This window comes from Ravibacter arvi, assembly GCF_039540405.1.
In the GTDB taxonomy this organism is placed as follows: domain Bacteria; phylum Bacteroidota; class Bacteroidia; order Cytophagales; family Spirosomataceae; genus Ravibacter; species Ravibacter arvi.
Genome location: NZ_BAABEY010000026.1, coordinates 1 through 230,686, shown reverse-complemented (window position 1 = coordinate 230,686; position 230,686 = coordinate 1). Strand labels below are relative to the sequence as shown.

Genomic DNA, 230,686 nt, shown 5'->3' with positions numbered 1-230,686 from the left:
TATGAGATGTCGCTTTTCTATCCTGAAAAAGAAGGCGGGAAGATGAAGGGCAAAACTTCGGAAAACGAAGACAGGTACCGGGCGAAATTTATCGAGCTTGTACCGTTTAAGAAGATTGTACAGGCTATCAACTTTGATGCTCGCGATCCCGGCTTCGCGGGGGAGATGATCATGGAGGTAACCCTCGAAGCCCGTGGTGATGCGACGCTGGTGACCATTGTTTTTGAAAATATTCCGGCGGGGATAGACCCTGGGGACAACGAAGCCGGGACGGAGTCGTCGCTAGACAAGCTGGCTTTGTATGTGGGAGATGAGCGGGAATCGCACGATTTGTAGAGTGGTTAAAAGACGCGTGCTTATATTGCAGGCAATCCTAATATTGCCTGTTATGTCAGATAGAAAATTCCCGATCGGCCCGTTTGTTTTGCAGGAAAGCTATACCGAAGCAGAATGGACTGAATTGATCCGCATTATCCGGGTGAACCCGTCCCGGTACCAGGAAACCGTTGCGCATCTCAGCGACCGGGACCTGTCGAAAACCTACCGCGACGGAAGCTGGAATGTACGGCAGCTGGTCCATCACGTGGCCGATATTGCGCTGCTTCATTATTTCCGGATGAAAAAGGCGGTCATCGAACCCGGCTATGAAATTACGCTGATCGATATGGACGCGTGGGCCTCCGCCCGGGACTCCCGGACCTTGCCCGTTTCCGCTTCACTGGCCATGTTTGACGCCATTCTCCAGCGGTACGCCGATTTTGCCGAAACGCTGGATGAAACGCAACTGGCCGTTTCCTACTATCACCCGCTCCGTAAAATATGGATTAACCAGAAGCAGGCCCTGGCCATGTCAGCCTGGCATGTACAGCATCACCTGGCGCATATTCGCCTGGCAATTTCTAACCCGGACACCGGTGCGGATGATGCAGTTTAACAGCGCCTGATAAAAGGAAAAGGAAGATGGCGAAGTTCTGGGCGGCCACGAATTCCATTGAAGCACGTTTGGAGCTTTGATTTAAATAAACAACGCTTAGCTTTTGACCTGGTTGAGGATCAGACATCCGGCAGATTGTGTTAAAGGGGTTCGACGGGCTCACCCGCCTACCGGAAGGCAGCCTCCGGTAGGCAGCCTTCGACGAGCTCAGGCGCCGTCCGGCAGGTGCCATCCGGACGGTGTCATCCGGACGGCGCCTGAGCCTGTCGAAGGCTGTTCTTTGGATACCCATTCAATAGAAGCCATGCGTTCCATTATCAGCCATCTGTAAGTTGGTTGTACAGAATGCACGAATGGTTTAGTTTGATTCGTGCATTCTGTACAACAAAGTGCAAGTGCCTGATCGTCACACGCTGGGTTTCTATTGAGTTTGTGTTCAAGGATAAAAGGCCTTCGACAAGCTCAGGCACCAGCCTTCGACAAGCTCAGGCACCAGCCTTCGACGAGCTCAGGCACCAGCCTTCGACGAGCTCAGGCACCAGCCGGAGGACACCGTCCGGATGGCGGGTGAGCCCGTCGAACCCTTTTTATGCCCCAAACTCACAGCCTTCGGATATTCAAACAGGGCAAAATCAAACACTTGAAGGTTTGAGCAGTGAGCAGTGAGCGGATGCCGGCAGCTTTATTCATCAATGGTTTGTGTACCGCTTACAGCTAAGGCTCATGGCTATTTCAATGGATCAAAAAATGATTACATCCATGTCCCCCTTTCCTCACCTCGTCCGTCATGGGGATGTAACTAAACAAACAGGAACATGAAAGAATTTGCATTGATTTTCAGACTGCAGGACGTGGCAGGCTTCAAACCCTCGCCGGAGCAAATGCAGGAACGTATGAACTGGCTGGCCGGGATTGCCGCGCAGAACAAGCTGGCCGACAAAGGCAATACGCTTTTGCCCTCGCCCGGGAGCGCGAAAACCGTGAGGGCGGACGGAACCGTTACGGACGGCCCTTATACCGAAATCAAGGAGTTTATCAGCGGCTATATCGTGGTGAGGACCGAAACCATTGAGGAAGCCATCGAAATGGCCCAAAGTAACCCGATTTTCAAAATCGGCGGAAACATCGAAGTGCGCGAAGTACTGAAACGCGACTAAAATCAACGCCCGATGCCGGCCAGGGAAAACACCCATGCACTATTACCCCACTTGTTCCGGCAGGAATATGCCAGGATGACGGCCGTATTGTGCCGTCATTTTGGTTTAGAACAGATCGAACTGGCCGAGGATATTGCCGGTGATACTTTCCTGAAAGCCTCCGAAAGCTGGGCCGTGGACGGCATTCCCGAAAACCCGGTGGCCTGGCTCTATACCGTGGCGCGCAATAAGGTGCGGGATTACCTGCGGCATCGGGCGGTTTTTGAAACGAAAATCAGGCCCGGCTTTACCGACGATAACGACCTGACCGACCATTTTGACTTCGACGAAGGGCTGATTGCCGATAGCCAACTGGCGATGATTTTTGCGGTATTCAATCCCGAATTGAGTGCCGAAAGCCAGATTTGCCTGGCCTTGCAGGTGCTTTGTGGTTTTAGTGTGGAAGAAATTGCCAATGCTTTCCTGGCCAAACCCGAGACTATCAAAAAACGCCTGCACCGGGCCAGAACCCGGCTCCGGGAAGACCGTTTCCGTATTGTTGCGCTCGGCGAAACCGACATCCGTCCGCGGATCGACGCCGTGCTGAAGACCCTCTACCTTTTGTTTAACGAAGGCTACTTTTCCCGCACCCACGACCAGGCGGTGCGGAAGGAACTCTGCTCGGAGGCCGTCCGGTTGAACCTGGTATTGACCGAAAACCCGTTGACCAACACGCCGGAAGCCAATGCACTGCTCGCGCTGATGTGCTACCAGAGCTCCCGGCTCGAAGCCCGCACGGACGGCGACGGACAGATTGTCCGCTACGAAGCGCAAGACCGGAGCTTATGGGATCAGTCACTGATCGACAAGGGGAATTACTACCTGATCAACGCCGGTGGCGGCGAAACACTCTCCAAATACCACCTCGAAGCGGCTATTGCCTATTGGCATACCCAGCCTGATACGCCCGCCTCTGCACCGGAACCCACCGAAAGCCGGACTGCAAAAACTTCCAAATGGCAGCATATTCTGCTTCTTTACGATGAGCTGCTCCGGGTAGCATATACGCCGGTGGCCGCACTAAACCGGGCCTTCGCCTATGCCCGCGTGTATGGCAACAGGGCGGCTATACGCGAAACAGAAACGCTGGGCTTCACCGAAACCAGCGACTACCACGCCCTGCTCGGTTACCTCTACACCAGCGTCGACACCTCGAAGGCTGTAGATCATTACCGGCGTGCCATAGCCCTTTCGCAGTCGGAAGCAGCCCGGCAGGTGTTGGAAAAACAATTGATGTGTTTGTAGGCGTACGACGGCGTTGGTCTGCGAATAGGTAGGGGCGTTAGGCTACATACTATAGTTCTAAGGAAAAGGCGTTGGCAGACTGGCGTTATAGAGCTGGCCTGGCCTGAGTCAGCCTGCCCCGAGCTTAGCCGAAGGGAAGGTGGTCCCTGAGCCTGCCGAAGGGGACCGTTTACTCAAAATATGAGATGTATTTTAGAAAATATTCGATTTTTTGATATATTGTAAGTTTGAAATAATCCTCTGTTGTGATGAATCCTCTAGAATCCAATAATGTACTTTTTTATAAACGGTTCCTTCTAATCCGCCGGATGGAGGCCTTCTTTGTTGACTATATGTTAGTAAAGAGCCCCTATTAGAAGAGTCACAAAAAAAAATACGCAACAGCGATAGCGCAAATAGGATCAGTAGTAGCTGTATTGGCGCTATAAAATTATACTCTGTAGCGTATATAAATAAGTTAGCAGCAATATTATAAAACGATAGGATATAAACTAAAAACTAATGAAACTCTTAAAATTTGAAGCTAGTAACGTACACGGGTATTTAAATTATAAAATCGACTTTCACGAACGTTTGACTTTTTTAATTGGTATAAATGGTACTGGGAAGACTTCTGTACTAAAGCTTATTCTTGGACTTATTTCACCTTCTTTTAACTACATTAACAGCATTGACTTTAATGAAGTGGAATTGATATGCGATGAACCAAACAAGGGACTAATTACTATTACTGCAACTAAAAACAATGATAACAATGAAGTAAAATTGAGTTTAAAAACTAATGGTGGTGAGCCATTGGAGGGAGTTTTCAATCGTATAAGCCAAATACAATTAAATGAACTTGACAATGACGACTCTAGTGAAAAAATGCGGTTTATTATTGAGGCATTTGACAAACACGAAGTTGTCCAGGCAATTAAGAGTTTGACTACCCCTTTATTTTTGGGACTTGATAGAAGAGTTTATGAAGGTCAACAAATTGACAAAATGCGTCAAAACTTTTTGTTTAGAAGAAGATATAGGCACTACCCTCAAAATGACCCTCTCAATATTAGTCTCATGGAAATTCAAGAAGTAATATATGATTACGTGAGAATTATAGCTTCTGAACAACCCAAAATAAATCAAGATTTTAAAAACAAAATTCTATTACAATCTTTTGAGTTTTTAGAAAGTCAAGAACTAAATATTGTTAAGGATTTTCGCGAACTTAAGGGCAAAAGAAAAGAAGCTATTGAAGCTTTTGAGAATTTAAGAATAACAGGATTTACAGAGCATATAAACAATTTTTTTGACCAACTTGAAGCTACTTTGAGAAACTTGAATGAAATTCAAGGCAAGAAAAAGGGTGATGAAATAGATTTAGATAATATCCACATTTTTCAAAAGTGGTTTAATAATCAGCCTCAATTAAAAAGGATAAATGAATTAATAACTTATAATCTTGCATATCAAAAAGAGTTAGATAAACTCTATGAGCCAATTGAAAAAACAAAAAATATTATAAATAGTTTTTTTAGTGAGAGTAAGAAGGAACTTCTTATCGACCCACAAGGCGAATTAAAAGTCAAGTTTAAAAACGGCAAAATCGCTAATATTTACGAATTGTCTTCTGGTGAGAAGCAAATTGTAACAATGTTAGGTCATTTGATATATTTCGAAGAAAAATACAAAAATGAATCAGGTATCTTTATCATTGATGAACCAGAAGTTTCCCTTCATTTAGCTTGGCAAGAAATATTCGTAAACTCAATCTTAACTGCAAGTCCACGAACTCAATTCATTCTAGCTACACATTCTCCTGCAATTATTGGAGACAATTCAGAATCATTGTTTCAGGATTTAGCAGACTTAAATTAATTGACAGTATGTTAGAGTTTGGATATAAAGCATTAAAGGCTTTGCCTAAGTTTTTTTCATATAGAAACGATATTGACATATATACAGAAGATAAAGTTGCAGATAAGGAATTTTATAGAACACTTTTTAAAAGGGTTTTAGGTGACGAAATAAAAATCAATGATGTTACACCTTTAGGATGTAAGACTAATGTATTGAATGCTTTTGACAATCAAGATAATGCTGACAAAAGGAGAAAAATTTATATGATTGATGGTGATTTGGAGCTGATTCTTGATACAAATAGAAAGACAACAGGAAATTTAATCGTATTAGATTCTTACTGCATTGAGAATTATTTAATAGATGAAACAGGCGGGATTGAATTAATTTACTTTTCAAACGGGAGCGAGACTCGTGACAATTTGAAAAATAAACTCAATTTTAGTAAATGGTTAGAATACAATGCTCCATGTTTAATAGACCTTTTCATAAATTTTGCAATTTTAAGGAAATATGGCGGTGGGCCAATCATTAAAAATGCTCACGACTTCTTAACTCAAAATGGAAAACAGACTATACTAGATAAAGATTCCATAAGTCAATATTCACAAGAGATCAAATCTGAGATTATTCAAAGATTTGTCATTAATGGTATTGTTAATCCCGACGATACATACTCAAATGACTATATATCTATTTCTGACAAATGGAAAACTAACAATATGACATTATTGCGAATTGTTTCAGCAAAAAACTATTTAATTCCTTTATTTCAATTTAGAATTAATTACTGCATTGATAAAGGTAAAAGTTTAGTTCCTAAGAATTCATTTAAACTATTTCTAGCTGACAAATGCGACATTAAAAGACTAAGTTTTATAAAAGAGAAAATATAATAACTGTGCCTAACAGGCGTTTGGATCAATGGCGGGTGAAGTGGTTGATTGAACATTCTACCTCGCATCAACTTTTGTGGTATATTGACAGTTTTGTGCTCCGAAATCCGCCACTTCGCCAATCGCCAAACCGTTATTCTTCACTTTTAACGAGCTTACACCTTCTCAGAAAAGAAATGGAAGACAAACTATTTAAGGACTTTAATTTCTCATTGTTGGACGACCCAAGATTTAAGGAGGAAAGTGTTCGGGAGGAATTGATAGCGCCCTTAATTAAAGATCTTGGATACACCAATTCTGGAAATACACAAGTCATCCGAAATCATGGATTAAAGCATCCCTTTGTTTCTATCGGTTCGAGCCGAAAGAGTGTTACTGTAATTCCAGATTATCTAATGCAAGTTACCGAAAAACCCGCTTGGATATTGGAGGCGAAATCACCTATTGAATCTATAACCGACACTAAACATATTGAGCAGGCATATTCTTATGCTATACACCCTGAAATTAGGGTAAACTATTTTGCGCTGTGCAACGGACGCCATTTTGTTCTTTATAACATTAGTAGACCTAAGCCGCTATTTGATATTTCGTTAAGAGCTATTGACCTATACAGAAGTATGTTGAAAGAGCTTATTGGCCCATCAAAGGTCTTTGTCTATCCTGACGAAAAGCTGAGCAAGGACTTTGGGCTTCATATTAAAAGATTAGGCTTCAAGAGTTCAGATTCACTTCTTATTATAGATGTAAATCCTTTATTTATAATAAAGTATAACGATGATCTCTTTAGTTTCTCTGCATCAATTGGCGATGAAGATACTGCATATCTCGGGACTTTTGACTTTAGTCTTGAAGTAGCTAAACAACTTATACCAATAATTGGTAAAGCCAGTTTTATTCAGTTAATGCAGCCAACAAATGGCAGACAATTACAATTCAACTTAGACAGAAAGCTGAATCTTAATTTGAAAATTTCCTTACCTGAAAAAGAAAATCTAGTTGAAAATGATAGAGAAATTTATCTTCCGCTGTTAATTAAGAAATTTATCTTCTTATAATTTCAGCCTGAAATAAAGCGAATGTATAGCAATCAGTTTTGTAATAGTTTGGCTGGTGAACTAATTAATTCTACTGAAAAACTGACTTGTAGCATTAAACTCTTCTTACTTGTATTTTTTACTTAGCCCCCAACAACCGCTCCAACCTCGCCAAAAACTCATCCTTCTCTTTAAGCATCCGTTCATAAAGTTCAATCTTTTCTTCATGAATTTGGATAACCTTTTGGGTCAAAAACTGGTTTGATATTGAATACCGCAGAATTCCCTTTGAAGTCACTGCTGTTAAACGTATTCGCAATCACATTCACCGCATTTTCCTCATCAAAATTCTTAATCGCTTCCACGGGTATTTTTAATATTTGGGACACCTGTCGTAGAATGGCATCGTCGATGGCTTCCTTCTGCTCGAGTAGGGATACCTTCTGCTGGTTCCAGTCTTCGCCCAGCTCCCAGGCGATGGCTTCTTGCTTGAGGTTCAACATCTCCCGGAAGCGGCGGATGTTGCGGCCTTGGTGTACTTTTTTGGGTTCGGGCATGGTAGTATAGTTTTGACTTCGACAGGCTCAGTCACCGTTTCGGCCCCTGAGCTCACGGTCCGCCGCTGCGGTCGAAGGGCCCGCTTTGGTTTTGGATTCCCCGTAGCTTTGGCTCCGACCCTTCGAGTATCCTCAGGGCAGGCTGCTCAGCCGCCGCCATTGGCCCCTGAGCTCGTCGAAGGGTAGGGTAAAGATACGGCTTTTTGGGGAGAAGGCAGCGGAGAAGATTACCTCAATTTTTGCGGTGAACAGATAGTTGTATCTTAACCCTTAGGCCCAGCTCGTTCGGCCGTCGAAAGTAAGGGGCTAACACACTGATTTTTCATTTGTTACTTCCAAGATTCGATCCGTGATGCCACAAGCACGAATTATAATTTCGAGGCTGAAGCCAGCTGGTGAAAATCTGCCTGTTCTATCGCTATTTGTCCGTTTATTATTGCGCGGGGCGTTTTGTTTTGAATTTCAAAATATTATTCTATTTTTTGGAATTTTTCTTAATTTTGACTGTTGAATAACTAGAACACCTATTGATGCGGATCGTTACTTTTTCCCGGATAAAGGAGTTTTCGGGAAAGCATCCTGATGCCGATATTCCTTTGCGGGATTGGTATTTCAAAACGCTGAGGAGTGAATGGGATAATTTCCACGACATGAAGAAAACGTTTAACAGTGTGGATTATGTGGGCAACAATCGATTTGTGTTCAATATTAAAGGGAATGACTATCTACTGGTTGCCATTGTTATATTCGCCTCAAAAAAGGTTTACATTCGTTTCATTGGCAACCATAAAGATTACGACCGGATTGATAGCAAGAACATTTAGAAAGTAATGAGAGCAATACAAACAGAGAAAGAATATAAGGCGATTTGCGCCAGGATCGAGGAGTTGCTTGCTGTTGTCGGGAATGATACACCTGTAACGGACCAGAATTTTATTGAGCTCGATTTACTCTCGGACCTTGCAGCCGACTACGAAGAATCCAAAGATCCTTTGCAAAAGCCATTGCTCACTGATGTGATCCGGTTGCGTATGCATGAAAGAGAACTTAATCAAAAAAGGCTGTCGGAACTGCTGGGTGTCAGTACTTCCAGAGTAAGCGAATACCTGACCGGGAAAACAGAACCGACTCTGAAAGTGGCCAGGGAAATAAGCCTCAAGCTGGATATTGACCCGGCTGTCGTGCTCGGTGTGTGAGGTGAGCTATCTCGTCGGTCGGTAGAAACCCGTCCGAAGCCAAAATGGTTGATGACAAATGCTATGTCACTTCCCCGCTAACAACCGCTCCATCCTCGCCACCATCTCATCCTTCTCTTTTATCATCCGCTCGTAAAGGGCGATCTTCTGATCGTGTAGTTCAAGAATTTTCTCTATCGGGTTGATAGTTGAGTTATAGAACACTGATGCCGGTTGGCTACAGTGGGTAAACGTATTGGCAATCACATTCACCGCATTTTCCTCATCAAAATTCTTAATCGCTTCCACCGGGATTTTCAATATTTGGGATACCTGTCGTAGAATGGCGTCGTCGATGGCTTCCTTCTGCTCGAGGAGGGATAACTTCTGCTGGTTCTTCCCGACGTATGGAGGGACCAGCTCAACTCCCAGGCGATGGCTTCTTGCTTGAGGTTTAGCATCTCACGGAATCGGCGGATGTTGCGGCCTTGGTGTACTTTTTTGTGGTCTGACATAGTAGTATAGCATTTGGGTTTTTTCAGCCCCTGAGCTCGGTCGAAGGGAGCCACCGGTGGACGGTCACGGAACTCTCTGATTAGTGATAGGATAAAGATAGCCCTTTTTGGAGAGAATGCAGCGGAGAAGATTACCTCAATTTTTGAGGTGAATGCAACCTGTGTATCAACGTCACTTTACAAGTGCTTTTAGCGCATCCTTACTTGGCAGGTACAGTTTGTACTCTTTTGAAAAAATGGTATTATTCTCTTTGGGCAAGGTTGTTTCTACAACTGCTTCGCTCCTGTCTTTACAGATTATGATCCCTACTGTGGGTTTTTCAAAATCCTGTTTGACATACCGGTCGTAGTAATTTACATACATCTGCATTTGGCCTATATCCTGGTGTTTGAGTTTGCCAATTTTCAGATCCACCAGCACAAAGCATTGGAGCAAACGATTGTAGAGCACCAGATCCACGTAGAAATTTTCACTATCCAACGAAAACCTTACTTGGCGGCCGCCGAATAAGAACCCCTTTCCCATTTCCAGCAAATAAATGCTCGATCTTGTTAATAATAGCGGTTTCCAGGTCTGATTCCGTGTAGCCCAGATCATGGTAGATGTACTCGTAGTCCGGGATAAAGAGCAGAAGGTCTTCGTTGAGCTCTTTAAAAAGGCTAGCCAGTGTGCGATAGCGCCATCGCTCCCGCCCATGGTATAACAAAACGGGGATAATCGGCGATATGGTCTTATCCTGGGCGATTTGTTTAAGATGGCCGGCGGCGATGTAGCTTAATATCTGTACCGCCGCGAATTTTTCGAGCTTACTCTTGTGTTCGAGAAGCAGAGAGATCTTTACCTCCTGCTTGCCTGATTTCGCACGGCAGGAATATACGATGTCACTAACGGTCTTCCGCAGCTCTTTGGAAATGTAGGTATCCGGGAGTTGGCTGAGCGTCGACAGATCGATAAGAGTGGGGATATGCCGCGGCAGGCAGCATACGGCTTTCCGGGGAGAAGGGCGTGAGGGAATTTACCTCAATTTTGTAATAAATTTGGGTGGGCCACGAATGCACTAATGAATGCTTATTCGCGGAATTCGTGGCTATTTTTCGCCCAACTCCTCGCGTATCCGGGCTACGTAGGCGGGAGTGACTTCCTGGATCCTACAGATTAACGCTACGGGCAGGTCTTCGAGTATCATATTGCGGATGGCCTTTTCGGTTTTTTCTTGAAGACCAATCTTCTTTCCTTTTTCAACGAAAATATCCAACGTGTTCATCACAGTATGTTTTATGTTTGCAGGTACATCTTCCAGAATTCCGTTAATTCCATCTTCCTTCAGACCGCTTACTCCAAAGGTATAAACAAAGAGACTGGTTCGCAAGTTCTGTTGTGTCTCCATAGCCAGCGAAAGTATTGCCGGGATTAAACTCCGGAGTCTCTTTTTTAACTGGCTGTATTTCAGTGCCAGCAGAGAAGCTTGTAGAAATTTATTCTCCAATGCTCTGATCTGCTCGTCGGGTATCTCGCCCAGGTCATGGTAGATGTAATCGTAGTTCGGGATAAAGGGCCGAAGATCTTCACTGAGGTCTTTGAAAAGGGTAGCCAGTGTGCGATAGAACCATCGCTCCTTCCCATGATATAACAAGACCGGAATAATCGGCGATACTGTCTTATCCTGGGCGATTTGTTTAAGATAACCGGAATAGATATAACTCCCTAGCTGCGCAGGCATGAATTTTTCAGACTTACTCTTGTGCTCAAGTAAGAGTGAGATTTTTAACTCCTGCCTGCCCACTTTCGCACGGCAGAAATATACGATGTCGCTCACCGTCTTTCGTAGCGCTTTGGAAATGTAAGTGTCCGGGAGTTGGGTGAGGGTCGAAAAATCGAGCAAGTCCGCGACATTTTTAGGTAGACAAGCTCTGAAATAGTCGATGGCTATTTGTTTGTCTGCCAATATGGCCCGCAGGAATTTATCGTGTATGGATGCAATGGTCGTCATGATCTATGTATAGCATGTATAGGGTGAAGATACGGCTTTCCGGGGAGAAGGGCGTGAGGGAATTTACCTCAATTTTGTAATAAATTTGGGTAGGCCACGAATGCACTAATTAATGCTTATTCGCGGAATTCGTGGCTATTTTTCGCCCAACTCCTCGCGTATCCGGGCTACGTAGGCGGGAGTGACTTCCTGGACCAGTGAGATCTTCAAGTCCCGCTTACTACGCTTCGAACCGCAGGAATATACGATATCACTGGCGGTCTTTCGTAGCGCTTTGGAAATGTAAGTGTCCGGGAGTTGGGTGGGGGGTGAAAAATCGAGCAAGTCCGCGACATTTTTAGGTAGACAAGCTCTGAAATAGTCGATGGCTATTTGTTTGTCTGCCAATATGGCCCGCAGGAATTTATCGTGTATGGAAGCAATAGTGGTCATAAGGTAGGTATAGCATGTACGTGGCAAAGGTAGGGCTTTTCGGAAGAAAGGCGTGAGGAGGACTTACCTCAATTTGATAATGACCTGGCGTCGACCGCAGCATCGGACCGTAAGCTCACTCACCGGACACTCCCGGCTTCAGCGTCACGAGGTATTCCGCAAGCGAAACCGACGTATCCAGGCCCAGCTTTTTCCGGATGCGGTAACGGTGTATTTCCACTCCGCGCACCGTAATATTAAGCTGCTGGGCAATTTCTTTCGACGACAAGTTAAGGCGCAGGTAGGCGCAAATGCGTAATTCCGCTCTCGACAGAGCCGGGCAAACCTCGCGCAGGTAGTTCAGAAAGCCGTTGTTCAGCTCGTCGAAATGTGCTTCGAACTGCTCCCAACCTTCGTTGTTTTTTTCGGCCGACCGCAGCAGGGCGGTAATCCTTCGGAGGTTCTCCTGGTGGTCTGCGTCGGTCGTGAATTTGTTCAGCTCATACTTTATTTTTTCGAGGGTGCTCACGTTGCCCGCCAGGTGCAGACTGGTATTGGCAAGCTCTTTCTTTTTCAGCAGCACTTCGTTTTCCAGCTTTTCGTTCTGCAGCTTGATGATTTCTTTTTCGCTCTTTTCCAGTTCAAGCTCATAAATGTATTGCATCCGCTTCTGCTCCTCGTCAAATCTTAGCTGGCGGCGACGGTCTTTGTATTGCTGCCACCTGACAAAAAGGTAGCCCACCGCCAGGGCGAACAAAACATACACTGCCATGGCCCAGATCGTTTTGTACCAGGGGGGCAGGATCCGGATTTCATAGGTGACTGCGGGCGACTCGTTTCCAAGGTTGTCTCTCGCTTTTACTTTGAACACATAGTCGCCGTCCGACAGGTTGGTATAATCTTTTTCGGGGCGCGCGCTCCACGAAGACCAGCCGGGATCATAGCCCACCAACTGGTAGCTGTATTCGAGGTTGCCCTGCATACCATAAACCGGTGCGCTGAACTCAAAATGAAAGGCCTTGTAGCCCGACGATACCACAGTGGCTTCGTGGGAGCCGTTTCCTGCGTTTTTTAAGAGGTGACCGCCAAATAGTACGGTGTCCTGCCGGCTAATGGCCCTGACTTCGGTCAAAAGCACCGCCAGATCAACCGGTTTCCTGATGTAACGCGCATAGTCCAGGTGGATGACGCCCCGCTCCGACCCTATGAATACGTTTCGCCGGTTGTAAGGATAGATGTTTTCCAGTCCCCTCAAAAAAGTATCGGTCAGCTCGGGGAAGTACGTGATGCTGAAATCCCGGCCGTCGCCCGGTTTTGAAAAATCGACTACCCCGATTTTATCCCGGTTGGTAAACCAGATATTGCCCTCCGGGTCCTCGGCCATGTACCTGATTTCGGCCTGCCCGAACAAACGATCAAAATAAGCGGATCTTGAAAACCGGTCCTGGCCGGGATTGAATTCGTATATCCCCCTGACCGTGGCAAACACGATACGGTTCCGGATCCTGAAGACGTAGTTGTTGATGTCAGCCGGGAGCCCGTCCTTACTGGTATACAGCCTGGACGAATAGCTTTTGTTGTCTGCCGCCAATGTCATTCTGTAAATGCCACGGTACGGATGAGACGCCCAGATATTCTGCTGGTTGTCACGCTGCAGGAAACGGTAAGAGTCCGGCAGGCCGCTCATCTTTCCTTCGCTCCTGAAACTTCCGCCGCTATAACGCAGCAGTTCCAGGCCGTTGTAGGTCCCGGCCAAAATGGACGGCGCCAGGAAACCCGAAGTGGTGGGGAGCAATGTCCAGGTACCGGTACCCAGTGAAACAGGCACCGCCTCCCTTCCTTTTACCTGGTAGATACCATTGTTGTGGGCCAGCATGAGCTGCTGGTTGATTTCCTCGATTTTCCTGGCTTCGCCGTTGTCGCTGTTCTTTACGAGCGTGAAATCCTCTGCGATATTCAGCAAACCCGACGCCTGTGCCGTTACCGGGGCCATATACAGGCCGTTGGAAGTAGAGATGTACAGCGAATTGTTGAAAACCAGGCTGGAAAAGCCTTCTACGTCGTTGACCTTGTTGGGCCGCAGGTACTTGACCGGCGAATTATAACTGATGAAGCAAATGCCGTTATCGATACCCACCCATATGTCGGCGTTCCTGTCGACGAACACGCTGCTTGCGTTATTCCCCTGCAGTCCGTCTCCGGATGCAATCTGCTGTATGATATGCAATTGCTTATCCAGGATCACGCAGCCCCTGGTTGACGTTGCCGCTACGATCAACGAATCATTGAGTTTCGAAAAGGAAGGAGTATAAAGCGGCTCACGATGCTTTTGGGCGGGCGGCTGCATGGTACGGTCCCGGATCGGGAAATACTGATTGTCAAGTGTGGTGACCAGGAGCCCCCTGTTTTTCAAAGGAACAAGGTCCGATACTATGTAGGACCCAAGCAGCATCTGGCTGTTGGTAACCGGCTGCCAACGCCCTGCCAGGAACTCCAGCAGGCCGTTACTTTTATCCTGCGCAAATACTCGCCCCCCGGCTTCGCCCAGGAACTGCCACCCATTGGCGGGAAGGTGTACCTCTATCGCCTGATCGGTGAGTTGGAAAATATAGCGCTCTGTCCTGAAAAAAACCGATTCTCCCTTGCCTGCAATATTCCAGACGTCGGCGAAATGGGCATAGCGCCTGGGAATTTTACCCTTCAGGGAAGTGAAGCGGAGTACCCCGCTGGAATCCGGCTCGAAATATCCCACTTCACCCTGCCCGCCGGCATATACCCGATCATTTGCATCAATATGGATGGACCGGAGCAGGGTTCCGTTCGGAAGGCTGTAGCTCCTCCAGAAGTTGCCGTTAAAGGTAAGCAGGCCTGATGAATTGGCGAAGTACATCACGCCCCGGCTGTCCTGCTTGATGTCCCAGGTATGACTGCCGCCATGAAAGTCGGCCTTGGTATAAATTAAAGGTTGGCTGACCGGGTTTCCGGCGTTAGCAGGTGTAGTGATCCACAGCGCCGCACCAAGGAGCAAAAGGCAGAAAACCGGTGCCGAACAGAAAGCGGGCGGACGCTTGATGTGGTTTTGATGTAGCGAAAACATAACGAAATGGCAATATTACAATTGTTGATGTAGTGTATATGTGGTAGCCCCATCACCAAATTACTACAACCTCCGGTACATTTGCAATAGCATTTTATTAATTCAAATTATAACTTATCCTAAAATGCCATATACACATGAAACAAAACTATTTCAAAACACTGATGGTATTGTTCTTTTTGACGACAGTCGCGGGGAGTACAGTCTTTTCCCAGGGATTTGTTTTGAATGGAACAGTTAAGGACGAAAGCGGGGAATCGGTCCCGGGCACTACGGTGCTTGTGAAGGGAACCTCCAACGGTACGTCGACTGATGCGGACGGTGTGTTCAGTATAAGAGTGCCCGGCAGCGAGGCCGTTCTGGTATTTTCTTCGATCGGGTTTGCTACACAGGAAATAGCAGTCGGCAATCGCACGCAGCTCGACGTGGTACTGGTCGCAGAAGCCACGCAACTGTCGGATGTAGTTATCATCGGCTATGGAACTCAGAAGAAAGGCGACCTGACCGCACCGGTTTCGACCATTAATACCGACGAAATGCTGAAGCGGACTACCTCCACTCCAATGGAAGCCTTGCAGGGGACAATTCCCGGCGTGCAGGTTGTGGCCGGTGGTTCGCCGGGCGCTTCCCCCAGCGTAAGGATTCGTGGGATCGGGTCGTTTAATAACTCCAACCCGCTTTACGTGGTGGACGGGATGTTTGTCGACAATATCGATTTTCTCAATCCCAACGATATCGCAGATATGTCGATCCTGAAGGATGCTTCCGGAGCCGCCATCTACGGGGTCCGTGCAGCCAACGGTGTGGTGATCATCACCACCAAGAAAGGCACGAAAAACATGAAGACCCGTGTGACCTACAACGGGTTTGTCGGGCTGCAGAAGCCGGTAAACGTACCGAGAATGGCGAATGGCGAGCAATTTGCCGCATATGCCCTCGAATGGCGTACGCCGGCCGATTCGGGTTCGGTAAGAGAATCGGTTAACCGGTATGGCGGCAGCGGCCTGCGGCCTTCCACCAGCACCGACTGGTACAACGCCCTCCTGCGCAAACAGGCCCTGATCACCAACCAGGGAATCGACCTCCAGGGCGGAAGCGACAAAGTCACCTATACCGTCGGCTTCAACCATACCTACCAGAACGGGACAATGGACGCCAAAAACGATTTTCAGCGCTATAACGTCCGGCTCCAGATGGAAGCCAACCCTTATAAATGGCTGAAGCTCGGCTTTACTTCCATCCTCAACAATTCAACCACGCACTTTCCCAATAATAACGCATTCCTGACCGCTTATACGGCCTCACCGCTGGTCCCGGTTTACGATGAGGAGAACGTCAATGCCTTCCCGGTCCGGTTTTCGAACAGCGGCCTTATCGGCCGGAATGATCCCAACGCGGTGGCTGACGCTTACTACAACTTCAACCGTCTGAAGCAGTTCCAGGTTTTACCTTCGGTGTATGCGGAAGCCAGTTTCTGGGAAAACCGCTTTACTTTCCGTTCCCAGCTCAGCCAGCTTTACGGCTCGGGGCTGCGCGCAAATTACGTGCCGCAGCGGTCGCTCGGACCTGCCACGCTGGTGTCGCACCTGGTATCGGGACAGGAGCGAACTACCAATTACATACTCGATAACCTGCTGACTTACCGCGACAACAAAGGCTCCCATAACTGGTCGGTGCTGTTAGGGCAGTCTTCGCGACAGGAACAGTGGCGTCTGACACGCGTGGAAGCCGACAACGTGCCGGCCGATGAAGAATTCTGGTACACCCGTCAGGGTAGGCCTAACCAGGCCTACTACGATGAAGACGGCTATCGTAACCGCGGTCTGTCCTACTTCACAAGGGGAACTTACGACTACGACGGCAAGTACCTGCTCACCGCTACCTTCCGGGCGGACGGCAGCTCGAAGTACCAATCCAAATGGGGCTACTTCCCCTCAGTGGGCCTCGGGTGGGTGCTGAGCTACGAGGACTTTATGGCCGGGCAACACCTGGTCGACTTTCTGAAGCTCCGCGGAAGCTGGGGCAAGCTGGGCAACGACGGAATAAGGCCCAATTCGGGGTATGCTGTGGTGACACTGGGGAATCCGTCGTCCGCAATTTTCGGCTCGGCCGGCAATACCGCCGGACAGTACATACCCGGCTATACGGTCAACAACTTTTTTGCCAACATTACCTGGGAGGTTGTCACCGAGTGGGACTTCGGGGTTGATTTTGAGCTTTTCAATAACCGGTTAAAAGGGTCGGTTGACTATTTCGACCGTAAAACCGCCAACGTGGCGCTTGACAGGGCATTCCCTTTCGGTGCGCCGAATATTTACGGCAACTGGGCGTCGATGGCGAACAGCGGGTTTGACGTAGGTCTCACCTGGAACGGCAAAGCCGGCAAGCTCGGCTACCAGGTCGGCGGCAACTTCTCCACACTCCGGAACAGGGTAACCAACATAGGCGCGCTTCCCAATATCCCCGGCGGATTCCCGGAATGGACCGCCGAATTCCCGAACCGGATTGAGGTAGGAAAGCCCATGCAGTATTTCTATGGATACGAAGTTTCAGGTATCTACCAGACCCAGCAGGAAATAGATGCGGACCCGATGGCGGCCAGCGCCAATGCGGCAGTACCCGGCGCTGTACAGCCCGGCTTTTTCAAATACCGCGACCTGAACGGCAACGGTATCCGCGACGATGGCGACCGGACCAACCTGGGTTCGTACCTGCCTACGGTCACCTATGGCTTCAATGCTTCACTTACCTACGCCAATTTTGATTTCAGCGTGGTGCTCCAGGGCGTTGCCGGCAATAAGATCATGAACCTCAACCGCGGGCGTTACGTAAAAGGACAGTCTTCGCTGAACCTGGATGCCGACTTTTATGAGAGCCTCTGGACCGGTCCCGGCACCACCAACTCTTACCCGTCGGCGTATGCGTTGTCCAAGTCGTGGAATAGGCCGCAAGGCGCTTCCTTCTTCGTAGAAAGCGGCGCCTATCTGCGGGTACAGAACGTTCAGCTGGGATACAATTTCAAAATCGGGAAAGAGGCCCCGGTGTCGATGCGGGTATTCGCTACGGCCGACAGACCTTTGATTTTTACCAAGTATTCCGGCTTCACGCCTGAAATTTCCGGGATCGGCTACGACGCCAACGTGTACCCGATCTCGTCGACTTACAGCTTAGGGGTAAGGGCGTCGTTTTAACAGGATTTGTATAACCGATAATTTGATCTGCAATGAAACATATAAATTATAAGAACCGGATTTACAAAGTAGCCATGCTGGCATCGGTATTGCTGACCGGCTGCTCGGATTTCCTGGATAACCCGCTCGAAAACCAAACCCCGTCCGTGTCGATCGATTATACCGATCTGAACCGCATGTACCAGCCCGTTTCGGGCGTCTATTCGTCAGTGTCTAAAGGCGGCTTCGCATCGTGGGTGCATACCTTTCTCAAAACCTCTCAAAGCGTGGACATTGATCCGCGAACGGGTTACAGCGAGGTAAACGAGCTGGTCCACAACTACAAGAGCGGTGCGGCCATTAAAGGTTTCTGGGCGCTCGACGATCTGTGGAGCCGGTATTACGGGTCGGTTCTGGCCTGTAACAGCGCCCTGGTGGAGCTGGATAAATTTGGCGCCAATATCGGGGACGGCGACCAGGCCAACAAACAGCTGCTGGCCCGCTACCAGGCCGAAGTCCGTTTCTTCCGCGCGCTGCTTCACTACTATATTGCGCGCTCATTTGGCAATGTTCCGGTGCTCGGCGTCGAGAGCGTTGACCCGGCCTATCTCGGTACGGTCGGCAAGACGCCAGTGGCAGACGTGCGGCAGCATGTGATCAGCGAAATGGATTTCTGCATTGCCAATCTTGAAGACGCCCGACCGAACCAGGCCACTCACCAGGGCGGTGTAACGAAATACACCGCGCTACTCCTGAAAGCCAAAGCTGCAATGGACCTAGCAGGAAACGACAACGGCAGTCCGCACTGGAACACGGTACTGGAAGCAACCGACCAGATTATCAACAGCAACCGCTTCTCGCTTTTCGAAGACTACTACCAACTCTGGAAAAAGCCGGGTAAGATGTGCGACGAGGCAATCCTGGAGCTGCAATACAGCGATTTCGGCAATCCGACCGGTGATGTGGTAACCTCCGGCGGGCAGGTATGGGATAACCTGTTCCTCTTCCAGGCACCACAAAATACCTACGGCGCGCCAATCAACGGCGATGGCTGGCTGATTCCTTCCGATGAAGCGGCCAGGTTCCTGTCAGGGCGCAAAGACAACGTGCGCATGAAAACCGCCATACAGCATTGCGGGATTGAAGGCCGCCCGGGTACATTTTCGGTTACCCCCGACGGCGACACCATTTCAGGTAATACCGCGGGCAAGAAATACTTCAACGGTAAGGCGTACTTCCCGAAATCCCAAATGACGCCCGGCCGGGTAGACTGGTACGGCGCCAATAACAACGTGCGCGTGTTCCGCTATGCCGAAGTGCTGCTCATGAACGCGGAGGCGAAAATCCGCAAGGGACAAAACGGCGATGCGCCTCTTAACCTGGTCAGGAAAAGAGTGGGGCTCGCTCCGTTGGTTAACGCTACTATCCCGCAACTGATGGACGAGCGCCGGGCCGAGTTCATCTGCGAATGGTGGGGCGAGCGGTTCAACGACCTGGTCAGGACCGATCAGGCAGCCACTGTGCTGAGCGGCTTTGTGAAAGGAGAAAGCGAGTTTTTCCCGATTCCGCAGGCACAGGAAGACCGGAATATTAATCTTAGAAATTAAGGAGGCGGCCACGAATACACGAATGTTAGTGTATTCGTGGCGCCGCATCTTTCGGGGCGGTAACGACGCCTATTGTGGTGCGCCGGTCCTTTTATATGCAATAATCCATGACTTTCTGATGAAATAGCCCTGAACCCGAAGGTTTAACGGCATACCAACCGGCCGGCAATTAAGCGGCCGGCGGACCGCCTCATACCCCACAGCTCATGGCTCAAACCTATTACATTGATGAAGAAATATCTTGCAACTGCGCTGTCCTTACTTGGAATCCTGCTGATAAATGGTTGTGCACCCAAAGCCGATAATGCTCAAAAGAGCGACTGGGAGCTGGTATGGGCCGATGACTTCGATTACGAAGGACTGCCGGACGACCACCGGTGGTCGTATGATGTGGGCGATCACGGCTGGGGCAACCGGGAATTACAAAACTACCTGGGCAAAGACACCTCGACTGCCTATGTCCACGACGGAAACCTGCGTATCAAAGCCAACCGGGTAATAACGGGGAATGACACTACCTATACCTCCGCCCGCCTGGTAACCAAAGGCAAGGGCGACTGGAAATACGGGAAAATAGAGGTGCGTGCAAAAACTTCTACAGGCAAAGGCATCCTGGCGGCCATCTGGATGCTGCCTACCGATCATAAGCATGGTGGCTGGCCGCAATTCGGTGAAATCGACATAATGGAACATCTCAGTCTTGAAAATTACCGGGATAGCATTTTCCAGACCACCCACACAGGTGCTTATAACCATTTGAAAGGTACCCAAAGGGGCGCCCGGACGTATATCAAAAATCCCTGGGAAGACTTTCACATCTACAGCGTGGAGTGGTCGCCTGAAGGGATCTACTACCTGATCGACGGTGTAAAGCGCTATCACTTCCCGAATGAATCGAAATCAGTGGACGAATGGCCGTTTGATGTACCGTTCCATCTCCTGATGAACATTTCAGTAGGCGGCAATTGGGAAGGCTCCGAGGGAATCGATCCGGCCACATTCCCGGCAGAGATGCTCGTGGATTATGTAAGGGTTTACCAGGAAAAGTGATGGATGAATGGTCGCAGTCCGGTGACTGCGACCAACCAGGACTAATACCGAAACCGGATACCCATGGAAAGCGTCGATGAGCGCCAATTTCTATGGAGAAGGGAGGCTGGAAAATGAGGCTCCGGATTCCTGACCCTCCCTCTTCGCCCTTTCAGGCCCTCAAAGCTACCTCCTGAAAAAGACAGCATTAATCCCTGTTTTTCCCGGTTGGGCTTAAAAAAAGGTTGAAAATTTGCGAAACCAAATGATTGCACATATATTTGCAACCATATAATTGCATAATGGAAACGAGACGAGATATATTCCAGGCCATAGCAGATCCCACGCGGCGCGCGATTATCGCACTGATTGCGTTGCAGGCCATGACGCCGAACGCGATTGCCGAACATTTCGACATCACCCGGCAAGCGGTATCCAAGCACCTGCGCATCCTGACGGAATGCGACGTGACCCGGCAAACGCAAAAAGGCAGGGAAATCTACTACCGGCTCGAAATTGACAAAATGAAAGAAATAGACGTGTGGCTGGAACAGTTCCGTAAAATCTGGGACACGAGATTTAATCAACTGGATGAGTTATTGCTAACCTTAAAAACAAATAAAAAATGAAACCTGCACTCGCATTTGACTTCATTGTCAATAAGGAGAATAACACTATTCACATTGTACGTGAATTCAACGCCGGTCTCGAGCTGGTATGGAAGGCCTGGACCACCGCGGAACTGCTCGACCAATGGTGGGGTCCCAAACCCTGGAGAGCCGAAACCAAAATAATGGATTTCCGGGTAGGAGGATTCTGGCTATACGCTATGGTAAGCCCTGAAGGAGAGAAAGGCTGGAGCAAAGGCAACTTTGTTTCGATTGTTGAAAAGAAATCATTTACCTTGCACGGCGGGTTTTGTGATGAAGACGGAAATATAAACCCTGAATTTCCTCAAAATTTGTGGGAAAACCGGTTTACACCCGAAGACCATAAAGTCCGGGTCAACATATTACTGACTTATGACTCGCTTGCGGATCTGGAAGCCGAGCTGGAAATGGGCTTTAAAGAAGGTATGACCGTCGATTTCGAGCAATTGGATGAGCTGCTGGCAGGGTATACCAGGTAAAAACTGTCGTGAGGCAGGATGAATAAAGCGCTATCTTTCTAAATTGGCTGCGGATAAATCCGTCCGGCCTTCCTGGGACCCGGGTCGGGAAGGAATGATGACACTTAATCAAGCTTATGAACCGGGATATGGAACATTCAGAAATTACGAGAGAGCATGTTGTTGAGGCCGAAAACAGGCTTTTTTCGGCCCAACTAACAAGCGATGTCGCCTTGCTGGACCAGCTATTGCACGATGAGCTGGTGGCTGTTACACCCACGGGAGAGATCGTAACGAAAGAAATGGACCTGGCCGCCCATCGGGCCAAAACCATGGTAATTGAAGACGCCTCAACTGAAATTAACGATCTCCGGATCATGGGTGACACCGCGCTTTCAGTCGTTACGATGACGGCCAAAGGAAAAGTTATGGGCGCGCCATTGGAAGGCAAATTCAGATATTTCAGGATTTGGAAGCGTTTTGACGGTATATTAAAGGTAGTGGGCGCAAGCTTTATGCAGTTGGGGTTGTGATGAGCAGCGCCGGTTTGCTTCTCTTCATGGCCGGCTTATTTCTTGTGAAATTTGTACCCCAAACCCACCGACCAAATCCATTCATTTGCATTGTCCCTGTGAAAAAAGGGTACAAAAAAGACGACATTCCTGTAGTCAATACGAGGCGCTACCCCTAGCCTGGCGCCTGCCCTCCCTTTATGAACGTAAAAAGAGGGAAGCGCCCCGACGCCGGCTTTCAGGTTTTTGTTAAGCAGCAGCTGAAAGCTGGGGCCACCCACATTTACAGCCCAGAAGTTTTTTCCAACGGAAACGCCGACCATCCCTTCAAGCCCGAGACTAATTTTCTTGTCCCTTTCCTGGGCGGGGAGAACCTCACTGGAAACTACCAATAAGACAGCTAATAAATACCTGGTAAACATAACGCATATCTGCTTTGGTTGAAAAGCAAAAATATTCCGGCCGTATGCCCCCGGATAGCACGCTGTTTACTTTTGGTATGGATTTTACTTTTTTTGCATTTTTTTTCGGTAAACGGATGGCGTATAACCCGTTACATTCCTGAAAATCCGCGTGAAATGGCTCTGGTCAGAAAACCCGGTCAGGTAGGCTATTTCCGTGAGCGAATAGTCCGGATTTTCGAAGAGTGAGATAGCCTTCTGTATCCTTGCGGAACGAATGTACTCGACAAAGTTCATATCATCGAAGTGCTTGGAAAACTCCCTGGAAAGATAGGAAGCGTTCAGGTCGAGTTCGTCTGAAAGCTTTTTCAGATCCGGCATTTCATAATATTCGGTGTCCAGGTGATCCTGAACCAGCTGCTTTAATTCCCTCACCCATTTCGGCTTTCCTTTTCCCGCTTTCGATTTAACGAACTTGAGATACACCTCGTGGAGGAGCTTTTCAAACGGGCTGTTTTCAAGGTGCTTTGATTTGGAAAAGTGACAGGCCCAGCTGTAGAGCGCATCATAAAGTACAAAGCCCGCCGCCAAAAGCTGATGGTCGTCCCCGATATTGTGCGACAACCCTGCCGAAATGGCCCAAAGCCCGGCTGCTTCCGGCGCAATGTCGTGCCGGTCGGTATCGGCGCCTCTTATGATACGCGCCATCTTTTTTAAGGCCGGATCGGCCAGGTTGTGTTTCTTCAGGAAATAATCAAAGGTAGCATTCTCTTCATAGTGGGTATATTCGGCGTCCGGGACATCGAACGGGATGGCGCCTAGTTCCTTCGCCATAGCCATTACCTTTTCTGAAGGAACAAACAAAAACTCGGCGTTTCTGTCTATAAATTTCCTGATTAGCCAGGGGCATGCCAGGCGATCGACTTTTGGCCTCTCTCTTGTAATCCACTTCATCTTTTTACCAGTGTTATTTCTTCTTCGATTGTCAGCCGGCTATTCCTCCGGAACCCACGTGATGGACGGGCTTACAGAAAACAAAGTTACAGGGTAAAAGCGGGAAATTGACAGCACAGGCCTGCTGAACAGTAGCTGGCGCCGGTTCACGCAATATTAAAAAAAATAAAATCTTTAAACAGCGGTGCGGGCCTCAATACGGGGAGTTTACCACTACAAAATCTGTAATCCGGCCCCCTTGCCCAGGTATTTGATTCCGGGAGAGTTTACTATCTTTGTCCCGTGAGGATGACCGTAATGTTATAACGCCCCTTTCGCTCGCCTTCCGGGCAACTCGTTAATATTCTACTATTAGCGCGGATTTTTCATTGTTTATTTTTTAGCATACGCCAATTGGCCGAACACAGGTCGTGGCTTCGCTTATGATTGTTTATAAACCAGGTATTATGCCAGAATTTTTGAGTTCAACAGAAATAGAACAGTTTGTTCACAGCGGTTTTATCCGCGTCGATAAAGCATTTTCCGAAGAGATCGCGAATGCGGTTCTGGATGTTCTGTGGCGGGAGCTTCCCTTTGAAAGATCAGATCCTTCGACCTGGACAGAACCGGTGGTTAGATTGGGAATGTACAGTCAACCGCCGTTTGTGGCCTCGCTGAACACACCGAAACTACATGCCATCTTTAACCAGTTGGTAGGCGCAGATAATTGGATTCCCTGTCGGAGCATCGGAACGTTTCCGGTAAGGTTTCCGTCTGCCCGGCAACCAAACGATACCGGTAAGCACGTCGATGCGGGTTTTCCCGGCGACGACCCCGGCAATTACTTTGAATGGCGCGTCAATATCAGGTCGAAAGGCAGAGCCTTGCTGATGCTGGCGCTGTACTCGGATGTCGGTGAAAACGATGCGCCGACTGTCATTTATGAAGGTTCCCATATGGATGTTGCGAGACTATTGGCCGGCGAGGCAGATAGAGGCCTTTCTTTCATGGAACTCGCGGACAAACTGGAGGGGCTGCCTAAAAGAAGGGAAGTATATGCGACCGGCCCGGCAGGCACCGTTTACCTGTGTCATCCATTTCTGGTTCATGCTGCCCAGCCGCACAAAGGAACAACGCCAAAATTTATGGCGCAACCTCCGTTGCTGCTGAAAAATGAGTTGTCAGTTTCGGACGCCGAAGCCTGGCGTTCTCCCGTAGAACGGGCCATACACCTGGCATTGCGCTAGCGCAGTATTCCTTCCGGTACCGATGTTGTTCTGTCTATTGGCGGAGCAACTTCGGTCCGGGATATCCGGCATGCACCGGCACGCAACCCGGTATGCTATTCGAGCCTTAAACTCTTCACCGGATTAGCCAATGCAGCCTTAGTCGCCTGAATGCTTACCGTGATGATGGCAATTGATATGGCTATAATACCCGATAAAGCAAATATCCACCAATGAATCTCCACGCGATAGGCAAAGGTCTGAAGCCAGCTATGCATTGCCCATGCTGCAAGCGGGATAGCGATAGACATCGCTATCACCACAAGTTTTAACAGATCTTTGGAAAGCAGTACAACAATTCCGGTCACTTTGGCGCCAAGCACCTTGCGGACGCCGATCTCCTTCATGCGCTGCTGCGCAGAAAAAGTAACCAGCCCCAACAGCCCCAGAGAAGCAATGGTAATAGCCAGAACCGTAAAGATGACGAGCAGTTTCCCCTGCTTTTCTTCAGCTTTATATTGTGCCGCAAAATTCTGATCAAGAAAGTGGAACTCAGGTTTGTTCTCCTGGTCAAACCGGCTGAACACCTTCGTGATGTAAGCCAGCGATGCCTGGATATTTTCAGGACTCACACGGATATACACATTATCCTGGTCATTGGTCCTTACAGGCATTGTCAGCACCACCGGCGCTAATTGATGCTGCAGCGAGTAGGTGTTAAAATCCTTCGTAACACCGATCACCGTTCTCACTTCGTCGTTTATTTCCACTCTTCTTCCGATAGCATCCTTCCATCCCAGTTCTTTCACAAGGGTTTCATTCAGGATAATTGCATCGGTCTTATCGGTAGACATTGCCTGCGAGAAATTACGACCCTGTGCCATTTTAATTTCCAAGGTGGGGATGAAATGCTCATCCACAACAAGGTTTTGAGCCACCTTTCTGTCGCTCCAGCTTTTATCTTCCGGGTGAGGATTAAGGCCATTGCTTCCCAGGTCATTGTTCCCGATAGGATTACCCGCTATTCCTACCCCCTGAATGTTTGGGTTTTGGATAAGCTGTTCACGCAATGCGCCGACTTTCGCGCGCACAGATTGATTATTGATGTGGAAGGTTAGTGTCTGCGCCCTGTTGAAACCGAGATCTTTCGTTTTAACATAATCCAGTTGCTGGTAAATGATCAGCGATGCGGCTATCATCACAATCGTTACCACAAACTGGAAAGTAACCAACCCCTGTCTGAAAAGCACAGTTGACGACTGGTCACCTAATTGCCCTTTCATTGCAGGAATAATACGAAAGCCTGAAAGAAACAACGCCGGGTAAACTCCGCTCAATATGCCTGTTACCAGTGCAAATAAAAGCGCTGCAAGGCAGCTGTTCAAAATCCCGAACTGTTGTACCGATAAGGTTTTTCCGGCGATGACATTGAAGGAAGGCAGCGTCAGTTGTATGATGACCGCGGCAATTGCTGTCGCGAACAAAACAAGAAGTACCGACTCTGCGAAAAACATAACCATCAGGTTTTTTCTGCCCGAGCCGATCACTTTACGAACACCAATTTCTTTTACCCTCGCTGATGAGCGTGCAGTAGTAAGATTCACATAATTGATCACGGCAATGATCAGGATCAGCAGACTGGCAATTGAAAAGACATAAACATATATAACATTGCCATTCGGGCTCATTTCGTAATCCAGATCAGAGCGCAGGAGAATATCTTTAAGCGGCTGCAGCTCCATGGTATACGTAATGCCGGACACCGAGCTCTTTAAATACTTGTTGTAGAAGTTCATGGACTGTGCCTCTATGCTTTTTGCTGCCGACGGATCCTCCAGGAGGACATAGGTGTACAAGCTCGCATTATTCCATTCTGTGGTGAAGCCTGCGTCGAATGATCGCAAAGCGCTGAATCTGAAATGCGAATTTTGCGGCACATCATCAATAACTCCCGTAACCGTGTTCGGGAGATTTTTGTCAAAAAATATAGTTTTATTCAATGCCAGGGATGCGTCACCAAACAGCTTTTCTGCAAGCGTTCTGGTTAGTACGACGGATGCCGGTTTTTGCAAGGCGCCTTTAGCGCCGCCGTATAAAAATGTATAGGTAAAGATGTTGAATATAGAATTGTCGGCAAAAAATATGTCGCCGGCTTCCAGCTGTTTTTCGCCATAGATAATCTTGCCCCCACCTTCCGGATGAATTCGTACCGCGTCTTTTACATTCGCAAAATCATTTTTCAAAGCCGCAGCATAGGGAGCGGATGTTACGGCGAGATTAAATCCGCCGCCGCTCCATGTGCCGCGCTGTATCACGCGAAAAATTCTTTCTCCTTTTCTATGGCTCTGGTCGTAGCTTAATTCGTCTGTTACGTAAAGAGCGATCAATCCGGATGCTGCCAGTCCTATGGCCAACCCGAAAATATTGATAAACGAGAAGACCTTGTGTTTTAAAAAGTTACGCCAGGCAATGTTGAAATAATTTTTTAACATGTTATATGCGTTTTTTAAAGATATGGATAAAAACCCATACCACACCTATAACAACCTGACTTATAATATATTATCAACTAACCTCAGCTTATAATGTCCATATTCGCACAGTATCTGTTCACAATAGAACAGCCATGCGATACTGCATACCGGCCGGGCTATGATGGGTTGCATTTACTCGCCACCCCTACTTCTTAACGACTTTCAGCGAACTTCCGCCCTGAAACCTCAGGAAATACATTCCCGGCGGCAGCGTGCCTACCGCTACCTGTTGTTTGTCAGAAAGGAATGTCCACGTTTTTAACACCGTGCCCTGCAAATTGACAATGCTCCCTGTTGTACCGCTTATCCCCTTCCCTTCTACCCATACTGCATCTTCAGCCGGAACGGGGTATACTGACACCATAGGCCGGCTGACAAGGCGTACGCTGATGATTTTGCTGTGGTTGCTAGTACCGTCCGCCTCCAGGATGCGCAGGCGGTAGTAGGCAATTTCTCCGAGAGTTGACGGAATGTGCCGAAACGCATAAAAATGCATGGTTTCATTAGTTGCCGGTACCTTTCCCGCAGTTTTGAAAACCCGTCCGTCGGCGCTGTATTCAACCTCATAACCGGCAATATTTTGCTGTTCTGCTACTTTCCAGCTAAGCGCTACCGCCTTTTCTCCATCGGCAGACCCCGAAAACGACACCAGTCTCACCGGCAGCGGGCGCGACACCGAGCCTACGAAGAAACCGCTGAAGCCTTCTACCCCGAAACTTACCTCCCAGCGTTGCCTGGCTGAATTCCAAACGATATCACCGGCAGCAGGCGCTACTACCGTCAGGGGAGCGCCTTCGAAATCGCCCGGCTTCGTTCCGGCCGTACCGTGGTACTGGTATATCCTCAGGTTGCTTTTGTTGGCTTCGTCTGCGGCACCGGCCGGGAGAAAACCATCGGGCATTTCGTTGTTGAACTGATCGAATTCTTCCTGGGTAAAATAGAGGGTTATCCTTGCTGATGTCCCCTCCTGCGCATTGATCAGGTAATGTCGCTGCACATAGGGAGCACCATTGTGAAAAGCGACTTCGGGATCAACGTTTACCCGGGCCGTCACACTGCCCTTCACCGGGTCAGCCCCCTCAGGTGCAACGCGGGCAATCAGTCGGCAGCCCTCGCTATTTCCGAAAAAGTCGGTGGGGCCTGCTACCGTCCTGGTATTCTCATCGGCATGAAACGCCAGTGTGGCGCTGCCGGTGTTAAGCGAATCCTGGAATTCAAAAGCCCCAAGGTCTGTTGCTGCATGAACCGACCGTGGAAGGTGATCCGCGTCGTTTACCATGCCCGCAAGGAGCAGGTCATTGCTTCCCCGGTCAATAGCAGGGCTGCAGGCCTGCAGGCGGTAGTCTCCTGTCTCGGCATTCACAAAAAGCGGGTCAATATCGCCGGCCAGGTTATGACCGGTTGCGTCGGCGTCCCGTCCCTGCGCGAGGCTGTACCGGAAGAACGATTCGCTTTGAAGGGTATCAAGCGTCAATCGTTTAAACCCCTTGTTACCGTAAATAATGCTGTTATGCACCGTAACGGACGATTGGTTGGTATTCAGGAAAAATGCTGCCGGTGCTGCGCTACCCGCCGACAGGTCGTTGCCGGATACCGTACAGTTGACCAGGCGGGGGGCAGATCCGTACCGACTGGCCATAAACACCGAGGGGACGGGTGTTTCACCGGCGGGTTCGGTGCCCCCGGTGGTATAGTTACCTGTGAACAGTGTGTTGACAAAAACAGGTGATGACTGCACGTTCACTGTCAGTGCGGTGTGCGCCGCGTGATTCCCCGAAAAAACACTGTTGACTACGGTCGGTGATGAGGATCCATAGTTCGCCATTGCGCCCGCTACCGGTGCCGAATTACCGACGAAAGCACAGCGGTCGATGAGCGGAGAAGCCGTATAGACGAACATTGCCCCCCCGCTGTTGGCATCACCCAGCTCATCTTCCGCGCTCGCTTCGATAACGTGATTGTTACGGAAGATGCATTCCCGCAGCACGGGCTCCCCCTGGATTATCAGCGCGCCGCCGCCGGTGATTGCATAGTTTTCTTCGAAGGTACAGTTGCGAATCATTGTCGTAGGCGTCGACGCTGAGGCAGTGATCCCCCCGCCTCCGGCGTAGGAAATCTCGAAGCCGTTTTTACCCAGTATCGGGGCAAGCCCATAGCTATCGGCCTGCCCGCCTTTTACCACAAATCCATCTACCACCAGGCTGTCGGTTTGCCCTTCAATGCCGGCCAGTACCAGCACCTGGTGACTGTTATCAGTCCGCTCACCCGGCTGGTTGATATCACCGCTCAGAATCGTAGCATTGTTCCGGTAGTCGCGTACGCCGCCGCCGTTGGGGTAGCCGCCATAGAGCTTCAGGCCGCCTCCTTCTAAGAGGAAAGTGCGGTCGCGCCCGGTGCCGCTTTGCGGACCCGTCGGGTAATAAGTTCCCTTTGCTACATGAATTTCCCTGACGTTGGGATTGGACCGCGCAGTAGCAGTGGCTTCGGAAAGATATTGCAGCGCACTTCCCCAGCTGCTGCCATTGCCCGGGGTGGCGCTGGCGGCATCGACGTAGAGGATACCCTGCGCGTTAGGTAACACAAAGCGGTCATGTTCGGTCGATTCGTAGGCCCCGAGATCCACGATTCCTCCCAGGCCAACGCCATAAATACGGGAATTGCCTGCAATGTCGGTAGAGTCCCAGGGCGCAATTTCCGAGTTGCCTCCTACGTTAATGGCCGGACTGCCGGGCTGAAGCCGGTAATTGCCACCAATAAATGGCGCCCCGGCAGCATCCGGCGCATTGACAAATTTCGGATCGCCCCAGAAGAGTGCCTTTCCCTGTAGTTTACCGCTTTGTAGATTTACCAGCGTATGAAACAGGGATAGCGGCATGCCGCCGGTAGCGTTATGCAGATCTTTGTCCCGGAAGGCCGCATTTCCCCATATAACTGAATTATTGAAACGAGCGGGTGAGTCAATAAGAAAACCGCCGCCTCCGGCCTGCTCCGCGCGGTTGCCGCTGATAGTTACGTTGGTAAATGTAGGCGATGCGCTGTGGCAATACATTCCGGCACCGTCGCGGCCCGTATTCCCGCTGATCACCACGTTGAAAAACTCCGGGAAACAATCCAGATTGTAGAGTCCGCCGCCACTATACGACGTATTACCGCTGATGGTGGTGTTGATTACCACGACCGATGAATTTACTTCGTTGTACATTCCTCCGCCGTTATTTGCACCATTCCCTTCAATGCGTGCATGGCTTACCCGGGTTGCCGAGAAAGCATTATAAATTCCTCCCCCACGGTAGCCCCAGTTTTGGCTGACTACCACATTGTCAAGTATAACCGGCGCGCGGAGGCAATATATTCCGCCCCCCTTTGAACGTGCGTGGTTTCGTGTAAGCGTACTGTTACGGATCACCGTTTTGCCGGAAGCGTCGATACGCAGGACGCCCCCGCCAAACTCGCCATACACGTTTATACCATTGTACATCCTCGACTGACCGGGAAGATCGGCCTGTCCGCCGGTAATCGTAAAGCCGTCTATGACCACGCTGTCGGCCCCGGCGGGAATGCCAACAATCACCATCACGTGGAGGCTATTGTCCAGGCTGTCTCCGGCAACGTTGATGTCACCGCTAAGAATAGTAGGATTGGCTACATAATCTCTCGCGCCGCCACCGGAGGGATAGCCGCCGTAGAGTTTCACTCCACCGCGCAGAATTGCAAAGGTCGCATTTCGGTCATCTCCATTTTGCGCTCCCGTGGGATAATACGTCCCCCGGGCTACGCGGATTTCTTTAATAGCCGTATTGGTTTCTGCCGCCGCAATGACTTCCGATAGAAACTTACGGGCCCTTGTCCAGCTGCTGCCGTTGCCCGGCATAGCAATGGCGTTGTCCACATATACGATACCATCGGCATCGGGCGTGACTCCTGTCGGAACAATATTGACAAATGGGGTTAACGCCGAAACAATCGGGTTGGTGATGTCGTTCGCATCGCTTCCCGTCCAGTTACTGAGGTCCGTTATACGTGCCAGCCAGGTATCGCGGTCGGTCGCACCGGTTGGACCGGTATATTGGACATTGTCGCGCTGGTTTGGCCCGCCCCATAACCCGATGGCATTTACACCGTTGACAAGCGCGTTTCGGCTTCCGGTGCCGTTGGGCAGAAACGAATCCCTGAGGATAGCTCCTATTGAGGTATTCCAGTTGGCGGCATCTACCGCACCTCCGGAACTATTCATGCCGAAAACAAAAAAGGGATCGCTGTCACTTCCCTGGTAAATAAAAACCTGGTCGCCGGTGTTGATAATTGCATCCGTTACCGTATAACCGGACGTTACAATGTCCGCGCTCAAATTGACCGGGGTGGTGAGATTCTCCAGCGTGGTAGGCTGATCGGATCCCCCGAGAAACAATTTTAACACTGCGCCTGCAGGTATTGGCCCCGAAACCGTCCAGGTAACCGTACCATCCCCGGTCATCGAGGTCGTAAAGGCGTTGCTGGTGCCGTCCCATCCCCTGTCGGTGATTTTAACCTCGGTACCGGCTGTGATATCCGCCAACGCTACCAGGTGCACTTCATCAGTCAGCGCATTCCACCCGATCACCGCCAGATCACCCGGCGCAAGCGCCTGGGCCTGGACGCGGTTATAGCCCGAAAGGCCTGGAATCAGGACGAAAACGGCAATACTTTTTAAGAGTAGCAGGTGTTTTTTCATCAAGTGATGCATTTTTGTTAATGTCATTTTCCACAACACTGCAAATAGATGGGAAATGACAATGTGGCGGTATCCCCTGTTTGGGGGGGATTCCCCTTTCGGAAGGTCATCCCGACCGCAGCGGAGGGATCTCCTGCTCCCTGCACCCATCCCTTTCAGAGGGCTTTTTTATAGCAACAGGAGATCCTTCGACTCCGCTGCGCTCCGCTTCAGGATGACCATCCGGCAGATGCGCTACCATTGACAACAACAGGTTTGGCGCCGCTCCAACCGGATGGTCATCCCGACCGTAGCGGAGGGATCTCCCGCTCCCTGCACCAAGTCCCTTTCAGAGGACTTTTTTATAGCAACAGGAGATCCTTCAGTTCCACTGCGTTCCATTCAGGATGACCATCCGGCAGATGCGCTACCATTGACAACAACAGGTTTGGTGCCGCACTAACCGGAGGGTCATCCCGACCGCAGTGGAGGGATCTCCCGCTCCCTGCACCAAATCCATTTCAGAGGGCTTTTTATAGCAATGGGAGATCCTTCGACTCCGCTGCGCTGCGCTCAGGATGACCGTCCGGCAGACGCGCTACCATTGACAACAACAGGTTTGGCGCCGCTCCAACCGGACGGTCATCCCGACCGCAGCGGAGGGATCTCCCGCTCCCTGCACCAAGTCCATTTCAGAGGGCTTTTTATAGCAATGGGAGATCCTTCGACTCCGCTGCGCTGCGCTCAGGATGACCGTCCAGCAGATGCACTACCATTGACAACAACAGGTTTGGCGCCGCTCCACCCGGACGGTCATCCCGACCGCAGCGGAGGGATCTCCCGCTCCCTGCACCAAGTCCATTTCAGAGGGCTTTTTATAGCAATGGGAGATCCTTCGACTCCGCTGCGCTGCGCTCAGGATGACCATCCGGCAGATGCGCTACCATTGACAACAACAGGTTTGAAGCCGCTCCAACCGGAGGGTCATCCCGACCGCAGTGGAGGGATCTCCCGCTCCCTGCACCCATCCCTTTCAGAGGACTTTTTTACAGCAACAGGAGATCCTTCGACTCCGCTGCGCTCCGCTTCAGGATGACCGTCCGGGTGGCGCCCGCAGGCTTCCACACAACCATTGAAAATAACAAGAATGGGCACTCCGACCCGACAATCATCCTGACCCTATTGGAGGGGTCTCTCCCTTTCAGCGCCCAACCGTCCGGTTCAGTATGGATCAGGGCCGGAGGCCGAAAAGTTTTACACAAAGCGGAACCAACCCAAATGAAACCGCCATAAAAATGGCCACGCGTATATAGTTAAGTGTTTGCCACAACGAGGTCAGCTTCACCAGGTCGGCCCCGGCCGGTCCGCCGGTTTCGGCGATCTTTTGAAAATGAATAATGTTAGGAGCGAAGTACATGAGCGTCCAGATCCGCACGACGACGTGAACCGCAAACAAAACCAGGAGCCAGCTTCGGACCGGCTCTATTCGCCAGCAAAAAGCAATGGCCAGAATAAACGTAAGCTCGTGCAGGGAATGGAAGACTATCCAGAACACTTTTAAGCTGCCGCCGTTCCCGTCCAGTAAAATGCTAAAATTATCAGGCGGCGACGAGGTCCACTTGGGGACGAGTACCAGCGTTTCAAAAATCTGCGCACCATTCATCATAAAATAAATGAGCGTGGTAGCAGAAAGCCATATTTCGGCTCTTGTCAGGTAGCTTGCTGTATAATTTTCCATATTAGTCATTCGGTTTGCTGTTTAACTGGTCCGCTGTTGCCTTCATCAGGGTGGTCGCTTCGACGAAATACCGCTTGATAGACCGGATTTCGTCTTCAGAAAAGGAGGAAATAAGGGCTAAAGTTTTCTCCTGCAATTCGCTGAAAAGAGGCGTCAGCAGCTTCATGCTGTTTTCGACATCCGGAACAATGATTACTTTTCGCCTGTCATCCTGTGTGAACTTCCGCTTCAAAAGCTGCTTCTTTTCCAGGCGGTCGATCAAACCGGTTACCGCGCCGGTCGTCAGCCCGGTCAGCCGGGATAGATCGCCGGCCGTCAATTCCTTGTAGGGGAGCATCAGCCCCAGGTATTTGTGATCTGCTCCGGAAAGCCCCGCCTTCCGCGCAATGGCTTCGTGCATGAAAATCGATGCATCGGAATATTCGCGGCTCGCCGCTCTGAACTCGTCGATAACTGAATTGCTTTTCATTTTCTTATCAAATAAGTATCTTAGTAACAAAGATAAATAACTTGTAACGAGAAAATCAAATGCGGATCGCAGTTTTTGTTGCAGCGGATAATTGAAGCCGGCCGCCGGTTTAAAAAAATGAAAGGAGAACTATCGACCTCTTTGAGCCGCCAGAAAGAATGCTGCGGCGCTCCCCACCCATACCGAATAATCGAGCGGGGCTTTTACTCCCAGTGAGATCGTCATGGACAATGCAAAGATCATCAGAAGTACGCCTGTGCCGATTGCCGCCTCCCTTGTCCTGAAACCGGAAATCAGCATTACCGAGAATACAATTTCAAAAAAGGTAGCAGCATAAGCCGAAAACTTGCTCAAAATGCCGGGTAGGAAAAAAGTAAGCTCGGTTGTGTACTTTTCAAAGTTTTGCCAATTGCCCCAACCGGACTGTGCGCCCCAAAAGCCAAACCTGTCCGCAACCGCCGAGAGCATCGTCACGGCAATGGCAATTCTTAAAAAAATTCTGGCAGACGATTCCATTTTGCGGGCCATTTGTTTTGAACTGAATTGAGAACAGAGGTTGGGCATACGGATACCCTACGACGCCATTCGGGAAAAGTACGGATTTTTCCGAATGACGCAGCATTGTTCCGTCAATGTTAAAAAGAATGTGCGCCAAGAATTTTCCGTGCCCGGATTTTATCTTAACTTAATGAGGATGAATTGATTGATTTTCAACAAGAGCTTATGAAGGCAATAGTTTCAGTCGCTACACTCCTACTAATGGGGTTGGGTTCGTGCAGCACGCAAACGAATAGCGAGACCAGACCCGCTTCCGTCGTTGCCGGCGCTCCTCTTCCCGGCGCTGACGATTCCGAGGAAATAGTACACGGAATCGTTTACTTTTCCACCGATAACGGACTGACGTGGAAAAATAAAAGCAAGGGACTGCCCGCCGAGACCAGCATCGGACTGGGCGGAATTGCCGTTTCCGGCAACCGGCTTGCACTGCTATCCAAACATAACGGGCTTTATTTTTTTGACAGCCGGGAAGACAAATGGATGAATATCCCAACCGACCAACAGCTGATTCAAAACAATCCTGGCGCGTTGCTGTTTTACCAAGACCGCATTTATGCAGGAACGCAATCGGGCGGCGTCTTTTACTCGGATAACGATGGAAAGAGCTGGTCAACATTGAACACCGGTTTGAATAGCCTCACAATAAGGAAATTTGCCGAAATCGACCACACGCTCTACGCAGCAACTAACTCCGGACTTTATGCCTACAATAATCAGCGCAATGAGTGGGAACTGGAATATGGAAACAACACCCTGCAGGTAAACGGCCTGACCGTATTTGACGGGAAAATTTATATTGCTACCAGCCAGGGAGCGTTCAGCTCGCCAACCGGAAGGAGAGACTGGAAAAAAATCTTTTCAAACGGCGCTTTACACAATATTGGTTCGGACGATAAAGCGTTGTACGCGATGGTTTACAATGAGCTGTTTTCATCTTTTGACAAAGGCAGCAGCTGGCAAAAGATCCAAACGGGCCTGCCAGCCGGTCTTTATACATTCAATGTCATTCCATTCAACAACACCATCCTGGCGGGGCAATGGGATGGCGTCTACCGAAAAGACAAAGGCTCCGGTAGCTGGAAATTTTCCGGCACCGGATTGCCTGAGCGGTTAGCCGTCACCAATATGACAGGTTATGCCGGGACTATCGTTGTAAGTGGCAGTGAAAGAAAACTGCGGACCGGAATGAGCGCCGATCAACACCGCTTACTCCTCCCCGACCAGGTCTGCAAAGCTGTAATAATGAAAGACTTTTCCTTCTGACATCGCTACGAAAAGGCCTTTCGGAAACCTCGGGTCCAGCGGCAACGCCGTCACTTCCGAGCCGTCGCTTTGCTGTGTAGATACCCTGACGATCTTCACCGCTTCATGGCGATGCGGATCGTTGCGTGCCCCCTCTCTTCTGTAAATATGAAACTGGTTGGCCGACTGGTCGGAAACCAGGATATACCCGGTTTTATCGCCCGACTTGTAGATCGAAATCCCTTCGTTATCTTCGGTGTAGGCGGCGGCGGGGATCAAAGCAAGTTCCGCGCCGGTGCTGTCCGGACTGGCATAATATTTCCTGACACCTACCTGCTCGTCCGAATAATACACGTAACCCAATTCATTGTCAACTGCAACCGATTCGATTTCCTTTTTCCCGCTGTACTTCCCGAACTTACGCACAAGCCTGGCGGTCACCTGTCCTTTGCCGTTGTCACTGAGCCGATACTGCCAGAGGTAGCCGTCCGAAGGGCCGTCTTTCCTGCTTATAATCGCAAAAATAGCATGGTCCGACGGGCGTGTGTACAGGGCGACGCCCATCGGTGCGCGCAGGCTATCCCCTTCAAAAACCGGTAACCCTCCCGGCGCCACCTCTTTCATGTCCGGTAAACGGTATACCCGTATCGAATTGGTTTCACGCTCGGTTGCTACAGCAACATCTACCGGCTTCCCGCCAAGCACCAGGCCATAGGCTACATCCACGTTATTCGGTCGTTTAAGATTCCGGACCGTCTTGTCTTCCTGTATTTTGCCATCCAGGCCGAATACGTATAACCCACCGTCGGAGTCTTTGTCTGTTCCGATAATAAGGCTTTTTGCCGGATCGGCAGGGTTAATCCAAATAGCCGGGTCGTCGGTATCATGCGCTACCGTATCGGTAATCACTACCGGGCGTATCGCACCCGTATCGGCGGAAAAAGCAGTAGCTTGCTCCGTTACTTTTCCGGGCTGGCCGGTACATGCCCACAGTAGCGCAAAGGCCGCCATAATGGTCAACGGTGCTGATCTCATAGCCTTGGTCATCGGTTTATCGGGTCAGGTCAAATTTTATACCAAGGTTATAACGCGGGCGGTAATATTCTGCCTGCAATGTCCGCGAAGCAATGCCCTGATAGTAGCGAAGCGGCTGGTTGGAGAGGTTATTGGCTTCGGCAAAAACACGTAGTACTTTGGTCAGTTTGTAGGATGCGTTGGCATCGACAAAAAACTGCTTGTCGTAATACACGTCCCCGAACTCGTCCCCTCCGAGCGCGTCAAGATAGGCAGCTGTATAGTTGGCCGAGACGCGGGCCGAAAACTTCTTGTCTTCCCAGGAAAGCGAGGCATTGAACATGTGTGGAGCCGTACCCGGCAGCGTCACATCTGTTCTTGCGTCGCCGTCGGCATTGTATACCCCGTCAGCAAATGACTTTGTGTAGGTATAATTTGCATAAATCCCGAAGTTCCTGAGAAACCCCGGCAGGAAATCCAGCTGCCTCTGGAACGCTACCTCCAACCCGAACACATTTACATTTTCACCGTTGCGGGACTGGTAAAAATCCCAGCGCTCACCCTCCGGGATAGGGTTCGATGCATTCCCGAAATCGGCGGTAAAGTCTGCCGTCGTATATTGCTGGTTGCGGTAGGTATATATGAAATTCTTCAGATTTTTATAAAACAGTCCTCCGGAAATCAGGCCGACGGATTCAAAATAATTTTCGGCCATAAAATCAAAGTTCCAGGAGTAGGTAGCCTTCAGGTCAGGGTTGCCGGCCTGTATTTCCTTATCATCGGGAATGGTGCTGATATAGGGAGCCAGGGCGTAGTAATTCGGTCGTGCCAGGGCGGTCGTAGCCGCGAGGCGAAGCACGAGGTGATCGGTGGCATTGTATTTGAAAGACAGGTTGGGCAGAACATTCAGGTAGTCGTTCGCTACCGAACGGGTGCCCGTTAGCTCCTCCTCGTCTTTAATGACGTTCCCGGTATAGTCGATGGAGGTGTTTTCCAGCCTGGCGCCCAGGATCATGGAAAGGTCGCTGGTCAGGTCCTGGTCCCAGCGGACGTACCCCGCCAGGATGTGCTCCTTCGCCCGGTAATTGACGCCCAGGAATTCCGAAGGCACAGCCTCGCTTTCAAATTGGGCACGGTCATTGAAATCCAGCCCGCCCAGGAACGCCTTGCTGGCAAAAAGGCCCGGAACGAGATGGCTGCCCGCCTGGAAGTTGTCGCCCGGCCAGGTTACATTCGGCACACTACCCAGCGTTGCGAAGCGGTCTTCGTCGACGGGTACCTGTTCAAAAAAGTTATTATTTCGTTCCTTCGCTTTGATTCTTACCCTTCCGCCGAAACGCAGGCGGCCTTTCCGCGACGGGATCGCCGAAAGCGGGAGCCTGAAATTGAGGCGCGCACCGAATTCGGTTTCGTCCGTATAGTCATGGTTCTCGGTAATTTCGCTCAGGCCAATCGCCGCTGAATTTTCACCGGACGGCGTAAAAAGCGGTGCGCGGCTGTCCCCGTTGTAAGTAAGGTCATAACCGCCTTTCCGGTACAGGATGTAACGTTCGTTAGGACGGTCTTCGCTTGCAATGGAGTAGGAAGCGCTCCAGTCCATATCCAGTTTCGACCCCCAGAGATGGTCTCCCCTCAGGGCATAGTTCTGTACCCGCTGGTCTTCGAGGCGGCCCATTTTATTGCGCGAATTATCGATCCCGCCCTTTGTCTGCCGGCCGATACGCCCGGTGTAGCCCGTAATAGTATTGCCGGCATCATATTCCGGTTCAATTTTATCGATCCTCAGCCGGTAGCGGTTTTCGCGGTCGTCACGCCAGTTGTACATGGCATTGGCCGTAATCGTATGATGCTTCCCCAGCTTGAAATCAAACGCCGCCGAAAGACTTCTCCTGATGCGCTGCACGTCATATTTGCGGATGTCGGTCTCATTGACGTAAACGTTGCCATGTTCGTCCTTGTCCCAGATCGCCTCCACGTCGTCGGAGCCATAGGTATTGTTATTATACGAGCCGCTGAGCACTATCCCGACGGCGTTATTGGCAAACCTGTTCCCGTAGACAAACCCACCGGTGTAAAGCGCTTTTCCCCTTATGGGGTTGAATCCCCCGGAAAGCGTCCCGGAAATACGCTGCCCATTCGGAGCCGCCCGCGTAATGAGGTTAACCGACCCGCCGATTGCGTCAGCGTCCATATCAGGGGTGAGTGTTTTATTAACCTCGATCGTCGAAATCATGTCCGACGGGATAAGGTCCATCTGTATGCGACGGTTATCGCCTTCGGCAGAAGGAATACGATCCCCGTTCAGGGTAACGGAGTTGAGTTCGGGCGCAAGACCTCTTACAATGATATTCCTGGCTTCTCCCTGGTCATTCTGCATGGTAACGCCTGGGACACGCTTCAGGGCATCACCGATATTGGCGTCGGGAAAACGCCCTACCTGGTCGGACGAAATTACATTGGTAACATTTTCATTATTGCGTTGCTGGCTGAGCGCCCTGGCTTGTCCCTTCAGGCGGTCGCCCATAATGATGACCTCGGCCATATCAAGGCCGCCATCCTCCAGCACAATTTTATGTTCGGTCACGCTGCCTGCCGTTACCGCTGCCGGCAAAGTAAAATTTTTGTATCCTATATAAGTAACCGACAGGGTGTATTCTCCTGCAGGAACATTTAAAAACTCGAATCTTCCGTAGGCATCGCTGACGGTATTAATGTCTCCGGGAACCAGTTTCAGCGTAGCCCCGGGCAACGACAGTTTTTCGCTGTCCATTACATTTCCCTTCAGCAATCCCTTCTGAGCCAGCGCCTGGCCACTACGGAAAAAGCAGAAGATCGGAATCAGAAGTAAGCAGATGTATCGGTTCATATGGAAAATTTAGTTGAAAATCCCCCAAAATTCCCCCGACACCGTTAACTGACCATTACCCCAGTATTATCTGATTTTTAAAAGGTATCCGGAGATCCCTTGAGATTACCGGACCTGAGACGAAACCGTACCGTCCTGTTTCCTTTTACTTTTCAGAATCGTTCATTTCCAGCAAGTGCTGTTCCGTTAGCGTCTTTACCGGTTTTCTTTGTCTCAACACTTTGATTTCTTCCGGCTTAACCCGCGGAAGACCGTAACGAAGCTTCGGATCTGCTGCGACAAATGAATTATGTAAATAATCCATGATGCCCGCAATCTCTTCATCCGAAAAAATATCCCTGAATTTAGGCATCGCGCCATTAAACTGGTGCAGCTTGCCATTCACATGGATAGGCCCTTCCAAACCATTTAAAATGATCATTCCCAACCGCGCATTCGGGCCGCTCACATATTCAGACCCTCTCAGGGGCGGAGCAACGTGTTCAATCCCCTCTCCGTCCGGACCGTGGCAGCCGGCGCAGGTGCTCCGGTAGATCACAAGCCCTTTCTGCAACCCCGGTGTAGGTATTTTTCGTTGTACAAAAATTGAATGTTTGTTGTTCTCCCGCCTGTTTTTAATAGATTGATCCAGCAACGAATCGATCACACTATCCGGCTCGGCCGCATCAGTTTTGAACTGTTCTTCCAGGCCTTCGAGGCTACCGATCACAGCTTCCTGGAAAACACGGCTTTCCGGATATTTACGCGACAGTTTTTTCAGCAAAGGCAAAAATGCGGCCGGCGATGCCGTAGCCCAGGGCCCCATTGAAGCCGCCAGGTAAAGATTGATAACGGTATCGTTCCTTGCAATTAAATCGTCGGCCAACTTTTGCATTGCTTCAAGATGATCGCCGGTTTGATACCGACCCAAAAGCAAAAGGGCATGTGCAGACCGCATCGGTACTCCGGAGGCGGCAATTTTTCGCAGCAAGTCAAAAGACAGGGCGTTAAGCCCTTCCAATGTGTACAGGGCATGTATCGACGCTATCGTATCGGTAGCACTCTGCGCCAGCTGTTCCAGTTCCGGGATTGCCGACCGCTGTTCTTTGAAGATCAGCAATTGCTGGGCCCTGTCCCTGGTCCAGCCGTTAGGACTTTTCAACAGCGAGACCAGCTCAGCAGCTGAGGCTTCGTTCAACCGGGGAAGGCCTCCCAGTTTTTTATCCTTGCTTTTTACCCGCAATATACGCCCCGCACTCAAAAGGGTATCCAGCTTTTTATGCGTAATCCCTTCGCGGTAGTAGGGAGTTGCCGAAACCTTATGCTGCATAACACCTCGGTGCATATCCACCACGTACAAGGCGCCATCCGGACCATTCGACAGGTTTACCGGGCGAAAACCTTCGTCTTTCGAAGCAATAAATTCCTTGTCGTTCCAGGCCTGGGCGGCTGTGGTTTTCAAACTTTCAAACGTCAGCACATTACGCTTGACGAGGTTAGCCTGCGGTTCGCAAACAAAGGCATTCCCGGCATAACCGGCCGGAAACTGGTCCCCACGATAGACCAGAGGCCCGCAGGCCGCCGTAAATCTTACCAAAACACTGTCCTGGTTAAGTACTCCTGTCACATAGCCCCGGTTTACTGTCGTAGGATGCAAAGGATACACGCGCTGATCTGTTGTCAGAACTTTGTTGATGGTCTCCTGGGGTTTCATGTACTGATTGCCGGTCAAGGCGTTGGGCAGCACGTAGTCGCCGACCAGCTGTACCTCATTATAGCCGTAGTAAAGTCGCCCGACATTGTCTTTTGTAATACCGAACTGCCCTCGGAACGGGGTTGGCTCGTGGATCCATTTTCCATCTCTGAGCTGGTAACGCGTAGTGGAATAGGCGCTGTATATCCAGTTATCAATATTCATCAGCAACCCGTTGGCCTGGTTTTCCGGGTTGGAATACTGATCTGTGTACAGCGAATCCACAAGCACCCTTTTACCGGGTTTGTCATTGTTTATTTCCACAAACCACAGGTTGGGAGGTTCGGCATACAATACGCCCCCGTAAACAAGCGCCAGAGCCCGGGGAAGCACGAGACTATCCAGGAACACCCGGGCGTTGCGCGCTCTCCCCTGCCCGTCAAAACCGTCCACAATACTGATCCTTCCGTTCGGCACTTCTTCTCCCGTTCCGGCGATATTGGGCATAAAGCCCCGCATTTCAACTACCCACATCCTGCCCTGGTTGTCAAAATCCATAGCGACGGGGGCCTCGATCAGCGGCTCAGAAGCCGCCAACTGTAGTTCAAAACCGTCCGCAACGGTATACTGGTCAAAAGAGGCTGCAGAATCTTTATCAGCGCTGTTCGTACATGCGCCTATCAACAGTGTGGCACAAAAAAAGAGGAAGAATTCCCTCCTGCCTTCTATAAACATACCTTGATTTTAACGGTTTGATTTTAATACACGAATGACTTTACCTAATAATCGCTATAAGGGCTGCAATTTACTGATCTCCCCATCGAAAAAAACGGAAAGTAGCTTGCCGGGGAATTCCGGGCAAGGGATTACAGCTTGCCGGCCAGCCAAATGCTTGCCAAAGAAATTAACTTCCGGTGTTAGTCAGCCCCCCCGGTAGTTTAACAAGAATCTGGGTTACCCTGTATACCACTGACAAAAAGACAATAATACAAACCAACATAACTATCTATATTATTGTTATTTATACTCATATAATGCATGAATTTTAAATTATTTTTCTTGCAAATTCCGATGACATATGGTATATTTGAAGAAAGGGGGAACTACATGAAAGCAGCAGAGTTAAAAAAGCATCTGAAAAAGGGGGAAGTCTACCGTAGAAGCGAGCTGGCCAAGTGGTCTAACGCGGTGGATCGCCATTTGGGCATACTCGAAACAGAAGGGGCCTTACAGAAACTTTCTCCGGGGCTATACTATGCGCCTAAGGAAACCGCTTTCGGAATAGCTCCTCCCGACGAATACAAGGTGGTGCGTAGCTTTCTCAAAGACGACCGTTTTTTGCTCACTTCCCCTAATAGTTATAATAACTTAGGTGTGGGTACTACCCAGCTTTATAATGCGCGTACTGTCTACAACCATAAGCGGCACGGAGCGTTCAAGCTGGGGAACAGGAAATTTTTCTTTCACAAAAAGTCTCACTTCCCTAAAAAGGCAACAGAAGAGTTTTTACTGGTTGACCTTGTAAACAATCTGGATTCGTTGGCGGAAGACAAAGAGTTTGTACTCCAGAACGTCTTCAAAAAAGCAATGACTATGAATCTGAAAAAACTGAGGCGCTCAGTGATAGAGTATGGTAGCGTGAAAGCGAAAAAGCTATTTTCTCCGCTTTTTGCCAATGAAGAAAATATGAGCCATGCCATCTGAGTACCTGCATAGTCACAGAGATTTTCCGGATTTGTTAAGGATCATGGAAAAAGAAACCGGGATTGATAGAAAAGGATTACTGGATCATGCAGGTATTACATGGACTGACCGAGCAAGGATTTAGTTTCGAGCTTAAGGGTGGTACGTCCCTTTCTAAAGGCTACCAAATCATCGATATATTTTCTGAGGACATTGACATCCATATCAAGGCTCCGGCCGGGCTTAAGGTCAACGAGAATCCAAAGAACACCAAAGCAAGTGCTGTAGAAAGCCGTAAATTTTTTTATGACTGGCTTGCAGAGGAAATCCACATCGATGGTATCGTATCCGTTGAGCGGGACACTTCTTTTGATGATATCGAGCATTATCGCAGTGGTGGAATACGACTACGGTATCGCAGCGTCACCGACGTGATCGAAGGAGTTAAGGAAGGGATTCTATTGGAAGCAGGGTTTGACACCGTTACCCCCAACCGGAAAATAACCATATCCTCCTGGGCTTTTGATAGAGCACATGCAAACCCCAAAATAAAAATTAGCGACAATCGCGCCGCGGATGTCATCTGCTATCATCCCGGATACACGTTTGTTGAAAAACTTCAGACCATCGCAACAAAATTCCGGCAAGAACAACAGGGAGCTAAACCCAAGGCCAATGTGATGAGGCAGTATTACGACCTGTCACGTTTGTTGGGCCATGAAGATGTACGAAAATTTATAGGTACACCAGAATACAATACGCACAAACAGGCTAGATTCCCCTCGAAAGACTTAGAAATACCGATCCGGGATAACCAAGCTTTTTTGCTTAGCGATCCGGTATTACGCGACCGTTATCGAAAGCGATTTGAAAATACTGCTTCACTGTATTATAAGGGACAACCGGACTTTGAAGAAGTTATGAGCATAATACTTAGCCACCTGGGAGGTCTGTAGGAGGTAGACAACCTGGTCTTTGTGAATTATGTGCGGGGATGCTCGTTTGGCAACTACTGACTCGCTGCAATTAAAAGGCATTGGAAAATTCACGTTTCGAGCCCCCGGATAAATAAAATACCTCCCCAAAAGTGAGATGACATGAAAACCGAAAAGAACAGTTATTCGCAGCAGGTTCAGCGTCAATTTTCACGATCAGGGAATCCGTACAGTTGCACGACGCAAATATCCCGAAGGTCTCCCTTAATATTGTCGCTCATATCAAAGACCTTCAGGGCATTCCGGGACAGGCGAAACTATCCTTCAACAATCTTGCCGTCAGCCATATGGATCCTCCGGTCGGCCCGGCGGGCGAAATCATCGTCGTGCGTAACGACCAGGACAGTCTGCTGCCTTTCTTTGGCCAGCTCTCTGAAAAGGTTGAAAACGGTAGCGCTGTTGGCACTATCCAGGTTGCCGGTAGGTTCGTCACCCATCACGATCAGCGGGTCGTTGATTAGCGCCCTTGCAATCGCCACACGCTGCTGCTGCCCTCCCGAGAGCAACGCAGCCCGCTTGGTAGCCTGGCTATCCACGTCCAGAAGCCTTAGAAGATCCATGGCACGCTGCTCTATCCGGTCGGCAGGGAACGCACCCAGCTTGCGGGCGGGAAGCATCACATTTTCCAGTGAAGTAAACTCCGGGAGCAGATAGTGAAACTGAAACACAAACCCGATATGACGGTTGCGGAATGCAGCCAGCCAGCGGTTTGTCTTCCCTTTCATCTGCTCACCATTAATCCGGATACTCCCGTCGAAGTCAGTGTCCATCGTCGACAGCAGGTACAATAAAGTCGATTTGCCGCTACCGGACTTCCCCGTAATGGCCACGAACTCGCCTGCTTCCACCTGGAAGCCGACGTTATTGAGTACCTGGTTCCGGACAGGTTCGCTAAAGTACTTATTGAGGTTCGCAACTTCCAGTAGGTTCATAGGACTATCCTCTTAAAATAGAAATGGGGTCCATCTTTGCCGCTTTCCTGGACGGCAAATATCCCGACAGCGCGGTTGTCAATATACCGAATGTGAAACCGGTGACGTAGTAAACCAGTTTGAAACTGACCGGGAGATGATCAAGCGTTATCATTACGTCACTGTGGAACGGCACTTTCGACACTGCATACGAGATAAGAAAACCGAATACCAGGCCCATTACCGCTCCTACCGCCCCAATCACCAGGGCCTGGGTCAGGAAAATCCCCCTCACATCCGAATCGGAAAAGCCGGTTGCTTTCAAGATCGCGATCTCCTTCATTTTTTCATAGATCATCATGGTCAGGATGTTAAAGATCCCGAACCCCGCAACCAGCAAAATCGTACCGGCGACGCCGTAAACGATCATCCTCCGCAGCACATCTCCCTCCAAAAGTGAGGCGTTGTCTTTTTTCCAATCGGAACCCTGGTAATTGTAGCGGGCCTGCAATTCCCGTGACATTTCCGGCGCCAGCTCTTTGTCAAACAGCTTGACTTTTACTTCTGTAAGGTAAGAGGCAGGAACACCCAACAGTTTTTGAACCGTTTTTATGCTGGCATAGCACTGCAGTTTATCGATGTCTGTGAGGCCGGTTTTGAAAATGCCGGCTACTATTACCGGGAAATTACCGCCTTTCTCAGTGGTGATCAGGACCTGGTCGCCGGTTTTTACGTTCAGCTGCCTGGCCAGTCCCACCCCCATCAAAATACTATTGGTCTTCACGCTGATTTCGGAGTAGCTGCCTTCGATGACCTTGCCGGAAAGATCGAATAATTTATCTTCCATCCCGGGATCAATGCCGTTGATTTTGCCATTTAACGAAGAGGAGCCCAGCCTGAAAAACACTTGCGTCGTAACCGCGCCCGACGCGGCCTGAACACGGCGGTCGGCTTGCAGAATGTCCAGCACCTGGTTGACGTCCTTCAGGTTGAGCAGGATGTCTTTGGGTTTCTGGTGGTGTACCAGATTAACGTCGCCCGGAAAATGCCTGTCCAGCAAAGACTGATCGGCCAGCTGCACTTCGTTGTACAATCTGAGATGGGGTGATTGCTGAAAAACTACATCCTGGGTGTACTCGTTCGTCCCCTGGATGAAGCTGACCATAAAAATGAACACGGTAATTCCGAAGGCCACTCCCACAGTGGCAACCAGGGTCTGCCGTAGCCTGGCCTTCATGTAAGTGACAGCGATAGAAGCTGACAGGACAATATTGGTAAGCCGTCTTTTCATGTCCGTCACGGGGCTTGTTCATAAACAAGGTCGCCGGCTTTCAGCCCGCTTTTAATCTCGGTCCACTGGCCGCTCCTGACGCCCGCATTCATTTTCCGTTTGATCACCCTGCCGTCGGCGCCTGCCGTCCATACCGAATCTCCCGGCTGCAGGAATGCGGTAGGGATAGCCAGTGTATTACTCTGCTCGCGGATAAGGATATTGGCCTCCACAGACGATTGAGGGAAAAAACTACCGGTATCGGTAACAGTGGCTTCCACCTTGAAGCTCCGGTTTTCCTTTTGTATCACCGGCACAATCTTGCTCACTATTGCGCTGAACTGCCTGCCTTCAAAGGCGTCGGTTTCAAAAAAGACTTTTTGGCCAGGCTTTACACGGGCAATGTCCCGCTCATCCACCAGCAGTTCCAGTTTGAACCGATCGCCGGTACCGGTCAGCAGAATCGCATCGCCCGCCCCGGCCGTACTCCCTTCCGTGTAATAAATGCTGAATACCTTGCCGTCGATACTACTGGTAAGCACGTTCACTTCCCTGAGGCGACGCAGCTCGGCGAGCTGCCGGCTTACTGAAAGCACCCGCTCCTTTTGATCGGCGCGCAGCGCTTCGTACTGGTATTGCAGGTTTTTATATTCAGTCAGGCTAGCCTGCGCCCTGATCGCCCTGTTTTCCGCTTCCTGTGCAGGGACGGCCTTTTCCGCGGCGAGCTCCCGGTACTTTTGGGCCTCAGCCAAATCGTGATCGTACTGCTCTCTGGCAAGAACCGCCCTCTGGCGCAGCTCCAGGCTTTTTGCCGAACTATCGGATGCATTCTCACGCGCCAGCCGGAGCTGTTTACCGAGGATGTCCAATTGAGCGTCCTGGCTCGGCTGGCCCAGCACGGCGAGTATCTGGCCTTTTTGTACCCGCTCACCCTGCGCCACCATGATCTTCAGGATCCGTTCCCCGGAAACAGCGCTAATCACCTCATATTGGCCGGGCATAATCTCGCCGGAGGCATAAACTGCCTCGTTAACGGCTTTTGTGGTTACCTTATAGCCGGCCGGTTCCTTTTTACAGGAGACCAGGGCCCCCAGGCCTGCCAGCGCCAATGCATAAAACTTCTTCATACATTTAATTGCCTTGTAAGTATTCCAGTTCAACAATTTGGGCCAGGCTCTGCAGGTGTGCGATCAATCGTTTCCCCCTGATGGCGGTCAACTCATCCTGCAGCTGCTTCATCTGTATCATATCAATAATGCCCTTTTGCAACTTCATTGTCGAAAGCCTGACATTTTCACGGGCGAGCGCCTCCTTCGATTTCAGTGAGGCCAGCTCCTCCATTGCCCGGTCGTAGCCGATCTTTGCGGCCAGGAAAGCCTTGTTATCGCTACTGTCGCCGGCCTCCCTTTCTGCTTGCGCCAACAGCACATTTTGAGTATCTTTTTTGAGCTGGTAGTGCATCCGCGCCATATCAAAGATGGGGACGGACAGGCGAAGCCCCACATAGCCGGAAGAAAACCATTTCGAGCTTGTTATGAAATCGAGCTGGCTGCCAAAGCCAAGCCGGCTGTAACCGCTAACGACCGATAGTTTCGGGTAAAGGGCCGCCCGGGACTGCGCAAGGGCTGCCCTGGAGAGCTCGACCGCCAGGCTATCCACGATAAAATCCGGTGTGAGCTTCGCGCTGAAACCGGGCGGAGAAACAGCCTCCGCAAGCGTAATGGCGACCGTATCGATGTGCATCGAATCGGCAAGAGGAAATCCCATCCAGAATTTCAGATCCAGGAGCGATTGCCGGTAAGAGGCCCGCACACCAGCTACCTCATCCGCCAGGTCTTCCAGCAAAGCCAGTGATTGGTTGACCGCGATCTGGTCGGTAATACCTTTTTCAAAATTCAGCCTGATCAGCCGGTCGCTTTCCCGGAAGTCCCGGAGCCGGTCCTCAGCCACAAGGCAATCCTGCCCGTTCAGGGCGGCGGCGTAGTAGGCCATCCGGACGTTTTTAGCGATCAGTTTCTGCCCGGAGAGGTGTTGACCAGCCTTCAATTGCTGCTCAAGCAGGGAAGTTTTGATTGCCTTCCATGCAGCTACATCGACCAGGCTCAGGTCAGCCTGCAGCTCGGCTTTTCCCATCCAGGGGGTTCCCAAACGGATCGGGACAAAAGTGCCCTGCGGCTGACCGAGCAGCTCGCCGGGGAATACCTGGACGGGTATTTGCCAGTAATGGTCCAGTGAAGCCGCCCCCGAGACTACTGGCAGCAGTCCGGCTTTGGCCTGGCCGGCGGCAATTGCCGCAACCGTTACCTTCCGGCGGCTTGCCAACAATTCTTTGTTATGCGCTGCGGCGTACGCCAGGCACTCGTCCAACGTCCACACGGATTGGGCGGAACAGACCCCGTTGGTTACCGTCAGAAGAACGAATAGCCCCAAGCATGTCGTTCTCAATTTGTTCTTTAAGTTCATTATTAAAAGAACTAAAAAGTTAAAATTTTAACCATCGAGTTCAATGGTTCTTTTCCAACGTTCCAGGATAATCGGGAACTCGATCAACAGCATTTTGTAAAGGACGGAGATTTCGCCAAGCTCTTTATCGAACTGGTCCTGAACGTCCCGGGCTTTCCTGACATCCTCAAGGATGCCAAAAAACTGTTGATAACGCGAAATCATTTCTTTTTCGTTGAACAGGCTTCGCATATTGACATAAAAAAAACGCCTGCGCTTTCCGCCAACCGTCCGAAAACCGGCCATTCCCGATGTGGTCAGCATCTTAAGCGCATTGGATACAGCACTTTTACTGACCTTGAAATAGTCGACCAAATCTTCAAATACGGCGCCTTCACTGCCTTGAAGCAGCAGGTACACAAAAACCCGCGCTGCTACCGGAGTCAGGCCCATGTGTTCCAAAAGGCCGCTATGCTGTTCAATTCGCTCCCTGTTTTGCTCCAAAATATTTAATTATCTAACTGACTGTCAAATGTAATATCATTTAGTTCTCCTAAACAAGAACCAAATGATAAATATTTCGGGAATTTGGTTCTTCTGTTCCGGCCGGCCGGTCTGCCCTACGCTAGTCAGCATCCAACCCTCTCAAAAATACTTCCAGGTCTTCGTCCCTGCCCAACCCGAATTTTTGCTTTAGCCTGTATTTTGACATCCTTACGCTTTGCGCTTCAACATGGAGAGCCTGTGCGATTTGCTTCGTAGGCATTTCCAGATAAATGTAAGCGCAATATTTCAGGTCAAGCGGTGTGAGTTTCTGGGTAGCTCTTTCTGTCAGTTGGTTGAAAAAGCCGGGATGCAATCGCTGTATCTGCATTTTGACCGCTTCGAAATCAGCGCTCACCATCATCTCCTCTTTTAAAAGCTTGCGGATGCGGCCGGCGTCACCCTCCTTCATCTTATCCTGTATCTGCCGGAACATATCATTTTTATACGCTATGTGCAGCGAATTTGCCAATGCTTCCTTTTCAAGCTGCTGACGTTTCAGCTCCAGCAGCTCTTGCTCGGCCTTTAGCCTGGCCTGCTCCTCCTTTTCAATTTTCAGTTGTAATGCGGCCTGCCCCCGGGCTTCTTCCAGTTTTTTCTCCCGTTCTTTTGAATAGCGCAGCTTAAAATGATAGGAAGCAAACATACAGCCCAGGGCGAACAGCAAGGCGAGTGCAATTCCCCCATACAGAAGGTTCTGCTTCTTCCGAAATTCCGCCTGCACCATCAACAGTTTTAATTGCTGGTCTTTTTTCCCGGTTTCATACTGAATTTCCAGTTTTTGAGCGTTCAGGAGCTGCTGTTCATCAAACGTTTTTTTCAGCAGCTCCTCGCCTCTTTGCCGGTAGGCCAGGGCCGCTTTAAAGTCGTTTCCTGCCAGGGCTATGTCAGCAAGCTCCCGGTTGACCTGGTACTCCAGTTTATAAAAGTGCCCGCCCGTACCTGTCATCCGGCTCAAACCCTGTAGCAGGTATTGTCCGGCAAGTGGCAAATCACCTTCGGCCCTGGCAAAACTGCTCCTGATACCGTACACATTGATCCATTTTTCGCCGGTAGCCAGCTTGCGCATTAGTTGCTCCTCGGCAAGAGCGAGATAACCAAAGGCCTTCTGTTTGCGCGACTTTATATCATCAACTGAAAATTCAAGGAAATGATTGGCTAAGTTGATGCATGTGATTGCAAAGGTATTTCCGCTTACCTTCCTGCTTTTTTCCTGCAGCTCGTAAGCGCGCATCAGGTATTGATAGCTGCTGTCGGGCAGGCCCTGTTGATGCGTTCTTTTATACCTGGCCAAATACATACTGGAAATACCGTTGCATACATTGGCCTGCAGGTTTGCTTTCGCCGCCCGGACCGCATACCGCTCACAGTTCCGAATATACTTTTCCATCTTTTCCTCATCCTCCCATTTGCTGTAAACCCCGTAAAGAAGATAATTGAGATGGTATTTTGTAACCACGTCCTCATCACTGCCTTCCAATAACCGGAGGCCGGCCAGTGCATCCTTAACAACAGCATCCGGGCGGTTCAGAATATTGTTCAGGTACGCGCTTGCTCTGAAAGCAACAGCTTTGGTTGTTGTATATTTTGCCCTTTCAGCATTTTCCAGGCTTAAATCCAGCAGTTTTTTACCCTTCAGCAGGCTATCCAGCGACAAGTACAAGCCGCTTTGATGTGCGTACAGACAGGCCAGCTCGTCCGGAGTGGTCGCAACTGCAAGAGCCTTATCCAGGGTAAGGATAGCCTCTTCCGCTCTATTCTGTAGTTGAAGCTGCTCCACTTTTTCAAGCGCCAGCGTTGCGGCCGGGCTCAGGCGCTGCGCCCGGACCCACGGGCTTAACAGCAACAGGAACAGGTATACCAGGTTTCGTATCTCTATCATTGGTCAGCCAAAATAATAAAAAATATAGGCTGACCGCCACACGGGCATCGCATCATCGACCGGTCGTATACCAATGCGCTTACTAACAGACCCTCTAAAATTGTTGTAGACGCTTTGTATACAACAAAAAAAAGGCTGTAGATGTATTGTGAAGCCTGCGGGGGCATCCTTTTTAACGATACTGCGATATTTGCTGCGAAGAAACAGCGGTCTACCGTGCTACCGATGTACCACATGTTTTTTCTGCAAGGCCCAACCGAATAAAAATGTCAGACCTCATACACGGGATTTTACTGGTTCTGGGCCTCGTGCTGGTTGTGCTCGGGGGTAGGCTTTTCATTGCATCCCGAAATCTTTTGGCCACGGGTACCAAAACCTACGCCACGGTTATCGATAATGTCCGCACACAGTCCCGCGATGGCCACGGCACATCTGTAATGTATGCGCCTGTGTTCGAGTATGAGGCAAACGGACAAAAAAAGACCTACGTACCCAATACCCGTTCCAACCCGCCCGCTTACGACGTTGGTGAAAAGGTACCCATTGTCTATAGCTCAGAAAATGCGTCACATGTACGTATTGTATCTTTTTGGGGAATTTACCTGGGCGCTAACATTTTGTTCGCAATGGGATTGCCTATGATACTGTTGGGAGGGGGCTATTTTTTATTTAAAACATTTGAGCTCCATAACCATTACTAAATCTAAACGCGATGTTTTTTGTTATCAGCCGGGTAAAACAGGCCTCGTACGCGGCCCAGGGGTTGCAAAACCCTGAGAACCCCTACCACCCTATGACTTTGGTCGTTTATCATACGCTTATGAGCGCAGCGGTTTGCAGCGTATACTCTAAAAAGGCATTCTGCGAGTTCCGGGACGAGACAGAGGGGAAAACGATTTCCAGGAGTCTTTGGACGGCCGAAATGAAGGCTTATTCCAGGCAGAAAGCGACCGAAGTGCCCAAGCCTCCTTTTATCTTCAAGCTCACTATTGCCGGGTGGATAGGGATCCTGCTGGTGGTTGCTTTTTTGGGGCTAATGGCTTATGACGGCATGAAGCCACCGCGGGCCAGGTTGGAAAAAACCATGTCGATGGAAAGAGTGCCGGGTATAGGCGATATCTATTTCGGGCATTTTGAGACCTACAAAGAAAAAGGCAACCCGCTGGGCGTAAAAACCGGCTATGGGTGGTTCCGCATTGAAAAAGTGTCGGGCGAAGAATTCTATATTGCCAAAAGCAAAGAAATGAGCCAGGTGCATCGGCCGAAGGAGCAGCTCAGCAGCACAGATTTTGAACCGGAGCATCTACCGTTGAAACTGTCGGAACAGACCGGTTACAACCTCCGGTTCCAATCAGCCGATGGGTTGACAGAAGTTTACATAATCGATAAAAAATAAATGACCGGCAGAAAAATAATGGGCATAATCGTATTGGCCATCGCGTCGTTTTGCTTGATCCTTTATGCGACGGTAAAAACAAAGTCAAAAAACGTGGGACAATACGAGCCTTTCAAAGAATGGGTAGGCAAAACCGTGGTTCTCAAACGCGAAACCGTACTATTTAAAGAGAAAAATGCAAACGGCAAGTATCCCTATCTCCTGGCGGACAGTCTGCATCCACAATGGCCATATATCCGGGACCGTAAAAATCTTACCGATCCGGATCTGGCAGAGGTAATGAAATTCCCTGCAGGCGCCAAACTGGAAATAGAAAGAGCAACACAATTTACCAACGGCGTTTCCGGCACCTCCTCTCCTACCATGTCCGGCACCCTCCATTCGGGCGGAAACCTGTATAAAATAAGCTATCAGTGGGGTGAAATGGACATTGCGAAATTTTTTGACAAAATCGAAAAATGCTGGCGGTTCCACCAGGCGCCCTGGCAGGACAAAACAGATACTGCTTTTTATGCGCTGCCCCAGGCGGCATGGTGGTAATATAAACTTCAAACAGGCGGGCATTCAATACAAAAGGTCATGAGCAGAAAGGCACTGGGTCATCATTTCTTTATTATCGACAACCAATTCATACTTCAGTTCGACAGGAAAGTCTACAGAAAGCATTACCCTGTCATTGATTTTTCCAGTTTTGAGATTATAGCAAGTAACGGCTCCGGTTTTCATTATTTCCGCGATAAAAACCATGTTTATATTGACAGTTACATGAATACATTTGCCGTCCTTCCCGGTGCGGATCCGGATAGTTTTCAGATACTGGACTTCAAAAACGGCAGGAGTACATCCGCAGAACACGATTACCTGTTCGATCAGAAACTACCGCACCGCTTTTCTGAATATGAGCACTTATCCGGGCTGTACCAGCGGGTCGGCAACACCATCTATTTTAACCATGTTGGTGAAGTGGCAGGGGCAGATCCGGCGACATTTGAAGTCTTGCACGGGGATAAAGTCGGGAATGCAGCGCGGGACAAGCACCATGTCTATTTCCGGGAACACATTGTGGAAGAGGCGGATGCGGAAACTTTTCATTTTCTTGAGTAATGCTTCAATGGCGCCTACTACCGTGAATGCGACCATACCTTTTATGCTTGCGACAAGAATTTCGGGTTTTATATTGATACCACGGCAAAGGCCTTCAAAACAATCCGGACAAAAAATCCGGGGCTGTTTCGGTTTTTGGTTATCGATAACCTTGGGTATGCCTGTGATGAACGGCACTATTACCTGTTTGGCAAAAGGAAGTCAAAAATCTAGCTCAACAAGGCCGGCAACAGTGTAAAGAGAAGGGGCATTTTGCCCTTTATCTATCGAGGGTTCAACGCGCCGGCTAATATACTGTACGCTTCCCGCCCTTAGCGGCATTCCGGAAATCCGGCTCAGTTCACGCTGCGGATCGATATTTGCCTGACTTCGCCGGCCCCGATATCAAACTTAACGTCCACCACCGAGTAGTCGCCGCTAGCTATGACTTGCTTTATTTGCGCCCCTTCGACGGTATATTTCCCTTTTTTCATCACAAATCTTGCGCCGCAGTCTTTAAAGGCCGAGGGAAAACGGTTGTCCAGCCTGGCCACATTTCGGCTTTGAGAGCCGTCGTTGGGGGCCTGGAAGGTCAAAAGCATATTGGGTTCCAGGGAAGCGTAATCAGCCACGGGGTTGTTTACAATCCTCAACGCTTCGGTAAAAGTATAATTCCCGTCTTCGACTGTAAAAACCCTGAAGAAACCGAGTACTTTCTCCCATTCCGACACAGATCCGCTCCTGCTTATGCTACCGGGCCTGATGCTGAGGGTCGGAACCTTCCCGACCAATTCCCGGAAAGGCTTGTGATTATGTCCGTTCAGGACCAGTCGGATACCGTGGCGGTTGCAGAACGCCGTATCGATACGATCGGGCCGGTGCTGGGCCAGGATCGTGATTTTCCCCGGCCCCTCGGTTTCCATAAAACGCCTCAGCACATCGCCCTGCAACCCCGAAAGCGGAGCGCGATCGGGTACGTCGATCACCGGATCCCCCAGGTAATCGTCCAGGAAGAGCACCCTGGTATCTCCGTAGGACATTCCGAACGTCCTTTTTCCGCAGAGCCGGTTCCATTGTCCGGACTTAGCGGCGAAATCGCCGGCATCCATACCATAAAAATCGTGGTTCCCCGGTATACTGAATGTAGGGGAAATCAAGCCGGACACTCCCTTAAATCCTTTCGCACCTTCGAAATAGTTCCTGAACTTCTCCTCCGCTGACGGCTTCTGATCGGGCCGGGTGTGTAAAATTCCTCCCCAACCCAAACTGTCGGCGCTCAGTCGTGTGTAATCATGAATAAGGTCGCCGGTCATAATAATAAAATCCGGAGCGATGATATTCGCGATGTCCACAAATTTGTCAAAGAGCTCCAGCTCCTTGGCATAGCCGTTTTCCTGCGAACCCACCCACTGACGCGAAACGTGAGGGTCGCTGATGTGGATAAAGCGGTGCTGTTTCTTATATTCCAGGATTACCTTCACCGACCTGACGGAACGGTGACTTTTTGGGCCGGTGAATATGACCAGGTCATACAAATCCTCCGGCGTTCCGCGCGGAACACCCGCCCGGATCCTGGTATTCACCGATGCTTTTGTATATGAATCGAACAAATGGTTTCCCTTGTCTATATGGTCAACTGCAACCCTGGCCTGATAATAAGGCCCTTCCAGGCGTATCGAATCGATTGCTACCGGCTCTTCATTATCGAATAAAATATCGAACTGGCCGCCCTGTAATACGATGACAGGCGCAGCCCGCCAAGGGTACCGAATACCGTCCGCTTTTAAAGGGCCGTACCCGGTGAGCGAACAGATCAAAGTGAAGACAAAAAAATATGGCTTGTAGCGGCTCATTGGTAAATTCTCATGCTGTCAGCATTAAAAGGCAACACCTCGCAGCATTTAACCGGTCAACCCAGCCGGGGCCAACGACCTAACGGGGTACGGAGTGCTTACTGGTATCCGGCGAATACGGTTGTTACCACCTTCCTGATAAGCACCCTTGTGAAATCAACTTTAGAAATTTCATTTTTTGATTAGCCGCAAGGGTGCCTGCCCCCCAATCCGGATTAAATAATGTCCCGGGTTTAAATCGCCTAGATCCAGGTAATCTTTATCTGAAGTTACTTGCCACGTCTTCAATACGTTTCCGCGAATGTTGAGTAGTTCGGCTTTGGTATTGAGCCCTCCTTCTATCCAGGCACCGCTTACCGCCGGGACAGGGTATACCAGAGGTTGTCTATGTCCCGCCATGTTGACCGAAACGATCGGACTAAGACTATAGGATCCATCCAGGTCTACAGACCGCAACCTGTAGTAGCTGATGGACGAGGCAAGAAATCTATCGGTAAAAGCATACTGGTTAGGCTGCCGGCTGCTCCCTTTTGCCAAAACCGACCCAATGATATGCCAGTTTTTAGCATCTTGACTCTTCTGAATCTCAAAATAGTGACTATTCGTTTCATCGGTTGTTTTCCAATGCAGGTGTGCCTGTCCGGCTTCTTCACTGGCGTCAAAACTGACCAACCTGACCGGTAGCTCAACACAGGCAGCCCGAACTGCATTTAGGTCCCGGCAATCACCCAGGTTATTGTCAATGCTTACCAGAGCCTCTTCTACGCTCACAAAATCACAGATTGCCTTTATGGCACATTCGCTCAGCGCGTCGTTATTAGTAATTGTCACCGAACTCGTTATTTTTTTCAGGCTACTTAGTCCGTCTAATGAAACCAGGGCGGGATTGCGGAACACAATTAAATCCCCGATCTGCTCTACGTTTGACAGCCCGTCAAGGTCGGGCAACGAAGGGCAATTGCTTATATACAACCATTTATCGATAGTAGTTAGGTTGGCTAGCGCACTGATATCAGCCAGGGAGGGCAGATTTTGTAACCATAATTCTTCCGTCTGGGTAAGATTTTCAAGCCCGGCCAGACTGGTTACCGGAGTGCCCACTGAAATATCGAGGACTCCGGTGACTGTCGTCAGGTTACTCAGTGCAGTCAGATCGGTGAGCGAAAGATTCTCACTTATGCTCAGCGTATTTATGGAGGTAAAATGTTCCATCCCCCTAAGGCTGGACAACGCACTGTTATTTTCTAGTCTAAGCCACAGATCATTAATTTGGCCAAGGCCTGTCAGGGAAGTCAGGGATCCGTTTCCTAATATTTGCAACGCACCTCCCGAGCTGGTAATGTTGTTAAGGCCATTCAGATTGGTAATACTCGTACCATTAATGACCAGTTCTCTCGTCACACCCGTTATTTGCGCCAGGCCGGACAGGTTCGTAATGTCAGTACCGGAAATACGAAGAATCCCGGGTATTACCGTACAGTTGGGATAATTCGACTTAAAACCATCCACTGCGGCCTGTGACCTAAAGTCTATCGCGTTACTGACAGGCACCGGGCATTGCGACCAACCGGCCCGAAATATAAGAAGGAGGAAAATAGATAGAAGTAGGTTCTTCATACGCAGGTTACCCGGCTAATGTTAATAATAAGAATTTTGTACGTCTTAAGCTCCAAAAGAGAAAAATCATCGCACCGGAGACTCCACCTTACCCGGAGCCATCCCATAGCAGCGCAAAGTGAATCAATTCTTTCTTACCATAATATCCCTCTTTTGGGGGACGTAAACCTTATCAGTTGAAGCTGCGTTGTACCCGGTAGTTTCAGCGGGGGCGGAGCAAAACGCAGTGGAGCCGAAGGATCTCTTGTTATAAAAAACCTCTGACAGGGATTGGGTATAGGGAGCGAGAGACACCTCGGCTGCGCTCCGGGATGACCCTCCGGTAGGCGCACCTCTCAATAGTATTGTCAATGGTAGGGATGTATTGGAACCGAGGCTTGTCAGGGCAGATTATTTCGACAAGCAATACAATTCCCAAACCCGACGGCGTTAAACGTATAAGCGAGCGAATGCCGCTGCAATTCCGGTTGTCATCAACCGGTCTTCAACCCGGCATACCTTATGCTTTAGAAACACCTTATCGTAATTGAAAATGAAAAGCATACTCATAGCCGGCGGGACAGGTTTTGTCGGAAAGCACCTCATTTCATTTTTAGCCGGGAGAGGGTACACTTTGCATGTATTAACCCGGAAACCGATTGTAGATACACCCGCCAATACTCATTTTTTCAGATGGGATATTGACAAAAAATATATCGACAGAAAAGCTTTCGAAGGCGTCGATACGATCATCAACCTGACCGGGGAAAATATTGCGGGTAAGCGGTGGACCAGGCAACGCAAAAAGGAAATTGTAGAAAGCAGAGTAAAGCCGATCGGGTTGTTACATCAGTACGTGGCAGAAAATGGATTCAGGATAGCTACTTTCATTTCATCCTCTGCAGTCGGTTTTTATGGCACCACGACAACCAACGAAATTTTTGATGAAACATCGGAAGAAGGGGATGGCTTTTTACCCGCTGTTTGCAGAGACTGGGAAGCTTCCGCCCAAAGGTTCAGCGACTCAGGTGTCAGAACCGTCATTTTAAGAAAAGGTATCATTACCGGGAAAGACGGCGGAATGGTTAAAAAAATATCTCCAATGGCTAAAATCGGGATAAATGTCTCTTTAGGCAGCGGCAAACAATTTATGCCGTGGATCGACATTCGCGATCTGGTTAAGATTTATGAGTTTATACGCTCCAATCCGCAAATGGAGGGCGTCTATAATGCCGTCGCCGGCCAGCACATCACGATGAATGAATTTTCAAAATCCTTATTACAATCTTTCGGAAGGAGGAGTTTCCTGCCCAATCCACCTTCTTTCCTGATTCGGTTGGCCTTTGGCGAGATGTCCACCATGTTGTTAGCCGGCTCAAGAGTAAGCAATGAAAAACTTAGGAAAGCCGGCTTTCAATTTGAATATGATACTATCAAAAAATCACTCGGTAGCTAGAGTAGAAGTAATGGCCCGAAGGTCTACCCCAACGGTACCATGCCGGCTTTCAGGAACAGAGAAAACTTCCCGATAACCATGAAAAAAAGCGGTCCCGGCTTCTATTCCGGGACCGCTTTTTAGCTCCTTCGGCGTTAGTTGTAACCCGGGTTTTGTTCAAGCAAAGGATTTTTGTTGATCTCTGCCTGCGGGATCGGTACCAGGTAATTACGCTCATGGAATGCCCTGGGGTTGAAGTCAGACACCGTGTAAGTTTTGCTTCCGTCGGCGGCTCTGATAATGGTCATCTTTCTACCGTCCTCATTCAGCCTTTCGGGCGCAATTTTCCATCTGCGCACATCAAACCAGCGGTGCTCTTCAAATGCCAGCTCTATCCGCCGCTCATTCTGCAGCCTTTTCAAAAGTGCCGTACCGCTTTCCGTGATGTCCGGCATCCTGACGCTCTCACGCTTTCTGACCATATTCAAATATTCCCGGCATGTCTCCTCATTCCCCAGGTAGTACATGGCTTCGGCGTAATTCAACAAAACTTCGGCGTAACGAATGAATATCCAGGGAGAATTCCCCTGGTTTTCCTGGCTGGGGTTAACAATGGTTTCATCGATAAATTTCCGTAGATAATATCCCGTAAGTGTCGCATTCCACCCTGATAAGGCGCCTTCATTGCTGTCCTTTCCCCCTGGTAGGAAAGTCTCCACCGGCCTGCCCTGAAACGGCGCCCCGTCGTAGAGGATACTGGCGTAAAAGCGCGGATCCCTGTTTACATAAGGATTCTGCGGATCATACAAGGGGTCTTCGGCAGGCAATTTACCGCTAACCATCTCATAATCATCCACTATGTTTTGCAGAGGATGCGTTTGCCCAAATCCGCCGTACCCGTTCGGATACTGCGAGAGCTCGGTCCGGACCGCCTGTGGATCTACCGAGGAATCAAATCCGCGTGACCATATCACTTCAGAGTTGTAACTGTTTTTTTTGAGGAACAGCGCCTTGTAGTCGGGAAACAGGGCGTACTGATTCAGGTCAATCACCGCCTTTGCGGCGGCGGCGGCATCCTCCCATTTCTTCGCTGCATTACCGGCGTTGTTCAAAGGACTGGCCCTGTACAGGAGTCCCCTGGCCTTGAGCGCCAGGGCGGCACCCTTTGTAATCCGTCCGGCATTAGCCGCATTAAAGGTCAGCGGAAGCAAGGCTGCTGCTTCATCAAGCTCCTTAACAACGAAATCCATACATTCGTCGTAGGTATTGCGGGGTACATTGAAATCGTCGTTCAGTGTAAAAGAGCTTTCGATCAAAGGTACGCCGCCGAAAAAAGCAACCAGTTTGAAATAGGCATGCGCCCTTAAAAACTTCATTTCACCGATCATCTGGTTTTTGACTGACTGGTCAAATGCAGCCTGATCAATATGGTCAAAGAAAATATTACAGTTGGTAATAACCGACCAGTAATTGAAACCTGACGCGCCTGTCCATGAGTCAAGCACTCCAAGTGAAGAAGGCGTAATATTGCCCAGGTTGATAAAGTTGCTGCCATCGCCGCGCTGATACGACTCATCCGTCACACCCGCCAGCCGCTGATGGGCGCTCCCCGAGAAGCCTATGGGCATCAGCCGGTAAGTATTGCTGATAAAGGCATTGATCAGGTCCTTGTCCTTCCACACGGCATCGTCGGAAAAGCGGTCGAGCGGCGCCTTGTCAAGCACGTCATTTATACAGGAAGGAATCATAAGCGTCGTCAGGCCCGTCGCCAGCAAAAACGACATCCTTCTCATCGATTTTATCAGGTATTGAATCTTTTTCATAGGATTAACTATTCAGAAGGTAAGGTTGAACCCGAGGTTGTAAATCTTGCTTTGAGGATAGTAGCCGCCTGACGGATTGCTGTTTTCCGGGTCATAGATCTTTAGCTCATCAATCGTAAACAGGTTGTTGCCGTTGGCGAAAAGCCGGAGGCCGCCGATCTTGAACTTCGACAGCAGCGACACAGGCAGGTCGTAGCCGAGCTCGAGCGTTTTTAACCTTACAAATGAGGTATTCATTAACCAGAAATCCGACAACTGGCCATTTACTTCGCCGCCCGCTCCGGCTTCGATGGTGGGCAGCGTCGGATACTTGGAATCCATGCTTCCGGGGGTGTACCGATTGACTACAAACTCCTGCAGCGCATTGATGGCTATCCGGGCATTCTGATGGTAGTACTGCCATACCCTGGCCTGACCCGCGAAGTTCGCCCACAGCGAGATATTCTTGTAGCTTATGGACATGTTGAGCCCGTAGGTAATCTGCGGGATATTGATTTTGTCTGTCATTACCATGTCGGCGGCATCAATTTTGCTATCGCCATTCACGTCCTCGTATTGCAAATCACCGACTTTGGTTCCCGGGTACACCGGGTTATTGTCGACCTCGTTCTGTGTCCTGAAAATGCCCAGCGCTTTGTAATAGCGGGTCGCCCCTATCACATGCCCTTCTGATTTCTGCCACTCCGGGATATTCGCAGCTTCGCTGATGTCGATGATCTTGTTTTTTGCATACCCCATGTTTCCCGAGATATGGTATCTGATCGCTCCAAATGTGTGGGCGGTAGATAGGGTCAGTTCAATACCCTTATTTTCTACCACCCCGATATTCTCATTGGGAAGCTTGAGACCGGTATAGACGGGCACCGCCAGGCTCCTGGTCGTCAGGATGTTGGACCTTCTCTGCTTAAAGACATCAATAGTGAAGCCCAGCCGGCTGTTCCACAAACTACCGTCAAGCCCGATATTTGAACTGGTCAGTACCTCCCAGGTCATATTGGGGTTGGGCGTTACGCCCGTCGTCAATCCCTGAGAAAATGCGGAGGGAAACCCGAAATGATACCCTTGGTTGCCCAAAGTGTATAACGCCAGGTGCTGGAACGCAGTTACGGCGTCGTTACCCATTTTCCCGTAGGAAGCACGGAGTTTCAGCTCGTCCACCGAACTCAGATCCTTCATAAACTCTTCGCGCGAAATGCGCCAGGCGGCCGAAAGCCCCGGGAAGAAACCGTACTGCTTGCCGGGAGGAAAATTGGAAGAGCCGTCATATCTGAAATTGAAATCCAGCAGGTATTTATCTTTAAAACCATAGCTTACTCTGCCGAAAAAATTGCTCCTCCCGCTTTCGGACCGGATACCGGTTGTCGACTGGTCTACAAGGCTGCCGGCAAACAGCTCGTCTATCGCATAAGAAATGAAGTCTTTCCGAAAAGCCGAAAAACTGCGGTCGTTGTTCAGCTGCTGCTCGATTGCAAAAAAAGTATTGACGTCGTGATCGCCGAATCGCCGCTCATACTTCAGTCTCAGGTTGGTCAGCGCGCTCGTACCACCGTTAAAACTTTCCGTCAGCTGCGGCTTCAGAATCCCGCCCCCGGGCTTTGAAATATATACGTCATTGATTTTGTCATAATCATATACCGTCCAGGGGGTACGCCAGTTTTTAGTGGTCGCTACATCATTGCTGTAAGCAAAATAACCGTCTACTCCCAGGCCTTCCAGCCAGGGCAGGTTAATGTCAAAAGTCGCTTTGGTGAGGAACCGCTGGGTTCTGTTATTGATGTTGCCGGTGGCTGAAGTGGCCATGACGGCCGGGTTCTCACCGTTTTCTATGCCTGACGACGGCAACCCGTTCGGCCAGTATACCGGGATAAACGGCAATTGCCATAGCCGCTGGAAGGTGGTCGAGGTATTGAAGGAAGGGTAATTTCCATTGTCCAGTCCTGCGTTGATATCCAGCCCGACTCTGATATTTTTGCTGACATCCGCATCGACATTAGACCTGATGGTGTAGCTTTTAAAATTGAGGCTGCCTTTTTTAAATATCCCGTCTTCGTTGGAAAATGAACCGGAAACAGAAAACCTGACCTTTTCAGATCCTCCCCTGAGGTTCAGATTGTGGCGGCTCTGGCTGGTGGCTTTCCGGAGTACTTCGCCAAACCAGTCTGTATCCGGATAATTGAGCGGGTCGCTGCCGTCGGCGAATTTTCTTATTTCTTCATCCGTATACCTCGGTCCCTGTCCTGCCTTGACCTGTAGTTCGTTAACATAAGCTGCGAATTCTGCAGAGTTCGCCATCTTGGGCAGGCGGGTCGGCGTAACGATCCCCTGGTTGAATGTATATTCAATAACCGGCTTGCCGGCCTTCCCGCGCCTGGTGGTGATCAAAATCACACCATTGGCGGCCCTGGCTCCATAGATGGCAGCCGAAGCGTCTTTCAAAACAGAAATGGACTCGATGTCGTTTGGGTTGATCCGCTCCCAGCCCGAGACCCCCTGGATCCCGTCTACAACCACCAGCGGACTTGTATTTCCGGTAGTACTTTTTCCCCGGATCAGAATCCCGGAATTGTCTCTTCCCGGCTCACCGGTCCGGTTGGTGGTCACAACTCCGGGCATCATCCCCGCCAGGGAATTGGTGAGGTTTGTCACGGGGTTCTTCTTTATTTCGCTGCTCGACATGCTGGCTACCGACCCGGTAAGTGTTGCCTTCTTCCGGGTACCATAACCGACCACCACTACTTCCTCAAGCGCTTTCTCGTCTACCACCAGGGCAATGTCGATGCTGGTTCTGTCTCCTACTTCTATTTCCCGGGTAGTGTACCCGACGAACGAAAATACCAGCACCGCTTTTTCATCCGGGACTTCCAGTGCAAACATACCCCCGGCATCCGTTATAGTGCCCTGCTGCGTTCCCTTCACCAAAATACTTACGCCCGGCAGGCCTTCGCCATTTTCGCTGGTGACTTTTCCTTTTAAACGGATTGCCGGCAGCGCACCGGCAGGCTTTTCCAACTGGGTGCCGGGATCTGCCTGACCCGGCAAAGGCGCCTCCAACTGCAGGACGATTTTATTCCGCACAATCCTGTAGGTTACCCTGTTGGGACGGAATAGCTCATCGAGTACCTCGGCGATCGTCTTGTCGGTAACCGACATGGAAACATAGCGGGTCACCGGAACTAACTGTGCACTATATACGAACTTCACATTGGCGATGGTTTCCAGTTCCGACAGGATGACCCTAACCTCCTTCTTTTCGGCTTTAAAAGTCACCCTTTTCCCGAGCAATTCCTGTGCGCTTACTACGTTCCCATAAGTATTGCCGGCTGCAATAATGATCACAATTAATTGCACGAAGAACAGTTTCATAACAGTGCCCGACGGCGTTTTGAATTGTCTTGGCTTTTTCATTTATCCAGTTTTTAAAATAAATCCAATGAAGATTTGGCAACAGGCTCCCCTTTTCATTTTTTCAGGATAAAATGAATGGAATAATAGATGTATTGCCAACAGGGAGAATACCGGAAGTATTGCCGTATTTCCGGCATTTTGTCTTTAAAAGTACTGATTTAAATAGATTGTCTCCATCATAAGGTTTAGGGTTAAATTGTTATAAATCACAGCCTTGTCCGGCCACCATGACTTTATCACCGGTTAATTCAAACCGGGCATTCACAGCCGCGCAGATTATCTCGAGCCTGCCGTAAAGGTCATCTTTCGACAGGTCTGCCGTAATCCGGCAATTGTTTAATCTTTCGCTACTTACCTCTATTTTAATACCGTAAGCCTTTTCCAGCTTTTCCAATACCGTCGAGAGTGGTATTTCCCTGAAAACAAAAGCATCGGGTTTGTGGTAATCGTCTCCTTTTTCAATAATCCGGGGGGCGTCGACCAGTCCCGTGACGTACTGTTCACTTCGGGCATAATAGGTAACTTTCCTGTTTGGCGTCAATGTTACCCCTTTTTCTGCGGATAAACCGGCCCGGTCATTGCTGCCGGCCGTTTTTTCGACCATTACCTTCCCTGTGATAACCGCGACTTCAATCGCACCGGACCTCTCCGCTTTCCTTATTGTGAAACTCGTACCCAGTACTTTTGTCACAATATCGTCTGTGTATACAAAGAAAGGTCTACCCGGGTCGCGGGCCACTTCAAACATCCCGTTCCCTTTTAGGTAGACGATACGCTTGTTGCGGCTAAATTCTTTGGCGTAAAATAAAACAGCGCCCGGATCGAGCGTGACATTGCTGCCGTCCGACAGCACAATTTTCCTCGCCACGGTCGCAGCATTTGAAGCCTTCTCAAGCTGTGAAATTTCCGAGTCGGGAACACCGGAGATCAGGGCCTGCCGGAATGGCTGTGACCAATACAATATATACCCGCTCAGCAGGAGAACAGCGGCTGCAGCGACCTTGAAGTAGTCAGATTGCCACCACCTTTTTTCTTCAACAGAACGATATCCCGGTCCCCGGCGCATTTTGGCGCTTATATCCAGCCACATTTCCTTCTTTAGCTCCTCCTCACTTAAACCCGGCCGCTCTTCCTGTTCAGCCTCCAGCGAATCATACCATATGTCCATGATACGCTTCTCTTTTGTCGTCGAGACGCCCTTCTGATATCGTTCCAGCAGCATTAAAAATCCTTTCCAGTATTTTCGCATAACCATCGGCAGGAGATTGGTATTGGCTTTACCTCCCAAATAACAAGTACGGTCAAAGCGGTTCCACCGCAAGAATCTAAGCCAATTATTGAAAAAATCATATCAAAAGACCCAAACTAGCCTAATTTTATTTAAATCATTACATATTCGACATAGAGAAAGATAACCCGGGCCATAGCCTTTCGTTTCGTCCGCTTTCAGACCTCCTGCGAACGGGCGCAACTCCGGGACACGACATATCCGGACCTTTCAAAAAGCTACCGCCTTTGGACCGGCAAATACCGGAAACCGGCCGGGAAGTCAGATCAGTTCGGGAAAGCTAAAATAAAAAAACAGGAGATAAACCACGTAGTCCTTTAAATACTCACGCATCAACCGAAGGGCCTGCGTTATGTTGTATTCAACCGTACGTTCAGGCATTTTAAGGAGTTCCGAAATTTCGAAGGCGGACCTGTGCTCGATGCGGTTCAGCCTGAAAATGTGCTGTACTTTTGGCGGGAGCTGCTCAATGCCGGTCATTATGGCCTGCTGAAGCTCCCGGAAGGCCAGGGTGTCTTCTGTGCTGCGGTTTGTTTCCGGTGACTTTGCAAATACTGACAATTCATATTTTTTCTTGACAATCTCTTTCTTTATGAAGTTCAGGACCCTGTATTTTACGGCGCTGGAAAGATAGCGGTCAAGCTCATCGATGTGCACCTCGTTGCGTCTGAACCACAAGTCCAGGAAAATGTCCTGGATCAGTTCCTTTGCGTTTTCCTGCGACCCGACTTTGCCAACTGCCATGCGATAGAGCTTATGCCAATACCGATCGTAAATTTCCCGGAAGGCACGCTCGTCGCCTGTTTCCAGAAGCAGCACCAGCTCAGCATCATTTACAATTGTGTCTTTCATTGTTTTCCAGTCTCGACGGCATTGACAACTTATCACAACACAAGATGATAAGAAGCCTGACCATACGCGCCATAGTGTCAATTTTTGCAAAGTAGTCGAGAAAAAATCATATAAGCAAAACGTCCGTCGGCGCACTCCGATCTCGTGGGCACCCGGTATAGGTGCGTATCTATGGTTATGTAAAAGCAGGTTTGAGACACGTCTCACCCGACAATTATTAATCGTAACATTTTTGCGCTTTAAATGACTGATTACAAGAGAATTAACAACACAAGCATCGTTTAAAACGGTTGGTAATGCGCTCATTGATGATCACAAATTGATTCCTGCCCCCTTTTTAAATTATTAATTCCCTGGCGGAAACATTGCATGGCTTAGGAGAGGACCAGCTGGGTGACGTTCCCGGAAAAAGAAACATCGGACAGGGCGGTTGCGGAACCTGTCACGACCGATGTAAGCACATAGACTGGATTGACCCTTTCATCGGCCAGGTCATCGGGGTTCTGGTTGATTTCGGTAAGGGGTTCACACCCGGCCAGCGCCGTATCTCCGCTGGCCGGATTTTTGTTCTGCGACCCGTCGGAATTCGCCCGACCCCACAAAATAATCACCCTACTAGACAAAAAAATCACCGTTTTTAGACAAAAAAATCTCTGTATCCAGACAAGATATTCATACTTCAAATAAATAATATTTACACATATTGCCAATATTTATATTTACGATCACACAACTAATTCTACAGCGTTATTTATAAAAAACTACAGATATCACGGGTCACGAAGTCGTCCGCCTCAAATGTGGATTCACTTTCGGCAACCTCAATAACGCTCACCATAAGAAGTCAACTCAAACATTATTCAACGGAAATACTTATGAAATCTCACTTTACATTTTACCCGTCACCAGCGCTTACGAATTTCCGTTGTCTGATACTACCGGTCACAATAGACATCGCGCCCATACAATAATATTACTACCGGCTAAGCGGAACGCACAGAATTTACGTCACCCGAAGCCTGGAATGGTCAGCCCCATCAACAGGGTTTTATTCCGGAATATACTTTTTACAGAAAAATCATTCCGGCATTAAGTCAGTTTCTAATTATACGAATTACGGCGATTAATTCTTTAGTGTTATTCTGTTCTGCCGTCCTTTTTTCTTAACTGAAACCCGCAATATATGTTGCCGACTTAGTAGTCAATAATTTTTACATGAGACAAAATATTTAAAACTTCTACCTTAAAAATTCACGCTAACACAGAAACGTTTATGAAAATAGTCTATTTAACCAAACAGGCGATCAGCGTTTATTTATGCCTAACCCTGACGCTCTGCGCTATTTTTGCCTCAGGGCAAGCGCCAGCGCCTTTTGAGTGCTCCCACCTTGCCTATCAGGTATCAAGCAACGCCGGCTCAAATTCCACCCTTTACAGCTACGACGTGGCATCCGGCACTCGCACCCTTTTACATACGCTTCCATTGAACGTCAATGCTATCGGGTATAATACTACAGACAACTTTATGTATGGTATTGCTGTCACTACCAAAAATTTAGTTAAAATCGGATCAAACGGAAGCATTGAAACTCACGTTATACCCAACCTGCCGACTGCCGACTATAACGTGGGGGATTTTATAGGTGACGGGTATTATTTCGTATATGGCGGGGGAACGCCGAGGTATTACGTGATAGATGTCAACCCCTCCCGTTCCACGTACCTGCAATTGGTTGATCCGACGGCAGCCTTTGTTTTAGACAACAGCCCCTACGGGAACACTTTTAACGGATCTCCCGGGTTGTCCCTTTCGGATCTGGCGTATAACCCTTTAACCGGGTTGCTGTATGGGGTGATAGATCCGCAGGGAGCGCTGGCGTACAGGAGAGTCACCGTGAACCCGCTTACCCGTGCTGTCTCTTTCAGTGCTGCGGCGATCCTCGGAGGCGGCATTCAGTCAGAAACCCAGGCATTCGGCTCGGCCTTTATTGACGCGAACCAGAATCATTTCTATGTATTCGGCAATCAACAGGGCCGGTTCTACAGAGTCAACCTGGCAGACAATACGGCGGTAACTATTTCAAGTTCAGCCCCTGCCGAAAACAATGATGGCGCCAGTTGCCCCAACGCATTTTTAGTTACACCTACTCCTTTCGAGTGCTCGGCACTGGCCTACCAGGTAACCTATTCAGGGGGAGCTTATTCCAATCTTTACAGCTACAATGTTGCCACCGGAACCCGTACGCTTATCAGCGAGCTGACCGTATCCGCAAATGCCATAGGATACAATACCTTAGACAATTATTTATGGGGCGTTATCGCTTCCACTAATCAGGTCGTTAAAATAGGAGCCAACGGAGGCACTGAAATTTATAATATCCCTAACCTGCCTGTGCCTTCGATGGGTTATAATGTGGGCGATTTTATAGGTGATGGTTACTGGTTTGTCTACGACAGGACGGCTACCAGATATTATGTTATTGATGTTAACCCGGCCCGTTCCACCTATTTGCAGCTCGTTGACCCGACGGCTTCATTTGCTTTGGACACCGCGCCCTACGGAAACGCCTTCACCGGTGATCTGGCCGGTTCAATCCTCAACCTGTCGGATGTGGCTTATAATCCCGCCACCGGACTGCTCTATAGCATGATGGACCCTTCCACTACAGGCGGAAACGCGTTTAAAAGCGTGACGATCAATCCGGTTACCACCCAGGTTACGCTAAGTGCGGGAGGCGTGAGCGGAGCAAGCATTCAAACGGAAGGAACCGCGTACGGATCTGTATTTATAGATCAGGCCCCTGGTATTTTCTATGTTTTTGCCAACCAACTCGGCAGGTTCTACAAGATTGACATCAATACCAATACGGCCTCGCTTGTCTCCACCTCTTTGAGTGCAGCCAACAACGACGGAGCGAGCTGTCCGAATGCTTTTCTTACTGCATCCATTTCGGGTAACATATTTCACGATCCTGATGGAGGAAATGTAAACAACAGCACGGGCGCACCCAATACGGTACCCTCCGGGCTTTTCGCCAACCTGGTGAATTCGGCCGGAAATGTGGTGGCCGTTGTTCCCGTTAATTCGGCGGGGATCTATGGTTTTACGGGGACTCCCTCCGGCACCTATACCGTAGTATTGAGTACGACCAGCGGAGTCGTAAACGAGCCTGCTCCGACGCCTGTTCTCCCGACTGGCTGGGTAAATACGGGTGAATTTAATGGCGCCCCGAACACGGGCAATACGGGGCCTGTTGACGGAATCAGCCCGCCGTTTACCTACACCGCAGGGAGTGAATTGGCCAATATCAATTTCGGTATCCAGGAGCCGCCGGTTGCAGAAGTTAAATCATTTAACCTGCCAGCAACACCCGCTGTTAACGATATCATATCACTATCTGCCGGAGGCGACAGCAATACAGGTAATACCCCCGGCAACCTGACCGGTAATGATCCGGATGGCGGCGTACTTAACAGCACCACGGCGCCTTATGGCGTCACCATCAACACAATCCCGCTGGCCGGTACGCTTATTTATGACGGAACGCCAATTACCACAGCCAATTACTATATTCCCAATTACGACCCGACGAAACTCGAATTCCAGTTTACAGGCTCCGGATACAGCAACGTCTCATTTACTTATTCTGTGCACGACGCGGCGGGCGCACAAAGCACACCTGTAAGCTACGCCATTGCGTGGGAGGGCTCACTGCCCGTTAACCTGGTTTCTTTTACCGGCAGAAAAGGCGATAACAGCTCGGTCGCATTAACCTGGATAACATCCTCCGAAACCAATAGCGAAGGTTTTGAGATCGAGCACAGTGTCAACGGCAAAAACTGGATCACGATTGGCCGTTTAGCTTCCAAAGGTGAGAGCCGGGAGTTATCCAGGTATACTTTTACCCATTCTGATCCTTCGAACGGGAAAAACATGTATCGCCTGAAAATGATTGACTTTGACCGGACTTTCGCTTACAGCAATATCATCCGTCTGGACTATCGTCTTGCAGCGGAAGTTTCTGTGTACCCCAACCCGGCAATTGATGCTGTCAAAATAAAAATCGAAGGCGTTCTGAATTCAACCGACATCCGGAATGTAGACATCTACGATTTAAATGGCAGAGCAGTTTATTCGGCTTCAAAACCAACATCCGGAGAAATAGATGTGACCCATTTAAATGCAGGCACTTACATCATCGCCATTCAGCATAAAAACGGTACGCGCTACAACACCCGAGTGATTATTAAAAAGTAACTCACCTCGATCTTTCGCAGGTAGTAAAGGGAGCCCCAGGCAAAATCTGGGGCTCCTTTCTGCTTTGTAGACTCCGTATCAGGTGCTCGCACCCTCATAACGGGTGATCGGTAACCGACAAAACGACGTCCAGGAAACCACAAAAAATTCGAAATAAAACTCGACATTTTTGCCAAGGCGACTACAAAATTTTCACTTTTCTTACAACAGAATTCTATATTTGAAAAAAAGGCGTCTATAGAACAAAAAACACTGCATTGCCTCCCATGCGTCTACCTCTTTTACCGGCCCTTCTTTGGCTGTGTCTCCTGCATCCGTGTACTGCTGCACCGGCAGGACCAGGCCGGTATTATGTCCGCCAGTTTACGGACGAAAACGGTCTTCCGCAAAACAGCGTTACCGGGCTCGCACTCGACGAACTGGGATTTGTGTGGGTTGCAACCCAGGGTGGCTTGGCGCGCTTCGACGGCCAGCACACCTTCGTTTATGATAAAGAAAAACTGGGCACCCGGAGTAGCCGGATGATTCGCCTGACGAGCCTGGCCGGGAAAAGCACCCTCTACAGCGTCGACGAGTATTTCCGGCTGATCAGGATAAAAAACGGCAAGGCTTATCGGGTAGATAAGGATGTAAAAAACGGGGTGGCACTGCCCGCCCTGCTCCCTTTACTTCAGGATACCTTATCCCGGATGAAGGTGGACACGACCTACACATCCGAAAACTACCCGAAGTACGAGTTTATACCGATGGGTCCGGACCGTTATGCCGTATATACCGACGAGAAGATTGCCTTTCTTGACGCATCGGGAATAATTGGCATTACCGCTTTTCCCGGCACCCCATATTTCAATGAATTTCCTTCAGAACCCGAACACAGGACAAGGGTTATAACCGATCAGAAGCAAAAGGTTTGTGTGGAAAATTTCATGAACGTAGACAATGTCTTATTTTATCATCTTCATGGTGAGGGAGTCAATTTCAAGCTGATTTCCGAACATGAAGTCAGGTCTGTAACGTTAAGAGGTGATATCGAAAAGCACCCGGCCTTTCTTAAGAAAAAGAGCCATATACGCTCATTCAGGAACCGCATCCACGGACAGGCATTCGCCTATCTGGAAGGCTCGCTTTATTTGATCCGGTACTCCCCCGATACCGGGCATCTTATCACCCGTTTGTTGCTGGATAATTTCGACCTGGAAACCAGTATGGTGGTGAAAATGCTTTACCAGGAATCCAGTCAGACCTTATTTCTGGGCAGTATTGCAAAGGGCATATTTGTAGTGCGTCAAAAGGTATTCGACGTAGTAAAAGATCAGTACAATAGTGACTTTCATAACATCTTCTACGCCCATCTTCCTTTTACGGATTCTTCGGTTCTTACACCTGAAGGACTGGTACTGGACCGGCAACACCGCGTCCCCGTACAGATAAGGGGATTAGCCTCGCTGCGTCCGCCTGCCGAACGATTTTCGATGCTCAAAGACCGGGCGGGAAATTTCTGGATCGCAAAAGGCAAACAATTTTATTGCCTTGATGCAAAAGGGAATTTCCTGCAAAGCGTGACCGACCGGGACGGCGGCTTTGGCGAACGTAAGTTGTGCCGGGGATTGGGAAATGACATTTGGGTGGGTTCGAAAACCGGGCAGATCGGATATATTGACCTGGCCGCCAAAGACGAAACCAAAAATGCCAGGGCAATTGTCAGGATTAACGGAAAGATCGGCTGTCTTCTTCAGACTCAACGCGGCGAACTCTGGATCGGTACCAGCCAGGGGTTGATGCGCTATGACAGCTTGCAAAGAAGAACGGAGCTTATTAAAGGACTTGAACAAATGGATATCAGGAGTCTCTATAGCTCAAATCCCCGTGAGATTTGGATTACCACTTATGGTGACGGCTTTTTCCTACTTTCGAACGGAAGGCTAACCCGGCTGCCGGCCGACCGCGAAGGCTTTCTTAACCAGGCCCATTGTATAGTAGAAGATAAATTTCACGATTTCTGGATACCTTCCAACAAAGGCCTTTTCCGCGCTCACAAACAGGACCTTATTGACTATGCGGCAGGGAAGGAATGTATTTAATGACATTGATGGAGGGAATGTCAACAATAGCTCCGGAGTTGCCAATTCAGTCCCTTCGGGTTTAAATGCCAACCTGGTCGATGCCAATAGCGTCGTGGTCGCTACCGTGCCCGTGAATGCCGACGGAACCTATAGTTTTCCGGCTACCGGTCAGGGCGACTACACTGTTAGCCTGAGCACCAACGCCGGCGTGCCCGGATCGCCGAAACCGGCCGAACAAATGCCGGCCGGATGGGCCTACACCGGAGAATTTAACGGCGTCCCGGATACGGGAACAGATCCGGCTGTCAACGGGATCAGCGAGGTATTTACCGTCGCGGCTACCGACGTAACCAATATCAATTTCGGCATACAGGGTCCCCCCGTAGCCGCGGACGATGAAAAACTCGACCAGCCCGCCGGCACAGCTGTTACCGTGTTCAATATCCTTGCCAACGATACGGATTTCGGCGGTGTTCCGCTTTCGCCTGACAATATCAGCTTACTAGCTCCCCCCCGGCGCTACGGGTATCACAACCGACGGCCAGGGACACACCACGGGTTTCACCGTACCGGGTGAAGGCGCCTGGGTTCTAAACAGCACCACAGGCGATGTGACCTTCACTCCCGGAACAGGTTTTACCGGTAACCCTACCCCGATTCAGTACACCATTACCGACAGCGGGGAACTTACCAGCGCACCCACCAACATTACCGTCACCTATCTCCTGGAGCCGCCGGTAGCAAACAATGATATCAGCGAAAACAACGCTGCGGGGACCACTGTCGCCCTGAACATCCTGACCAATGACCTGATCTCCGACGGAAGCCCTGCCACGACCACCAATACCTCGGTTACGCTGACCAATACCGGATTACCAGAAGGAAGCATTGTTGCAGGCAATACCGTCACCGTACCCGGCGAAGGCGTCTGGACCTACGATCCCGCCACGGGAAATCTGACTTTCGACCCGGATACGGAATTTACAAACAATCCGACACCGCTGACCTATACACTTACCGAAACCGCAACCGGTTTGTCTTCAAATGCGATTGTCACCATCACATTCTCTTCACTGCCGGTGACACTGATCGCTTTTGACGGCAAAACCACCGCCGAAGGCGTGGTGCTTACCTGGTCTACCGCTAACGAAGCAGACTTCGACCGCTTCGTGATTGAGAAAAGTGTCAATCCCAAAGCAGGTTTCATCGCACTTGCAGAAATATCGGCGGGAAATGGCAAATACGCCTACACCGATACCCATACCGGCTCAGGCAACACCTACTATCGCCTGAAAATGATCGACATAGACGCTTCCTTTGAGTATTCAAGAATCATTTCTGTGCAACCCGCTAAAGACGTAAATGCGGCGTTCATCTATCCTAACCCGGCTGTTGGCAAAACCTTCCGGTGGAAAAAGTCGATACAACCAGATACTTTCCGTCTGTTAGACCCCGCCGGCAATGTGGTTCCCGCCCGGGTACAGGAACAGGCGGATAGTTTTGAGTTCAGCGTTCGGGGCGCGCAGCCCGGGTTGTATGTCCTGGAATGTATCGCGAATGGAAAAACATACCGGTATAAGCTTATTGTCGATTAAATAAAGCAGGTACCATTAAGCGTGGTGCCCGCGGCTGTCCCGGTATAAGATCCGGGACAGCTTTTTTATTCCAGGCCTGCTATTGGGCTCGATTTCAACTTCTGATTTCCCTCCGCATGAACAAGTAGTACGACATCGCAAAGCAAAAAACCGTAGCGGCAAGCAGCCCGCTGACCTGCGGCCAGACCACCATTAAACTTTCTTTAAACGGCAAAACGGAAGGAATGGCCCCCGCCATCTGTTCCATCGTAAGTGGTCCCAGGCTCCGTACCGAAGGCATCAACAGGGTGGTGGTGGCGTCGGAATAAAGCTGACTGGGAGCCAGGCGAAGTAAATTAAAAATCAGCTCATTGTACCTGGTTACGGCCAGCTCCGTGAGCACAGGCTGATTCGGGAGTAAGGCTTTGACAACCAGGCTGATTGCAATCTGGTAGAAAACCGTAAAAAACAGCCAGACCCCAATAGACGTAAGCGCAGAGGTAGCCGTCTGCCTGAACACGATTGAAAACAAAATGGACAAGCTCAGCCAGAAACCAACGTAAACAACACTTATCAGCACAAAACCAAGTATGCGCAATATCTCTGCCGGCTCGATCAAAACTCCCGTCAGAAATACCCCGGCGCCGATCATCAGCAAGGCCAGGGCGGAAAAAAGATAACTTACTATGATCAGCGCACTGACAAACTTGGCCAGAATCAGGTTATCACGATATATCGGCTGCGCCATCACACGAATCAGCGTACCGTTGTTCTGTTCCGAATTGATCGCATCAAAACCCAACGCAATGCCAAGCAGCGGGCCCAGAAAATTCAGGAACACGTGAAAGGGCGGCATGGTGCCGTCGGAAGTTGTCAACAATTTCAGGTAAAGGAACACGCTCTCAGGGTCCTGCACGTTAGAGACCGCAGCTTTTATGTTGCTGAACGACACATAAAGCGCTCCGAAAAAGGTGAGAATAATCAGGGCCAGCAACACGATAAACCGCCAGCTCCGGATATGATCCGTCGCCTCTTTCGCTACCATCACGCTGAACGGAGCGGAGGCTGTACCAGGCGCGCTATTTCTTGAAATACCCATGGAAAATACCGCGAGGCTTTTCATTTGTACTGTCTTCGGTTAAGTTGTTTTCAAAGTATTTCTGATAAATTTCATCCAGTCCGATCTCTTTTTTCTGGACACCCGTTATGTCAAGTCCTTTCTTTACAAAAAAGCGAACAATGTCGGGCGTTATATCGGACAAGCAGGCCACGGTTACAAGCGTCTCCGCCATATCGAGCTGCGTTACATCCTTCATCTCCCTGAGTTCGGCCTCGTGCTGCCAGGGCGACTGCAGCGGATCTTTCAGGGTGATGGTCACTGAGTAGGTTTCGTGAGCGAATAAGCTTTGCGAAAGTTGGCTGATATTTCCCTCCAGCTGCATTTTGCCGCCGGCGAAAATACCGACCCTGTCGCAGACCTGCTGTACCTGGTGCAGATGGTGCGACGACAAAAGTACCGTCAAACCCTGGTCCCGGCTAAGTTGACGGATGAGCGCCAGGAACTCCCTGACGCCGGCCGGATCGATACCTAGTGTAGGCTCGTCAAGTATAATTACCTCAGGCCGCTTGATCAATACTTCTGCCAGGCCCAGCCGCTGCTTCATCCCCCGCGAAAAAACCGAAGTTCTTTTATGTATGGCAGCTCCCAGCCCGATCGCGTTCATCAGGTCCAGGGCGCGTGTATTCGCTTCATGATCCGGAATACCGTTTAGTTTACCCGTGTAAACAAGGTTTTCAAGGGCTGTCATGCTATCGTAAAAACCTACGCTATCAGGCATATAACCTACCTTCCGCTTCACGGCGATGGGATGGGTGGTGGCGTCCACACCGCAGATCAGGGCCTTACCGGAGGTTGGTTCGGTAAGGCCCAGCATCATAAGGATCGAAGTCGTCTTCCCCGCGCCGTTCGGACCCAGTAACCCGAAAATTTCGCCTTTCCCGATCGTCAGGTTCAGGTTATCGACAGCTTTGAGAGAACCATAGCATTTAGTCAACCCCTTCAAGTCAATGACAGGATTTTCCATACTACCTATTATCTTCTGCCGTACTTATTGATCAGCCTGTAAACCAAACCCGCAGCCGCCAGTATTACCAGGATACCGAACCAGCCTGACCACACCGAAGTCTTGACCGTCATCCTGAATGAGGCATTGGAATTGGCGTTCTGGCTTTTAGCCGTAAAAGTGGAAACGTAATCCCCGGCAATGGTCTTATCGGGCACCCTCACCGTAGCCCTTACCTCGGCTGAGCCGGCCGGTTCTATACGTTCTATTTTAGCGGGTTCAAAGGTGACCTGCCATTGCGGAGGGACCTGAGAGGTCAGCTCTACATCCGTAAGAAGCAATGTCCCGGTGTTCTTTACCGTACACACAATCTCCTTTACGCTGCCTTCCGTAACGTCCTCGCTCAGCCGCCCGGACGGAGTGGTAATCGTAATGCCGTAAGCTCCTTTCAATACAGCCTCCAGGTTGAGCACAAGCGTATCACCGGCCGACACTGCCGTAACGGGTATCGCGTACTTATCGGGTTTCGAATTGGGGCCCGCATTCACTTCAATAGCGACTTCCTGCGCTTTCCCTGCTTCAAGGAGCACGGAAGTGACCGGGCTTCCCATGGTTCGGAAGCCGGCAAACCACCCCGGGGGAAGTTTGGCGCTTAATGCGTAGTACCTGGATTCTGTCGCTGTGTTGTGCAGTGTCGCCGAATACCGGAAGGTTTCGCCGGCGACCGCCTCCAGGTTAAACAGGCTGGCTTTAAAGGAAGATTTTTGATCGGATTTAGCTGAAGTCTGAGCTTGTAGATTTGCGGAAAGTCCGATCAAGAACATCAAGCCGCAAAGAGAACGAAAGTTGTACTTTTTGAAAGTTGAACAAGAAGATGACATAATCTAACAAACAAAAGTTATCACTAAGTTTCATTTATTAAAGAATGGTTGCATAGCCCACGTTCGGGCCATGCGTTTAAAGTTGCCGGCAAAAATAGAGAAGGGGAAAATTTTTCAAAAAAAATAAAGAAAAAAAATACCCGGATGGTGGTAGACAAATAAACAGGCGGCTTCACAAGCCGGTGCGTAACTCCTGAAGCCCGGAGCAATAGTCACCCGGTCACCGTCTACTGACCGGGTGGACTCAAAGGTTAGGTGCGGATAGTTTGTTAAAAATATACTCCCATGCACACGAGAATTGGTTTGGCCCCTTAGAACCCGCCTTAATACCGGGGAGTATTAAAAAGCCAATTCAGATGTGCCGGCGGAGGAGCTAACGTTGAGCAAATTAAAAAGCCCCACAATCCACCTGTTAAAGTTGTACTGCGGGGCCCGTGAATCTTTCTCTTAGCGTCTGGCTAAAATCAAGATTTACATATGAAAGTTACGACTAAATATTGGATAATCAAGAAAAAAATACAAATTTTTTTGTAAAATATCCAAAAATACCGAATGCGCGCGTTCTGACGGCTTTCCCCACTCCCTGGGAAACGTTACAGCGCCCCTGCATTCGCTGATGTGACTGGCCGGGAAAATACTTTCTCCTGAAGATGCGACCACGTTCAACCATACTGCCCGCACCGATCAGCCTGTTCCCGGTGGCGCCATACCATGTTTCAAAAAAATTCCGGCACGATGGCTTCCGGGAGTAGAGGCAAGAATTCGACGCATAAAAAATAGTTTTTTTTCTACATAGTCGTTGGTGATGAATAAGCGGATTGGATACAGTTGAGCGGTAATTCGCATGACTGCCAGGCTGTGACAACGGCCACTTCTAGCAGAATTTAGGACTGTATTTTGTAGAATTACGTCGTATTTATTTTGAAATAAATACAAAATACCCGAAAAATAATTTGTTTCCCGATTTGTGATTTCAATTCGCCTTCCTAAATTTATAACCAATAAGGTACAACAAAGACATATTGAACAGCACATTATAACCGTTTAAACCTGGGTTTTCCTATGCACATTTTTACCACCACCCGTATCGGCTCCCGTACAATGGTCCGGGAAAGATAAAAGCTATCGCCCGCTGGTCTCCTGCACTGATTTTCATTACACGTATTGGCCTGAGAGACGAGTAATCACTGGTCTTTTGATTGATTTTCCAGCGCTTCACAGAGGCACGGCGTAGTCTGTCGGTGACCATTTTTACGCACTTGGCTTTTTTATTATTCCACTACAACAACACCCCAGTAACTACGATTGTCTATGAAAAAAACACTACTTCCTTTTGTTTTGCTGCTAGTTACGTTGATGTCTGCAACCGGGCAGAACTGTTCAATCAACGCAGGCGCAAACAGCACTATCTGTCTCGGGCAGCCTGTTCTGCTCGATGGCAGCGTTGGCGGCCCTGTAAATGCCGCCACACTTCAATGGAGCCTTATCGCTCAACCCGCCGGCGCCAATGCCACCATCCAAAATCAGGCGAGCCTGCTGACCGGCGTGAACGGCGTTTCGGTTGCCGGTGCCTATACCTTCCGGCTTCAGGCTACCTGCGGTGACGGCGTGGCTACCCAGGATGAAGTGACCGTCACAGTGAACCCCGTACCCGCCGCACCGGCGATCACCGGCACAGCAAACTTCCCCTGTTATACCGGCGACCCCATTAACCTGACCGGTACTGCGCCGGGTAGCGGCGAAACCGTATCCTGGTCGGTTATCAATGGCGGAACGGGATCATTCGGCTCGCCCACCTCCAATACCACCACGTTTACCCCCAGCTTCCCGGTTGAAGAGTGTGCCTCCACCTCTACCGTTACCATTCGTTACCGGGTTATTTCTGCCAACGGTTGTGAAAGTTCAACTACGAGGAATTATACATTTTCACGTAATTACGGTCTGTGGGCCACTGCCAACCCACAACAGGTGTGCGGTACCGCAACCATACTGAAAGGAAGCTGTCCCGGTTCCGGCACTGCCTCCTGGACACAGATTTCAGGACCCAACACTGCCGCTATTGCCAATCCGTCGGGACGCACTACCGCTGCTACCGGTCTTGTAGAAGGGAGTTATGTTTTCAGGTACACCGTAACCGGCGGCTGCAGCCCGGGAACAGTCGACGTGAACGTTACGGTAGCCGGCGGCTCCGCAGTGACACAGGCCAATGCGGGCCGCGATCAGTTCTATTGCAGCGTTCCAGGCGAGGTATTGCTGACCGGCAACCAACCAGCCGTAGGCGAAACGGTCACCTGGAGCCAGTTGTCGGGAGGGACTACAGCTACCTTTTCGAATGCTGCAGGATTCAGCACTATGGCAACCGGCTTGACCGACGCAGGGGCTATGTACACTTTTCTCTATAAGATCAGCAACGGTACCTGTTTTACCGTAGATTCGGTCAGCATCTACCGGCGCCCCGAACTGACTCTGACTGCAACTTCGCAAAGCATTTGCAGCTCAGTCGGCGGCGGCCTCTCTTCTTCGGCAGCGATTACCAGCAATTATTCGTTCAGGCAGTTGGATACCGTTAAAGTAGACATTACCATGATATCCGGACCTGGGAGCGCCCAGGCACTTATCAGGAAAGGGTTCGGTTTAGGCTCTGCCACGCCTGTTTTCACCCAGAATATATCTGAAGGTCAAACTTTGTCCCGGACACTTTCGGGGCCCGATCTGTATTACGAGACTTCCAACCCGGAATCCTACACCTATTTTCTCGATTTTCCTTTCCGCATCGGCGCTACTGTGGGCGTTTACAAATTCAGGATCCGCATAACTACCAGCTGCGGGACGCAGGAAAAGGAGGTGACGATTACGCGTGGGTTGACGGGCTCAGGCATCAATGCCGGGACCGACGTGGCTTTGCCATGTAACGCAACGAGTGCCACACTGGCCGGAAACCTGGCAAACAATCTCGGGCTATGGTCAACGGTGCGTATGCCTGCCGGCGCAGTCAACCCGATCAATTCCGGGAACCAATCGCTCAGGAACCCGCCAATCAGCGGCCTGATCGCAGGAACCTATGTATTCCGCTACACCAATAACATGGGACCGACCTGTAATGCCAGCCAATTTGACGAAGTGAAGCTGGTCATTGCCAATACGCCGCCTGCTACTCCGAACGCCGGCGCCGACGTGACCGCCTGCGCCGGTAGCTACCAGTTGACCGGTTCGCCGGTACCCTCCGATGCTTTTGCGAGCTGGACGGTCGTCAGCCCTGCCTCTTCCGGCGTAGTGTTTTCGGATGCATCCGTTGCTAACCCGGTTGCCCTTAACCTCCAACCCAATACCACCTATACTTTCCGCTACACCCTGACCAACGGATGCGGGAACAGCTCGGACGAGGTTACCATTACTACCAATGAGATGACGGGCCCTTCAAAACCGGCTATTTCCAGCACTGCTCTCAGTAATTGCGGCACGTTGAGCCGGGCGCTTCCGGGCAATATACTGATCCCGGTTACGCATCCTGCCCTTGCCCCGGGTACTACCGCCACCTGGACGGTTGTGACCGACCCCGCCGGTATTGCCTTCACGACATCGGCCACCAGCAGCACGACCACCCAGGTCACCCTTCAGAACGTGACGCAGTCGACGGTATTTTCGATTGTGTATACACTCAGCAGCGCTGATTGCCCGGGGGCTTCGGTTTCCGACACCCTGACAGGATATATACGAAAATCAACCGAACCGTCGGTATTCAGCGCGGGCCCAAGTCAGCAGTTGTGTTCGGTGAGCGAATACCCGGTTACGGCAACCCTCAACGGTTCGGCCAGCACCGGGCCGGTTCTCTGGACCCAAATTTACAGCTCAAACGGGGCGGCCGCAACTATCGCAGTACCGGGAGCGCCGTCTACCGATGTGACGATCCCGGCCGACGGCATGTACCGTTTTAAGTATGAAATAAAAAGCGCTACCGATCCGGGATGCGAGGGCAGAATCGGAGAAGGGATTACCCAGATTATGACTTCAACGCCCGGCCCTACCGCTCTGGCTGGTGATGACATCACCTTCTGCAATAACGATGGTACCACCTCTTTGCAGGCAAATACCGTTACGACAGGGCGCTGGGAGGTATTCCAGGTATTGAAAGGAACTGCCCCAACCATCGGTACGGTTGATTCTCCGACGTCAACATTGACATTTAGCGGGTCAGGCGAAGCAGTTTTGCGGTGGAGCTCCTATGGCAGTATCCAGGAATGCGGACCTTCCAGTTCCGACCTGGTAAAAGTCCGGTACACCGCACCGGCCCGGGCAGGGAGTGACCAGTCCCTTTGTGAAGTTACTTCAGTAAAGCTGACCGCCGCCTCTCCGGCGCCTGCAAGCGGGTCCTGGACCCAGGTAAGCGGCGCCGCCGCAAGTATAGCCGACCCGTCAAATCCGGAGACACTGGTTTCCGGTCTTGCCAGTGGTACCTACACCTTCCGTTTTTCGGTTGACGGCGGGCCCGGCTGTGTCACCAGCGACGACGTGACGATATCGGTATCAAACGGCGGTGCCATCGCAAACGCAGGATCGGATATGGCCACCTGCAGCGGTGGTACCAATAAAGTTCAGCTCAATGCGACAGCCGCTCCCGCAGGTGTGACCGGTACCTGGTCGGTTGTTAAAACGCCCGACGGCGTTGCACCCGGAACCTTTGCCGACGCGAATGATCCGCAGACGATTTATACGGGTCTTGAACAACCGGGTAGCTATGTGCTTGCCTGGACGCTTGCCGACGGCGCCTGTACCAGCACCGATTATGTAGAACTGACAGCAGACGATACGGAGTGTTCATTGCCGGTTAACCTGATTCAATTTACCGGAAGCGCGGAAGAAGGAATGGCCAGGCTGCGATGGAATACCGCCGCCGAAACAAATTTCAGTCATTTCGACGTGGAGTATGCAGACCGAAGCCTGAATTTCAAGCCCATAGGCCGGGTGAAGTCCCACGGTACATCGTCGGGCAATTATACCTTCAGTTATCGCCAGCCGGATGCCGCCGGGTATTACCGGCTTCGCATGAACGACCTCGATGCCACTTATCAACACAGCCCGATTATTATCGTTCACCTGGAAGAACCGGAGATTATCCTGTTTTCAAACCCGGCAGGCGCAAAAGTACGGGTGAAAGGCCTCAGGGGCAATGAAACCCTTCGTGTTTATGACAACAACGGCCGTTTGCTTCTGACCACCAAAACCCGCGGCCAGGAAAGCGAAATATCGTTGGAGGGGATGAGTGTCGGGACCTACGTACTCGAGGTGGCGCGGCAGGACGGAAGAACATCACGTAAAATATTTGTGAAAGGGAATTGAGCTCTGTAAATGAAAGACTGGCCCGTTCATTTTGCTCGGCAAAATGAACGGGCCAGTCCTGAATTTTTCCCTGATCCCCTAGTCGTTTCTCAGGCTTTCCACAGGATTGGTCATTGCAGCTTTGATTCCCTGGTAACTCACCGTAGACAAGGCAGCCAACACTGCTACCACGCCTCCGAGTACAAACGGCGCCCAGGAAATCTCTATCCGGTACACAAAATCTTCCAGCCACTTGTTGCATGCCCACCACACTACCGGTGCGGCGATCAATGCCGCCAGCAATACCATCATAACAAATTCGCCGGATAACATCCTGACGATTCCCGGCACAGAGGCGCCCAGTACCTTCCTTATGCCAATTTCCTTGCTACGTTGGAAGGCTGTCAGACTCGCCAGGCCGAACAAACCGAGACAACTGATCACTACAGCAATGCCCGTGCTCAGGTTCGTCAGCTTGTGAAGCTGCTGCTCTTTTTTATACATCGCAGCGATGCTCTCGTCATAAAAGTGATACGAGAACATTTCCTCGGGAAAAAATGTACCCCAAGTCGTCTTTAAAGCCGCGAGAGTGGCGGGCCAGCCTGCCCGGTCTGATCCGTCCAGGCGAATATTATAGGCGCTCAGGGAGGTTTTACCGCTAAGCAAAGTCAGCGGCTGTATGGCCTGATGAAAATCCTGTTGATGAAAATCGCTCACCACACCCACCACCGGGTACCTCCGCCCCATGTACCCCAACATTTTTCCTACGGCGTCGCCGGGATTTTTAAATCCAAAAGCACGCACAGCCGTTTCGTTCAGTACAAATTCTTTTGTGGTATCCGAAGCGCTTAAGTTGGTGCCCGCCAGGAGTTTCAGGTCGTAAAATTGAACATAGGCTGTATCCACATATTTTTTGAACACCTGCATGCCGACAGGCGCCAGGTTCGGCGCATCAGAATAGACAAAATTAGAGCTGGAGTAGTTTTCACTTAACGGCTCCGTGCCCATCGCAAGTTCCTTTACTCCCGGGATATTCCTGAACTCATTCGCCAGGGTTATCTTCTTTTCATGGACCTGAGGATTTGCATAGAGTTTAAAGGGAATAGCCACCGTCACCACGGCATCTTTGTTAAATCCCATGTCTTTCTGCAGTGTGTAGCGCAATTGCTGACCAACGATAAGCGCACTTACAATAAACACCTGGGCGATCACAAATTGAAAGACAATCAGGATTTTCCGCAGGCTCAGGTTCCCGACCCGCCCTGACGCCTTATTCCTGAAGATGGCTACCGCGTTCACCCTGGTAATCAGCCAGGCGGGGTACATCCCGGCAAGGAACGTCGTGACCAGCAAAACTGCTACCAGGAAGATCACCAACGTTTCAGGGTCGGCGAATGCCCTGGATTCCTCGCTCATCAGGTCTCCCAGAAGCCCCACCCCTACTTGCGACACCACAATTGAACACAGGAAGCTGGCCAGCACCACCACAACCGTTTCCATCATTAACTGCGAAATAAGGTGCCGGCCCGCGCTGCCCAGCGTTTTACGGATCCCGATTTCCTTATGGCGCTGCGGCATCTGCGCGGTCGTCAGGTTGACATAGTTAATGCAGGCGAGCACCAGCAGGAACACCCCCACGCCAATCAATCCGAAAATCACGGTCCTGCTTGTTTTAGACTGGCCGCGCTCATTCAGAAAAGTGGAAAAATGCGACGCCTGCAACGGCAACAGCTCCAACGTCCGGTGATACGTCCCTTTCAGCTCGCGTTTCGCGGTAAGCTGCTTGTATTTTGCTGCTACCGTGCTGTTGATCTGTTCAAGCACCTCCGCTGCGGCCTTGTCGTCCTTTGTCTGGATATACACACGGTCCGAACTATTCGTGTTTGTCCATTCCTCGAGGGTATTATCCTGTTCCCTTTTTTTTACCAGGAAAAATTCCTGCCCGTTAAATTCCGATGGGTAGTCGAGGGCGGCCACAACACCGGTGATGGTATGCTGCAATGAGTCCTCGTATATCAAAGGTTGGCCGATCATCTCGTCGAATGTCAGGCCCGGGTAATAAAACCTGGCCCTGGCCTCGGTCAGCACTACTTCATCCGGGTTTCGCAGCGCCTGGTGTTGGTTCCCGGCCAGCCACCGGTAATTCACCATTTCGAAATAAGCCGGCTCCGTTGCAACGAGCATATTTTTTTCAAAATCCAGGTCCTCCAACCTTCCGGCCTGTTTTCCGTGTGCGGGTATCATTACCTGCCGGCCCCAGATTTTGTACACCGGCACCGCACGCTTCAGCGATCTCACCGGTTCCTCCTTCAGGAAAAAATAGATCGGCCTCGAAATCCCCGCTGAATAGCTCCCCTCTTCCTCGCTGTATGAAATTTTACTGACCACCCGGTGGATATTTTCCTTATCCGGAAGTCCCCTTTCGTAACTCAGCTCAAAGCGTACATAGCGGTAAATTACCCAACAGGCGCTGATACCGATCGTAAGGCCAAGAATGTTAAGAAACGTAAACAAACGATTCCGGACAAAATGCCGAAGGCTGTTTTTTAAAGTCAGTCTAAACATATCGATCTGTGTTAAATGACGTGTCGAAGCCATATAAAATCATTCCAACTACACAACAGACTGATAATCAAACCATAACAAATGACAAATATTCAGCTATGTCCGGTTTTGAACAGCCCCGCGTACGCTTTCAGACAATAGTGGCTTTTCTATCGGCTGTTCCAGGTAACGCTGGTAGTCAGGTACGGGCCTGCTGTTGGTCAGGCCAGGATACAGTTGCCCGAACCGATAGGACAATACTCCGCATGGCCGCAGAAACGATATTATTACTATTATTATATTCGGCGTGACAAAAATCATGGAGGAAGCGCAATTTCTATCGAAATTCCAAAATTTTGATAGAATGCCTGTTGGAGGGTTCTCAGGCGTCCAGTTACTTTGCGGACATAAATTGTCTTGCGTGTCATCACTGATCCTGAGCTTCGTTTTCAAAAAAAAGCGGGGGTTAAACATCTATTCATTCGCAAAAGACGTTCAAAGGCAAATATTCAATCAGCGTTTATATATAGACGTTCGAATATCCGGGCTGGACTTCGAGGGGTTGTGAAAACGTGTGACCCATGGGAAAACCTAACGCTACCCGGGTCAACCGTAACCGGGTCCGGGTTCTCTTCCCACAGTCAGTTTACAGTGCTGTTTAAAAAACAAACAGGTTTGTCGCCTTCCAGCTTTATCAGGCATCTTATAAGTGAGTCGGGCTAACCAAACCCCCAACCGGGTATCACCGCGGCTAAAAATTCACTAAAAGTCAGGATGCGCCTCAATCGCAAACAGGTATTTATCTCCGCGGTAATAGGAATGCTCCAGCTCTACCACTTTGTCCAGGGAAGTAATAACGGCGCTATCCAGTACAAAAACAGGAATGGTATGGTTGACCCCGAAATGGTTGTCGCCCCCCTCCGGCTCAAACAGCGTACAGCTCAGCGTCTGCCGGAGATGTGAAACCGAAAGCTGGTATTTTTCTTCGTAGATTTTATAATAGGAAATATCGGTCTGGAAATGGTTGATCTTCGGACAGAGGATAAGCGATATATATTTTGTTTCGTCTTTCATTACCACCTCGTTGGCATAACGCAGCTGGTGAATCTTCAGAACCGGCCCTTCAATAATGAAATGTTTGCCCCCTATTCCCAAAGAAACCCCCTCTTCCAACACCGTCTTTTCGAGAATGATATTTTTGGGCTCAAATCCCTCCGCCCTCAGCTTTTCGTGAAATCCGACGCGGGTGTCGCCGATAGAGCCCAGCGTTCTGAGCAACCTGTGGTCCATAGTCCGGTTCAGTACGAAAGTGCCTTTTCCTTTTATGCGCCTGGCCCATCCCTTCAGCTCCAGGTCGAGCAGTGCTTTCCGGGCAGTCGTATTGCTTACGCCATACACACTGATGATCTCATTTTCCGAAGGGATTTTGTCACCGGGCCTGAATTCCCCGTTTTTGATCTTACTGATAATATCTTCACTGATAACAGAGAATTTATGATTTCCGATGGGCATCATGCTTTTTTTCAGAAATAAATGTGCACCCTTTTTTCGCCCTCCCCAACCTGCTTCCAAAACTAGAACAATTCAGGCAAAAAAACATTTTTAACCAGCCTAACGCACTAAGATTATAACATTATTTATGCGACTCGGTCAAAATAGCTCACCAAAACCTATTTAAATGTGAATATTTATTTTATTTATAAAAAATTTGCAAACAAACTATTGAGCCGATACCTTTGTCAAAACAAACTTAGTGCGTTAAGACTAAACCTGATTTATGAATCCTTTGCGCTGGCTCGTCGTATCCTTCGTATTCATTGCCACCGGCCTGAGCTTCCTGGACCGCCAGGTGCTTTCCATCGCTATCCTTAAAATACAGCAAGATTTTCACATCACCGACACGCAATACGGCTGGATCAACACCAGCTTTTTGCTGAGTTATGCCTTGATGTTTACCCTGGGGGGCTGGTTCATCGACCGGGCCGGGGGCAAGCGCGGACTGGCCTGGTCGGTAGGCATCTGGTCGGTAGCCAACACACTGCACGGCTTCATGACCAATTTCTCCCAGTTGCTTGCCTTTCGATTCCTGCTGGGCGCGGGTGAAGGCGGGGCCTTTCCCGGCGCGGCCAAAACCGTCTACACCTGGTTTGGGCCGAAAGAAAGAGGACTGGCCAACGGGATCGCCATCGGCGGCTCCGCAATAGGCGCAGTGGTAGCGCCGCCGCTCACCATATGGCTCACCAACGTGTACGGATGGCGCAGCGGGTTCGTTGTACCGGGCGTTATCGGCATCATTTGGGTCGTGCTATGGCTTTTCATTCCCTGGAAAAACACCGCCGCGCCCCAGGAAACAGCGGTTTCCCGACCACGCATCAGCATCCGGCAGCTGTTCCGGGTCAGGCCGACCTGGGTATTCATCTTCATGCGCTTTGTCCTTGACCCGGTGATGTATTTTATGATGTTCTGGACCCCAAAATACCTGAGCGAAGCCAGGGGCGTAGCCTATGAGCGAATCGGTGAGCTGTTCTGGCTCCCTTTCCTGGCACTGGGCGTCTCCAACATCCTGGGCGGCTGGTTTTCTGACAAGCTGGCGACCAGGACCCGTTCCATGAGCACCGCCCGCCGGATTGTGATGGGTGTAGCGGCCTTGCTCACCATGCTGCTCCCCATGACCGAATGGGCGGCTTCGGTCGAGCTGGCGGTCGGTTTCATGTGCCTGTATATGTTCGCCCACGGTTTGTGGATCACCAATTACATTACCGCTATTTCCGATGTTTTCGGCGCCGGGGCTACTTCTACGGTAGTAGGACTTTCCGGCACGGCCGGAGCCATTTCAAGCCTCATTCTCAACCCGATGATCGGCAAAATAATAGAAAGCTACTCCTATGCCCCGCTGTGGGTCGCTTCAGGAGTGCTGTACCCTATTGCTTTCCTTTGTTTCATCCGGCTGATCCCGCGGCTCACCCCCGTTTTCGACCCGGCCTAGTACCCCGGGACTTTACCGCATGGCACATTCGCGAAAGTCAGTTTCTTGTTTTTTTAACTTAACGCTCAAAGATAAATATCCAGAACCACTAACTAAATCCCTCTGGCTTCGACGGAGCTCAGCCGCCGTGCCTTATCGGACTCAGCCGCCGGGAGGTAGCGGTCCCTGAGCCTGTCGAAGGGTCAATTGCCGGTTGGCCACGAATTAAGATCTCAAATCAACTATTTGAAAATTAATAAGCATATGAATAGTATTTCACCTGCGGCCGTCCGTTCCGCCATCTACACCAGACGCAAGCCCACCATACCCAGAATTGCAGTCTTCGGTGTCGGCTATTACAAGTACTGGCCGCAATTCGACGGCCTGCTGGAACAGCTCATGAAAAAGCAGGAAGTCCTGATAGACAAGCTAAAATCGGGCCCGCCGGCAGAAGTAATCGACTTCGGCCTGGTGGATGACGTTTTCAAAGCCTACGAGCTGGTCCCCAAACTGAATGCAGCCAATGTCGACCTGATCTTCTGCGATATGCTTACCTATGCTACCTCCAGTACTTTCGCAGCAATTATCCGGAGCGTCAGCGCCCCCATTGTGCTGGTTGCCCTTCAGCCCGACAAGGCCATGGACTATACCAGGGCCTCCACCTACATGCAGCTCTACAATGACGATATCTGCTCCCTCCCCGAGTTTGCGGGAGTAGCGGCGCGCATGGGAAAGCGGATCCCCGACATGATCATCGGCACCCTGCACGACGACCCGGCGGCTGACGCCGAAATAGCCGAATACTGCCGGATTGCCGCCGTTCTGCACGACCTGCGGACGTCGCGCATCGGTCATATCGGCCACCCGATAGAGGCTATGTACGACATGCATTCCGATTCCACCATGCTTACCGCTCACTTCGGCGCACATATCGTACAATGCGAAGCCCACGAGATCGTCTCCCGGTACCAGCAGGCTTCGCCGGCAGAGGTAGAGCCGATGAAAGCCCGCATCCTTGATTTTTTCGACACACCGGATCCGGTATCCGATCCGATTTCGGAAAAGCTGCGGGATTCGGATCTGGAAACTTCGGCCCGGGTGACCATCGCCCTGGAGAAGTTTATCGAAGCCCGGAAGCTCGACGGCCTGGCCTACTATTACGAAGGCCCCGACAACAGCGACACGCGCACCGTGATGTCCAACCTTATTGTAGGGAACTCCCTCCTGACCGGCGCCGGCTTCCCGATGTGCGGTGAATCGGACCTGAAGACTTGTTTTGCGATGCTTATCATGGAGCGCCTGGGCATCGGGGGAAGCTTTGCGGAATTCCACCCGGTCGACTTCAGGGAAGATTTCGTACTGGTCGGTCACGACGGCCCGCATAACGTAGCCATAGCGGAAGGCCGCCCGGTGCTGCGCAGCCTGGTGAAGTATCACGGCAAACCCGGGTTCGGCGCAGGAGTGGAATTCAAGATCAAGGAAGGCCCCATCACGATGCTCAGCATCAACTCTACTTACGACGGGAAGCTCAGGTTCGTCATTGCCGAAGGACAGTCCGTCGCCGGTCCTATCCCGCCTACCGGCAACACCAATACCCGGGGGGTCTTCAAACCCGACGTGCGGACCTTCCTGCACCGCTGGATGAAGGAAGGCCCGACCCACCATTTTGCGCTGGGGGTAGGCCACCACGCAAAAGCAATCCGGAAAGTGGCCGATTACCTGGGACTGGAATCCGTCATTATCGAAACCCGCTGATCCCGGTTTATGCATTCCCCTGTCGTTCCAAAGTCTAACCCCAATCATTTGAACCAATGAAAAACACTTTAACCCGTGTATGGCTATGCTGCCTGCTTGGCATAACCTTTTGCCTGACGACGGCTTTGCCGGCTCACGCCCAGGACGGTAAAACACCGGCAAGGGGCAAGGTCACCTCAGAAGATGAGCAGGCGCCCCTGATCGGCGCCACTGTTACCGAAAAAGGTACCACGAACGGCACTACTACGGACGTGGAAGGCAGCTTCCGGCTGGAAGTAGGGCCGCGCGCTACGTTGGTGGTCAGTTTCATCGGCTACCTCGCCAAAGAGGTACCGGTAGGCAACGCCTCGACCTTTAATATCTCGCTTGCTCCTGATCAGCAGCAGCTTCAGGACCTGGTGGTGGTTGGGTATGGAACACAGCGCAAGAAAGATGTGACCGGATCGATCACCAGCATAAAGGCCGACGATATTATCCAGCCTTCCGCCGCCGGCTTCGACCAGATGCTGCAGGGAAAAGTTCCGGGGGTACAGGTAACCCAGACAACCGGTGCGCCGGGAGGGAACGTAAACATCCTGATCCGGGGCATCAGCTCCATTACCGGCGGCAACCAGCCGCTCTATGTGATCGACGGCTTCCCGATCGGGTCCGGAGGCGGCGGATCAAGCATGTCTTCCTACGGTAACGCCAACTTTTCATCAGCCAATATGGCGAACAATACAGCCACCCGGATAAATCCCCTTACCTCCATCAACCCCTCCGATATCGAATCAATCGAAATTCTGAAAGATGCTTCGGCGACCGCCATATACGGCTCGAGGGGCGCTAACGGAGTCGTCATCATCACCACCAAAAGAGGCGCTTACGGGAAATCACAGATAAATATAGATGCCTCATATGGCTTCCAGGAAGTGGCCAATAAATTGAAGTTGATGAATGCGCGGCAATACGCCGACTACCTGGTCGACGGCCGCGACAATGCATGGGTCTACGCAGGAGGGAAGAAAACAGATCCGAACGAAATAAGGTCAGCCGCAACCAGAGTAAGGCCGGAATTTCGTAACCCGGACGCCCTTACCACCGACACCGATTGGCAGGATGTTATTTTCAGGGTCGCACCCGTTAAAAACCTGCAGCTTTCCGCTAATGGCGGTACCGAGAAAGCCCGCTACATGATTTCGGGAGGATATTTCAGTCAGGAGGGTATCATCATCAACTCCGATTATGAGCGCTTCAATCTCAGAGTGAACGTAGACGCCCAGTTGAACAAGCGGGTTAAAGTAGGAAGCTCCACTTATGGATCCTATGGTTTTGGCCGGTTTGCCAATACTGAATCGCATTACGGCGCAGGCGGGCTTATCGCCAATGTGCTGGCGGCTTCTCCGACCATCCCGGTTTACAACCCGGATGGAAGCTACTACTTCAACCAGGCTGACGTGACAGACGGGTTGGGCTTTCTCGCCAATGTACTGGCAGTGAGCGAAGGCTCCCAGGACAGGCGGAAGAATATGAACATTTTCACCAATAATTATCTCGAAATAGCACTGACGGACGACCTGGTATTTAAATCGACGATAGGAGTCAACTATTCTACGGGCTCCATCAGGCTCTGGCGCACGTCTGCCGTTCCTTTTTCTACTACGCTGAATTACCCGGCCACTGCCGGGACAACCAAGTCGGAAAGCCTGAACTGGCTGAACGAAAACACACTAACTTACAGCAAAGTGTTCAATCAAAAGCATTTCGTCAATGGTGTAGTTGGCTTTACAGCTCAAAAAAGTACTTCCGACAGGCTATCGGCGGGGGCTTCCGATTTCGCTACCGAGTACATCCCCTATATTTCGGCAGGTATTGTCAACGCCGGCACGCAGATCGTCAGCGAATGGTCCTTGCTTTCCATGATGGCCAGGGTCAATTATTCCTATGCCGGCAAGTATATGTTCACGGCCACCCTCCGCCGGGACGGCAGCTCCAGGTTCGGGCGGAATCACAAATGGGGCGCATTCCCGTCCTTCTCGGTAGGATATAACCTCGCGGAAGAAGATTTCATGAAGAAAGTAAATTTCATTTCGACCTTGAAAATACGGGCGAGCTACGGAATCTCAGGTAATAATTCCATCGGTGATTACTCCCACATAGGCCTGCTGTCCACGACCCGATACCTGGAAGGCAATTCTCTGAAGCAGGGACTGGTACCCACCAGCCTGTCAAACGATGATCTGACCTGGGAAAAATCGAAACAAACTAACCTGGGGATTGATTTAGGACTGTTCCGGGATCGCCTGACCCTTACCGCGGATGTTTACAAAAACCTGAAAACAGATTTGCTTCTGGCAGTACAATTGCCTGCCGCCTCCGGCTTTACGAATTCGACCCAGAACATAGGCGACATCGAAAACAAGGGGATGGAATTCGGGCTGAGCAGCATCAATATTAAAGGCAGGCGATTTGAATGGAACTCCGGCTTAACCTTCAGCGCTAATAGGAACAAGGTCCTGAAACTGGCTACCGAAGGTGGACGTATTTCAAACTCAAACTACCAGATTACCCAGGTAGGATCGCCTATTGCAAGCTTTTTTCTCATCAACAAACTCGGCGTGTTTATGAACAGCGCCGAACTTGACGGCGCTGCGCTCTACCACCCGAAAACACAGGCGGGAGACCTGAAATTTGAGGATGTCAACAAGGACGGGGTTATCAACCAAAGCGACCGCAAGATCGTGGGAAGCCCCTGGCCTGATTTTACATGGGGGTTTGATAACGGCTTCAGGTTTTCCAGGTTAAGCCTGAACGTCGCCGTCACAGGCTCGCAGGGGGGCTACAATTTCATTCAATGGGAGGCACTGTTCGGCTCTAACGGTGTACAGAACGGGCTGGAGCTCCAGGACAGAAGGTGGCGCTCGGAAAGCGACCCAGGCGACGGCATCATGCCGAGATCCATCCGGAGCAACCACGCGCTCGGCTTCGGGGTTTCGTCCCACTATCTTTTCAAAAATTCTTTCACGCGTATCCGGAATATCAGCCTCGCTTACGACTTACCGACAAAACTGACGTCCCGCTTGAAGCTGAGCAATTTCAATGTCTATATGAATGTATCCAATGTATTTACATTCACAGACTACCCCGGCTATGACCCTGAATCCAGCACGACCGGGGATAACATTACGAGCGCCGGTGTGGATTATATCAACTACCCCCTTCCCCGAACTTATACGGCCGGCATTAAATTATCATTCTGATCTACCTAAACCCATTATCATATGAAAAAGTACCTGTTGTTCAGCATGATCGCGGTGGTAGGCGCTTCCTGTTCCGAATTCCTGACGCTACAGCCTGAAAACCAGATCAGCGAGAACTCTTTCTATAAGAACATCAATGATTTCGATGCGGCCTTGTCGGGAACTTATGCAGAGCTGCAAACGCTGCATGATGCAGCGATCGTATACGTTGGTGACCTTACAACCGACAACGCGGAAATCAAGTGGACAGTGCCCGCTGTTGCCGAAACGGAGTTCGACGAGATGAACCCGACCCCCGCAAACAGCTTTTTGAATACTATCTGGATGTCGTCCTATAAGGTGATTTCCAGGTCTAACACGATTTTATCCCTGCTGGATAATTCGGGGCTGACCGGCTCCCAAAAAGACAGGCTTCGGGGTGAATGCCTTTTTCTGAGGGGCTATTCCTATTTTTACCTGGTCAGGATTTTCGGAGCCGTACCCCTCGTTGAGGTGGCATTCAGAAGCCCGAACGAGATCATGAACTTTGATATGTCCCGGAAGGAACCCGCCCTGGTGTATGGTCTGATTGAACGCGATCTGACCGATGCTGCTGCGCTGTTGACGGGCGTGACCGGTTTAGCCAAAAGTCGTGCGTCTGCCGGAGCGTCCGAAACACTGCTGGGCAAAGTTTATCTCACTACGAAGCAATTTGACAAGGCGGCAGCTATTTTAAAAAGAGTTATAGACAGCAACACATATGCCCTGCAGCCCGAATACGGCACTTTGTTCACGAATGGCAATGACAACCTGAAAGAATCTGTCTTTGAAATACTTTATATGTCCGGCAATGTCGGAGAAGGCAATTCATTTTCAAGTATTTTCACTCCTGCCCGGTTTGATATGGCAATTTTTCCGGGAAATATGCAGGGATCCGGACGCATAGTTCCTACCCCGGAAATTGCCGCCGCCTATGAAAACGGCGACAAGCGCCGTCCCGTATCGGTCAGGGATTCGATACGCACCAACACCGGAAAGTATGAGAAAGACCTGTTCGGGCTCAAATTTGTAGATTTCACTACCGGCATCGTCGGAGATGGCGGTATCAACTTCACCTCACTCCGTTACGCGGATGTGCTGATGATGTACGGAGAGAGCCTGAATGAGCTCGGACAGACCGGGCCGGCACATGAATACTTAAATGCGGTTAGGATCCGGGCAGGTCTGCCTGGAGTTTCGGGCCTGTCGCAGTCGGAATTTCGCCTGGCTATGGAGATGGAAAGAAGGCTCGAATTCTTCCTGGAAGGCCACCGCTGGTTCGACCTGGTGCGTACCAACAGGGCGGAGACCGTGCTGAATGACTATTTCAGAAGCAAAGGATTAAGTTTTACGGTGGCGCCACATGAACTGATCATGCCGATCCCGATCAGGGAAATAGACATCAATCCTAACCTGGGGCAGAATCAGGGCTACTAATTCAGTGGCCACCTCCCTGCCTCATCGGTACTGTGCCCCCACAGGCGGGAACTTTATGCCCATGCATTTACAATAGTGTAACAATCAATCATTTAAAAATTCCGAATAAATGAAATGGTTTTCATACATCCTGGCTTCTTTTATCATAATTAGCATTTCCCCGGCAAATAGCCAGAAATCTTCCGCCGCCCGCCCCGAGGTTGCCGTAGTTTATTATCCTCACTGGCATACCTACAAGCATGGCAATGCCTGGAAAGGGGAAAACTGGACCGAGTGGCAGGAAATGGCCGACGCTATACCCAGGTTTCCGGGACATGAGCAGCCAAAGGTTTCTTCGTGGGGCCCCTTCGACGAGTCCGATCCCGGCTGGGTCGAAAAAGAAATCGACCTGGCAGCCGACCACGGGATTGATGTCTTTCTGTACGATTGGTATTGGTACAGCGGTGTAAAAAACATGGAAGAAGCCCTTGAAAACGGCTTTCTTAAGGCAAAAAACCGGAGCCGCATGAAATTCGCGCTGATGTGGGCTAATCATGACCGGCGGGATCAGTTTTACCCCGAGTACGGGGTACCACGCAATATCTGGCTCTATTCGCGGCACACGGAAAAGGACCTGATCGATGTGGTGAACTACGGCATTAAGACTTATTTTAAAGAGCCCATTTACTGGAGGGTGAACGGGGAACTGTTTTTCAGCATCTTTGAAACAAAAAAATTCATCGATCAACTGGGGGGACCGGCCAGGACGAAGGAAATATTTGAAAACATCGACCGCCTCCTTGCCGAGCACGGGCTGCCCAAAATGCACTGGAGTGGCATGGTTCCCAATACAGAAGTAGCGCAGATGGCAGAAAAAGCCGGTTTCAAAAGCACCAGCAAGTACAATATTTCCAGTTCTAATAAAATGAGCCCCGATCTGACGGTCAATTATTCTGATCTGATCGACGAACATACCTCGTTCTGGAAGTCAATTACTGCAGACACCCGCCTGCCGCACATGCCGGTGGTTACTATGGGGTGGGATCCTACTCCCCGATGCCGGCTCGACGTTCCCTGGCCCTTTAAAAAGATCGAGTATCCGTATACGCAAGTGGTGATAGGGAATACGCCGGAAAAATTCCGGGAGCTTCTCGGTAAATCGAAGAGACAAGTGGAAACAGACAAGTCGAAACACCTGAACGCCATATTGATCAACGCCTGGAATGAATGGACGGAAGGGGCCTACCTTCTCCCCGAAAAAAGAACCGGGACTCAATACCTGGAAGCCATTAAGAATGTTTACGGATTAGCTCCTGCAACCAGGCAGAAATAGTCCGATTTCCGAAACCGGCTGAGAAACTTCCTGTTAAGCCTTTTACCAGACAAAGTAATGCCTACCCGCAAGATTAGACTCTTTTGTATATGCTTCCTGTATGGCATATCTGTTCAGCTCTCCGGCGCCCAGCCTGCCCTGTCCCCCCTCCGGGGCAAGCCCTTCAACAATATCACGCTGGAAGCTTCGCTGAAGCCTTTCAAGATAAACGAGAAGGAATACATCCGGGCCGTCGCTACCGAGATGTTCACGCAATGGCATTCGCTGCTCCGGCATACAGATACCGTTTCGGTAATGCTCTGGACCGGCGACGGCTCGGAAATTCTCGACTATAAGGGTACACCCGGTCAGCCGCTGGAATGGGCCCGGTACATGGGAAATCCTAACACACAGCACGAAGTAGGCTCAGGTCCCAAAGCGCTTTCGATACACGAACGGGCCTACCTGTACCTGGAAAACCCGCCTTCCTTTACCTACGACGACCTGCGTTTTATCATTGGGTCGCTGAAGGAAGCCGGCCGGAAGATAACCGGGAAGCCGGTCCTGGTGGGCGCTACCTTCGACCCCGGACCGGAGTTTGCCAAATCTGAATTCAAATACAGGAAACACCCGGAAATCCTGGGCGGCAGCGCAATGGGACATAAATCGTTTGTGGACTGTTATGCCGTTCTGAAAGCAGACAAGGACCGCTATGCCGGCTTCCCCGGCGGGATTCCGGACCGAACTGCTTTCGGTACATTTTTCGGGCGCCAGAGCCGGCACTTTCTGACCGACATGGGCTTTGATTACATCTGGTTCAGCAACGGCTTCGGATTCGGCGCCGAAGGATGGTCTTCCACCGGAGCGACATTCGACGGCAAAGCGTTCAAACAGGACCTGCTACCGGCCTTTTCCGGGAAAGTGCTGGATTTCTGGAAGCTTTTCAGGAAAGAATGCCCCGACTTCCAGATCCAGACCCGGGGCACCAACCTTTCGGTAGGCACCGACCTGGCACGGGATGCGGTCAATCTCAAAAATATCTACGAGGGCAAATTCAATATGCTGCCCCCGCCCAACTCTCCCTGGGCGGCGCTGGACGGCGACTTCGGCCTGGAAATGATCGGTTACATGTCGCGGATGGCCGAACTGCCCGATAACCGGTACCTGTTCAGGTATTATACCCACGATCCCTGGTGGCTCAACAGCCCGTGGCTCGATCGCTACGGGCGCGAGCCGCACGACATCTATCTTCCCATGTCGGTTTGCCGCATCGACAAAAACGGTAATATCGGCCTGCCGACGCATCTTAACTTCCTGACCATTGACGACACCCACGGCAACATGCCCACACAGGTGCCCGATGAGGTAACGCCTCACATCCTGAAGGCGCGCTACGACTCCCCTACCGCACCGGGACCGCTGGTTTGGGTATACCCATTTGACGAATACCATCAATGGGCCAATCATGCTCCCGGGCGGCTTCCGGAAGTTTACTACGGCGACTGGTTCATCCGCCAGGCAATCAACAACGGGCTGCCGCTGAATACTGTTATTTCCACCACCTCCTTCCAGGCTGCCATTCAACAGAAACCCGGCCTTTTCAGGGAATCAGTCCTGATCACGATCGCCCCCGACGCCGGAACAACGCTTGAAAAAGCGCTGATCGGGTTTGTCGAAAACGGTGGAAAGCTCATCATTTTCGGCCCCACGGATCACAGCAGCGATATTTTCAAAAGCTTCCTTAACCTGCAGAACAGCACCGCGCTGGAAGGCGAGTTCCGGATTAAAAACCTTTACCTGCCCGACAGGACCGCCACCGGGTATCCGGACATCATCAACCACCGGTCGCTGTTCAACGGCGGTGGTATTGCAACGCGCATTCAGAATCCCAAAGCGCCGGGCACGCGGCCGCTCGTCCGGTTTGAACAAAACGGAGCATTCCGCGATGTAGCCTGGTCGGTTCAGTCCCCGGCCTGGAAAGGCGGCAAAGTCGTGTACCTCCGCGGCACGAATTCCAGCCATTTTACAGGCGGGCGTTTACTGACCCCGGACAAGCCCGAGCAGTATTTCACAGGCCCGCTGTACCTGAGATATGCGCTGCAGGAATTCGGTCTCAACATCTTTGTGGACAAGCAGGCCCCGACCATTAAAAACCCCGTTCTGACGATTGCGCGCTCCGACAATGCTTTCATTTTCTCCGGGTACCATCCCAACAGCACCATCCGCGACCGTTTTAAATTCCCCCAGGGCGCACCTTTGCTGCTGGGCCTGCAAACGGTACTAGAAAACGGCCATTCCGCCTATGTGCTGCCTACCAGCTGGAACCGTGAATGCCGGGCGTTTGTGGAGCAAAAAGACGGCATGGTTTCTTTCAGAGAACTCCACTCCGGTCAGAAAGATGTAGATAAACGCTATGAAATAGACGGGCTGAAAAACGCTACAGTCAGAATTTACGCCGGGAACGACACCCGATCCGACAATTTCCAGGCCTACGTCAATTCCGCCTACCCCTGGAAAAAAGGCCAGTGGGTATTCAAAGAAATGAACGATGAGCTGGGACACTATTTCCTGGTCGAAAATGTAACCGGAAGACTCTCTTTTGCCTGGTAACCCGCTTCACCCGCCATGAAACCTTTCCCTTTTTCCGTATGGATGACCCGCCTTGAAGCCCTCTGTCTGATCGCAGCCTGCCTGTTTTGTGCTACCTCGGAAGCCCAGCAGGCCGACCTTTACCGCAAATTCTCTACTGGTTTCCGGAACCCGCCTGCTCGGGCACATCCGCTGGTATATCACTGGTGGCTCGGAGGCCACGTCGATACGATCAGGCTGAAAGAAGAGATCCGGGCCTTCAGTGATGCAGGAGTGGCCGGTTTCACCATTTTCGAAATCGGCTCCAGGGACACGGTGCTGGTAGGCACCGGGCCGGAGTTCCTGGGAGATGAATCGTTCAGAACAATCAGGCTGGCGGTAGACGAGGCGGGGAAATTCGGGATGGAAGTCGGGCTCAATACGGCCAGCAGCTGGAATGCAGGCGGTAAGTGGATCCCCGCCCGGCACGCTGCAAAATCGATTTATCAATCGGCCGTGACCACCGCAGGAGGCGGTCGGCTTAAGCTGAAAATTCCTTTCCCTGAAATTCCGGAACGGGATCCCGGGGGTAGAAAACGGATGATTGAATGGGGTAACAACGGGAAGCCGGCTTACTCGGAGGAAATAGCGGTGCTGGCCATCCCGGCGGGGAAAGTGCACGCAGATACAAGCGTCCTTCACGATGTCTCCGGGCATTTTGACCCCGGAACCGAAACGCTTGACTGGAATTTTCCGCCCGGAGATTGGAAAATAGTCCGATATGTATGTGCCAATTCCGGTGAAAACCTGGTACTGCCCAGCCGGCATTCGGCGGGACCGATCATCGACCACTTTGACGCCGAAGCGACGGCTTTCCACTTCAATTATATCATCAACCGGCTGGAATCGGTACTGGGGGACCTCCGGAAAACGGCGCTCAAAAGTCTCTACATGGCCAGCTACGAAGCGCGCGGTTTTACCTGGACCCCTACCCTGGCAGCCGAATTCAGGCAGGTCAACGGCTACGGAATAAAAAAACTCCTGCCTGCCCTGTTTGATGAAACCTTCTTTCCGCCTGCCATAACCGCCCGGTTCAAAGCCGACTTTCAGCACACGCTTTCGGAGCTGATGATCCGCAACTTCTACATGAAGTCAAAGGAAATTTGCAATGCCCACGGCTTGAAAAACAACAGCGAGGCGGGTGGCCCCGGGTTGCCCCTGCACCGGGTGCCGGTAGAACCGCTAAAGGCGCTGGGCAAAGGGCTGGACATTCCCAGGGGCGAATTCTGGATCAACCATGAGCAATTCAACGCCGACGGCATCGACATCCTGAGGGTAGTAAAAGAAGTGTCGTCGGCGGCCCATATTTACGGGTCACGGATTGTTGAAATGGAAGCCTTCACCTCGTTTCAGCACTGGCAGGAAGGCCCCTTTGAAATGAAGCCCGCCGGTGACCGGGCATTTGCCGAAGGAATGAACCGCGTAGTCGTGCATGGTTCCACCCATAACCCGGCGGGAACCGGACACCCCGGAATTGTATACCATGCCGGTACCCACTATAACGACAAGCAGGTTTGGTGGAAAAAAATAAAACCATTCAACCAATACCTGGCCAGGATTTCATACCTGCTGCAGGAAGCTGATTTCGAAGCGGATGTGCTGTACTACTACGGCGATACCATTCCTAACTATGGCGGTCACAAACACGGCCGGTTTTCCCCGGGCGCCGGGTATGACTATGAGCTGATCAACACGGAAATCCTGCTGAATCTTGAGGTGAAAAACGGGCGGCTGGTCAATCCCGGAAACGGCGGTACCTTCAGGCTGCTGGCATTGACCAAAGAGCAGGAAATCCCGGACCAGGTACGGGCAAAGTTAAATGACCTGTCAAAAAAAGGGGCCGTCATCTCGGGGTTAAAGCATGAAAAAGCAACGGCCGGCCAGCTGTTGAAAGCCATGAACGTACCGCCTGACTTCGATTACGACGACAAAGACCTGTTTACCCTGGACTACACGCACTATCGGAAAGACGGATTGGATTTTTATTTTGTGGTCAATACCACCGGCGATTGGGTATCGCGGAACCTGACCTTCAGGCAATTTAAAAAAACACCCGAAGTCTGGGACCCGGTAACGGGAGAGATCGCCGCAATAACCATTTTTGAGCAGGGTACCGGCGGTATCACCCTTCCCCTGGCACTGGCGCCATACGAAAGCACATTCGTGGTTTTCCAGCCCGGCAGTACAGGTGAAAGCTATACGAAAATCAACTCCGGGAAAATCGATCCGCCCAAAATCCGCTACGGGGAGTACGGCATGGAAATCTGGGAAGACGGGATGTTTGAATTGCACCACGGCAGCAAAGGCCGGAAATTCCCCAACCGGCTGCACGTAAGAACGCTTGAAGGCGCCTGGGAGGTATTTTTCGACAAAACCCGGGGCGCCCCTGAAAAGGCAATTTTCCCCGCACTGTCATCCTGGACGCTGTCTGAAACCGACGGTATCAGGTATTATTCCGGCACCGCGCGCTATGAGAAGCAGTTTGTTCACACCCGGCACACGGGCGGCCAGCCGGGCGGGCGGGTTTACCTGGACCTGGGCGACCTCTCCCATGTAGCGGAAGTCTGGCTGAACGGCCGGTCCCTCGGAATTACATGGGCCAAACCCTTCCGTTTTGAAGTTACGGGACTCCTGTTGGCCGGTATGAATAAACTTGTAGTGGAGGTAGCCAACACCTGGTCCAACCGCATTACCGGCGACGCCATTACCGGGCAGAAGGTCACACGTACCCATGTCCCCGGTACTTTCGTCAAAGGCATCAACCAGGTCAGGATTCCCTGGAGAGATGTCCCGCTGATTCCTTCCGGGCTGTTCGGGCCGGTTACGTTCACCACCCTATTTCCCGTTGCTGGCGCGAAGGAACTGAGCGTGGCCCGGATCTTCTCCGACTACATGGTACTCCAGCGCGACAAACCTGTACCGGTATGGGGTACGGGTACGCCGGACGATGAAGTCGCCGTACAACTTGGCGGGCATTCTTTTCGATGCAAAGTAGGGAGCGACGGTCGTTGGCAGGGCAATCTGCCCGCCTTTCCGGCCGGCGGCCCCTATACCTTGCGGGTCCAGGGGCCGCAAAAAAAGGTGGAGTTCAGCAATGTGCTGATCGGGGATGTGTGGTTTGCATCCGGACAATCCAATATGGAACATGCGGTGGCAGGATGGGAATGGATCCCCCACTCCGCCATCCGGGATGCAGAAAAGGAGTTGAAAGATACCCATTTTCCCCGGGTCAGGCTCTTTAACGTTTCGTTGTTCCCGTCACCGGCCCCGCTGCCGGACCTGGCCGCGGACGACAAGTGGCAGGTAGCCGGCGCGCAGTCGCTGGCTGGCTTTTCCGCCTCTGCCTGGTTCTTTGCCAAAAAGCTGAACCGGGAACTGAACATACCTATCGGTATCATACACAGTGCCTGGGGCGGTACCTCTATCCTGGCATGGTCCAACCCGGAATCTCTCGATGATTTCAGCGATTCATTGCACCTGAAGCCTTTCGCAGGAAATTACACGGCGCCGGTTTGGAAGGAAATGGTCCGCGAGAGCATCAGCAACCACCGCGAAAGACGAATCAGGATGAGCTACGCCAGTCCGGAAGCCCTCAGTACAGTCTTGCACGACGCTAGCGGCCGCCTGGATTGGCAGACGACGGAAATCCCGGCCGAAGGCAAAAAGTTCGGGGCCGTAACCTGGCTTAAAAAAGATATCACGATCCCGGAAGACATATCCGGCACCGGGCTGGAACTCAGCCTGGGATTCCTGAACAGGCAAAGCAATGTCTACTGGAACGGCACGGAACTGGGTTACTTTCAATACCCGGCGCCTGTAAAAATAAAAGTTCCGGCTTCCCTTGTAAAACCGGGCCGAAACCGGATCGTCATCCGGCTGTCCAATCAATGGGAGACCGGCCAGGTACAGGGCAAACCCGAAGCCTTCACGCTCAGGGCCGAGGTGGCGGAGTTCGGACTTCCTCTCGCGGGCAATTGGGAGGTATTGGAGGGCCTGGAACCTATCCCCGCCCCACAACCGTCTTACGTCAACCAGCCTTCGTTCCTGTTTAACGGCATGGTCAATCCCGTTGTTCCCTACGCGATCAAAGGCGTTATCTGGAACCAGGGCGAAGCAGATGCTGCCAGGCCGGCCTTGTATGCGCGGCTTTTCACCCGGTTGATAGGTGACTGGCGGAAGCTCTGGAGAGACGACCGCCTCCCTTTCTTTTTTGTGCAGGGTTCGAACGCCTATTATACCCACGAATTCGGTAAGAGAACCTTTTCCAAAAGCTATCTGAGGGAAGCCCAGGCAAAGGCCCTGGCGCTGGACGGCACCGGGATGGTGGTCTCAGCCGACATCGGTGATCCATATGACGTGCACCCCAAAAACAAGCAGGATTATGGTAACCGGCTGGCGCTGCAAGCCCTTAAAAAAGTCTACGGGAAGGATATCGCTGCCGACGGTCCGGTTTACCAATCGCATCGCATAACGGGTGATACCGTCATCATAGAGTTCGAAAAATCATCCGGCCCAGTGGTTTTGCGGAAGCATGCCGTCGGGAACTGTTGCTTCGAGCTATCCGGTCAGGCGGGCCGGTTCTTTGCCGCGGAAGCTATAGTGAAGGAAAATAAAGTTTATGTTTTTTCGCCATCGGTCCGCCGGCCGCAAGTGCTGAGATACGCCTGGGGCGACAACCCGTCGGTATGTGTATTTAACCAGGCCGGGCTACCTATGGCGCCCCTGAGGATAGGTGATGAAGGCTCATATAAATAAACAGGGTGTTTCCGGGTAAAAATGCAGGCCGTCAAACTTATGGTAATGATTGCTTAATGTAGAACAGTACTACCCGAATCGCCGGATTTATTAAGTTTGGACCTGAATTGTTTTCACACTATGGACTTTCCATCGTCAGATTTTCATTTATGGAACCGGTTCCGCGAAGGGGATAGCCAGGCATTGGGACTCATCTACAGGATGCATATAACCGAACTGCTGAGCTACGGCTACCGCATCACGTCGAACCGGCAGGTGATCAAGGACAGTATCCACGACCTGTTTCTCCACATCTGGCTGCACCGCGAAAAGCTGTCGGAGACGGATTCCATAAAATATTACCTGTTCCGTTCTTTGCGGAACAAGATTATCCACAATGTCCAGACGCCTGCAGACCCGTCGCCATTCGATCCTGATTTCAGGATTGACGAACTTTTGGCGGAAACTTCGCGGGAGCAGCAGCTCATTGAGCAGGAAACCCGCTCCGGTCAGCTGTCACGGCTCCGGCAGGCCATCGACCGCCTTCCGAAACGCCAGCAGGAGGCCATCCAGCTCCGCTACTTCCATTCTTTCAGCCTCGAAGAAATTTCATCGGTCATGCGGATGAACAACCAGTCCGTTCGCAACCTTCTGCACCGTGCCATCCTGCATTTGAGAGATCATTTCGAAATAGCGAGCGGCCTTATCCTTTCCCTGATTAAAATTTTCGGGTAAAAAAAATAATTTTTTTTTTAACGGGTGAGTACACGGCCGGGTGCCTTCCATTTAGAGGTTAGAAGTTACCCTGGAAACAAATGTTTGAAAAATACGCTGCCTATAGTGCTGAAGATTTTGCGCAGGACGAATACTTTGTCGGATGGGTACAGTCTCCGGGTCCGGAGAGTGATCAGTTCTGGAACGATTTCCAGGAGACTTTCCCCTACCAGCGCCCTGTAGTCCGTCGCGCCGTACAGACCGTACAAAATCTTGCTGTGGCGTCCCGGTCGGCTGTTCCCCAGGGAGATGCAGAAGAAATCTGGACAAACCTCCAGGCCTCAATAGCTGCCGGGAAAAAATACCTGAAATGGTGGCAGCGCCCCTGGGCGAAAGTTGCGGCCGCGGCCGTGGTAGTCGGCGCGGGCTGCATTTTTTTAGCTTCGGAACACAGCCCCGCTACCGGCTCTCATCCCGCCCTGTCCTTTCTTACTTCCGACAGCCTTCAGTTGGCTTCAGGGCCGGAACTCAGGGAGTTTATCAACACCACCCGCGTACCCGGCGTCATTATTTTGCCTGACAGCAGTCGCATCACCTTGCAGCCGAACGCCGTGATCCGGTACAACCAGAAGGCCTTTCTGGGCGCTACGCGAAACGTACAGCTTGTGGGAGAAGCCTTTTTCGAGGTAACCAGGAATACCGAAAAGCCCTTCCTGGTGTACTCCAACGGGCTGATTACCAAGGTACTCGGCACCAGCTTCAACATCAAAGCCAGGAAAGGAAGCGATAACGTCACCGTAGTGGTAAGAACCGGGAAAGTATCCGTTTTCACCCTTCCTAAAAATCCGAAGGAAGACCCCGAATCGCAGGGACTTATTTTGCGTGCCAACCAGCAGGTGGACTATTCAAAAAGGATCGAGAAATTTACCAGGACACTCGTCCCCGAGCCGGTTCCGGTCCTTTCTATTGAAGAGATGCAGCAGTTTGCTTTTCGGAACGCACCGGTTACTGAGATCTTTAAAGCGCTGGAGAAGGTGTACGACACGGAAATATTGTTTGATCAGGAGTTACTTTCCGATTGTCGTCTGACGAGCACGCTGGACGGCGACATAAGCCTTTTTGAAAAGTTGGACGTGCTTTGCGAAGCGATCGACGCTTCCTATAAAGTTGTAGATGCCCAGGTAGTCATCAGCGGCAGAAAATGCCGCTGAGCAGCCACTACCCCCGATCGAACAGCCGCCTGTCCGAACATTGTAAAACCCAATACAACTGCCTATGATTTAAACGAACTACTTAATTATAACGAAACCGGGAACGGTTGCAGCGTATCCCGGTTTCTTACTCTCCACCCTTAAACGTATAAGAATATCCGTTATTCGGATAGAGGGATAGTTATTGCTTTTGCTGAAAACAAGAACTGATCAAATCAATGAAAAAAGATCCAGATTTACAAAAAATCTTATGTAGCTTCATGAGAGTATCGCTGATACAGGTTTTCATGGCAATTTCCTTTGTCGGGATGGCTCTGGCGAAGGAAGCAGATGCCCAGGATCTGCTCAACCGCAGGATAAACCTTCAACTGGAAAACCGAAAAGTAGCGGAGATACTGGTTCGCATCGAGAGGCAGGCAAATATCAGGTTTACCTACCGGACCAGGCTGATCTCAGAAGAACTGCGGGCGACGGTAAACTACAGGAATGACAAGCTTTTAGATGTACTTGATCACCTCCTTACGCCCCTGCATATAAAATACAGGGTTATTGGAAACCAGGTTGTGCTGACCGCCGACGAACCGGCAACCGGGCAGGTTTCAACGGAGATGATTGTTCCCGCTGAAGAAGCGACCGACATCCGGATCCAGGGTACGGTAACAGATGACAAAGGCGAAGGCCTGCCCGGCGTAAGCGTGCTGGTGAAGGGTACGCAGCAGGGAACCACGACCGACGTCACCGGGAAATTCGTGGTCAGTGTTCCCGACAGGGACGCCGTTCTTGTATTTTCCTTTGTGGGTTACCTTTCGCAGGAAATTGTCGTCGGGAACCGGAGCTCCCTGAGCATCTCCCTTAAAGTCGATGAAAAAATACTCGATGAGGTTGTGGTAGTAGGTTTCGGGACCCAGAAAAAGCAGAGTGTGGTCGGGTCGATCGTACAGGCCAGCCAGGAAGACCTCAAGCGGGCCGGGAACGTAACAGATCTCAGGCAGGCGCTCACCGGGCAATTGCCCGGCCTTACCACCATCACCTCCAGCGGAGAACCCGGCGGTACGCTAACCAACGGCGGCGGCTCCGCTACCTCCATCTTTATACGCGGACGCAATACCTGGAACGGCGGACAACCCCTTATCCTGATCGACGGTGTCGAACGCGACATGAGCAACATAGACGTCAGCGAGGTGGAAACGATCTCCGTCCTGAAAGACGCTTCCGCTACAGCAGTCTTCGGCGTAAAGGGAGCAAACGGAGTTATTCTTATTACCACCAAAAGAGGATCCGAATCCAGGCCGCAACTGTCATTCAACTACAGTGCTACCGCGTTATCGGTATCACGTCTCCCGGAAAAACTGGATTCGTACGAGGCCATTATGCTCAGGAATGAGATGATTGAGCGGGAAGGACTGCTCAGCCCTGTTTCCTGGGGCGATTATGTCCCCTATGAAGTGGCATTGCGCTATAAAAAGCCTCAATCGGACATAAATGCGATCCTCTACCCGAATGTCGATTGGGAGAAGGCAATGTTCAAGGACGTATCCTGGTCCCAGCGCGCTAACCTGAATCTTTCGGGCGGGACCAGCTTCGTCAAATATTTCGGATCCCTCTCCTACCTCAACGAAGGAGATATGTTCCGCAAATACGACAACCACAAAGGTTATGACCCCAGCTACGGCTTCAACCGGTTCAACTTCAGGAGCAACCTCGACTTCAAACTGACCAAAACCACCAACCTGCGGGTCAACTTATCCGGTTTATTCAGCCAGAAAAGCACGAACTACTCTTACAATAACGAAAGCTCCGGCAACAACCTGCTCGCCTGGGCGGCCGCTTATCGCTTCCCGCCCGATGTCATCATACCGCAATATCCCGACGGAAGCTGGGGACAGAGCTATGCACTCCCTCCGGAGGCGCTGCAAAACCCAGTCGCTCTCATTTACAACACAGGTGTGTGGCAGCAGCGGAGCGTGGAACTCAGGGCCGATTTTGCGCTCGAGCAAAAACTCGATTTTATTACGAAGGGGCTGAGCTACACCGGCTCCCTGTTCTACGACAACGGCATGCAGACCCGGGGCGGGATCGGCGATCAGAACCATGCACGGCCCGAAGGGAACCTCCCCGGGAAAATCGTGTACCCGTCGCGCTACCTGGGCGGCGACCAGAATCCCGGCGAATATACCGAAACCACACCCGTAACCGCCGCCAATGCATTCGACTGGGTGGTGAACCCCTGGTTCATCAATGCGGAGGCCACCTATACCGCCGCCACCCTGAGAAGACTCATGCACCAGCACCAGGTCAATTATGCACGCGACTTCGGCATACACCATTTGGGCGCAATGGCGCTCTTCAAAAGAGAGCAGTTCGCGCGCGGGAGCATGTTCCCCAGCTATCGCGAAGACTGGGTGTTCCGGACCACGTACGACTACGATACCCGTTATCTGTTTGAATTCAATGGCGCCTACAACGGATCGGAAAAATTCGGCCCTGGTTACCGTTTCGATTTCTTTCCTTCCTTCGCTGCCGGCTGGTACGCTTCCAACGAAAAATTCTTCAAAGTCGAATGGATAAACCGGCTCAAATTCCGGTACAGCTCCGGAGTAGTGGGTGACGACGCGGGCGGAGCCCGCTGGGCCTACCAGTCGCAATATCAATACGGCGGCCAGGGCATCAACTCCGCGCTGCTCAACGCCGACCCGACCCAAAGGAGCCCCTACAATTTTTATAAGGAACAAATTGTAGGCAATCCGAGTATCAGGTGGGAAAAGGCCCGTAAAACCAATTACGGCGCTGAAATCGGGCTCTTTAAAGACCTGGTGTCCATTAATTTCGACTATTTCACCGAAAACAGAACCGATATTATCATCAACGGGACTTCACGCGCGATCTCATCCTACTTCGGCGCCACACCGCCGGCGGCCAACCTCGGGCAGGTCAGGTCAAAAGGCTATGAGGTCGAGCTGAGGCTGAATAAAGGCTTCTCCAACGGACTTCACCTCTGGAGCATGTTCTCCCTGACCCATACCGAAAACAAAATCATCAACCGTGACGACCCCGTACTCCAGGCGACCTACCTGAAGCAAGCAGGCTACCAGATCGAGCAGGTACGGTCACAGGTGCGTACCGGGTTCTACAACAACTGGGACGAGGTATTCGCCAGCACACAGCAGCAGACCAATGACCTTTCCAAGCTGCCCGGTTACTACAATATCGCCGATTTCAACGGCGACGGGGTAATTACGGGCAACGAAGATACGGTACCTTTCGGCTATTCGGAAGTCCCGATGAACAGCTACAATGCCAGTATCGGCGGCGATTACAAAGGCTTCAGCGTCACGCTCCAGTTTTATGGCGTCAACAACGTATCACGCAATATCCCCCTGAGCAATTTCTATATGTACCAGAATACGTTGTTTGCGCATACCAGGGACCACTGGTCGAAAGACAACCAGAACGCAAGCTCGTTTATTCCGCGCTGGAAATCGCAGGGGCAGTTTATCGGCGACTACTTCATTTACGATGGCTCCTACCTGCGCCTGAAAACAGCCGAAGTTGCCTACACTTTCCAGAAGCCGGTATTAAGCCGCCTGGGCATGTCTAACCTCCGCTTATTTGTAAATGGCAACAATCTTTGGTTCTGGTCCAGGCTTCCCGATGACCGGGAGGCAGCCATGTCGGGTGGAGATGCCAGTGCCGGCGCCTACCCCACACCAAAACGGATCAACATCGGCATCGATTTAACTTTTTGAGGTATGGGAATCATAAAAAATATATTCAGCAAAAACAGATGGCGCCTGATTGTGCCGGTCATAACAGCCGGCTTTCTTTTCGGCAGCTGTGAAGACTACCTGGACAGGGCGCCCGAAGCGAGCATTACCGATACCGATGTTTTCGGCAGCTTTGTAAGCTTCCAGGGATTCGTCGAGGAAATGTACGATTGTGTCGTAGACATCCATAAGGTGCTGGGGGGAAACCAGTACTACAACTTCAGTGCTTCAGACGAAGTGCTCTGTAACGTGCCTCTTCCCTGGGATGACGGCAACTACTGGAACCAGGGTACCTTTCTTTACGCAGCCAGCCCCCGGATGGACTACAGCGGCAATCTTACCCGCATGCGGGTATGGCCGTTTGCGTGGTATGCCATCCGCAAGGCCAACCTGGGGCTGAGCAAGCTAGGGGTGCTGGCAAACGCCAATCCTGAGGCAAAAAATGCGATTGAAGGGCAATGCTTGTTTTTCAGGGCCTACTTCCATTTTGAACTAATGCGCTGGTATGGCGGGCTGCCCTATATCAACGAAGTGCTGTCATCGTCTGAGGAGCTGAAGCTGCCGCGGTTAACCTACCGCGAAACGGCGTTGAAGGCGGCCGAAGACTTCCGCGCCGCCGCAGCGCTCCTGCCTGTAAAGTGGGATGACAGCGAGGTAGGCCAGGCTACGTTGGGAAATAATTCCCAGCGGATCACCAAAGCCCACGCCCTTTCCATGCTTGCCAGGAACCTGCTATATGCGGCAAGCCCTATGATGAATGAGTCGTCAGGCGGGCCGAACGCCTACGATGCCGAGCTCGCCAAGCAGGCAGCGGACGTAGCGGCGGAAGTAATCAAACTCTGCAACGAATCAGGCGCTTACAAGCTTCAGACCTGGGATACCTGGACAGACAATTTCTGGGTATGGTCGCCCGGTAACCGTGAACGCTCCGGCGGAACGGAGGTTATTATGAACCCCACCGTGATTATCCCCGGCTTTGTCCGTTTTACAACCAACAGAACCAGCAACCCGGTTCAGTTCGGGGCCGGCAATAACCGTGTCGAAGTACCTACCCATAATTTTATCAAAAACTACGGAATGGCCAATGGCCTGCCCATAGACGACCCCGAGTCGGGTTACGATCCCAAAAACCCCTGGACCGGCCGGGAACCCAGGTTTTATGTGGATATTGTTTATGACGGCGTAAGGCTGGTCGACAATGCGGTGGCCGCCGCCGCCAAAGACAACGAGTTTGCGCAATTGTCCAACTCGGGCAGACACCGCAACGGTACCCCTGCCAGTTCCGGTGTAGCCGGAAGCGTCACCGGTTACTTTTACCGCAAATGGACCCCGAAAGGCAACAACCCGTGGGATAACCGGTGGAGCAATTTCCAGTCCTATCACCCCATTGTACGACTGGCGGACATGTACCTGATCTATGCGGAAGGGGTACTTCACGGATACGGATCACCGACCTCAACCGCTGCCGGCAACTCCCTCACTGCGGCCGATGCCGTCAACCTTATTCGCAACCGCGCGCAGCTGCCCAACCTGACCGCCAAGTATACAGCCTCCAAAGATGTGTTCATGAAAGAGATTATCCGGGAACGGGCGGTGGAGTTTGCGTTTGAAGGGCACCGGTTCTTCGACCTCCGCCGCTGGAACATCGCCGGAAACCCTGAATATATCGAAAAAACGGCCATTGATTTCGATAGGGGCAGCGACGGCAAGCCTATCAACCTCCGCGAAAGAGTGGTCGTCCAGCGGGTTTTCGAGAAACGCCACAACTGGCTTCCTTTCCAGCCTTCGGATACCAGGCTCTATGAAGGTTTTTCACAGAACCCGGGGTGGTAAGTTTTGAATAACACATGAAATAGCCATGAGCTTTGAGGTATTAGCTACAAGCGGCACACAAACGGCTGATGAATAAATAGCTCACCCCTCACTGTTCACCGCTCAAACCTTTTTATACAAATGAAAATACACCGATATATAGCAGCCCTTGCTGGTTGTATGCTGTTGCTTTGGCCTTTGCTATCGCCGGCGCAACCGACGCCCCGGCTGCAGGCAGTGGTACACGGTGAAAACGGCAAACCCGTCGAAGGAGCGATGATTTACGCGAACGAAGGGGTAGACGTGGTCAAAACCGGCGCTAACGGAGAATTTTACTTCAAGGCCGCCGTTACGGGAAACCTCCTGGTAGAAGCCCCCGGCTACGAAGCCGGCGTGTTCGAACCCGCGGATTACAGCATGGGACAAACGTTAATCCTGAAAAAAGCGTCCTTTCTTTCGGGTGAGAAAGATAAGGTCAGGCTCGCTTTCGGTACGGCTAAAAAAGCGGAAGTGGTCAATGCGGTCAGCGTGCTGAACCCTTCTCAGCTCCGCAGGTACGACAACACCCAAAACCTTGCTTCGGCACTTACCGGGATGCTGCCCGGCGTGCTGGGTAGCGCCAATATCCGCGGGATAGGCGACGCACTGTTCATTGTCGACGGCCTTCCGCGCGACATCAGCACGCTTAATCTTGCCGAAGTAGAGCAGATTTCGGTGTTAAAAGACATCAACTCCGCCATATTGTACGGCAACGACGCTGTAAACGGGGTGGTCCTTGTCACAACAAAACGGGGTGAAGCCTATAAAAGACAGATCAATGCGCAGGCATTCTACGGTATTTCCAGGCCTTCCGAGTTGCCTGAATACCTTTCTTCCGCCGACTATATGCAGCTTTACAACGAGGCTCGGCTCAACGACGGTCTCGGTACACAGTATTCCCCCGACCTGATCGAAAAATACCGCAGCGGCAACCCCTACCGTTACCCGAGCGTTGATTACTATTCGGGCGAATACCTGAAATCGCTGCGACCTTTTTCCAGGGCTACCGTTGACTTTTCCGGAGGAAACAGCGTCGCTACCTACTACTCCAACATAGGATGGTCCCAGACCGGAAGCCTTTACAATTTCGGTGAAGGAAAGGGGGCTAAATCCAATGTCTTCAATATCAGGGGAAATGTCGACCTGAAGATCAATTCCTGGATCAAAAGCGCACTGGATGCCGTAGTCGTGCTGAACAACAGCAACGGCCCCCGCAGCAACTACTGGCAGGATGCGGCCGTTTTGCGCCCCAACCTCTTCTCTCCCCTGCTGCCCATTTCCATGATGGATCCTGAAAACGCAGTATTAAAGCAGCGGAAGAATGATATCGACGGGATGTACCTGCTGGGTGGCACTACCAACTACCCGGCCAATCCTTTGGCAACTGCCTGGTCGGGAGGAGCGAACGAAAACATCCAGCGTACTTTCTCTTTCAATAACCGGATCGATTTCGACCTCGGCAGAGCGGTTCAGGGCCTGGCGTTCCATACCAATTTCAGTTTCGACTACTTCACCCGCTATGACCAGTTCATCGAGAATAAGTACTCGGTCTATGAACCCGTATGGGACGAAACACAGGATCGCATTGTCAACCTGAAACAATTCGGGGAGGATGTGCGTTCCGGTACCCAGAATGTCGGGAATGCCTCCTACCGGAGAAGGATCGGTTTTTACGGCCTGCTTGACTACAACCGGACCTTCAATGAAGTACATACCGTAACGGGATCCGTGCTCGGTTTCCTGGCTCACGATAAAGCGCAGGACAGCTTCCAGGGCAATAAGAACGCAAACCTCGGCCTCAGGCTTACATACGGCTACCTCAATAAATACCTGGTCGATTTCAGCAGCGCTTACGTAAATTCCGTAAAACTAGCCGCAGGGAACCGGACAGCTTTCTCTCCGTCACTCGGCCTGGCCTGGGTGGTGAGCAATGAGGACTTTATGGCTTCTGCGTCGGCCGTGAATTTTCTTAAACTGCGCCTTTCTGCCGGTGAAATGAATTCCGATGCGGGAATCAGCGGCTTTTACTACTATGACGACCGCTATACAACCTCTGCTTCCTATTCCTGGTACGAAGGCACGAGGACAAGGTCGGAAACCATACCGATCAACAGCGGGAACCCCCTGCTCTCATTCGAAAAAAGAAGGGAGGTGAACTTCGGGATTGAAGCCGTACTTTTCGATCGCCAGCTCTCGGTGGAGGCCAACCTGTTTGCCAGCACCTATTCCGACCTGATCACACGGCCGCAATCGATCTATCCCACTTATTTTACCAACTATATCCCTTTCCGCAATTTCGGCAAAAATGCCTACAAAGGAGCGGAGCTGGGACTTTCCTACCAGCGACGTTTCGGTGACTTCCATATCACCTTCGGCGCCAACGCGCTTTATTCTACATCCAAGGTAAAAAAGAGAGACGAACTATATGTGAACAGCTACCGGTACCGTACGGGCAAGCCGGTAGAGGCGCGGTACGGCCTTGTCGCAGACGGCTTTTTCTCCAGCCAGGCAGATATTGAGAATCATGCCATACAGGCCTTCGGAAGGGTAAAACCGGGTGATATCAAATACGTGGACCAGAACAACGACGGGGTAATCGATGCCAACGATGAGAAATACATAGGTCGGTGGCAGTCGCCTTTTTCGTATGGCCTCAATCTAAAGGTGTCTTATAAGAACCTGACGCTTTTTGCCCGGGGTAACGGGCGAACCGGGGCTCAGGGAATGCTTAGCAGTGATTATTACTGGGCCGATGGCGACGACAAGTATTCTTCCTACGTGCTCAACAGGTGGACCGAAGCAACAAAAGCTACCGCTACCTACCCGCGTCTGAGCTCCATCGCCAATACCAATAACTACCGGAACTCCACCTTCTGGCAATATTCAGACAATTATTTTACACTCGACAGAATCCAGCTTACCTGTGACATCCCGGTCAACTTGTCGAACAAGCTCACTGTAAAACAGTTGTCCGTTTTTGCAGACGCCTCCAACCTGGCGACCCTGTCCAAAAATCGGCGGATCCTGGAGCGGAACATAGGATTTGAACCCCAGTTCAGGTCATTTTCTATCGGGTTAAATGCATGGTTCTAATCCTAAGAAATAGCCATGAGCGATGAGGTTTGAGCGGCTCATACCACATCGCTCACACCTCATAACTACAGCGCGGCTCATACCACATCGCTCACACCTCACCGCTCAAAGCTCATAACTCTTATACAGATGAAAAGAAATAGGTTACAATCAATAAAAAACTACGGCCTGCCTTTCGCGCTTACCGTTTGTATGTCAGCGTGCGGGGTACTGGAGCCGGTCGACGACAATCACGCGACCATCGACCGGGTTTATGAAAACCCCTCCTACGCAGAGGGCGTACTCATGGCCGCCTACACCAGGCTGCCTACAAACTCTCTTAGCTTCAACGAAGTAGCCACCGACGACGCCGTAAGCAACGATAAGCTGAATGGCTACCTACGAATGGCAACCGGACAATGGTCTGCCATCTATAACCCGGTCAGCCAGTGGGAAAACTGCATCGCTGCGATCCAGAGCATCAACCAGTTTCTCGGCCTTGTGGATGAGGTAAACTGGAAAAAGTCAATCCCGGAGCTGCAATGGATGTACACGCAGCGTTTCAAAGGAGAGGCCTATGCCCTGCGCGCCCTGTTCCAGTATCACCTGCTGGTTACCACGGCCGGTCCCGGCGCCGGCGGGCAAATGCTCGGCATCCCGGTCATCGACCATTTCCTGGATGTGAACGCCGATTTCAACATTCCCCGGGCTACGTTCGAACAGTCAGTTGCCCAGATTTACAGCGATATAGACCATTCGCTGGAATACCTGACCATGAACGACTACCGGAATATCACAGACGCCGGCCAGCTGCCGCCCGGGTATGAAAAAGTATCAGTGGTCAACTACAATATTATTTTCGGGAATGAGCTGAACCAACGGATCAATGCGAAAATGGCGAAAGCCTTAAGAGCCCGCGTTGCTCTGCTCGAGGCCAGCCCGGCCTTCAACACCGGCAATACCGCGCTGTGGCAGAAGGCCGCGGGTTTTGCCGGGGAGTCGCTCAGCAGCATCGGCGGAATATCCGGTATCGACCCGGCCGGCCACCGCTTTTACCTGAAACCATTGGTAGATGCGGTAAATGTATCTGCCGGCTCGCCGATCGATCAAAAGGAAATCCTATGGCGGCGGTCGGTAACCAACTCCAACACCCGTGAAATGGCCAATTTCCCGCCGTCCCTTTTCGGAAGGGGGAATGTCAATCCCACCCAAAACCTGGTAGATGCATTCCCCGCGGCAAACGGTTACCCGATCGGCAACCCGGCAAGCAATTACAGCGCATCTTCACCGTATGACAACCGCGACCCGCGTCTCAAGCTCTACATTGCCTATAACGGAAACACTTTCTCGGGAAAACCGATCATTACGGGTCTGGGGGGCGGGGTCAACGCCAAGGATTCTACCGAAAACTCGACCCGCACGGGCTATTACCTCAAAAAGCTGCTCGTGGAAGAGGTCAACCTCAACCCCGTTTCGACGACCACCCAGAAACACTATGAAGTACACATGCGGTACACTGAGCTCTTTCTCATTTACGCCGAAGCCGCCAATGAAGCCTGGGGCCCTGATGGTGCCGGAACTGCAGGTTTCTCAGCCCGCGATGTCATCCAGGCGCTGCGCAAGCGGGCCGGCATCGCACAGCCGGACGCTTATCTCGCCTCAGTGGTTACCAAAGAAGACATGCGCAAGGTAATCCGGAACGAAAGACGCCTGGAACTGTGCTTTGAGGGCTTCCGTTTCTGGGACCTCCGCCGCTGGAAGGAAAACCTTACGGAGCCTGCAAGAGGAATCAATATCAATGGTTCGGCAATGACCGTCGTGGAAGTAGAGCCGCGCGTGTTCACCAACGAATACATGCATTACGGCCCGCTCCCGGAAACGGAAGTGGTCAAATACAGCGCCCTGATCCAAAACAAAGGCTGGTAATCATAGCGTCGGCCGGTACCTCGGCCCGTACAACCTATTGTCTTTAATAAGCTATTTAAGATGAAATAGCCATGAGCTTTGAGGTATTAGCTACAAGCGGCATACAAACGGCTGATGAATAAATAGCTCACAGCTTACAGCGGTCCGCCGCTGCGGCTCAAACCTTTTTATACCCATGAAGAAAACAACATTTGCACTGATGCTGCTCACGGCATTGGCGGCTTGTAAAAACCAGGAGGTCGATTTCCCCGATTTCGATTTTACTACAGGTTACTTTCCCTACCAGTACCCGATCCGGACGCTGGTGCTGGGAAAGGATATTTATGACAACACGAATGACAACGAACACAAATTCCTGATTTCCACCACCATGGGAGGCGTGTACGACAATACCTCCGACCGCATCTTCCAGATCCGGGTAGACAACAGCCTCTGCGAAAACGCCGCGTTTTCCGCCACGCAGACACCGATACGTGCGCTTCCGCAGGAGTATTACACCCTGAGCTCTCCCGACCAGATTATTATCCCGGCCGGAAAAGTCAGCGGAAGTATAGAAGTACAATTGAAAGACGCATTTTTCGACGATACGCTCGCCATCGGGCTCTCGTACGTACTCCCGATCCGGATCAACCAGGTAACCAATCTCGACAGCGTTCTGAGGGGTAAATCAACTTTACCCAAACCCGATCCGAGGGTCACTTCGCAGTGGCAGGTTACGCCCAAGGATTTCACGATGTTTGCGGTCAGGTATGTAAACCCTTATCACGGCAATTACTTCCACAGGGGCAAAAGCACGCTGAAAGATTCAACGGGCCAGGTGGTCGAAACAACGACGTACCGGCAGCCGTTTGTAACGTCAGACGAAGTATGGAAGCTGACCACCACCGCAAAGAACCAGGTATCGGCCACAGGCGTGCTGCGTTCGGAGAAGGTAACCGGCCCGCTTCAGCTCCTGCTTACTTTCTCCGGCGACAACTGCACCGTTAGCGGCGGGAAAGATTTCCCTCACCCAATCAAAGGAACGGGAAAATTTATCAGCGACGCCGATGAATGGGGGAATAAGAAACGGGATGCGATCCACATCAGCTACGAGTTTTCAGACGGGAAAAACACCTATTCCGCTACCGATACGCTGGTAGTACGCGACAGGGGCGTTATCATGGAAGTATACCAACCGGTCATTTCGCAATAGCAGTCAGTTGCTGTACCCGATAAAAATCACAAACATGTCACAATCTAAATCACTTCTGACCGTGCTGGTGGTCCTGGTACTGTTTGCCTGTAATGTACGGGTGTCGCCGGCGCAGCCTGCCCCGGGCCAAAAGCCACCGGAGATCGGCGCCTATTATTTCGACGGCTGGGCGGGCCGGAACCGGCACGCGGACAATCCCGATGAGCCATGGGCCAAAAACGCCCCTACCCACCTGACCCGCCGGTTTGTTGAAGAGTTTTCCGACAGAGAACCGGTGTGGGGCTGGCGCGACGACGCCCTGGAAATTATGGAAAGGCAAATAGACCTTGCCGCCGATAACGGCATCAGCTTTTTCCTGTTTTGCTGGTACTGGCGGGACAACCAAGGACCGATCAACGCCGACGCCATTGCCGCACTCCCGCACCACACCAGCCTGAACCTCTACATGAAGGCCAGAAACAAGCACCGGATCAAATTCGGCCTTCTGGTAGCAAACCACTCCGGATCAGAGATCGTTGGCCCCCAGAACTGGGGCGATGCAGTAAAATACTGGCTCCCCTATTTCAGCGACCCGCAGCACGTTACCGTTGACGGAAAGCCGCTCGTAGTGCTTTTTGACTCAAAAGGAATTGACGAACAGGGACTAGCCCGGATGCAGCAGGCAGCCCGGGCCGGAGGTATCGACGGGCTCGCCATTGCAGGCTGCGGGGCAGCTGCACCTGAAGGATTTACGCACCGTACGCACTACAACATCATCCCGGGATATGCAGCGGGCTCAGAGGCTCACCCCTATTCCGAGCTGGTAGCGGCTCATGTCAAAAACTGGTCGGGTTCCAGAGAAAAACCCTACATCCCGGAGATCACGGTCGGTTGGGACAAACGCCCGTGGGAGGAGAAATCCGGGCTGAACCAGAAACCGGGCTGGTACTTTCCCGAACGCACGGTAGATCAGTTCAAGGATTTCCTGAAAAAAGCCGTCACCTGGATGGACGAGCACCCCGAAGAAACCACGAAAGAACGTATGGTGCTGCTTTATGCCTGGAATGAATTGGGAGAAGGCGGCTACCTGGTGCCTACCAAAGGAGACCCTGAAGCCAAATACCTGAAAGCGGTAAAAGAAGTAGTTGAAAAGCGATAAAATAGCCATGAAATCAAATGGAAATCGGAAATCGGAAGTCAGAAGTCAGAAGTCAGAAATTAAAAATGAATCCGTACAGAATTATCGGGCCTTTATATTCAGGCTTTACTGAGCCGCCGATTTCTGATTTCCGATTTCCGATTTCACCCCTCACAGCTCAAACCTTTTTATACCCATGAAACATTTGCCCGGAAATAAAATCCTGAAACCGGCTTTGCTGTCGGTTTTAACCTGCGTGGCCACTTTTGGCAGCAGCGAAGCGCAGAAATTTACGCTGCCAGTATTCCCCGATACACAAACGGAGGTCACCGCTAACCATGAAATGTTCTACAGTCGCATCCAATGGCTTGTCGACAAAAAGGATTCGCTTCATATGCCAATGCTCCTACATGTGGGAGACGTGGTAAACTTCGACAATTACGGCCAATGGGAAGTGGCAAGCCGGGGTTTTGACGTGCTGGACCAACACCACATCCCCTATGCAATCGCATTGGGCAACCACGACACCGAAGCCGTGGGCTTCCTGAGCGGAAGCGCTGCGCCTGGCAATGTCAACCAGAACCTGCGGAAGACCTATAAGTTCAATTCTTATTTCCCTGTAAGCCGCTTTACTCACCAACGAGGCCGGTATGAGGACGGAAAAAGCGACAACGCCTATTACACTTTCCGGGTCGGCGATACCAACTGGCTGGTCATGGTACTGGAATTTTGCCCGCGTATGGGTCCCATTAACTGGGCAAACGACATCATCAGAGAATATTTTAACTACAACGTCATCATACTTACACACTATCACCTGACACCCAAAGGAGAAATCGCTGACCGGAATGCGGGTTATGGCGACTTCAGCCCGCAGGTTGTCTTCAGTCAGCTTGTCAAAAAGCATTCGAACATCAGGTTTGTGCTCAGCGGACACGTGATGAGCTCGGCTTTGAAGGTCGACGAGGGGGAAGCGGGGAATAAAGTGTACCAGATCCTTCAGAATTACCAGAATGACGACATGGGCGGCGGTTATATCCGCCTGCTCGACTTTGATGTCGACAAAGGCACCGTGGGAGTTTCGATGTACTCCCCTTATTATCGGAAAACCAAAACCGACAGCTCGAAGTTTGTGTTGGAAGGCGTGGATTTTATAAAACAGAGTGAAGAGCGGGCGCAGAAAAAACCATAAAATTTCCGTATAAAATAGCCATGAGCTTTGAGGTATTAGCTACAAGCGGCGCACAAACGGCTGATGGATTTTTTATACAGATGAAATCAAATGGAAATTGGAAATCGGAAGTCAGAAATCAGAAATCAGAAATCAGAAATGAATCCGTACAGAATTATCGGGCCTTTATATTCAGGCTTTACTGAGCCGCCGATTTCCGATTTCTTTCCCTCACTGCGGTCCGCCGCTGCGGCTCAAACCTTTTTATTCACATGAAACCCTTATCAAAATCTTCTGTTTTCATTTTCATGGCGGTCGCGCTCTTCTTTTTGCTGCCGGCAGGATCGCTTGCGCAGGAAATGCGCGTAATGAGCTACAACATCAGGTATAAAAACACAATCGACAGCATAAACGGGTGGGAATACCGCAAGGAAAACGTAGCGGCGTCGATACGGTATCACGGGGCAGACGTGGCCGGCGTGCAGGAAGCCCAGCCCGACCAGATAGCCGATCTCGAAAAGCTCCTCCCCGAGTTCGCCTGGTACGGCGTGCCGAGGGTAGAAGGCAAAAGCGGGGAATATACGGCGATCTTTTACAGGAAAGGCCGTTTTACCCTCGAAGAATCCGGTACCTTCTGGATGTCGGAAACACCTGATGTGAAGGAAAGCAAAAGCTGGGATGCGTTCTACCCCCGTACCGCTTCCTGGTGTAAGCTCAAAGACAAAGCCGCGAAAAAAACCTTTTTCTTCTTCAATACCCACCTGGACCATCGGGGCGAAATAGCCCGCCAAAAAAGTGCGGAGGTGGTCCTTTCACAGATCCGGCGATACGCCGGGCAACACGCGGTTATCCTGACCGGCGATTTCAACGCCGTCCCGGAATCGGTCACCTACGGGAATGTAACCAAAGACGGCCTGCTGGAGGACGCCCTCGGGCTTTCTGAAACGGCTCACTACGGCCCGGTAAGAACTTCCAGCGGCTTCTTTGTCAGGAAGGAGCCGCTCCGGGCAAAAATCGATTACATCTTTGTGAACGGCAAAGTCCGGGTACTGCAGCATGCCACCATTACCGACCAGCAGGAAGGACGATATTATTCCGACCATCTCCCGGTTATCGCCGTCGTGGAAATACGCAAGTGAGAAACCGGCGGTGAACCATGTAGACCTTTTTCCTGACTGAGAGGAGTTCCGGTTATTGTGGCTATAAAACTGAGCCGGCAGTGGGAACCGAATACCGGACGAAGGTTTTGTCCTGGTAATAAGCCGACAGTTTGCCTTCACTATCCATGAACATACTTTTCACAAGACTCCGACCCGGTAGAGGCAAGTAAAAGCTTCCCAGGTACCGGCCGGTTTCAATCTCATATATGTCAACAGGTATGTTTTTCAGATAGGCTTCACGCGTTTCACTGTCTGACCGTAGATTCGAGCAAATGTATAGTTTCCCTTCAAAAACGCAGCTGGTTTGATGAACAGTTAGTGGTGCTGTTCCGGGCAGCTGCCCTGGCAATCCGGCCATTTTTTCAATGGTGTCAAATACCTGTAAGCGCCCCGAATTTTTATTAAAAACCATGAATTTGTTTTGATAATAAAACACATACGCGACCAGGCCGGTCTGGTTATACCGTAATGCTCCGTCCGACTTTAAGGCGCCTTTTTGAATGCTATCGCCAGGTGTTAAAAACGAATAGATCATGGTATCCGGCTGTATGGTCACACTTACAAAGCTCAAATCTCTCCTATCAGGCTGAAATGCACGTAGGAAATATGTGCCCGAAGACGCGGGTACGCCATAAATAAAGCCCGGTAAGTCTAACGGAGTGTAACTTGATTTCCCCGAGGTTATGTCAATTACGGCAACCGCAGGAATTTGGCCAGAAAAAACATAGAGCGTGGAGCCACTCAGCCAAGCCGAAAAATTCTTGCCGGTCCCTGCCACGAAAGCAGCGTCCAGGTTGAACTCCAACTGTTCCGGATTAAAACTATCCAGGTTAGTCCTGATGAAACGGTTTGGTGAAGCGGTAGTAAAGTAAACCCATTTCCCCGTTACACCGGCTATACTTCTCAAATCCGCTGCAGCCAAAGACCGTTGCCCAAGTACTATCGTTTTTCCTGGCAAAAAAATCCTTTTGAAACCGTTTGACTTGAAATTCAGGCGGTCCGAGGTAACGACAAGGACTGCTACAATAAAAATGCCGGAAATAACCAAAAGAGCCAGTTTCATTGCGCGCAATATTTATAGCTGCCGCGACCGGTTCGGAGTCGCAGCAGCTTCTTTAAAATCAGAATTTAATTTGCGGGCCGTCCCACTTAATTACCTCGGGGGCGCCTTGCGCATTCTGCTCCAGGGCGCACTCACGGTCACTGCCCGGACACCTTGTCTCTGTGTCGGTTTTGTTCGCCGTCGTGCCGTAAAAATCATTTTGATCATCAGTAATCAGATACATCGGCTCGACCGAAGATGCAGTAACTACGCCATTGCTTTTAAAAGCCGACGCATTAAGACCAAAAGCAGTTGCTACTGCCAACGCTGCTAAAAGAATACGAAATGTTTTCATGATAAATATTTATTTTAATTGAATGGATAAATTTTCTGCTTGGTAGCGACAACGGCAGCTACCGGGGGTGCCCGGGGGATTCTCATAGCATTAAAAGTTTGGTTAAACGTTAATTCAGGAAATTACGCTTGGATTTTGCCGCTGAGACAAACCGCTGCCAGAATTGAAAGGGCTAATACAATGGCATTGAACCACAAGTGTTCTGTCCAGTCAAGATACTTCGTGACACCTCCGCAGCTACAGTCCAGGTGATAACTATACTTCAGCATTGCATAGATATAAGCGGTAAAAACGCTCATCAGAAATACCGATGCGTACAGGCCGGCCAACCTGGTCTTGCCGAATACCAGCAACATTGCAGTTACCACTTCACCCACGGGAACCAATATTCCCAACGCGTGTGCATAGGCTCCTATCAACGGCGATCTTTCCATTTGAGCAGTGAAGGTTTTAAGGCCGGCAAGCTTATCAATTCCCGTGTGCAGAAACAACAGGATCAATATCCATGTAGTTACTTCAGGCACCATACCAAGCCACCTCCTGCTTGCAGGTGACGTGGCTGATATGAATTTGTTTACCCCCGGATTTTTCATAACGGATAACTATATAGGTAAATCGAGACAATAGAATTTCACCGCCCGAACTGTCAAATCTTCCGGCAAGGCCATAAGCCCTTTGAGCCGTGACAGTCTGATCTGCCACGGGCTCAGGTCATCAAACCAATACCACCGTGGCCGTACAGGTAGTGCCGCTGGTTGTGATCGCGGTTCGGCCTTTCAACGAAAAATCAACTGGTTTGTCCAATCGGGCCAGCGTACGTTTCTTTAAAAAAGTGCTCCTTTTTGCAGTTACTTTTCCCATAATTGTTCCTGTTTTAGTAAAACATTTTAAAGCTGTTAGTCAAAACAACGGCAGCCCGAATTGATATAAAAATTTTTGATACGAATGCGGTATTTTTTGATACGAAAGCCGGAAACGACCCCGTACAAAACTCCCGGAAAATAAAAAAGGCAAGTGATGTGATCCCGGCTAATGCTCGACCCGATAACGATTCAGCGGCAGAGAAAGGCGGACGGAAAATACGCGGTCGTCTTGGCGGATTTCAAACAAATGGTCGCCGGGAAATTTCAGTTCCAGGGTTCGTTTCACAGTATTTAACCCCATACCCGAATCTTCTTTCACGCCCCGGGCGGGCGTTTGCGGGATACTATTACTTACCTTAAAATTCAGCCGGTTGCCGGACACCTGAAAGTCAATGTCCACAAAAGACGGTAGATACGTAGCATGAACACTATGCTTAAAAGCATTTTCTACCAACGTCAATAACATCAGTGTCGGAACAGAATGCTCAGCCTTTGCTCCTTCGGGAAAATGACTGAAGGAGATCTCAGAACGGAGCTCTGTACGCATCGCTTCCAGTTCAACGTACTGTTGTACATAATAATACTCTTTCCTGAACTGGATAAAATCTTTATCTGCCTCGTACAATGTAAAACGGATCAGGTCAGCTGCCTGCTGAATGTACGCGGAAGGAGCCGGATAGGGGCCTAACTCTGAGGCTGCCGAATTGAGCACATTAAATATAAAATGGGGCGTTAGGCTGGACCGAACTGCCTTCAGCTCGGCCCTTACCCTTTCCTCCCGCCACCGGAGCTGCTCGACCGCCTGCGCAAAACCGTACTTCGTCAGCTTGATCCCTACCGGCAGGATCAATAGCTGAAGATCAATAGCATCATAAATAAAAACCGACCAGTCCTTTCCCCTTTTTTCATTCCAGGGCTTAAGGTATTGCGCGCCGATCTGCTGAAATATAGGCGGCAATTTTTCCAGCCCGATTATCAGCTCATAACCTTTGTAAAGAACTATCGTTGCCAGATGCATAGCCAACAGGGCCACTATTATCAACCCTGCCGCAAGAGCAACGCCGCCCGCTACGACCCCAACCTTTTTATAGAAGTAAATTAAACCGTAATACAGGGGAATGTAACGCAAGTAATAAGCCACATAAGCCCACACAGCCTGTCGGCTGGCCAGATGTTCGGTGAAAGCAGGTACAAAGAAAAGTAAATGGCTGCTCAAAAAACAACCCCAGAACAGGATGTGAACGAATAACCTGTGCCGCGGTCCCTTCGGGAAAAGAAGCCAGCGAAAACTGTTCAGGTTATTTTTCAGCTTTTTCAACTTTTTCATCCCTACTCCCGTGTCAGTAATTTGACGATAATGTCTCTTCTCTGGCTGTCTGATATCTGGTATTTTTCACCCCCTTCCATAGTTACCATATTGCCTTCAATCGTCTTGACCTGGTGCCGGTTAATGATAAAGGACCGATGAATACGGATAAAATCAGATCCCGGCAAACGCTGTTCCATTCTTCCAATATTTTCCCTTACCAACAGCATTCCCGAAGCTTGCGTCATATAGATCTTTATATAGTCTTTCAATGCTTCCACGGCCAGGATTTTCCAATGGGGTATCCGGTGAAACTTACCGTTTGATCGCACCCAGATAAAACCCTGGCTTTGAAGATTGTCATTGTACGCACCACTGCGGCTTCCGGTGGTCGCGTGCTGACCGGATTCCATATTCGGCGCCTCTAACGCCAAAAAATCCTGAGGATATCTGATTGTGATTTTTAAAACGGTTTTTAGAAATCGTTCCCTTGAGACTGGTTTTAACAAGAAGCCGGCCACCTCATATTCGAAAGCCTCTAACGCATACTCCCTAAACGCAGTAACCAGTATTATATGCGGTCTGGGTAAAGGCATTGCCTTCAATAAATCAAGCCCGGACAATCCGGGCATTTCCACATCAAGAAAAATGATGTCCGGCATTTTGACCACAACCATTTCTATTGCCTGTTCAGCGTCCGAACAACATCCGACCAAATCAAGCCATGAAGTCTCAGCTATAAAACCGGATAATACATGCTGTGCTCTTAGCTCATCGTCAACGACAAGACACCGAAAAGACGGGGTAGATTCCTTTTTCATATTCTCCACTTTTACAAACAAACAATGAGAAGAGGAACGGAAGCAGCCTCAGGACCTATCAGTTTAAAAATACAATATCGAAATGTTATTTACAAAGCAGAATATCCTTCTGTCAATTGACGGGCTTTACAAACTGTTTTTGAAGAGATCGGTAGTATTTTTTCAAGTAATAGTAAAGTATCATTTCCTGCATCCTGGACTGGGATAACAACAGCCGGTTAAAAAACATATGTACATAAGATGCCACTTCTGTAAGCCTGATATCCCCTTGCTTTTTTAGTTTCTTTTTTAACGCTCTTGAACGGAATTTAAAAATTTGCTCCCAACCGCTTGCCGCCTCAGCCAGGCATGCTTCTATAAGCTTTCTATCCCGGCGGTATTTCACATCCAGCTGTATTTTTAGGGTATTTTCTCCTTTCAGCTCTAAAAAAAGCGATTCAAAGCCCGCCTCTGCAAGGTTGAGCCGGGCGGGTAAATTCAAACCAAAATCCTTCATCAACCGGTCAGCTCCTGTAAGCCCCGCTAACCATCGATCCTCTTCGGTGTCCAACTGTTTCAATAAACTGGTTACAGTCACACTATCCGTATGAAAAATGGATTCCGTTAACCCGTAATCCAACCCCGAATACCGCTCCAGTTCCCGACGGTAAGTATCGTATTGGACTTTCTGTATCCGCCCGGCGGCTAAAAGGCTGTTCAGCTCATTGCTTAGCAAACAACCATTAGCTCCCTTGTATCGTATTCTGAGGTGCGGATCCGGGTCAGCGTAACGTATGAAAAACCACATATCAATTTTCCCATTCCGGACCATATCCGTCAGCAGGGGCCCGAAAAATTCAGTCAACAACACGTCCGCGGTACGGGGCCCGCAATAGATTTTAAGATAAATCCATTCACTACAAGGCAGGAATTCACGACGTTCATTATTACGGGCGTCTAAATCGGCTCTTTCATGGTCTTTCCCCGGTTGCGGGGTCTGCAGGAATGAAAGCACGACTTCGTGACACCACCCATCTAAAAGGCCGGTCATACCATCGGCAAACTCTACTAACTTGATTTTGCCCTTCTCCAGGTGCGCGCGTAACTCTTCTACTGACCAGCAGGACTCACTGTCTATCAAAAACTCCCGATCCGAATCGACAATCTGAACGAACCGCGGAATATTAAGTCGCCTGCGGGTTTCTTCCCATTCAGCCCGAAAATCTCCCGGAGGATCGAATAGTGAAGGGAAACGTTCCTTTTCTATTCGCCAACGCGCCCTTGAGAGCATCCAATGACCGTACTGCACACGGGGTAAAAAGGTCCGCGACTCAAGGTGACCCCATTGCCACAGGTAGGCGGCGCCCTGACCGGCTACATCACACAAAAAGCGATAGATAGGAAGGCCGGTGGAAAAGTTATGGGCTGATGTTAACCTGGGAACTACCCGCTTCCCGAGTCGTTTACTATGGAGAATAACTTCATCTCCTTCCACAGAGACCATCAAGTCGGAGGCATGAATCCTTTTTTCAAACGGCAGGTTGCTCGCTGCCAGATAGACGATTTCGTGCCCGGTCAAATGCGGGCGCTGGAGGATATTACCCAGGCGGGGTTCGGGCAAATGCGCAATTTCTGCGTAAATCCGGTCGCTATGCCGCCTTTGCTGCTCCTCCGCAGCATTCTGTACGTAGCCGGCCAGCGCCGGGTCTGCGTCACAAAACCTGCCTGATAACTCAAGTCCGGACACCCCGCCTCCAGACCTCCCCAGGAAAAGAAAATTGCCCTTATCAAGATCGCGCGCAGAAGCAGTCAAAATACTGCCAAGCCAATACAAGCCGTCTCCCGTCGGATTGCCGGGAGCTCGCAATCCTCGCAAATCCTGGTCGCTTAGCAGAACAACGGTCCTGTTTTCCAGCATCGCCCGTTCAACAAGGTTTTCTTTAAGCATGCCTGCGGTGTCCTGAAGATACGGCTGTTTTGGGGACCGGCCGGGTAGTTCCAGGTCCTCCAAGAGCGGTAAATCCTCACAGTATCCGGGCCGGGCGTGCCCGTATCCAATACCGTCCGCGCTGTCCAGCGCCTCGAGCAGCGGTACCTGCCTGCTTTCAAACCGTTCCAAAAAAGCCTTTCTAAATCGGGCTAGTTCTTCATCCCGGTCAACTTTTAGTAGCGGTTGAACCCTTTCAAACTCCGCCGCCAGGACATCTACCCACTTTTTGTTCAAGGTAAACCTACCGTTATAAACCATATCCGCCTTAACGGCCGGACTCCCCTCAGGCCATTCCGTAACAACCGCAAGTATTCGGGCAAGCTGCTGGTATACCTCTAAAGGCTCCTCACAGGTGCGCAGCAGTCGGTCTATCCTGGTTACCAGCTGTTTTTCGGCACGCGCGCCTTTAAGCGCCATTATTCTCCGACAAACCCGATCAAACGCATCTTCACCGGTAACCGTATGTTCCAGCTCGCTTATCAATAACTGCGCCTCTACCATTTCCTTTACCATTCCTCTAGCCCCGCGCACCTGGCTTGACAGCCTTTTTATAAGCGCCGGAATTGTAATTTCTTCCCGAGCGAGCGCCAACGCCCGTTCGACCTGAGGAGAAAATTCTATGGACGTCAGTACATGGGCGAGCCCGTTTTTGGCCTGTTTCCGTTCAATGTACCGAAAGTGTCCCGGCCTGAGTTCCAGGCTTGTATTCAAGCCGTACAACAATTGATTTTTAACACCTGGCCGTGTCTCCAACCATCGTATAAGCATTTCAAGCGCACTTCTATCCAGGCGCAGGGCCCGCCGGAACGGTTCTCCAGACGAAGAAAATACCATCCCACTCTGTGCGGATACTTGCCCGGTTGCAATGCCGGCAAACAGGCCGTACGGTGTTGCCCGGGTACAGAGACGAACCAGGTAGCGGTACAAAGTCCGCACTACTTTCTGTGTTGCCTTTTCACCAGGCCTGCCCACTTTGACTTCGTTCAGAGCGGCAAAAAGGCCTGGTGATGCTGCCAACACGGCTTCCGATAACAGCGCCTGCGAAAACAAGTCTATTAGTGAAGCCGGGGTAGATTGCCTGTGAAATTCCAGAAGTATTTCTACCGGCAATAAGGGTCTCCGGAGTATGAAAAAATCTTGGACAAGAACGGACATAATTGAATCGATAAGGCTAAAAAATTCCAGCCGGCAATCTTCCATATTCTTTCCGGATGCGAACAATTTTATATACCAACACCTTTAAAAGTATACCAATTGCCTTCAAACCGATACGAAGGCGGTTTGAAGGCAAATAATGTCGCATTGGTATCAAAATTTATGAGGGCATCTCTCAGGAAAACACTGCGTTTCGGGCCTCTCAGGTTTCTTTTTCTAAAGGGATATTTTTCTTTATTAATCCCAAAAACTAAAAAAGTCCCGTTAAAATATTGCTCCGTAGTTTAGCCTCTTCCAGTCCTTACTTCACATTTCATCCGAAAAAAAAGACAGCCGGAAGCAGACTGTCTGCTCTAAACATAACAACCAAAAAACAAACAATTAATGGTTATGATACTATACAATTAAAATGCGTCATCAAAAATAGCGCAGATCCGGGGAACCCTTTCTTTAAAGAGAAGTTTATCGTTACTAAGACATTGCTAAGTCTGTAGGTCTTTAGATGTCTTATTAGATTAGTACCGGATAAAATGTCATATTGCCTGACAATCCCTGAGGTCACATCCACCTGGACCACCATCACTGCATGGAGATCGTGGCATTAAAGGGAAAAGCCGCGGTGCTCGAGGAGCTCGCCCGGAAATTAACGGCCGTCAAAGGAGTAGAGCATGCCCAATTGTGTGTCACGAAAGGAATTTAGCCCAAGCCGGAAGCTACCGGATCACTTGACAATTCCGGTGACGGGCAAAAAATCCCGGCCGCCCACACCTATTGTCCGATCCACTATTTTTGTCATTTGAAACACTCGTATGTCAAGATCCGGTAAAAATCATCATCCGAACAGCAGGCATAATCAGCCATATGATTTTAAGAAGCTGGTAGCGGTGGTACCTGAATTGAAGCCGTTACTGGTAAAGAACCCGGCAGGTCAAACTACTATTTTGTTTCACGACGCCAACGCGGTCAGGTTGCTCAATAAAGCGTTGCTGCTATCAGAATATGCCATTACGTATTGGGATATACCGGCCGGACAGCTTTGCCCTCCGATCCCCGGCAGAGCAGACTATGTTCACTACCTCGCCGACCTGATCGCCGCGGACGGAGCAACAAAAGATAAAAATATTCTGGACGTCGGAGTGGGATGTAGCCTGATCTACCCCATCCTCGGCGCCGCTATCTACGGCTGGTCCTTCGTGGGAAGCGATGTAGCGGATGAAGCGTTGACCAATGCCCGGAAAATTGTGGAACAGAACGCGCTTTTGCGTTCCCGCGTTACACTGCGCTTGCAAAGAGACCAATCGCTGGTCCTAAAGAATATCATTCAGACCACGGATTATTTTGACGCAGTTATGTGCAATCCGCCGTTTTTCAAATCAAAGGAAGAAGCTAACGCACAGTCTAACCGGAAGCTGGTAAATCTCGGCCTCCAAAACGGGAAGGGGCAACGCAATTTCGGCGGCCGGAGTAACGAACTATGGTACCCCGGCGGAGAACTTCGGTTTGTGTCGACGATGATCAAAGAAAGCACACTTTTTAAAGAGCAGGTGGGCTGGTTTACCTCGCTGATCTCCAACAAGGACAATCTCCACCCCCTGCAGAAACTTCTGAAAAAAAACGCCGCCGAAGAGATCGAAGTCGTAAAAATGCAGCAAGGGAACAAGCAAAGCCGGTTTCTGGCATGGAAGTTTGCTTGAGTATTTCGACTCAACCCGATAACTCCTGCATGAACGCAACGCGCTTTGGTAGTCTTTTGAAGCCATTTAATTCTCTCAAATACGCACAAAAAGGCGCTAACTATTCTCCCTGGGCCGAAAATGACGGCACCCGAATGCTACAAACGCATCCGTACCGTCATTTTCGGCTTAGAAATACCGGTTAAATTTTATCTTTATTGTTTAACCGCGCGAATGTCGAAGCCCTTGAACTCAAAACTGACGTCAAACGTCCCGGGAACTTCCCAACCGATGTTCATCCCGGAAATGGCCAGATCAGCGTCCGCCGATTGTGTCAGATAACCTCTTGCCCGCGCCAGTGTAAGCGCCTTGCGAATTTCGGGATACAAGTCTTTGTGAATTGTCTTCCATTCCCTGTCGTGAAAGCTTCCATTCATAAAATCACGACTCGCGAGGCTATAGATAAACTTTCCTGTGGCATCGTCTTTTCCGACATCTTTTGCAGCGTAAACTTCTGATTCCCGGAACCGGTAGTCGTAGAAAGGCACGCCAAACCACAGGTAGTCCCGGTAACCCGCTGAATTCGGATTAAGGTCCTGGACAACCAGAAACAGCTGAAACTGCGCCGCATGAAGTCCCTGGTTAAATTCTTCGGCTTTCATCTTCATTTCACCCGCCACAAGCCTGCCGGAGAATTCGAGCCACAGGTTTTTCAGCTCGGCAAACCTTACCTTCTCCGGGAACGACTGCTCAAGCAATAAGTGCGGCCATCCCTGACCGGGTTTTCTCGGTGCGCTGTACTCCGCGCTCGCTTCTACTTCCAACCGTACCAGGCAATCTTTTTCGAGTCTCTGAAAGGATATCATCTTGCCCCTGTCCCGGTAGATGCTGACACCCTCCGTCTGCTTCAGCCGGTCCTGCGACAAGGGGTATTTACTTTCCCATTCTGCCAGCGACCACAACGGTGCGCCGGACTGCTTTTTGAACGGGTATAAAGATTTTCCCGTCGCGACATTTACGCTATTTGTCCCTTTCAACGACACCCCTCCGGCAAACCCGCGATCTGCGATAAGGGAGAGGGTATCTGCCTTCTGGCCATGCGCGCTTCCTGCCAAAAGAACAAACAAATACAAACACTGGAGGATAAGTATAATTGGTTTCATTGGAATGATTGCGATGGGTTGTTTGTGATGTAAACGGGGTACCCGGAGACGCCTAAACGCCGCTCCGGGTACCCGCCGTAACTACAGTAACTCTACCGAAACATTGTCGAACCAGATATTCACCGGATTTGACAATCCAAAAAAATAGAACCCCGGGACGCCACCCGAATACGGGTTTTCATCCGTTACGGTACGGTCCATAATTTGGGTATTTGACGCAAGATTGGTCACCTTAAAGAGAAACTGGCCGGGAATGGAAGAAGAAATTTCGATTCTGAGCGGTACGCCTGCCTGAAACTCCGGGATTCCTTCACTAAACACCACCCTTGCCCAGTCATTCAACCCCGCCGGTCCCGTTTTCAGGAACTGCACGAGCCCGCCGTTCATCCGGAGCAGGTAAAATCGCTTTCTGTCTTCCTGGGCATTAAAAACAACTCCGGAGAACGACCCTTCCGATCCGTGCGTATCGACTGTCATCTTAAAGAAATTTCCATCGCCGGCTACCAGATCAAGTCCTTCCGGTTCAAAAAACATCAGGGATTCGATGCCACCTTCTTTGGCCGTTACTTTGCCGTCCGCAAGCGCAAAACGTCCCTGGGTGATTCTCCACTCCGGGCCAAACGGTCCGGGCGTAACCGACGGGCCGGCAGGACCGAATCCCTGCCTTTCAAAAAGATCTTCAAACTTCCTGATCCGGACGAGCGAAAGAATCCTCCGGTTGGAGATTTTACCATTGCTCCTCACCGAAATCCCTACCTGTTTGAGGTCAAGTTCCGGTATCTTAACCTGTATTTCTGACTCCGAAGCCGATTCTATCGGCACTACGGTCTGGTTGAATTTCACTTCGTTTTTACCAATATCGGGCGAAAAGTTCGTTCCCCTGATCGTCAGGATACTCCCGGGCATCGCGTTAGCGGGTGTAAATTCGAGTATCCGCGGGATCGGCGCCGTGTTCACAGGCAAGCCCGTTTCTTCCCGGTCGCAACCTGTCATCAGCAATACAACGAGTGCCAGGACCCGCTTGCAATATTTTATTATTGTGCTCATTTTGTTCGGGTTAAAAGCTAAAACTACCATCCGGGATTCTGTTCCCACAGCGGCATCAGGATCAACTCACTCAACGGAATCGGGATAATGAGGTGGTTATCCGTCCAAGACTTTCTTCTTCCGGCAATCATTCTCTTTCCTGAAAATGAATTCCCGTTTTTTGTCCATTCTATTCCGGTCGTGAGCTTATCCGTTTTGTCGAGAATTTTCCACCGCCTCACATCCCAGATGCGGTGTTCTTCAAAAGCCAGCTCGACCTGCCGCTCCCGGCGGATCCGTTCGCGCATTTCGTCCTTGGACAAGCCCGGTTTAAGACCGGGCATTTCCACCCGAGCCCTTACCGTGTTCACCGCATTGTAAACTTCCTGGGTCGGACCAAACGCCTCGTTGGCCGCTTCTGCATAGTTGAGATAAATCTCGCCCAGACGGTACTTTTTAAACAGTGCCGTACCGGAGTTCGGGTCCAGTTGCTTGGGATTGCGGAATTTTCTCAGGTAGTAGCCATTCCGGGTACGCTGCATCAGGTTTGAAATGCCGTCGGCCCCGCCGAGGTAGGACTGAATATAATACGGCTTCCCGTTTACCTCTCCGTAGTAGGCATTGTTGTACCAGACTGTGGCATAAAACCGTGGATCACGGTTTACATAAGGATTCGCTTCGCTATAGCCGGAAGCGGCGTTGATGATCGGGCGCATGTGGTCTTCATCGGCGTAGCCCAGGATAGCCGGTTCTCCGTTTTTCATGTCATATGCATCAACCAGCTCCTGCGAAGGGCTACAACCTGCTTTGTCGCCGCCCAGTGTGGGAATTGCATGCATTCTGAACATCAGGTGGCTGAATTCATAGGACCGGTAGGGCTTAATTTCGTAGATGGTTTCTTTATCAGACGGATTGGCGTTCAAATCGGACCGTGAGTAAAAATAGGCTTCATAGTCGGGGTGCAGCGCGAAACCCGCGTCCGACAACTGCTCCAGGCTCAGGCGCGATGCTTCTGCGGCCGTCTGCCACCGGGTTTGGTCGCCACCGGTATTCCACAGGGGGCTCGCGCCGAACAGCGTCGCCTGCGATCGAACGGAATGTGCCACCGCTTTCGTAAATCTCCCCCGCTCGGGCTCTGCGGTAATCCGGTAAGGAAAATAAGGTTCGGCAATCGCTTCTTCGCAGTTTTTACTGATAAAATCCACGCACTCCCAAAAAGACTGGCGCCGGAGTTCCTCGAACTTATAGGTATCGGTAAAGGCCTGGTCTACCACCGGCATGCCGCCGTACATCTTGATCAGTTCCAGGTAAAAGAAAGCGCGCAGCGTTTTGGCTTCCGCAATGAGCCGCGATTTCATCTGCGGATTGGCAAAAACCGTTTTTCCTATATTGGCCAGAAAAATGTTTGTTTGCCTGATTCCGGCCCAGCTTTTCCTGTAGTAATGCCCGTTGGCCTCCGTACTGTTCGCCCCTACCGATGCGTATATATCCATCGGGTTCCAGTTGGGTCTTAGCTCACCGTTGTACCACCTTGAAGGCGCTCTGCCCATATCCTGCGGAAAATCATTGTCGTGTGCTTCGTCCGAATAGCCAGCGAGCATCGTCCAGTAATCGTACGCAGTGCCGTAGTGATTCAGATTGTCATAAACGCTGTTGAGATATTCGCCTGCCATCATTTCATCGTTAAAGACTTCTTCAAGCGTAAGGCGGCCGTCAGGCATAATATCAAGCGGATCCTTGCCGCAACCGCTCAAAATCAGAACAGCGAAGGCCAGTATAGATCGGATGAACGTTTTCATATAGTTATAAATCAGAAGGTTATATTAACACCGGCATTAAAAACACGGTAAACAGGGTAGCTGAGCGAATTGCTTACTTCCGGATCGAAGTCTTTTGTCCGCATTTTGTCCCAGGTGATCAGATTGAAGCCGTTAAGGTAGACCCTCACATCCTTGGCGCCGATTTTTGAAACCAGGCCAACCGGCAGGCGATACCCGATTTCGGCATTTTTCAGCCGAACAAAACTGCGGTTTTCGATGAAAAATGAGTTAAAGTCCTGCTCGCTTACCGAACCGCCTGTACTAAGGCGCGGATACAATATTTCCTCGCCGGCAGCAGCCCGCTCCGGCGTCCAGGCTTTCAGATGGCGCTCACGGAAATCGAAATGGCTCATTGTACCAAATGCAGACAGGGGTGCCGATACATTGAAGACGCCCTGGAACAGAACAGACAGGTCAAAATTCCGGTAAGTGACATTAAAAGCGCTGCCGTGGGTATACTCCGGAATACCCGAAAAGCCGATCGGAACCTGGTCGCGCTCATCGATGAGACCGTCTTTGTTGACGTCGGCGTACTTAAGGTCGCCCGGGCGTGCGGTGTAACCTACGTAAGTCAACCCTTCTTTCGATATTTCATCATAGCTTTCGTAGTATCCGTCGCGCAACTGATAACCGAATACTTGTCCGAGACGATAGCCCGTCTGACGGTACCGATAGGCATAGTCGGCCGGATACTGAAGCTCATCCGCGAAAACGACTTTGTTTCTGGCGTAGTTGAAATTGAGCTTCGCCAGGACCGACCAATCCCGGCTCAGCCTTCGCTGGTAGTTCAGTTCCACCTCGTACCCCTTGTTTTCGACGATTCCCATATTCACGGGTGAAAGTCTTGAAGCGGGGATACCGAATACAATGGGGATCGACTGCCGGTTGATCAGGATATTGTTGCGTCGCTCGCTGAAAACATCTACCGTCAGGTTGAGGTGTTGAAACAACCCGAGCTCAAGCCCGAAATTGGCCTTTTTCGCCACCTCCCACTGGATAAGCGGGTTCCCGATATAGTTTTCATTAATTTTTCCGCCCCGGCCCAGCGAGTAACTGAACCCTCCGCCCGTTGCACGTTGTATGTCGTCGAGATACAGAAAACGGCGCCCGCCAAGCCTGTCGCTGCCCACCCGGCCATAAGAAGCCCTGAGTTTCAACATCGAGATCACGGGATTGCTGGCAAGGAAAGGTTCGTTACTGAGTACCCACCCGCCCGAAATTGTCGGGAAAAACCCGTACCGGCGTCCTTTGGCAAACTGTTCGGAACCATTATAGCCGGCGTTGAATTCCACAAAATATTTGTTGTCGAAAGCATAGGATCCCCTGAAGGCAAGTCCACGCAGGTTGTAGGGAAGCCGGTCGTTGGGCAGTACGCGGTTTTCCTGCTGGGCGAGCAGCATCCCGGTGAACGCATGTCGGTCCTGGAAGACCCTGTGGTAATCGGCGGAGAACTGGAAGTTAAAGAATGACTGGAAATTCGAACCGCTGGAAATACTCAGCGGCGTATTTTCCGCTTCCAGCAGAATCCGGGTATACTGGACGCTGTCCATTCCCATGTGATTGGGCGTATTCGGATCTATTACCTGTAACCATCGCTGATAGCTTCTTCCGGCCGACAGGTTGTAAATGGTGCGGGTGTCAAAAGAAACCATAAATTTTGCGGACAAACCTTCCGTCAAAGCTTTCAGATCCTGTTTCAGGCCCCACGAGGCGGTAATATTGTTCCGTGTCTCCTGTTGATAGCCTGTCCGGTTGATCAGCGCCCAGGGCGACTCATTGTAATTGCCTGGTCCCACAAGCACCTCGCCTGACGGCGTAAGCGGCCCGGGCAATACGACGGGAAAATAGCTGTAGGTACGACGGAAGATTTCGCCGCTACTCACATTGGGGGAATTCACCCGTTCGAAATAACCGGCAGCGTTCAGAAATGTGGTCAGGGTACCTGCAGTGTTTAGCTTCGCGTCAATATTGGAGCGGAAATTGTAGCGTTTCAAAAAAGATTCCGGATTATAACTGGTGACATCCGGGCTCACTTTCCATTGTCCGCCCTGGTCGAGAAAACCGACGTTCACGAAATACTGAACGAAATCGCCACCGCCCGACAGGTTGAGGTTATACCGCTTCTGAGCGACAAAATCTTTGAAAAGCATCTTTTGCCAGTTGTTGTTCGGATAGGCTTCCGGATATTCCTGGTACAGGAACCGGTCGAGCGCGTATTCCGAATACGGCGGCTGGTTGACGGGGTCGTCGGGGTCAATATTCGGGTTGTCATTGCGCCAGGCTTCATTTTTCAGTCGCGCCCAGTCATAGGACGTCAGTACAGTAGGTGAACGTGTAAAATCCTGTAAACCGAATTCATAGGTAAGTCCTATGGAGGGTTTCCCGCTCACCCCTCTTTTGGTGGTCACCAGGATCACCCCGTTTGCTCCTCTCACCCCAAAAAGCGCTGTGGAAGAGGCATCTTTCAGGATCGTTACGCTTTCGACCTCATTCGGGTCGATATACGTCATTTCCCGCTCAACTCCGTCGACCAGGATGATCGGAGCCGTACCATTTAGTGTTCCGGTTCCGCGGAGAAACAAAGCGGTATGATCGCGCCCGGGTTCACCGCTACGTTGCAGCGCAGTTAGTCCCGGAAGCCTTCCGGCGAGTGTCACGGCGAGGTTGGCCGCCGGACTTTGCTTGATTTCTTTTGTCTGGACCGACGCGATGGCGCCCGTGACCGTAATTTTACGCTGTGTTCCGAATGCCACGACGACCACCTCGTCGAGCGACTTTTCATCCACTTCCAGCGAAACGTCGAGACTTGTCCGATTGTTTATAGGGATTTCCTGGGTTTTATAGCCCACAAATGAGAACACCAGGACCCCCTCTCCGTTGTCGAGCTCCATTCGATAGTTACCGTCAAAGTCCGTGGTAATTCCCCGTTGTGTGCCTTTGAGCATAATGTTTACACCGGGGAGCCCCTCGCCTTTTTCATCTTTGACCCTTCCTTTTATGTCGTGCAGCACAACCGGAGCGGCTACCGGTGCGGGCGCCCGCCAATTGGCTTTGGGCTTCACCACGATGGCGCCGTCGACCACCCTGTACGTCAATGGCTGGTCGCGGAAGGTTGCCTCGAGAATCTGTTCCAAAGTGCCGTTCTCGATCTGAATAGTGACCGGACGGGCATTTCGGATTTGGTCATTACTGTACAAAAACTGGTAGCCGCTTTTCTTGTTCAGCATGACAAATACCGTTTCGATTGAAACGTCCCTGAGATTGAGGGAAAGCTTTTGGGACAAAGCGCTGGCGCTTACCTGCATGCAGGCGATAGTCAGTAGTAGAATACTTATTTTCATAAGCATTATCAGGTTGGCACAACCGGATAAATTCCCCGATCGAAATTTTAGAAATAGCCTTATTTGCATACTTTTGTATGGTTAGGATTTTCGCGATACGATGTTATTTGAAGGTCCTTTCTTACCGGCAACGGTGCAACGTTGCCGGTTTCCTGCTCCCTACTTCCTTCGGGCGACAGACGAGTTACTATCTTGCTTCTGTTATTTTTACTTTCCCGTTTTTAAGTTCAAAATGGTATTCACCGGTTTGCTCCAGCATTTTCAACACACTGGAAAGCGACTTATCTCTTGAAATGGAGCAGGTAAAATGCTTATCGCCCACTACCCCAGCTCTGTCGATCTCAACACCGTACCACCGCTCAAGTTTCCTAGCAATCTCCGATAACGGCCTGTTTCTAAAGTGGAAATAGCCGTTTTTCCAGGCAACGGCCTCGTCTACGTCTACATTTTTCACGGTAAGCCTGTCGTCTAAAACAGCCTGCTGACCTGGTCTGATCACCTTTGATAATTGCGGCCCGGTACTGACGCTTACACTTCCCTCCAAAAGCGTGGCTGCGGCCGGTTCATTGGGGTAGGCGAGCACATTGAAACGGGTACCGAGAACCTCTATTTCTCCCCTCCCCGTTTCTACCACAAAGCGCTTACGCCGACCATCTGTACTATACTGGCTTGCCACCTCGAAAAAAGCTTCGCCTTCCAATACCACCCTCCGCTCGTCATCTCCGAAGCGCACCGGAAATCGTAAAGAAGAAGCAGCGTTTAACCAGACCCGGCTACTGTCAGGCAGAACCAGGCGGAAATACCCGCCTGCTGGTGTTGTCAGGTTGTTATATGCGATCGGCCCAGACGCCGGCGTCGCCCCGGACAGGTAGCTTACCTGATCTTTTTCTTTTGTTAGTTTTATCCCGGCATCGGCCTGTACCGCTCCCTCCGGAAGCTCGTCGAGCACCAGCACCGATCCATCGCCAAGCGTTAGAAAAGCCTTTTCCTTTCCGGGCGCAACGTCGTGATCGGCGAGGACCGCAACAGTGTTTTGTTGTGTTTTCCTTTTCGTCTGTATAGGACGGTAAACTGTATAGGCCAGAATCAATAACACCGCGGAAGCCACCAGCCAGCGCCCGATCCGGAATAAACGTTTTGGCTCCTCCGGTACGAGACGGGCACGAACGCCTTCCCAGGCCGGGTCGACCTTGAGTTCTGAGAGTATATCAAGACTTTCCTCCCGTCTTTCTTCGATCCGGTGAAGGAAAGCTTCATGCGCCGGATCTTCTTCCAGCCAGCGTGCGAGCTCATCCTCGTCTGCTTCCGAAAGACTACCTTGCAGGTACCTGGCCAAAAGGCCCGCTTTTTTTATATTTTCGTCGTTCCAATCCATCCGGTTTTGCTTAGATAGTGTTAAGACACTTATCCTTCGCAAACGAATTAGTCAAACGAAAAAAAAACTTAATCGAGAAAGGGAGTGAGCAGCAGGAACATTTCAGGATCTAGATACTGCTTCAAAAACTTCACAGCCCGCTGTTTGTGTGATTTTACCGAATTAACGGTTATTCCCAGTTCAGTTGCAATTTCCTCGTTGCTTTTCCCTTCAAGATGCGTCATGCGGGCTATTTGCCGGCAAACCGGTGGTAGCATCGACATTGCCTTGTGCACGATAACCATCGTCTCCGCTTCGAGGAGATGCTCCAGAATAGTAGGTTCGGACGGCAGCACCAGTTGAATCTGCTGGTCCGCAAATCGCCTGGCAACCTCGCGATGCCGCACCGAATTCAGTGACGCATTCCGGATGGTCGTATAAATATAGCTCCTGACGGCCTGCAGATCCGCCGACACCGCCTCACGCTGGTCCCAGTACTTCACAAAGGCATCCTGAACAATATCTTCCGCCTCTATGCGACTATCAACCAGGCGCATGGCAAAAAACACCATTGCGTGGTAGTTTTCCCTGAACAACATTTCCAACTGCGCCCCGGTCACCATTGGCCTGACTTTAAATTAATCGAGGATACTATAAGCGCAGGCCTGCCCGGATTTACTCTTTCGGTGGGTTCCGTATGAAAAGGAACTAAAACCCTTTCAGATTAATATCATCAGAAGGTAAAATTTCCACCTTTTTCCGCATTTTTTTCTGAATAATTTTGAAGTGATGAACATCATCCGGAACCACCAATGAAATTGCAGTCCCTTTGGATTCGGCGCGACCGGTACGCCCGATCCTGTGCACGTAATCTTTCGGCGATCTGGGTAACTCGTAGTTGATTACTACGGGCAGAGACTGAATATCTATTCCTCTCGACATCAGATCGGTAGCGATCAGCACCCTGAGCTTGCCGGCTTTGAAACGGGCCAATGCTTCCATCCGCCCGCCCTGCGATTTCTGACTGTGAATCGCTGCGGCATCGATACCATTTTTTTGCAGTTTTATCGTGAGATTATCTGCAGTCCGCGTCGCCGATACGAACACCAGCACCTGCCTCAGATCCTGACTTTTGATGAGATAACGCAGAAAAGGTCCTTTGTTTTCAGGCGTCACTGCATAAGCCAGCTGATCAATCAGCTCCAGGTCTACTTCTTCCTCCCCTCCCATATCAAAAGTAATCGGCTGCTTCAAGACCAGTTTGTGAATTTCCCCGACTTTCTGATCCATAGTAGCGGAAAACAGCAGCGTCTGCCTGCTTTGCGGAAGAATTCTGAATATCTCCTTCATCTCTTCAGCAAATCCAAGGCTGAGCATTTTATCTGCCTCATCCAGTACAAGGATTTCTGTGGATTGGAGACCTACCGCATTTTGCGCAACGAGATCGAGCAGCCGCCCCGGCGTTGCCACGAGAACTTCCACGCCCACGAGCGCTTTCATCTGTGGGTTGATGGACACGCCACCAAATACCGCCAACGTTTTTACACGCCTTGAAAGCGCCTTGCCAAAAGTATGGAAAACGTCATTGATCTGAATGGCCAATTCCCGCGTGGGCGCCAGTATCAGCACCCTGATTTTTCTCCCTTTGCCCTGGCTTTCATGCTGCAGAAGCTCCAGGATGGGTAGCACAAAGCTGGCTGTTTTGCCTGAGCCCGTTTTGGCTATTCCCAATATATCTTTACCGCGCAGCAGCGCCGGAATCACTTTTTGCTGAATAGGGTACGGCGCCACATATCCTTCTTCCAGAATGGCTTTAAGCAGATTGGGCGATAAACCCAGAGAGGCAAACGACATATGGTATTTGTATTGGCATTTTAAACATCCCGCAAAGATACCGTTTATTTTAACGGTGCTACGCTTACAACGAAGGCTTGGGCAAAGTATAGGCGAACCGGTCATCCACGACCGGTAGCCGGTCCCGCTAATGCCAGCGACAGTAGAATTCCGAACAGAATTCCTTACCCGTTAAGTGAGCAAGCCCTGAAAAAATTGCACAATGAAACCATTCGTACTCACTTCAATCTGGATGTTCATCGCGGTATACGCTTACGGACAGTCCGCGGACACTCTGAATATAAAAGCACTGAAGTCCCGCTTTACCGGCTGGACGTTAACAGAAGTGGCTCCGGGTGGCCGGATCGACGCCATCCGGCAAACCGCGGACGGAATGGTAGTATGTGCGGGGCGTGGTATAAACAAAGGTAAGCTTTGGGTAAGCTACGACTATGGCGTCCGCTGGCAATTGCTTGCCCAGCCTGTGAACGTCGATATTACCTGCATCGCTGAAACTGGCAGGAAGGAGGAGTTCTACTTCCTCACCGGAACAGCCGAAGTATGGGGAACAGCCGACGGAGGCAAAAGCTGGCAGCGGCTGCACAGGCTGCTGCCTCAGAACCGTAACCGGCAACGCTACGCGGCCTCTTACGCGTTGATGTATACGAAAGACGGAACGTTGCTGGCTACAGATACCGATTCCGACGGCGGGCACATCTACCGGTCGACGGATAAAGGAAAGACCTGGACTGACGCCGGGGCCGTTTCACATGACGCATTGTACCGTTTCGAAAGAACCGGTAACGGCATCGTGGTCAACGGGTGGGAAGGGATCGTTTACAAAAGTACCGACGACGGCATTACCTGGAACCGGATACAGCAACTGGCCGACACCGCCCTGTTCGCTACGGAGTACCTCGGAATGAGCGTCATGCTTCAGGCCGATCAGGCCGGCACCGTTTACCGCAGTCCCAATCTCGGGTACGAATGGGACAGTGTCGCAACCCTGAACGGCGCCGCTGACGATTTTGTCAACATCGGGTACGGAGCCGCCTACTACGGGACCTATACCGGCGACAAAAACGTCTACCTGACTACCGACTACGGCCGTCGCTGGTACAATCTCGGCCCGTTGCCCTCCGTAGCCGGCGACTGGCTGGACCACGGCGTCAGGCTGGAAACTGCCGATTCGGTCATCACGCTGTCGGGTACCAACAAGGGCTATATTGTCAGGAATACGTTTTCAAAAACGGCGTTATCCGATTTCCTCGACTATTTCCACGGCGATTCCCGGCAGATCAGCCCGGAAAGAAATTTCCTTAACACTGACGCCATTGAGGGGCATCTTATTGACACCGACGCGCTCAATGAACCGGAAGACATCGTGATAAACAACGGCTTCGCTTATATCCCGTGCAGGGACGGGAACAATGTCGCCGTTATCGACTACCGGAATCCGTCCCAACCGGTTCTTGCCTGTAACCTCGGAGACAAGGATATCCTGGATGCCTTCAGCGTCGCTATATCGGGAGATTACCTGTATGTATTGTCCATGACCAATCACACAGTAAGTGTGTTCCGCGTAACCGATCCTTACCGACCGGTTAAAATAACCGCACTGACTGTAGGCGGAAAGGGCGGATATCTCCCCCATTACCGGTCGGATTATACCAGGCTGCGAAAAATAATAATTGCGGAGGGGTACGCCTACATTACGCACAGCTCGGAGAGCAAGGTATACATACTGGATATACGTGATCCGCAAAAGCCGAAAATTATCAGCAGCTTTCACACCGGAGACGGGGCCTTTGCTGCCCTGGTCCATAAAGACGTATTGTATCTTGCAGGTTACGGACCGGGATCCTCGGTGATTACGGTCGACATTTCGGATAAAATGAAGCCCGTAATCACCGCCCGCGTATACGATCCGGTCGAATTGAAAGGCACCTGTGCCCTGGCTATCCGCGACAACCGCCTGTATGTTACTGCCTACAACGCAGGAACAGTCTGGTCGCTGGATATTACCGACCCGTTAAACCCCGCTGTTATGGAAAAAATCCGGGATAAGGATATGCGGGGACCGGGACGAATTGCCTTTCACGGTGATCTGGGGTTTGTCCTTAATTCCATTAACAGTTCGGTTGCATTGCTGGATGTCGGGGAGGACAAGATGCGGTTGAAGGGATTTCTCCAACATCCCTTGTTAAAGAGGGTATACGGTATTGCCATCGACAACGACCGGCTATTACTGGCCGGAAGGGAAGCCAAAAGTTTCGTCGTCATTGATCTGAAAAAAATCACACAGTAGCGTACAGAGCCGTCATACATGGTGCGATTGCTGTCAGCACCCTTTAACAAAGCACTAACTCTCTTAAAAACAACAAGATACAACAAAATCATAACAGGATCTCCCGCTCCCCGTACCCAATCCATTTCAAGGGGCTTTTTCATAACAACAGGAGATCCTTCAGTTCCACTGCGTTCCATTCAGGATGGCCATCCGGAAGATGCACTACCATTGACAACAACAGGTTTGGAGCCACTCCAACCTCCGGGTCATCCCGACCGCAGCGGAGGGATCTCCCTCTCCCAGTACCCAATCCCTTTCAGAGGACTTTTTTATAGCACGAGGAGATCCTTCGACTCCGCTGCGCTCCGCTTCAGGATGACCGTCCGGCAGATGCGCTACCATTGACAACAACAGGTTTGGCGCCGCTCCAACCGGAGGGTCATCCCGACCGCAGTGGAGGGATCTCCCGCTCCCTGCACCAAATCCATTTCAGAGGGCTTTTTAGTACCAACAGGAGATCCTTCGACTCCGCTGCGCTCCGCTTCAGGATGACCGTCCGGCAGATGCGCTACCATTGACAACAACAGGTTTGGAGCCACTCCAACCTCCGGGTCATCCCGACCGCAGCGGAGGGATCTCCCTCTCCCCGTACCCAATCCCTTTCAGAGGGCTTTTTTCTTGCAACAGGAGATCCTTCGACTCCGCTGCGCTCCGCTTCAGGATGACCGTCCGGGCGTTAGCCTCCGGCTACTATTGACTTCCATTGACAACATTTACTTGTCATTTCTATTCCAAGGTGTTTCGGCAAAAAACTTCTTTCTCAGGATGCCCTTCCGACGATATACCCCGGAGATAAAATCTACCGGTAGTACGACCGGATGGGAAATAAACTACTTTCTTCTTCTTACATCCTTTTCCAGTTCCCTGTTAAAAGTACCGTCTGCGTTGTACAAAAGTATTTTAATGCTGCCCTCGCCGGCAACCGCCACCAGGTATTCCCCCTCCGGGAATGTGGCGGCCTTTTTGACCGAGTAACCTGCATAATTACCGGCAATGTGCGCGGTAATAGCGGCCGGCAGCGCGGCAATGTCGACCGGCGTTATTTTGAATTTATTTTTCCCGGGACGGGCGATCTCGCGGTTGAAACTTCCATCTGCATTGAACAGGATGGCTTTGACGGTACCGTCAGCCGAAACCACCATCACGATCACTTTCCCGTCGTTGTCTTTTGCACTGTGCTTGATTTCATAGCCTGCATAGTTGGCCGCCAGGTAGGCAACAATGCCGGCATCCAGCTCAGAAACCGCAACCTGTACCCACTTTCCTTTACAGGCGCGGGCAATGGCGCTATCGGTCGAAGCGGCGTAGCGCGCGGCAGAGCCCAGAAGAGTTTCGTTCAGTTCCGTTGCTCCGAAATCATTCATTGCGTCTTCAATTCCCGATTTATCTTTCTGGCAGGACCAGGTTCCAAGGACTGCGCACGCCAGCAATGCAAAAAACAGATTTTTCATTTCCTCAATAAGTTTTGGTGAATGGCTCTTTCACTCAGATTACGCAAGGCTTTGCATGCACGTTGCAAGCGGATATTTAAAGCGTTCACAGGGGCGACGGGCGCCGGTGCCGGACAATTTCTTCACCTGCAAACACCAGGTATTTCCCCCTTTTTTGAAGCTCAGGCACTTAAAAGTTTTGGGCATAAATCTAGTTTATCAGATCGAAAGTAAGAAACCGGCCCATTAACCTGAAATGTTTATCAAAACTGAATTACATTCCGGGCAATCGTGGTAGAATCATGAAGGTCGTTTCGAAAATTCTTAAACTCACGTCCGTCAAAGCGACTGAGACCATCCAGGGTGGCAATCCAGATAAATCCATCCTTGTCCTGCGTAAAGTCTGTGATAAAACTTTGCGACAGCCCGTCCTCAACGCCCAAGTGTTGTTCGTTGGTATAGATGGGCTGCTGAGCAAAACAGATGTCTGCACAACCGGATATCAAAAGAAAAAACAGGTACGTGACGGCGTAAGCAGCTCGTTTTCTGCTTACAAGGGTTTCATTCACAATAGAAGAGGGTTATTGTAGGCGTCTAAGATAAATAAGCTGACCCTAATAGTCAACCCTGTGGCTATGGCTTCGAGGTTCTATACAAAGCAGTTCATCCAAACCTATAGCTATACCCGTTATCTCAGCAGCATGTTAAGTAATGCCACCGCTCAATAAATATTCACATCTCCTGCCGCGAATTATCAATAATATTAGCTATATACGCACTTCTTCAGAATACTCAACGATCATGAACAACGACAGACAAAAAATTGAAAGGCTCCTGCATATTGTTCAGGAAGCCGAAAACTCCGGTAATCTTGACCTGATGACCTCCATTCTCGCCGAAGATCTTACGGTCATCGCCCCCGGTTCACCCATTATCCAGTCAAAACGGGGTGGCGTTGAATTTCTCCGGTCCTGGTTTGATGCTTTTAAAATTGAGATAACGTACGAATCTCAGGGAATCGAAATCAGGGAGGACCTTGCATACGAATGGGCTATTTATCAACAGGCCACGGTGGATAAAAAAAGCGGTGAAAAAGCCTCTGAAACCGGCAGGATGCTTTGGATTTACAAAAAATACGACACCGAGTGGCTGCAACATTTCATTATCTGGAATACAGCCGAATGACAAACGACTAGGCAAATCCCGGGAGTAACCATTGTGATACGCCCAGGCCGGCTTGTTCCGTCGGCAAAGGCGATATATCGCCATCGGCAAACCGTTCTGAGCGGCGTTTAATTGCGTCATTCCATACATGCTCCGTTTGATCGCATGACCAGACAAAATAGTATCAATCCTCTTAACCAATATACACAACGTTATGTCCTATCTTCATGCCCCAAGGCTGATTTTCACAGGCGATTTCCTGTCGGATGTCAGCACGGTAAACAACGACACCGCCCACTACAACAACGCAACCTTCAAACCCAACTTCCAGGCCCCCGGAAAGGGGGCTACAAACGGTTGGTGGAACCCGGAAGGCGGGGCTGTTTTTGATTTTCAAAACTGTTCGGTCAGGCAAATCTTTCTCCCGGACGGCAGCACACACAGCAATCCCGCCTTCGACCCGATTCTTGGGCTGGCAGTTTGCGGCGCCGAAGGGCGTCCCACGGGCAAGATGGTCGACCTGGACCCCGACGCACAAATGGTTTCGGCCCTCTGGTGCGTTCAGTTGCGGATCTGCGATGCCAATGGCAACCTGCTTCTCAAAGGTGACATCGCCACGACCTGTTTCCGGGACATCCAGTTCAGACAGCTCGACGGCGGAAAAAGCAACGGTCAACCCCTGGGAGCTACCTGGACGTCCGTGATGACCAATGTGGTGTGGGGAGACCTGGCCGGGCAATCAAACTTTTTGCAAGTATTGCGGACCACCACCCGGCAAAACATGCTCTCCGTTAACCTGAATCCCTTCGGCTACTATTACGCCCATAACGACGGCAGGTTTTCACTCGGAAGAATTATTGGTTCCATCGGTCCTTATTTCGAAGGAGAACCCACCACTTTTGCCGCCGGACGGCGACTTTACGGTATCAGTTATACGCCATCCATCCAGTCCACGTATTTCAACATCTCGAATTTCCTGGTAGAAACTGATGCCAAACGGGTGAGCGTCGATTTCGGAGCGAGCTTCCCGGTGACCAACTCTATGGGAACAATCAACCTCAACCAACCATTGCGACTGGCCGTCAGCAAAATCCCTCAAACCGGAGTAGCCGGTCCCGCCACTCCTACCACCTACATCGCTCCCGGCGACTTTATTGATATCGGGGAACTACCGTATCAGTCCGGCCCCGACTGGCTCAACCAGACCGGCGGCATTGTGTCTTTCGATCAATTGCCGGACAATACGCTCAACACCCTCCTTGACCACCAACTCATTCTGATCACACCTTCTGCAGGGAAACCCGGACAGTACGCCATCATAGCCCGGGAATCAATCGACGGTCTGTTTGTAAGAGCCGATAATTTTGTGCAGCGACTGGACTACGGCCAGGTAGCCGAAATCGATTTTTATGCATTTCAATGGGGAAAGCCACTCCAAAACAGACCTATTTCAATTACGCTTGACCAGCCGACGCCCGACACTCCGCTAGGCCCTCCGCCAAATGGCAACCCGATTTCAGAAGTATACGGCAATAACTACCCTTCCGAGGGGCTCACGTTTCAAAGTACAATCGTCACCGACTCCCGGGGACGCGCCCGTATGCAGCTGACGGGAAATGCCATTCATAGCCCGAGAGTCTATATTGACGGGCAGATTTACAGTCTCACCTACCAGCTCAATGCCGTTGATGGTGCCTTCGGAGCCGAGAACCTGCAGGTTCATTTGCGCGATTATTTTGAAGAAATAAAACACCCCGCCTGGGGAGATATCGCCGACATCATGATTCAGTACAGTAATCTTTACCCAATCATGAGCAAGTATGTGGTGAATCTTGCTGATCCGGCCGATCTGATCCGGAAAAAGAACATTTTGATTTTTGCCTTCTCCCAGGACATTCAAAACACAATGCACATGCCCGTCACGCGCGACCTGTCGGAAACCAAGCGAAGAACGATCCTGAACTGGCTTAACGATCCGCGGATAGCCGGTAAAACCGCGCTGCAATTGAAAGCGAAACATGCCCGAGCCGTCAACCCGGTAGCGTCAGACGCGGCTCTTTCCGAAAAGCAAATCAAATACCGGCAGGCAGTCAAAGCGAAAAACGGATCGTTTCAGGGGTTTCCGGGAACCGACAATTTATTTGAAAATCTGTGATTCAGGGTTAAAAATCTCCTAAACATGCTACAAATAGACTCAAAATACGTAACGTCAGCGCTGACTGCCAACGCCCTGGAAGATCTCCACCCGTTGCTTCAAAAAGCTATCGAGCTGGAACATTCGACCATCCCCCCCTATCTTACCGCCATGTTCTCCATCAAACCCGGCACAAACCAGGTACAGCGGCAGATCATCCACTCTATTGTCATCGAAGAAATGTTGCATATGACCATCGCAGCAAACCTATTGAATGCATTGGGTGGAAAACCTGCGATTAACAAACCTTCGTTTGTCCCGGAATACCCGGGGCCGCTTCCCATGGGCATTGGCAACGACCTGATTGTCGGGTTGGAAAAATATTCGAAAGAGTGTGTCAAAAAGGTTTTTATGCAAATTGAGGAACCGGAAAATCCGCTGGTCTTCAAGGCGGTAAACCTGGCTGAAATGCCAACATTCAGCACGATCGGACAGTTCTATCTGGCCATACAGCAAAAGATAGCGCAACTTGCTCCGGACATCCTGCCGGGTAACAGCAGGAAACAGGTTACGTCGTTTTTTTTCCCATCCGATCAGCTTTTTCCCATTCTAACCAAACAAAACGCGATTGATGCCATCAACATCATCATTGAACAGGGAGAAGGGACCTCCACCTCTCCGCTGGACCAGGAGGGCGAACTGGCACACTATTACCGTTTTGAAGAATTGTACCGGGGCAAAACACTCGTAAAGGACGACACCGCACCCAATGGATTTTCATTTTCAGGCCCGGAAATTCCTTTTGATACAAACGGTGTGTATCCATTGTTTCCCAACACCAAAACCGGCATGCTTCAGGCAGGCAGCGAGGAGCGCAACCGGATGAACCAGTTTAACTTAAGCTACTATTCGCTATTGTCAGGCTTGCATCAAACTTTCAACGGGGAACCCGATTTGCTTAACAACACGATCGGGGTGATGTATGACCTGAAGCTGACGGCCGAAAAACTGTGTGCCACACCATTCCCCGGTAAGCCGGGTTATACCATCGGGCCATCATTCGAATGGATTGCCGAAGGATAACTCAGCAATACATTTTTACAAGAAAATATTTGGCCGGAAATCCCGCCTGATTTCCGGCCTGAAATATACTCCCCTTAAACTGACCGAGAGGAGATGAGCGCGTCGAAAAATGATATCCCCGGCATGATCTGAAACTGCTGCTTAAATCTCTCCCATGACAAAGAGCGCATTGAGATCCGGCGTCAGGCTACCGCCTTGCTTTTCGAGCGTTACGGCAAAAGCCTGTGCACGCGGAATGTTTTTCATTTTACAGAAACCGTCACAAGTACCAAAAACTCCGGCATCTACGGGTTTGCCGTCCACAATAGCCCAAAGCTGAAACTGTTTGCCGGCCTCCTTGTTTTCCAGCCTTGTGGGCATCAGGTACACGTCTTTTGATTGTGTATCCCAATACACGACGGCCAACGCTTGCTCTTTCCCTTTTACCCCCTTTAAAGTAACCGCCCGGACACCCGGGTTATTGACTAACCGCAGGCTTTCCTCAAGAGCCCCTACTTTACGATTGAGTAAAGCGCGGTTGGCAACGAGCTGTTGTTGCTCGCTCAGGAGCGCTTCATACCGGGTTTTAAACAAGCGGCTTTGCTGATAATAGAAATACGCAAGACCAAGGCTGCCCGCAACAAGGAAAGCCGCAGCTGCGTTACGAAGGTGTTGCAACCGGATCAATACAGGAGGTTTCGTTACCTGTTTTTCCGTTGAAGCAGCAGGCCGGCTATCGAATTCATCGCGAAGAGTTTCCTTTATCTTCTCTTTTACAGAGGGAGGCGGGGGAACCGCCTGATCTCTGCTATGGGCTTCAAGTAATACCGAGAAATCGGCAACCGCCTGCCGCAGTTCCGGGAACTCCTGCATATACTGTTCGAAACGCACGGTTTCCTCTCTGTCTGTTAGTCCCAAGACATAACTCTCCACAATCCCGCTTGCTATGTATGCCTTTATATCCACGACAAAAGTATGGTTATCAGTAATTTCATTAGCATCCGCAACTGCTGTAATGCGGCACGCAACCGGGTTTTTACCGTCCCGACAGGCATATTCAGCTTCGCCGCCGTTTCTTCCTGGGTATATCCCTGAAAATAGGCGTATTCGATCAGTATTCTGAACTCTTCTTTCAGAGTGCCTGTCAGCGCGCGGAGTCCTATATAATCTTCCCTGGTAGGATCGTCGGCCACGCTATTACTTACGAATTCCGTAAGCTCCTGGTTTTGAATATTCGTTCTGAATTCTTTGCTGCGCAGAAAATCAATAGCGCCATTTCTGGTAATGTTGAGCATCCACGTAAAAAGGCGGCCTTTGGAACTGTCATAGGTATGGATCTGGCGCCAAATTTTTACAAATGCGTCCTGTAGCAGGTCGCTTGCGTGTTCCCGATCCCTGACAATAGCCAGGATGACCCCGTACAAAGCGCCGCTGTAATGCCCGTATAGGTAGTCAAACGCTGTTTCCCGTCGCTCGCGTAACAGCAAAACCAATTCTTCTTCGGAATAAACTACTTTTTGCGACATGTATCGGCTGACGGTTGAGCCCCGGCCGCAGTAACCGGTTTTGTAAATATGCGAAAAAAAAAATCGAAAATCCCGGCGTTTCAAAAACCGGCCGGCCGGTCTCTCCGTAAGTATGTCCGAAAAACGTTTCACAAAACTTAACCAGTACAAAATCATGTCAGCACAAATGGAGAATAAAAGCGGCTATCTGCCGGATAAGCCGGGTGGGAAGTTTTCACGCCGGTTGTTTCTCAATTACTCCGGGATTACGTTAGCAGGCGCAGGTTTGCTTGTTGCCTGCAACGACAAGGATGGAAATCCCATGCCCCAGACCGGTGAAATCAATCTCGGGACAGGGGATCTCGGAATTTTAAACTATGCCTATGCGCTGGAGCAGCTCGAAGCCGCTTTTTACATAAAGGTGGCCGAGTCGACCGTAACAGGTATGTCTGCTGCCGAAATGATGCTGCTGGCAGACATCCGGGACCACGAAATAGCCCATCGCGAATTTTTTAAAAATGCACTTGGCACCAATGCCATTCCGGCGCTGACGGTGGATTTTTCAATGGTTGATTTCACCAAAAGAGAATCCGTGCTGGCCACCGCGAAGGCTTTTGAAGACTTGGGGGTATCTGCATACAACGGCGCCGGGAAACTGATCAAAACCGCCGACTACCTCGTTCTTGCCGGCAAAATCGTGTCGGTAGAAGCGCGGCACGCTGCCTTTATCCGCGACCTGATTTCCAACGGGAGTTTCGCAGATGCATCGGTCGTAGATGCCAATGGGCTGGACAAAAGTCGTAAACCCGCGGAGGTGCTGTCTATGGCGGCTCCCTTTATTAAGAACAAGATCAATTTCTCCGGACTACCCCAATAAACACAAATTCCTATGAATATCCTGCATATAATCAACGAAATCGCGGGCCATGACGGCGACTTTTTTGACCGTATCGATACCCGCCGCAGCCTGATGCGCTCTTTCCGGGATACCGGAAAAAAAATCACGTTTGCTTCTTTTCCGCTTTTAATGAGCGGTGTATTCCAGCGCGCCTACGGAAAAACCAACGACACCGTGGTCGAAATCCTGAATTATGCGCTTACGCTGGAACACCTGGAGGCTGCATTTTACAAAAAGGCCAACGAAGCAGCTTCCTCGTTGATTCCCACTGAACCGGCGCGAGGGGCGATCAAACTGATCGGGGCTCACGAAGCGGCCCATGTTAAACTCCTGGAGGATACTATAAAATCCATGAACGCCACGCCTGTAAGTGCACCGGTTTTCGACTTCACTGCCGGAGGGACTTTCCCGAATGTTTTTTCTGATTATACCACATTTCTCGCCGTTGCCCAGGCCTTTGAGGATACAGGCGTACGGGCGTATAAAGGCCGGGCCGGCGAGATTACGGGTGGAGGAGATTTGCTCGAAGCGGCATTGAACATCCATTCTGTGGAAGCACGGCATGCTGCCCATATTCGCTACATGCGAAGAAATGCCGGTCATGCTGCGACCCTTAAACCCTGGATTACAGGTAAAGAAAGTGGTATCGGGGCTGCGGTACAGCCGGTGTACGACGGAGAAGAAAATACCAAACAAGCCACACTTGAAGTCGTTAATATCAACGGAATGGCAATTTCAGCGGCAGCAGCCTCGGAAGCTTTTGACGAACCGCTTACAAAACAGCAGGTGCTGGCCATTGTCGGTCCCTTCATCGTTTCCTGAACGATTACTTTTCCAGGCCTAGCCTGAAATCCGCGAGGGATTTCAGGGCAGGCCCGGGAAATCCCTCACTCCCGGAGTTCCGGAACTATACTTGCGCCTTGCCACCCGCGAAATTTCTACCATTGACAACAACAGGTTTGGAGCCGCACCAACCGGAGGGTCATCCCGACCGCAGTGGAGGGATCTCCCGCTCCCTGTACCCAATCCCTTTCAGAGGACTTTTTTCTTGCTACAGGAGATCCTTCGACTCCGCTGCGCTCCGCTTCAGGATGACCCTCCGGGTGGTAGCCTCCGGCTATTATTGACTTCCATTGACAACATCTATTTGTCATCTCCGCTACAAGGTGTTTTCACAAAAAACTTCTTTCTCGGGATGACAGTTCTACTATCCCCCGCTTTTTTCCTACGCTGCAGTGATGCACAAAAAGGGTAACGCTTCCCCGGTGCAGCACTACCCCCAGAATGTTCCGAAGTTTTTTTTGCAATTTTCCTTCAGGCGACTAAGGGTAAAGCAAATAATTTATGTCACCCTAGTGTAAAGTCTTACCAGCTATCGCAAATGCGTAAAGGAGCATTTCTTACCAGACAAGAAAAATCTACCGGGAAGGAGGATACTCTCCGGGAGCACGATGCGTCTGCCAGGGTGATCGACAACGACCAGATCATCCGGATAGCCTTTGACGAATCAACCAGCAAAGGATTCGAAATGTTGTTCCGGCTGTATTATCAGGCTTTGTACAGCCATGCGCTGCGGTTTGTATACTCGAAGGAGAAAGCGGAAGATATTGTGTGTGATGTCTTCCATGACTTCTGGAAAAGCGACAGCTACAGTTCGATTCAAACGACCTACCGGACCTACCTGTATGCGGCCGTACGAAACAGGGCCTATAGCTATGTGCGGTACGAACTGAAGGAGGAAAGGAATATGACCGGTCCGGAGTCTTCCGAGCATATTTCAGCCGAAAACAGCCCCGAATCGATCATGGAATACGATGAACTGCACCAGCGTATTGACCGCGCCATACTTGAGTTACCGCCTCAGTGCCAGCGGGTCTTCCTGTTGAGCAGGTTTGATGGGAAAAAAAACAAAGAAATCGCGGCCAACCTGGATCTCTCGATCAAAACGGTGGAGGCACATCTCGCCAAGGCACTGAGCCAGCTGAGAAAAGTCATCTCGGGCACACTGGTTCTTTTCTCATGGCTCAGCCAGTAAATTTTATTATGCAACAACACTGAAAATCAGCTTAATGGAAGAATCGGATATCAGGAACGCTGTATTTGACTATTTCTCCGGACGGGCCACGCCACTTCAGAAACAGGCCATCAACGTCTGGCTGGAAGATCCGTCCCATCATGATCAATACTACAGTTGGCTGCACAAATGGGAGCTCGATCATCTGCAAGCCCCAGCTTCCTGGCAGAACGCTTATGCACGTACCGAGCACCGGGTAACCTACCGGCCCGTCCCCGCTGAATCAGCTCTCCCGCCGGGAAACACCGGTCCCTGGTACAGCAGAGGGTTCCGCATAGCCGCCGCTTTTGTTCTCCTGAGCGCATTAGGGATATCGCTCTACCTGATGCGTGATACCATTCTTTATACGACCGTGCAGGCAACATATGGTGAAACGAAGCACACAGTGCTGCCCGATGGGTCACAAGTCTCTTTGAATGCCAATTCCTCTATCAGGTACGCCCGGTTTGGCTTCGGTCGGGGCCAACGCGAAGTCTCCTTATCCGGAGAAGCGGATTTCGAGATCAGCCGGACACCCGACCGGAAGCTATTCGTAGTATCGACCAGCACGGGCCTGAAAGTCACGGTACTGGGAACTGCATTTACCGTATTTGCGCGGCCGAGAGGGTCACAAGTGACCCTCAGGAGTGGGAAGGTGGCTCTACAGGCCAACCGGAAACGGGCCGACCCCGACATTATCATGGCCCCCGGAGATATCGTATCAATCAATACGGCGGGCGAACTGAGCCGGTCGCACACCTCCCGACCCGAACACGTTTCTTCCTGGAAAGAGCATATGATTACGCTAGACAGAACCTCACTGCTGGAGATCTCCGCCATTCTCGAAGAAATCTACGGCTTCCGGGTAGAACTGAAGGAGCCGGAGCTGGGCACCAGGACTGCAACCGGCATGTTGCCGATTCAAAACGCCGAAACCGCATTGGAACTCGTTTCTGATATGTTTGCCATCCATTTTCTCCGTGAAGACGACAAAATAATCTTTGAAAACTAACTGATCCTTTCTAAACCCTTACATCGCATGGGATACTTTTTACAAGTAACTCGGAATAGTTTATTGGCAACTATTCTCACCCTCACTTCTATGTCAGGCGCTGCAACAGCACCTGGCAACATCCGCGGGGAGTTTCCACCCCTCCAGCCTGCCGGCGAATATGCCGCTACGTTAAGAGACCTGCTCATCCTTCTCAGGAACAAACACAAGGTCAATATCCTTTTCGAGGATAAGCTGGTCAATCACCCGGCGGCGGGCACGCGGCTCTCCGGCAATGCTACACTGGAACAAAATCTTACCCGTATTCTCCAGCCCTATCATCTCAGTTTCAAAAAAGTCGGTGAAGGGGTCTACGTTATCACGAAAGCGGGAAAGGACCAGGAAGGAACTTCCGCCCTCCCCGTCCCTTTCCCGGCCGGACAGGAGGCTTTCGCGAACATCCCTGAGCCGGCCGGCCCGCTCTCCCGCTCCGGTGCGGAAAATAACGACGGGCCGTCGGCTTACGCAGCCGGCAGGGAAATCCGGGGAAAAGTAACCGACGAAAACGGAGAGCCGCTTCCCGGGGTAAGCATCCTGTTAAAGGGTACGCAGCAAGGCACAATCTCCGATGCGGAGGGTATTTTTTCACTTCCGGCTGTTAATACCGGCGATGTACTGGTTTTTTCTTTCGTCGGCTATCTCCCGCAGGAATTAGTGGCCGGAAACAGCTCCTCGCTTGAGGTCACGCTCAAAGTAGATGTAAAAACACTCACCGAGGTAGTCGTTACCGCCCTGGGGATCGAAAGGGATAAAAAAGCCCTGGGTTATTCGGCGCAGGAAATCAAGGGAAGCGACCTGACGGAAGCCCGGGAATCCAATATCGCCAACTCGCTGAAAGGCAGGGTTGCAGGCCTCCATGTCAACTCCTCCTCGTCAGGGCCCGGCGGATCCAGCTATGTCGTGATCCGTGGCGCGAGCTCGCTGACCGGTGATAACCAGCCTCTTTACGTAGTAGATGGCGTACCGATTGACAACCAGACGCTGGACGCAGCTTCACCGGCCGGTGGTCGTGACTTCGGCGACGGCGTCGGTAATATCAATCCCGACGACGTAGAGAGCATGACCGTCCTGAAAGGCCCCAGCGCAGCCGCGCTGTATGGGGCCCGCGGGGCAAACGGGGTTATCCTGATCACGACGAAAAAAGGCACGAAAAAGAAAGGCATCGGAGTCGACTTCAACAGCAATGCCACCTTTGAAACACCTAACGTTCTACCCCGATACCAGAATGTCTGGGGAGGGGGCTATGGAGGCACTTACAGCTCTTTCGGTACTACTACCCAGAACGGTGTGGAATACCCCTTGTGGACCAATTCGATGTATGACCACTGGGGCGGAAAAATGGATGGCCGCATGATCGTCATGGCCGGAATGCCCGAATTCGGCCCCGTCGCCTACAACCCGCAACCTGACGACAACATCCGCGAGTTTTACCGCGTAGGCCAGACCTTTACCAATACCATCGCCGTAAGCGGAGGAGACAAAAACACCTCCGTCCGCCTGTCGGTTTCCGACCTGCACAACCGTCACATACTCCCTACAAGCTCCTACAACCGCCAGACCATCAACCTTAACTTCAGTTCTGCGATTTCAAACAAACTGAACATCGAAGGCCGGGTCAACTATGTCCGGCAGGAAGGCACCAACCGCCCGGAACTCGGCTACACGACCAGCTCCGGGAACCCTGCTATCGCGCTCAACCTGCTTTCAAGGTTCGTGGACCTGGACTGGCTCAGGAACTACAAGCGGGCAGATGGTTCGATGATCAACTACATTGTGAGAGCTCCGCATAACCCCTACTGGATTGCCAACGAATTCCTGAGCGACGACAAAAGAGACCGGATGATGGGATACATCAAACTCCGGTACCAGATCACACCTTGGCTGGACTTCCAGGCCAGGACCGGTACGGATTTCTACGGCGATGTCAGAAATGAACGTATCGGCATAGGTACAACAGGAGCCTCCACCATACGCGGGCAAATCAAATCGGCCGACTGGAAAGCACGGGAAGACAACAGTGACTTCCTGCTGACTGCCTCCGGCAAAATGAACGGCGTGCTTAGCGGCAGCTTTTCCGTAGGCGGCAACCGGCTTGATCGCTACCAGTCAGTCACCGGTTTCACCGGCACGAACCTGATTCTCGACAACGTGTATCATATCAGCAACGCCGGCAACGTAGTACCCAGAAGCGGCATTACCCGCAAAAGAATGCATTCTCTCTATGCAATGGGGCAAATCGCATACAAAGACGTGCTGTTCCTGGATGTAACGGGCCGAAATGACTGGTCCTCTACGCTGGGTATCGACAACCGCTCTTTTTTTTACCCCTCCACGAACCTTAGTTTCGTTTTTTCGGAGGCAGCCGATCTGAACTTCCGGCCCCTGTCTTTTGGAAAAATCCGGGTATCCTATGCCCAGGCGGGAAGGGATGCCAATCCTTTCCAGACGACAGCCGGCTATACGCTTCTGAACGCGGCTTTCGCCGACCAGAAATTCGCTCAGATCAGCTCCAGGATCCCGCTGCTCAACCTGAAAAATGAGCTGAAGACCTCCTATGAACTGGGCGCAGACCTCCGCTTTTTCGCCAACAGAGTAGGCGTCGACTTTACCTATTACTATTCCGAAACCAAAAACCAGATTGTTCCCCTCCCCTTGTCGGCAACCACCGGGTTCAGCGACCGGGTGATCAACGCCGGGAATATCAGCAACAAAGGATTTGAGCTCCTTCTGACACTCAAACCTTTTTCCAACCCCAACGGCTTCAGCTGGAATACGATCATTAACCTTTCCCAAAACAAATCCAAGGTAATCGAGCTCTATGACGGCGTGGAATCCATTTCGCTCATTACACAAACGTATGCCAATATCGAAGCCCGACCGGGCCAACCCTACGGGAACATCGTCGGCTACAAATATCTGCGGAACGATGAAGGCCGGCTCCTTCTCACGGATGCCGGAAGGCTCCAGCGTACGACCGAAAAGGCCATACTGGGGAACATCCAGCCCGATCTGCTTGGCGGTCTGACCAACGAGTTCTTTTATAAGGGCGTTACGCTCAGCGCACTGGTCGACATCCGGAAAGGCGGGCAGGTTTTCTCCTACACCAAGTACAACGAAATGGCGAACGGTACCGGGAAATTTACGCAGGAACGCGGCGACGGGCTCGAAATGCTCATAGACGGCGTTATCCTCAAACCGGACGGAAGCTATATGGAAAACAACATACCGGTTACCCCCCAGAATTACTATGCGCCGCGCGCATGGTCCAATATGGGAGAAGAGTTCGTCATTGACGCAAGCTATGTTTCACTGCGGGAAATTACGCTCGGATATACCTTCCCCTCCAAACTGACGACCCGGACACCGTTCAGATCGGTCAAACTTTCCGCTGTAGCCAGAAACCTGGCCTATTTCTACCGTGATCCGCAATTCAGAATGATGGGTGTCAGTCCCGAATCGGCCACTAACAGCTCTACCGCCGCCCAGGGGATCCAGGCCCACTCGCTACCCACCACCAGGAGCCTCGGCTTCAATCTATCGCTTTCTTTCTGACCCCTATTGAAATGACCAAAAGACATTCCTGTATGCAAACCTTCTACCGGTATACGAGCTTTTTCGCCCTCGCAATGGTCGCAGCGGGCGCCCCTTCCTGCACAGCTGATTTCAGCGAAATCAACACCAATCCGTCTGCTGTTACCGCCAACCTGGTCAACGTCAATAACCTGTTGACCCGGGTGCAGAAGGAAGCTATTTTCGACTCCTATGACGCCGGTTACATCACCGAGTTCGCAGGCTATTACTCCAATCCCGCTACCGCTACCCTAAGCGCACGGGACTGGGCCGATCCGTTCACCGAATTCTACCGGACTTACCTGATCAATATCAGTGAGGTAATACGACTCAGCCGCGACAAACCCGAATCAGCCGGCAAGAACGCTGTTGCCCGGATCATGAAGGCCTGGATTTTCCACCAGCTGACTGACTTGTATGGCGACGTCCCCTATTTCGAAGCAGCGCTCGACGTCAACCAGGTGATTAACTACCCCGCCTATGACAGGCAGGAAGATATTTACAAGGACCTGCTGAAGGAACTCAAAGAAGCAGAACATCAGCTTTCGATCCTTGAAAATCAGGTGAGCTTCGGCCCTTCGGACCTGATCTACCAGGGCAGTACGGACAAATGGCGGCGCTTCGCGAATTCGCTCCGGCTTCGGCTGGCCGTCCGGGCGCGATTTGCCGCTCCCGACCTTGCCTCCGAGCACATTCGGGACGTTATCGGCAAACCGCTTATTTCGGCGAACGAGTTTAATGCCGCATTAACGACCGAAGGAGAAGCGGCCGCCAATACTGAGAACCGCAACCCCATGTACAACAGCTACCTCAGCAATACGGTGCCGAAGTATGCCACAAACACCATGGCAGATAACCTGATTCTGCGGAACGACCCGCGCCTGCCGGTTTACCTCACTGCGGCGCCGAAGCCGCAAAACGGGAAGAGATGGAAGGGCCGGCCACTGGCGCTCGACCTCGATCAGGAAGATACCGATGAATCCTACCGGCAGGAAGAACTGGCAAGCCTGGGCGCACTATTCCATGCAGCCGGCTACCAGATAAAGCTGCTGACCGCTGCCGAGGTGAGTTTTCTACGGGCAGAAGCCGCGCTGGCCGGCATTACCACCGAATCGGCAGCCGAAATGCTGGGAAAAGGAATCCGGCAGGCGATGGAAATGTACCATATAAACCCCGCTCTGACAGAAAATTACCTACTCTCGCGAACCAACGCTTTTAACACTTTTGAACCCGAGCAAAAGCTCGAAGAAATTATCGTACAGAAATGGATCGCCGGCTACTACCAGTCAAGGGAGGCCTGGGCAGAGTACCGCAGAACCGGCTACCCTGTCATATGGGTCGGGAAGGCTGTGGGCGACACTGAAGGCCAGATTCCGCGGCGACTCACCTACCCCAGCGGCGAATACCTCCGGAACGGCAAACGCGCGGAAGAGAGCGCTGCACGGTTGGAAAAAGGTGACGTATTCATGTCCAGAATCTGGTGGGACAAACGTCCCGGTTTACCGTTCCGACACCCGCGCCAGGGAATGTTCCCGCCCGAACTTGCTTCTATGGAATAATCCGTTGTAACTGACCCGCTGAAGTCTGACCTGTTCGTGAACGACACGGCACCGCACAAGTATATCACGGATAACTATTTAAAAATGAACCGGAATAAGTCAATACCCTGGCGCAAGGCGCGCACATACCTCCCCCACAGATGGATAATCGTTTTCCTTTCCTTCCTTGCGCCGGGCTGCAGCAGGCAGTATTACCTTGCAGAAAGCGAATCGTTGACGAGACGGGAGAATACCGTTTTTGTGGATGCAGAAAAGGTCAGCCCGGTAAACCGGATTTTTTTCAACCAAAAGTATTCGCTCGACTCACTGTTCCGGGAAGACGATGATGAGTTTTCCAGGATCCTGCGGCTGAGAAACTGGATCAGTAAAGCTATTAACATCAGCGATTTTGAGGGGAAATATCCCGGCGAGGGTCATGCAGACCGGATACTTGACCTTGCAGCGGGCGGACAGGGATTTCACTGCGAACACTACATGATCGTTCAGAATGCCATCATGAATTCACATGGCTATGTCACCCGGTGCCTGGGTGTCGGGCCGGGTGTCCGCGGCGGACCGGACGTCCATCACGGCACCAACGAAATCTGGAGCAATACGTACGGCAAGTGGTTCGTATCCGATGCCAAATACGACCATCACTTCGAAAAAAATGGCATTCCCCTTTCGGCATTGGAAATCAGGGACGAATACCTAAAAAACCGTGGCGCCGACATTCTGATGATAAAGGGTCCGGGCCGGCAGGCCGCACAATCGATCCGGCTCCTCAACCGGCAGGGTGAAAGGTACGACCGGCCTGCTGAAAGCTTCGTCCAATCCTACACATGGCTTAGCTGGGAACGCAGCAACAACCGGTATACAGGATGGCCCTCTAACCGGAACGACATCAGTCACGGCAACTACTACTCCGATACTTTTTCGATCCGGAACACCTGGATACGGGAGGGAAAAAAGCACTGGGCTTATGATACCCCCTACATGCATCTCGTAGACAGCAGGACGGCGCTCGAGTGGACGCCGAATGTAATCAGCTCTGCGGTGACGCTGAACGGCGCGGTCGCGAAGGTACGTCTTGAATCCGAAACTCCCGGCTTCCTCCGCTACGAGATGAACAGAGACGGCCTGGGGTGGAAACCGGCCGGTGACTACATGGAGATCAGGGTCCGAGGACAAGAAACCCGGCTCAGCTTCAGAAGTGTCAACGTTTTTGAGGTAACAGGTCCCGAACACGAGGTCGCCATCAGGAGAAAATCAGGGAAAAATACCGCCCTCCCTGCCCAAAAAAGTCATTCAGCCAGTAAACAATATCCTTGACAAGAATGCTCTCTTTTCTCAGGATTGCCGGGTCAACCCGCCTGGCCTCCCTGCTGTGCGCTTTTTCATTGGCTGTTGCGCATGGGCAGGAACTCCGGCCGGAGCAGCTTCCCCGGGTATTCCCGGTTCGCGATTCGGCCATGATCGAAAGGGAGTTGAGAGAAATGGCAACCGCATATTTCGGAAATGCCGTTTCCAGGGCAAAAGATTGCTCCTCGGCAAACAGGTACCAATGGCTGCGTACTGAAATCATTCGCAAATCGGGCGCCGGTTCCTTCCTGGCTTCTGACATCGATGTACGGTACACCGGCACGCTGAACTTCGCGGATTTTAAAGTAAAGCGGCTGTATTTCCGGGTCAGGGAAGATATCTACGCCACCGCCAATCTGTATATCCCCCATGGTTCAGGACCGTTCCCGGCCGTGCTTCATATGCCCGGCCATTGGGAACATGCCAAACTGGACCCTGAGATGACAGCGGTTGGGCAAAGCCTGGCAGTCAACGGCTATGTCTGCCTGACGATAGACCCCTGGGGCAGCGGCGAGCGCTCAACCGTACACGGCGAATCGGATTATCATGGGGCAAATCTCGGGGCGTCACTCATGAATCTCGGGGAAACATTGCTCGGCCATCAGCTCGCGGACAACGTCAGGGCAGTGGATCTGCTCTGCTCCCTGCCTTATGTGGACACACTGCGCATCGGCGCCACAGGGGCCAGCGGCGGCGGAAGCCAGGCACTCTGGCTGGCAGCCACGGACCAACGTATAAGATCTGTCGTTACAGTTGTGAGCGCCGGCACCTTCGAAGCCTTCGTTATGAGGCGAAATTGTGTCTGCGAACTTCTCCCCGACGGGCTCACTTTTTCGGAAGAATTCGAGGTGACCAACCTCGTCGCTCCGCGCGCCATCCGGATGATAAGCCACGAAAAGGAGCAAAATCCCGCTTTCATACCCTCCGAAATGCGCCGGACCTACCGGCTTTCGCAGCCGTTCTTCAAAGCAGCCGGTGTCCCGCATCACCTCGATTACCACACCGTCGACACCACCCACGGATATTTCCGGGAAGACCGCATGGCGATGATCGCCTGGTTTAACCGTCATCTAAAACAGGATAGCACGCTGGCAGTCCGGATGCCCGGAGGACCGGTCGTCCGGGCAGAAGATCTCATGGTCTTTGGGACCGGAAAACGGCCCGGGGAGGTACAAGGAACGGCCGGGTATTGCCGTCGGCAAGGAAGCAGGCTACGGGACTCTTACCTGCAGCGCCACGCCTTCAACCCCGCTTTGAAGCGATCGGAACTAGCCGCAATATTGCGCCTGTCAGACGAACCGTTATTGCCGGCCGTTGCAGCAGGCAGCTCCGGGAGGTGGCTTCGCTATACGGTAAAGTGCGCCGCTCGCACTATTCCGGTGCTTGTCGCTCACCCGCCGGGAGAACCCGCCAACCGGCGCTACTGCGTGATGCTCCATCCGGATGGGAAAGACCAGGTGGACCGCGCTCGTGTAACCGACCTACTGAAAGCCGGCTATTCGGTGGTCCTTCCGGACCTGTCCGGTACGGGTGAACTGGCCTCCAGCTCCGAAAACGATCTTGTTCGCAGCAGGAAATTTCATACGCGGGCCAGGGCAGAACTTTGGCTGGGACGAACCATTCTCGGCTGTTGGACTGCCGAAATAACGGCACTCGCCGGCTGGCTGGCATCTGAGACGGATACCTGCGAAATTGTGATAGAAGGCACGAGAGAAACTGCGCTGGCTGCCTTGTTTGCAAGCTGTCTGCACGATGGAATCAAACGGGTCACCCTGCGGGACGCCCCGGTCAGCTACCTTTTCGATCCCGGCGGTAATGTCAATTACTTCAGTATGGCCGTTCACCTCCCCGGTATCCTCCGATGGGGCGATGTTTCACTGGCTGCAGCACTCAGCAACGCAAGCGTCACTTTCGTCAATCCTGTCTCTATGGGCGGTATGCCCCTGAGCCGTGAGCAATTAGAAATTCTTGGCAAGGAATACGAAACGGTGAGAAAACGATGCCGAACCGGGGTTACAACCCTATTTAAAACAGAATAAGCAGCAAGCATATGAACTCCAACCGTAGATTCTTTTTGAAAACGGCGGGCATCGCCGGGTTAGAGCTGGCGGGTATAAAGGTACAGCCGTCAAAAACGACGCTTTTCCCGGCAACACCGGGAAGTGGTAAGACCAACATGTGCGGCTACGCAGCGCCGCCGGTAGAAACAGTGAGGATCGGCGTCATAGGCCTTGGAAACCGGGGTGCTGCAGCTGCCGTAAGGCTGACGCACCTGGAAGGGGTCCGGATTATAGCCGTTTCAGACCTCCTTCCCTCCAAAACCGAAGCCGTACTTTCCCGATTGAAAGCCAGGGGACATCAGCCGCAATCCTATTCGGGTACGCCCGAAAAATGGAAAGAACTGTGCGGGCGGGATGATATCGACCTCGTATATATCGCGACACCCTGGCGGCTGCACACCCCAATGGCCGTATATGCGATGCAGCACAGGAAGCATGTATGCGTGGAGGTTCCCGTCGCACAGACGGTCGAAGAGTGCTGGCAGCTAGTCGAAACCTCCGAACAAACCCGCAAGCATTGCATGATGCTTGAAAACGCATGCTACGATCAATTCAAACTCCTGACGCTTAACCTGGTCAGACAGGGCATACTGGGGGAAGTTATTCACTGCGAAGGCGCCTACATCCACGATCTGCTCGCCGCTTCGTTCGCAAAGGACAAGTACCAGGACATGTGGCGGCTGAAAGAAAATATGAACCGGCAAGGCAATCTTTATCCTACCCACGGGATAGGTCCCGTTTGCCAGGTGCTGGACATCAACAGGGGCGACTGCCTGGATTATATCCTTTCGGTTTCGGGGAACGATTTTATGACCGGTAAAATGGCAGACGAACTTGCGTCTGAAGATCCCTTCTACCGAAGCTTTGCGGAAAAGCGCTATCGGGGGAACATGAACCTTTCGATACTAAAAACAAAAAGAGGGAAGACGATCCAGCTGCAGCACGATGTCACATCGCCGCGCCCGCGGTCGAGGGGATATGTCGTAAGCGGCAGTAAAGGTACGGCGGTACAATTGGACGGTCCGGGCCGGATATCGCTGGCGAGGGACATCAGGCCGGAAGAATGGAAATCCTACCCGGAACACGAATGGATGGGTCCGGAACAGCTGCATAAACTCGAAGAAGCCTATAATCCCGCCATTCTTAAAAGAATCGGCGATATGGCCAAACAGATAGGCGGCCACGGCGGTATGGACCTGCTGATGGACTGGCGTACGATCGACTGCCTCCGCAACGGCCTGCCGCTGGACCAGGATGTTTATGATGCAGCGCTCTGGAGCGCGATGGTACCCCTGAGCGAAAAATCGGTATCGCTCGGACCGGCGCTGGTCAGGGTTCCCGACTTCACCCGTGGCGCCTGGAAATCGAACCCTAAACCGGACCTTTCCCTGGAGAAAGGAGGAAACACAAACATACTTTTATGAGCAAATGGACCTGCATGGCTGTATGGCCCCTCGGCATTTTCCTTCTTATCGCCGCATGTTTTCCTGTGAAATCGGAGCGCCTGAAAATCTGCGGCTTATCTTATATTGACGGGCTTCCGATCTGTATTGAGACAGCAAATGGTCTCATCGCCAGCATATCCAGACCTGAGCGCTTACCGGCCGGCACCCCGCCACTCTACCTGGCGCCAGGCCTCTTCGACAACCAGGTAAATGGCGGTAGCGGCGTCTATTTTTCTTCAGAAAATCCCCTGACGCCGGACGAAATCAGAAAAGTTGTACGCAGCCAATGGAGCGCAGGCGTAACCAGTTTCCTGCCGACGCTCACCTCCCACACCCGCCAGGTACTCAAAAGAAACCTGGAAGCGCTCGCCAGGTGGTCCGGGTACCCCGAATTCAGGGGCACAATTCCGGGTTTTCATCTTGAAGGCCCCTACATCTCCCCGGAAGACGGCTACCGGGGAGCCCACGCAAGGCAGTTTGTCAGAGAACCAGACGTTGAAGAACTCATGGAACTGCAGCGGGCAGCCGGAAATAAAATACTGACCGTTACACTGGCTCCCGAACGACCTGGAGCAATGGAGCTGATAAGATGGTGCACTCAGGACGGAATTGTGGTAGCCCTCGGCCATCACAATGCGAGCGCCGGGACAATCCGGACCGCCGTCCGGAACGGTGCGCGGATTGCGACGCATCTTGGAAATGGCTGCGCCAACCTGATTCACCGTCATGAAAACCCGCTGTGGCCGCAGCTTGCCGACGACTCGCTTATGATCAGTATCATCGCAGACGGGTTTCATTTGACAGCAGAAGAAATCAAAACGTTCTACAAAGTAAAAGGCGCCGGAAAAATTGTCATCACGTCGGACATCACCCGCTATGCAGGCCTGACGCCCGGAATATACTCCACGGCCGACGGCCGCAAAATTGAGCTGACCCCGGCAGGGAAAGTGCAGTACCCCGCGCAGGGAGTGCTGGCAGGCTCAGCCCTGGCTGTGGATACCGGGGTGAAAAAGGTGATGAACTTCACCGGCGCGTCGCTGGAAGAAGTGATCCGGATGAGCAGTACAAACGTCGCCCGGCTTTACGGGCTGGAAGACCGGGGCCGGCTCCGGGAGGGAATGCGGGCAGACATTATTCTCTTTTCACTGGGCAGACATAAACTTGACATCCACCGGACGTTTGTGGCCGGAGCACTTGTCTTTGAACAGGACGCCCGCAAGTAAGCATTCTTAACCCTATCTCTGTTATGGAAAACAAGAGACTCGACTCCCTGGATATTCTGAGAGGATTCGATTTATTTCTACTGGTAACCTTTCATCCCGTCGCGATGGCGCTGATACGGGCAGTCGACCACCCGCTGGGAAATCTGGCCGGTACTCAGTTACGCCATGCTGAATGGGAAGGGTTTGTCACCTGGGACCTTATTATGCCGCTATTCATGTTCATGGCCGGTGTTGCCATTCCGTTTTCTTTTTCCCGGTTCCCGGGACAGCCCGGAACCGGCGTTTACCGGCGTATTTTCAAACGGGTATTTCTGCTCTTTCTCCTCGGAATGTTTTGCGCCGACAATCTCTTGTCGCTGAACACAGACAAGATCAGCTTCTACTCCAATACCCTCCAGGCGATAGCGGTAGGCTACCTAATTGCTTCCCTCCTCGTGCTTCACTTTGGTCTCCGCGGACAAATAGCAGGTTTCTTCCTGCTGCTGGCAACCTATTGGGCGCTGATGAAATTCGTTTCCGCGGGCGGTTTCGGCGGCGGCGATTATAGTCCTGACCACAACCTCGCCGAATATGTCGACCGGGCGGTACTCGGCCGGTTCCGCGACAAGGCAATTTTAGAAAACGGCGTCCTTAACTTCGGCAGCTATCGCTATACCTGGATTGTGAGCAGCCTCAACTTCGGCGCAACAACCCTGAGTGGTGTTTTCGCAGGCCAGATCCTGAAAGGTTCGCACGCCCCGACCCGTAAAACCGGACTGCTGATCGTGACCGGCATCGCGATGATCCTCGCCGGTCTGGCGTGGAGCCTTGAAATGCCTGTTATCAAGAAAATATGGACCAGCTCGATGACACTTTTCAGCAGCGGCATCTGCTTTCTGCTTATGGCAGCTTTCTACTACTTTATAGATTGCCAAAAACACGGCAGGCGCCTGGCCTGGCTAACCATATACGGCAAAAATTCGATCGTAGCCTATATGCTGTACCAGATTGTAAGCTTCAGCTGTATAACCGATTCTTTTTTGCACGGCCTGAACCCCATCATGGGAAAATACTACGTAGTCCTGATGAAAGCCGGCAATGCCTTTCTTCTTTTCGGTATACTCTGGCTGCTCTACCGGGAAAAAAAGTTCCTTAAAGTCTGATCCCCTGCAATTACCTCCCGCAAAATCCGGGACTCAGTTCTGCCCGTTCGAATAATGGAGGGACTTGCGTGGGTGAACATAGTGATTTATTAAGTACACTTCTCTGCACTAAGAGAAATCCCGAAAAATGTACTGCGGGTCGCGTGAATCTTTTGTTTACATGGGTGTCCTAAGGATCGAATACTTACCCGTAGGCGACTCTTCTAACCATTTACCCGTTATGACCTTCAACGCTCCCGTCCGCTTGTTGGTCAGTGTCAGGGTATAGGTAAGCCGGCGGCGGCGCCATTCCAGCTCCGTAAAAAAAAGAGCTTTACCTGCAGGAACAGAAACAGATGCTGTAACCCCTGGATGATAGGCCTCCCTGGTGAATGCCCCGTATATGTCTTTAGGATCTGAATATGATACTTTTCCATCATTGACCGCGACCGGTATCGGTACTTTAACGGAATCGCCTCCGATTCCGAAAAATGCGCCGTGTTCCTTACTTTCAAACCATGCGGTACGCACCACATCGATCCCACCAAAGGGGTTTACCGCAACCTGCTGCGGTGCAAGCAGATTAAACTCATACCGGGTTCCGGTTCTCACAAAAACAGAATCCCCGTCTCCCGCTCCTGCCGCATACTCCATTGATTTGAACGTATATCCCTGCAAAACCTGCTGCTCCACCAAAATTTCCTTTGTCTCATTTTCCCGCTTCAGCACGATGACAAAACTATAGGTTTCGGGCATGCCGTTTTCAAGCAGCGTTACCCGTAGTTGATCCCCTTCGTGAACAATCCGGAAGCCGATACCGGGAGTCGTCCCCTCAAGGTAGCCAGTCCCTTCAAGCTCCAGCAGGGTATTTTCCATGACCAATTGCCCGTCAGACTTATAGATATCGCCAAAAATACGCTGGTTCCCCCTTTTATTAACTACGGCAGCTATTCGCCAACCTGTACTTCCAAGGGCAATGGTCTCTTCTCCACCTTCGGCTTCCATTTGCACCAGGGACGGCGACGGCGCCTTATCAGGTTCATCGGACTTACGGCACGAAATAAAAAAACAGGTAGAAAGCAGTGTGAAGAGTAAAAAATGAAGACGCATAAGAAGGATAAACGGATCTGGAATTACTATTACTATTAGTTTAACGTGTACACCCCGGAGTTCGTATGCCTTTCCGGGAAAATCCTTAGATACGCATGAAGGGAGTCCCCTGTCGAACACTTAATCAGCCTTTTGGGCTTTCTGGATAGATTGAAGCTGACTCAATTATATTTAATCACACCGCAACGGCCCTGCCATTAACGTCTCTGACAATTTCAATGATTTTTTTTCTCGTCTCAGTGGAGAAAACTCCCGTCAATCCCTCCGCATGAAACTTGGTGAAAGGCTGCTCAAAAAGCATTTCCGGATTCACACGGCCATTCTGGGACATTAAGCGGACCAGGTAGTTGATAAATTCGATCTGTATGGAATTGAGAGGCGCATTAGACAAGAAGGCCGAAAAAGCTTCCCGCGCCGATGCACTGTCCATGCCCAGAATGGAACGGACAAATATACCTAGCGGTTTTTCGCCCAGGGGCTTTTTAAACTCCTCCTCTGTCGACGCGCCTGACTGTTCGAAAAGCATCCGGTCTAGTTCATCCAACTCAGAAGCCGTAATGGGTTGGTTGGTATGCAGCATGAGGGAAGTACTGTCGAAGGCTTGATTAGACAAGAGTTTACACACCTGGCAACTCCGAAAGAAAATTCTTATAACGAAGCATTTCACAGTATTTTGGAGCGTGAGGTGATTGAACGTAATGAGTTTGCTATTTACTACTAGGCAAAAGAAACCTTGCAGCATTTCACCAAGCATTATGATGAGCGCCGGTTACACCGCTCCATCGGTTTTACCACACCCCAAAAGATGGGAAGAAGCTATGCCAAACGCCTTAACCCTTGCTTGAAGAAGCGCCCAACTAATAATTAAACGGGTAACGCGCTTCGTGCTAAAAAGAAAATTCTCCCGGCGACGGCCTGAAATTGGCATGCTGTGTCGCGGTAAAGTAATCGCACAGCACCTGGTGTACCGGTGCATCCACCTGTGATGCCCGGATTCCGAGCTGCGTGTAGATCCGGATCAGCCGGTGAGACAGTTGCCCGACAAGCTCCGTACCATAAGCATGGATCCCGGCTTGTATGCCCGCAGGTACCGATCCTGCCCCGGCCAAAGTCTGTTCGATTTCGCCCGCTGTGCGCAGTATGTGGTCCATGTGTTTTTCTATAGAAGAAACGAACTCGTCCAACCTGAGCGACGGTCGAACTTCTGCTGCCTCTTCCGCGAAGTGAAACGCCATACCCAGGTAATTTACCAGTAGCGTAAGGTCGGCAAAAACCCGGAAAGGAACGCGGTCCAGTACGTCATCCGAAAAAAAACTATCATACAGGAAACTGAATACTTCCGGGACTTGCACAGCCCGGAGATGAAACGAATAGGTTCCGGTCGATCTCATTCCCATTGATTTCCAATCGGGAAGGATTTCCGCCTGTTCTTTCGGAACGACAAACGATCGGATCATTTCCATCCCGTTCTCCCCTATAACCGGCTTATCTTCCCGGATAAGCCGGGCATTCAGCGTAAAATGACTCAAATGCGGGGCGCCGGTGGCGAAACGCCAGTTTCCGGTCACCAGGTAACCGCCGTCTTCCCGCAGCACAGCCGATCCGCCGATCATCCCGCTTCCCCCGAAACAGGTATGCGGACTACTGAAAAGCTCCTTTGCAACGGCGGGCGCCAGATTCCTGGAAAAGTAGTTGGCCCCTGCGCAAAGGGTCAGCATCCACCCGAGACTTCCGTCAATTTTCGCCCACTCGTACAAGCGTGCCAGTCCTTCAGCCAGCCGGTCGCCCAGGCCCCCATACGCTTCCGGTACCCAGATTTGTAACCAGCGCTGCTGAAAGATATGTTGCAGGACCGGGTCAGGGATCTTTGAAGCTCCCTTTAGTGCCTGCCTGATCTCCCCCGCGTTCATTGGTTTGAGATTAAGTACAATCGATCCCGACCGCCGCGATCAAAATTCAAAAATAGGCAGGAAAACCGAAACTCAGCCAAGTCCCTCCTGCTCATTCGTTCAATTGCGGTTCAAAAAAAAGCGACAACTAATTAGACTAAGTCTAAAAAGGTTTAGATTTGCATGTCTATTTACCACGCGACCTATGCAGCCCCTTGAATACAAGGAAAACCTTGGCCCCCTGGACGAAACGTTGTTTACTGATATTTATAACCGGTACTTTGAAAAGGTGTTCGGAATTTGCTATTCCAATCTGAAGGATGTGGAGGCGGCAAAAGAGCTTGCCCAGGAAATTTACAAGTCTCTGTGGGAACGCCGCCATGCCCTGGAATTTACCCACTCCGTTGAACACTACCTTGTGCGTTCTGCCAAACTGAAAGTTTTTGAATACATCCGTAACAAACAGATCAGGAGCGAACACCTGCAGGCGATTGCAACCATTGGAATCGCGGATGCCAATTTTACCGAGGATTCTGTTATGCACCACTACCTGTACGAGCGGCTGAAACGGCTTGTTGACAACCTGCCTGTCCATTGCCGGCAGGTTTTCAAAATGAGCCGGGAACAGGGTCTTTCCAACAAACAGATCGCCGGTGAGCTGATTATCTCGGAAAGGACGGTAGAATATCACCTGGCAAACGCCCTGAACCTGCTCCGGTCAGGGCTGAAAGACTACGCCCTGTAGCCAAAAATCGAACTTTGAATGCTTTGATTTTTACCCTTGTCCACCGTAATTTGACATTTTACCGTGCCGATGAATTTATCCGAAGCCTTGATTGAAAAATACCACAAGGGCCTGTGCACCCCCGAGGAGCGCAGGACCGTTGAGAAATGGTTGGAAACTGGCGAGACGGACGAATTTGAACTTCCCGCCGGGATCAGCCTCGGTGCGATCAAGCAGGAAATCTGGAACGAAATACGACCGTCTGTCGGGATGGGAAGGGCCATTCACAGACGTCGCCCGGGCAGCCTTACCGGTTGGGCAGCCGCCGCAGCGCTTGTTACGGCAGTCGGCCTGTACAGCCTGGTTGAAACGTTTACACCGGGTATTTCCAAACACCTGCCTGCCGGGGAGATAACCACCCGCAGCCAGGCAGAGCCGCTCCAGATCGAACTGGGAAACGAAAGCGGGGCCGTTTATATAAAAGAGAGCAGGATGCTCGACTTCTGCGGGGTAGTGAAGATAATACCAAAAGAGAATATGAAACTATCCTTTACGAGCCTGTGCGACGGCAACCGGGAAACTGTGAAAGAAATGGTGGTAAAAGGCGGAACTACCTACTTTGCGATGGACCTCAGACACCACAACAGTTCGGAGCTCGTGGTAATGGATAAAAACCTAGTCGGCGAGCTGCCGCCGATCGTTCAGAATTCGCTGATTGCCCAGTTCGGTATTTAATTGGTTGTACCGAATGCTTAACCGGAACTTATTTTCTTTGGCAATGGCGGCGCTCCTCGGGGCGCTGCTTTCGGCTTGCGGCGCGCCTGATTCCGCAAAACAGAAGAAATACAGCATTGTGGTGACTGCCGGTGATGAAAAATCGTATATCTGGCAAACCGACCACCTCGACAGCGGAACGGTCGACCCGGTGAAAGCGGGCGTGAGGCTCGACGGGCCGCCGCGGATCTGGTACTATCTGCTGGTAAAAAACGGGACGTACTATTATGTCGATTCGAAATCCGAATACTTTGTCAAATCCGAAATCCGGAACAACCGTTTTGTCCACCTCGATTCACTCCCGCTGCCTGACTTCAGCTACCCTGATCATTCCGCTTTCATCGGCCGGGACACTGTTTTCCTGATAAGCCACAGCATGGGCATGGCACCCAAGAAATTCGCAAAGGTGAACGTCAGGAACATGACGGCGACCGTCGGTACGTTGCCTGTCCCGACTCCGGTCAAGCCCTTCGATAATCTTTCCGTAGGCTTTGCAATGTGGCGGGATAACCGCCTGTGGCTCGGTTACACCTACCACTACGCCAACCGTCAGAAGGGCTACGGTTCGTCCGACACCGTTTATGTTTCCAGGATGACCTGGCCCGGGATGAAGCCGGAATATACCGGAAAGGATCCGCGTTCCACTTACCCGGGCAACGTCAACACGGCCCAGCAGAACACTTTCAAAGATGAAAAGGGTGACTTCTATTTCCTTGCCTGCCCGGGCATTGTACGAGGTGCAAACCCGTATCAGCCGACTGCCGTTTACCGGATAAAAGCCGGCGAGCAAACCCTCGACAGCACTTATTTTTTTAATATTTCCGCTTCCGCAGTGCAGAACCACGCCTACGGCCTCTGGTACCTTGGCCACAGCAAAGCATTGCTGAGAAGTGAGCGCAAGGACCTGTTTACAACTTACAAAGAGCATTATCTAATTCCGCACAACGAATATTTCGAGGTCGATTTACAGAGCAGGGAGGTAAGGAAGCTGAACCTGCCGCTCGACAAAGGCAGCTCGCGGACCTGTGTCCTGGTCGAAAACGACAAGGCCTATATCACCATCAACGACGGCAAAGGCAACAACGACGTGTGGATCTACAACCCGGCAGACCGGCGCCTCACGAAGGGGCTGCACCTCGAAGGAGACATCGACTATATTTTCCGGCTGGAAAAACTCTACCAATAGTTATTTAGAATAATTAAACTTTTTTTTCTTTTTCACTGTGGGAAGCGCCTGTTTATGCAACTAAAATTACGTCAGAACATACCATCCTCTGATTTTGCGTAATTTTTAGTACCAGGCATGAGTCAAAAAAGCATTCTTTTTATATTTCTAACCCTTGCGATTACGGTCCTGGCTTCAAGCCTGCAGGCCCAGAACCGGTCGACACTTTCCGGAAGGGTCATGAGCGCCGCCGGAGAGCCGCTCGAAGGTGTCACAGTTGCAGCTGACGGTCTCAACCTGGGAACCAAAACTGAAAAGGACGGCCATTTTACAATTGCCTTCGAAAGGCCGGGAGCCTATACCCTGGTTTTTTCAAGCGTCGGCTATGGGGCTAGCAAAGAAAAAGTACGTGTTGAACCCGGGCAGCGTCACCCCGCCCTGCAAATTGTATTGCAGCCGGATACCCAGCAGTTCAGAGAGGTAACCGTTCGGGGAAAAGGTGAAGCCCGGCAATTGCGGGAACAAGCCTTTACGGTAAACGCCATTGATACCCGGAAAATAGCCAACACCACGGCGGACCTCGGCCAGGTGCTGAACCGGACCACCGGAATTAAAATGCGCGAACAGGGAGGCGTCGGCTCCGACTTTGAATTCTCTATCAACGGCTTATCCGGGAAATCCGTCAAGCTTTTCCTGGACGGCGTGCCGCTCGATGTACTGGGAAGCGCAATGAATCTCAACAATATCCCGGTTAACCTTGCACAACGCATAGAGGTGTATAAAGGCGTGGCGCCGGTTGAGCTGGGTTCCGATGCCCTGGGCGGGTCGGTGAATATTGTCACCAACCAATCTCTTGACAATTACCTGGACGTAAGCCACAGCTACGGCTCTTTTCAAACCCACCAGTCGGCCCTCACGGGCCAGTACGTGTACAAACCGGCCGGGCTGGTGATCAAGGGAAGCACGTTTTTCAATTACTCGAAAAACAACTACCTGATGCGCGGCGTGGAGATCTGGGATCCCGAAAAGTATGAATATGTATCCCGGGATTTCCGCCGGTTCCACGACCGCTACAAATCGTGGATGGGACAGGTGGAAATCGGCCTGATCAATAAAAAGTGGGCGGATGTACTCTTTGTGGGAGTGGGCTACACTACCTACGACAAACAGGTCCAGACGGGCGTCAGGCAAACAATCGTCTATGGCGGCGTATTGAAAGACGGCGAGGGCAAAAACATAAGCCTCCGCTACAAAAAGGACAGCCTGTTCAACAACAGGCTGAACATCGGGGTTTACGGGACGTATTCTTACGACCACTACGTTCTGTCCGACACTACGCTCCGGAAGTACAGCTGGGACGGCAGCTATGTCACCGGAAACCCGGAAACCGGAAGCCTTCGCCTGACGCACGTCAACCGCCCCCGGCTCTTTGCAAGGCTCAATGCGACCTACAAACTCGCGGAAAATCACGACCTGAACCTCAACTATACCTTTGACGACGTTGAAAACCAGACCTACAATTCACTTACCTCGTCAGATGATGACATGCCGGGTAAATTGGGAAAACACATCGTGGGCGCGGCCTACCAGGTAAAGCTCTTTCAAAAGTGGACCAACACCTTTATGGGCAAATATTACGGCATTGACCTGAACAAAAAACAATACGATTACAGCCTCTCCAAAATAGTGTCGCTCCGCGATTTCCAGAATTATGCAGGGTACGGGTGGGCATCGGTATATAAACTTTCCCCGAACACCGGTATAAAGACCTCATACGAGCATACTTACCGGCTCCAGGATGTAAATGAAGTCTACGGCGACGGCTACCAGGTTCTGAACAACATGGAGCTGAAGCCCGAAGCCAGCGACAATGTGAACATCGGCGGATTTTACGGAAGCAACAGCGGCCGGCAGGACTGGTTCGTGGAAGCTTCAGCCTTTTACCGCAGTGCGAAGGGCTTTATCTATGCCAACCAGTATGACAACAACCAGCTCCAGTACCAGAACCTCTCGAACGTGCTGGTAAAAGGATTTGATGCGGAGGCCAGGTATCACTACGGCGGCGTTTTCAATGCACTGCTGAATATCACCTACCAACATGCGCTCGATAACACCCGGTTCGTAAACAACAACAGCTCCGGGGGGCAATCGGCTACCTATCGGAACCGCATACCCAACCAGCCCTGGTTATTCGGCAACCTCGACCTCGGGCTGGGTAAAAACCTCGCTTACGGCGGCGGCGCACGCCTGCAGTTTACATGGAGTACGCACTACACCCATTGGTATTACCGGTCGTGGGAGGGCTTCGCCACTGCCAATTCGCTCGCGACTATTCCCCGGCAGCTGGTTCACAATGTGATGCTGTCTTATTCCATGCAGAAAGGGCGTTATAATGCCTCGCTTGAGTGCCGGAACCTCACCGACCAGCTTGTTTACGACAACTTCCGCCTGCAGAAACCCGGGCGTGCAGTGTTCTTCAAACTTCGCTTTTTCATTAGCTAACAAATACATTTTATCAAATCAACCGGTTTATATGCTTCATTTCAATAAGTACCTTTTCGGGGCCCTGGCGCTGGCGTTCAGTTTTGTCTCCTGTAGTGATGATTCTCCGGGAACTGAGCCCCCTGCCCCCGAGCCGTCGTCTTTTGCCGTCTGGGCGCAACTCGGGAGCTGGCCCAATACCAACTACTACCTGATGGGGGTCAACAGCCTTACGGAAGGAAGTTTTAAGCTGGAAGGCAATGGTATCGATGTGACGACCATTCTGAACAACTCCGTCATCACCAAGGGCGGGTTCTACTATTTTTACAATACCACCGAAGGTAAATTCGGCAAATACAAAATCGAGAACGGCAAGGTAACGGTCGTGAAGGAGTTCCCTTTCACCCATCTCCTCTCGCTCGCCGGCCACACCTGGATCGACGATAATACCCTTGCCATGATCGGGGGTGTTCCGGGCGCAAAGGCTGTGAACTATGCAATCATCAATACCACCGCCATGACGGTGACCAGGACGGGTACGGTCAGCGGCCTTCCAGCCGCGCCGGACAGCCATCCGTTGTACCGCGTAGGCGGCGACATCCAGTACAAGGACGGGAAAATATTCTTTTCGGTAATCAACTACAACGGCTCCGACTTCACATTGTACAAGCAGCTTAATACGATGGCCCTGTCCTACCCGGACTTCGTGGTGACCAAGGTCTCAACCGACACCCGTACCGCCGGGCTGGGCAACACATCGGGTTATTATGCGACTTCATTTGTCGACGAGGCGGGCGATATGTATTTTCTGACCAGCTGGAACGGAATACTCGCCGGCGGAGAGAACTCTAAAAAAAGCATCTACCGCATAAAGAAAGGATCGGATGTGCTGGATCCAACCTACTACATGGACGTGGAAGCTGAAATCGGATTCATTGCCGCGTCGGGTTTGTTGATGAACCTGGGCAACGGGAAAGCGATTATCAAGTACCAGACAACCGCGGACAGCAACACGGCCAAAACGAGATTTTCGATTATCAACCTCGCCACCGGCAAAGAAATCCGCAAGCTCACAGAAGTTCCGGATGCGGCAACCAGTGAAAGAAACGTCTATGTAGAGGCCGGGAAGGCCTATATCGCGGCCTTGTCCGGAACCGGAACGGACTATATCTGGATCTATGATTCTGCCACCGATAAAGTGACCCGCGGACTCCAGCTGGAAGGCGGCTATACTTCTTTCTCCCGCATCGATAAATTACAATAAACGTACGTTCCGGCGCCGGTCTGTAGCCGATGCCGGAACGATTTTCTCCTTTCTGCAATTGCTCCGTCACCACTATGGAAAAACCTGTAACACTCACTGAAAAAAGACCTGTTACCGTTAAACCGGAGGCGTCGCGGCTTCGTCGGTTCAACGACTGGTTTCACCTGTGGGTCGGCATTGCTTCAGGCATTCCCGTCATCATTATCAGCCTGACCGGCGCCCTACTGGTGTTCGAGCATGAAATCCTGGAAATGTCGAGGTCGTGGTGGAAAGTGGAAATCCCCGCTGATGCCACGCCCCTCCCGCCGTCGGTCATCCGCTCCAGGGTAGCGGAGCAGCTGCCTGAAATGAAAGTCCGCAGGTTGTGGTATTATGGAGAAGGGCGGCCGGTAAAAATTACACCGGACAATTCGGACTCCCTCATTTTTGTAAGTCCCTATACCGGCAGGGTGCTGGCTCTGGAAGACCACGAAAACGTGTTTGAATTTATAGAAGAAGGCCATTTCCACCTTTGGCTGCCCGACAAGATCGGCACGCAGGTTGTTTCGTGGAGCACGGCGGTCTTCTTCTTTTTGCTCGTGACCGGGATGGTGCTCTGGTGGCCAAAAAAATGGAGTGGACGGGACGTAAAGCAAGCCTTCACCATTAAATGGAAAGCCAGGTTCAAACGCATCAACTATGACCTTCACAATGTACTCGGGTTCTACACCCTGTCGTTGGCGGTGATCATGGCGTTTACAGGTCTGATGATGGGCTTCGCCTTCTTTAACAAGTCGGTTCTGAAAATGCTCGGCGGACAGGACGGAAGCCCGGAAGTGACCGTTATCGACGACGGCCCTGAAACTGTGCCGGCCACGCTGGAGGGTAAAGTTGACCACATCTGGAAACTGGTAACCACCGAAATGGGTGAGTTTGAAAAGGACCAGATCAGCATCCACTTTCCCAAAGAAGACGGTAAATTTATTTATGCCTGCACCGACATGTACCACGGTACCTGGCGGGAGCTGTATTTTGACATCCATACCCTCGCGCTGCTCTCTACTTCGCAGTCCAAAATCGCCGAAGATACGCCCGCCAACTGGCTGAGAAGATCGAATTTCTCCCTGCATGTCGGCGCATTCGGAGGACTGTTGACGAAATGGCTGTTTTTCTTTGCAAGCCTGGTTTGTGCAACGCTGCCCGTTACCGGCTTTTATATATGGTGGGGAAAACGGAGGAAAAAGCCAGGAAAAAAAGGAGGAACTCGTCTCCGAACCGTTAAGGGCAGGTAAGCCGGGTAGCAAGCCCCGAAGCTCCTCCTCGGCCCTGCTACCCAAGCCGCCGGCGGCAGATGAAACCATTCCGTGCCTTGTAAAACCGGTGTTGCACCGTATGTTTGCCCTGCACCGGCTACTTTTTCCAACCTTTTCGTCCGGAAAATTCTCTATGGAAGAGACGATCCATTCAGGAGATGAGGACATTCCTTTCCCTGGTACTTTTTACAAAAGGGCAGTCTGATATAAATACGTTCGAACTAAACCTGAAAAAGCTTGAAAATCACCTGTTACGGAATCCTTGCCATGGTTACGCTGCTCACGGCGCAGGCATGCAGAAAGAAGGAGGTAGACCACGAGACGGCGCCCTTCGCAGGCGTCTGGCGCCTGACAAGCGTCTGGGATAGCACGGCCGAAGGCGGAAATGCCTGGCGAAACCCGGCGGAAAGCGACCACTTTGACCGGTTCGTTTTCCGAAGCGACGGTGTATTGGTCGACGAAGAAGGGGAACCTCTTTGCTGTGTTCCCAATGTCTACCTTGTCGATGGCGCGAGGTTCACGGTAGTTCCCGACCAAAAGCAAACCGCTCCCCGCTGCGCGCACATTGACTGTATTACCTGCGAATACTGGACGCTTACTCGCTCGGAAAACACACTGGAAGTTTCGGGATGCGAGCAGCATCCTTTCCGGTACAGGTTCGAACGAATGTAAGGGAGGCCGGGCTGAAGACTTTCTCAAAAAGTGGACAAAGAGCAGCTATTTAGCAACAGGTTCGGCGTCAATTTTCACGATCAGGGAATCCGTACAGTTATACGACGCAAATATCCCGAAGCCTCCCTTAATATTGTTGCTCACATCGACGGGTTCTTTGAAAACGGGCAGGATACCTGATTCCTCCGCGTTTGTCAGCCAGGTATCATATTGTGACGAGGTCCTTATATATTTCCACAGGCTTTCTTCGAAATTGGCCAGGGTAAAACTTGCCTTGGCAGGCCCCACCCTTCCGGGGTTCGTCTGGACCGAGTCCCGGATGATGTTGATTCCGCCGGGCTGACGGTCCCACAGGAACACTTCTGGCTCGACCATTATGGCGTTGCTGTTTTTCAGGTACCGGATCTCGCCTGGATAGTAGTTGGTTGCAAATTCCATGCTTTGCCACGCCTGGAAATACTTATGTGCTTCCGGGTTGTTCCACACCAGCTCATAAACCAGGAAATCGTTCCGGTGGTGATGGGTAAAGGAAACCAGTTGCGGCTTAGGCGGGATAACACTGTGCCCGGTAGCCGTGACGCCATCCTGCGTTTGTACGGTAAGCGTAAGGCTGCTACCCGCCTCCAGGTCATGAAAGGGGTTGACACACTCATAACGCTCTGTATCCGCATAATAAGACAACAATGCCTCGCGCGTACCGTCCGAAATGGTCACGCGGGCATTCTTTTCGATGAGCATATCATAGGGAATCCTTTTAGAAAGGCCGGAAGCACGAAAAACGTACACCTTTAAAGATGAGTCCCGGGGAGAAACCACAGCACTCACCGACAACAGCTTATCCACCAACACGTTCTGAACCTCTACTCCCGGGTCACAAGACATCAGGCCCAACGCCAGAATCAATACCAACCACGCATCTCTCATATAGCTCCTATTCTAAAATTATAACTGATCGACGGAACGATCGAAAACATTGAGCGGCCCTTGATTTCAGCCTTTCTTCCGCCAACCGCGTTAGGGTCATAGCGGATATAAAAGTAAGTATGATTTTCCCGGAGGTAGGCGTTGTAAAAGCTGATCTCCCAGTAACGGCTTCCCCACTTTTTCTTTTTGTGAAACTGGATCCCCAGGTCAAGCCGGTGATAACCAGGGGTTTTAAAGCTATTCCGGTAGCCGGCATAAGCCCGGCTGTCCAGGTACCGGTAGTCATGTATGGCATAACGGTCCAATCCATAGGAAAATGCATAGGGTGCGCTGACATAGTTGCCCGTGTAATACACCCAGTTAGCAGAAAGCTTTACTTGATCAGACAACTGGTAGCTGCCCGTAAGCGATAAATTATGTCGCCGGTCATATTTTGGAAAAAAGGGCTTGCCGTTGTTCAGATCCGGGAATTGATGCACCGTCCACGATAACGTGTAGCCAATCCACCCGGTCAGCCGGCCAGCGTCTTTCCGAAGTAACAGTTCGGTCCCGTAAGACTTCCCTTTGCCAATTGTAATGTTTTCCTGCCAGGGGATGTCCCTGGGCTCATCTCCTATCGATAGAAAACTTGCTCCATCTTTATACGCGGTAATATGGCGCATCCATTTCCGGTAAGTACTCATCGTTAGCTCAATACCGGGTTTAGCAAAATACTTTTTGAGCGTGCCTGATACCTGGTCGGCCTGCTGCGGCGGCGTATAGGCGGTGACCGGTACATATAAATCCGTAGATAGCCCCAGCCCGGTGTTCGACAACAAATGGACAAACTGATTGGTCCGGGACCAGGCTGTAGTCAGAACGATCTCCCCGGGCAATCGATGGGCTACGGATAACCGGGGCTCCGGGCGGAAGAAATCCTTCCCGGCAGTAAGCAGTGTACTGAAACGGAGCCCGAAGGAGGCCTCCCAACGCTCGTTAAGCGTAAACCGGTCTTCTGCGTAAAGCGCTATTTCCTGGTTTCGTTCAAACTCGCTTACACGGTTACTAAACCCGGTGGCCGTATTCCCGGCACTGTAACGCCTGGGCCTGAACCCGTGCCCTATCCATTGGCCGCCTGCACGAAGCGTATGCCGGCGCGAGAGAAAATAATCCATATCCGTTTTCAAACTATAATCCCATACGGATGAACTGAAATCCAGGTTTTCGGAAGTTTGCGTGGAATCGGTAACCCGGTGCTCCCGGCTGAGCATCGAAAAGCGGTAGCGGGTGTGGTAGAAGGTAGTGTTGACAAAACCACGGCTTCCTAACTGCCGGTTCCAGCGAAGAGTAGCGGTCGTACTCCCCCACCCCAATTTGTCAACCATCTCTCTGCGCGAGGATTTGCGGGTAACCACGTTTCGCTCCGAAAGCAGGTCGTTGGCCAGGTAAGCACTGATGTAAAGTTGGTTTTTGTCATCTACTTTCCAGTTCAGTTTCGCATTGAGGTCATAAAAATAATAGCCTAGCTTCTCATTGTCAGGCATGAATGGTTTCATGATCAGGTCCAGGTACGACCGCCTGCCTGATACAATGAACGAGGCTTTATCTTTTGCGATCGGCCCCTCAAGGGTAAGCCTTGACGAAGTCAGGCCAATTCCACCTTCCGCCCGGAACTGCTGCCGGCTTCCCTCCTTCATTTGCAGATCGAGCACTGACGACAGCCGGCCGCCGTAACGCGCGGGAAAGTCATCTTTCCAAAATGAGATGTTACGTATTGCATCGGCATTAAAGGCTGAAAACAGGCCGAATACGTGGTTTGCGTTGTACACCGGCGCCTCATCCAGCAGGATAAGGTTTTGGTCGGCCCCTCCTCCCCGCACGTAGAAGGCGGCGAACCCTTCCGTTCCCCGGCTGACCCCGGGCAGTAGCTGCAGCGACTTTATAATATCGCGCTCGCCCAATAATGACGGAATGTTTTTCAAAGCATTCACCTGTAGCTTTATAAGATTGGAAGACGGCGTAACTTTTTCCGATATCACCACTTCTTTCAACCTTGTAACTACCGGAACCAACGCAATCGAAACCGTATCGTCGGCCAGTGCGCTGACTACTTTTTCGAACCGCTCATACCCGAGGGCGGAACAAACCACGCGGATGCTGTCGCCGCCCGGAACACGAAGGCTGTAGAAGCCATACGCGTTGGTAAGCGCTCCCTTCGTGCTCCCGGCTACGGTAACGCTTGCAAAAGGCACACGCTCCCCACTACTGTTTTCGTAAACATAGCCGCTTAGCGTGATCACGGTTTGGGCAGTGGTAGCCGAATAAAAAAACAGCAACACCACCGCCCCCAAAAAAGAGAAATACGATTGGCTGAATATCCTCATATTGCCTTTGCGGTAAGGGTAGTCAATACCCCTGGCATATTGTCATTTGTGATCTGTTTAGCAGTAAATATATCTCCAACTACGGAGAATTCCCATTTTCCCCCGTTCAATAGACTATGCATGTGTTATATTCGCACAACTATGCCGAACAAGAACAATATTCAATTTCTTACATACAAAACTGATGAAAACAAAATCACTCCTCTGGACATTGCTCTATCTTTTAATTTTCACAATCGCCTACTACATCGGTTATCATACCGGATCGAAGGATTGCCTTGATCGTCTCGAAGGATACAAAGAGTGCCTGGACGAAGTAATAAAGCTCAGAAAATCAGAAATGCATGTCAGATAACAGCCCCGAAAAACAATAACATTATAGGTGTTTATATAGAATCATCTGCTACGTAAAATGTGAGAAAAAAAAGGGGGATTTCACAAAGAAATCCCCTCGCGCATCTCGATATAATCACCCGTGTAACGCCGGTCGATTTATTTTGACTTAATTCCCGGCCTCCCATTTTCACTGTCCGACCTTTGAAATCCTTTGCATAAAAAAGCGGAGTCCATTTTTCGTACATCTCGTCAGAAGGTCGGAAACAAATCCGTTCCCCGGCATACTCCTTACCTAAGCCGCACGAAGTTCTGGTCAAATATCTGATACCTTTTCTGACTTTATTTAAATCAAATTTTCAGCATATATCACTGTAAATAAATCAAAAAGTCGTATATTAATGCAAAAGAATCATTATGATTTTATTTAACGGGATGTAACAAATGAATCAAAAATCCGTACTACTAATCATCGCTGTACTTTTTATCGGGGCATATGCCATTAATTTTGGGATTGGATTACTGAGAAAGCCTGACGATTTCGCAGTATTGTCCGGAATGGTACTGATAATAGCCACTCTCTTTGGTTTTTATAATTCCATAAAACACATAATTAATAACAAAAAATGAAAAAATTTCTATTGTTCTCTGCTCTGTTTTCATTTGTTCTTTTGTTGGTCCTTTCTTGTAATGAACGTATTGATGCAGGGCATGAAGGAATACTGGTAAAGCTTTACGGCACCGGAAAGGGTGTACAGGACGTTTCATTGGTAACGGGCAGGGTTTGGTACAATCCGTTTACGGAAGAAGTCCATGAAACACCAACCTATGTTCAGACCGTAGACTACAAAGAATTCACTGTGAACGCAAAGGACGGCTCTGTTTTCACGGTAGATCCTACATTGTCTGTTAAAATTAAGGAGGGGCAATCGCCCGCCATTTTTACAAAATACAGGCGGCCGCTGAGAGAAGTGCTATCCGGAACTATGGAAAATCACATAAAAGACGTTTATCGGATAGAGTTCAACAAATATCTCACCGATTCAATCATTTCTCAACGGGAGCGATTTGAGGAAGCCATCCAGGCAAAAATGCAGAAATTTTTAGTGAAGGAGGGTTTCGAATTAGAACAGTTAACCAGTGGGATAAAACCGCCGCAGTCCATCACAGACGCAATTAACAGGAAGAACGAAGCCGTACTCAGGGCGCAGCAGGCCGAAAACGAACTGAGGGTTGAACGGGCTAACGCGGAGAAGCTCCTGGTCAGGGCAGATGCCGATGCAAAGGCGAATGAATTAAGGCAGCGTACGCTTACCCCATTGTTGATTCAACAGCAATTCATTGAAAAATGGGATGGTAAAACCCCTCTTTACGGCAACAGCCCTACTTTCTTCAAAAATGTTCAATAGACAAGAAAGGGTCGTTTGTACTTTCCCCAAAAAGTAAGGCATTTTTTGGGGGCAGCGAACGACAAGTTTGTATATCCCGCCTGCCGGCATTTCAATTAAAAAGATTCAGGAGAAGCAGCGCGAACTGTTTGAGGCAGAAGAAAAGCTCGTTTCACTCGAGGAAAAATGGATTCAAAATGATATTGGCAAAGAAACCTATCAGCGTTGACATGGCACATTCAATGATAACGTGCTGACGATCAGGGGAGCGATTGAAAGGTTGAGCAAAAACAGAAACCAAGCGTTTTCAATTCTTGATAAGAACCTGGCGCTATTAGGGGATTTACGCTTCGTCTATGAAAGGTCAGAAACCCTCGAAAAACGGGAATTTGTAACTCAGGTGTTCGACACGAACCTATACTACGAAAATGGGGTTTATCGAACACCTTACATGCTTCCGGTTTTTACCCATAACCACCTGATAATGAAGAAAGAAGGGTTACTGATTTTAAAAAAAGGGGATTTTCAGACGAAAATCCCCCTAGGTGCGCCCGAAGGGATTCGAACCCCTATCGATGGTACCGGAAACCATAATTCTATCCATTGAACTACGGGCGCGTTACGGGGTGCAAATATAGAGATTGGAATTATTGAAAAAAAGCTTAAAACCGAAATTATTATGTAAAAATGGCTATATATCACTGTTTCAGCCGCTTCAATAATTCCCAGTCCGCTACATCCGACAAATACATAAAGCAATGCAGCAGCGCGTTTGTATTCGTAATCAGCCGGTAGCCCGCTTCAAACGAAACCACATGAGTAGTAATGGACTCATTTTCGGAAGCTTCTCCGGTATGCCGCTCATGCAGCGCCCAAATGGCTTCAGACGACAAAATAAGCTCTGCGTACAGAAGATGCATCGCCTCGTCGCTGGTGGCCGTAGAAGGAAAAAAAACGCGGTCCGGATGAAGATGTACCAACTCCCCCCGTGTGATGGCAATTCCCGTCTCTTCGTGGACTTCGCGTATCGCTACGGCATAGGGGTCCGTCTCATCGTCGAGCATACCGGCAGGGTGCTCATAGGTGTGGGAACCATCGCAGATCCGGCGTTGGCGCACCAGCATCAGGAACTTCTCCCCTGTCCGTTCGTCGATGAGGCAGATAAGCACGCTCACCACTTCGCCCTTAATGAAACAAAGGGGCAACAGCTTTTCGCCCTCCGGAGTTACCGCGTCGGTATTCACCAGGGCAAACAGCAAGGACCCGTCCGCCCTGAATTTCTGATAAAGCGGCTCGATCCCCAGCAAATGGTTACCGTTCTTTTCCAGACGGCTTTTCCAAAGGGCAATTTTGTGACTTTCCAGAAGCCGGTCCCCCATGTGCAATCAATTAATTCTGGATATGGAAAGACAGCGCCAGGAATGGCATACCATACTGGTCGACAAAACGCTTCTGGTTGTTGCTGAGGGGCTCTTTTGTATTATACACCACGTTCATAAGCTGGTATCCCAGCTTGACGCCGAACTCCTGGTTGATCCAGAGGCGTACGTAAGCCTCGCTATGCCCGTTGCTTTTCTTGGTGGCAATAGGCAGAAGGCTGGCAGACTGCGGCGCGGCGCTTACAAGCGTATTATGAAGCTTCTTTACAGAGTCGGTTGCCTGCTGCAGGTCAGCGATTTTGTACAATACTTTCGAATTTTTCCCGAAGGACAGGTTCACCAGGTCAACATTCGCTCCGAATTCTATGTGCTCGAAATCAAAATTAACCGTCAGCCCGAATGCGGCATCGTAGGTAATAATCCGCTTGAGGCTGATCTGATCCTGCTCACCCGGATTACCGAGGGTTTTCAACACCGGGTTCCCGTTAATAACATTTCCGCCAAAACGCCCGGTCCAGCCGATGCCCAAAAAGCGCAAATTCCCGAAGGTAAGGTTCTGGTAATAATTGATTGTCGGAGTAAATGCATCTGAAGTAAAACCGGTACCGATATCCAGTCCGTAAGTGACCCTTGATAACCGCTGCGCCTGTAACCCGGAAAAGGTACTGATCAACAAAAAAGTGAGTAAAAAAAGTAATCGCATCATTGTGTTAGGTACGCTTGTCTCTTCAAAGGTATTGAAATACAACCATTGGCCTCCTATTCCCTGCTGATTTTGTTCCGCCGGACCGCACGTCACGCGTGCACCCCGCCTACGAATCCTGTCGCTTGAGCACGATGGCTGCCAATGAAGGCAGATCCATTTCCAATGAGGCGTTTCGGCCATGCCAAACGAGCTCCTGCGACTTTAACGGCGTACCGTTTGTATGCCCGCTTCCGAAAAACTCCGCCCGGTCGCTATTGAAAATTTCCCGCCATTCTCCGTCCTCCGGTACGCCTACTCTATATTTCTGCCTCGGAACAGGCGTTAAATTCAGCACGATAATCAGGTCATTTACGGAGTCGGTTCCTTTCCGGCTGTAGATTAAAACGGAATTCTCCCGGTCCTGCGTATCTATCCATTCAAATCCTTCAGGAGAAAAACTCAATTCATAGAGCGCAGGTTCCGAACGGTACAGCCGGTTTAAGGCCTTGACGCATTCCCTTACGCCCTTGTTTCCGGCGTTTTCCAGCAAATGCCAATCCAGGCTTCTGGCAAAATTCCATTCTCCGTACTGCCCGAACTCCCCGCCCATAAACATGAGTTTGGCGCCCGGGTGGGTAAACATATAGGTAAACAGCAACCTGAGGTTCGCAAAACGCTGCCAGTCATCACCGGGCATTTTTTCCAGGAGAGATTTTTTGCCATACACCACTTCATCGTGGGAAAGCGGCAGCATAAAGTTTTCCGAAAAAGCGTAAACCATACTGAACGTCAGCTGGTCCTGGTGCCATTTCCTGAACGCCGGGTTTTTCTCGAAATAATTCAGCGTATCATGCATCCACCCCATCATCCATTTCATACCAAAACCAAGCCCCCCTACATAGGTAGGACGCGAGACTCCCGGGAAAGCCGTTGATTCCTCCGCTATCGTCTGCACATCCGGGAACGCTGCATACACCGCCGAATTCAGCTCCCGCAGAAAGGCAATCGCCTCCAGGTTTTCCCTTCCGCCGAATCGATTGGGAATCCACTCGCCTTCCTTCCGCGAATAATCCAGGTAAAGCATCGAAGCCACTGCATCCACTCTCAACCCATCGACGTGATACCGGTCCAGCCAGAACAAGGCGTTGCTGATCAGGAACGAGCAAACCTCAAAACGCCCATAATTGAAGATATAACTTTTCCAATCGGGGTGGTAACCCAGCCGGGGGTCCTCGTGCTCGTACAGGGCCGTGCCGTCAAACCGGAACAAGCCGTGCAGGTCGCCCGGAAAATGGCTGGGTACCCAATCCAGGAAGACGCCGATTCCCGCGCGGTGCAGCTCGTCAATCAGGTACATCAGCTCCTGCGGCGTACCATTCCTCGATGAACAGGAGAAATAGCCGGTAATCTGGTACCCCCAGGAAGGTGGGTAAGGATACTCCATTACCGGCATGAATTCAACATGCGTGTAACCCATTTCCTGCACATAGGGGACCAGCCCGGCCGCTATTTCATTCCAGGTAAGGTGCCGTTCCGGGTCGGAAGGGTCTCTGCTCCAGGAGTCCAGGTGCACCTCATAAACCGAAATTGGGGCGTTCAACGCATTTTTTTCGCCCCTGTACTGCATCCATTCCGTATCATTCCATTCGTAAAAGGTATCACGGACAATCGAAGCCGTCCGCGGCGCCACCTCCGTCCAGAAAGCATAGGGATCCGATTTTTCCAGGTCTTCCCCGCTTTTTGACGTCAGAAAATACTTGTAGACTTCATTGGTACCAACGTCCGGCAGCCAGGTTTCCCAGATTCCGGAACCATCCCACCTCGGTTTCATGGGCGACGAACCACGATTCCAGCCATTAAAGTTGCCGATTACCGCCACGTAGGCAGCATTGGGCGCCCAAACGGCAAAATACGTGCCGACCACGCCGTTTTGTTCCATCACATGCGCCCCGAACTTTTCGTACAACCGATAGTGCTTTCCCTCCTTAAATAGATGGATATCCAGTTCGGTAAAACGACTGATATGGCCTGGTTCCGAACTGCTGTCTTTCAGAACAGCACTCACGTCAGAAGCGCGTTTTGCGAGGGAATTCTTCTTGTTCATAGTTGTTGTTGGTTGCAGGATCACCATATCCGGCGTTTTAAGTCGGATAAGATCGTAACGTTTGAATTATACTGCCAATTAGTCGTCTTACTTTTGGCGGGCCTCCCGGATCGCCTTTACAACCTCTTCTATTTTAGCCGGGGAAGGTGCGTTGCGGCTGTGATACCTGCCGTCAGGCCGGATAATATAATAAGTACCGGGAAGGCTCGGAGTTCTGTAATTCATTTGAAAAACCTGCTCAGGGTCAAGGAACAGGTGCGTTCCAGTGAGCCGGTTCCTTACAATAAACTGTTTCCACAATTTCCGTTCCCCGCTGTCAAAACCTTCTTCCGTGACTTGAGCGCGATCCGGGTCGGATGTATGCAGGAACAGGAAAACAACATCCTCGGGAAGCTGGCTCCTTAGTGCCGGTATAAAGGCGATGTCCTCTTTGCAGGCATCGGAATACATATCCCAATTCACTACATAGACCGGCCTTCCCAGGTAAAGCTTCTGAACGTCCTCCACCCAGGTCTTGCCATTCATATTGCTCTGTGCCAGCCAGATGCCTGGCAGCACTTCGCCCGGTATTTTCGTGAGGGCTGCTTTCTCAGCCAATCTGATATCAGCGGAATCCTTTACCTCCATCCTGTAGAGCTCGGCCAGCGAACGTTTCAGCCCGGCATTCTGCATGTTCTGCTGGAGATCCTGATAAAGGGCGGCCTTTTCGTCCAGGTCGTAGCGAAAGAAATCGTCGGCAAACGCAGCGGCGAGCAGCAACTCGCGGGTAGGCCCTTCGTACGCCTCCATCACGGGGGTATTGTTTCTTTCAAAGCTGGCGACGGTGGCCAGCGCAGCTCCGCCTCTTTTATACAGCCTGCTCAGAAGGTCCAGTTCCTCGCGGTCTACATTTTTCTTCTGTACAATCAGGTTCAGTTTGTCGGTTTCGGCGCTGGTAAGCGGCGCCACGTAACGAAGTACCAGGCGGGCAATCCTGTCTACCGGAAGCGAAGACGCATTGCGCCTGCTTTGCGGCATCCTGATATTGGCGCTTCGTGTAGCGTACTCCCTGAAACGGTTTACCCGCATTACTTTCTGGTAGGTGAGCGGGGAAGTCCCGAACCGTTTCACGTCCGCGTCGTCAGCAGCACTAAGCTCAATAAGATTGGCAAGCGAATACTCCATCAGGAAAGTTGCGCGCTCATCTTCAACAATTGAATTTACCCATTCCGAGAGCTCGTCTGATTGCTTTCCTTCGCTCAATAGGGCTGTCAACGCTCTTTGGCGAAGATTTCCCCGCTGCAGCAGGCTCTGTTTGGCCCCCTGGAGCCCCTGGTTCCAGAACGAACGTTCAAAATCCGCACCCAGCGACCTGTTGGCTTCAAACAGCTTTTTTTCCTGGTCGAGGTAATACGGGTAATAGTTATTGGCATTGGCATTGACCCCTCTGAAACGAAAGAGCCGCGCTGTCTTGAACATGGAGTCGGCGTCGAAGGTGATCTCGAGCTCGCCGGCCTTTGCCAGAAAAGTGGTAAAAACCTGTCCGCCGTAGTCGAGGTAAATTTCTTCCGATGCGGCCAGCAATGGCAGGGAAGCCCTGAAACTTCCGTCAGGCTGGAGATCGGCATTGACCGACAGTTCATTGGAGGCGGCCAGGATGTTATTGCGCGAAAACGTTATACTCGGCGCCTGCCGGTACAGCTTTCCGTTCAGGTTCAGAATCTTTCCTTTGATAACGACGGAATCCTGTTGTGCATAGCCAACCTGGAAGGTTGCGCAGGCCAACAACAGAGAGGCAAAAAAGCGGTTCATATATTCAGGAGTTGAAACCCAATCAGTTACGGCCGGTTACTAACCGTTCAAGCGCCGGTGAAGTAAAAATAAAATTAATTCCCGGGCAACGCTGGAATTCCTGATAAATATTTAGTTACTGCGATGCCGGCCCCGCCGGGTCTTCCCTGTCCTCGTAGCGGACTTTAATGCCGTGATAGTATTCCTGCTCCTGGTAGTCCTTCCGGAGAGGATATCCCTCCCAATCCGCGGGGAGAAGAATTCGGCGCATGTCCTGGTGCCCTTCAAACCGGATACCGAACAAATCGAAGACCTCTCTTTCATGCCAGTCCGCGGTACGCCACAGGTCGCTTACCGTCGGAACCGAAGGCAGGGCTTCCCCTCCCCTTTCCACCACGACTTTCAGAATGAAGCCATGGCCGAACGGGATTGAATTAAAATGATAGATAACCTCCATGCTCCCGTTTTCCGGACCATTGTCGATGCCGGTCACACAAGCAAGGTAGTCAAAGTAAAGACGCTCGTCTTCGAAGAGCACCTGGCATACCTTTCGCAGGGAAAACGCTTCTATTTCTACAAAAGGCTGAATTGCATTTGCATTTACGGAGACAAAGGCATCTTCTCCCAATGCTTCTTCCAGAACCGATACAATTTCGCTGAATACCATTACTTCACGCTTAAACGGCCTGATTTTCCACTTCCAGCAACAGTTTGGGGGCAAGCGGACGGTCTTTCCTTATTTTTTCCTGTAACTTGAGGAACCCGCCAATGAGTGCTTCCGGCCGGGGCGGGCATCCCGGTACATATACGTCAACCGGTATGATCCGGTCTACGCCTTTCACCACATGATAACCGTGTTCCCAGTAAGGGCCTCCACAATTGGAGCAGCTCCCCATTGATATCACATAGCGGGGTTCCGGCATTTGCTCGTACAGGCGGCGTACCCGGTCTGCCATTTTAAAGGTAACCGTTCCCGCAACAATCATCACATCGGAATGCCGTGGTGAAGGGCGCGGAAATACGCCGAACCGCTCGAGGTCAAAATGGGAGGCATAGGCCCCCATCATTTCTATGGCACAGCAAGCCAGGCCGAAGCCCATCGGCCACAGTGAGGAAAGCCTGGCCCAGTTAATAAGTTCTTCTGCAGTAGTGAGGATTATCCCGCCGTCCCCGGTTTTAATTCGGTCCATCTCAATTCCTTAATTCGGTGTCGGTCCCGTCTGATCGTTTCTCTCCTGCCTCCGGTTGAATTCTTCGTACAAGGCCATGGGAACGGGCGTGTTAATTTTGGAGCGCTCCACCTGCGGCATAACCCAGTCCAGGTATCCTTTGCGCCAGGCGTAGGCCAGGCCTATCACCAGCACCAGCACAAAAACAGCCATTTCAGCCATAGCAAACCACCCCCAGACGCCATCCGTCTGCGCAATCAGCGCCTTGTCTCCGAATACGATGGCCCAGGGGAAAACAAAGAGTAATTCCACTTCGAAAAGCACAAAAACCAACGCAATCACATAAAATCGCATCGTGAACTGTACATTGGCATTTCCCTGGGGATCCTCTCCCGACTCGTAAGTGGTAAGCTTTTCGTCGTTGGGCTTTCTCACCCGCAGCAGCGAAGAAATACCTAGAACTACCGAGATTAAAATGGTGCCTCCAAGCAGGAAAAGCAATATTTGTCCGAAATCAGAAACCAAGTACCCAGTTTTTTAGTGAATCCTGCGATCCGCTCCCTGCCATTTTTCCCAGGCAGCCCAATCGTTTCACGAAGTTAGGGGAAAGGAGGCGAATCCGGAAATGGAATTTGAATTTAAAACTGAGGTGTGAGGTTTGAGGTGTTGGGCTCACACCTCACACCTCAAACCTCACACCTCACACCTAATACCCCAACCTCACCTCCGACAGCAGCCCTGATGGCATAGGGTCCCAGCGTGAGGCTTTAAATGGCTTGCCGGAGATGTCGATCATGTTAATGTCGTAGAACTTTTTCCAGCCGGGGTTTACTTCGTCGAACAACCGCATATAGTTGGCCGAAAGATTGGTGACCTCTATCACCAGCAGGTTTTTCTGCTTCTTCAATACACCGGCCGGTACCGAAAGGCGGAACGGGATACTCCAGACTGTTCCGATCGGCTTCCCGTTTATCTGTACGTCTGCCACTTCCCTCACATCCCCCAGGTCAAGCTCAAACGTTTTGTCCAGGGGCACGCCGGCGGGTAAATCAAAAACCAGGGAATAGGCAACCGTACCGGAGAAATAGCGTGCAGAATCTGAAAGAGTTGTCCAGGACTGAAGTGTTTCCATCCCGGCTTCCGGCAAACCGCCGGGCCTCCCTTCTTTAAAGACAAGTTTCCAGCTACCCTTCAGCGTCGCGCTTCCTGTTTTCATATCAGGGACCGCGCGGGCCACAGGTTGCTCGCCCGCAAGCAGCATCAGCGATTTCCCGGGAGGAAGGTCCAGAAAATACTCCCTGCCTGCGTTTGTTTCCCGAACCGGCAGGGGCTGCTTTTCCCCTGTCAGCGGATCGATCGCCACTATGCTCCCGGAAAAAAGATTAATTTTCACCCAATCTTCACCGAATTTATCCGCCAGGTTGGCAACAAAATAAAAGGGTTGGTTTTTATAGGATTTCCGGATGAACGACAGCCCTTTTTCCGCCATGCTCTCGGCATTTACCCCTACTGAAGACAAGTCCTTTTCCCAATCGCCCGAATGGAGCACGCTGGCTTTTTTCAGCAGCCGGTCCATGTTTTCCACCAGTAACCGGCTTCGTTCACGGTTTCCCTTAAGACCGGTCGCTCTCCCGGGAACATCGCCCGCAAACACTATTTTAACTCCCTGGTCGGCAAGGCGAAGTAGCTCCCTGACGGTAGACTCCGGCATGTACAAACCGGACGGAATGAGGATGGTCTTATACCGGCCATGCCCGGCCGATACTTCTCTGCCCCCAACCCCATTGAGAAGGGCCAGCTGCGCGTCGGAAATATAATCAAAAGTAAACCCGCGTTTCCAAAGCCGGCCGGCCAGCGCACCCACCGGGAGCGCCGTCAACCATCTTTCGGTATAGTGAACACCGAGACTTATCAGTTCCTCGGGCTCCTTTGCAGGAGTCGCCCATAGGTCGTGTATCGGGAAGTACAACAGAATATCATTTTCGGGTTGGCTGGGTTGGAGGTAGGATTGTATCCGCGTCACGTAGGCATTCAGGTATTGAAAATGCTTGTCAAAATGCGCGTGAGGACCGTAATTGGTTGAAGCATAGAACAACCACCCCGGAAATGCCTCACGTTTAGGCGTGTAAGTGGTGCCGTGGTAAAAAACATGATTGATTCCGGCTACAAAAAGCTCGTCGATCTGGGGCTTTGCCTGCGACAAAGACACTTTAAAATGATTGGCCAGCCAGGTGGTGGTTTCACTGCTTACCAAAGGCTTGCCCTTCAGATGCGCCGGAGATGAAGCCATTTTCATCGCCAGCGGGTCAGGCTTACCGGATTTCTCAACGCTATAGTCGGTATCAACCCGCAGTCCGGGGATGGAAAACCCGCTGTTTCCGAAGGACTCTGTTTCCGGGATATCCGCCTCTGCATAGAGGTCCAAAAGATTCCCGGGAGAACCGTGCGCCTGGTACCTGGTCTTCATTCCCTTCCTGTTGCTCCACGACACCCATGGCCGCGCGTAATTTTCCAATACCAACTCTGAAATGGTTTCCTGGTAGTCCATCCGGGCCAGCGTTTTTTCTTCATCCGGGCCGTTTACCCTGAGCTTTGCCATTGCCTCCCTGAAATCATATCCTCTCCTTTTTCTGAACTCCTCCTCGAAACCCTGGGTCCAGTTGCCCCCGTACACCTCGTAAGAGTCATTGTACATCGACCTGGGCAAAAGCCGGCTCCCGGCGAATGCGCTGTCGAACCGCTGCAGGTAATTCTCCATATTTCCAGCGCCGAAAGGGTCAAGTACAAGGCCTTCACCGCCGGGCGCAGCCCGTTTTACCTTTTGCCCCGTAGGAGAAACCACTATGCTGTCGGGCAGGAGCTTCCATTTCTTTGCGGCCAGTTCCGGAGTTACATTGGGTCCTCCAAAGGGCCAGCCGGTCCCCGTAGTCATGTCCACTCCCAGCCCCAACCTGTTTCCTTCCTGAATGGTGTGCTCCAGAAGTGACAGCCATTTTTTCTTCAGAAAAGGCACAAAGGCCGCTTCATAACCCTTTACGCCATAAATCGGAATAATATGGACCCCGCCAAGCCCTTTTTCGGCAAAACGCTCCATCTGCCAGGTGATATCTTCGGGTGTGGCTGCGCTTCCCATCCACCACCAGTAAGTCCAGGGTTTGGTTGTAAAAGAAGTCTGGGCGTTCAGTGGGAAAGACAGGCCGGTACACAAAAGACAAAAAAGCATCCCGATACGCAGGAAGCCGGAAAGAATACGAAAACTAGTCATCATTCAATATTAAAGGCGGATGTGCGGTCAAAACCCGCACATCCGTAAGCAGGTAACGGCAATATTATTTTTCGAGTTGTGCTTTCAGATTGGTCAACCCCTGGTCAAAGTCCTTTCCCATGTCATAGAACAGGCCCATCAAATTAAAAGGATAAGGTGATTGCCCGGAAATACCCCAGGTAACCTTCGTTTGCTCCGCGCCGGCAGCCTCGGTGAGAAAATAGGATTTAGCCGGCTCGCCGAAGCCAAAATCGAGTTCGGCGTCCAGACGCTCCCCTTCTTGTATCCCTGTTATCCTCTGCGATCCTTTCCCCAGTTTCTCGCTGTCCCAGCTGTACTTAAAACCGACGGTCCCGTCGGTTCCTTCGTAGTTTTTTTTCATGCCCGGGTCCGACAACTGCCAGACACCGTAGTGGTCCTGGTTTTTAATATACTTCAGATAATCAAATACCTCCTGCCTGGGCTTGTCTATCACGATACTGCGCTCGGTCTTAAAGGTTTTGGGCACAAACAGTGCCACAATCAGCGGTATGGCGACAAGCACCACAAGGACAATCAGGATTTTTTTAAGCGTTTTCATAGGTTTGGGGGGTAAGGTATGAGGTTTGAGGTATGAGGTATTAGCGGCAAGGAATGAAGCTCACGCCTCACCCCTCACACCTCACTCCTAACCAGCATTTTTCAGCACTTCAACATCTATCTTCCTCATTTTCATGAGTGCGCTAACGACGGCCGGACCTTTTTGCGGGTGGTTCATCAGGGTTCCTATATTGCGGGGAACAATCTGCCATGATACGCCGAACCGGTCTTTGAGCCAACCGCACATACTTTCCTGCCCACCTTGGGTCAACTCATTCCAGTAGTAATCGATTTCAGCTTGTGAAGCGCATTCCACCACGAAAGAATTCCCTTCCGTGAAATCGAAATCATGCGGTATCGAGCTGCTCATAGCATTAAATTTACAGTCCAGAAGGGCAAATTGGGTAAACAGGAGTGTCCCCTCCGGAAAACCGGCATCCGCCGGGTACGGTGCTTCCAGCAAAACCTTACCTTCGGGAAATACCTGCCTGTAATATTGCTGTGCTTCTTTCACCCGGCCCCGTTTTTCGTTGGCAAAAAGTAAGGTGGGGAAAATCTTTTGATCGGAACCGGCATCGTCCGCATCTAACTGCCAGCTGACACCATATTTATCTGATAACCAACAATACCGGTCACTCCACTCATATTTGCCCGGCGCCATCAGCACGGTTCCGCCGGTTACCAGCGCAGTGTAAAGCCGGTCCAGCTTTTCTGCGCTGCCGCAATATACATAATACGACACCGCCTGGTTCGGGCTGAACCCGGGGCCACCGTCCAGGATCATAAGCCTTGTATTTTCGACGGTAAAAACAGAAACCATCGGCGCCTGCTCAATGATGGCCCCGTGATCGAAGACGCTGCTGTAAAATTCGGCTGCCTCCCGCCCGTTTCCATCGAACCAGAGACAAGGGTAAAGTTGCTTGTTCATGCTGACAAATATCACAAAAACACTGTAAGTTATAACACTTTTTATACATCCGGTTGCGGGATTTCACACTTTAATTTGTCCGGCAAGGCGCCTGCCGGCGCGCTATCCGCAAATCAAAGGTGATAAAACGGCGCTGAGGGATTTGCTACGGGAATAAATCTAAATTACTAACTTTGGAAAAACTGGTGCTGACCACTGGCCTCTATGACCATCATCGAGTATATTTCCACCATTACCAATCCCGGAGAAGAAGCCCGCAAAAAGATTTCCGCCGTGGTTTCACGGCTCGATCTTGCCCGAAAAACACTTCTCTATCAGGAAGGCCAGGCCGTCAACCATCTTTTTTTTATCGAATCCGGGCTGCTCCGGATGTATTACGTCAACCGGCAGGGAAAAGAAATCACCTACGGTTTTTATGCAGAAGGACAGTTTGTGACCGTCCCGGAGAGTTTTTTCAGCCAAACTTCCAGCCGATACTACCTGGAGCTTCTGGAAAATTCTGTATTACAACAACTAAGCTACGCAGATTTTATTTTACTGACCCGGGAATTTCCAGAAGTGAAGGACATTGAAAACCATGTACTTCGCTACTTCCTGCGGATCTCATCGGAAAGAATTGTGGCGCTTCAATTCCAGACGGCAGAAGAACGGTATCAGGCACTTCACCAGTCCTTGCCTACTATACTACAAAGAGCGCCCCTCGGGGCCATTGCTTCCTATCTGGGTATTGCGCAGGAAACGCTCAGTCGTATCCGCGCCAAAAAAGTGATGTAGGAATTTCGGGGTTTTGTACCACCAGCCTTCTCCGATATTTCCCGAATAAAACACCCGGTCTTTGCTTTTTTGACTTATATCAAAAGAAAGCATTGCCGCATGCCTGTACTTTGCATCATCAAAAAATACAACTCAGAACCATATGAAAAAGACTTGGATTTCCGGTTTGCTTATGGGAATGGCCGTTGCGGCAACACAACCCCTATATGCACAGGAGGCACCTACCCTGGACGAATTAATCAACAGCGCAATTGAAAACAGCCATGTGCTTGCCGACAAGAAACTGGACCTGGATGCCACTGCCCTGGATAAGAAAAGGCTGCAGGAAGCCTATCTCCCGCACGTCGACCTGTCAGGAAAATATTCATTCATGGCAAGCGCCATCAACATCAAAGCCCCGGCGAATGTTGTCCCCGAACTGGGAATTAAATTACCACCGTTAGACAACAGCTTTACCAACCGCGCCAACCTGGTGGCCGGCGGCCTCAATGCCGACATGCTACTCTATTCAGGCGGCAAGGTGCCCTACCTGAAAAAAGCCGTAGATGCCAAAATAAATGCACAGACCGCCTTACTCGAGACCGATAAACAACAGATTATCAGTGACGTGAGCGCTGCCTATGACCAAATGGCACTGCTGGCCCAGGTTAAAGTCGTGCTGAATGAAAGCCGGAACCGTCTTGAAGCCAACGCAGAAACAGCCGATAAGGCACTGAAATACGGACTCATGACTCCTTACGAGCATCAGAAAATTGACGTCGCACAAGCCCAGCTCGATGCCAAAATTCAACAATACGAAGGCCGCAGAAAGCTGCTTGTAGACCTGCTGCACTACTATACGGGGATCGAACCGGAAAGACTCGCCCGCATAGAGCCGGCACTTGTGAATGCACAGAGAGCTTCAGACGACGCCTCGGTTGAGAACCGCCCGGAAGTGGCAGCGCTCAATGCCGGCATCAACGCCTACCAGTTTCAGATAAAGGCCGCGCAGAGCTGGTGGAAACCCAAGGTGCAGCTGAAAACCTCGCTGGGCTACCTGAATGCCTTTGACATGCACTTAAAAGCAACCGAGCCCTTCCCTACCGGAAATACAATGTCACTGACCACCAACAAACTTGAGCTGCTCCCGAACTTCTCTGTCGGAGTAGGCTTCAAATGGGACATTTTCGATGGCAAAAAAGGAAAACGCGACGTACAGGCAGCCAATATCGACCTGCAGCGCGCGCAGAACCACAAAAAAGAGACACTCGAAAAGCTTGAGCTGAATCTCGCCAAACAAAACACCGAATACCAGAATGCCGTCGCAGAAATCAATGTGCGGGAAAAGCAAAAAACCGCGGCACAAAACGCCCTGAACCAGGCGACAAAGGAATTCAAAACCGGGCTGTTGAAAGCTTCCGACCTGATTGGCGCCGAAACCGACTACCAAAGCGCTACACTTGATTACCTGCAAGCGGTTTTCAACCAGCGCCGAACCGTTGTCGAACTGCTGAAAGCAACCGGCAGCCTCACCCCACAATCAGTTCTCTAACCCGGACTCAATAAACACCATATCTTAAAAAGCATTGACATGAAAACGCAATCATTCTCACCTTACCTTCTTTCCCTGGCGCTTGCACTTGCGGCAACTGCCTGCACCACTCCCGCCGAAAAACCTGTCGAAGGAAAAGTAAAACGCGAGTCACTATCCTTTGCTCCGAAAGTAACCGGCAGGATTCTGACCATCCTCGTCCAGGAAGGCGATCTGGTCAAGCGGGGAGATACCCTGGCTATCCTGGATGTCCCTGAAGTAAATGCAAAGCTTGCACAGGCCCGGGGCGTCGTAAAAGCGGCACAGGCGCAACGGACGCTTTCCAGGAATGGCGCCACTGAAAACCAGCTGAAGCAGCTTTCGGCCAAACAACACGGTCTCCAGGAGCAATATACTTTTGCCCAGAAGTCGCTCGAGCGGGCAAAAGCCATGTTCGAAGACAGCATGATGACCCCGCAGGCCTACGATGAAATATACGCCAAATACCAGGGAGCCAAAGCGCAGCTTGACGCCGTAAATGCCGAATTGAATGAAGCCCGGAAAGGTGTCAGGTCCGAAACTCAAACCGCTACGCAGGGACAGGCCGACCAGGCGCTGGGCGTACTCCAGGAAGCGGAAATAGCCTATTCCGAACGCTATATTATCGCTACCAATGACATGGAAATTGAAACCGTCAGCCTGAGAGAAGGTGAATTGGCTACCGCCGGTTACTCGCTTTTCAGCGGATACCGCCCGCAAAGCACTTATTTCCGCTTTACCATCCCGGAGAGCCGCATCGGCAAATTCGAGAAAGGCGCCGAAATTACCGTCCACGTTCCTTATAACAAAAGCGAGGTAAAAGGTAAAATACTCACCATCAAACAACTGAATAAATATGCCGATGTAACGGCAGCTTACCCGGACTACCAGATCGAAGACGCTTTGTATGAGCTCAAGATAATTCCGGCCGAACCCGCCGCGGCAGCAAAGCTGCTCACCAACGCAACGGCTACTTTGTAAATTGAAAACAGTGGTGAGGTTTGAGGTGTGAGGTTTGAGAGATGAGCGTCAGGCTCATGCCCCACCCCTCACGACTCACACCTTAAACCTCACCACTCCAACCTTTCCATCCCATGAAAGACATCATCACACTGATAAAACGAGAATTCAAAAGATTCTTCAGCAATACAACTCTTCTTTCGGTGATGGTACTGGCCCCGGTTATCTACGCAGTTCTGATCGGATCCGTGTACCAGAAAGGAAAAGTTACGGATCTCCCAGTGATCGTTGTGGACCAGGACAACAGCCCGCTCAGCAACCAGCTGGTTGACATGATTGAAGACAATGAGCGCCTTCACATTGTCAGGATGAAGGCTGAAAACACCGGAACGCAGGACGACCTGATTTCAGACAACGCGGTACTGGCCATTGTCATACCCGAGAGATTTGAGGCCGACGTGCTCCAGAAACGCTATCCGGAAGTCAATACTTTCATCAATACCTCTAATCTCCTGACAGCCAACCTGGCATCACAGGGGATACAAACTGTGCTGGGTACTTTTAATGCCGGTATCAACATCCAGGGACTGAAAAAGAAAGGGCTTTCCACGGAAGCCGCCGCAACCCAGTATGAGCCCTTTAAAGCCAACTACATCCGGCTTTTTAACCCGACCGGCAACTATTTTATCTTCATGTGGCCCGCCATTCTCGCCGTTGTGCTGCAACAGGTGCTCCTTCTCGGTTTTGCGGTAAGTTTTGCCGCTGAGTTCCAGGACAGGACTTTCGGCGCGGAGCTGCTCCAGCACACACGCTCGTCGCTGACCGCCATTTTTGTAAAATCGCTGCCGCTATGGTTAGTATCCATCGGGGTGCTTGCCTTCTACTATTTCATGCACGGTATTTACCACGCCCCGATGCCAACCGGGATTGTTAACTACTTCATCACCACCACGCTGTTCATCCTGGCCATTACGTTCATGGGTGTGTTTATAAGCGTGCTGATCCCGGATGCGCTGAAGGCCACCCAGGTCCTGATGATGTTGTCAACGCCCGCATTCCTGATCGGTGGCTTCACATGGCCGCTTTCCGCCATGCCCGCACCGGTGCAATTCTTTGCCAATATGATCCCGTTGACGCCGTTCCTGGAAGCGCATAAAATCCTGCTGATCGAAAACGGAACGCTCGCCCACGTTACCCCATATCTCCAGCACATGGGCATCCAGATTGCGGTCTACGGAATACTCGCAATCGCGCTGCTGCAGATTAAAATGAGCCGGGCCGCGAAGAAAGCCAAGGCTGAATAATTTACTGTCACGCATCATTCCGGCTGCTCCCGGGGACCCGTTGGTTCCCCCGGGAGTTTTTTTGTAGCGTCTTCAGCGATTATAACCTTCCGTTCATCGATTGACGCTGGCTTTTTCCGGCTGAGGTGGCCAATATTGATACGCCGGTCACGTAGCACCTCTGGTGTTGGCCGCAGCTATCCACCTTTACCCGGAAAAATGCATGTCTTGTCGTTACACTATACGCATACTCCTGCCTGCCTTGCTCGCCCTGCCCACCCTGTATTTGCAGGCGCAGGAGAAAAAGAGCACGACACGTATAGTGACGCTTTCCGGCGGGATCAACGCCTATGCCGGGCTCTACACTACCAGCAGAACCCTGAACCGCAACCTGCCCACGCCTTTCGGCATCAACGGCTCGGTAACGGTTGCCTTACCCGGCGGAGTCAGCCTGCCGTTTTCCGCAACACTTGGCAACCAGGGCTCGAGCTTCCGGCAACCCTTTAACCAGTTTGGCGCAAGTCCGACCTACAAGTGGGCCACCGCTCATGTGGGTTACCGCAACGTCTCTTTCTCTCCGTTTACGCTGGCCGGGCACACTTTCCTGGGCGCAGGTGTTGAACTGAATCCAGGTAAGCTCAGGCTGGGAGCCGTCTATGGCCGTTTCAACAAAGCCATTTCCGGGACCATCACCGAACCAGGCCTGCTGCCATCCTTTAAAAGAACCGGATACGCCGTCAAAATCGGCTACGGCAAGCCCAATCAATACATAGACCTGGTAATGCTGCGCGCACGCGACGACACCAATAGCCTGGCTACGACCCCCAAAGACACCAACCGGGCCACACCACCCGCCGAGAACCTTGTGTTAGGCCTTTCGTCGAGGTTGCTCCTTGTCAGACACCTGATCATTGAAGCCGACGTAGCCACGAGCGCCTACACCCGCGATCTGCACGCCACAGCGGTCAGCGCCGAAGGTAAGAACATAGCGGTCCGTTGGTTTGGCAAGCTTATCACGCCCCGTTTCTCTACCCAGCTTACCCATGCGGTGCAGCTCGCTTCCGGGTACACAGGCAAATGGGGCTCGGTGAAAGTATTGTACAAACGAATTGACCCCAATTTCCAGACGATGGGCGCTTATTATTTTCAAAGCGATATCGTCAGCTACTCACTCGCTTCCTCGCTCAACTTCCTGAAGGGAAAAATCAGGCTGTCCGGCAGCTATGGCAGACAATTTGACAACCTGGCCGGGAATAAAAATGCAGGTACGGGACGTTCCATCGGGTCACTTTCCGTTTCGCTGAACCCCGATCCAACACTGGGTTTTGACTTGTCGCTTTCCAATTACGGCCTCAGCCAGCGGGCCGGTCTGAGGCCGCTGATTGATACGCTGCGAATTGCGCAGAACAATTTATCCGTCACTACTTCTATCCGGTACGCGCTCTTCAACCCGGAAACGGCACATATTTTCAACCTCAACGCTACCCATCAGCAACTGGCCGACCTGAATGAATTTACCGCCGCTCAAACCGAGACGAGCAATCAGAACGTGAACCTCGGCTACTTTTTTCAACAGAACAAAAGCGGGTTGGGGTTAAACCTGCAACTTTCCTATACGCAATCCGCCATTCCCCTCGTAGATGCGAATGGCGCCGCCGGCACTGCCAGGCTGCGTTACTACGGTCCCACGGCCGGCGTCAACTACGCGTTCCTGAAGAAAAAAATGAACGTGACCGCCAACACGTCCTACCTCTTTAATTCTCAGGGGAGGATGACCGGAAAAGTAATGACGGCTTCCTTCCAGTATGGCTACCGGTTCACGTCCAGACAGCAAATCAGTTTTTCATTTCATCACCTGATTTCAAATACAGGCATCATTTCGGAAAAATTCAATGAAACACGGGCAAACCTGGGCTATGGAATTTCCTTTTAACAAGAATCGGACAGGAACAATCAAACTGCTGGCAAGCCTGATGCTCATGATCTGCACGGGCGTCGCGCTCCAGGCCCAGGATCTTGTGCGCATTACCGTCAACGTCTTCCCGCCTTACAGCCCCTATATCCAGGATTATCCGGGTTTAGGGAACCAGGTCCAGGTTTTCGTTTCCAATCAATCGGGGAAGGCACAGGCTGTCCGGCTGCTGGGAAGGCTCGAAGGCGACAACGGGGTGGTAATCCAGACGCTTCCCAACTACCGGCCGCTGCGCCCCCTGCAGCTCGAAGCCACTGACCTGAACCGGATGCTTTCCCGGATGGAGCTGGAAAACCTTTTTGACCTGCAGCAGATTGATGTGCAGGGAATGGACAAACGACTGCTCTACAACGGGCTGCCTTTGCCGGAAGGAAACTATCAGCTGTGCATCCAGGCTTTTGACTATGCTTCCATACGCCCGCTCTCGTCTTCGTTTCCGGGCGGGTGCAGTACCCTTATACCCGTCAGGACGATTGAACCGCCGGTTTTGATCTCACCTTATGATACCGAGGTCGTCAGGTTTCAGAATCCACCGGCCCAGGTATTTAGCTGGTCCGCTCCGGCAGGTGTGTTGCCCAACAAGGTAGAATACAGCGTGCGTATCATCGAGCTTCCCAATGCCGACACCGACCCCAACGTATTTATTGATGCGGTAGCCCTCCCGAAATCCGGTGTTGAAATAGAGCACCTTCGCACAACTTCATTTCTCTACGGGCCCCAGTTTCCGCCCCTCCAGTTCGGAAAAAAATACGCCTGGCGGGTTCAGGCCCATTCGCTTGACAACCGTTTGCACCTGATGAATGATGGGAAGAGCCCAGTGTCTCAATTCCAGTACGGCCTGACGCTCCAGCCGGGTTCCGAATGGCTGCAGCCCCTTGCTGCTACCGAAAATTCAGGATCGCAGACGCTGTCGGCCGACCTGCCTGTAAACTGTTCATGCAAAGCACCGCCGGCCGCGAGCAAAAAGGTAGACAACAGCACCGCACTTAAAAACAAAAAAGCCACTATCGCCGGCTTCCCGCTTGAATTCCTGAACGGGGTGAAAGAAGAAAAAGGCAAGCTCAGCGGTATGGGCATGATACCGGTTCCTATGATCAACAGCGGCTACGTCAAGCTAAGGGTGAAACTGATCGACCTGCAGTGCAACAGCAGCGGCGAGGTCATCGGCGGCGCGGCGAAGGTGCTCTACAAAGACAAGGTGGCCGGTTACCTGCCTAACCTTAGCTCGCCGGAAGCGCCCAATGTGCAGCTCTCGGCCGCACAAATCCAGAACATGGGCGAGTATTTCAAGAATACCAAAGAGCAGCTCATCTCCAACCTGGTCAATTCCGCCAACAGCATCGGCTTTGAGCTTCCTTTGGGCCTCGACCGCCAAATCGGGCCTGTGCATACCGTGATTGCCATCACCGACATGACTTTCACTCCCCAACAGGCATTTTTCAACGCCAATACCTGGATAGAAAACCAAAGTGATTTTGCCAACGGAATCCCGCTCAGCGGCTACAATATGTGCCTTTCCCCCTCCAAACCCTGCGGCGACGGCATGCTGTACCTGGCTGAAGATATGAAGCTTTCTCCCTATTTTTCACTGAAAGGCGGGGCTTCAGGTGGTTTCTTCCAGCCGGACACGAATGTCGTCACCTACGTTCATTTTGATCAGAACGGGTTTAATAAAATGCGGGTCCACGGCCTGCTATCGCCGCCTATGCTCGTAAGGGCAGATGCGCCCGGACAACCGCTCGAAGTAGGGATCAACGCCAATGTAACTGATTTTAAAGACTGGACGGCTAAGTTCTCGATCCCGGCATTTCATGTCAAAGGGCTGGAAGATTTCACTTTTTCACTTGCCGACGGCGATCAGGGAATCTATGATCACTCGGAAACGGTTACCCCGGGCCCTCTTCCGGAAGGATACCTCGAATCCATCCAGCAAAACACCTGGCAGGGGCTTTTCTTCCCTAAAATCCAGATGGAATTGCCGGCTTTCCTGGCCAAGGGAAACGGCCAGCGAATCAAAGCGGGCCTGGAGAATATGATCTACGACAGTGAAGGGTTTACCGGGACCGCTTTCGTAAAAGACCTGCTCACGCTCGGAAACGGCCCTGAAAACGATGGCTCAATGGGCGGATGGTATTATGCCATCGACACTTTTAACGCCAGGTTTGACCGGAACAGTTTTAAAACGGCTTCGCTCGACGGTCGGATCGTGCTGCCCATTTTTACCGACCCGTACAACAAGTCCTCCCAACTCCCCTATACGAGTACCCTGAGCAAAAATGCAGATAGCGGCGGTCTGGAATTCGAACTGACAGTGGCGCCTACAGACAAAATGGGGGTAGACATCTGGAAAGCCGTGCTTAACCTGGATCCTTCCTCTTCCATCAAGGCTGTTTATGATGGGAAAAGCTTCAGCGCAACGGCAAGGCTGAGCGGCTCCATGGATTTTGCCGTCGGCCCGCTGGCTATCCCCGCAGCAACCTTCACCAACCTGACGCTCAGCACGGCTGCGCCGTATTTCAGCCTGGACCAATTCAATATGTCAACAGCGTCACCGCCAAAAGAACTCAACGGCAAACCCTACAACCTGGATTATGCGGGTAAGGCAAGGAATGGCACTACCGGGTTCGAATTTGAAGGAAGTATAGATTTGACGGATGGAGCCGGTATTACCGGGAACGGTGGGCTGATCCTGGCCTTCAGCACCGGAAAAAGTACCAACGGCAGGCCGGACTGGAAGTACCAGGGACTCCAAAGCGCCAATTTTAAGGCCGGCGGGACAGTCGGTCCGCTGAAAGTAGGCGGCGCGCTAGCCATCTATGAAAACGATCCGGAACGCGGCAGCGGGTTTAAAGGCGACCTGGAAATGCAGATGCTTCAGAAATTCAGTGTCACCGTAGCTGCACAGTTCGGTCGGACATCGGGCGCCGGGGGCTTTAACTATTGGTTCGTCGGCGGCAGGGTAAAGGTGCCGGAAATGGGTATCCCTATGGCCGGGCCGCTTTTCTTCAAAGGTTTCGGGGGCGGTTTGTATGCCAACATGACCCCGTCATACGGGTCCGAACAGGTGGTTTACACTCCCCAAAAAGGTACAAAAGGCTTTGAAGCTGCAGTTCTGGCGGGAATCGCGGCCCCCAATGTACTGGACGCGGAAGGCAGGTTTTCTATTACTTTTGATGAAGGCTGGGTGCCGGAAAAAATGTACATCGGCGCCGATGCCTGGTTCCTGGGCGAGAATAGCAAAAGCGCCCTGGCAACCGGTAAACTCGACCTGCTGTTTGATTTGCAGTCCGAAAAAATCTCGGCCAATGCAACGCTGACGGCAGGACTTGACGCGGGTCTCCTCAAAGTTACCGGAACCCTGCCTGCTCAAATTGAAATTGAATACGGGAATGCTGCTAAAGCCGGCCAGCCTTCGGTCAGGTGGTACCTGGCCATCGGGAAACCCATACCACAAGAGCTGAGGGCGAAACTCAACGTCTCCGTCAGCAAAACCCTGGGCTTAACCTTCGGGTCTTATTTTGTAATTGCCAATTACAAGCCCGACGAGTCCTGGACCCTCCCCCCGCCGCCCTATGGATTTGACCAGCCGCCGTTTGCCGACCTGTACCAGTCAATCAGGGGCAAACGCTCGCAATTCAACGATGCTGCCCTCCAGGCCGATACAAAGGCGATGCTGGCTTTCGGCGCCGGCTTTGCGCTCAACAACGAATACAAGATCCCCCCGTTTTTTATGCAATTCGGCGGCGCCGTGGGGTTCGACCTGCTCCTGAAAAAAATGGACACGCCCTGCTACGCAGGCGGGTCGCTACCCGGAATTAACGGCTGGTACGCAGAAGGTCAGCTCTACGCAGGACTTAGTTTTTCGCTGGGCATTGACGTAGATCTATGGATTTACGAAGGCAGAATCACCGTCGCCGAATTGTCGGCCGGTGCCATTCTCAGGGGCGGGCTCGTGAACCCGGTATGGCTCAACGGCCAGGTAGCGGTCAGGTACCGGGTGCTGCGGGGATTAGTGAAAGGTAACTTCAATTTTGACTTCTGGTACAACCGGGAACAACAATGTAACCCTGCTTTCCTGCCGCCTAACCCGTTTGCCGACATGCCGTTAATCTCGTCGCTCGGCCCTTCCGGAACCGAAACGAAAACGCCTGTTCTATCGCCATTTACGGCAACTTTTAACTATCCGGTAGAAAACAAGCTGATTGTCGATATCGAGATTCCGGACGGCAAAAATGTAGATGCCAATGCAGTAGGCACGGTTAGACAGCAAAGTGAAACCGATGCGGACGGCACTGTCACCACCCGTCGGATTTTCACTCAGGAATTCAAACTTCAGTTCAAGGAAAAGTTTGTTGCGAAGGTGATAGAGAAAGGGAAAAAGGCTGGGGATTTAACAGACAACAATGCAGGTGAGCTGGTAATGGGCAATAATAACGAAGGCGACCGGAACTATGCGGCCAGCTACTTCAGAGAACACTCGCTCCTGCCACAGACCACCTATGAGCTTGCTGTGGGCATCCAGGTTTACGTTTACCGGGACGGACAGCTCGAGCCCTTTCATTTCAAAAACCAGACCGTTGAGCAGACCGAAAAGGTAACCTTCACTACCGGCGGTTGCCCGGTCGAATTATCAAAAGGCGTTTCAAGCCAGGACTTGGTACTCACGTCTTACCCCTACGAAGGACAGCGCTTCTTTATGAAAGGCGAAACACAAAAGGCCTTCGTCAAATTGAAAGCTAAACCATTGGGTTGCTCGGATGAACTGGGGTCTGACGAAAATTATGACCTCAAGATCGCTGTCGTGCCGCTGGAAGGCGACCGGTTTGCACAGAAGCCCGTCGCGCTTATTGATGCTGAATTTGTTGGCAACCAGTATGTGTACGACCTTCCGGCCGCTCTGCGCAACGAAACACTTTACCGCCTGCAATTGCTGAGAGTTCCGAAAGACGACTACCTGAACAGCATTCTGGCAAAAGGCTTCGAAGGCCAGGTACAGACCAGGTCTATTACAACCGCCAATATATACAAACAGACCGGCACCGGAACCTCGCTGGCTTCAGCAAACAACACCAAAGTTATTTCCGTTAACCCGGCCCTATCCAACAATTCTCTGACAGGGTACCGGGCTCAAATCGATAACCGCTACGAAAAAGTGGCGAACGTGTACCAGGATGCCGCAAAACTCGATCAGCTCGCTGCACAATATGGTCTGCAGTCCAGTGCTGACGAAACGACCGTTAGAGCCGGTATGGACATCCGTCAGGTCAGTAACACGAATCAGAGCATGGTCCACGATCTGGTCGCCAGGAGGGAGAAACTGAAAAAAAGCCTCCGTTCGGAACTTTACCGCTACTATTTTAAGACAAGCAAATACAACACCTTACAGCAGAAGATAGGAAATGCCTCCTTTACAACTGCAGGAGGCGCTTCATCTGCAGCCCCCGGCCTTAAAACCGGGGACGTGGTCAGCGGCTCCATGACCCTCGACGAAGGCTTCGACACCTATGACCTCAGTTTCGAAAACCTGGGCTACAACCAGGTCAGACCTCCGCTTGTCCTGCTGAAGGCTACTGAAAACAGCCAGTGGTTCAAAGAGGTCGCAATGCCGATTGCAAAGCTGGTAGGAATGTCTGACAATAGTTACTTCGGTGAAGCCGGCAACGGGCAGCTTCAAGACAACACCCAGTTGAACAGCAAGGCACTGGAGAGGATCAAGCGGTCGACCGTCAGGTTCGGCACCTTTTTCTTCGCTACGGAAAAGCCTTACGAAAACAGTGAAATATTCAGGTTTTTCCCATCGGAAGTACACCAGTAAACACTATGAAAACGCTGATTGCTATCGCTTTTGTCCTTTCCGTCTTCATACCGGCTCTCTTAAAGGGCCAGGTCCGGCAGACCGTCACCAGGCCCGCCCGGGTTCAAAAGCCGTCCACCACACTTAAAAATAAGGCGTTGGAGCGCACGGTGGCGCAGGACGAAATCGGCAAGACGGGAATGATCCGGGCCTTGAATGGCCTGGATGTCAGCCAGCAAACCGTTACCCAACAAGTTGAAGGAATTAACCGGATGGAAGAAGAGCTAAAAAAAGCAAAAAACAACTACATCTACGGCGACAAGCAAGCCAGGAATTATGTGATCAGGTACTCCTCAGCCCCGGTCAAAGCGCTGTACGACGAAATGGTGACGCCGTTGGTAGCCAATTCGGGGTTTATTCTACTTCATCACACTTTCAACGAAATGATTGTCTCACAATTGGTTCAGGGAGCGGTTGATTCGGGGATATACACCTCACCGGGAGCAACCGATAAGCTTGCAGCGGCCATCCGGAAAGCCATAGACAAAATTGACATTCAAAATCCGGCGGCTACACAGAGTAACACCGCCTTTGTAAAAAACGGCTACTTTAACCAGTCCCTTTCTGAAGTTCTGTCTGCTACGGAAAACCTTCTGAGCAAAAAACCTGATCCCGGGAAAACGAACAACGGCAGCCTGCCGGATCTGGTCAAATCGACATTTTTTACCGAATACCAGCGGGCCGTCATGTTCTTCAAAGACGATGCGGCGGCTATTTGTATTAAAACAGCGCAGGCTGCAAAATGGAAAACCGCCAACCCCTTTTTCCTGGATCAATATGGCAAAATACTTCAAAAGGCAGTAAAAGGGGAATTGTTCAAGCCGCTTCGCTCCTATCATGGTCAATCTTCGGAATATGAGATTTTCTCCATCCGGATGCCAAATCTCCAGAAAAGAACGCAGAGCGGCTTGCTCGGTTCGCTGTGGGACCCGGAATGTAACTGCCCTTCGGAATTTACCTTCTCGGTTTTCCAGGCCAACAAAATTAAAAATGCAGTGGTTTATAATCCTTGAGAAATCGGAGGTCAGAAATCGGAAATCGGCTGCGCCGCTCCTGCCCGTTTGTTCCTGCCTCCCTATTTCCGATTTCCGATTTCCGATCACCAACACCAACACCTTTTCACCCATGAAAGCAGTCTTTTGTTTGTCCGTGCTGATAATTTCGCTCCTGACGGGAACGCAAACATGGGCGCAAAAAAAGGTCGGGGTTCCGTCCGGTCAGTTGAACAAGAAAAATGAGCCGGTAGAGGCTTACCAGGTCGGTCTGCTCGCAAAAGGTTTTGGCGACTCGGTGGTAGTACGCTGGGTGCCCAACAAAGCTGATTTATTCCGCGCCGGGTTGACGGGCGGCTACCTGCTCACCCGGAGAACCCTTCAGGATGACCTCACACAAACTGTCGACTTCCAGGTGGTGGTCAGACCCTGGCCTGTGCCTGAATGGAGGAAAAAAGCAGACACGCGGGATTCCCTGGCGGCTGCCTGCGCCCAGTTGGTCAACGGTCACAATACACCACTTAAATATGACGAAGCGTTAACGCTGGACAAAATCATGCAACAGCAAAATCAGACCGATCTCAGGATGGCGCTGTCGCTCATTCTTGCCGACCTGAAGCCGCTGTACGCCGAAGGTATGGCCCTGGGTTTTGTCGACCGGAAAGTAAAACCGGGAGAAAAGTATACCTATTCCGTCAAGTCTCTGGCTGACCCGGTTTCTTTTCCGGTTCCGGTGTCTTCTACCGCAGTGATGAACCGGGCAGACCCTTCGGACGCGCCAATGCCGGCAGTCGTTCCCGGCTCCGGGGACCGGACCCTCGTCCTGAACTGGGACAGGGAGCTGGCAGAAGCCAACTTTTCAGGCTATTTTGTCGAAAAGTCAAACGACGGCGGAAAAACGTTTACCCGCCTGAACCGCGTACCCTGGCTTCAACCCGCGGAAGGACCGGGAACCGACGCGATTGTCTATACCGATTCCGTAGCCGAAAATTACCGGCCCTACCATTACCGGGTTCTGGGGATTACACCGTTCGGCGAGCTGGTAGAATCGAATGTGGTAACAGCCAGCGGAACCGACAAAACGCCGCCACCGCCGGTATTCGGGGTAAAAGCTGCTTTCCTGAAGGGCAAAGGCGTAAAAGTTACCTGGCAATATGATACCCCGCCCCCGGACCTTTCCGGGTTTATCGTCGGCAGAAGCAACCGTATAGAGGGTCCCTTCACGCCCGTTCATGAAAAACCGCTTCCCGCCGGGCAGCGCGACATAACCGATCCGCTTCCTGACACGGCCGCATCATGCTATTATAAAATCGTTACCATAGACACCGCCCGCAACGTTAGCGAGGGGCTGCCGGTTTCCTGTTTTATAAACAACACCACAAAACCGTCTCAGCCTAAAAACCTCCAGGGATATATTGACTCCACCGGGCTCCTGCGTATCGTGTGGGATGCCAATCCGGAGCCCGACATTTACGGCTACAAAGTGTTGTATGCCAACGCCCCGGAGCATTCCTTTATTTTCAAAACCCCGGACTACCTGGCCATTCCGGGCTATAACGATTCGCTTTACCTCAACACGCTTACCAAACGCATCTGTTTTAAAGTAATTGCCTATAACAAGCAATTCCAGCCGAGCGAGCCCTCGGAAATACTGACACTTTACAGGCCCGACCTGGTCGCTCCCGCGCCACCCGCCATACGCCACTACCAATTAACGGATTCGACACTTACTTTTCAATGGAACGCCAGCCCGGACCATGACGTAAAGGAACAATTGATCCTGAGGCGCGGCAAATCGTCCGAAAGGTGGCAGCCTATCGGCAAAGTTGATGCCCGGGTGCTCACATTTACCGACCGGGACCTCAAAGGTGACTCGGAGTACGGCTATGCCATCGTAGCGGTTGACAGTGCCGGTCTCCGGTCAGTCGCGTCATTCCCGCTGAATATCAAAACGCCCCCGTCTGCCGTGCAGCCGGTGGATGCCCTCAGGATATTCGTCAATCCCGACAAGAGCATTTCCCTTTATTGGAATTACAATGTTCCCAACTGCCGGTTTACGATTTACAAATCCGGCGAAAGCAACCAGATGCGCAGCCTGGACGCCGTGTATGACAAGCGCGAATACCGCGACCAACATCCGTCAAAAGGTGTTTCGAAATATGTGGTACGGGTGACGCATCAAAACGGGCGGGCCTCGCGCTTTTCCAGCGTAGTTGAAGTGAATATCCCCTGAATGCCTGAACAACTCCCGCTCTTATGCACAACACTTTCAACATCAAAACCGGGGCGCGCCTTCTGCTCGGACTTGCGTTATGGATCTCCCCGTTGTCGTTTTGCTTCGCACAGCGAACCATCCGGGTCACCGTTGTCTCGGTTACGTACAAAGAAGTAAACCTTTCCTGGCCGAGCGTATTGGCCGAAGCCTACCTGGTCGAAAGGAAAGAAGACAATTTCGGGCAGAATTTTGTAACCATTGCAACGCTGGGTGGCAAAGGCGGCACCAACACTTACCAGGACCGTACCGTAGTTCCGAACACCAATTACCGCTACCGGATAAGAGGTATTTACGACAAAGGATCCGATGTGCTGTCCCCGGAAATAGCAGTCACCATCCCGATAGCACCGCCTTCCGCACCATCAGGGCTTACGGCCACAACGGAAGGGACACAGAGTATCCGGCTTAGTTGGAGCGATGCCAATGGCGCGGAGGCCTCCTATGTACTGGAGCGGTCCAGCGACGGCGGCGGCACCTATGCAGCCATTGCCAACGTTCCCTACAGCCGCACACCTTCGTACACCGACAACGGGCTAAAACCCCAAACCCGGTATTGCTACCGGGTAAAAGCAAGAAACAGTTCTGGAGATTCGGGCTATTCCAACGCTGCCTGTACAGCTACCGAGCAGGGCAGTCCCAATGCGCCTACCTCCCTGATCGCAGGTGCTAACCAGGTTTTCCAGATCCAGCTCAACTGGATCGACCGGTCTGACAACGAAACCAGCTTTGAAATTGAACGGCGCAGTGAAGACGGCACCTTCGCCAGGATTGCCACCACCGGCGCGAACGTTACCCAATTTCTTGACGGTCCGCTTACCCCCGGCACCAGATACTACTACCGGGTAAGGGCCGTCAACGGTACCGGTGCGTCCGGATATACCAACGAAGCCAATGCCGTCACGGCACAATCACCTCCGGCCGCGCCCCGGGCGCTGTCTGCCGTTACAGCCGGCTCCAGGCAAATTAACCTTATCTGGCAGGACCAGGCAAACAACGAGGACGCCTTTGAAATAGAACGCTCTACCGACGGCAGCAATTTTACCAAAATAGCCGATGCTGGCGCCAATACCACCTCTTTTCAGAGTACAGGCCTGGCTCCCAATACGCGGTATTGGTACCGGGTACGGGCGCGCAACAGCGGGGGGCTGTCGGCCTACTCAAACGTTGCAGAAGCGACCACACGCGACGAGGCACCGCAAACGCCCGGTCCGATTTCCGGTAATGCGGTATCAAATACCCAAATCAATCTTAGCTGGGCAGACAATTCAGGAAATGAAACCGGGTTTGAACTGGAGAGCTCCGGCAACGGCACCAACTTTGCGAAAATTGCCGACCTCGGCCCGAACACCACCTCCTATCAGCACACGGGACTTACCACCTTAACCCGCTATTGGTACCGCATCAGGGCAAAAAACGCCGTCGGCAACTCCGCCTATTCCAATGTGGTGCAAATAACCACACTGGATGTACCACCGGCGGCGCCAACGGGCCTGGCAGCCGTGGCGGTGTCAAGCAGCCAGATTAACCTCACCTGGAAGGACAACTCCGGGAATGAAACGGGTTTCGAAATTGAGCGCTCCACAGACGGCAAAAACTTTGTCAAAACCGGCGACGCAGGCGCCAATGCAGTTGCCTTTCAGCAGTCGGGGCTCGCCCCCGCTACCCGGTACTGGTTCCGGGTACGCTCGCGCAACAGCCGGGGAGGTTCGTCCTACTCCAACATAGCCGACGCCACCACACGGGACGTTCCCCCTGCAAACCCGGCCGGACTTTCGGCTACCGCTATTTCCTACCAGCAGATTAGCCTGAAATGGACCGATCAATCCGGTAACGAGACCGGGTTTGAAATAGAAAGGAGCACAGACGGGAAAACCTTTCAGAAAATTGTATCGGTTGCCGCAAATGTGACCTCCTACCAGAACACCGGCCTTACCGAGCTTACACAATATTACTACCGGGTGCGCGCCGTCAATGCGATCGGCAGTTCAGGCTACTCGGAAATTGCTTCTGCCAAAACACCGAAGGCGCCCCTACCCGACCAACCCAAAAACCTGACCGCCGTACCTATCGACTTCGACCTGATACAGCTCAAATGGTCGCCGGTCTCAACCAATACCACTACAGTTGTAATTGAACGGTCTCAATATCCTGACCGCGAGTTCAAAGAAATCGGACGCCAGCAAGCCGCTGTGACCCAGTTCCCCGACCACGAAATATTGCCGGTCCGGGATTATTACTACCGGATTAAGGCCACGAACCCGGCGGGCAGCTCGCCCTACAGCAATGTCGCAAAGATTTCGGCGGGAGACATTATCACCGGGCTGGAGAACGCTGACCCGGCCTCCCTGGTGTATGCGTCAGACAATAAACTGTACGTCCGGATCGGCTCACCGGACGCCGCAGACCTGGCGCTTTTCGATAAAAGGGGCATCAAGCGGCTGACATTTTCAGTCACTGATCGATCAGAAATCCTATTATCCGGTCTGGAACCAGGCATCTATTTCGTCATGCTCCGGACCTCCCGAAAACTTTCACGTCATAAAATACTTGTAAAATGAATGCTAGATTAATCCTGGTGCTGGCATGCATGTGGGTGCCGGGCGCATGTAAACCGAAGGAGGTGATCACCCCGTCCGTAGGGAAAATTTGGAAAGCCGCATTGGTAAAAGAAAACGGCACGGTGGTTTTTCAGGCGGGGAATACCGGCAATGCCCGGCCCGGTTATGAGCAGTTCCGGCTGGACCTCACACGTACGGAAGAAGTAGTTTATACCGATCTGGACGGTCGGCGCCTGACCGGGGCCTGGAGCTTTTCAACCGATAACCGCCGGCTTATACTGGAAAACCTTTCGCCGCCGCCGAGCGCTTCCGTCGGCAACGTGGAATTTTACCTGTCGTCCCCTCCTACCAATACCACCCTGATGCTCAAGAGAACCAATGAAAGCCGAAAAACAGGGAATACCGTCAATGAGTACGAGCTGGTACCGGAGTAGATGCCGATGCCGGAAGGTTCTTTCCGGTGCATTCCAACCCGGATGTGCGCTGCGGCCATCAGGTGTCATCCCGCCCGTAGTGGAGGGATCTCTCCTGCTTCCTGAACCAAATTCCTTTCAGAGGACTTTTTTATAACGACAGCAGATCCTTCGGCTCCACTGCGTTGCGCTCAGCATTGACAACACGATGTATGGGGGCGCACCTACCGGATGGTCATTCCGAGCGCAGCCGAGGAATCTCCCTTTCCCTGCACTCAATCTATTCCACCAGGCTTCTTAGTACCAACAGGAGATCCTTCGACTCCGCTGCGCTGCGCTACCATTGACAACAACAAGTTTGGCGCCGCGCCAACCGGAGGGTCATCCCGACCGCAGTGGAGGGATCTCCCGGTCCCTGTACCCAATCCCTTTCAGAGGGCTTTTTTATACCAACAGGAGATCCTTCGACTCCGCTGCGCTCCGCTTCAGGATGACCGTCCGGATGGTAGCCTCCGGCCTACCATTGACTTCCATTGACAACATCTATTTGTCATCTCCGCTACAAGGTGTTTTCGCAAAAAACTTCTTTCTCAGGATGACCCTCCGGGCGGTAGCCTCCGGCTACTATTGACTACCATTGACAACATCTATTTGTCATTTCTATTCCAAGGTGTTTTGGCAAAAAAATTCTTTCTCAGCATGACCATCCGGCCGGAACCGTCAGGCTACTATTATCCGGCATGGGTATAAAAAAACGGTTACACCTTTTCCGCAGCTACCTGTAAAGAACTGGAAAAACATCAACCGTAAACTCCATGAATTCTCAATCCTGAGCGGATAAAATCCCAAAAGCGAGCGTTACACGAAAACATCAATAGGTCCGACCAAGCGGGCCGGACCAGTGCCAAATAACTGATTGTTAACAACTTATACCTCTTTCCGGAGCGCCCGGCTCAGGGGCATACGTAAGTGTAAATATTGGTTTGCTCTGTTTTCTTGTTCGCCTGATCCACGTAAACCTGGCTCACAGACTCAGCATATCCGGTCTTGTTCAGTTTGTAAACGAACGAATAAGACTCTTTTTTACCATCCGGATAGGTTCTTTTGATACTGCTGAGAAGGTTTTTCGACAGGTGTCCTAATATTCCGGGCTGGTTGCCGTTGAAGATTACATCGGCTTTGTTGAGGTCTTCCGTGTAAGCGTAGTCCTCGGTATAAGTCAATTTTCCGTCCGTATACGATTTGCTACCTGTCCGGTTTCCATCCTTGTAAGTGTACACACTGCGCAGCGTTTGGGCGGGTTTTGTAAACTTAATGCTGTATTCGCTAAGGTACCCGTCTGCGTCGTACAGGTAAGTAATTGTATAACTATTGTCACCGGCGCCTACCGTTACATAACGCTTGATGTATCCCTTGTTGTTCAGTACAATATTAAACGTGTTCCCTACCCCGCCGTCTCTGAAGTTGCGCGTGATCACTGCGGTGGTATCCGATGTGTATTGATAGTTCTCTATCAGTCCCTGGCCGTCGCTTCGGAACACTTTGCTGATCCGGCCTTCATTGTCGTACTCGATGGCAATGGGAATGTCCCCGAGTTTTTGAGTGACCAGCCTGGCGCCCTCCTCGCAGGAAGCTTCGGGCTCCGGGTTTTTCTCCGGCTTGCACGCGAAGGACATCACAAGGAAAAAAGAAATAAAAAAAGCCGTCGTTTTCATGGTTAATGCGGTTTTGATGGAAATCAAAGCTACATTTCCACGAGATGAAGACTTTCGAATTATCGATAAAGGATATTGACAAATCGGTAAACGGACTAAACGACCGGAGAGCCAATTTCAGCTCTCGTGGTATCCGCATCGTCATTAACAAATCTGACAGTCAGTCCGGACTTGACCGAGAGCTCGTCTACAAGCTTGAGACCGAGCCCATTCAAACCCTGCGGGCTGCTTTGATCTTTCGCAACTTTGAGGTAATCATCCTGGCTGAATTGGGGGCCGCTGTTTTGAACCGTCAGAACAGCAAAGTTGTCTTTTCTAAAAGCGACCTGGATGTTGCTCCCATTGGGTGCCGCTTTGATCGCGTTTTGCAGCAAATTCCTCAAAATGATCTCCAGGTAATAGGGATCTGACAACAACAGCGCCCCCTCCGGGATGGAAACTTCGGGCGTAAGATTTTTCGCATCCAGGTTCAATCTCAGCAAATCGATACAATGAAGTACCACCGGAGCCACTTCCACCGGTTGAATAACCGCCTGAAATTCGTTCATCTGGGTTTTGGACCAAAGGAGCAGGTCCTCCATCGTTTCCAGGAGAGAACCCGTAGCCGTCTGGATTCTCCGGCTGAGCTCGCTTCGCTGCTGGTCCGACAGCAAATCAGGATTCATCTGGTGGAGTTTCAAAAACTGGTATACCTGACTGATCGGCGATCGCAGGTCATGGCTGATGATACCGAACAACTTGGCTTTGGTACGATTGGCCTCTTCCAAAGCCGTGATTGCCTCCTCCAACTGACGGTTTTTCTTATCCAGGATGAGGGCGTTCCGCTTATTGTTCCGGTAAATGACCGCCAGCAAACCCAAGGACAGCGCCATTAACGCAAGCCCGCCAATCAGCCACAAACGTTGCTTCCGCGCATCTTCGATCTGCAAATTCTTCAAATCAATTTGCTGCTGCTTTTCCCTGTTTTGAAACTGTGCTTCCGCCTCGGCGATGCTCCGCTCCGACGCCTGTACATAGAGCGAATCTCTCAGGGGCGCATATTTCTCGTAGTACAGAAAGGCCTTCCGGTGCTCGCCGATGGCCGCGTATGCCCGCGAAATAATCTGCAGAAGTGCTACGTGTACCTTGGGGTCGGTTTCTGCTGCGCCCTGCTCAATGGCAAGCAGTTGTTCCAAAGCCTTTGCATACTCCTTTTTCTCAAAATAGACCTTGCCGTTCATGTAGTTGATCTGGACCCGGGCGAACTCGTCGGCCCACTTTTCACCCAGGGTATTCGCCCGGTCTGCGTACAGGAATGCACTGTCGGGTTTCGAATGCCTCAGGTAATAGTCGGAAAAAGCCAGGTCGCTGTAGATACGGTCCCTGAACAGCGTGCCGGTCACCTCAGGTGAGCTCAGCATGGCCGTCAGGGAATCATAATAAATCCTGGCCTGGTCGGGTCTCTCATTCAGCAGAAGCCCGTCGGCCATTTGCTTGTAGTAGTGCGAAAGAAAAAAAATGGTACCGACGATGTATTTTTTCGCTTCTCTCGTATAATAAAGTCCTTTTTCAACCTGGTCGTTGCCTAGGTACATGCCACCCAGGTTCATCAGGTTTACGACTACGACTTCACGATCTTTTTCAACACCCGAATCAACCAGCTTTTTAAGAATCGCAATGGATTTAAGTGCATAGTCGGCCTGCTTGGTGTATTCACCTCTGATATTGTAATAGGTGGAGATATTTCCGTAAAGGCCTGCTTTCTCGGCCTCGTTCCGGGTGGTATCGATAATCCCGAGCAGCTCTTTGACAGCGGCTTCACTTTGCCTGTTGTAGCCGGGCGTATTGCTGTAGATGTAAAGAAGACGATCCAAGGCATTCCGGACACGTTTGGGGCTGTTCGCTTTCCTGCCGAACGCAATTGAATACTCGTAAGTTTTGATACAGGAGTCGGCATCAATGTCCCCTTCGTAAGCGGCTGCCAGGTAGAAATAAAAAAGAGACCGGTTGTAATCGTCGGTCTCAGGTTTTGAAAGCACATAATTCGATATGGATCTGACAGATGCGATATCCGGAATTTTAAAAAGAGAATCACAGCTTCTGGCCAATGCCTTCAATTTTTCCTTTTCTGTTTTATAGGCCGAGACGTCGGGAATAGCCTGGCCATTTGCGAGGGTGGTAAACAGGAAAAGCAGGGGGAGCAGAATTCGGTTCATTTTACAGCTTGATCCTTGAAATAGCTGATCGGTAGGTTTTTCCAATGGGCAATCTGCCGGTGCTGCACACGACCTCCGAGCCTCTTAACTCCCGTATATGACCCAGCGCAACAGCATAGCTCCTGTGAATTCTCAGGAAGCGGCCGGCGGGCAGCTGCTCCAGAAAATAAGACAACGAGGAAAGGGTCAGGTAGGGTTTTCCGGTGGTCACCACCTTCGTATAGTCCTGCATTGCCTCGAGATAAATAATTTCTCTTTGGGAAAGTCTGATCTGATGATGGCCCTCTTTAATGGTCAGGGAGTCGCTCTCGACCATCAACTGATACGCATCCGATTTCCGTTTCAGTTCCCGGTATTCGTCAATTTTCGTAATGGTCTGCGCAAATCTTTCCGCTGTAAGTGGCTTCAGGATGTAATCAAGCGCGGAAAGCTCAAAACCTTCCACCGCATATTCCGCAAACGAGGTAACAAAAATTGCAACGGGGACTTCACTTCTTATTTTCCGGAGCAGCTCAATCCCGTTCAGAACCGGCATCTCTATATCCATGAAAACTACGTCGGGCCGGATGGAACGAATCGCTTCATACCCTTCGAGCGCGTTCATAAAAGACCCGCAATTCTCCAGAAGAGGATACCCCTTTACTAACTCTGCAATCACTAAAAGATCCAACGGATTATCATCAATAACCAGTATTCGGGTCTTCTCTCCGGACAATGCCATACGCACCTCGTAAAACAAAAAATAAAAAGTAGAATACTACGGCAATAACCGCCGTAAGTGCAGCCAAGATAAGAAGAATTAGATTTAACGCAAAGCGGTTATGCCCGCCCGTGCAAGCCCGTATTTCGCGGTTCGGGGAGAAAAAACGGTTACTCGCCGCGCCAGTCTTTTGGCAGACCCAGGCTCCAGACCTCGCTGTCCAGTTTATAGTTGGGTTCGGCTGCGCCGCCTGCCACCCAGATCCTGTCTTTAAATACAAAGGCGGCATGCTCGTGCCGTTTGCTCCATATCGTAGCGGATTTCAGTTGTTTCCAATGCTTTCCGTCACTGGTATACCAGACGTCGCCATAGTTGCCGTCCTTTTCTGACCAGCCGCCCAGCACCCACAAATGATCGCGGTACACCACTGCTGAAAACCAGAGTCTTGGCGCCCATTCCGCAGATTCGGTCACAAGCTCCCAGTTTTTCCCGTCCGAGGAGCTCCATACGTCGTTGCGCGGAGAGGCTTTGGGAGCCCTGCTACCGCCTCCGAGCATCCAGATTTTCCCTTTGAACACCACTGCCTGTCCGTGGGCGCGCTTTGCCCAGGCCGCGGCACCGGTTTCCAACCGCCACTTTTTCCCATCCGACGATGACCATACGTCATTCATCATGGTGGTGTCGTTGTTGTTGTAAAAATCGCTGGTGCCGCCCATTAACCACATGCGGTTTTTGAAGACCACAAACCCGGGAGAAAGCCGAGCGCTCCACGGCGGAGAAGCATTCTCCAGTTCCCAGTTTTGGCCGTCACCTGAAGACCAAACCTGGTTGCTGCATTCCGTTCCGGGAAGCCTGCGCCCCCCCATCATCCACATTTTGCGCCTGAACACCAATGAAGCCGGCAGGTCGCTGTGCTGCCACGGCGCTTCCGCCGCTACCTGTTTCCAGGTTTTGCCGTCTGCCGACCGCCATACGTCACGCGGGTTCGGCAGTTTCGGAGTAAACCAGCCGCCCATTATCCAGAGCTGGTCTTTAAAAACGAATTCTCCCTGGGAGTCCCGGGGCTGCCATGCTGCGGCGGCGGTTTCCCGTTGCCAATCCGCACTTTGCGCAAAGGCAAAATGCGAACCGGTCAACCAAATGAGGAGTAAACTTAGTTTTTTCATGAAGGGGCCGGGAATTGGTTTCAATGGGCCGGGACTGAATTCGCCGGAATCAGCTAAACTTTGTCTATGCCAGGAACGGCTACGTGGTATTCACCTTTCTCATCGGGCACTGATAAAGGCGCGGCATCCCAGGCGAGTTTGGGCGGTACGATACTCACCTCCGAGGCAAGTGCCGAATCCCACGTAATCAATTGTCCTGAATGCGCTGCCATCCGCCCCATGATGCACGCCATGGTGCTGTTTGCTCCCCACACAGTGTCGTTGATATACCTTTTTCCATTAATCGCTGCAAAAAGCTCATCGTGTTCCAGCTGATAGGGATTTTCCTGTTTCCCGCTATATTTCCAGATCAGGTTTCCCTTGTAATCCTTGAAGCCGTCTTTCAGATCTCCTTTTCCTTTGGATCCGTAAAAGAAGTTGCCGCCCCTGTTCCAGCAGCCGTTGATATGCCTGATCTGACTGTTCAGTTTAAAGCCGTCGGCATATTCATACTCATTAAAAAAGTGATCGTAAATATCGCCGTTGTTGGGGCCCTTAAAGGCCGCGCGCCCACCGTTTCCGACTACTTTCACAGGGGGACCGCCTTTTACCCAGTTCACCACATCGTCGTTATGAATCTGAAGCCCGGCCGGGCTTCCCGCCCAGAGCCAGTTGAAATATCGCCAGTTGCGGAGCTGGTATTCCATTTCGGTCCAGCCTTCCTGACGCGGGATCATGTTCACATTCCCCACATTGTAATAACAGGAAGCGCTCACCAGGTCGCCGATCATGCCGTCGTGAATCCGCTTCACCATTTCCTGGTAAGCGGGATCGTACCGGTTCTGCAAACCCACCACCACGTTCAGACCTTTTTTAGTGGCGAGCTCCCCCGTAGCCAGGATCTGGCGGATCCCCGGGGCATCAGAAGCGAGCGGTTTCTCCATGAAAACATGCTTCCCCGACTCTATCGCCAAACGGAAATGCTCGGGCCTGAAAGGCGCCGGCGATGCCAGCAAAACGACATCCGCCAGTTCGGTTGCCTTCTGGTAGGCGTCAAACCCGACGAATTTATGTTTTTCGGGAACATCAATCTGGTCCTGGATTCCCGGAACCTTGGTGAGTGATGCGTATGTAGAATCCAACTGGTCTTTAAAAACATCGGCAAGGGCCACCAGCTTTACGCCTTTTGACGCTTTCAGAGCCTGGGCAGCGGCGCCGGCCCCACGTTTTCCCGCACCAATCAGGGCGATCCTGAGTGTCTTTTCTTTATGGGTCCGAATAGCCGGAAAGCCTGATACGAGCGCTCCACCGGCAATTAGAGATGAGCTTTTGATAAACTCCCGACGTGAGGTTGAATTTTCCATGCAAAAAGTAAAAAAGGCGTTAAGGCAAATATGATGATAATAATATCACTTTTTCAGGATCTGATACTCAACGTCCTGCGAGCTCGGAACTAGTGACCGCGCCATTGCCGCTTAATAAAAGAAAACGTTTGCCCGTTACGATTCTACTGTAATATTGTCTAATATTGCGACACACTTGAGAGAAAACACCCTTGTATGCTGTGAGCAATACTAGCCAAAAAAACACTATAGTTAATAAAAAAGACCTTTTAGCATACTTTTTTGTTGCCGGTACCGGGGCACTTGTCCAGTTGCTCACCAGCAGCCTGACCCAGGATTGGTTCGGTCTTACCTTTGATCAGTCCATCAACATTGCCTACCCGGTGTCGCTCATCGTCGGTTTCATATTAACCAAGTTATTTGCATTTAACGTCCGAAACACCAACCAGACACGTCGTGAAATGATAAAGTTTGTGATGGTGGCCATGTTCTCCTGGGGCGTTACCTGGTTTTTTGCGGTCGGGTCATTACATGTAGCCACCAATTGGCTTCATATCCCGGTTTACAGGCTCCAGCTTTCTTCCGCCAAAAAGACGATCAATGTCAATGAAATGGTTTGCTACATCATTGGCCAGGGCTTCAGCTTCATGAGCAACTACATCCTTCACAAAACTTTCACCTTTAAAAGCACCGGGTTTTACGATCGTTTAAAAGCGCTGATTACAGATTAGCGTATGTTTCGGCAATCCTGTCTGCGAAACATCTCCCTAAGCAGCCGAAAGCTACTTATCAGGCTAATATTTCAATAAACAAAGCGATAAGGACGTTATCTAATTAACCGGCCGGGCCATGCAGGCCGGGCCGTATTAGTCGGGCTGCGTTGACCACTCGCTCAGGATGGCTTCGACAACAACAACGACCAACCACACGCTGTACAGCCTGCAATTGAATTCTGAAGACCGATAACTATATTATCATTATGAAAGTTAAAACACTATTTGCAGGAATTCTCGCCGGGGCCGGCCTTGCCTGCTATTTATACAACCGTTCAAGGGCTCACAAAGCACCTCTCGACCCGGTTCACCCGTTCGATCCCGAAAAGTTCATGGGAAAATGGTACGAGTGGGCCAGATTAGACAACTGCTTCGAAAGAAATCTGAACAATACCAGCGCACATTATGCCCTTAACCCCAACGGTACGATCAGGGTGGTGAACAAAGGCTATAACCAGGTAACGCACGAGCACAGAAAAGCAACCGGTACGGCGAAGTTTACCGGTCCGAAAGACATCGGGGCGCTCGAGGTATCTTTCTTCGGGCCATTTTATTCCGACCTTACGGTACTGGCCGTCGACAAGCAATACAAACACGCGCTGTTGGCCGGCCGCAACCTGGATTACCTGTGGATCCTATCCAGGGACACTTCCTTCCCCGACAAATTACTGGACCATTTCCTGGAAATTGCGGTAGAAGCAGGTTATGACGTTGATAAATTGATAAGAATCGATCACGACCACGTCGTAGATCCGGGCGGTTCCTCTGTTGTTTCGAAAGCCATTCAACAGATTTTCGCCCCCCGCGGCTAATTTTTGACTGGACGGAAAGGAGCGCTCCTTTCCGTCCAGTCAAAATGAGAATAGTCTTCTGTGCTACTTATCCTTTACTTTCAACTCAATTTCATCGAGCACTCCTATTATTTTCCGGCATACTTCCGAAATCTGCTCTTCGGTGATAATCAGCGGCGGCGCAATGCGCATGGAATGATCACAAAACAAAAACCAGTCCGTGACGATCCCGACCTCGATGAGGCGGTCAATAATCTGCTTGAGAAGGGGGAATGAATCGAACTCAACGGCCAGCATCAATCCCTTTCCCCGGACCTCCTTTACCAACGGATGCGCCCCTAAATAATCTTTAATCAATTGTCCCTTTCGACCGGCAGCCTCGTGGAGCCGCTCCGATTGAATCACGTCGAAAGCGGCCAAAGCCGCAGCGCAGCTGACCGGGTGCCCCCCAAACGTGGTGATATGCCCCAGGATCGGGTTCTCCATCAATACCGACATCACCGTTTCCGAAGCCATAAAGGCGCCGATGGGCATACCGCCCCCCATTCCTTTGGCGCTCAGCAAAATATCCGGGTAGATTCCGAAATCTTCAAATGCCCAGAACGTACCGCTTCGTCCGAAACCGGTCTGTACCTCGTCCAAAATCAATAGTGTTCCAGTTTCGGTACACCGTTTCCGCACTGCACGCATATAGTCTATATCCGGGACCCGAACGCCTGATTCGCCCCCGATGGGCTCGATCACCAGGCCGGCTGTCCGATGGTCAATTTGTTCGAGATCCTCCACCACCCCATAGCGTATACGCGTCATCCCCGGCAGTAACGGCCGGAAATTCTCCTGGAAAAAGGCCTGTCCTGCCAGGCTCAACGCCCCTTGTGAAGCGCCATGATACGCGTCTTTACACGCTACGAAGCCAAACCTGCCTGTAAACCGCTTCGCCAGTTTCATGGCGCCTTCAACAGCTTCTGTACCGGAATTCGTAAAGTACACACGGTTAATTGGGCCATACGGAGCAGTTTCGGCCAATGGCGAGTCCAGGCTGCCGACCAGGGCCGCTGCCAGCAATACCTGGGGGGCCTGGACGTATTCACCATACACCATCAGGTGAAGGTACCGGTCTACCTGCTCCTTAATGGCTGCTACCACTGCCGGATGCCGGTGCCCGACATTGCTCACGCCGATACCGGAAATGAGGTCGTAGTATTTTTTACCGTTTACATCGTGCATGTAAACGCCTTCGGCGCTATCAATTTCGAGCGCGAGCGGGAAACGCGAAGTCTGTGCAACATGGCTCAGAAACAACTGCCTGTGTGTAATATTGCGCATAAAGGTGGTACTCATATTTCAAAGAAGACGGCACTTCCGCCTACCCATGTAAAATCCTTGTTAAAGCGTACCCCGATCATTTCCCCCCTGCTTAACCGGCTCAGCGCGGTCAGTAAAGTCGGGGCCGGCGCGTCGTCAGGCCACACATACAGCATGCGGATTTCCGCCTTTACCTTGCTTCCGTCCTCAGTCGTTACAACGGGTTCGTAAACCACCTTTCGCTGAAGAATATAATTCTCAGGATCGGGAATGGCCAGAAGTTTTTCGGGCGTAACGTGCAGATCTACACCGGTTCCTGCGAACGAAAACAGCGGTTTGAGCACATAATTGTCCAGGTCTGCCGGAAACTGGCCCATATAGTGACTCAGGAAGCCTGCTTTGGGAAAATAGGGGCCGGAAAGCAGCGGCAGCATGAACTTGCTGATACGGAAAAACCAGTTCGGGTGCCCCACCCAGGTCACGTCTACGTCGTCGGTCAGCCGAAAATCGGTTTCCAGACCGGGGAAATTGTTGAGGTCATCGAAAATCAGCCGGTTGTAAATCCGGCGAATCCGTATTCTCCGTCCGCCGTTTTCATAGAAGAGCGCGCGGCCTTCCCTGATCACTTTGGTAATGCACACCGTTTTTACTCCCCAGTACTTTTCGGTGATGGCAAAGTCAATGCGGGTTTTCTGCTTTTCAGGGAATATTTCAAGCAGCACTACTTCTTCCGGGTCGTCGTCGCCGAGGAGCACTTCGCCGAACCGGCGAATGAAAGCTGCCTCTTCGTTTTCCTGGCCCGTGAACGTAAAAGCCACCCTGTCGGGCAAATCATACCGTTGCCTGTAAAGCCCCGAAAGGTACATCTGGTAACCGAATACGGAAGGAAAACCCTGCAACTCGATCAACTGGGGCTCAAGCTCTCCGGAAGCACTCCTGCAAACAGCAAAGTCAATCGCCAGAAACGAAGTGTGGCGGTTTTCGTTGGGTACGCGCTGGGCTGCCGGAATGGCCCGCTCGGTCGCTTCCCGGAAATCGGGAGCAGCTACTTTAGAGACGATGGCGTCACATGCGGTCTGCAGCTTTTCCCGGAAGGCGCGGTCAATGAAGACGGGGCTTTCCGCAACCCTGAAGTCCAATTCTCCGGGAAAGTCGCGCTCAATGGTTGACAAAAACGACGCATATTTTTCTCGGGAGAAGGCCGCATTGAAGGCCCTGCGGAAGTCAGGATGCATAGTAAACGGATGTTTGTAATTGCCGGGGAGATATTCATGTAAACCTGATCTCCGCTACAAAACCTAAATAACGCTAAACTTCCATCAATTGCGGCAGTACACCCGCCGCTTTTTTGACCGAAAGCAAAAAGTTTGGCAGAATGACGGATTCCGTACGCGCTATTTTTTCCGGGTCCCCGAGGTTTTCCATCATGCTGTGATATTTTTCAATGCCGTAGGCTTTAACGATTTTTTCTTTCCGTTCCGCATTCAGAAAATGACGCCGCATTCCATCCGCGTCGGCTTCGGGGTGGAATTGTGTACCGATAATCTCCCTGGTAAACCGCAGGGCCATTATGGCGCGTTCCAGGTCCACATGCGGTCGGATTTTTTCGAGGCAAAGAATAGCTGCACCCATTTTTTCCATCGCAACCCGATTGGGCTGGGTTACCTGGAAATCGCGTGAATCGACCACCCAGAAAGGATCCGGAAGCCCGTCAAACAAAGGTTCGTTTTGCGCCATCCTGGTTTTATGAACCGGGAAAGTGCCGAATGAGGTGGAGCGGCGGTTCCCTACCAGGCCCATTTTCCAGTGAATGCAGGCGAGCTGAAACGAATGACAGATCAGGAACAGCGGTTTTTTTACTTTATTCTGCCTGTTGCCGTTAAAACGTACCAGCTGGTCGAGAAAATTAAAAAATTTGCGTTCCCAGGGCTCACCCACCGGGTGCGGGCTTCCTGGGCCGCCGGAAGAAATATAACCATCAAAGGCAAGATCAGGGAGCTCTGTCTTTTGCCTTACATCAAAAACCGTATAAGTAACCGGAAGCTCCTGGGCGAGATCAAAAGCTTCGATCGCCTTCCTGATACAACGCATCCCCTCGTTCTGAACGCCGTTGTTCATATCCAGAATGGCTATTTTAAGTACACTTCCCATAACACTTCCTTCTAACCTGACGCAGGTTGCTTTGTTGATGAATGTACAAATTTAAGAAATTACCAACAAACTATGATCAAATAATGAACCCCTTGAGGCCGGAACGCCTTCCTTCCGGCGTCAGCTTTTTTGCGAACGGAGATTCAGTACCTGGCGAACAAATGCGTACTTTTACCCGCTTTTTATTCACCTTAATACATCATTTCATGCGTAACGAACGTCAGCTTATCAGCTCCGGCTCCCCCTTTGAACAAGAAATAGGATATTCACGTGCCGTAGTGGACGGCGACTGGGTGTTTGTATCCGGTACTACCGGGTATGACTACAGCACCATGACCATCTCCGACGATATAGCCGAACAAACGGAACAGTGCCTTCTCAACATCAGTAAAGTTTTGGAAGAAGCCGGATCGGGACTCGCAGATATCGTACGCGTACTCTATATCGTAAAAGACGCCGCGGAGTTTAAGAACTGCTGGCCGGCACTCAAAAAATACCTCGGTGACGTAAGGCCTGCCGCAACGATGATCGCCGCCGGCCTCGCCGATGAGAAAATGAAGATAGAAATCCAGGTTACTGCGCGCAAGGCATAAACCGGGGTCTCTGTATTAAGAAAAAGGGGGTGTGCGCTGCACACCCCCTTTTTCTTAACCAATATATATCAGGCCAGCTTCGCAGCATTCCGGCCTTTTACCCAAAAATACAGGATGGTGAAAGCCACAATCAGTATAAGCGGGAAAGTAATCATAGTAGACAAAGTTGCCTGTCCGGCCGCCAGTTCGAGTTCGTCGCCGGTCAATCCTTTTGCAGCTGCTTCGGAACGTGCGGAATCGATCCAGCTACCGATGATCGGCTGGAACATAGAGCTGGAAAACATGCCGATACCCCCTACTACCGACATCCCGAGCGCACCTGATGCCGGCACTTTTTCTGCAACAAAACCGAGCATATTCGGCCAGAAATAGGCGATACCGCAAGCGTATACGAACGCGGCACCATAGGCCACACCGCCAGTTACCCGGCTCAAAAGAAACAACCCGATAGCAGTCAGAATTGCAGACCCCAGCAGTACGCCCGTCTGATCGAAACGCGCTACGACAGGTCCGGCAAAATAGCGGGCCACGGCCATGGTGCCTGTGGTAATCGCGAGAAGCAGCATGGGGTCAGCGCCGGATTTACTGAGAATCAGACCTACCCATTGTTGCGGTCCGAACTCGGAAATAGCGGTCAGCGCCATAAATACAAAGATGTAGAGGAACAACGGAGAAAGCATCGCTTTCAAGTTTTCCGATACCGAGGCAGCCTTCTCAACTTTAGGTTTCGGAAACTCCTGTCCCCAGAAGAGGAAAGCATAGATCAGCGTCGGAATCATAATCACCCAGATCTGTGCCTGCCATCCGGCTCCGCCTTCTGTCATAAATTTAGAAATAAGCGCTCCTATCACGATACCACCCGGGAACCACATGTGGAACTTATTCAACATTTCGCTCATTTTGACGCCTTCGTAAGAGTCGGCAATCATCGGGTTACAGGCTGCTTCGGTACAACCGTTACCCAGCCCGATAAGCAGGGTGGAAATGAGCAGAAGGGTATAGTTACCACCAGAGTAAATCGTCAGCAGGATACCCACTGCGTGAGCAAAAAGCGCAAACTGCATGATCTTCTTGCCGCCTACGGTATTGTAAATCAAACCGCCGACGATCATCGAAATGGGGAAACCCAAAAACCACATGGAGTTAATGGTACCCAGTTGTTCGGCGGAGAATCCGTACTCCGTCCCGAGTTGACTGAGGATACCGGCCCGTATACTGAAAGAAAGGGCGGTGGTAATGAGCGCAAAACAGCTTGCATTAAATAAGCGGGTCGCATTAATTGATTGAGCCATATGATTTTTTTTAGGTTTAAGTAATCATTCTAACGATCTGTATCACGCGGGGTTGAATGCGAGGAGGCACTTCCTTAGAAACAATATCTAAAAAAGAGACAGGCAGGATTTCTACTACTTTTTTTTGACGCCCGCCTTCTTTTTTTCAATTTGCATACCACAGAAGTAGTAAAAAGGGCTATTTTGCCGCTTTGCATAGAACCAGGTCAGATCATTACTAACGATTAAAAATAGCGTACCAAATGTCCCGAAAACTGAGAATGGGAATGGTTGGGGGGAGCCTCGAGGCTTTTATTGGTGGAGTCCACCGGATTGCAGCGGCCATCGACGGCCAGATTGAACTCACAGCCGGAGCGTTCAGCTCTAATCCCGAAAAATCAAAGGCGACCGGGAAGGCACTTTTCCTCCCCGATGACCGCGTATATGCCTCTTTCGAGGAAATGATTGCTACTGAAAAATCGCGGCCCGCTGAAGAAAGAATTGATTTCATAAGCATTGTCACTCCTAACCACCTGCACTACGCGCCGGCGAAAATGGCGCTTGAGAACGGGTTCCACGTCATCTGCGATAAGCCCATGACCATTAACCTCGAACAGGCCGAATCGCTTCAGAAGCTGGTAGAGGAGACCGGGCTCATTTTTGCGCTTACTCACAATTACACCGGATACCCGATGGTGAAGCAGGCAAAAGCGATGATCGCCAACGGGGAGATCGGGACCTTGCGGAAAATTATCGTGGAATACCCGCAGGGCTGGTTATCCTCTAAACTTGAGGGAACCGGGAACAAACAAGCCTCCTGGCGTACCAATCCCGATCAATCCGGGGCCGGTGGAGGCCTCGGGGATATCGGAACACATGCCGAAAACCTGGCCGAATATGTTACTGGAAGCAGAATCAAAGAACTCTGCGCCGACCTGAGCATTTTTGTTGACGGCCGGCCGCTGGATGACGACGGCAATATCCTGATCCGGTTCGACAATGGTGCAAAAGGAATCCTGCAATACAGCCAGGTAGCCAACGGAGAGGAAAACAGCCTTTCCATCAGGGTTTACGGAGAGACGGGCGGCCTGGAATGGCGCCAGATGGAACCCAACAGCCTGGTGCATAAAACCAACAGCGGATACCGGGTACTCCGGACCAACTGGGGGCAGCTTTATCCCGCCGCTACGGCCCATGCCCGGATTCCTGCGGGGCACCCGGAGGGATTCCTGGAGGCATTCGCAAATGTTTACCGCAACTTTGCTTTCGCGATCAGGGCGCACCAGGAAGGAAAGCCCCAGGACCCTTTATATGATTTCCCGACTGTCAAAGATGGAGTAAGAGGCCTCCGCTTTATAGACGCCGCTATCCAATCGGGAAAAACAGATACGAAATGGACAAAAATATAAAATGCCTATTCAGGCTTGGGTTAGTCCTGGAGAAAAAAAACACCGTAATAGAAATAAAGCAGTAAGATCATCCATTCAAATAGTCTGTTATGAACAAAATTAAGGTCGGTGTAGTAGGTACGGGATTTATCGGCCCCGCGCATATCGAGGCGCTAAGACGGCTACCCAACGTAGAAGTAGTTGCCCTCTGTGAGGTAACTGCAGAGCTGGCAAAAGAAAAAGCCGAGGCTCTGGGAATCCCCCGCCACTACACCTTTGACGAACTGATTGCCCAGGACGATATCCAGGCTGTCCATATTTGCACGCCTAACTTTCTGCATTACAGTCAGTCAAAAGCCGCCTTGTTAGCCGGTAAACACGTGATCTGCGAAAAGCCGCTGGCCAAAGACCTGAAAGAGGCAGAGGAGCTCGTGGAACTGGCCAGCCAAACCGGCCTCGTTAACGCCGTGCATTTCAACCTCCGCTACTATCCGCTTGTACGGCACATGAAGGCTGCAAGGGAAAATGGCGACCTGGGAGAAATTTACTCCGTCATCGGGTCGTACCTGCAGGATTGGCTTTTTTATCAAACGGACTACAACTGGCGGCTCGAGCCGGATAAATCCGGGGATTCCCGGGCGATTGCCGATATCGGCTCTCACCTGATGGACATCATCGAGTACATTACCGGCCTTAAAACTACCGCGGTACTTTCTGATTTCAACACCGTTCACAAAACGCGCAAGAAACCGCTGAAACCCGTCGAAACCTATTCGGGCAAAATGCTAACCCCCGAAGATTATGCAGACGTCCCCATTAACACCGAAGACCACGCCAACGTCCTGTTGCGTTTCGACAATGGTAACAAAGGCGTAATAACCGTTTCACAAGTATCGGCAGGGAGGAAAAACCGCATGGCGTTTGAGATTTCCGGCGCCAATAAGACATTCAGCTTTAATTCGGAGTCACCCAACGAGGTATGGGTCGGGTACAGGGATAAAGCCAACGAGGTACTCCTTCGCGATCCTTCACTGGTTGACCCGGGCGCCCGCTCGCTGATCACCTTCCCCGGTGGGCATAATGAAGGCTTCCCTGATACCTCCAAGCAGATGTTTAAGGAAGTGTATGCAGCGATTGAAGCCGGTAAACAGCCTGAAAACCCTACTTTCCCAACCTTTGCAGACGGTTACAGAGAACTGTTGATCTGTGAAAGGATACTGGAAAGCAACCGCAAGCAAGCCTGGGTTGAAATCTGACCTATAAACCCCTTTCCAAGTAATAATCCATTCTGTAACAACACATTTTTAGTATGAAAACCATCAAAGGACCGGCGATTTTCCTGGCACAATTCCTTGGAGACGAAGCTCCGTTCAACACCCTGGACGGTATCGCCCGTTATATGGCTGACCTGGGCTACAAAGGCCTTCAGCTCCCCACCTGGGATCCGCGTGTAATTGATATCAAGCAGGCGGCCGAATCCCAAACCTACGCCGATGAACTCAAAGGCAAGCTCAAAGACTATGGTCTGGAAATTACCGAGCTGGCTTCCCATATCATCGGTCAACTGGTGGCTTCGCACCCGGTTTATGACGATCTGTTTGATGGCTTTGCTGTCCCGGAAGTCAGGAAGAACCCGAAAGCGCGCCAGGAATGGGCCGTTAACCACCTGAAACTGGTAGCAAAAGCCAGCAAAAATCTTGGATTATCGACGAGCGCAACTTTTTCTGGCGCGCTTGCCTGGCCTTTTCTTTACCCATGGCCGCAGCGCCCCTCAGGTTTGGTAGAAACCGCATTTAAAGAGCTGGCAAACCGCTGGAAGCCCATCCTGGATGTGTATGACGAGAACGGCGTGGACGTCGCGTACGAATTACACCCCGGCGAAGACCTTTTCGACGGAACTTCTTTTGAACGTTTCGTAGACAACCTGGGCGGCCATACCAGAGCCAATATTAATTACGATCCGAGCCATTTCGTACTTCAGCAACTCGATTATCTCCAGTTCATTGACCTTTACCACGACCGGATCAAAGCTTTTCACGTAAAAGACGCTGAATTCAATCCTTCCGGTCGCCAGGGGGTATACTCCGGTTTTGCAGGCTGGGCTGATCGTGCCGGCCGCTTCCGCTCACTCGGCGACGGCCAGGTCGATTTCATTGGTATTTTCTCAAAGCTGTCACAATATGGTTACGGCAGCTGGGCGGTGCTGGAATGGGAGTGCTGCATCAAATCCCCGGAGCAGGGTGCTGCGGAGGGGGCGCCGTTCATTGCCAACCATATCATCGAAGTCACCCAGAAAGCATTTGATGATTTTGCCGGCACTGCGGCCGACGAAACATTCAATCGTAAAGTACTCGGGATCTGACGGATGACAGGTCCTTTTCTTGAACAGCTCGCCTTTCGTGAGCTGTTTTTTTTTATTAACCACAAAGAACACCTAGGACACAAAGCATAAGTCTCTGTGCTCTCCGTGCCCTCGGTGGTTAATAAAACCTACACGAGCTGTTCTTTTTGTAAACCACAAAGAGCACCGAGGACACAAAGCAGAAGCCTCTGTGCTCCCCGTGCCCTCGGTGGTTAATAAAACCTACGCGAGCTGTTTTTTTTATTAACCACAAAGGTATTATGTTTGAAAGGGGCTAATATAAAGAAGCATAAGCTGATATTCTTTTAGAGTA

Annotated in this window: 171 protein-coding genes and 1 tRNA gene (1 of these 172 cut by a window edge); 89 read left to right on the top strand and 83 right to left on the bottom strand. The window is 51.1% G+C overall.

What is annotated here, in order from left to right; translation table 11 throughout:
- The 7 genes from ABD852_RS15440 to ABD852_RS15410 form a co-directional block, all read left to right on the top strand.
- Positions 1-336 carry the 3' portion of an SRPBCC domain-containing protein gene (locus tag ABD852_RS15440; protein WP_345030514.1) on the top strand. The gene continues 153 nt to the left of window position 1, outside the view, so the window shows 336 of its 489 coding nt (coding positions 154-489); its start codon lies off the left edge, out of view; the stop codon is at positions 334-336.
- Positions 337-388: 52 nt separating this feature from the next.
- Entirely contained in the window at positions 389-934 is a 546-nt protein-coding gene (locus ABD852_RS15435) for a DinB family protein (protein WP_345030512.1), read from the top strand.
- An 815-nt stretch (positions 935-1,749) separates the two neighbouring features.
- Entirely contained in the window at positions 1,750-2,091 is a 342-nt protein-coding gene (locus ABD852_RS15430) for a YciI family protein (protein ID WP_345030509.1), read from the top strand.
- 12 nt (positions 2,092-2,103) lie between these two features.
- Positions 2,104-3,375 (top strand): RNA polymerase sigma factor, encoded by a 1,272-nt coding sequence (locus ABD852_RS15425; protein WP_345030507.1) that lies wholly within the window; start codon positions 2,104-2,106, stop codon positions 3,373-3,375.
- A gap of 501 nt (positions 3,376-3,876) precedes the next feature.
- Entirely contained in the window at positions 3,877-5,235 is a 1,359-nt protein-coding gene (locus ABD852_RS15420; protein WP_345030505.1) for an AAA family ATPase, read from the top strand.
- Positions 5,236-5,243: 8 nt separating this feature from the next.
- Entirely contained in the window at positions 5,244-6,113 is an 870-nt protein-coding gene (locus tag ABD852_RS15415) for a DUF4435 domain-containing protein (protein WP_345030503.1), read from the top strand.
- Positions 6,114-6,118: 5 nt separating this feature from the next.
- A complete protein-coding gene (locus ABD852_RS15410; protein ID WP_345030501.1) occupies positions 6,119-7,171 on the top strand; it encodes a hypothetical protein in 1,053 nt (350 codons plus the stop codon).
- Positions 7,172-7,374: 203 nt separating this feature from the next.
- Here the strand turns inward: ABD852_RS15410 and ABD852_RS15405 are convergent, their stop codons facing one another.
- Positions 7,375-7,707, bottom strand: coding sequence for a helix-turn-helix transcriptional regulator (locus tag ABD852_RS15405; RefSeq protein WP_345030499.1), 333 nt, complete (start codon positions 7,705-7,707; stop codon positions 7,375-7,377).
- 530 nt (positions 7,708-8,237) lie between these two features.
- Here ABD852_RS15405 and ABD852_RS15400 point away from each other — a divergent pair.
- Both ABD852_RS15400 and ABD852_RS15395 read left to right on the top strand, forming a co-directional pair.
- Positions 8,238-8,531: a type II toxin-antitoxin system HigB family toxin gene (locus tag ABD852_RS15400; RefSeq protein WP_345030497.1), complete on the top strand. Its 294-nt coding sequence runs from the start codon at positions 8,238-8,240 to the stop codon at positions 8,529-8,531.
- Positions 8,532-8,537: 6 nt separating this feature from the next.
- Positions 8,538-8,903: a helix-turn-helix domain-containing protein gene (locus ABD852_RS15395; RefSeq protein ID WP_345030493.1), complete on the top strand. Its 366-nt coding sequence runs from the start codon at positions 8,538-8,540 to the stop codon at positions 8,901-8,903.
- A 66-nt stretch (positions 8,904-8,969) separates the two neighbouring features.
- On the opposite strand, the gene ABD852_RS15390 is transcribed toward ABD852_RS15395, so the two are convergent.
- The 6 genes from ABD852_RS15390 to ABD852_RS15370 form a co-directional block, all read right to left on the bottom strand.
- Positions 8,970-9,191, bottom strand: coding sequence for a hypothetical protein (locus ABD852_RS15390; protein ID WP_345030490.1), 222 nt, complete (start codon positions 9,189-9,191; stop codon positions 8,970-8,972).
- A 378-nt stretch (positions 9,192-9,569) separates the two neighbouring features.
- Positions 9,570-9,923, bottom strand: coding sequence for a PDDEXK nuclease domain-containing protein (locus ABD852_RS15385; RefSeq protein WP_345030487.1), 354 nt, complete (start codon positions 9,921-9,923; stop codon positions 9,570-9,572).
- On the bottom strand, positions 9,871-10,344 hold the full coding sequence (locus ABD852_RS23085) for an Rpn family recombination-promoting nuclease/putative transposase (protein WP_425568817.1): 474 nt from the start codon (positions 10,342-10,344) through the stop codon (positions 9,871-9,873). The genes ABD852_RS15385 and ABD852_RS23085 overlap by 53 nt, the downstream gene beginning before the upstream one ends.
- Positions 10,345-10,485: 141 nt before the next feature.
- Positions 10,486-11,388, bottom strand: a complete 903-nt coding sequence (locus tag ABD852_RS15380; protein WP_345030484.1) for an Rpn family recombination-promoting nuclease/putative transposase — start codon at positions 11,386-11,388, stop codon at positions 10,486-10,488.
- Between the two features lie 135 nt (positions 11,389-11,523).
- Entirely contained in the window at positions 11,524-11,820 is a 297-nt protein-coding gene (locus ABD852_RS15375; protein WP_345030482.1) for an Rpn family recombination-promoting nuclease/putative transposase, read from the bottom strand.
- A 115-nt stretch (positions 11,821-11,935) separates the two neighbouring features.
- Entirely contained in the window at positions 11,936-14,896 is a 2,961-nt protein-coding gene (locus ABD852_RS15370; RefSeq protein ID WP_345030480.1) for a helix-turn-helix and ligand-binding sensor domain-containing protein, read from the bottom strand.
- Between the two features lie 137 nt (positions 14,897-15,033).
- Here ABD852_RS15370 and ABD852_RS15365 point away from each other — a divergent pair, with 137 nt between their 5' ends.
- The 6 genes from ABD852_RS15365 (at position 15,034) to ABD852_RS15340 (ending at position 22,343) form a co-directional block, all read left to right on the top strand.
- Positions 15,034-18,087, top strand: a complete 3,054-nt coding sequence (locus tag ABD852_RS15365) for a SusC/RagA family TonB-linked outer membrane protein (protein ID WP_345030478.1) — start codon at positions 15,034-15,036, stop codon at positions 18,085-18,087.
- A gap of 32 nt (positions 18,088-18,119) precedes the next feature.
- Complete coding sequence (locus ABD852_RS15360; RefSeq protein WP_345030476.1) at positions 18,120-19,673, top strand: RagB/SusD family nutrient uptake outer membrane protein; 1,554 nt, start codon at positions 18,120-18,122, stop codon at positions 19,671-19,673.
- 228 nt (positions 19,674-19,901) lie between these two features.
- Positions 19,902-20,723: a glycoside hydrolase family 16 protein gene (locus ABD852_RS15355; RefSeq protein WP_345030473.1), complete on the top strand. Its 822-nt coding sequence runs from the start codon at positions 19,902-19,904 to the stop codon at positions 20,721-20,723.
- A gap of 281 nt (positions 20,724-21,004) precedes the next feature.
- Entirely contained in the window at positions 21,005-21,331 is a 327-nt protein-coding gene (locus tag ABD852_RS15350) for an ArsR/SmtB family transcription factor (protein ID WP_345030470.1), read from the top strand.
- Complete coding sequence (locus ABD852_RS15345; protein WP_345030468.1) at positions 21,328-21,831, top strand: SRPBCC family protein; 504 nt, start codon at positions 21,328-21,330, stop codon at positions 21,829-21,831. Before ABD852_RS15350 ends, ABD852_RS15345 begins: the two co-directional genes overlap by 4 nt.
- 128 nt (positions 21,832-21,959) lie before the next feature.
- Positions 21,960-22,343, top strand: coding sequence for a nuclear transport factor 2 family protein (locus tag ABD852_RS15340; protein WP_345030466.1), 384 nt, complete (start codon positions 21,960-21,962; stop codon positions 22,341-22,343).
- A gap of 35 nt (positions 22,344-22,378) precedes the next feature.
- Here the strand turns inward: ABD852_RS15340 and ABD852_RS15335 are convergent, their stop codons facing one another.
- Both ABD852_RS15335 and ABD852_RS15330 read right to left on the bottom strand, forming a co-directional pair.
- Positions 22,379-22,744, bottom strand: coding sequence for a hypothetical protein (locus ABD852_RS15335; protein WP_345030465.1), 366 nt, complete (start codon positions 22,742-22,744; stop codon positions 22,379-22,381).
- A gap of 84 nt (positions 22,745-22,828) precedes the next feature.
- Complete coding sequence (locus tag ABD852_RS15330; RefSeq protein ID WP_345030462.1) at positions 22,829-23,677, bottom strand: chromate resistance protein ChrB domain-containing protein; 849 nt, start codon at positions 23,675-23,677, stop codon at positions 22,829-22,831.
- Between the two features lie 446 nt (positions 23,678-24,123).
- Here ABD852_RS15330 and ABD852_RS15325 point away from each other — a divergent pair, with 446 nt between their 5' ends.
- Positions 24,124-24,903 carry a phytanoyl-CoA dioxygenase family protein gene (locus tag ABD852_RS15325; RefSeq protein WP_345030459.1) on the top strand — a complete coding sequence of 260 codons (780 nt, stop codon included), beginning with the start codon at positions 24,124-24,126 and terminating at the stop codon, positions 24,901-24,903.
- Between the two features lie 95 nt (positions 24,904-24,998).
- On the opposite strand, the gene ABD852_RS15320 is transcribed toward ABD852_RS15325, so the two are convergent.
- The 8 genes from ABD852_RS15320 to ABD852_RS15285 all read right to left on the bottom strand — a co-directional run bounded on the left by ABD852_RS15320 (position 24,999) and on the right by ABD852_RS15285 (position 34,841).
- Entirely contained in the window at positions 24,999-27,374 is a 2,376-nt protein-coding gene (locus tag ABD852_RS15320) for an ABC transporter permease (protein ID WP_345030456.1), read from the bottom strand.
- Positions 27,375-27,561: 187 nt separating this feature from the next.
- Positions 27,562-32,127, bottom strand: a complete 4,566-nt coding sequence (locus tag ABD852_RS15315; RefSeq protein ID WP_345030454.1) for a choice-of-anchor Q domain-containing protein — start codon at positions 32,125-32,127, stop codon at positions 27,562-27,564.
- Between the two features lie 106 nt (positions 32,128-32,233).
- Complete coding sequence (locus ABD852_RS15310; protein ID WP_345030451.1) at positions 32,234-32,368, bottom strand: hypothetical protein; 135 nt, start codon at positions 32,366-32,368, stop codon at positions 32,234-32,236.
- The gene (locus ABD852_RS15305) at positions 32,362-32,508 is read right to left on the bottom strand and encodes a hypothetical protein (protein WP_345030449.1); all 147 of its coding nucleotides are present in this window, start codon (positions 32,506-32,508) and stop codon (positions 32,362-32,364) included. Before ABD852_RS15305 ends, ABD852_RS15310 begins: the two co-directional genes overlap by 7 nt.
- A gap of 582 nt (positions 32,509-33,090) precedes the next feature.
- Positions 33,091-33,261, bottom strand: a complete 171-nt coding sequence (locus ABD852_RS15300) for a hypothetical protein (RefSeq protein ID WP_345030447.1) — start codon at positions 33,259-33,261, stop codon at positions 33,091-33,093.
- A gap of 76 nt (positions 33,262-33,337) precedes the next feature.
- Entirely contained in the window at positions 33,338-33,844 is a 507-nt protein-coding gene (locus ABD852_RS15295; protein WP_345030446.1) for a transposase, read from the bottom strand.
- A gap of 1 nt (position 33,845) precedes the next feature.
- Positions 33,846-34,313, bottom strand: coding sequence for a MarR family winged helix-turn-helix transcriptional regulator (locus ABD852_RS15290; protein ID WP_345030444.1), 468 nt, complete (start codon positions 34,311-34,313; stop codon positions 33,846-33,848).
- A 129-nt stretch (positions 34,314-34,442) separates the two neighbouring features.
- Positions 34,443-34,841 (bottom strand): DoxX family membrane protein, encoded by a 399-nt coding sequence (locus ABD852_RS15285; RefSeq protein WP_345030443.1) that lies wholly within the window; start codon positions 34,839-34,841, stop codon positions 34,443-34,445.
- A 195-nt stretch (positions 34,842-35,036) separates the two neighbouring features.
- Here ABD852_RS15285 and ABD852_RS15280 point away from each other — a divergent pair, with 195 nt between their 5' ends.
- Positions 35,037-36,134 carry a WD40/YVTN/BNR-like repeat-containing protein gene (locus ABD852_RS15280; protein ID WP_345030442.1) on the top strand — a complete coding sequence of 366 codons (1,098 nt, stop codon included), beginning with the start codon at positions 35,037-35,039 and terminating at the stop codon, positions 36,132-36,134.
- Here the strand turns inward: ABD852_RS15280 and ABD852_RS15275 are convergent.
- The 3 genes from ABD852_RS15275 to ABD852_RS15265 all read right to left on the bottom strand — a co-directional run bounded on the left by ABD852_RS15275 (position 36,078) and on the right by ABD852_RS15265 (position 42,400).
- Entirely contained in the window at positions 36,078-37,148 is a 1,071-nt protein-coding gene (locus ABD852_RS15275) for a phytase (RefSeq protein WP_345030440.1), read from the bottom strand. The genes ABD852_RS15280 and ABD852_RS15275 overlap by 57 nt on opposite strands.
- 16 nt (positions 37,149-37,164) lie before the next feature.
- Positions 37,165-39,993 (bottom strand): TonB-dependent receptor, encoded by a 2,829-nt coding sequence (locus tag ABD852_RS15270; RefSeq protein ID WP_345030438.1) that lies wholly within the window; start codon positions 39,991-39,993, stop codon positions 37,165-37,167.
- 145 nt (positions 39,994-40,138) lie between these two features.
- Positions 40,139-42,400: a DUF7133 domain-containing protein gene (locus ABD852_RS15265; RefSeq protein ID WP_345030434.1), complete on the bottom strand. Its 2,262-nt coding sequence runs from the start codon at positions 42,398-42,400 to the stop codon at positions 40,139-40,141.
- Positions 42,401-42,703: 303 nt separating this feature from the next.
- On the opposite strand from ABD852_RS15265, the gene ABD852_RS15260 reads away from it, so the two are divergent.
- The gene (locus ABD852_RS15260) at positions 42,704-43,369 is read left to right on the top strand and encodes a hypothetical protein (protein WP_345030431.1); all 666 of its coding nucleotides are present in this window, start codon (positions 42,704-42,706) and stop codon (positions 43,367-43,369) included.
- Positions 43,370-43,431: 62 nt separating this feature from the next.
- The gene (locus tag ABD852_RS15255; protein WP_345030428.1) at positions 43,432-44,304 is read left to right on the top strand and encodes a nucleotidyl transferase AbiEii/AbiGii toxin family protein; all 873 of its coding nucleotides are present in this window, start codon (positions 43,432-43,434) and stop codon (positions 44,302-44,304) included.
- A gap of 296 nt (positions 44,305-44,600) precedes the next feature.
- Here ABD852_RS15255 and ABD852_RS15250 read toward each other — a convergent pair whose 3' ends face one another.
- The 6 genes from ABD852_RS15250 to ABD852_RS15225 all read right to left on the bottom strand — a co-directional run bounded on the left by ABD852_RS15250 (position 44,601) and on the right by ABD852_RS15225 (position 51,391).
- Complete coding sequence (locus ABD852_RS15250) at positions 44,601-45,275, bottom strand: ABC transporter ATP-binding protein (protein ID WP_345030425.1); 675 nt, start codon at positions 45,273-45,275, stop codon at positions 44,601-44,603.
- Positions 45,276-45,279: 4 nt separating this feature from the next.
- The gene (locus ABD852_RS15245; RefSeq protein WP_345030423.1) at positions 45,280-46,545 is read right to left on the bottom strand and encodes an ABC transporter permease; all 1,266 of its coding nucleotides are present in this window, start codon (positions 46,543-46,545) and stop codon (positions 45,280-45,282) included.
- 5 nt (positions 46,546-46,550) lie between these two features.
- On the bottom strand, positions 46,551-47,651 hold the full coding sequence (locus tag ABD852_RS15240; RefSeq protein WP_345030421.1) for an efflux RND transporter periplasmic adaptor subunit: 1,101 nt from the start codon (positions 47,649-47,651) through the stop codon (positions 46,551-46,553).
- Between the two features lie 4 nt (positions 47,652-47,655).
- Entirely contained in the window at positions 47,656-48,969 is a 1,314-nt protein-coding gene (locus ABD852_RS15235) for a TolC family protein (protein ID WP_345030419.1), read from the bottom strand.
- 45 nt (positions 48,970-49,014) lie between these two features.
- A complete protein-coding gene (locus tag ABD852_RS15230) occupies positions 49,015-49,470 on the bottom strand; it encodes a GbsR/MarR family transcriptional regulator (RefSeq protein ID WP_345030417.1) in 456 nt (151 codons plus the stop codon).
- 121 nt (positions 49,471-49,591) lie between these two features.
- The gene (locus tag ABD852_RS15225; RefSeq protein WP_345030414.1) at positions 49,592-51,391 is read right to left on the bottom strand and encodes a hypothetical protein; all 1,800 of its coding nucleotides are present in this window, start codon (positions 51,389-51,391) and stop codon (positions 49,592-49,594) included.
- Between the two features lie 266 nt (positions 51,392-51,657).
- Between ABD852_RS15225 and ABD852_RS15220 the strand changes: the two genes are divergently transcribed.
- Genes ABD852_RS15220 through ABD852_RS15205 form a run of 4 tightly spaced genes read left to right on the top strand, consistent with a single transcriptional unit; the run spans position 51,658 to position 53,891 of the window.
- Positions 51,658-52,092 carry a DUF3592 domain-containing protein gene (locus ABD852_RS15220; RefSeq protein WP_345030411.1) on the top strand — a complete coding sequence of 145 codons (435 nt, stop codon included), beginning with the start codon at positions 51,658-51,660 and terminating at the stop codon, positions 52,090-52,092.
- A gap of 11 nt (positions 52,093-52,103) precedes the next feature.
- Entirely contained in the window at positions 52,104-52,787 is a 684-nt protein-coding gene (locus ABD852_RS15215; RefSeq protein ID WP_345030409.1) for a hypothetical protein, read from the top strand.
- Positions 52,788-53,327, top strand: a complete 540-nt coding sequence (locus tag ABD852_RS15210) for a hypothetical protein (RefSeq protein WP_345030406.1) — start codon at positions 52,788-52,790, stop codon at positions 53,325-53,327.
- A 39-nt stretch (positions 53,328-53,366) separates the two neighbouring features.
- Entirely contained in the window at positions 53,367-53,891 is a 525-nt protein-coding gene (locus tag ABD852_RS15205; RefSeq protein ID WP_345030403.1) for a DKNYY domain-containing protein, read from the top strand.
- A 335-nt stretch (positions 53,892-54,226) separates the two neighbouring features.
- On the opposite strand, the gene ABD852_RS15200 is transcribed toward ABD852_RS15205, so the two are convergent.
- Together ABD852_RS15200 and ABD852_RS15195 are read right to left on the bottom strand one after the other, a co-directional pair.
- Positions 54,227-55,723, bottom strand: a complete 1,497-nt coding sequence (locus ABD852_RS15200) for a metallophosphoesterase family protein (RefSeq protein ID WP_345030401.1) — start codon at positions 55,721-55,723, stop codon at positions 54,227-54,229.
- A 171-nt stretch (positions 55,724-55,894) separates the two neighbouring features.
- Positions 55,895-57,340 (bottom strand): hypothetical protein, encoded by a 1,446-nt coding sequence (locus ABD852_RS15195; protein WP_345030399.1) that lies wholly within the window; start codon positions 57,338-57,340, stop codon positions 55,895-55,897.
- A 532-nt stretch (positions 57,341-57,872) separates the two neighbouring features.
- Here ABD852_RS15195 and ABD852_RS15190 point away from each other — a divergent pair.
- Positions 57,873-58,775, top strand: coding sequence for a TIGR01777 family oxidoreductase (locus ABD852_RS15190; RefSeq protein ID WP_345030398.1), 903 nt, complete (start codon positions 57,873-57,875; stop codon positions 58,773-58,775).
- Positions 58,776-58,909: 134 nt separating this feature from the next.
- Here ABD852_RS15190 and ABD852_RS15185 read toward each other — a convergent pair whose 3' ends face one another.
- The 5 genes from ABD852_RS15185 to ABD852_RS15165 all read right to left on the bottom strand — a co-directional run bounded on the left by ABD852_RS15185 (position 58,910) and on the right by ABD852_RS15165 (position 66,745).
- Complete coding sequence (locus tag ABD852_RS15185) at positions 58,910-60,577, bottom strand: RagB/SusD family nutrient uptake outer membrane protein (RefSeq protein WP_345030395.1); 1,668 nt, start codon at positions 60,575-60,577, stop codon at positions 58,910-58,912.
- A 12-nt stretch (positions 60,578-60,589) separates the two neighbouring features.
- Positions 60,590-63,982 (bottom strand): TonB-dependent receptor, encoded by a 3,393-nt coding sequence (locus ABD852_RS15180; RefSeq protein ID WP_345030393.1) that lies wholly within the window; start codon positions 63,980-63,982, stop codon positions 60,590-60,592.
- A gap of 199 nt (positions 63,983-64,181) precedes the next feature.
- Complete coding sequence (locus ABD852_RS15175) at positions 64,182-65,231, bottom strand: FecR family protein (RefSeq protein WP_345030391.1); 1,050 nt, start codon at positions 65,229-65,231, stop codon at positions 64,182-64,184.
- 300 nt (positions 65,232-65,531) lie between these two features.
- Complete coding sequence (locus tag ABD852_RS15170; RefSeq protein ID WP_345030388.1) at positions 65,532-66,122, bottom strand: RNA polymerase sigma factor; 591 nt, start codon at positions 66,120-66,122, stop codon at positions 65,532-65,534.
- A 374-nt stretch (positions 66,123-66,496) separates the two neighbouring features.
- A complete protein-coding gene (locus ABD852_RS15165; RefSeq protein ID WP_345030385.1) occupies positions 66,497-66,745 on the bottom strand; it encodes a hypothetical protein in 249 nt (82 codons plus the stop codon).
- A gap of 650 nt (positions 66,746-67,395) precedes the next feature.
- On the opposite strand from ABD852_RS15165, the gene ABD852_RS15160 reads away from it, so the two are divergent.
- From ABD852_RS15160 to ABD852_RS15145, 4 genes are all read left to right on the top strand, one after another.
- Entirely contained in the window at positions 67,396-70,380 is a 2,985-nt protein-coding gene (locus ABD852_RS15160; protein ID WP_345030383.1) for a DUF6923 family protein, read from the top strand.
- Positions 70,381-70,646: 266 nt separating this feature from the next.
- On the top strand, positions 70,647-72,461 hold the full coding sequence (locus tag ABD852_RS15155) for a ligand-binding sensor domain-containing protein (protein WP_345030380.1): 1,815 nt from the start codon (positions 70,647-70,649) through the stop codon (positions 72,459-72,461).
- Positions 72,436-73,020 carry a hypothetical protein gene (locus ABD852_RS15150; protein ID WP_345030378.1) on the top strand — a complete coding sequence of 195 codons (585 nt, stop codon included), beginning with the start codon at positions 72,436-72,438 and terminating at the stop codon, positions 73,018-73,020. Before ABD852_RS15155 ends, ABD852_RS15150 begins: the two co-directional genes overlap by 26 nt.
- Positions 72,971-74,038, top strand: a complete 1,068-nt coding sequence (locus ABD852_RS15145; RefSeq protein ID WP_345030571.1) for a T9SS type A sorting domain-containing protein — start codon at positions 72,971-72,973, stop codon at positions 74,036-74,038. Before ABD852_RS15150 ends, ABD852_RS15145 begins: the two co-directional genes overlap by 50 nt.
- A gap of 94 nt (positions 74,039-74,132) precedes the next feature.
- Here the strand turns inward: ABD852_RS15145 and ABD852_RS15140 are convergent, their stop codons facing one another.
- Genes ABD852_RS15140 through ABD852_RS15130 form a run of 3 tightly spaced genes read right to left on the bottom strand, consistent with a single transcriptional unit; the run spans position 74,133 to position 76,904 of the window.
- Positions 74,133-75,140: an ABC transporter permease gene (locus tag ABD852_RS15140; RefSeq protein ID WP_345030376.1), complete on the bottom strand. Its 1,008-nt coding sequence runs from the start codon at positions 75,138-75,140 to the stop codon at positions 74,133-74,135.
- Positions 75,097-76,101, bottom strand: coding sequence for an ABC transporter ATP-binding protein (locus ABD852_RS15135; protein WP_345030374.1), 1,005 nt, complete (start codon positions 76,099-76,101; stop codon positions 75,097-75,099). The genes ABD852_RS15140 and ABD852_RS15135 overlap by 44 nt, the downstream gene beginning before the upstream one ends.
- Positions 76,102-76,109: 8 nt before the next feature.
- Positions 76,110-76,904 (bottom strand): COG1470 family protein, encoded by a 795-nt coding sequence (locus ABD852_RS15130; protein ID WP_345030372.1) that lies wholly within the window; start codon positions 76,902-76,904, stop codon positions 76,110-76,112.
- 1,368 nt (positions 76,905-78,272) lie between these two features.
- On the opposite strand from ABD852_RS15130, the gene ABD852_RS15125 reads away from it, so the two are divergent.
- A complete protein-coding gene (locus ABD852_RS15125; protein ID WP_345030370.1) occupies positions 78,273-82,298 on the top strand; it encodes a PKD domain-containing protein in 4,026 nt (1,341 codons plus the stop codon).
- A gap of 78 nt (positions 82,299-82,376) precedes the next feature.
- Here ABD852_RS15125 and ABD852_RS15120 read toward each other — a convergent pair whose 3' ends face one another.
- Positions 82,377-84,842 carry an ABC transporter permease gene (locus ABD852_RS15120; protein ID WP_345030368.1) on the bottom strand — a complete coding sequence of 822 codons (2,466 nt, stop codon included), beginning with the start codon at positions 84,840-84,842 and terminating at the stop codon, positions 82,377-82,379.
- A 741-nt stretch (positions 84,843-85,583) separates the two neighbouring features.
- The gene (locus ABD852_RS15115; RefSeq protein WP_345030366.1) at positions 85,584-86,336 is read right to left on the bottom strand and encodes a GntR family transcriptional regulator; all 753 of its coding nucleotides are present in this window, start codon (positions 86,334-86,336) and stop codon (positions 85,584-85,586) included.
- A 262-nt stretch (positions 86,337-86,598) separates the two neighbouring features.
- Here ABD852_RS15115 and ABD852_RS15110 point away from each other — a divergent pair, with 262 nt between their 5' ends.
- The 17 genes from ABD852_RS15110 (at position 86,599) to ABD852_RS15030 (ending at position 120,045) form a co-directional block, all read left to right on the top strand.
- Positions 86,599-87,807 (top strand): MFS transporter, encoded by a 1,209-nt coding sequence (locus tag ABD852_RS15110; RefSeq protein ID WP_345030364.1) that lies wholly within the window; start codon positions 86,599-86,601, stop codon positions 87,805-87,807.
- A gap of 243 nt (positions 87,808-88,050) precedes the next feature.
- Complete coding sequence (locus tag ABD852_RS15105; RefSeq protein WP_345030361.1) at positions 88,051-89,541, top strand: L-fucose/L-arabinose isomerase family protein; 1,491 nt, start codon at positions 88,051-88,053, stop codon at positions 89,539-89,541.
- A gap of 56 nt (positions 89,542-89,597) precedes the next feature.
- Positions 89,598-92,780: a SusC/RagA family TonB-linked outer membrane protein gene (locus ABD852_RS15100; RefSeq protein WP_345030359.1), complete on the top strand. Its 3,183-nt coding sequence runs from the start codon at positions 89,598-89,600 to the stop codon at positions 92,778-92,780.
- Between the two features lie 21 nt (positions 92,781-92,801).
- On the top strand, positions 92,802-94,235 hold the full coding sequence (locus tag ABD852_RS15095) for a RagB/SusD family nutrient uptake outer membrane protein (RefSeq protein ID WP_345030357.1): 1,434 nt from the start codon (positions 92,802-92,804) through the stop codon (positions 94,233-94,235).
- Positions 94,236-94,344: 109 nt separating this feature from the next.
- A complete protein-coding gene (locus tag ABD852_RS15090) occupies positions 94,345-95,547 on the top strand; it encodes a glycoside hydrolase family 99-like domain-containing protein (RefSeq protein WP_345030355.1) in 1,203 nt (400 codons plus the stop codon).
- A gap of 57 nt (positions 95,548-95,604) precedes the next feature.
- On the top strand, positions 95,605-98,136 hold the full coding sequence (locus ABD852_RS15085; protein ID WP_345030353.1) for a hypothetical protein: 2,532 nt from the start codon (positions 95,605-95,607) through the stop codon (positions 98,134-98,136).
- A gap of 15 nt (positions 98,137-98,151) precedes the next feature.
- The gene (locus ABD852_RS15080; protein WP_345030351.1) at positions 98,152-102,909 is read left to right on the top strand and encodes a glycosyl hydrolase; all 4,758 of its coding nucleotides are present in this window, start codon (positions 98,152-98,154) and stop codon (positions 102,907-102,909) included.
- 120 nt (positions 102,910-103,029) lie between these two features.
- A complete protein-coding gene (locus tag ABD852_RS15075) occupies positions 103,030-103,623 on the top strand; it encodes an RNA polymerase sigma factor (protein WP_345030348.1) in 594 nt (197 codons plus the stop codon).
- Between the two features lie 80 nt (positions 103,624-103,703).
- On the top strand, positions 103,704-104,813 hold the full coding sequence (locus ABD852_RS15070; protein WP_345030346.1) for a FecR family protein: 1,110 nt from the start codon (positions 103,704-103,706) through the stop codon (positions 104,811-104,813).
- A 260-nt stretch (positions 104,814-105,073) separates the two neighbouring features.
- Positions 105,074-108,559: a SusC/RagA family TonB-linked outer membrane protein gene (locus ABD852_RS15065; RefSeq protein ID WP_345030345.1), complete on the top strand. Its 3,486-nt coding sequence runs from the start codon at positions 105,074-105,076 to the stop codon at positions 108,557-108,559.
- 3 nt (positions 108,560-108,562) lie between these two features.
- Positions 108,563-110,410 (top strand): RagB/SusD family nutrient uptake outer membrane protein, encoded by a 1,848-nt coding sequence (locus tag ABD852_RS15060; RefSeq protein WP_345030342.1) that lies wholly within the window; start codon positions 108,563-108,565, stop codon positions 110,408-110,410.
- A 120-nt stretch (positions 110,411-110,530) separates the two neighbouring features.
- A complete protein-coding gene (locus tag ABD852_RS15055; RefSeq protein ID WP_345030340.1) occupies positions 110,531-113,521 on the top strand; it encodes a SusC/RagA family TonB-linked outer membrane protein in 2,991 nt (996 codons plus the stop codon).
- Between the two features lie 129 nt (positions 113,522-113,650).
- Entirely contained in the window at positions 113,651-115,426 is a 1,776-nt protein-coding gene (locus tag ABD852_RS15050) for a RagB/SusD family nutrient uptake outer membrane protein (protein ID WP_345030338.1), read from the top strand.
- 175 nt (positions 115,427-115,601) lie between these two features.
- Complete coding sequence (locus ABD852_RS15045; protein WP_345030337.1) at positions 115,602-116,618, top strand: DUF5627 domain-containing protein; 1,017 nt, start codon at positions 115,602-115,604, stop codon at positions 116,616-116,618.
- Positions 116,619-116,652: 34 nt separating this feature from the next.
- On the top strand, positions 116,653-117,756 hold the full coding sequence (locus tag ABD852_RS15040) for a glycoside hydrolase family 99-like domain-containing protein (RefSeq protein ID WP_345030336.1): 1,104 nt from the start codon (positions 116,653-116,655) through the stop codon (positions 117,754-117,756).
- A 175-nt stretch (positions 117,757-117,931) separates the two neighbouring features.
- On the top strand, positions 117,932-118,927 hold the full coding sequence (locus ABD852_RS15035; protein WP_345030335.1) for a metallophosphoesterase: 996 nt from the start codon (positions 117,932-117,934) through the stop codon (positions 118,925-118,927).
- A 251-nt stretch (positions 118,928-119,178) separates the two neighbouring features.
- Positions 119,179-120,045 carry an endonuclease/exonuclease/phosphatase family protein gene (locus tag ABD852_RS15030; RefSeq protein ID WP_345030332.1) on the top strand — a complete coding sequence of 289 codons (867 nt, stop codon included), beginning with the start codon at positions 119,179-119,181 and terminating at the stop codon, positions 120,043-120,045.
- 61 nt (positions 120,046-120,106) lie between these two features.
- Here ABD852_RS15030 and ABD852_RS15025 read toward each other — a convergent pair whose 3' ends face one another.
- The 3 genes from ABD852_RS15025 to ABD852_RS15015 form a co-directional block, all read right to left on the bottom strand.
- Positions 120,107-121,129, bottom strand: coding sequence for a hypothetical protein (locus tag ABD852_RS15025; protein ID WP_345030331.1), 1,023 nt, complete (start codon positions 121,127-121,129; stop codon positions 120,107-120,109).
- 58 nt (positions 121,130-121,187) lie between these two features.
- On the bottom strand, positions 121,188-121,463 hold the full coding sequence (locus ABD852_RS15020) for a hypothetical protein (RefSeq protein ID WP_345030329.1): 276 nt from the start codon (positions 121,461-121,463) through the stop codon (positions 121,188-121,190).
- Between the two features lie 122 nt (positions 121,464-121,585).
- Complete coding sequence (locus ABD852_RS15015) at positions 121,586-122,056, bottom strand: MauE/DoxX family redox-associated membrane protein (RefSeq protein ID WP_345030327.1); 471 nt, start codon at positions 122,054-122,056, stop codon at positions 121,586-121,588.
- A gap of 137 nt (positions 122,057-122,193) precedes the next feature.
- Here ABD852_RS15015 and ABD852_RS15010 point away from each other — a divergent pair, with 137 nt between their 5' ends.
- The gene (locus tag ABD852_RS15010) at positions 122,194-122,388 is read left to right on the top strand and encodes a hypothetical protein (RefSeq protein ID WP_345030325.1); all 195 of its coding nucleotides are present in this window, start codon (positions 122,194-122,196) and stop codon (positions 122,386-122,388) included.
- Between the two features lie 104 nt (positions 122,389-122,492).
- On the opposite strand, the gene ABD852_RS15005 is transcribed toward ABD852_RS15010, so the two are convergent.
- From ABD852_RS15005 to ABD852_RS14995, 3 genes are all read right to left on the bottom strand, one after another.
- Positions 122,493-123,653, bottom strand: coding sequence for a sensor histidine kinase (locus ABD852_RS15005; RefSeq protein ID WP_345030323.1), 1,161 nt, complete (start codon positions 123,651-123,653; stop codon positions 122,493-122,495).
- A gap of 2 nt (positions 123,654-123,655) precedes the next feature.
- Positions 123,656-124,453, bottom strand: coding sequence for a LytR/AlgR family response regulator transcription factor (locus tag ABD852_RS15000; protein ID WP_345030321.1), 798 nt, complete (start codon positions 124,451-124,453; stop codon positions 123,656-123,658).
- Positions 124,454-124,565: 112 nt separating this feature from the next.
- A complete protein-coding gene (locus tag ABD852_RS14995) occupies positions 124,566-127,577 on the bottom strand; it encodes a lantibiotic dehydratase (protein ID WP_345030319.1) in 3,012 nt (1,003 codons plus the stop codon).
- A 562-nt stretch (positions 127,578-128,139) separates the two neighbouring features.
- On the opposite strand from ABD852_RS14995, the gene ABD852_RS23080 reads away from it, so the two are divergent.
- Positions 128,140-128,277 carry a hypothetical protein gene (locus ABD852_RS23080; RefSeq protein ID WP_425568816.1) on the top strand — a complete coding sequence of 46 codons (138 nt, stop codon included), beginning with the start codon at positions 128,140-128,142 and terminating at the stop codon, positions 128,275-128,277.
- 109 nt (positions 128,278-128,386) lie between these two features.
- Positions 128,387-129,271, top strand: coding sequence for a 23S rRNA (adenine(1618)-N(6))-methyltransferase RlmF (gene rlmF / locus ABD852_RS14990; protein WP_345030316.1), 885 nt, complete (start codon positions 128,387-128,389; stop codon positions 129,269-129,271).
- A gap of 194 nt (positions 129,272-129,465) precedes the next feature.
- Here rlmF and ABD852_RS14985 read toward each other — a convergent pair whose 3' ends face one another.
- From ABD852_RS14985 to ABD852_RS14955, 7 genes are all read right to left on the bottom strand, one after another.
- Positions 129,466-130,413, bottom strand: a complete 948-nt coding sequence (locus tag ABD852_RS14985) for a hypothetical protein (protein ID WP_345030313.1) — start codon at positions 130,411-130,413, stop codon at positions 129,466-129,468.
- Positions 130,414-130,494: 81 nt separating this feature from the next.
- Positions 130,495-131,460, bottom strand: coding sequence for an IPT/TIG domain-containing protein (locus tag ABD852_RS14980; RefSeq protein ID WP_345030310.1), 966 nt, complete (start codon positions 131,458-131,460; stop codon positions 130,495-130,497).
- Positions 131,461-131,483: 23 nt separating this feature from the next.
- Entirely contained in the window at positions 131,484-133,238 is a 1,755-nt protein-coding gene (locus tag ABD852_RS14975; RefSeq protein ID WP_345030307.1) for a RagB/SusD family nutrient uptake outer membrane protein, read from the bottom strand.
- An 11-nt stretch (positions 133,239-133,249) separates the two neighbouring features.
- The gene (locus ABD852_RS14970; RefSeq protein ID WP_345030304.1) at positions 133,250-136,600 is read right to left on the bottom strand and encodes a TonB-dependent receptor; all 3,351 of its coding nucleotides are present in this window, start codon (positions 136,598-136,600) and stop codon (positions 133,250-133,252) included.
- 187 nt (positions 136,601-136,787) lie between these two features.
- Positions 136,788-137,975 (bottom strand): FecR domain-containing protein, encoded by a 1,188-nt coding sequence (locus ABD852_RS14965; RefSeq protein ID WP_345030302.1) that lies wholly within the window; start codon positions 137,973-137,975, stop codon positions 136,788-136,790.
- Positions 137,976-138,043: 68 nt separating this feature from the next.
- Complete coding sequence (locus tag ABD852_RS14960; RefSeq protein WP_345030300.1) at positions 138,044-138,577, bottom strand: RNA polymerase sigma-70 factor; 534 nt, start codon at positions 138,575-138,577, stop codon at positions 138,044-138,046.
- A gap of 85 nt (positions 138,578-138,662) precedes the next feature.
- Positions 138,663-139,808: a DEAD/DEAH box helicase gene (locus ABD852_RS14955; RefSeq protein ID WP_345030298.1), complete on the bottom strand. Its 1,146-nt coding sequence runs from the start codon at positions 139,806-139,808 to the stop codon at positions 138,663-138,665.
- Positions 139,809-140,010: 202 nt separating this feature from the next.
- Here ABD852_RS14955 and ABD852_RS14950 point away from each other — a divergent pair, with 202 nt between their 5' ends.
- Positions 140,011-142,095 (top strand): VPS10 domain-containing protein, encoded by a 2,085-nt coding sequence (locus ABD852_RS14950; protein ID WP_345030297.1) that lies wholly within the window; start codon positions 140,011-140,013, stop codon positions 142,093-142,095.
- 204 nt (positions 142,096-142,299) lie between these two features.
- Here the strand turns inward: ABD852_RS14950 and ABD852_RS14945 are convergent, their stop codons facing one another.
- The 4 genes from ABD852_RS14945 to ABD852_RS14930 form a co-directional block, all read right to left on the bottom strand.
- Complete coding sequence (locus ABD852_RS14945) at positions 142,300-142,479, bottom strand: hypothetical protein (protein ID WP_345030295.1); 180 nt, start codon at positions 142,477-142,479, stop codon at positions 142,300-142,302.
- Positions 142,473-142,652, bottom strand: a complete 180-nt coding sequence (locus ABD852_RS14940) for a hypothetical protein (protein WP_345030294.1) — start codon at positions 142,650-142,652, stop codon at positions 142,473-142,475. Before ABD852_RS14940 ends, ABD852_RS14945 begins: the two co-directional genes overlap by 7 nt.
- 315 nt (positions 142,653-142,967) lie before the next feature.
- Complete coding sequence (locus ABD852_RS14935; protein WP_345030292.1) at positions 142,968-143,588, bottom strand: hypothetical protein; 621 nt, start codon at positions 143,586-143,588, stop codon at positions 142,968-142,970.
- Positions 143,589-143,830: 242 nt separating this feature from the next.
- Positions 143,831-144,136 carry a two-component regulator propeller domain-containing protein gene (locus ABD852_RS14930; RefSeq protein WP_345030289.1) on the bottom strand — a complete coding sequence of 102 codons (306 nt, stop codon included), beginning with the start codon at positions 144,134-144,136 and terminating at the stop codon, positions 143,831-143,833.
- Positions 144,137-144,368: 232 nt separating this feature from the next.
- Between ABD852_RS14930 and ABD852_RS14925 the strand changes: the two genes are divergently transcribed.
- The 3 genes from ABD852_RS14925 (at position 144,369) to ABD852_RS14915 (ending at position 147,948) form a co-directional block, all read left to right on the top strand.
- On the top strand, positions 144,369-144,752 hold the full coding sequence (locus ABD852_RS14925) for a YybH family protein (protein ID WP_345030287.1): 384 nt from the start codon (positions 144,369-144,371) through the stop codon (positions 144,750-144,752).
- A 193-nt stretch (positions 144,753-144,945) separates the two neighbouring features.
- Positions 144,946-146,886, top strand: a complete 1,941-nt coding sequence (locus tag ABD852_RS14920) for a hypothetical protein (RefSeq protein WP_345030285.1) — start codon at positions 144,946-144,948, stop codon at positions 146,884-146,886.
- Between the two features lie 24 nt (positions 146,887-146,910).
- Positions 146,911-147,948 carry a ferritin-like domain-containing protein gene (locus tag ABD852_RS14915; RefSeq protein WP_345030282.1) on the top strand — a complete coding sequence of 346 codons (1,038 nt, stop codon included), beginning with the start codon at positions 146,911-146,913 and terminating at the stop codon, positions 147,946-147,948.
- A gap of 141 nt (positions 147,949-148,089) precedes the next feature.
- Here the strand turns inward: ABD852_RS14915 and ABD852_RS14910 are convergent, their stop codons facing one another.
- Together ABD852_RS14910 and ABD852_RS14905 are read right to left on the bottom strand one after the other, a co-directional pair.
- On the bottom strand, positions 148,090-148,893 hold the full coding sequence (locus tag ABD852_RS14910; protein WP_345030279.1) for an anti-sigma factor: 804 nt from the start codon (positions 148,891-148,893) through the stop codon (positions 148,090-148,092).
- Positions 148,884-149,453, bottom strand: coding sequence for an RNA polymerase sigma factor (locus ABD852_RS14905; protein ID WP_345030275.1), 570 nt, complete (start codon positions 149,451-149,453; stop codon positions 148,884-148,886). Before ABD852_RS14905 ends, ABD852_RS14910 begins: the two co-directional genes overlap by 10 nt.
- Before the next feature lie 154 nt (positions 149,454-149,607).
- Between ABD852_RS14905 and ABD852_RS14900 the strand changes: the two genes are divergently transcribed.
- Positions 149,608-150,309 (top strand): ferritin-like domain-containing protein, encoded by a 702-nt coding sequence (locus ABD852_RS14900; RefSeq protein WP_345030271.1) that lies wholly within the window; start codon positions 149,608-149,610, stop codon positions 150,307-150,309.
- Positions 150,310-150,321: 12 nt separating this feature from the next.
- Positions 150,322-151,152 carry a ferritin-like domain-containing protein gene (locus ABD852_RS14895; protein ID WP_345030270.1) on the top strand — a complete coding sequence of 277 codons (831 nt, stop codon included), beginning with the start codon at positions 150,322-150,324 and terminating at the stop codon, positions 151,150-151,152.
- A 116-nt stretch (positions 151,153-151,268) separates the two neighbouring features.
- Here ABD852_RS14895 and ABD852_RS14890 read toward each other — a convergent pair whose 3' ends face one another.
- On the bottom strand, positions 151,269-151,484 hold the full coding sequence (locus ABD852_RS14890) for a hypothetical protein (protein ID WP_345030268.1): 216 nt from the start codon (positions 151,482-151,484) through the stop codon (positions 151,269-151,271).
- A gap of 227 nt (positions 151,485-151,711) precedes the next feature.
- Here ABD852_RS14890 and ABD852_RS14885 point away from each other — a divergent pair, with 227 nt between their 5' ends.
- The 9 genes from ABD852_RS14885 to ABD852_RS14845 all read left to right on the top strand — a co-directional run bounded on the left by ABD852_RS14885 (position 151,712) and on the right by ABD852_RS14845 (position 165,774).
- Positions 151,712-152,365, top strand: a complete 654-nt coding sequence (locus ABD852_RS14885; protein WP_345030266.1) for an RNA polymerase sigma-70 factor — start codon at positions 151,712-151,714, stop codon at positions 152,363-152,365.
- A gap of 34 nt (positions 152,366-152,399) precedes the next feature.
- On the top strand, positions 152,400-153,395 hold the full coding sequence (locus ABD852_RS14880) for a FecR family protein (protein WP_345030265.1): 996 nt from the start codon (positions 152,400-152,402) through the stop codon (positions 153,393-153,395).
- Between the two features lie 27 nt (positions 153,396-153,422).
- Positions 153,423-156,986, top strand: coding sequence for a SusC/RagA family TonB-linked outer membrane protein (locus ABD852_RS14875; protein WP_345030263.1), 3,564 nt, complete (start codon positions 153,423-153,425; stop codon positions 156,984-156,986).
- Positions 156,987-157,018: 32 nt separating this feature from the next.
- Entirely contained in the window at positions 157,019-158,563 is a 1,545-nt protein-coding gene (locus ABD852_RS14870) for a SusD/RagB family nutrient-binding outer membrane lipoprotein (protein WP_345030261.1), read from the top strand.
- Positions 158,564-158,647: 84 nt separating this feature from the next.
- Positions 158,648-159,874 (top strand): transglutaminase domain-containing protein, encoded by a 1,227-nt coding sequence (locus tag ABD852_RS14865; RefSeq protein WP_345030259.1) that lies wholly within the window; start codon positions 158,648-158,650, stop codon positions 159,872-159,874.
- 5 nt (positions 159,875-159,879) lie between these two features.
- Positions 159,880-161,943: an alpha/beta hydrolase family protein gene (locus tag ABD852_RS14860; RefSeq protein WP_345030258.1), complete on the top strand. Its 2,064-nt coding sequence runs from the start codon at positions 159,880-159,882 to the stop codon at positions 161,941-161,943.
- An 11-nt stretch (positions 161,944-161,954) separates the two neighbouring features.
- Positions 161,955-163,388 (top strand): Gfo/Idh/MocA family protein, encoded by a 1,434-nt coding sequence (locus ABD852_RS14855; protein ID WP_345030256.1) that lies wholly within the window; start codon positions 161,955-161,957, stop codon positions 163,386-163,388.
- Positions 163,385-164,632: an N-acetylglucosamine-6-phosphate deacetylase gene (gene nagA, locus ABD852_RS14850; RefSeq protein WP_345030254.1), complete on the top strand. Its 1,248-nt coding sequence runs from the start codon at positions 163,385-163,387 to the stop codon at positions 164,630-164,632. Before ABD852_RS14855 ends, nagA begins: the two co-directional genes overlap by 4 nt.
- A 23-nt stretch (positions 164,633-164,655) precedes the next feature.
- On the top strand, positions 164,656-165,774 hold the full coding sequence (locus ABD852_RS14845; RefSeq protein ID WP_345030252.1) for an acyltransferase family protein: 1,119 nt from the start codon (positions 164,656-164,658) through the stop codon (positions 165,772-165,774).
- A 156-nt stretch (positions 165,775-165,930) separates the two neighbouring features.
- Here ABD852_RS14845 and ABD852_RS14840 read toward each other — a convergent pair whose 3' ends face one another.
- The 3 genes from ABD852_RS14840 to ABD852_RS14830 all read right to left on the bottom strand — a co-directional run bounded on the left by ABD852_RS14840 (position 165,931) and on the right by ABD852_RS14830 (position 168,773).
- Entirely contained in the window at positions 165,931-166,863 is a 933-nt protein-coding gene (locus ABD852_RS14840) for a hypothetical protein (protein ID WP_345030250.1), read from the bottom strand.
- 175 nt (positions 166,864-167,038) lie between these two features.
- Complete coding sequence (locus ABD852_RS14835; protein WP_345030248.1) at positions 167,039-167,476, bottom strand: type I restriction-modification enzyme R subunit C-terminal domain-containing protein; 438 nt, start codon at positions 167,474-167,476, stop codon at positions 167,039-167,041.
- Between the two features lie 274 nt (positions 167,477-167,750).
- Positions 167,751-168,773 (bottom strand): acyl-CoA dehydrogenase family protein, encoded by a 1,023-nt coding sequence (locus ABD852_RS14830; protein ID WP_345030246.1) that lies wholly within the window; start codon positions 168,771-168,773, stop codon positions 167,751-167,753.
- 184 nt (positions 168,774-168,957) lie between these two features.
- Here ABD852_RS14830 and ABD852_RS14825 point away from each other — a divergent pair, with 184 nt between their 5' ends.
- From ABD852_RS14825 to ABD852_RS14795, 7 genes are all read left to right on the top strand, one after another.
- Complete coding sequence (locus ABD852_RS14825; RefSeq protein WP_345030243.1) at positions 168,958-169,497, top strand: RNA polymerase sigma-70 factor; 540 nt, start codon at positions 168,958-168,960, stop codon at positions 169,495-169,497.
- Positions 169,498-169,566: 69 nt separating this feature from the next.
- Positions 169,567-170,211: a hypothetical protein gene (locus ABD852_RS14820; RefSeq protein ID WP_345030242.1), complete on the top strand. Its 645-nt coding sequence runs from the start codon at positions 169,567-169,569 to the stop codon at positions 170,209-170,211.
- Positions 170,212-170,224: 13 nt separating this feature from the next.
- Positions 170,225-171,436 (top strand): DUF4374 domain-containing protein, encoded by a 1,212-nt coding sequence (locus ABD852_RS14815; RefSeq protein WP_345030240.1) that lies wholly within the window; start codon positions 170,225-170,227, stop codon positions 171,434-171,436.
- A 117-nt stretch (positions 171,437-171,553) separates the two neighbouring features.
- Positions 171,554-173,917 carry a TonB-dependent receptor gene (locus tag ABD852_RS14810; protein ID WP_345030237.1) on the top strand — a complete coding sequence of 788 codons (2,364 nt, stop codon included), beginning with the start codon at positions 171,554-171,556 and terminating at the stop codon, positions 173,915-173,917.
- Between the two features lie 31 nt (positions 173,918-173,948).
- Complete coding sequence (locus ABD852_RS14805; protein WP_345030235.1) at positions 173,949-175,160, top strand: hypothetical protein; 1,212 nt, start codon at positions 173,949-173,951, stop codon at positions 175,158-175,160.
- A gap of 74 nt (positions 175,161-175,234) precedes the next feature.
- Positions 175,235-176,431 (top strand): PepSY-associated TM helix domain-containing protein, encoded by a 1,197-nt coding sequence (locus ABD852_RS14800; protein WP_345030234.1) that lies wholly within the window; start codon positions 175,235-175,237, stop codon positions 176,429-176,431.
- Positions 176,432-176,689: 258 nt separating this feature from the next.
- Positions 176,690-177,124 carry a hypothetical protein gene (locus ABD852_RS14795; RefSeq protein ID WP_345030232.1) on the top strand — a complete coding sequence of 145 codons (435 nt, stop codon included), beginning with the start codon at positions 176,690-176,692 and terminating at the stop codon, positions 177,122-177,124.
- A 45-nt stretch (positions 177,125-177,169) separates the two neighbouring features.
- Here ABD852_RS14795 and ABD852_RS14790 read toward each other — a convergent pair whose 3' ends face one another.
- A complete protein-coding gene (locus ABD852_RS14790; RefSeq protein ID WP_345030230.1) occupies positions 177,170-178,048 on the bottom strand; it encodes a DUF4249 family protein in 879 nt (292 codons plus the stop codon).
- A complete protein-coding gene (locus tag ABD852_RS14785) occupies positions 178,045-180,411 on the bottom strand; it encodes a TonB-dependent receptor (RefSeq protein WP_345030228.1) in 2,367 nt (788 codons plus the stop codon). Before ABD852_RS14785 ends, ABD852_RS14790 begins: the two co-directional genes overlap by 4 nt.
- 184 nt (positions 180,412-180,595) lie before the next feature.
- Between ABD852_RS14785 and ABD852_RS14780 the strand changes: the two genes are divergently transcribed.
- On the top strand, positions 180,596-180,766 hold the full coding sequence (locus ABD852_RS14780) for a hypothetical protein (protein WP_345030226.1): 171 nt from the start codon (positions 180,596-180,598) through the stop codon (positions 180,764-180,766).
- A 604-nt stretch (positions 180,767-181,370) separates the two neighbouring features.
- Entirely contained in the window at positions 181,371-182,153 is a 783-nt protein-coding gene (locus ABD852_RS14775) for an SPFH domain-containing protein (RefSeq protein WP_345030224.1), read from the top strand.
- 525 nt (positions 182,154-182,678) lie between these two features.
- Here the strand turns inward: ABD852_RS14775 and ABD852_RS14770 are convergent.
- The 11 genes from ABD852_RS14770 to ABD852_RS14720 form a co-directional block, all read right to left on the bottom strand.
- Positions 182,679-182,750: transfer RNA gene (locus tag ABD852_RS14770), tRNA-Arg, on the bottom strand.
- A gap of 80 nt (positions 182,751-182,830) precedes the next feature.
- Positions 182,831-183,511 carry an NUDIX hydrolase gene (locus ABD852_RS14765; protein WP_345030222.1) on the bottom strand — a complete coding sequence of 227 codons (681 nt, stop codon included), beginning with the start codon at positions 183,509-183,511 and terminating at the stop codon, positions 182,831-182,833.
- A 10-nt stretch (positions 183,512-183,521) separates the two neighbouring features.
- Positions 183,522-184,217: a hypothetical protein gene (locus tag ABD852_RS14760; protein WP_345030220.1), complete on the bottom strand. Its 696-nt coding sequence runs from the start codon at positions 184,215-184,217 to the stop codon at positions 183,522-183,524.
- 106 nt (positions 184,218-184,323) lie between these two features.
- On the bottom strand, positions 184,324-186,300 hold the full coding sequence (gene glgB / locus ABD852_RS14755) for a 1,4-alpha-glucan branching protein GlgB (RefSeq protein ID WP_345030217.1): 1,977 nt from the start codon (positions 186,298-186,300) through the stop codon (positions 184,324-184,326).
- 87 nt (positions 186,301-186,387) lie between these two features.
- Positions 186,388-188,091 (bottom strand): hypothetical protein, encoded by a 1,704-nt coding sequence (locus ABD852_RS14750; RefSeq protein ID WP_345030215.1) that lies wholly within the window; start codon positions 188,089-188,091, stop codon positions 186,388-186,390.
- Positions 188,092-188,206: 115 nt separating this feature from the next.
- Positions 188,207-188,737, bottom strand: a complete 531-nt coding sequence (locus ABD852_RS14745) for an NADH-quinone oxidoreductase subunit C (protein WP_345030214.1) — start codon at positions 188,735-188,737, stop codon at positions 188,207-188,209.
- A gap of 10 nt (positions 188,738-188,747) precedes the next feature.
- Complete coding sequence (locus ABD852_RS14740; protein WP_345030211.1) at positions 188,748-189,260, bottom strand: NADH-quinone oxidoreductase subunit B; 513 nt, start codon at positions 189,258-189,260, stop codon at positions 188,748-188,750.
- Between the two features lie 9 nt (positions 189,261-189,269).
- Positions 189,270-189,764 carry an NADH-quinone oxidoreductase subunit A gene (locus ABD852_RS14735; RefSeq protein ID WP_345030209.1) on the bottom strand — a complete coding sequence of 165 codons (495 nt, stop codon included), beginning with the start codon at positions 189,762-189,764 and terminating at the stop codon, positions 189,270-189,272.
- Between the two features lie 181 nt (positions 189,765-189,945).
- Complete coding sequence (locus tag ABD852_RS14730) at positions 189,946-192,507, bottom strand: glycosyl hydrolase (protein WP_345030208.1); 2,562 nt, start codon at positions 192,505-192,507, stop codon at positions 189,946-189,948.
- Positions 192,508-192,568: 61 nt separating this feature from the next.
- Positions 192,569-193,084, bottom strand: a complete 516-nt coding sequence (locus tag ABD852_RS14725) for an SRPBCC family protein (protein WP_345030207.1) — start codon at positions 193,082-193,084, stop codon at positions 192,569-192,571.
- 87 nt (positions 193,085-193,171) lie between these two features.
- Entirely contained in the window at positions 193,172-194,011 is an 840-nt protein-coding gene (locus tag ABD852_RS14720) for a VOC family protein (protein WP_345030205.1), read from the bottom strand.
- Between the two features lie 204 nt (positions 194,012-194,215).
- Here ABD852_RS14720 and ABD852_RS14715 point away from each other — a divergent pair, with 204 nt between their 5' ends.
- From ABD852_RS14715 to ABD852_RS14670, 10 genes are all read left to right on the top strand, one after another.
- A complete protein-coding gene (locus tag ABD852_RS14715; RefSeq protein WP_345030203.1) occupies positions 194,216-194,785 on the top strand; it encodes a Crp/Fnr family transcriptional regulator in 570 nt (189 codons plus the stop codon).
- 142 nt (positions 194,786-194,927) lie between these two features.
- On the top strand, positions 194,928-196,316 hold the full coding sequence (locus ABD852_RS14710) for a TolC family protein (protein ID WP_345030201.1): 1,389 nt from the start codon (positions 194,928-194,930) through the stop codon (positions 196,314-196,316).
- A 39-nt stretch (positions 196,317-196,355) separates the two neighbouring features.
- The gene (locus tag ABD852_RS14705; RefSeq protein WP_345030198.1) at positions 196,356-197,315 is read left to right on the top strand and encodes an HlyD family secretion protein; all 960 of its coding nucleotides are present in this window, start codon (positions 196,356-196,358) and stop codon (positions 197,313-197,315) included.
- A gap of 113 nt (positions 197,316-197,428) precedes the next feature.
- Positions 197,429-198,598: an ABC transporter permease gene (locus ABD852_RS14700; RefSeq protein WP_345030195.1), complete on the top strand. Its 1,170-nt coding sequence runs from the start codon at positions 197,429-197,431 to the stop codon at positions 198,596-198,598.
- Between the two features lie 202 nt (positions 198,599-198,800).
- Positions 198,801-200,510, top strand: coding sequence for a hypothetical protein (locus tag ABD852_RS14695; protein ID WP_345030192.1), 1,710 nt, complete (start codon positions 198,801-198,803; stop codon positions 200,508-200,510).
- Complete coding sequence (locus ABD852_RS14690) at positions 200,470-206,364, top strand: hypothetical protein (RefSeq protein ID WP_345030190.1); 5,895 nt, start codon at positions 200,470-200,472, stop codon at positions 206,362-206,364. Before ABD852_RS14695 ends, ABD852_RS14690 begins: the two co-directional genes overlap by 41 nt.
- Before the next feature lie 5 nt (positions 206,365-206,369).
- Entirely contained in the window at positions 206,370-207,416 is a 1,047-nt protein-coding gene (locus ABD852_RS14685; protein ID WP_345030188.1) for a hypothetical protein, read from the top strand.
- A gap of 112 nt (positions 207,417-207,528) precedes the next feature.
- The gene (locus tag ABD852_RS14680; RefSeq protein ID WP_345030186.1) at positions 207,529-209,628 is read left to right on the top strand and encodes a fibronectin type III domain-containing protein; all 2,100 of its coding nucleotides are present in this window, start codon (positions 207,529-207,531) and stop codon (positions 209,626-209,628) included.
- A 23-nt stretch (positions 209,629-209,651) separates the two neighbouring features.
- Positions 209,652-212,228: a fibronectin type III domain-containing protein gene (locus tag ABD852_RS14675; protein WP_345030184.1), complete on the top strand. Its 2,577-nt coding sequence runs from the start codon at positions 209,652-209,654 to the stop codon at positions 212,226-212,228.
- Positions 212,225-212,662 carry a hypothetical protein gene (locus tag ABD852_RS14670; RefSeq protein WP_345030183.1) on the top strand — a complete coding sequence of 146 codons (438 nt, stop codon included), beginning with the start codon at positions 212,225-212,227 and terminating at the stop codon, positions 212,660-212,662. The genes ABD852_RS14675 and ABD852_RS14670 overlap by 4 nt, the downstream gene beginning before the upstream one ends.
- A gap of 932 nt (positions 212,663-213,594) precedes the next feature.
- Here ABD852_RS14670 and ABD852_RS14665 read toward each other — a convergent pair.
- The 5 genes from ABD852_RS14665 to ABD852_RS14645 form a co-directional block, all read right to left on the bottom strand.
- The gene (locus ABD852_RS14665; protein WP_345030182.1) at positions 213,595-214,356 is read right to left on the bottom strand and encodes a DUF4595 domain-containing protein; all 762 of its coding nucleotides are present in this window, start codon (positions 214,354-214,356) and stop codon (positions 213,595-213,597) included.
- 95 nt (positions 214,357-214,451) lie between these two features.
- Positions 214,452-216,551 (bottom strand): sensor histidine kinase, encoded by a 2,100-nt coding sequence (locus ABD852_RS14660; RefSeq protein WP_345030180.1) that lies wholly within the window; start codon positions 216,549-216,551, stop codon positions 214,452-214,454.
- A 1-nt stretch (position 216,552) separates the two neighbouring features.
- Positions 216,553-217,272: a LytR/AlgR family response regulator transcription factor gene (locus ABD852_RS14655; RefSeq protein WP_345030178.1), complete on the bottom strand. Its 720-nt coding sequence runs from the start codon at positions 217,270-217,272 to the stop codon at positions 216,553-216,555.
- Between the two features lie 149 nt (positions 217,273-217,421).
- Positions 217,422-218,417, bottom strand: a complete 996-nt coding sequence (locus ABD852_RS14650) for a Kelch repeat-containing protein (RefSeq protein ID WP_345030176.1) — start codon at positions 218,415-218,417, stop codon at positions 217,422-217,424.
- A gap of 53 nt (positions 218,418-218,470) precedes the next feature.
- The gene (locus tag ABD852_RS14645; RefSeq protein WP_345030174.1) at positions 218,471-219,760 is read right to left on the bottom strand and encodes a Gfo/Idh/MocA family protein; all 1,290 of its coding nucleotides are present in this window, start codon (positions 219,758-219,760) and stop codon (positions 218,471-218,473) included.
- A gap of 200 nt (positions 219,761-219,960) precedes the next feature.
- Here ABD852_RS14645 and ABD852_RS14640 point away from each other — a divergent pair, with 200 nt between their 5' ends.
- Both ABD852_RS14640 and ABD852_RS14635 read left to right on the top strand, forming a co-directional pair.
- Positions 219,961-220,470 (top strand): GtrA family protein, encoded by a 510-nt coding sequence (locus ABD852_RS14640; protein ID WP_345030172.1) that lies wholly within the window; start codon positions 219,961-219,963, stop codon positions 220,468-220,470.
- 248 nt (positions 220,471-220,718) lie between these two features.
- Entirely contained in the window at positions 220,719-221,324 is a 606-nt protein-coding gene (locus ABD852_RS14635) for a lipocalin family protein (protein ID WP_345030170.1), read from the top strand.
- A gap of 63 nt (positions 221,325-221,387) precedes the next feature.
- Here ABD852_RS14635 and ABD852_RS14630 read toward each other — a convergent pair whose 3' ends face one another.
- The 3 genes from ABD852_RS14630 to ABD852_RS14620 form a co-directional block, all read right to left on the bottom strand.
- A complete protein-coding gene (locus ABD852_RS14630) occupies positions 221,388-222,644 on the bottom strand; it encodes an aspartate aminotransferase family protein (RefSeq protein WP_345030168.1) in 1,257 nt (418 codons plus the stop codon).
- On the bottom strand, positions 222,641-223,843 hold the full coding sequence (locus ABD852_RS14625; protein WP_345030166.1) for a hypothetical protein: 1,203 nt from the start codon (positions 223,841-223,843) through the stop codon (positions 222,641-222,643). Before ABD852_RS14625 ends, ABD852_RS14630 begins: the two co-directional genes overlap by 4 nt.
- A gap of 73 nt (positions 223,844-223,916) precedes the next feature.
- Complete coding sequence (locus ABD852_RS14620) at positions 223,917-224,759, bottom strand: type 1 glutamine amidotransferase (protein ID WP_345030164.1); 843 nt, start codon at positions 224,757-224,759, stop codon at positions 223,917-223,919.
- Between the two features lie 206 nt (positions 224,760-224,965).
- On the opposite strand from ABD852_RS14620, the gene ABD852_RS14615 reads away from it, so the two are divergent.
- Positions 224,966-225,352 carry a RidA family protein gene (locus tag ABD852_RS14615; protein ID WP_345030162.1) on the top strand — a complete coding sequence of 129 codons (387 nt, stop codon included), beginning with the start codon at positions 224,966-224,968 and terminating at the stop codon, positions 225,350-225,352.
- A 68-nt stretch (positions 225,353-225,420) separates the two neighbouring features.
- On the opposite strand, the gene ABD852_RS14610 is transcribed toward ABD852_RS14615, so the two are convergent.
- Positions 225,421-226,644, bottom strand: a complete 1,224-nt coding sequence (locus ABD852_RS14610; RefSeq protein ID WP_345030160.1) for an MFS transporter — start codon at positions 226,642-226,644, stop codon at positions 225,421-225,423.
- Positions 226,645-226,886: 242 nt separating this feature from the next.
- Here ABD852_RS14610 and ABD852_RS14605 point away from each other — a divergent pair, with 242 nt between their 5' ends.
- The 3 genes from ABD852_RS14605 to ABD852_RS14595 all read left to right on the top strand — a co-directional run bounded on the left by ABD852_RS14605 (position 226,887) and on the right by ABD852_RS14595 (position 230,373).
- Complete coding sequence (locus ABD852_RS14605; protein WP_345030158.1) at positions 226,887-228,032, top strand: Gfo/Idh/MocA family protein; 1,146 nt, start codon at positions 226,887-226,889, stop codon at positions 228,030-228,032.
- Positions 228,033-228,121: 89 nt separating this feature from the next.
- Positions 228,122-229,267, top strand: coding sequence for a Gfo/Idh/MocA family protein (locus ABD852_RS14600; RefSeq protein ID WP_345030157.1), 1,146 nt, complete (start codon positions 228,122-228,124; stop codon positions 229,265-229,267).
- A 53-nt stretch (positions 229,268-229,320) separates the two neighbouring features.
- Positions 229,321-230,373, top strand: a complete 1,053-nt coding sequence (locus ABD852_RS14595) for a sugar phosphate isomerase/epimerase family protein (protein ID WP_345030156.1) — start codon at positions 229,321-229,323, stop codon at positions 230,371-230,373.
- Positions 230,374-230,686 lie beyond the last annotated feature (313 nt).

What these genes read in the sequence shown, in the direction of transcription:
- ABD852_RS15005 (WP_345030323.1), bottom strand. Translation starts at nt 123,653, where the DNA reads ATGAAAAAGTTGAAAAAGCTGAAAAATAACCTGAACAGTTTTCGCTGG.
- ABD852_RS15270 (WP_345030438.1), bottom strand. Translation starts at nt 39,993, where the DNA reads ATGAACCGATACATCTGCTTACTTCTGATTCCGATCTTCTGCTTTTTC.
- ABD852_RS15290 (WP_345030444.1), bottom strand. Translation starts at nt 34,313, where the DNA reads ATGAAAAGCAATTCAGTTATCGACGAGTTCAGAGCGGCGAGCCGCGAA.
- ABD852_RS14780 (WP_345030226.1), top strand. Translation starts at nt 180,596, where the DNA reads ATGAAAACAAAATCACTCCTCTGGACATTGCTCTATCTTTTAATTTTC.
- ABD852_RS14775 (WP_345030224.1), top strand. Translation starts at nt 181,371, where the DNA reads ATGAAAAAATTTCTATTGTTCTCTGCTCTGTTTTCATTTGTTCTTTTG.
- ABD852_RS15095 (WP_345030357.1), top strand. Translation starts at nt 92,802, where the DNA reads ATGAAAAAGTACCTGTTGTTCAGCATGATCGCGGTGGTAGGCGCTTCC.
- ABD852_RS15405 (WP_345030499.1), bottom strand. Translation starts at nt 7,707, where the DNA reads ATGCCCGAACCCAAAAAAGTACACCAAGGCCGCAACATCCGCCGCTTC.
- ABD852_RS14845 (WP_345030252.1), top strand. Translation starts at nt 164,656, where the DNA reads ATGGAAAACAAGAGACTCGACTCCCTGGATATTCTGAGAGGATTCGAT.
- ABD852_RS14940 (WP_345030294.1), bottom strand. Translation starts at nt 142,652, where the DNA reads ATGGTAGCGCATCTGCCGGACGGTCATCCTGAAGCGGAGCGCAGCGGA.
- ABD852_RS14925 (WP_345030287.1), top strand. Translation starts at nt 144,369, where the DNA reads ATGAACAACGACAGACAAAAAATTGAAAGGCTCCTGCATATTGTTCAG.
- ABD852_RS14945 (WP_345030295.1), bottom strand. Translation starts at nt 142,479, where the DNA reads ATGGTAGCGCATCTGCCGGACGGTCATCCTGAAGCGGAGCGCAGCGGA.
- ABD852_RS14785 (WP_345030228.1), bottom strand. Translation starts at nt 180,411, where the DNA reads ATGAGGATATTCAGCCAATCGTATTTCTCTTTTTTGGGGGCGGTGGTG.
- ABD852_RS15245 (WP_345030423.1), bottom strand. Translation starts at nt 46,545, where the DNA reads ATGAAAAGACGGCTTACCAATATTGTCCTGTCAGCTTCTATCGCTGTC.
- ABD852_RS15250 (WP_345030425.1), bottom strand. Translation starts at nt 45,275, where the DNA reads ATGAACCTACTGGAAGTTGCGAACCTCAATAAGTACTTTAGCGAACCT.
- ABD852_RS14685 (WP_345030188.1), top strand. Translation starts at nt 206,370, where the DNA reads ATGAAAACGCTGATTGCTATCGCTTTTGTCCTTTCCGTCTTCATACCG.
- ABD852_RS14675 (WP_345030184.1), top strand. Translation starts at nt 209,652, where the DNA reads ATGCACAACACTTTCAACATCAAAACCGGGGCGCGCCTTCTGCTCGGA.
- ABD852_RS15430 (WP_345030509.1), top strand. Translation starts at nt 1,750, where the DNA reads ATGAAAGAATTTGCATTGATTTTCAGACTGCAGGACGTGGCAGGCTTC.
- ABD852_RS15060 (WP_345030342.1), top strand. Translation starts at nt 108,563, where the DNA reads ATGGGAATCATAAAAAATATATTCAGCAAAAACAGATGGCGCCTGATT.
- ABD852_RS14650 (WP_345030176.1), bottom strand. Translation starts at nt 218,417, where the DNA reads ATGAAAAAACTAAGTTTACTCCTCATTTGGTTGACCGGTTCGCATTTT.
- ABD852_RS14610 (WP_345030160.1), bottom strand. Translation starts at nt 226,644, where the DNA reads ATGGCTCAATCAATTAATGCGACCCGCTTATTTAATGCAAGCTGTTTT.
- ABD852_RS14855 (WP_345030256.1), top strand. Translation starts at nt 161,955, where the DNA reads ATGAACTCCAACCGTAGATTCTTTTTGAAAACGGCGGGCATCGCCGGG.
- ABD852_RS15415 (WP_345030503.1), top strand. Translation starts at nt 5,244, where the DNA reads ATGTTAGAGTTTGGATATAAAGCATTAAAGGCTTTGCCTAAGTTTTTT.
- ABD852_RS15325 (WP_345030459.1), top strand. Translation starts at nt 24,124, where the DNA reads ATGCCAGAATTTTTGAGTTCAACAGAAATAGAACAGTTTGTTCACAGC.
- ABD852_RS14765 (WP_345030222.1), bottom strand. Translation starts at nt 183,511, where the DNA reads ATGGGGGACCGGCTTCTGGAAAGTCACAAAATTGCCCTTTGGAAAAGC.
- ABD852_RS15175 (WP_345030391.1), bottom strand. Translation starts at nt 65,231, where the DNA reads ATGCGAAAATACTGGAAAGGATTTTTAATGCTGCTGGAACGATATCAG.
- ABD852_RS14760 (WP_345030220.1), bottom strand. Translation starts at nt 184,217, where the DNA reads ATGATGCGATTACTTTTTTTACTCACTTTTTTGTTGATCAGTACCTTT.
- ABD852_RS14975 (WP_345030307.1), bottom strand. Translation starts at nt 133,238, where the DNA reads ATGAAAACGTTCATCCGATCTATACTGGCCTTCGCTGTTCTGATTTTG.
- ABD852_RS14900 (WP_345030271.1), top strand. Translation starts at nt 149,608, where the DNA reads ATGTCAGCACAAATGGAGAATAAAAGCGGCTATCTGCCGGATAAGCCG.
- ABD852_RS15205 (WP_345030403.1), top strand. Translation starts at nt 53,367, where the DNA reads ATGAGCAGAAAGGCACTGGGTCATCATTTCTTTATTATCGACAACCAA.
- ABD852_RS14670 (WP_345030183.1), top strand. Translation starts at nt 212,225, where the DNA reads ATGAATGCTAGATTAATCCTGGTGCTGGCATGCATGTGGGTGCCGGGC.
- ABD852_RS14720 (WP_345030205.1), bottom strand. Translation starts at nt 194,011, where the DNA reads ATGAACAAGCAACTTTACCCTTGTCTCTGGTTCGATGGAAACGGGCGG.
- ABD852_RS14980 (WP_345030310.1), bottom strand. Translation starts at nt 131,460, where the DNA reads ATGAGCACAATAATAAAATATTGCAAGCGGGTCCTGGCACTCGTTGTA.
- ABD852_RS14840 (WP_345030250.1), bottom strand. Translation starts at nt 166,863, where the DNA reads ATGCGTCTTCATTTTTTACTCTTCACACTGCTTTCTACCTGTTTTTTT.
- ABD852_RS15355 (WP_345030473.1), top strand. Translation starts at nt 19,902, where the DNA reads ATGAAGAAATATCTTGCAACTGCGCTGTCCTTACTTGGAATCCTGCTG.
- ABD852_RS15295 (WP_345030446.1), bottom strand. Translation starts at nt 33,844, where the DNA reads ATGGAAAATTATACAGCAAGCTACCTGACAAGAGCCGAAATATGGCTT.
- ABD852_RS14790 (WP_345030230.1), bottom strand. Translation starts at nt 178,048, where the DNA reads ATGAGAGATGCGTGGTTGGTATTGATTCTGGCGTTGGGCCTGATGTCT.
- ABD852_RS15030 (WP_345030332.1), top strand. Translation starts at nt 119,179, where the DNA reads ATGAAACCCTTATCAAAATCTTCTGTTTTCATTTTCATGGCGGTCGCG.
- ABD852_RS14655 (WP_345030178.1), bottom strand. Translation starts at nt 217,272, where the DNA reads ATGGCATTGTCCGGAGAGAAGACCCGAATACTGGTTATTGATGATAAT.
- ABD852_RS14890 (WP_345030268.1), bottom strand. Translation starts at nt 151,484, where the DNA reads ATGACAAATAGATGTTGTCAATGGAAGTCAATAATAGCCGGAGGCTAC.
- ABD852_RS14825 (WP_345030243.1), top strand. Translation starts at nt 168,958, where the DNA reads ATGCAGCCCCTTGAATACAAGGAAAACCTTGGCCCCCTGGACGAAACG.
- ABD852_RS14690 (WP_345030190.1), top strand. Translation starts at nt 200,470, where the DNA reads ATGAAACACGGGCAAACCTGGGCTATGGAATTTCCTTTTAACAAGAAT.
- ABD852_RS15365 (WP_345030478.1), top strand. Translation starts at nt 15,034, where the DNA reads ATGAAACAAAACTATTTCAAAACACTGATGGTATTGTTCTTTTTGACG.
- ABD852_RS15340 (WP_345030466.1), top strand. Translation starts at nt 21,960, where the DNA reads ATGGAACATTCAGAAATTACGAGAGAGCATGTTGTTGAGGCCGAAAAC.
- ABD852_RS15135 (WP_345030374.1), bottom strand. Translation starts at nt 76,101, where the DNA reads ATGGAAAATCCTGTCATTGACTTGAAGGGGTTGACTAAATGCTATGGT.
- ABD852_RS15150 (WP_345030378.1), top strand. Translation starts at nt 72,436, where the DNA reads ATGCGGCAGGGAAGGAATGTATTTAATGACATTGATGGAGGGAATGTC.
- ABD852_RS15000 (WP_345030321.1), bottom strand. Translation starts at nt 124,453, where the DNA reads ATGAAAAAGGAATCTACCCCGTCTTTTCGGTGTCTTGTCGTTGACGAT.
- ABD852_RS15240 (WP_345030421.1), bottom strand. Translation starts at nt 47,651, where the DNA reads ATGAAGAAGTTTTATGCATTGGCGCTGGCAGGCCTGGGGGCCCTGGTC.
- ABD852_RS14970 (WP_345030304.1), bottom strand. Translation starts at nt 136,600, where the DNA reads ATGAAAATAAGTATTCTACTACTGACTATCGCCTGCATGCAGGTAAGC.
- ABD852_RS15155 (WP_345030380.1), top strand. Translation starts at nt 70,647, where the DNA reads ATGCGTCTACCTCTTTTACCGGCCCTTCTTTGGCTGTGTCTCCTGCAT.
- ABD852_RS15395 (WP_345030493.1), top strand. Translation starts at nt 8,538, where the DNA reads ATGAGAGCAATACAAACAGAGAAAGAATATAAGGCGATTTGCGCCAGG.
- ABD852_RS14740 (WP_345030211.1), bottom strand. Translation starts at nt 189,260, where the DNA reads ATGGACCGAATTAAAACCGGGGACGGCGGGATAATCCTCACTACTGCA.
- ABD852_RS15195 (WP_345030399.1), bottom strand. Translation starts at nt 57,340, where the DNA reads ATGAAGAACCTACTTCTATCTATTTTCCTCCTTCTTATATTTCGGGCC.
- ABD852_RS15045 (WP_345030337.1), top strand. Translation starts at nt 115,602, where the DNA reads ATGAAGAAAACAACATTTGCACTGATGCTGCTCACGGCATTGGCGGCT.
- ABD852_RS14705 (WP_345030198.1), top strand. Translation starts at nt 196,356, where the DNA reads ATGAAAACGCAATCATTCTCACCTTACCTTCTTTCCCTGGCGCTTGCA.
- ABD852_RS15350 (WP_345030470.1), top strand. Translation starts at nt 21,005, where the DNA reads ATGGAAACGAGACGAGATATATTCCAGGCCATAGCAGATCCCACGCGG.
- ABD852_RS14725 (WP_345030207.1), bottom strand. Translation starts at nt 193,084, where the DNA reads ATGAAAACGCTTAAAAAAATCCTGATTGTCCTTGTGGTGCTTGTCGCC.
- ABD852_RS14680 (WP_345030186.1), top strand. Translation starts at nt 207,529, where the DNA reads ATGAAAGCAGTCTTTTGTTTGTCCGTGCTGATAATTTCGCTCCTGACG.
- ABD852_RS14715 (WP_345030203.1), top strand. Translation starts at nt 194,216, where the DNA reads ATGACCATCATCGAGTATATTTCCACCATTACCAATCCCGGAGAAGAA.
- ABD852_RS14965 (WP_345030302.1), bottom strand. Translation starts at nt 137,975, where the DNA reads ATGGATTGGAACGACGAAAATATAAAAAAAGCGGGCCTTTTGGCCAGG.
- ABD852_RS14955 (WP_345030298.1), bottom strand. Translation starts at nt 139,808, where the DNA reads ATGTCGTTTGCCTCTCTGGGTTTATCGCCCAATCTGCTTAAAGCCATT.
- nagA (WP_345030254.1), top strand. Translation starts at nt 163,385, where the DNA reads ATGAGCAAATGGACCTGCATGGCTGTATGGCCCCTCGGCATTTTCCTT.
- ABD852_RS14625 (WP_345030166.1), bottom strand. Translation starts at nt 223,843, where the DNA reads ATGCATCCTGACTTCCGCAGGGCCTTCAATGCGGCCTTCTCCCGAGAA.
- ABD852_RS14595 (WP_345030156.1), top strand. Translation starts at nt 229,321, where the DNA reads ATGAAAACCATCAAAGGACCGGCGATTTTCCTGGCACAATTCCTTGGA.
- ABD852_RS15215 (WP_345030409.1), top strand. Translation starts at nt 52,104, where the DNA reads ATGTTTTTTGTTATCAGCCGGGTAAAACAGGCCTCGTACGCGGCCCAG.
- ABD852_RS15160 (WP_345030383.1), top strand. Translation starts at nt 67,396, where the DNA reads ATGAAAATAGTCTATTTAACCAAACAGGCGATCAGCGTTTATTTATGC.
- ABD852_RS15380 (WP_345030484.1), bottom strand. Translation starts at nt 11,388, where the DNA reads ATGACGACCATTGCATCCATACACGATAAATTCCTGCGGGCCATATTG.
- ABD852_RS15075 (WP_345030348.1), top strand. Translation starts at nt 103,030, where the DNA reads ATGGACTTTCCATCGTCAGATTTTCATTTATGGAACCGGTTCCGCGAA.
- ABD852_RS14745 (WP_345030214.1), bottom strand. Translation starts at nt 188,737, where the DNA reads ATGGTATTCAGCGAAATTGTATCGGTTCTGGAAGAAGCATTGGGAGAA.
- ABD852_RS15265 (WP_345030434.1), bottom strand. Translation starts at nt 42,400, where the DNA reads ATGTTTATAGAAGGCAGGAGGGAATTCTTCCTCTTTTTTTGTGCCACA.
- ABD852_RS15210 (WP_345030406.1), top strand. Translation starts at nt 52,788, where the DNA reads ATGACCGGCAGAAAAATAATGGGCATAATCGTATTGGCCATCGCGTCG.
- ABD852_RS15310 (WP_345030451.1), bottom strand. Translation starts at nt 32,368, where the DNA reads ATGGTAGCGCATCTGCCGGATGGTCATCCTGAAGCGGAGCGCAGCGGA.
- ABD852_RS15125 (WP_345030370.1), top strand. Translation starts at nt 78,273, where the DNA reads ATGAAAAAAACACTACTTCCTTTTGTTTTGCTGCTAGTTACGTTGATG.
- ABD852_RS14615 (WP_345030162.1), top strand. Translation starts at nt 224,966, where the DNA reads ATGCGTAACGAACGTCAGCTTATCAGCTCCGGCTCCCCCTTTGAACAA.
- ABD852_RS15375 (WP_345030482.1), bottom strand. Translation starts at nt 11,820, where the DNA reads ATGACCACTATTGCTTCCATACACGATAAATTCCTGCGGGCCATATTG.
- ABD852_RS14820 (WP_345030242.1), top strand. Translation starts at nt 169,567, where the DNA reads ATGAATTTATCCGAAGCCTTGATTGAAAAATACCACAAGGGCCTGTGC.
- ABD852_RS15115 (WP_345030366.1), bottom strand. Translation starts at nt 86,336, where the DNA reads ATGATGCCCATCGGAAATCATAAATTCTCTGTTATCAGTGAAGATATT.
- ABD852_RS14810 (WP_345030237.1), top strand. Translation starts at nt 171,554, where the DNA reads ATGAGTCAAAAAAGCATTCTTTTTATATTTCTAACCCTTGCGATTACG.
- ABD852_RS14605 (WP_345030158.1), top strand. Translation starts at nt 226,887, where the DNA reads ATGTCCCGAAAACTGAGAATGGGAATGGTTGGGGGGAGCCTCGAGGCT.
- ABD852_RS15435 (WP_345030512.1), top strand. Translation starts at nt 389, where the DNA reads ATGTCAGATAGAAAATTCCCGATCGGCCCGTTTGTTTTGCAGGAAAGC.
- ABD852_RS15385 (WP_345030487.1), bottom strand. Translation starts at nt 9,923, where the DNA reads ATGGGAAAGGGGTTCTTATTCGGCGGCCGCCAAGTAAGGTTTTCGTTG.
- ABD852_RS14880 (WP_345030265.1), top strand. Translation starts at nt 152,400, where the DNA reads ATGGAAGAATCGGATATCAGGAACGCTGTATTTGACTATTTCTCCGGA.
- ABD852_RS15320 (WP_345030456.1), bottom strand. Translation starts at nt 27,374, where the DNA reads ATGTTAAAAAATTATTTCAACATTGCCTGGCGTAACTTTTTAAAACAC.
- ABD852_RS14885 (WP_345030266.1), top strand. Translation starts at nt 151,712, where the DNA reads ATGCGTAAAGGAGCATTTCTTACCAGACAAGAAAAATCTACCGGGAAG.
- ABD852_RS15315 (WP_345030454.1), bottom strand. Translation starts at nt 32,127, where the DNA reads ATGAAAAAACACCTGCTACTCTTAAAAAGTATTGCCGTTTTCGTCCTG.
- ABD852_RS15170 (WP_345030388.1), bottom strand. Translation starts at nt 66,122, where the DNA reads ATGAAAGACACAATTGTAAATGATGCTGAGCTGGTGCTGCTTCTGGAA.
- ABD852_RS15200 (WP_345030401.1), bottom strand. Translation starts at nt 55,723, where the DNA reads ATGAGCCGCTACAAGCCATATTTTTTTGTCTTCACTTTGATCTGTTCG.
- ABD852_RS15130 (WP_345030372.1), bottom strand. Translation starts at nt 76,904, where the DNA reads ATGTTCTTGATCGGACTTTCCGCAAATCTACAAGCTCAGACTTCAGCT.
- ABD852_RS15140 (WP_345030376.1), bottom strand. Translation starts at nt 75,140, where the DNA reads ATGAAAAGCCTCGCGGTATTTTCCATGGGTATTTCAAGAAATAGCGCG.
- ABD852_RS15185 (WP_345030395.1), bottom strand. Translation starts at nt 60,577, where the DNA reads ATGAAAAAGATTCAATACCTGATAAAATCGATGAGAAGGATGTCGTTT.
- ABD852_RS15335 (WP_345030465.1), bottom strand. Translation starts at nt 22,744, where the DNA reads ATGTTTACCAGGTATTTATTAGCTGTCTTATTGGTAGTTTCCAGTGAG.
- ABD852_RS14660 (WP_345030180.1), bottom strand. Translation starts at nt 216,551, where the DNA reads ATGAACCGAATTCTGCTCCCCCTGCTTTTCCTGTTTACCACCCTCGCA.
- rlmF (WP_345030316.1), top strand. Translation starts at nt 128,387, where the DNA reads ATGTCAAGATCCGGTAAAAATCATCATCCGAACAGCAGGCATAATCAG.
- ABD852_RS14710 (WP_345030201.1), top strand. Translation starts at nt 194,928, where the DNA reads ATGAAAAAGACTTGGATTTCCGGTTTGCTTATGGGAATGGCCGTTGCG.
- ABD852_RS15180 (WP_345030393.1), bottom strand. Translation starts at nt 63,982, where the DNA reads ATGAAAAAGCCAAGACAATTCAAAACGCCGTCGGGCACTGTTATGAAA.
- ABD852_RS15360 (WP_345030476.1), top strand. Translation starts at nt 18,120, where the DNA reads ATGAAACATATAAATTATAAGAACCGGATTTACAAAGTAGCCATGCTG.
- ABD852_RS14630 (WP_345030168.1), bottom strand. Translation starts at nt 222,644, where the DNA reads ATGAGTACCACCTTTATGCGCAATATTACACACAGGCAGTTGTTTCTG.
- ABD852_RS14915 (WP_345030282.1), top strand. Translation starts at nt 146,911, where the DNA reads ATGCTACAAATAGACTCAAAATACGTAACGTCAGCGCTGACTGCCAAC.
- ABD852_RS14985 (WP_345030313.1), bottom strand. Translation starts at nt 130,413, where the DNA reads ATGAAACCAATTATACTTATCCTCCAGTGTTTGTATTTGTTTGTTCTT.
- ABD852_RS14805 (WP_345030235.1), top strand. Translation starts at nt 173,949, where the DNA reads ATGCTTCATTTCAATAAGTACCTTTTCGGGGCCCTGGCGCTGGCGTTC.
- ABD852_RS15100 (WP_345030359.1), top strand. Translation starts at nt 89,598, where the DNA reads ATGAAAAACACTTTAACCCGTGTATGGCTATGCTGCCTGCTTGGCATA.
- ABD852_RS14665 (WP_345030182.1), bottom strand. Translation starts at nt 214,356, where the DNA reads ATGAAAACGACGGCTTTTTTTATTTCTTTTTTCCTTGTGATGTCCTTC.
- ABD852_RS14960 (WP_345030300.1), bottom strand. Translation starts at nt 138,577, where the DNA reads ATGGTGACCGGGGCGCAGTTGGAAATGTTGTTCAGGGAAAACTACCAC.
- ABD852_RS15105 (WP_345030361.1), top strand. Translation starts at nt 88,051, where the DNA reads ATGAATAGTATTTCACCTGCGGCCGTCCGTTCCGCCATCTACACCAGA.
- ABD852_RS15370 (WP_345030480.1), bottom strand. Translation starts at nt 14,896, where the DNA reads ATGTTTTCGCTACATCAAAACCACATCAAGCGTCCGCCCGCTTTCTGT.
- ABD852_RS14700 (WP_345030195.1), top strand. Translation starts at nt 197,429, where the DNA reads ATGAAAGACATCATCACACTGATAAAACGAGAATTCAAAAGATTCTTC.
- ABD852_RS15400 (WP_345030497.1), top strand. Translation starts at nt 8,238, where the DNA reads ATGCGGATCGTTACTTTTTCCCGGATAAAGGAGTTTTCGGGAAAGCAT.
- ABD852_RS15190 (WP_345030398.1), top strand. Translation starts at nt 57,873, where the DNA reads ATGAAAAGCATACTCATAGCCGGCGGGACAGGTTTTGTCGGAAAGCAC.
- ABD852_RS15090 (WP_345030355.1), top strand. Translation starts at nt 94,345, where the DNA reads ATGAAATGGTTTTCATACATCCTGGCTTCTTTTATCATAATTAGCATT.
- ABD852_RS15040 (WP_345030336.1), top strand. Translation starts at nt 116,653, where the DNA reads ATGTCACAATCTAAATCACTTCTGACCGTGCTGGTGGTCCTGGTACTG.
- ABD852_RS14895 (WP_345030270.1), top strand. Translation starts at nt 150,322, where the DNA reads ATGAATATCCTGCATATAATCAACGAAATCGCGGGCCATGACGGCGAC.
- ABD852_RS15035 (WP_345030335.1), top strand. Translation starts at nt 117,932, where the DNA reads ATGAAACATTTGCCCGGAAATAAAATCCTGAAACCGGCTTTGCTGTCG.
- ABD852_RS15305 (WP_345030449.1), bottom strand. Translation starts at nt 32,508, where the DNA reads ATGGAACGCAGTGGAACTGAAGGATCTCCTGTTGCTATAAAAAAGTCC.
- ABD852_RS15065 (WP_345030345.1), top strand. Translation starts at nt 105,074, where the DNA reads ATGAGAGTATCGCTGATACAGGTTTTCATGGCAATTTCCTTTGTCGGG.
- ABD852_RS14920 (WP_345030285.1), top strand. Translation starts at nt 144,946, where the DNA reads ATGTCCTATCTTCATGCCCCAAGGCTGATTTTCACAGGCGATTTCCTG.
- ABD852_RS14815 (WP_345030240.1), top strand. Translation starts at nt 170,225, where the DNA reads ATGCTTAACCGGAACTTATTTTCTTTGGCAATGGCGGCGCTCCTCGGG.
- ABD852_RS15120 (WP_345030368.1), bottom strand. Translation starts at nt 84,842, where the DNA reads ATGTTTAGACTGACTTTAAAAAACAGCCTTCGGCATTTTGTCCGGAAT.
- ABD852_RS14635 (WP_345030170.1), top strand. Translation starts at nt 220,719, where the DNA reads ATGAAAGTTAAAACACTATTTGCAGGAATTCTCGCCGGGGCCGGCCTT.
- ABD852_RS14620 (WP_345030164.1), bottom strand. Translation starts at nt 224,759, where the DNA reads ATGGGAAGTGTACTTAAAATAGCCATTCTGGATATGAACAACGGCGTT.
- ABD852_RS14935 (WP_345030292.1), bottom strand. Translation starts at nt 143,588, where the DNA reads ATGAAAAATCTGTTTTTTGCATTGCTGGCGTGCGCAGTCCTTGGAACC.
- ABD852_RS14600 (WP_345030157.1), top strand. Translation starts at nt 228,122, where the DNA reads ATGAACAAAATTAAGGTCGGTGTAGTAGGTACGGGATTTATCGGCCCC.
- ABD852_RS15345 (WP_345030468.1), top strand. Translation starts at nt 21,328, where the DNA reads ATGAAACCTGCACTCGCATTTGACTTCATTGTCAATAAGGAGAATAAC.
- ABD852_RS14870 (WP_345030261.1), top strand. Translation starts at nt 157,019, where the DNA reads ATGCAAACCTTCTACCGGTATACGAGCTTTTTCGCCCTCGCAATGGTC.
- ABD852_RS15025 (WP_345030331.1), bottom strand. Translation starts at nt 121,129, where the DNA reads ATGAAACTGGCTCTTTTGGTTATTTCCGGCATTTTTATTGTAGCAGTC.
- ABD852_RS14645 (WP_345030174.1), bottom strand. Translation starts at nt 219,760, where the DNA reads ATGGAAAATTCAACCTCACGTCGGGAGTTTATCAAAAGCTCATCTCTA.
- ABD852_RS14750 (WP_345030215.1), bottom strand. Translation starts at nt 188,091, where the DNA reads ATGAACCGCTTTTTTGCCTCTCTGTTGTTGGCCTGCGCAACCTTCCAG.
- ABD852_RS15285 (WP_345030443.1), bottom strand. Translation starts at nt 34,841, where the DNA reads ATGGCCCGCAAAATGGAATCGTCTGCCAGAATTTTTTTAAGAATTGCC.
- ABD852_RS14995 (WP_345030319.1), bottom strand. Translation starts at nt 127,577, where the DNA reads ATGTCCGTTCTTGTCCAAGATTTTTTCATACTCCGGAGACCCTTATTG.
- ABD852_RS15280 (WP_345030442.1), top strand. Translation starts at nt 35,037, where the DNA reads ATGAAGGCAATAGTTTCAGTCGCTACACTCCTACTAATGGGGTTGGGT.
- ABD852_RS14730 (WP_345030208.1), bottom strand. Translation starts at nt 192,507, where the DNA reads ATGATGACTAGTTTTCGTATTCTTTCCGGCTTCCTGCGTATCGGGATG.
- ABD852_RS15080 (WP_345030351.1), top strand. Translation starts at nt 98,152, where the DNA reads ATGAAACCTTTCCCTTTTTCCGTATGGATGACCCGCCTTGAAGCCCTC.
- ABD852_RS14860 (WP_345030258.1), top strand. Translation starts at nt 159,880, where the DNA reads ATGCTCTCTTTTCTCAGGATTGCCGGGTCAACCCGCCTGGCCTCCCTG.
- ABD852_RS14950 (WP_345030297.1), top strand. Translation starts at nt 140,011, where the DNA reads ATGAAACCATTCGTACTCACTTCAATCTGGATGTTCATCGCGGTATAC.
- ABD852_RS15330 (WP_345030462.1), bottom strand. Translation starts at nt 23,677, where the DNA reads ATGAAGTGGATTACAAGAGAGAGGCCAAAAGTCGATCGCCTGGCATGC.
- ABD852_RS14830 (WP_345030246.1), bottom strand. Translation starts at nt 168,773, where the DNA reads ATGAACGCGGGGGAGATCAGGCAGGCACTAAAGGGAGCTTCAAAGATC.
- ABD852_RS15055 (WP_345030340.1), top strand. Translation starts at nt 110,531, where the DNA reads ATGAAAATACACCGATATATAGCAGCCCTTGCTGGTTGTATGCTGTTG.
- ABD852_RS15425 (WP_345030507.1), top strand. Translation starts at nt 2,104, where the DNA reads ATGCCGGCCAGGGAAAACACCCATGCACTATTACCCCACTTGTTCCGG.
- ABD852_RS14865 (WP_345030259.1), top strand. Translation starts at nt 158,648, where the DNA reads ATGAACCGGAATAAGTCAATACCCTGGCGCAAGGCGCGCACATACCTC.
- glgB (WP_345030217.1), bottom strand. Translation starts at nt 186,300, where the DNA reads ATGAACAAGAAGAATTCCCTCGCAAAACGCGCTTCTGACGTGAGTGCT.
- ABD852_RS14800 (WP_345030234.1), top strand. Translation starts at nt 175,235, where the DNA reads ATGGAAAAACCTGTAACACTCACTGAAAAAAGACCTGTTACCGTTAAA.
- ABD852_RS15275 (WP_345030440.1), bottom strand. Translation starts at nt 37,148, where the DNA reads ATGAGATCAGCACCGTTGACCATTATGGCGGCCTTTGCGCTACTGTGG.
- ABD852_RS15260 (WP_345030431.1), top strand. Translation starts at nt 42,704, where the DNA reads ATGAATTTTAAATTATTTTTCTTGCAAATTCCGATGACATATGGTATA.
- ABD852_RS14875 (WP_345030263.1), top strand. Translation starts at nt 153,423, where the DNA reads ATGGGATACTTTTTACAAGTAACTCGGAATAGTTTATTGGCAACTATT.
- ABD852_RS14905 (WP_345030275.1), bottom strand. Translation starts at nt 149,453, where the DNA reads ATGTCGCAAAAAGTAGTTTATTCCGAAGAAGAATTGGTTTTGCTGTTA.
- ABD852_RS15020 (WP_345030329.1), bottom strand. Translation starts at nt 121,463, where the DNA reads ATGAAAACATTTCGTATTCTTTTAGCAGCGTTGGCAGTAGCAACTGCT.
- ABD852_RS15070 (WP_345030346.1), top strand. Translation starts at nt 103,704, where the DNA reads ATGTTTGAAAAATACGCTGCCTATAGTGCTGAAGATTTTGCGCAGGAC.
- ABD852_RS15050 (WP_345030338.1), top strand. Translation starts at nt 113,651, where the DNA reads ATGAAAAGAAATAGGTTACAATCAATAAAAAACTACGGCCTGCCTTTC.
- ABD852_RS14695 (WP_345030192.1), top strand. Translation starts at nt 198,801, where the DNA reads ATGTCTTGTCGTTACACTATACGCATACTCCTGCCTGCCTTGCTCGCC.
- ABD852_RS15015 (WP_345030327.1), bottom strand. Translation starts at nt 122,056, where the DNA reads ATGAAAAATCCGGGGGTAAACAAATTCATATCAGCCACGTCACCTGCA.
- ABD852_RS15085 (WP_345030353.1), top strand. Translation starts at nt 95,605, where the DNA reads ATGCCTACCCGCAAGATTAGACTCTTTTGTATATGCTTCCTGTATGGC.
- ABD852_RS15110 (WP_345030364.1), top strand. Translation starts at nt 86,599, where the DNA reads ATGAATCCTTTGCGCTGGCTCGTCGTATCCTTCGTATTCATTGCCACC.
- ABD852_RS15420 (WP_345030505.1), top strand. Translation starts at nt 3,877, where the DNA reads ATGAAACTCTTAAAATTTGAAGCTAGTAACGTACACGGGTATTTAAAT.
- ABD852_RS15225 (WP_345030414.1), bottom strand. Translation starts at nt 51,391, where the DNA reads ATGATAGAGATACGAAACCTGGTATACCTGTTCCTGTTGCTGTTAAGC.
- ABD852_RS15220 (WP_345030411.1), top strand. Translation starts at nt 51,658, where the DNA reads ATGTCAGACCTCATACACGGGATTTTACTGGTTCTGGGCCTCGTGCTG.